212 protein-coding genes, 1 tRNA gene, 2 pseudogenes and 1 riboswitch (2 of these 216 cut by a window edge) are annotated in these 224,074 nt (G+C 71.6%); of the genes and pseudogenes, 124 read left to right on the forward strand and 91 right to left on the reverse strand.

Annotated features, from left to right (window positions below; translation table 11 throughout):
• A protein-coding gene (locus ACIQWX_RS27840; RefSeq protein ID WP_400877040.1) for a TRM11 family SAM-dependent methyltransferase crosses the window boundary here: on the reverse strand, window positions 1-74 show its 5' end (the start). Its footprint begins 958 nt before the window's first position; 74 of the gene's 1,032 nt are visible here — the first part of the coding sequence; it begins with the start codon at window positions 72-74; the stop codon falls past the left edge of the window.
• Window positions 75-99: 25 nt separating this feature from the next.
• Between ACIQWX_RS27840 and ACIQWX_RS27845 the strand changes: the two genes are divergently transcribed.
• Both ACIQWX_RS27845 and ACIQWX_RS27850 read left to right on the forward strand, forming a co-directional pair.
• Complete coding sequence (locus ACIQWX_RS27845; RefSeq protein ID WP_400877042.1) at window positions 100-1,089, forward strand: bifunctional oligoribonuclease/PAP phosphatase NrnA; 990 nt, start codon at window positions 100-102, stop codon at window positions 1,087-1,089.
• A gap of 175 nt (window positions 1,090-1,264) precedes the next feature.
• Window positions 1,265-2,584 (forward strand): MATE family efflux transporter, encoded by a 1,320-nt coding sequence (locus tag ACIQWX_RS27850; RefSeq protein WP_400877604.1) that lies wholly within the window; start codon window positions 1,265-1,267, stop codon window positions 2,582-2,584.
• A 1-nt stretch (window position 2,585) separates the two neighbouring features.
• On the opposite strand, the gene ACIQWX_RS27855 is transcribed toward ACIQWX_RS27850, so the two are convergent.
• Window positions 2,586-3,392, reverse strand: a complete 807-nt coding sequence (locus ACIQWX_RS27855; protein WP_400877044.1) for an SDR family oxidoreductase — start codon at window positions 3,390-3,392, stop codon at window positions 2,586-2,588.
• A gap of 154 nt (window positions 3,393-3,546) precedes the next feature.
• Here ACIQWX_RS27855 and ACIQWX_RS27860 point away from each other — a divergent pair, with 154 nt between their 5' ends.
• Window positions 3,547-4,872: a nitrate/nitrite transporter gene (locus tag ACIQWX_RS27860; protein ID WP_400877046.1), complete on the forward strand. Its 1,326-nt coding sequence runs from the start codon at window positions 3,547-3,549 to the stop codon at window positions 4,870-4,872.
• Here the strand turns inward: ACIQWX_RS27860 and ACIQWX_RS27865 are convergent.
• Window positions 4,817-5,326, reverse strand: a complete 510-nt coding sequence (locus ACIQWX_RS27865) for a GNAT family N-acetyltransferase (RefSeq protein ID WP_400877048.1) — start codon at window positions 5,324-5,326, stop codon at window positions 4,817-4,819. The genes ACIQWX_RS27860 and ACIQWX_RS27865 overlap by 56 nt on opposite strands.
• Window positions 5,327-5,392: 66 nt before the next feature.
• Between ACIQWX_RS27865 and truB the strand changes: the two genes are divergently transcribed.
• From truB to ACIQWX_RS27920, 11 genes are all read left to right on the forward strand, one after another.
• Window positions 5,393-6,298, forward strand: coding sequence for a tRNA pseudouridine(55) synthase TruB (gene truB / locus ACIQWX_RS27870; protein WP_400877050.1), 906 nt, complete (start codon window positions 5,393-5,395; stop codon window positions 6,296-6,298).
• A 28-nt stretch (window positions 6,299-6,326) separates the two neighbouring features.
• A complete protein-coding gene (locus ACIQWX_RS27875; protein ID WP_167379753.1) occupies window positions 6,327-7,310 on the forward strand; it encodes a bifunctional riboflavin kinase/FAD synthetase in 984 nt (327 codons plus the stop codon).
• Window positions 7,311-7,394: 84 nt separating this feature from the next.
• Window positions 7,395-7,868 carry an XRE family transcriptional regulator gene (locus ACIQWX_RS27880; protein ID WP_400877052.1) on the forward strand — a complete coding sequence of 158 codons (474 nt, stop codon included), beginning with the start codon at window positions 7,395-7,397 and terminating at the stop codon, window positions 7,866-7,868.
• Window positions 7,868-8,371 (forward strand): RNA 2',3'-cyclic phosphodiesterase, encoded by a 504-nt coding sequence (thpR, locus tag ACIQWX_RS27885; protein ID WP_400877054.1) that lies wholly within the window; start codon window positions 7,868-7,870, stop codon window positions 8,369-8,371. The genes ACIQWX_RS27880 and thpR overlap by 1 nt, the downstream gene beginning before the upstream one ends.
• A 131-nt stretch (window positions 8,372-8,502) precedes the next feature.
• Entirely contained in the window at window positions 8,503-8,772 is a 270-nt protein-coding gene (rpsO, locus tag ACIQWX_RS27890) for a 30S ribosomal protein S15 (RefSeq protein WP_003084034.1), read from the forward strand.
• Window positions 8,773-8,997: 225 nt separating this feature from the next.
• Window positions 8,998-11,247, forward strand: coding sequence for a polyribonucleotide nucleotidyltransferase (locus ACIQWX_RS27895; RefSeq protein WP_400877056.1), 2,250 nt, complete (start codon window positions 8,998-9,000; stop codon window positions 11,245-11,247).
• Between the two features lie 74 nt (window positions 11,248-11,321).
• Window positions 11,322-12,686 (forward strand): M16 family metallopeptidase, encoded by a 1,365-nt coding sequence (locus ACIQWX_RS27900; protein WP_400877058.1) that lies wholly within the window; start codon window positions 11,322-11,324, stop codon window positions 12,684-12,686.
• Window positions 12,683-13,423, forward strand: coding sequence for a 4-hydroxy-tetrahydrodipicolinate reductase (gene dapB, locus ACIQWX_RS27905; RefSeq protein WP_400877059.1), 741 nt, complete (start codon window positions 12,683-12,685; stop codon window positions 13,421-13,423). Before ACIQWX_RS27900 ends, dapB begins: the two co-directional genes overlap by 4 nt.
• The gene (locus tag ACIQWX_RS27910) at window positions 13,420-13,866 is read left to right on the forward strand and encodes a tetratricopeptide repeat protein (RefSeq protein WP_400877060.1); all 447 of its coding nucleotides are present in this window, start codon (window positions 13,420-13,422) and stop codon (window positions 13,864-13,866) included. The genes dapB and ACIQWX_RS27910 overlap by 4 nt, the downstream gene beginning before the upstream one ends.
• Before the next feature lie 72 nt (window positions 13,867-13,938).
• Window positions 13,939-14,772: a Scr1 family TA system antitoxin-like transcriptional regulator gene (locus tag ACIQWX_RS27915; RefSeq protein WP_400877062.1), complete on the forward strand. Its 834-nt coding sequence runs from the start codon at window positions 13,939-13,941 to the stop codon at window positions 14,770-14,772.
• Between the two features lie 8 nt (window positions 14,773-14,780).
• Window positions 14,781-15,080, forward strand: coding sequence for a DUF397 domain-containing protein (locus ACIQWX_RS27920; protein ID WP_400877064.1), 300 nt, complete (start codon window positions 14,781-14,783; stop codon window positions 15,078-15,080).
• Here the strand turns inward: ACIQWX_RS27920 and ACIQWX_RS27925 are convergent.
• Window positions 15,045-15,563, reverse strand: a complete 519-nt coding sequence (locus ACIQWX_RS27925; protein ID WP_400877065.1) for a hypothetical protein — start codon at window positions 15,561-15,563, stop codon at window positions 15,045-15,047. The genes ACIQWX_RS27920 and ACIQWX_RS27925 overlap by 36 nt on opposite strands.
• Window positions 15,564-15,808: 245 nt before the next feature.
• Here ACIQWX_RS27925 and ACIQWX_RS27930 point away from each other — a divergent pair.
• Window positions 15,809-16,111: pseudogene (locus ACIQWX_RS27930) on the forward strand (GtrA family protein); the annotation flags it as partial.
• A gap of 72 nt (window positions 16,112-16,183) precedes the next feature.
• Here the strand turns inward: ACIQWX_RS27930 and ACIQWX_RS27935 are convergent.
• Window positions 16,184-16,741, reverse strand: coding sequence for a GNAT family N-acetyltransferase (locus ACIQWX_RS27935; RefSeq protein WP_400877067.1), 558 nt, complete (start codon window positions 16,739-16,741; stop codon window positions 16,184-16,186).
• A gap of 59 nt (window positions 16,742-16,800) precedes the next feature.
• Between ACIQWX_RS27935 and ACIQWX_RS27940 the strand changes: the two genes are divergently transcribed.
• The gene (locus tag ACIQWX_RS27940) at window positions 16,801-18,015 is read left to right on the forward strand and encodes a winged helix-turn-helix domain-containing protein (RefSeq protein ID WP_400877069.1); all 1,215 of its coding nucleotides are present in this window, start codon (window positions 16,801-16,803) and stop codon (window positions 18,013-18,015) included.
• Between the two features lie 393 nt (window positions 18,016-18,408).
• Here the strand turns inward: ACIQWX_RS27940 and ACIQWX_RS27945 are convergent, their stop codons facing one another.
• Window positions 18,409-19,335 carry a DUF4097 family beta strand repeat-containing protein gene (locus tag ACIQWX_RS27945; RefSeq protein WP_400877071.1) on the reverse strand — a complete coding sequence of 309 codons (927 nt, stop codon included), beginning with the start codon at window positions 19,333-19,335 and terminating at the stop codon, window positions 18,409-18,411.
• Window positions 19,336-19,346: 11 nt separating this feature from the next.
• Complete coding sequence (locus tag ACIQWX_RS27950) at window positions 19,347-19,862, reverse strand: toxin-antitoxin system HicB family antitoxin (protein WP_400877073.1); 516 nt, start codon at window positions 19,860-19,862, stop codon at window positions 19,347-19,349.
• Between the two features lie 86 nt (window positions 19,863-19,948).
• On the opposite strand from ACIQWX_RS27950, the gene thyX reads away from it, so the two are divergent.
• The 8 genes from thyX (at window position 19,949) to ACIQWX_RS27990 (ending at window position 29,275) form a co-directional block, all read left to right on the forward strand.
• The gene (gene thyX / locus ACIQWX_RS27955) at window positions 19,949-20,689 is read left to right on the forward strand and encodes an FAD-dependent thymidylate synthase (protein ID WP_400877606.1); all 741 of its coding nucleotides are present in this window, start codon (window positions 19,949-19,951) and stop codon (window positions 20,687-20,689) included.
• On the forward strand, window positions 20,689-21,084 hold the full coding sequence (locus ACIQWX_RS27960) for an ACT domain-containing protein (RefSeq protein WP_400877075.1): 396 nt from the start codon (window positions 20,689-20,691) through the stop codon (window positions 21,082-21,084). Before thyX ends, ACIQWX_RS27960 begins: the two co-directional genes overlap by 1 nt.
• A 128-nt stretch (window positions 21,085-21,212) precedes the next feature.
• Window positions 21,213-22,454 (forward strand): Nramp family divalent metal transporter, encoded by a 1,242-nt coding sequence (locus tag ACIQWX_RS27965; RefSeq protein WP_400877077.1) that lies wholly within the window; start codon window positions 21,213-21,215, stop codon window positions 22,452-22,454.
• Window positions 22,455-22,458: 4 nt separating this feature from the next.
• Window positions 22,459-22,893, forward strand: coding sequence for a hypothetical protein (locus ACIQWX_RS27970; protein ID WP_400877079.1), 435 nt, complete (start codon window positions 22,459-22,461; stop codon window positions 22,891-22,893).
• Between the two features lie 77 nt (window positions 22,894-22,970).
• A complete protein-coding gene (locus ACIQWX_RS27975; RefSeq protein WP_400877081.1) occupies window positions 22,971-24,455 on the forward strand; it encodes a serine/threonine-protein kinase in 1,485 nt (494 codons plus the stop codon).
• A 101-nt stretch (window positions 24,456-24,556) separates the two neighbouring features.
• The gene (gene dapA / locus ACIQWX_RS27980) at window positions 24,557-25,570 is read left to right on the forward strand and encodes a 4-hydroxy-tetrahydrodipicolinate synthase (protein WP_400877083.1); all 1,014 of its coding nucleotides are present in this window, start codon (window positions 24,557-24,559) and stop codon (window positions 25,568-25,570) included.
• Window positions 25,567-27,264: a ribonuclease J gene (locus ACIQWX_RS27985; RefSeq protein ID WP_400877085.1), complete on the forward strand. Its 1,698-nt coding sequence runs from the start codon at window positions 25,567-25,569 to the stop codon at window positions 27,262-27,264. Before dapA ends, ACIQWX_RS27985 begins: the two co-directional genes overlap by 4 nt.
• A gap of 370 nt (window positions 27,265-27,634) precedes the next feature.
• Entirely contained in the window at window positions 27,635-29,275 is a 1,641-nt protein-coding gene (locus ACIQWX_RS27990; RefSeq protein ID WP_400877087.1) for a VWA domain-containing protein, read from the forward strand.
• Here ACIQWX_RS27990 and ACIQWX_RS27995 read toward each other — a convergent pair.
• The 5 genes from ACIQWX_RS27995 to ACIQWX_RS28015 all read right to left on the reverse strand — a co-directional run bounded on the left by ACIQWX_RS27995 (window position 29,229) and on the right by ACIQWX_RS28015 (window position 33,649).
• On the reverse strand, window positions 29,229-30,599 hold the full coding sequence (locus ACIQWX_RS27995; protein ID WP_400877089.1) for an amino acid permease: 1,371 nt from the start codon (window positions 30,597-30,599) through the stop codon (window positions 29,229-29,231). The genes ACIQWX_RS27990 and ACIQWX_RS27995 overlap by 47 nt on opposite strands.
• Before the next feature lie 41 nt (window positions 30,600-30,640).
• Complete coding sequence (locus ACIQWX_RS28000) at window positions 30,641-31,588, reverse strand: EamA family transporter (protein WP_400877091.1); 948 nt, start codon at window positions 31,586-31,588, stop codon at window positions 30,641-30,643.
• Window positions 31,589-31,637: 49 nt separating this feature from the next.
• Window positions 31,638-32,252, reverse strand: a complete 615-nt coding sequence (gene wrbA, locus ACIQWX_RS28005) for an NAD(P)H:quinone oxidoreductase (protein WP_400877093.1) — start codon at window positions 32,250-32,252, stop codon at window positions 31,638-31,640.
• A 53-nt stretch (window positions 32,253-32,305) separates the two neighbouring features.
• Window positions 32,306-32,761, reverse strand: a complete 456-nt coding sequence (locus ACIQWX_RS28010; RefSeq protein ID WP_400877095.1) for a hypothetical protein — start codon at window positions 32,759-32,761, stop codon at window positions 32,306-32,308.
• 72 nt (window positions 32,762-32,833) lie between these two features.
• Window positions 32,834-33,649 carry a lysophospholipid acyltransferase family protein gene (locus ACIQWX_RS28015; protein ID WP_400877096.1) on the reverse strand — a complete coding sequence of 272 codons (816 nt, stop codon included), beginning with the start codon at window positions 33,647-33,649 and terminating at the stop codon, window positions 32,834-32,836.
• A gap of 440 nt (window positions 33,650-34,089) precedes the next feature.
• Here ACIQWX_RS28015 and ACIQWX_RS28020 point away from each other — a divergent pair, with 440 nt between their 5' ends.
• Window positions 34,090-36,579, forward strand: a complete 2,490-nt coding sequence (locus ACIQWX_RS28020; RefSeq protein ID WP_400877098.1) for a DNA translocase FtsK — start codon at window positions 34,090-34,092, stop codon at window positions 36,577-36,579.
• A gap of 36 nt (window positions 36,580-36,615) precedes the next feature.
• Window positions 36,616-37,044, forward strand: coding sequence for a hypothetical protein (locus tag ACIQWX_RS28025; RefSeq protein ID WP_400877100.1), 429 nt, complete (start codon window positions 36,616-36,618; stop codon window positions 37,042-37,044).
• Between the two features lie 3 nt (window positions 37,045-37,047).
• Here ACIQWX_RS28025 and ACIQWX_RS28030 read toward each other — a convergent pair whose 3' ends face one another.
• Entirely contained in the window at window positions 37,048-37,482 is a 435-nt protein-coding gene (locus ACIQWX_RS28030; RefSeq protein WP_400877102.1) for a phospholipase, read from the reverse strand.
• A gap of 116 nt (window positions 37,483-37,598) precedes the next feature.
• Window positions 37,599-38,102 carry an amino-acid N-acetyltransferase gene (locus ACIQWX_RS28035; RefSeq protein ID WP_400877608.1) on the reverse strand — a complete coding sequence of 168 codons (504 nt, stop codon included), beginning with the start codon at window positions 38,100-38,102 and terminating at the stop codon, window positions 37,599-37,601.
• An 83-nt stretch (window positions 38,103-38,185) separates the two neighbouring features.
• On the opposite strand from ACIQWX_RS28035, the gene rimO reads away from it, so the two are divergent.
• The 7 genes from rimO to ACIQWX_RS28070 all read left to right on the forward strand — a co-directional run bounded on the left by rimO (window position 38,186) and on the right by ACIQWX_RS28070 (window position 45,142).
• Complete coding sequence (gene rimO / locus ACIQWX_RS28040; protein WP_400877104.1) at window positions 38,186-39,622, forward strand: 30S ribosomal protein S12 methylthiotransferase RimO; 1,437 nt, start codon at window positions 38,186-38,188, stop codon at window positions 39,620-39,622.
• Window positions 39,619-40,260 carry a CDP-diacylglycerol--glycerol-3-phosphate 3-phosphatidyltransferase gene (pgsA, locus tag ACIQWX_RS28045; protein ID WP_400877106.1) on the forward strand — a complete coding sequence of 214 codons (642 nt, stop codon included), beginning with the start codon at window positions 39,619-39,621 and terminating at the stop codon, window positions 40,258-40,260. The genes rimO and pgsA overlap by 4 nt, the downstream gene beginning before the upstream one ends.
• A gap of 2 nt (window positions 40,261-40,262) precedes the next feature.
• The gene (locus ACIQWX_RS28050) at window positions 40,263-40,724 is read left to right on the forward strand and encodes a CinA family protein (protein WP_400877108.1); all 462 of its coding nucleotides are present in this window, start codon (window positions 40,263-40,265) and stop codon (window positions 40,722-40,724) included.
• A gap of 99 nt (window positions 40,725-40,823) precedes the next feature.
• Window positions 40,824-41,282: a helix-turn-helix domain-containing protein gene (locus ACIQWX_RS28055; RefSeq protein WP_400877110.1), complete on the forward strand. Its 459-nt coding sequence runs from the start codon at window positions 40,824-40,826 to the stop codon at window positions 41,280-41,282.
• Window positions 41,283-41,511: 229 nt separating this feature from the next.
• Complete coding sequence (locus ACIQWX_RS28060) at window positions 41,512-42,357, forward strand: PspA/IM30 family protein (RefSeq protein WP_400877112.1); 846 nt, start codon at window positions 41,512-41,514, stop codon at window positions 42,355-42,357.
• Between the two features lie 29 nt (window positions 42,358-42,386).
• On the forward strand, window positions 42,387-43,379 hold the full coding sequence (locus tag ACIQWX_RS28065; protein ID WP_400877114.1) for a hypothetical protein: 993 nt from the start codon (window positions 42,387-42,389) through the stop codon (window positions 43,377-43,379).
• Between the two features lie 332 nt (window positions 43,380-43,711).
• Entirely contained in the window at window positions 43,712-45,142 is a 1,431-nt protein-coding gene (locus tag ACIQWX_RS28070; protein WP_400877116.1) for an amidase family protein, read from the forward strand.
• Here the strand turns inward: ACIQWX_RS28070 and ACIQWX_RS28075 are convergent.
• From ACIQWX_RS28075 to ACIQWX_RS28095, 5 genes and pseudogenes are all read right to left on the reverse strand, one after another.
• Window positions 45,108-46,145: a quinone-dependent dihydroorotate dehydrogenase gene (locus ACIQWX_RS28075; RefSeq protein WP_400877117.1), complete on the reverse strand. Its 1,038-nt coding sequence runs from the start codon at window positions 46,143-46,145 to the stop codon at window positions 45,108-45,110. The two genes, ACIQWX_RS28070 and ACIQWX_RS28075, sit on opposite strands and share 35 nt — an antisense overlap.
• Window positions 46,146-46,210: 65 nt before the next feature.
• Window positions 46,211-46,771 carry a GNAT family N-acetyltransferase gene (locus tag ACIQWX_RS28080; RefSeq protein WP_400877119.1) on the reverse strand — a complete coding sequence of 187 codons (561 nt, stop codon included), beginning with the start codon at window positions 46,769-46,771 and terminating at the stop codon, window positions 46,211-46,213.
• 518 nt (window positions 46,772-47,289) lie between these two features.
• A pseudogene (locus tag ACIQWX_RS28085) lies at window positions 47,290-47,450 on the reverse strand (adenosine deaminase); the annotation flags it as partial.
• Window positions 47,451-47,546: 96 nt separating this feature from the next.
• Window positions 47,547-48,356: a DNA-formamidopyrimidine glycosylase family protein gene (locus ACIQWX_RS28090; protein WP_400877121.1), complete on the reverse strand. Its 810-nt coding sequence runs from the start codon at window positions 48,354-48,356 to the stop codon at window positions 47,547-47,549.
• 3 nt (window positions 48,357-48,359) lie between these two features.
• Window positions 48,360-49,253: a ParA family protein gene (locus ACIQWX_RS28095; protein ID WP_400877123.1), complete on the reverse strand. Its 894-nt coding sequence runs from the start codon at window positions 49,251-49,253 to the stop codon at window positions 48,360-48,362.
• Between the two features lie 106 nt (window positions 49,254-49,359).
• On the opposite strand from ACIQWX_RS28095, the gene ACIQWX_RS28100 reads away from it, so the two are divergent.
• The 3 genes from ACIQWX_RS28100 to ACIQWX_RS28110 all read left to right on the forward strand — a co-directional run bounded on the left by ACIQWX_RS28100 (window position 49,360) and on the right by ACIQWX_RS28110 (window position 52,225).
• Window positions 49,360-50,085 carry a methyltransferase domain-containing protein gene (locus ACIQWX_RS28100; RefSeq protein ID WP_400877125.1) on the forward strand — a complete coding sequence of 242 codons (726 nt, stop codon included), beginning with the start codon at window positions 49,360-49,362 and terminating at the stop codon, window positions 50,083-50,085.
• 106 nt (window positions 50,086-50,191) lie between these two features.
• Window positions 50,192-51,406 (forward strand): DNA polymerase IV, encoded by a 1,215-nt coding sequence (dinB, locus tag ACIQWX_RS28105; protein ID WP_400877609.1) that lies wholly within the window; start codon window positions 50,192-50,194, stop codon window positions 51,404-51,406.
• Between the two features lie 414 nt (window positions 51,407-51,820).
• A complete protein-coding gene (locus ACIQWX_RS28110; RefSeq protein ID WP_400877127.1) occupies window positions 51,821-52,225 on the forward strand; it encodes a DUF3040 domain-containing protein in 405 nt (134 codons plus the stop codon).
• Window positions 52,226-52,335: 110 nt separating this feature from the next.
• Here ACIQWX_RS28110 and ACIQWX_RS28115 read toward each other — a convergent pair whose 3' ends face one another.
• From ACIQWX_RS28115 to ACIQWX_RS28125, 3 genes are read right to left on the reverse strand one after another with little or no spacing between them, the layout of a single operon-like run.
• Window positions 52,336-54,834, reverse strand: coding sequence for a transglutaminaseTgpA domain-containing protein (locus ACIQWX_RS28115; RefSeq protein WP_400877129.1), 2,499 nt, complete (start codon window positions 54,832-54,834; stop codon window positions 52,336-52,338).
• Between the two features lie 43 nt (window positions 54,835-54,877).
• On the reverse strand, window positions 54,878-56,152 hold the full coding sequence (locus tag ACIQWX_RS28120) for a DUF58 domain-containing protein (RefSeq protein ID WP_400877131.1): 1,275 nt from the start codon (window positions 56,150-56,152) through the stop codon (window positions 54,878-54,880).
• Between the two features lie 27 nt (window positions 56,153-56,179).
• Window positions 56,180-57,250, reverse strand: coding sequence for an AAA family ATPase (locus ACIQWX_RS28125; protein WP_400877133.1), 1,071 nt, complete (start codon window positions 57,248-57,250; stop codon window positions 56,180-56,182).
• Window positions 57,251-57,556: 306 nt separating this feature from the next.
• On the opposite strand from ACIQWX_RS28125, the gene ACIQWX_RS28130 reads away from it, so the two are divergent.
• From ACIQWX_RS28130 to ACIQWX_RS28145, 4 genes are read left to right on the forward strand one after another with little or no spacing between them, the layout of a single operon-like run.
• Window positions 57,557-57,907: a hypothetical protein gene (locus tag ACIQWX_RS28130; protein ID WP_400877134.1), complete on the forward strand. Its 351-nt coding sequence runs from the start codon at window positions 57,557-57,559 to the stop codon at window positions 57,905-57,907.
• Window positions 57,900-58,487: a DUF3558 family protein gene (locus ACIQWX_RS28135; protein WP_400877136.1), complete on the forward strand. Its 588-nt coding sequence runs from the start codon at window positions 57,900-57,902 to the stop codon at window positions 58,485-58,487. The genes ACIQWX_RS28130 and ACIQWX_RS28135 overlap by 8 nt, the downstream gene beginning before the upstream one ends.
• Before the next feature lie 12 nt (window positions 58,488-58,499).
• Window positions 58,500-59,057: a PPE domain-containing protein gene (locus ACIQWX_RS28140; RefSeq protein ID WP_400877138.1), complete on the forward strand. Its 558-nt coding sequence runs from the start codon at window positions 58,500-58,502 to the stop codon at window positions 59,055-59,057.
• Window positions 59,054-59,797, forward strand: coding sequence for an ESX secretion-associated protein EspG (locus ACIQWX_RS28145; RefSeq protein ID WP_400877139.1), 744 nt, complete (start codon window positions 59,054-59,056; stop codon window positions 59,795-59,797). Before ACIQWX_RS28140 ends, ACIQWX_RS28145 begins: the two co-directional genes overlap by 4 nt.
• An 81-nt stretch (window positions 59,798-59,878) precedes the next feature.
• Here the strand turns inward: ACIQWX_RS28145 and ACIQWX_RS28150 are convergent, their stop codons facing one another.
• Window positions 59,879-60,844 carry a hypothetical protein gene (locus tag ACIQWX_RS28150; RefSeq protein ID WP_400877141.1) on the reverse strand — a complete coding sequence of 322 codons (966 nt, stop codon included), beginning with the start codon at window positions 60,842-60,844 and terminating at the stop codon, window positions 59,879-59,881.
• 561 nt (window positions 60,845-61,405) lie between these two features.
• On the opposite strand from ACIQWX_RS28150, the gene mraZ reads away from it, so the two are divergent.
• From mraZ to ACIQWX_RS28225, 15 genes are all read left to right on the forward strand, one after another.
• Complete coding sequence (gene mraZ / locus ACIQWX_RS28155) at window positions 61,406-61,837, forward strand: division/cell wall cluster transcriptional repressor MraZ (RefSeq protein WP_086670270.1); 432 nt, start codon at window positions 61,406-61,408, stop codon at window positions 61,835-61,837.
• Window positions 61,838-62,051: 214 nt separating this feature from the next.
• Window positions 62,052-63,005: a 16S rRNA (cytosine(1402)-N(4))-methyltransferase RsmH gene (rsmH, locus tag ACIQWX_RS28160; RefSeq protein ID WP_400877143.1), complete on the forward strand. Its 954-nt coding sequence runs from the start codon at window positions 62,052-62,054 to the stop codon at window positions 63,003-63,005.
• Complete coding sequence (locus ACIQWX_RS28165; RefSeq protein WP_400877145.1) at window positions 63,002-63,724, forward strand: hypothetical protein; 723 nt, start codon at window positions 63,002-63,004, stop codon at window positions 63,722-63,724. The genes rsmH and ACIQWX_RS28165 overlap by 4 nt, the downstream gene beginning before the upstream one ends.
• Window positions 63,724-65,643, forward strand: coding sequence for a peptidoglycan D,D-transpeptidase FtsI family protein (locus ACIQWX_RS28170; RefSeq protein ID WP_400877146.1), 1,920 nt, complete (start codon window positions 63,724-63,726; stop codon window positions 65,641-65,643). The genes ACIQWX_RS28165 and ACIQWX_RS28170 overlap by 1 nt, the downstream gene beginning before the upstream one ends.
• A gap of 236 nt (window positions 65,644-65,879) precedes the next feature.
• Window positions 65,880-67,424: a UDP-N-acetylmuramoyl-L-alanyl-D-glutamate--2,6-diaminopimelate ligase gene (locus ACIQWX_RS28175; RefSeq protein ID WP_400877610.1), complete on the forward strand. Its 1,545-nt coding sequence runs from the start codon at window positions 65,880-65,882 to the stop codon at window positions 67,422-67,424.
• Window positions 67,421-68,923 (forward strand): UDP-N-acetylmuramoyl-tripeptide--D-alanyl-D-alanine ligase, encoded by a 1,503-nt coding sequence (gene murF / locus ACIQWX_RS28180; protein WP_400877147.1) that lies wholly within the window; start codon window positions 67,421-67,423, stop codon window positions 68,921-68,923. The genes ACIQWX_RS28175 and murF overlap by 4 nt, the downstream gene beginning before the upstream one ends.
• Window positions 68,920-70,002 (forward strand): phospho-N-acetylmuramoyl-pentapeptide-transferase, encoded by a 1,083-nt coding sequence (gene mraY / locus ACIQWX_RS28185; protein ID WP_400877149.1) that lies wholly within the window; start codon window positions 68,920-68,922, stop codon window positions 70,000-70,002. The genes murF and mraY overlap by 4 nt, the downstream gene beginning before the upstream one ends.
• Window positions 70,003-70,004: 2 nt before the next feature.
• Complete coding sequence (murD, locus tag ACIQWX_RS28190) at window positions 70,005-71,411, forward strand: UDP-N-acetylmuramoyl-L-alanine--D-glutamate ligase (RefSeq protein WP_400877151.1); 1,407 nt, start codon at window positions 70,005-70,007, stop codon at window positions 71,409-71,411.
• Window positions 71,398-72,900: a putative lipid II flippase FtsW gene (ftsW, locus tag ACIQWX_RS28195; RefSeq protein ID WP_400877152.1), complete on the forward strand. Its 1,503-nt coding sequence runs from the start codon at window positions 71,398-71,400 to the stop codon at window positions 72,898-72,900. Before murD ends, ftsW begins: the two co-directional genes overlap by 14 nt.
• On the forward strand, window positions 72,897-74,021 hold the full coding sequence (gene murG / locus ACIQWX_RS28200; protein WP_400877154.1) for an undecaprenyldiphospho-muramoylpentapeptide beta-N-acetylglucosaminyltransferase: 1,125 nt from the start codon (window positions 72,897-72,899) through the stop codon (window positions 74,019-74,021). The genes ftsW and murG overlap by 4 nt, the downstream gene beginning before the upstream one ends.
• Complete coding sequence (gene murC / locus ACIQWX_RS28205; RefSeq protein WP_400877156.1) at window positions 74,014-75,411, forward strand: UDP-N-acetylmuramate--L-alanine ligase; 1,398 nt, start codon at window positions 74,014-74,016, stop codon at window positions 75,409-75,411. The genes murG and murC overlap by 8 nt, the downstream gene beginning before the upstream one ends.
• A 4-nt stretch (window positions 75,412-75,415) precedes the next feature.
• Window positions 75,416-76,246, forward strand: a complete 831-nt coding sequence (locus ACIQWX_RS28210; protein ID WP_400877157.1) for a cell division protein FtsQ/DivIB — start codon at window positions 75,416-75,418, stop codon at window positions 76,244-76,246.
• A 73-nt stretch (window positions 76,247-76,319) separates the two neighbouring features.
• A complete protein-coding gene (locus ACIQWX_RS28215) occupies window positions 76,320-77,144 on the forward strand; it encodes an NAD(P)H-binding protein (protein ID WP_400877159.1) in 825 nt (274 codons plus the stop codon).
• A gap of 104 nt (window positions 77,145-77,248) precedes the next feature.
• On the forward strand, window positions 77,249-77,545 hold the full coding sequence (locus tag ACIQWX_RS28220; protein WP_400877161.1) for a hypothetical protein: 297 nt from the start codon (window positions 77,249-77,251) through the stop codon (window positions 77,543-77,545).
• Window positions 77,493-77,978 (forward strand): vanadium-dependent haloperoxidase, encoded by a 486-nt coding sequence (locus ACIQWX_RS28225; RefSeq protein WP_400877163.1) that lies wholly within the window; start codon window positions 77,493-77,495, stop codon window positions 77,976-77,978. The genes ACIQWX_RS28220 and ACIQWX_RS28225 overlap by 53 nt, the downstream gene beginning before the upstream one ends.
• A gap of 1 nt (window position 77,979) precedes the next feature.
• Here the strand turns inward: ACIQWX_RS28225 and ACIQWX_RS28230 are convergent, their stop codons facing one another.
• From ACIQWX_RS28230 to ACIQWX_RS28240, 3 genes are all read right to left on the reverse strand, one after another.
• Window positions 77,980-78,483, reverse strand: coding sequence for a hypothetical protein (locus ACIQWX_RS28230; RefSeq protein WP_400877164.1), 504 nt, complete (start codon window positions 78,481-78,483; stop codon window positions 77,980-77,982).
• Window positions 78,480-86,855 (reverse strand): SpvB/TcaC N-terminal domain-containing protein, encoded by an 8,376-nt coding sequence (locus tag ACIQWX_RS28235; RefSeq protein WP_400877166.1) that lies wholly within the window; start codon window positions 86,853-86,855, stop codon window positions 78,480-78,482. The genes ACIQWX_RS28230 and ACIQWX_RS28235 overlap by 4 nt, the downstream gene beginning before the upstream one ends.
• A gap of 266 nt (window positions 86,856-87,121) precedes the next feature.
• The gene (locus tag ACIQWX_RS28240) at window positions 87,122-88,291 is read right to left on the reverse strand and encodes an MFS transporter (RefSeq protein ID WP_400877168.1); all 1,170 of its coding nucleotides are present in this window, start codon (window positions 88,289-88,291) and stop codon (window positions 87,122-87,124) included.
• 74 nt (window positions 88,292-88,365) lie between these two features.
• Between ACIQWX_RS28240 and ACIQWX_RS28245 the strand changes: the two genes are divergently transcribed.
• On the forward strand, window positions 88,366-88,905 hold the full coding sequence (locus ACIQWX_RS28245) for a CGNR zinc finger domain-containing protein (protein WP_400877170.1): 540 nt from the start codon (window positions 88,366-88,368) through the stop codon (window positions 88,903-88,905).
• 60 nt (window positions 88,906-88,965) lie between these two features.
• Here ACIQWX_RS28245 and ACIQWX_RS28250 read toward each other — a convergent pair whose 3' ends face one another.
• Entirely contained in the window at window positions 88,966-89,400 is a 435-nt protein-coding gene (locus ACIQWX_RS28250; RefSeq protein ID WP_400877171.1) for an OsmC family peroxiredoxin, read from the reverse strand.
• A complete protein-coding gene (locus ACIQWX_RS28255) occupies window positions 89,387-89,845 on the reverse strand; it encodes a MarR family winged helix-turn-helix transcriptional regulator (RefSeq protein WP_400877173.1) in 459 nt (152 codons plus the stop codon). Before ACIQWX_RS28255 ends, ACIQWX_RS28250 begins: the two co-directional genes overlap by 14 nt.
• A gap of 73 nt (window positions 89,846-89,918) precedes the next feature.
• On the opposite strand from ACIQWX_RS28255, the gene ACIQWX_RS28260 reads away from it, so the two are divergent.
• Complete coding sequence (locus tag ACIQWX_RS28260; protein ID WP_400877174.1) at window positions 89,919-90,422, forward strand: DinB family protein; 504 nt, start codon at window positions 89,919-89,921, stop codon at window positions 90,420-90,422.
• On the opposite strand, the gene ACIQWX_RS28265 is transcribed toward ACIQWX_RS28260, so the two are convergent.
• Together ACIQWX_RS28265 and ACIQWX_RS28270 are read right to left on the reverse strand one after the other, a co-directional pair.
• Entirely contained in the window at window positions 90,409-91,170 is a 762-nt protein-coding gene (locus tag ACIQWX_RS28265) for a DUF1295 domain-containing protein (RefSeq protein ID WP_400877176.1), read from the reverse strand. The genes ACIQWX_RS28260 and ACIQWX_RS28265 overlap by 14 nt on opposite strands.
• Window positions 91,170-92,435 carry a class I SAM-dependent methyltransferase gene (locus ACIQWX_RS28270; RefSeq protein WP_400877178.1) on the reverse strand — a complete coding sequence of 422 codons (1,266 nt, stop codon included), beginning with the start codon at window positions 92,433-92,435 and terminating at the stop codon, window positions 91,170-91,172. Before ACIQWX_RS28270 ends, ACIQWX_RS28265 begins: the two co-directional genes overlap by 1 nt.
• A gap of 82 nt (window positions 92,436-92,517) precedes the next feature.
• Between ACIQWX_RS28270 and ACIQWX_RS28275 the strand changes: the two genes are divergently transcribed.
• The 11 genes from ACIQWX_RS28275 to ACIQWX_RS28325 all read left to right on the forward strand — a co-directional run bounded on the left by ACIQWX_RS28275 (window position 92,518) and on the right by ACIQWX_RS28325 (window position 101,637).
• Complete coding sequence (locus ACIQWX_RS28275) at window positions 92,518-93,786, forward strand: NAD(P)/FAD-dependent oxidoreductase (RefSeq protein WP_400877180.1); 1,269 nt, start codon at window positions 92,518-92,520, stop codon at window positions 93,784-93,786.
• Window positions 93,780-94,514, forward strand: coding sequence for a DUF1365 domain-containing protein (locus ACIQWX_RS28280; protein ID WP_400877612.1), 735 nt, complete (start codon window positions 93,780-93,782; stop codon window positions 94,512-94,514). The genes ACIQWX_RS28275 and ACIQWX_RS28280 overlap by 7 nt, the downstream gene beginning before the upstream one ends.
• Complete coding sequence (gene sigK, locus ACIQWX_RS28285; protein WP_372666970.1) at window positions 94,507-95,112, forward strand: ECF RNA polymerase sigma factor SigK; 606 nt, start codon at window positions 94,507-94,509, stop codon at window positions 95,110-95,112. The genes ACIQWX_RS28280 and sigK overlap by 8 nt, the downstream gene beginning before the upstream one ends.
• An 11-nt stretch (window positions 95,113-95,123) precedes the next feature.
• On the forward strand, window positions 95,124-95,879 hold the full coding sequence (locus ACIQWX_RS28290; protein WP_400877614.1) for an anti-sigma factor domain-containing protein: 756 nt from the start codon (window positions 95,124-95,126) through the stop codon (window positions 95,877-95,879).
• A gap of 243 nt (window positions 95,880-96,122) precedes the next feature.
• Window positions 96,123-97,421, forward strand: a complete 1,299-nt coding sequence (gene ftsZ / locus ACIQWX_RS28295; RefSeq protein ID WP_400877183.1) for a cell division protein FtsZ — start codon at window positions 96,123-96,125, stop codon at window positions 97,419-97,421.
• Between the two features lie 74 nt (window positions 97,422-97,495).
• A complete protein-coding gene (gene pgeF / locus ACIQWX_RS28300) occupies window positions 97,496-98,200 on the forward strand; it encodes a peptidoglycan editing factor PgeF (RefSeq protein ID WP_400877185.1) in 705 nt (234 codons plus the stop codon).
• Entirely contained in the window at window positions 98,197-98,925 is a 729-nt protein-coding gene (locus ACIQWX_RS28305) for a YggS family pyridoxal phosphate-dependent enzyme (RefSeq protein WP_400877187.1), read from the forward strand. The genes pgeF and ACIQWX_RS28305 overlap by 4 nt, the downstream gene beginning before the upstream one ends.
• Window positions 98,926-99,024: 99 nt before the next feature.
• Window positions 99,025-99,621 carry a cell division protein SepF gene (locus ACIQWX_RS28310; protein ID WP_400877189.1) on the forward strand — a complete coding sequence of 199 codons (597 nt, stop codon included), beginning with the start codon at window positions 99,025-99,027 and terminating at the stop codon, window positions 99,619-99,621.
• A gap of 115 nt (window positions 99,622-99,736) precedes the next feature.
• Window positions 99,737-100,012, forward strand: a complete 276-nt coding sequence (locus tag ACIQWX_RS28315) for a YggT family protein (RefSeq protein WP_072477845.1) — start codon at window positions 99,737-99,739, stop codon at window positions 100,010-100,012.
• 53 nt (window positions 100,013-100,065) lie between these two features.
• Window positions 100,066-100,920 (forward strand): DivIVA domain-containing protein, encoded by an 855-nt coding sequence (locus ACIQWX_RS28320; protein ID WP_400877191.1) that lies wholly within the window; start codon window positions 100,066-100,068, stop codon window positions 100,918-100,920.
• A gap of 117 nt (window positions 100,921-101,037) precedes the next feature.
• Window positions 101,038-101,637, forward strand: a complete 600-nt coding sequence (locus ACIQWX_RS28325) for a hypothetical protein (protein ID WP_400877193.1) — start codon at window positions 101,038-101,040, stop codon at window positions 101,635-101,637.
• On the opposite strand, the gene ACIQWX_RS28330 is transcribed toward ACIQWX_RS28325, so the two are convergent.
• Window positions 101,634-102,380: an ArsR/SmtB family transcription factor gene (locus tag ACIQWX_RS28330; protein WP_400877195.1), complete on the reverse strand. Its 747-nt coding sequence runs from the start codon at window positions 102,378-102,380 to the stop codon at window positions 101,634-101,636. The two genes, ACIQWX_RS28325 and ACIQWX_RS28330, sit on opposite strands and share 4 nt — an antisense overlap.
• Before the next feature lie 64 nt (window positions 102,381-102,444).
• Between ACIQWX_RS28330 and ACIQWX_RS28335 the strand changes: the two genes are divergently transcribed.
• From ACIQWX_RS28335 to ACIQWX_RS28385, 11 genes are all read left to right on the forward strand, one after another.
• The gene (locus tag ACIQWX_RS28335) at window positions 102,445-103,743 is read left to right on the forward strand and encodes an MFS transporter (RefSeq protein ID WP_400877197.1); all 1,299 of its coding nucleotides are present in this window, start codon (window positions 102,445-102,447) and stop codon (window positions 103,741-103,743) included.
• A 249-nt stretch (window positions 103,744-103,992) separates the two neighbouring features.
• Window positions 103,993-107,160: an isoleucine--tRNA ligase gene (ileS, locus tag ACIQWX_RS28340; protein WP_400877199.1), complete on the forward strand. Its 3,168-nt coding sequence runs from the start codon at window positions 103,993-103,995 to the stop codon at window positions 107,158-107,160.
• Window positions 107,161-107,235: 75 nt separating this feature from the next.
• Window positions 107,236-108,855 carry a penicillin-binding transpeptidase domain-containing protein gene (locus tag ACIQWX_RS28345; RefSeq protein ID WP_400877200.1) on the forward strand — a complete coding sequence of 540 codons (1,620 nt, stop codon included), beginning with the start codon at window positions 107,236-107,238 and terminating at the stop codon, window positions 108,853-108,855.
• A 273-nt stretch (window positions 108,856-109,128) separates the two neighbouring features.
• Window positions 109,129-109,830, forward strand: coding sequence for an ArsR/SmtB family transcription factor (locus ACIQWX_RS28350; protein ID WP_400877202.1), 702 nt, complete (start codon window positions 109,129-109,131; stop codon window positions 109,828-109,830).
• Between the two features lie 178 nt (window positions 109,831-110,008).
• On the forward strand, window positions 110,009-111,487 hold the full coding sequence (locus ACIQWX_RS28355; RefSeq protein WP_400877203.1) for a potassium/proton antiporter: 1,479 nt from the start codon (window positions 110,009-110,011) through the stop codon (window positions 111,485-111,487).
• A gap of 322 nt (window positions 111,488-111,809) precedes the next feature.
• The gene (locus ACIQWX_RS28360) at window positions 111,810-112,391 is read left to right on the forward strand and encodes a M23 family metallopeptidase (RefSeq protein ID WP_400877204.1); all 582 of its coding nucleotides are present in this window, start codon (window positions 111,810-111,812) and stop codon (window positions 112,389-112,391) included.
• An 82-nt stretch (window positions 112,392-112,473) separates the two neighbouring features.
• Window positions 112,474-112,588, forward strand: a riboswitch (SAM riboswitch).
• Between the two features lie 37 nt (window positions 112,589-112,625).
• Complete coding sequence (locus tag ACIQWX_RS28365; RefSeq protein ID WP_400877206.1) at window positions 112,626-114,062, forward strand: aminotransferase class V-fold PLP-dependent enzyme; 1,437 nt, start codon at window positions 112,626-112,628, stop codon at window positions 114,060-114,062.
• A gap of 16 nt (window positions 114,063-114,078) precedes the next feature.
• The gene (locus ACIQWX_RS28370; protein WP_400877208.1) at window positions 114,079-114,687 is read left to right on the forward strand and encodes a hypothetical protein; all 609 of its coding nucleotides are present in this window, start codon (window positions 114,079-114,081) and stop codon (window positions 114,685-114,687) included.
• Window positions 114,687-115,325, forward strand: a complete 639-nt coding sequence (locus tag ACIQWX_RS28375) for a hypothetical protein (protein ID WP_400877210.1) — start codon at window positions 114,687-114,689, stop codon at window positions 115,323-115,325. Before ACIQWX_RS28370 ends, ACIQWX_RS28375 begins: the two co-directional genes overlap by 1 nt.
• Entirely contained in the window at window positions 115,322-115,990 is a 669-nt protein-coding gene (lspA, locus tag ACIQWX_RS28380) for a signal peptidase II (RefSeq protein WP_400877211.1), read from the forward strand. Before ACIQWX_RS28375 ends, lspA begins: the two co-directional genes overlap by 4 nt.
• Window positions 115,987-116,916, forward strand: a complete 930-nt coding sequence (locus tag ACIQWX_RS28385) for an RluA family pseudouridine synthase (RefSeq protein ID WP_400877213.1) — start codon at window positions 115,987-115,989, stop codon at window positions 116,914-116,916. The genes lspA and ACIQWX_RS28385 overlap by 4 nt, the downstream gene beginning before the upstream one ends.
• Here the strand turns inward: ACIQWX_RS28385 and ACIQWX_RS28390 are convergent.
• Window positions 116,913-118,043: an AsnC family transcriptional regulator gene (locus tag ACIQWX_RS28390; RefSeq protein WP_400877215.1), complete on the reverse strand. Its 1,131-nt coding sequence runs from the start codon at window positions 118,041-118,043 to the stop codon at window positions 116,913-116,915. The genes ACIQWX_RS28385 and ACIQWX_RS28390 overlap by 4 nt on opposite strands.
• 921 nt (window positions 118,044-118,964) lie before the next feature.
• Here ACIQWX_RS28390 and ACIQWX_RS28395 point away from each other — a divergent pair.
• The 3 genes from ACIQWX_RS28395 (at window position 118,965) to ACIQWX_RS28405 (ending at window position 126,197) form a co-directional block, all read left to right on the forward strand.
• Window positions 118,965-123,920, forward strand: a complete 4,956-nt coding sequence (locus ACIQWX_RS28395; RefSeq protein ID WP_400877217.1) for a DUF885 domain-containing protein — start codon at window positions 118,965-118,967, stop codon at window positions 123,918-123,920.
• 64 nt (window positions 123,921-123,984) lie between these two features.
• Complete coding sequence (gene fahA, locus ACIQWX_RS28400) at window positions 123,985-125,190, forward strand: fumarylacetoacetase (protein ID WP_400877218.1); 1,206 nt, start codon at window positions 123,985-123,987, stop codon at window positions 125,188-125,190.
• Window positions 125,191-125,279: 89 nt separating this feature from the next.
• Entirely contained in the window at window positions 125,280-126,197 is a 918-nt protein-coding gene (locus ACIQWX_RS28405) for a YhjD/YihY/BrkB family envelope integrity protein (protein WP_400877220.1), read from the forward strand.
• 636 nt (window positions 126,198-126,833) lie between these two features.
• Here the strand turns inward: ACIQWX_RS28405 and ACIQWX_RS28410 are convergent.
• On the reverse strand, window positions 126,834-126,968 hold the full coding sequence (locus tag ACIQWX_RS28410; protein WP_400877222.1) for a hypothetical protein: 135 nt from the start codon (window positions 126,966-126,968) through the stop codon (window positions 126,834-126,836).
• 319 nt (window positions 126,969-127,287) lie between these two features.
• On the opposite strand from ACIQWX_RS28410, the gene ACIQWX_RS28415 reads away from it, so the two are divergent.
• Together ACIQWX_RS28415 and ACIQWX_RS28420 are read left to right on the forward strand one after the other, a co-directional pair.
• Window positions 127,288-127,482: a hypothetical protein gene (locus tag ACIQWX_RS28415; RefSeq protein WP_400877224.1), complete on the forward strand. Its 195-nt coding sequence runs from the start codon at window positions 127,288-127,290 to the stop codon at window positions 127,480-127,482.
• A gap of 696 nt (window positions 127,483-128,178) precedes the next feature.
• The gene (locus ACIQWX_RS28420; RefSeq protein ID WP_400877225.1) at window positions 128,179-129,219 is read left to right on the forward strand and encodes an LLM class F420-dependent oxidoreductase; all 1,041 of its coding nucleotides are present in this window, start codon (window positions 128,179-128,181) and stop codon (window positions 129,217-129,219) included.
• A 13-nt stretch (window positions 129,220-129,232) separates the two neighbouring features.
• On the opposite strand, the gene ACIQWX_RS28425 is transcribed toward ACIQWX_RS28420, so the two are convergent.
• Window positions 129,233-129,817 (reverse strand): class F sortase, encoded by a 585-nt coding sequence (locus tag ACIQWX_RS28425; protein WP_400877226.1) that lies wholly within the window; start codon window positions 129,815-129,817, stop codon window positions 129,233-129,235.
• 226 nt (window positions 129,818-130,043) lie between these two features.
• Between ACIQWX_RS28425 and ACIQWX_RS28430 the strand changes: the two genes are divergently transcribed.
• Entirely contained in the window at window positions 130,044-130,988 is a 945-nt protein-coding gene (locus ACIQWX_RS28430; protein ID WP_400877228.1) for a Ppx/GppA phosphatase family protein, read from the forward strand.
• Between the two features lie 40 nt (window positions 130,989-131,028).
• Entirely contained in the window at window positions 131,029-131,211 is a 183-nt protein-coding gene (locus ACIQWX_RS28435) for a hypothetical protein (RefSeq protein WP_400877230.1), read from the forward strand.
• Between the two features lie 4 nt (window positions 131,212-131,215).
• Here the strand turns inward: ACIQWX_RS28435 and ACIQWX_RS28440 are convergent, their stop codons facing one another.
• The 3 genes from ACIQWX_RS28440 to ACIQWX_RS28450 are packed head-to-tail and all read right to left on the reverse strand — an operon-like array spanning window position 131,216 to window position 134,730.
• Window positions 131,216-133,624, reverse strand: coding sequence for a glycoside hydrolase family 65 protein (locus ACIQWX_RS28440; protein ID WP_400877232.1), 2,409 nt, complete (start codon window positions 133,622-133,624; stop codon window positions 131,216-131,218).
• Window positions 133,624-134,352 carry an HAD family hydrolase gene (locus ACIQWX_RS28445; RefSeq protein WP_400877234.1) on the reverse strand — a complete coding sequence of 243 codons (729 nt, stop codon included), beginning with the start codon at window positions 134,350-134,352 and terminating at the stop codon, window positions 133,624-133,626. The genes ACIQWX_RS28440 and ACIQWX_RS28445 overlap by 1 nt, the downstream gene beginning before the upstream one ends.
• Before the next feature lie 9 nt (window positions 134,353-134,361).
• A complete protein-coding gene (locus ACIQWX_RS28450) occupies window positions 134,362-134,730 on the reverse strand; it encodes an ArsR/SmtB family transcription factor (protein WP_372666998.1) in 369 nt (122 codons plus the stop codon).
• Window positions 134,731-134,853: 123 nt separating this feature from the next.
• Between ACIQWX_RS28450 and ACIQWX_RS28455 the strand changes: the two genes are divergently transcribed.
• Window positions 134,854-135,354, forward strand: coding sequence for a PaaI family thioesterase (locus ACIQWX_RS28455; protein WP_400877236.1), 501 nt, complete (start codon window positions 134,854-134,856; stop codon window positions 135,352-135,354).
• On the opposite strand, the gene ACIQWX_RS28460 is transcribed toward ACIQWX_RS28455, so the two are convergent.
• Window positions 135,344-135,664, reverse strand: a complete 321-nt coding sequence (locus ACIQWX_RS28460; RefSeq protein ID WP_400877238.1) for a nuclear transport factor 2 family protein — start codon at window positions 135,662-135,664, stop codon at window positions 135,344-135,346. The two genes, ACIQWX_RS28455 and ACIQWX_RS28460, sit on opposite strands and share 11 nt — an antisense overlap.
• A gap of 40 nt (window positions 135,665-135,704) precedes the next feature.
• A complete protein-coding gene (locus ACIQWX_RS28465; protein WP_400877240.1) occupies window positions 135,705-136,181 on the reverse strand; it encodes a MarR family winged helix-turn-helix transcriptional regulator in 477 nt (158 codons plus the stop codon).
• On the opposite strand from ACIQWX_RS28465, the gene ACIQWX_RS28470 reads away from it, so the two are divergent.
• Window positions 136,180-136,641 (forward strand): pyridoxamine 5'-phosphate oxidase family protein, encoded by a 462-nt coding sequence (locus tag ACIQWX_RS28470; RefSeq protein ID WP_400877242.1) that lies wholly within the window; start codon window positions 136,180-136,182, stop codon window positions 136,639-136,641. The genes ACIQWX_RS28465 and ACIQWX_RS28470 overlap by 2 nt on opposite strands.
• Before the next feature lie 115 nt (window positions 136,642-136,756).
• Here the strand turns inward: ACIQWX_RS28470 and ACIQWX_RS28475 are convergent, their stop codons facing one another.
• Window positions 136,757-137,914: an ROK family protein gene (locus tag ACIQWX_RS28475; RefSeq protein ID WP_400877244.1), complete on the reverse strand. Its 1,158-nt coding sequence runs from the start codon at window positions 137,912-137,914 to the stop codon at window positions 136,757-136,759.
• A gap of 142 nt (window positions 137,915-138,056) precedes the next feature.
• On the opposite strand from ACIQWX_RS28475, the gene ACIQWX_RS28480 reads away from it, so the two are divergent.
• Window positions 138,057-138,797 (forward strand): DUF427 domain-containing protein, encoded by a 741-nt coding sequence (locus ACIQWX_RS28480; protein WP_400877246.1) that lies wholly within the window; start codon window positions 138,057-138,059, stop codon window positions 138,795-138,797.
• A 7-nt stretch (window positions 138,798-138,804) separates the two neighbouring features.
• Here ACIQWX_RS28480 and ACIQWX_RS28485 read toward each other — a convergent pair whose 3' ends face one another.
• Entirely contained in the window at window positions 138,805-139,542 is a 738-nt protein-coding gene (locus ACIQWX_RS28485; RefSeq protein ID WP_400877247.1) for a hypothetical protein, read from the reverse strand.
• Window positions 139,543-139,611: 69 nt separating this feature from the next.
• Here ACIQWX_RS28485 and ACIQWX_RS28490 point away from each other — a divergent pair, with 69 nt between their 5' ends.
• Window positions 139,612-140,163, forward strand: coding sequence for a sigma-70 family RNA polymerase sigma factor (locus ACIQWX_RS28490; protein ID WP_400877249.1), 552 nt, complete (start codon window positions 139,612-139,614; stop codon window positions 140,161-140,163).
• Here ACIQWX_RS28490 and ACIQWX_RS28495 read toward each other — a convergent pair.
• Both ACIQWX_RS28495 and mgrA read right to left on the reverse strand, forming a co-directional pair.
• Window positions 140,160-140,333 (reverse strand): hypothetical protein, encoded by a 174-nt coding sequence (locus ACIQWX_RS28495; protein ID WP_400877251.1) that lies wholly within the window; start codon window positions 140,331-140,333, stop codon window positions 140,160-140,162. The two genes, ACIQWX_RS28490 and ACIQWX_RS28495, sit on opposite strands and share 4 nt — an antisense overlap.
• 59 nt (window positions 140,334-140,392) lie before the next feature.
• Complete coding sequence (mgrA, locus tag ACIQWX_RS28500; protein WP_400877253.1) at window positions 140,393-141,421, reverse strand: L-glyceraldehyde 3-phosphate reductase; 1,029 nt, start codon at window positions 141,419-141,421, stop codon at window positions 140,393-140,395.
• A 63-nt stretch (window positions 141,422-141,484) separates the two neighbouring features.
• Here mgrA and ACIQWX_RS28505 point away from each other — a divergent pair, with 63 nt between their 5' ends.
• Entirely contained in the window at window positions 141,485-142,366 is an 882-nt protein-coding gene (locus tag ACIQWX_RS28505; protein ID WP_400877254.1) for an AAA family ATPase, read from the forward strand.
• Window positions 142,363-143,727 (forward strand): VWA domain-containing protein, encoded by a 1,365-nt coding sequence (locus tag ACIQWX_RS28510; RefSeq protein ID WP_400877255.1) that lies wholly within the window; start codon window positions 142,363-142,365, stop codon window positions 143,725-143,727. The genes ACIQWX_RS28505 and ACIQWX_RS28510 overlap by 4 nt, the downstream gene beginning before the upstream one ends.
• Here ACIQWX_RS28510 and add read toward each other — a convergent pair.
• Window positions 143,705-144,682, reverse strand: coding sequence for an adenosine deaminase (gene add, locus ACIQWX_RS28515; RefSeq protein WP_400877257.1), 978 nt, complete (start codon window positions 144,680-144,682; stop codon window positions 143,705-143,707). The genes ACIQWX_RS28510 and add overlap by 23 nt on opposite strands.
• A gap of 175 nt (window positions 144,683-144,857) precedes the next feature.
• Between add and ACIQWX_RS28520 the strand changes: the two genes are divergently transcribed.
• Window positions 144,858-145,070 (forward strand): antitoxin, encoded by a 213-nt coding sequence (locus tag ACIQWX_RS28520; RefSeq protein ID WP_400877258.1) that lies wholly within the window; start codon window positions 144,858-144,860, stop codon window positions 145,068-145,070.
• Between the two features lies 1 nt (window position 145,071).
• On the opposite strand, the gene recQ is transcribed toward ACIQWX_RS28520, so the two are convergent.
• Complete coding sequence (gene recQ, locus ACIQWX_RS28525; protein ID WP_400877260.1) at window positions 145,072-146,907, reverse strand: DNA helicase RecQ; 1,836 nt, start codon at window positions 146,905-146,907, stop codon at window positions 145,072-145,074.
• Between the two features lie 68 nt (window positions 146,908-146,975).
• Between recQ and ACIQWX_RS28530 the strand changes: the two genes are divergently transcribed.
• The gene (locus ACIQWX_RS28530) at window positions 146,976-147,413 is read left to right on the forward strand and encodes a DUF6314 family protein (RefSeq protein ID WP_400877262.1); all 438 of its coding nucleotides are present in this window, start codon (window positions 146,976-146,978) and stop codon (window positions 147,411-147,413) included.
• On the opposite strand, the gene ACIQWX_RS28535 is transcribed toward ACIQWX_RS28530, so the two are convergent.
• The gene (locus ACIQWX_RS28535; RefSeq protein ID WP_400877263.1) at window positions 147,394-148,281 is read right to left on the reverse strand and encodes an SDR family oxidoreductase; all 888 of its coding nucleotides are present in this window, start codon (window positions 148,279-148,281) and stop codon (window positions 147,394-147,396) included. The genes ACIQWX_RS28530 and ACIQWX_RS28535 overlap by 20 nt on opposite strands.
• Window positions 148,282-148,292: 11 nt before the next feature.
• Window positions 148,293-149,036: an SDR family oxidoreductase gene (locus tag ACIQWX_RS28540; RefSeq protein ID WP_400877265.1), complete on the reverse strand. Its 744-nt coding sequence runs from the start codon at window positions 149,034-149,036 to the stop codon at window positions 148,293-148,295.
• A gap of 237 nt (window positions 149,037-149,273) precedes the next feature.
• On the opposite strand from ACIQWX_RS28540, the gene ACIQWX_RS28545 reads away from it, so the two are divergent.
• From ACIQWX_RS28545 to ACIQWX_RS28555, 3 genes are all read left to right on the forward strand, one after another.
• Window positions 149,274-149,987 carry a hypothetical protein gene (locus tag ACIQWX_RS28545; protein WP_400877267.1) on the forward strand — a complete coding sequence of 238 codons (714 nt, stop codon included), beginning with the start codon at window positions 149,274-149,276 and terminating at the stop codon, window positions 149,985-149,987.
• A gap of 2 nt (window positions 149,988-149,989) precedes the next feature.
• Window positions 149,990-150,547 carry a hypothetical protein gene (locus ACIQWX_RS28550; RefSeq protein WP_400877268.1) on the forward strand — a complete coding sequence of 186 codons (558 nt, stop codon included), beginning with the start codon at window positions 149,990-149,992 and terminating at the stop codon, window positions 150,545-150,547.
• Window positions 150,548-150,618: 71 nt separating this feature from the next.
• The gene (locus tag ACIQWX_RS28555) at window positions 150,619-151,128 is read left to right on the forward strand and encodes a DUF664 domain-containing protein (protein WP_400877269.1); all 510 of its coding nucleotides are present in this window, start codon (window positions 150,619-150,621) and stop codon (window positions 151,126-151,128) included.
• Here the strand turns inward: ACIQWX_RS28555 and soxR are convergent.
• A complete protein-coding gene (gene soxR, locus ACIQWX_RS28560; protein WP_400877271.1) occupies window positions 151,125-151,604 on the reverse strand; it encodes a redox-sensitive transcriptional activator SoxR in 480 nt (159 codons plus the stop codon). The two genes, ACIQWX_RS28555 and soxR, sit on opposite strands and share 4 nt — an antisense overlap.
• A gap of 98 nt (window positions 151,605-151,702) precedes the next feature.
• Here soxR and ACIQWX_RS28565 point away from each other — a divergent pair, with 98 nt between their 5' ends.
• Together ACIQWX_RS28565 and ACIQWX_RS28570 are read left to right on the forward strand one after the other, a co-directional pair.
• Entirely contained in the window at window positions 151,703-152,296 is a 594-nt protein-coding gene (locus tag ACIQWX_RS28565; RefSeq protein ID WP_400877273.1) for an NADPH-dependent FMN reductase, read from the forward strand.
• 34 nt (window positions 152,297-152,330) lie between these two features.
• Entirely contained in the window at window positions 152,331-153,158 is an 828-nt protein-coding gene (locus ACIQWX_RS28570; protein WP_400877274.1) for a methyltransferase domain-containing protein, read from the forward strand.
• A 7-nt stretch (window positions 153,159-153,165) separates the two neighbouring features.
• Here the strand turns inward: ACIQWX_RS28570 and ACIQWX_RS28575 are convergent, their stop codons facing one another.
• The 3 genes from ACIQWX_RS28575 to ACIQWX_RS28585 form a co-directional block, all read right to left on the reverse strand.
• Complete coding sequence (locus ACIQWX_RS28575) at window positions 153,166-153,654, reverse strand: hypothetical protein (RefSeq protein ID WP_400877275.1); 489 nt, start codon at window positions 153,652-153,654, stop codon at window positions 153,166-153,168.
• A complete protein-coding gene (locus tag ACIQWX_RS28580) occupies window positions 153,651-155,036 on the reverse strand; it encodes an ATP-binding protein (RefSeq protein WP_400877615.1) in 1,386 nt (461 codons plus the stop codon). The genes ACIQWX_RS28575 and ACIQWX_RS28580 overlap by 4 nt, the downstream gene beginning before the upstream one ends.
• Before the next feature lie 65 nt (window positions 155,037-155,101).
• Entirely contained in the window at window positions 155,102-155,791 is a 690-nt protein-coding gene (locus ACIQWX_RS28585) for a response regulator (protein ID WP_400877276.1), read from the reverse strand.
• A 110-nt stretch (window positions 155,792-155,901) separates the two neighbouring features.
• On the opposite strand from ACIQWX_RS28585, the gene ACIQWX_RS28590 reads away from it, so the two are divergent.
• Window positions 155,902-156,798, forward strand: a complete 897-nt coding sequence (locus ACIQWX_RS28590) for a phosphatase PAP2 family protein (RefSeq protein WP_400877278.1) — start codon at window positions 155,902-155,904, stop codon at window positions 156,796-156,798.
• Between the two features lie 62 nt (window positions 156,799-156,860).
• A complete protein-coding gene (locus tag ACIQWX_RS28595) occupies window positions 156,861-158,237 on the forward strand; it encodes a pyridoxal phosphate-dependent decarboxylase family protein (protein WP_400877280.1) in 1,377 nt (458 codons plus the stop codon).
• Here ACIQWX_RS28595 and ACIQWX_RS28600 read toward each other — a convergent pair.
• Window positions 158,234-159,904, reverse strand: coding sequence for a thiamine pyrophosphate-dependent enzyme (locus tag ACIQWX_RS28600; RefSeq protein WP_400877281.1), 1,671 nt, complete (start codon window positions 159,902-159,904; stop codon window positions 158,234-158,236). The genes ACIQWX_RS28595 and ACIQWX_RS28600 overlap by 4 nt on opposite strands.
• A 2-nt stretch (window positions 159,905-159,906) precedes the next feature.
• On the opposite strand from ACIQWX_RS28600, the gene ACIQWX_RS28605 reads away from it, so the two are divergent.
• The gene (locus ACIQWX_RS28605) at window positions 159,907-160,581 is read left to right on the forward strand and encodes a GntR family transcriptional regulator (RefSeq protein WP_400877282.1); all 675 of its coding nucleotides are present in this window, start codon (window positions 159,907-159,909) and stop codon (window positions 160,579-160,581) included.
• Between the two features lie 161 nt (window positions 160,582-160,742).
• A complete protein-coding gene (locus tag ACIQWX_RS28610; RefSeq protein WP_400877284.1) occupies window positions 160,743-161,486 on the forward strand; it encodes an alpha/beta fold hydrolase in 744 nt (247 codons plus the stop codon).
• Here the strand turns inward: ACIQWX_RS28610 and ACIQWX_RS28615 are convergent.
• The 4 genes from ACIQWX_RS28615 to ACIQWX_RS28630 form a co-directional block, all read right to left on the reverse strand.
• Window positions 161,460-162,464: a pirin family protein gene (locus ACIQWX_RS28615; RefSeq protein ID WP_400877286.1), complete on the reverse strand. Its 1,005-nt coding sequence runs from the start codon at window positions 162,462-162,464 to the stop codon at window positions 161,460-161,462. The genes ACIQWX_RS28610 and ACIQWX_RS28615 overlap by 27 nt on opposite strands.
• A 577-nt stretch (window positions 162,465-163,041) precedes the next feature.
• Window positions 163,042-163,329, reverse strand: coding sequence for a hypothetical protein (locus tag ACIQWX_RS28620; protein WP_400877288.1), 288 nt, complete (start codon window positions 163,327-163,329; stop codon window positions 163,042-163,044).
• Window positions 163,330-163,446: 117 nt separating this feature from the next.
• Complete coding sequence (locus tag ACIQWX_RS28625) at window positions 163,447-163,890, reverse strand: single-stranded DNA-binding protein (protein ID WP_400877290.1); 444 nt, start codon at window positions 163,888-163,890, stop codon at window positions 163,447-163,449.
• A 476-nt stretch (window positions 163,891-164,366) separates the two neighbouring features.
• A complete protein-coding gene (locus ACIQWX_RS28630; RefSeq protein WP_400877292.1) occupies window positions 164,367-164,774 on the reverse strand; it encodes a zinc-ribbon domain-containing protein in 408 nt (135 codons plus the stop codon).
• Between the two features lie 102 nt (window positions 164,775-164,876).
• Here ACIQWX_RS28630 and ACIQWX_RS28635 point away from each other — a divergent pair, with 102 nt between their 5' ends.
• Window positions 164,877-165,302 carry a nitroreductase/quinone reductase family protein gene (locus ACIQWX_RS28635; protein ID WP_400877293.1) on the forward strand — a complete coding sequence of 142 codons (426 nt, stop codon included), beginning with the start codon at window positions 164,877-164,879 and terminating at the stop codon, window positions 165,300-165,302.
• On the opposite strand, the gene ACIQWX_RS28640 is transcribed toward ACIQWX_RS28635, so the two are convergent.
• The 4 genes from ACIQWX_RS28640 to ACIQWX_RS28655 are packed head-to-tail and all read right to left on the reverse strand — an operon-like array spanning window position 165,299 to window position 169,471.
• Complete coding sequence (locus ACIQWX_RS28640; protein WP_400877295.1) at window positions 165,299-167,413, reverse strand: transglycosylase domain-containing protein; 2,115 nt, start codon at window positions 167,411-167,413, stop codon at window positions 165,299-165,301. The two genes, ACIQWX_RS28635 and ACIQWX_RS28640, sit on opposite strands and share 4 nt — an antisense overlap.
• A gap of 36 nt (window positions 167,414-167,449) precedes the next feature.
• Complete coding sequence (locus ACIQWX_RS28645) at window positions 167,450-168,271, reverse strand: ABC transporter permease (protein WP_400877297.1); 822 nt, start codon at window positions 168,269-168,271, stop codon at window positions 167,450-167,452.
• Window positions 168,231-169,034, reverse strand: coding sequence for an ABC transporter ATP-binding protein (locus tag ACIQWX_RS28650; protein ID WP_400877299.1), 804 nt, complete (start codon window positions 169,032-169,034; stop codon window positions 168,231-168,233). Before ACIQWX_RS28650 ends, ACIQWX_RS28645 begins: the two co-directional genes overlap by 41 nt.
• Window positions 169,031-169,471, reverse strand: a complete 441-nt coding sequence (locus ACIQWX_RS28655; RefSeq protein ID WP_400877300.1) for a MarR family winged helix-turn-helix transcriptional regulator — start codon at window positions 169,469-169,471, stop codon at window positions 169,031-169,033. Before ACIQWX_RS28655 ends, ACIQWX_RS28650 begins: the two co-directional genes overlap by 4 nt.
• A 309-nt stretch (window positions 169,472-169,780) precedes the next feature.
• On the opposite strand from ACIQWX_RS28655, the gene ACIQWX_RS28660 reads away from it, so the two are divergent.
• The 4 genes from ACIQWX_RS28660 (at window position 169,781) to ACIQWX_RS28675 (ending at window position 172,264) form a co-directional block, all read left to right on the forward strand.
• A complete protein-coding gene (locus tag ACIQWX_RS28660; protein WP_400877301.1) occupies window positions 169,781-170,338 on the forward strand; it encodes a hypothetical protein in 558 nt (185 codons plus the stop codon).
• Between the two features lie 71 nt (window positions 170,339-170,409).
• Window positions 170,410-170,820: a VOC family protein gene (locus ACIQWX_RS28665; RefSeq protein ID WP_400877617.1), complete on the forward strand. Its 411-nt coding sequence runs from the start codon at window positions 170,410-170,412 to the stop codon at window positions 170,818-170,820.
• 78 nt (window positions 170,821-170,898) lie between these two features.
• Complete coding sequence (locus ACIQWX_RS28670) at window positions 170,899-171,525, forward strand: hypothetical protein (protein ID WP_400877303.1); 627 nt, start codon at window positions 170,899-170,901, stop codon at window positions 171,523-171,525.
• A 61-nt stretch (window positions 171,526-171,586) separates the two neighbouring features.
• Window positions 171,587-172,264 (forward strand): GNAT family N-acetyltransferase, encoded by a 678-nt coding sequence (locus ACIQWX_RS28675; RefSeq protein ID WP_400877305.1) that lies wholly within the window; start codon window positions 171,587-171,589, stop codon window positions 172,262-172,264.
• Here ACIQWX_RS28675 and ACIQWX_RS28680 read toward each other — a convergent pair.
• Window positions 172,261-172,686, reverse strand: a complete 426-nt coding sequence (locus tag ACIQWX_RS28680) for a hypothetical protein (RefSeq protein ID WP_400877306.1) — start codon at window positions 172,684-172,686, stop codon at window positions 172,261-172,263. The genes ACIQWX_RS28675 and ACIQWX_RS28680 overlap by 4 nt on opposite strands.
• 135 nt (window positions 172,687-172,821) lie before the next feature.
• Between ACIQWX_RS28680 and ACIQWX_RS28685 the strand changes: the two genes are divergently transcribed.
• Window positions 172,822-173,178 carry a hypothetical protein gene (locus ACIQWX_RS28685; RefSeq protein WP_400877307.1) on the forward strand — a complete coding sequence of 119 codons (357 nt, stop codon included), beginning with the start codon at window positions 172,822-172,824 and terminating at the stop codon, window positions 173,176-173,178.
• On the opposite strand, the gene ACIQWX_RS28690 is transcribed toward ACIQWX_RS28685, so the two are convergent.
• The 6 genes from ACIQWX_RS28690 to ACIQWX_RS28715 form a co-directional block, all read right to left on the reverse strand.
• On the reverse strand, window positions 173,175-174,599 hold the full coding sequence (locus ACIQWX_RS28690) for an APC family permease (protein ID WP_400877309.1): 1,425 nt from the start codon (window positions 174,597-174,599) through the stop codon (window positions 173,175-173,177). The two genes, ACIQWX_RS28685 and ACIQWX_RS28690, sit on opposite strands and share 4 nt — an antisense overlap.
• A gap of 84 nt (window positions 174,600-174,683) precedes the next feature.
• Window positions 174,684-175,961 carry a sensor histidine kinase gene (locus tag ACIQWX_RS28695; RefSeq protein ID WP_400877311.1) on the reverse strand — a complete coding sequence of 426 codons (1,278 nt, stop codon included), beginning with the start codon at window positions 175,959-175,961 and terminating at the stop codon, window positions 174,684-174,686.
• A gap of 84 nt (window positions 175,962-176,045) precedes the next feature.
• Window positions 176,046-177,476, reverse strand: a complete 1,431-nt coding sequence (locus ACIQWX_RS28700; protein WP_400877313.1) for a carboxylesterase/lipase family protein — start codon at window positions 177,474-177,476, stop codon at window positions 176,046-176,048.
• Between the two features lie 154 nt (window positions 177,477-177,630).
• Entirely contained in the window at window positions 177,631-179,805 is a 2,175-nt protein-coding gene (locus ACIQWX_RS28705) for a xanthine dehydrogenase family protein molybdopterin-binding subunit (RefSeq protein WP_400877315.1), read from the reverse strand.
• Window positions 179,802-180,764 (reverse strand): FAD binding domain-containing protein, encoded by a 963-nt coding sequence (locus ACIQWX_RS28710; RefSeq protein WP_400877317.1) that lies wholly within the window; start codon window positions 180,762-180,764, stop codon window positions 179,802-179,804. The genes ACIQWX_RS28705 and ACIQWX_RS28710 overlap by 4 nt, the downstream gene beginning before the upstream one ends.
• On the reverse strand, window positions 180,751-181,203 hold the full coding sequence (locus ACIQWX_RS28715) for a (2Fe-2S)-binding protein (RefSeq protein ID WP_400877319.1): 453 nt from the start codon (window positions 181,201-181,203) through the stop codon (window positions 180,751-180,753). The genes ACIQWX_RS28710 and ACIQWX_RS28715 overlap by 14 nt, the downstream gene beginning before the upstream one ends.
• 210 nt (window positions 181,204-181,413) lie before the next feature.
• Here ACIQWX_RS28715 and ACIQWX_RS28720 point away from each other — a divergent pair, with 210 nt between their 5' ends.
• Window positions 181,414-181,980, forward strand: a complete 567-nt coding sequence (locus ACIQWX_RS28720) for a TetR/AcrR family transcriptional regulator (RefSeq protein ID WP_400877321.1) — start codon at window positions 181,414-181,416, stop codon at window positions 181,978-181,980.
• Here ACIQWX_RS28720 and ACIQWX_RS28725 read toward each other — a convergent pair.
• From ACIQWX_RS28725 to ACIQWX_RS28735, 3 genes are all read right to left on the reverse strand, one after another.
• Window positions 181,977-182,336 (reverse strand): hypothetical protein, encoded by a 360-nt coding sequence (locus ACIQWX_RS28725; protein WP_400877323.1) that lies wholly within the window; start codon window positions 182,334-182,336, stop codon window positions 181,977-181,979. The two genes, ACIQWX_RS28720 and ACIQWX_RS28725, sit on opposite strands and share 4 nt — an antisense overlap.
• Window positions 182,337-182,636: 300 nt before the next feature.
• Window positions 182,637-184,127: a CoA-acylating methylmalonate-semialdehyde dehydrogenase gene (locus tag ACIQWX_RS28730; RefSeq protein ID WP_400877325.1), complete on the reverse strand. Its 1,491-nt coding sequence runs from the start codon at window positions 184,125-184,127 to the stop codon at window positions 182,637-182,639.
• Window positions 184,128-184,168: 41 nt separating this feature from the next.
• A complete protein-coding gene (locus tag ACIQWX_RS28735; RefSeq protein ID WP_400877327.1) occupies window positions 184,169-185,038 on the reverse strand; it encodes an aldolase in 870 nt (289 codons plus the stop codon).
• A gap of 119 nt (window positions 185,039-185,157) precedes the next feature.
• Here ACIQWX_RS28735 and ACIQWX_RS28740 point away from each other — a divergent pair, with 119 nt between their 5' ends.
• Complete coding sequence (locus ACIQWX_RS28740) at window positions 185,158-185,952, forward strand: GntR family transcriptional regulator (protein WP_400877329.1); 795 nt, start codon at window positions 185,158-185,160, stop codon at window positions 185,950-185,952.
• A gap of 42 nt (window positions 185,953-185,994) precedes the next feature.
• On the opposite strand, the gene ACIQWX_RS28745 is transcribed toward ACIQWX_RS28740, so the two are convergent.
• Window positions 185,995-187,869: a Calx-beta domain-containing protein gene (locus tag ACIQWX_RS28745; RefSeq protein WP_400877331.1), complete on the reverse strand. Its 1,875-nt coding sequence runs from the start codon at window positions 187,867-187,869 to the stop codon at window positions 185,995-185,997.
• A 403-nt stretch (window positions 187,870-188,272) separates the two neighbouring features.
• On the opposite strand from ACIQWX_RS28745, the gene ACIQWX_RS28750 reads away from it, so the two are divergent.
• Window positions 188,273-190,636 carry a penicillin acylase family protein gene (locus ACIQWX_RS28750; protein WP_400877333.1) on the forward strand — a complete coding sequence of 788 codons (2,364 nt, stop codon included), beginning with the start codon at window positions 188,273-188,275 and terminating at the stop codon, window positions 190,634-190,636.
• Between the two features lie 131 nt (window positions 190,637-190,767).
• A complete protein-coding gene (locus tag ACIQWX_RS28755) occupies window positions 190,768-193,074 on the forward strand; it encodes a hypothetical protein (RefSeq protein ID WP_400877334.1) in 2,307 nt (768 codons plus the stop codon).
• Between the two features lie 42 nt (window positions 193,075-193,116).
• On the opposite strand, the gene ACIQWX_RS28760 is transcribed toward ACIQWX_RS28755, so the two are convergent.
• A complete protein-coding gene (locus tag ACIQWX_RS28760; RefSeq protein ID WP_400877336.1) occupies window positions 193,117-193,797 on the reverse strand; it encodes a TetR/AcrR family transcriptional regulator in 681 nt (226 codons plus the stop codon).
• Window positions 193,798-193,939: 142 nt separating this feature from the next.
• Here ACIQWX_RS28760 and ACIQWX_RS28765 point away from each other — a divergent pair, with 142 nt between their 5' ends.
• The 6 genes from ACIQWX_RS28765 to ACIQWX_RS28790 all read left to right on the forward strand — a co-directional run bounded on the left by ACIQWX_RS28765 (window position 193,940) and on the right by ACIQWX_RS28790 (window position 201,065).
• Window positions 193,940-195,166: an oxygenase MpaB family protein gene (locus ACIQWX_RS28765; RefSeq protein ID WP_400877338.1), complete on the forward strand. Its 1,227-nt coding sequence runs from the start codon at window positions 193,940-193,942 to the stop codon at window positions 195,164-195,166.
• An 8-nt stretch (window positions 195,167-195,174) separates the two neighbouring features.
• Entirely contained in the window at window positions 195,175-195,525 is a 351-nt protein-coding gene (locus ACIQWX_RS28770) for a group 1 truncated hemoglobin (protein WP_400877340.1), read from the forward strand.
• Window positions 195,526-195,555: 30 nt separating this feature from the next.
• Window positions 195,556-196,767, forward strand: a complete 1,212-nt coding sequence (locus tag ACIQWX_RS28775; protein WP_400877342.1) for an oxygenase MpaB family protein — start codon at window positions 195,556-195,558, stop codon at window positions 196,765-196,767.
• A gap of 17 nt (window positions 196,768-196,784) precedes the next feature.
• Window positions 196,785-199,046, forward strand: a complete 2,262-nt coding sequence (locus ACIQWX_RS28780; RefSeq protein ID WP_400877344.1) for a molybdopterin cofactor-binding domain-containing protein — start codon at window positions 196,785-196,787, stop codon at window positions 199,044-199,046.
• Window positions 199,047-199,056: 10 nt separating this feature from the next.
• Complete coding sequence (locus ACIQWX_RS28785) at window positions 199,057-199,533, forward strand: (2Fe-2S)-binding protein (protein WP_400877346.1); 477 nt, start codon at window positions 199,057-199,059, stop codon at window positions 199,531-199,533.
• A gap of 620 nt (window positions 199,534-200,153) precedes the next feature.
• Entirely contained in the window at window positions 200,154-201,065 is a 912-nt protein-coding gene (locus ACIQWX_RS28790) for a hypothetical protein (RefSeq protein ID WP_400877348.1), read from the forward strand.
• 216 nt (window positions 201,066-201,281) lie between these two features.
• Here ACIQWX_RS28790 and ACIQWX_RS28795 read toward each other — a convergent pair whose 3' ends face one another.
• From ACIQWX_RS28795 to ACIQWX_RS28820, 6 genes are all read right to left on the reverse strand, one after another.
• Window positions 201,282-202,025, reverse strand: coding sequence for a hypothetical protein (locus ACIQWX_RS28795; protein WP_400877349.1), 744 nt, complete (start codon window positions 202,023-202,025; stop codon window positions 201,282-201,284).
• 77 nt (window positions 202,026-202,102) lie between these two features.
• On the reverse strand, window positions 202,103-202,882 hold the full coding sequence (locus tag ACIQWX_RS28800; protein WP_400877350.1) for a hypothetical protein: 780 nt from the start codon (window positions 202,880-202,882) through the stop codon (window positions 202,103-202,105).
• 63 nt (window positions 202,883-202,945) lie between these two features.
• On the reverse strand, window positions 202,946-203,104 hold the full coding sequence (locus tag ACIQWX_RS28805) for a hypothetical protein (RefSeq protein WP_400877352.1): 159 nt from the start codon (window positions 203,102-203,104) through the stop codon (window positions 202,946-202,948).
• Between the two features lie 32 nt (window positions 203,105-203,136).
• Window positions 203,137-203,577 carry a helix-turn-helix domain-containing protein gene (locus ACIQWX_RS28810; RefSeq protein WP_400877353.1) on the reverse strand — a complete coding sequence of 147 codons (441 nt, stop codon included), beginning with the start codon at window positions 203,575-203,577 and terminating at the stop codon, window positions 203,137-203,139.
• Window positions 203,578-203,846: 269 nt separating this feature from the next.
• The gene (locus ACIQWX_RS28815; RefSeq protein WP_400877354.1) at window positions 203,847-204,371 is read right to left on the reverse strand and encodes a DUF4352 domain-containing protein; all 525 of its coding nucleotides are present in this window, start codon (window positions 204,369-204,371) and stop codon (window positions 203,847-203,849) included.
• Window positions 204,372-204,405: 34 nt separating this feature from the next.
• The gene (locus ACIQWX_RS28820; protein ID WP_372667078.1) at window positions 204,406-205,008 is read right to left on the reverse strand and encodes an ANTAR domain-containing response regulator; all 603 of its coding nucleotides are present in this window, start codon (window positions 205,006-205,008) and stop codon (window positions 204,406-204,408) included.
• Window positions 205,009-205,180: 172 nt separating this feature from the next.
• On the opposite strand from ACIQWX_RS28820, the gene ACIQWX_RS28825 reads away from it, so the two are divergent.
• Window positions 205,181-205,254 (forward strand) — tRNA-Leu (locus ACIQWX_RS28825).
• 60 nt (window positions 205,255-205,314) lie between these two features.
• Here the strand turns inward: ACIQWX_RS28825 and ACIQWX_RS28830 are convergent.
• The 5 genes from ACIQWX_RS28830 to ACIQWX_RS28850 form a co-directional block, all read right to left on the reverse strand.
• Window positions 205,315-206,028: an ABC transporter ATP-binding protein gene (locus ACIQWX_RS28830; protein ID WP_400877357.1), complete on the reverse strand. Its 714-nt coding sequence runs from the start codon at window positions 206,026-206,028 to the stop codon at window positions 205,315-205,317.
• Complete coding sequence (locus ACIQWX_RS28835) at window positions 206,018-206,791, reverse strand: ABC transporter ATP-binding protein (protein WP_400877359.1); 774 nt, start codon at window positions 206,789-206,791, stop codon at window positions 206,018-206,020. Before ACIQWX_RS28835 ends, ACIQWX_RS28830 begins: the two co-directional genes overlap by 11 nt.
• The gene (locus ACIQWX_RS28840; protein ID WP_400877361.1) at window positions 206,788-207,915 is read right to left on the reverse strand and encodes a branched-chain amino acid ABC transporter permease; all 1,128 of its coding nucleotides are present in this window, start codon (window positions 207,913-207,915) and stop codon (window positions 206,788-206,790) included. Before ACIQWX_RS28840 ends, ACIQWX_RS28835 begins: the two co-directional genes overlap by 4 nt.
• On the reverse strand, window positions 207,912-208,883 hold the full coding sequence (locus tag ACIQWX_RS28845) for a branched-chain amino acid ABC transporter permease (RefSeq protein WP_400877363.1): 972 nt from the start codon (window positions 208,881-208,883) through the stop codon (window positions 207,912-207,914). The genes ACIQWX_RS28840 and ACIQWX_RS28845 overlap by 4 nt, the downstream gene beginning before the upstream one ends.
• Window positions 208,884-208,993: 110 nt before the next feature.
• Window positions 208,994-210,148, reverse strand: coding sequence for a branched-chain amino acid ABC transporter substrate-binding protein (locus ACIQWX_RS28850; RefSeq protein ID WP_400877365.1), 1,155 nt, complete (start codon window positions 210,146-210,148; stop codon window positions 208,994-208,996).
• A gap of 529 nt (window positions 210,149-210,677) precedes the next feature.
• On the opposite strand from ACIQWX_RS28850, the gene ACIQWX_RS28855 reads away from it, so the two are divergent.
• Entirely contained in the window at window positions 210,678-211,442 is a 765-nt protein-coding gene (locus ACIQWX_RS28855) for an alpha/beta hydrolase family protein (RefSeq protein ID WP_400877367.1), read from the forward strand.
• On the opposite strand, the gene ACIQWX_RS28860 is transcribed toward ACIQWX_RS28855, so the two are convergent.
• Both ACIQWX_RS28860 and ACIQWX_RS28865 read right to left on the reverse strand, forming a co-directional pair.
• Entirely contained in the window at window positions 211,408-212,379 is a 972-nt protein-coding gene (locus ACIQWX_RS28860; protein ID WP_400877368.1) for a LysR family transcriptional regulator, read from the reverse strand. The two genes, ACIQWX_RS28855 and ACIQWX_RS28860, sit on opposite strands and share 35 nt — an antisense overlap.
• A gap of 4 nt (window positions 212,380-212,383) precedes the next feature.
• The gene (locus ACIQWX_RS28865) at window positions 212,384-212,824 is read right to left on the reverse strand and encodes a PaaI family thioesterase (protein WP_400877370.1); all 441 of its coding nucleotides are present in this window, start codon (window positions 212,822-212,824) and stop codon (window positions 212,384-212,386) included.
• Between the two features lie 62 nt (window positions 212,825-212,886).
• Here ACIQWX_RS28865 and polA point away from each other — a divergent pair, with 62 nt between their 5' ends.
• From polA to ACIQWX_RS28880, 3 genes are all read left to right on the forward strand, one after another.
• The gene (gene polA / locus ACIQWX_RS28870) at window positions 212,887-215,628 is read left to right on the forward strand and encodes a DNA polymerase I (protein ID WP_400877372.1); all 2,742 of its coding nucleotides are present in this window, start codon (window positions 212,887-212,889) and stop codon (window positions 215,626-215,628) included.
• A 97-nt stretch (window positions 215,629-215,725) separates the two neighbouring features.
• On the forward strand, window positions 215,726-216,259 hold the full coding sequence (locus ACIQWX_RS28875) for an EF-hand domain-containing protein (protein ID WP_400877374.1): 534 nt from the start codon (window positions 215,726-215,728) through the stop codon (window positions 216,257-216,259).
• Window positions 216,260-216,418: 159 nt separating this feature from the next.
• Window positions 216,419-218,029 carry a trypsin-like peptidase domain-containing protein gene (locus tag ACIQWX_RS28880; protein WP_400877376.1) on the forward strand — a complete coding sequence of 537 codons (1,611 nt, stop codon included), beginning with the start codon at window positions 216,419-216,421 and terminating at the stop codon, window positions 218,027-218,029.
• 517 nt (window positions 218,030-218,546) lie between these two features.
• Here ACIQWX_RS28880 and ACIQWX_RS28885 read toward each other — a convergent pair.
• The 6 genes from ACIQWX_RS28885 to ACIQWX_RS28910 all read right to left on the reverse strand — a co-directional run.
• Window positions 218,547-219,119 carry a TetR/AcrR family transcriptional regulator gene (locus ACIQWX_RS28885; RefSeq protein WP_400877378.1) on the reverse strand — a complete coding sequence of 191 codons (573 nt, stop codon included), beginning with the start codon at window positions 219,117-219,119 and terminating at the stop codon, window positions 218,547-218,549.
• On the reverse strand, window positions 219,116-221,011 hold the full coding sequence (locus tag ACIQWX_RS28890) for a YhgE/Pip family protein (RefSeq protein ID WP_400877380.1): 1,896 nt from the start codon (window positions 221,009-221,011) through the stop codon (window positions 219,116-219,118). Before ACIQWX_RS28890 ends, ACIQWX_RS28885 begins: the two co-directional genes overlap by 4 nt.
• Complete coding sequence (locus ACIQWX_RS28895; protein WP_400877382.1) at window positions 221,008-221,691, reverse strand: ABC transporter ATP-binding protein; 684 nt, start codon at window positions 221,689-221,691, stop codon at window positions 221,008-221,010. Before ACIQWX_RS28895 ends, ACIQWX_RS28890 begins: the two co-directional genes overlap by 4 nt.
• A gap of 222 nt (window positions 221,692-221,913) precedes the next feature.
• Entirely contained in the window at window positions 221,914-222,834 is a 921-nt protein-coding gene (locus ACIQWX_RS28900; protein ID WP_400877384.1) for a GNAT family N-acetyltransferase, read from the reverse strand.
• A 20-nt stretch (window positions 222,835-222,854) separates the two neighbouring features.
• Window positions 222,855-223,766 (reverse strand): GNAT family N-acetyltransferase, encoded by a 912-nt coding sequence (locus ACIQWX_RS28905; protein WP_400877386.1) that lies wholly within the window; start codon window positions 223,764-223,766, stop codon window positions 222,855-222,857.
• A protein-coding gene (locus ACIQWX_RS28910; protein WP_400877388.1) for a class I SAM-dependent methyltransferase crosses the window boundary here: on the reverse strand, window positions 223,763-224,074 show its 3' end. 540 nt of this gene lie beyond the right edge of the window; the window shows 312 of its 852 coding nt (coding positions 541-852); its start codon lies beyond the right edge, outside the window — the gene reads right to left on this strand; it ends in the stop codon at window positions 223,763-223,765. The genes ACIQWX_RS28905 and ACIQWX_RS28910 overlap by 4 nt, the downstream gene beginning before the upstream one ends.

Raw genomic sequence — 224,074 nt, forward strand, 5'->3', positions numbered from 1 at the left:
CGCAGCAGCGCGGGGGAGGAGGCGGCGTAGACCCGGTTGGCTGACGGGTGGACCAGGATCACGTACTCAGGCATCCCGCAGAGCGTAGCGTGACGCACCGTGACCCCTACTTTGGCGCGGGACATCCGCGACGCGGCCGCGCTGCTCGCGTCGGCGACCGACGTGACGGTGCTCGGCCACGTCCGCCCGGACGCGGACGCCCTCGGCAGCGCGCTCGCCCTCGGCCGGGCACTGCACCAGCGCGGCGCGCGCGTCCGCGTGTCGTTCGGCGAGCCGGACGAGGCCCCGGAGACGCTGCGGTGGCTGGACGAGGACGGCCTGCTCACCCACCCGGACGACCTGCCGGACAGCGAAGCGCTGCTGGTCTGCGTCGACACACCGGTGCCGAAGCGGCTGGGCCGCCTCGCCGGGCGCGTCGAGCTGGCGGAATCGGTGCTGGTGATCGACCACCACGCGACCAACACGTTCTACGGGAGCTGCAACGTCGTCGACGAGACGGCCGAGGCGAGCGCGATCCTGGTGTTCCGGATCCTGGACGCGATGGGCGTCGAGCCGGACGAGCCGATCGCGCGGGGGATCTACGCCGGGATCGTCACGGACACGAGCGGGTTCCGCCGCGCGAGCCCGGAGACGCACCGGATGGCGGCGCGGCTGCTGGAGGCGGGCGTCGACCCGGAGAAGGTGGTGCGGCGGATCGTCGACGAGCGGCCGTTCGCGTGGTTGCCGATGCTGTCTTCGGTGCTCAGCGAAGCTTCTCTGGATCGCGAAGCGGCGCAGGGACGGGGTTTCGTGCACGCGGTGGTCCGCGTCGACGAAGCGCGGACGGTCCGGGCGGAAGAGGTCGAGTCGGTGATCGACGTGGTCCGTTCGGTCCGCGAGGCGGCGGTCGCGGCGGTGCTCAAGCAGGACGTGACGAACCCGGCGCAGTGGCAGATTTCGCTGCGCTCGGTCGGGCTGGACGTCTCGGCGGTGGCGGCGGAGTTCGGCGGCGGAGGGCACCGGCAGGCCGCGGGGTGCACGATCGCGGGTGCGGCGGACGAGGTGCTGGCCGGGTTGAGGGCGGCGCTGGAGCGGGCGCCGTTGCTGTAGGCAGCCGGCTGACGAAACGACGTGAATGACTCATTCATGTCACCAGACGACATGAATGAGTCATTCACGTCGTCGCCCGAGCCGCCCCGACCCCCGTCGGACAGCGGGCCCGGAAAGTTCCCGCCTTCCCACCGGTCAGAAACTGTCGGCCCCGGCGGTTAGAGTCCGATCCGTGGTGAACGTGGAGGAGACGGAGCGGATCCCGGCGAAGCGCGTGCTCGGCCTGGCCGTGCCCGCGCTCGGGGTGCTGGCCGCCGAGCCGTTGTACGTGCTGGTCGACACCGCCGTGGTCGGGCACCTCGGCGCGCTGCCGCTGGCCGGGCTCGCGCTCGGCGGGGTCGTGCTGGCCCAGGTGTCGAGCCAGCTGACCTTCCTGTCGTACGGCACGACGTCCCGCACCGCCCGCCTGCACGGCGCGGGCCGCCGGGCCGACGCCGTCCGCGAAGGCGTCCAGGCGACGTGGCTCGCGGTGCTCGTCGGGCTCGTCGTGCTCGTGGCCGGGCAGCTGCTGGCGTGGCCGATCGCGCGGGCGCTGTCGGGCAGCGACGAGGTCGCCGGCGCGGCCGTGTCGTGGGTGCGGATCGCGCTGTTCGGGGCGCCGCTGATCCTCGTCACAATGGCCGGCAACGGCTGGATGCGCGGGGTCCAGGACTCCGCGAAGCCACTGCGGTACGTGCTGGCGGGCAACGGCATCTCGGCCGTCCTGTGCCCGGTGCTCGTCTACGGCGCTGATCTGGGCCTGGAGGGCTCGGCGATCGCGAACGTCGTCGCCCAGGTGATCTCCGCGTCGCTGTTCATCGTGGCGCTGGTCAAGGAAAAGGTCGGCCTGCGCCCGGACTTCAAGGTGATGCGCGCCCAGCTCGGCCTGGGCCGCGACCTGGTGCTGCGCAGCCTGGCGTTCCAGGCGTGCTTCATCTCGGCGGCGGCGGTGGCGGCCCGCACCTCGACGGAAGCGGTGGGCGCGCACCAGGTCGTCCTGCAGCTCTGGACGTTCCTGGCGCTGGTGCTGGACTCGGTGGCGATCGCGGCGCAATCGCTGGTGGGGGCGGCGCTGGGCGCGAACTCGGCCCGCCAAGCCCGCGGGGTGGCGGCCCAGATCACCGGGTACGGGCTACTGCTGGGGTGCTTCCTGTGCGTGCTGTTCGCGGCGCTGTCCTGGGTCCTGCCGCACGCGTTCACGTCCGACCCGGGGGTGCTGGCCGAGATCCCGCACGCCTGGTGGTTCTTCGTGGCGCTGCAACCGATCGCGGGGGTGGTGTTCGCGCTCGACGGAGTGCTGCTGGGAGCGGGGGACGCCGCGTTCCTGCGCAACGCGACCCTCGGCAGCGCGGCGCTCGGCTTCCTCCCGCTGATCTGGGCGTCACTGGGCTTCGGCTGGGGCTTGACGGGGATCTGGATCGGGCTCTCGCTGTTCATGGTGCTGCGGCTGGTGTTCGTCCTGGTCCGCTGGCGCAGCGGCAACTGGGCGGTGACGGGAGCGATCCGCCCGGCGTGAGTCAAGCCCGGCGGGCCAGCCGGACCCGCCGGTCCACCAGCCGCCTCAAGAACGGCGCGGCCAACGGACCCAGAGCCGCCAGCAACGCCACCGACCGGTCCGGGTACACGGCGTACCGCTCCCGCTCCACGGCCCGCACGATCGCCGACGCCACGGCGTCGGCCGCCATCGGCCGGATCGTCCCGCTGATCGCCGCCGTCTCGAGCGGCTTCCAGCGGTTCTCCTCGGCCAGCTGCGGCGTGTCGACGTCCGGCGGGTACACGCAAGCCACGTGCACTCCCGCCGGGTTCAGCTCGTCCCGCAACGCCTCCATCAACCCCCGCACCGCGAACTTCGCCGGCGCGTACGCCGTGTACCCGTAGATCCCCAGCACCGCCGCCGCCGAGGAGATCGCCACGATCGACCCCGACCGCCGCCGGACCATCGAGGGCGCCACCTCCCGGACCGCGTGCAGCGTCCCGAAGTAGTCGACCTCCACCATCCGCCGGAAAACCTCGTCGTCCAGCGAAAGGAACTCGCCCGGACGCGCCTGCCCGGCACACGTCACCAGCACGTCACACGGCCCGGCCGCATCCACCAAGGAAGCGAAAGCCGCCGCGACCTCCCCCTGCGAGGAGACGTCGGCCACCGCCGTGCGCACCGCATACCCGCGTGACTTCAACGACACGGACGCCTTCCGCAGCCGCGATTCGTCGCGCGCCACCAGCGACACCGCCGCGCCGCGCTCACCCAGCGCCGCCGCCGTCGCCAGCCCGATCCCGCTGGACCCGCCCGTGATCACCGCGTGCGCCCCGTGGAGCCCGGTCACCACACCACCCCCGAATGTGAAGGAGATTCACATAAAACCATGTGGTGAACGCCACCGGGATAACAGCTATGTTTCGTCGTTGCTTAGGCGCTACAAGTAGTAAGGACGGCAGCGCAGGCGTCCGCCACGAAACGCCGAATCCCTGGAGGAACTTGTGCCGCCCGCCACCGGCCGCGCCACCGCCCGGTCCTGGCTCATCTGGCTCGCCGCCGTCACCGTCTACCTCCTCGCGGTCTTCCACCGCACCTCCTTCGGCGTCGCCGGGCTGCAGGCGGCCGAACGCTTCGGCGTCGGCGCGGCCGCGCTCGGGACGTTCACCGTCCTGCAGGTGGGCGTCTACGCCGCGATGCAGATCCCGACCGGCGTCCTGGTCGACCGCTACGGCCCGCGCCGCGTCCTCACCGTCGCCGTGCTGATCCTCGGCGCCGGCCAGCTGCTCCTCGGCGTCGCGCACTCCTACGGCCTCGGCCTGCTCGCCCGCGGCGTCCTCGGGCTCGGCGACGCGCTCACGTTCGTCAGCGTCCTGCGCCTGGTCGCCGCCCACTTCCCGGGCCGCCAGTACGCGCTGCTGACGTCCTTCACCGCGGCCGTCGGCTACATCGGCAACCTCGCCGCCACCGTCCCGCTCTCGCTGGTGCTCGACGGCGCCGGCTGGACCCCGACCTTCCTCGCCGTCGGCGCCATCACGGTCCTCTACACCGTGGTCGTGGCCCTGCGCGTCCGCGACGTCCCGGCCGGCGAACAGCCGCCCGTCCGCGAAGAAGTCCGCCCGCGCCAGCTCGCCCACCAGGTCGCCGAGGCCTGGCGGACGCCGGGGACGCGGCTGGGCTTCTGGGTCCACTTCAGCACGATGTTCGCCCCCAACGCCCTGACACTGCTGTGGGGCGTGCCCTGGCTGGTGCAGGGCCAGGGCCAGTCGATGGCCACGGCGAGCGCGCTGCTCACCGTGTTCGTCTTCGGCTCGATGGCCGGCGGCCCGCTGCTCGGCGGCGTGATCGGCCGGTACCCGTCGCTGCGGATGCCGCTGGTCGGCGGCTACATCGGCGGGGCCGCGCTGATCTGGGCAGTGCTGCTGAGCTGGCCGGGCACGGTGCCCGTGCCGGTCCTGGTGCCCGCCTTCGCGTTCCTCGCCCTCGGCGGCCCGGCGTCGATGATCGGCTTCGCGCTCGCCCGCGACTACAACCCGCTGTCCCGCGTCGGCACGGCGACCGGCGTGGTGAACGTCGGCGGCTTCGTGGCGACGACGATCGCCGCCCTGCTCGTCGGCGTGCTCCTGCAGTGGACCGGCGGCAGCTTCCGGCTTTCGCTGCTGGCCATCGTCGCGATCCTGGCGCTGGGCACGGTTCGGATGCTGGTGTGGTGGCGCCGCACGCGCGCGCACCTGTTCCTGGCCGAAGCCCGCGGCGAGGAGCTGCCGGTCCGGATCACCCGCCGCCGCTGGGACGCCGCCCTGCCGGAGACGCCGATCGTGGCCGCGTGACCGACGCCTGCAGCAGCTGCGGCGCGACCGCGAACCCGCGCCGCTCGTAGGCAGGCACGGCCGACCCCGAGGAGTGCACCGTGACGCGCTCCAGCCCCAGCTCCCCGGCCAGCCGCAGGACGGCTTCGATCAGCATCCCGCCGAGCCCGCCGCGACGGGCTTCCGGCACGACGTAGACGCTCTGCACGTCACCGCAAGCCCTCGTGAACGCCGTCGGCGTCGGCACGCGCGGGGTGACCGCGAGGAACGCCATCCCGAGCAGCCGGCCGTCGCGCACCACGACGAGGCAGTGGTGGGTCGCCGCGTTCTCCCGCGCCCACGCGGCGAACTCGCGCACGAACGCCGCGCGGCCGTCGCCGGGGAGGCCGTCCTGCTCGGCCACCCAGCGCCACCGGAGTTCGGCGACGGCGGCCAGCTCGGCCGGCCGGGCGGCCCGGACTTCGATCTCCGTCACGCCCCCATCCTGGCGGGTCCGAGCGGCCTGATCGACCCACGATCGGTGGCCAGTAGGGTTTGCCGCGTGTCGAGCCCCAAACCGCCCCGTCGTCCCGCCCCGCCGCCCGGTCTGCTGATCGTCGACAAGCCCGCCGGCATGACATCGCACGACGTCGTCGCCCGTGCTCGCCGGATCATGGGCACCCGCAAGGTCGGGCACGCCGGCACGCTCGACCCGATGGCGACCGGCGTGCTCGTGCTCGGCATCGAGCGCGCCACCAAGCTGCTCGGCCACCTCGCACTGGACCGCAAGACCTACCTCGCCACCCTCAGCCTCGGCAGCAGCACCACGACCGACGACGCCGAGGGCGAAGTCCTCACCGAAGCCGAGACCGCGAACGTGAAAGACGAAGACATCGCGAACGGCGTCGAAAAGCTGACCGGCGACATCCAGCAGGTGCCGAGCGCGGTCAGCGCGGTCAAGATCGACGGCAAGCGCGCCTACGCCCGCGTCCGCGCCGGCGAGGACGTCGTGATCCCGGCCCGCCCGGTGACCGTCTACCGCTTCGACGTCCTCGGCATCCGCCACGAGGACGACCACGTCGAGGTCGACGCCGTCGTCGAGTGCTCGTCCGGCACCTACGTCCGCGCGCTGGCCCGCGACCTCGGCGCGGACCTCGGCGTCGGCGGGCACCTGAAGGCGCTGCGGCGCACCACGGTCGGCCCGTTCACCCTCGCCAGGGCGCGCACCCTCGACCAGCTCGAGGAGAGCCCCGAACTGAGCCTGGACCTCGACGCCGCCGTCGCCGCGGCCTTCCCGCGCCGCGACCTCGACGCCGCCACGGCGAAGGCGGTCCGGCACGGCCAGCGCATCCCGGCCGCCGGCGTCGAAGGCACCTACGGGCTCTTCGGTCCCGACGGCCGCGTGCTCGCGCTGGCCGCCGACGAAGAAGGCGTGTCCCGCGCAGTGGTGGTCCTGCTGCCCGCCTAGGGTGGCCCTTGAGAGACGGGAGTCTGACGTGCTGCGGTGGCGTGGGCTGGGGGACCTCCCCGGCGGCTGGGGCCGGTGCGTGGTCACCATCGGCGTGTTCGACGGTGTGCACCGCGGGCACCAGGAGCTGGTGAGCCGGACCGTCGCCGCGGCGGCCGAGCGCGGGCTGCCGAGCGTCATGCTGACGTTCGACCCGCACCCGTCGGAGGTCCTGCGCCCGGGCAGCCACCCGGCGCAGCTGACCACGTTGCGGCGCAAGGCGGAGATCGTCGAAGGCCTCGGTATCGACGTCTTCTGCGTGCTGCCCTTCACCTTGGAGCTGTCCCGGCTGCAGCCGGAGGAGTTCGTGCACGAGGTGCTCGTCGACCGGCTGCACGCGGCCGCGGTGATCGTCGGCGACAACTTCACCTTCGGCGCCAAGGCCGCCGGCGACGTCGCCCTGCTGCGCACCCTCGGCCGCCGGTTCGGCTTCGCCGCCTACGGCGCGGAACTGCAGGGCAAGGAACTGTCCGAAGAGGACCAGTCGGCGATCACGTTCTCCAGCACCTACGTCCGGTCGTGCATCGACGCCGGCGACGTCGTCGCCGCGGCCGAGGCGCTCGGCCGCCCGCACCGGCTCGAGGGCATCGTCGTGCGCGGCGACGGCCGCGGCCACGAGCTCGGCTACCCGACGGCGAACCTGTCGACGCCGCGCTTCGCCGCCGTCCCGGCCGACGGCGTCTACAGCGCCTGGTTCACCCGCTCGGCCGATCCGTCGCGCCGGCTGCGCGCCGCCGTCTCGGTCGGCACGAACCCGACGTTCTCCGGGCGCGAGCGGACCGTCGAGGCCTTCGTCCTCGACGTTGACGAGGACTTCTACGGCCAGCACGTGGCCATCGACTTCGTGACGCGGCTGCGTGACCAGGTCCGGTTCGCCGACTCGGCCGGCCTCGTGACGCAGATCGACGACGACGTGATCGAGACGAGAAAGGCACTGGAGGTGCCCCCGGACACCCCTACCGGGGGCGAATAGGGGATTTCGCGTTCACGCACGTGACAGCGATGGCAAAATGCTCACGGACGGTGTGCGCGAGCGGGGACAAGGGGAGCGGAAACGGTGGAGGACCACAAGATCGTCCAGCGCAACATCGCGTTGCAGCGCGAGTGGTACGGGGAGCCGCTCGGTGACCGCGTGCGCCGGCTCGTGGTCGCGTTCGACGTTTCGCAGGCGTTCCTGGCCGAGGTCCTCGGCATCAGCGCCCCCATGCTCAGCCAGGTGATGAGCGGGCGGCGGGCGAAGATCGGCAACCCGGTCGTGCTGGCCAGGATGATCATGCTCGAGCGCAAGATCCTGGTGCCCGAGGTCGCCGCCGGCAACCGCGACGCGATGCTGGCCGCGATGGAGGACGTCCGCGACTCCCGCCCGACCGTCGGCCGCGACAACATCCCGGTGATCAACGAAGACCGCCGCGTGCTCGCCTACCTGCGCGACCTGGCCGAGGACGAGGACCTCGGCGAGGCCGCCAAGCGCCTCGACGACGACTTCCCGGCCATCGCCGACCTGCTGCGCCGGGCGGGCAACGGCTCCTGATGCCGGTCCTGTTCAGCGCGCTGGTCCCGCCGGACGACGTCGTCGAGCAGGTCGCCGCGGCCCTCGGCGACCCCGGCGACGGCCTGCGCTGGGAGCCGCCGGAGCGCTGGCACGTCACCCTCGCCTACTACGGCCACGACGACGTCGGCACCCGCGCGGCCTGGCTCGCGGACCGGTTGGCCGGCCGGGCGGGCGTCGACGTCCGGCTGGAAAAGGCCGCGACGTTCCCCGGGGTGCTGTGGTTGACTGTCGCCGGAACGGACTTGACGCCCCTCGCGCACGCCGCGGGGGCCGGCGCCGAGGCGAGGCCGTACACGCCCCACCTCACGCTGGCGCGGTTCCCCCGGGAAGAACCGGGGCGTCCCGCGCGTTGGACCGAACAGCTCGCCGGCTTCACGAGCCGGAGCTGGCGCGCCGCCGAGGTGGCGCTGATGACCAGCGAGCGCGAGCCGGGTGGCCCCCGCTACCGGGTGGCGCGCGTCTTCGAGCTGGACGGCGCCTGAAGACGCTGTTCAGCGGGCTGGTAACCTCACGAGCGGGTCCGGCTGCAGTCCGTGGCGGCCGTGACCGTCTTCCCGGCGTGCATCCACGTCCGGGGCCGCACGGCACTGATTATTTGCAAGGAGCAACACAAGTGGCGCTGTCCACCGAAGAGAAGAAGTCGATCCTGGCCGAGTACGGCGTGCACGACTCGGACACGGGATCCCCCGAGGCCCAGGTCGCGCTGCTGACCAAGCGGATCGTCGGCCTCACCGAGCACCTCAAGGCTCACAAGCACGACCACCACTCCCGTCGCGGGCTCCTGCTGCTGGTCGGCCGTCGCCGCCGGCTGCTGAACTACGTGATGAAGGTGGACATCGAGCGTTACCGTGCGCTGATCCAGCGCCTCGGCCTGCGCCGATAGCTTTACCCGAGGGGGAGTGACCACGCGGTCGCTCCCCCTCGGCACAGAACACGGCGCGAGCGCGCACGAGGGTCCGTCCGCCGGTCCTCGGTAGTGGCTCCCGGGAAGAGTCCCGGGTGCTTCGATCGAAGACCGGCCTCATTCCTCGAGCGTCCTCAGGCGAAACGGGTCCCAGGGTGGGAGACTCGCGCCGGATGCGATGGAACTAAAGAGGAGAAACACCCTATGACCGACTCCACCGGAGTCACCGTGCACGAGACCGAAGCCGTCATCGACAACGGCAAGTTCGGTACTCGCACCGTCCGCTTCGAGACGGGCCGCCTGGCCAAGCAGGCCGCCGGCGCCGTCGTCGCGTACCTCGACGAAGAGACCATGCTGCTCTCGGCGACGACCGCGTCGAAGCACCCGAAGGAGCACTTCGACTTCTTCCCGCTCACCGTGGACGTCGAAGAGCGCATGTACGCCGCGGGCCGCATCCCCGGCGCGTTCTTCCGCCGCGAGGGCCGCCCGTCGACCGACGCGATCCTGACCTGCCGCCTGATCGACCGGCCGCTGCGCCCGTCGTTCGCCGACGGTCTCCGCAACGAGATCCAGGTCGTCATCACCGTCCAGAGCCTCAACCCGGACGACCCGTACGACGTGCTGGCCATCAACGCCGCCTCGGCGTCGACCCAGATCGCGGGCCTGCCGTTCTCCGGCCCGGTCGGCGGCGTCCGCGTCGCGCTGATCGAGGGCCAGTGGGTCGCGTTCCCGACCTGGTCGCAGCTGGAGAAGGCGACCTTCAACATGGTCGTCGCGGGCCGCATCGTCGGTGACGACGTCGCGATCATGATGGTCGAGGCCGAGGGCACCGAGCACACGCTCGACCTGATCGCCGCCGGCGGCACCGCGCCGGACGAGGTCGCGGTCGCCGCGGGCCTCGAGGCCGCGAAGCCGTTCATCAAGGTCCTGTGCGAGGCGCAGCAGCGCCTGGCCGAGGCCGCCGCGAAGCCGACCGGCGAGTTCCCGGTCTACCCGGCCTACCAGCAGGACGTCTACGAGGCCGTCGCCGCGATCGCGACCGACGACCTGGCCCGCGCGCTGCAGATCGCCGGCAAGCAGGCCCGCGACGCCGCGACCGACGAGGTCAAGGCCGCCGTGCTGGAGAAGGTCGGCCTCGGCGAGGGCGAAGCCTTCGAAGGCCGCGACAAGGAGATCGGCGGGGCGTTCAAGGCCCTGACGAAGAAGATCATGCGCCAGCGCGTCCTCACGGAGAAGATCCGCATGGACGGCCGTGGCCTCACCGACATCCGGTCGCTCGCGGCCGAGGTCGCCGTGATCCCGCGGGCGCACGGTTCGGCGCTGTTCGAGCGCGGCGAAACCCAGATCCTGGGCGTCACCACGCTGAACATGCTCCGCATGGAGCAGCAGATCGACTCGCTCTCCCCGGAGACGACGAAGCGCTACCTGCACCACTACAACTTCCCGCCCTTCTCCACCGGTGAGACCGGCCGCGTCGGTTCGCCGAAGCGCCGCGAAATCGGCCACGGCATGCTCGCCGAGCGCGCCCTGGTGCCGGTGCTGCCGAAGCGGGACGAGTTCCCGTACGCGATCCGCCAGGTCTCCGAGGCGCTGGGCTCCAACGGCTCGACCTCGATGGGCTCGGTCTGCGCGTCCACGATGAGCCTCTACAACGCCGGCGTGCCGCTGAAGGCGCCGGTCGCGGGCATCGCGATGGGCCTGGTCTCCGACGAGGTCGACGGCGAGACGCGTTATGTCGCGCTCACCGACATCCTCGGTGCCGAGGACGCCCTCGGTGACATGGACTTCAAGGTCGCGGGCACCAAGGACATCATCACCGCGCTGCAGCTCGACACGAAGCTCGACGGCATCCCGTCGGAGGTCCTCGCGGCCGCGCTGAAGCAGGCGAAGGACGCTCGGACCACCATCCTGGAGGTCATCGCCGAGGCGATCGACAGCCCGGACGAGATGAGCCCGTACTCGCCGCGCGTCACCAGCGTGAAGATCCCGGTCGACAAGATCGGCGAGGTCATCGGCCCGAAGGGCAAGATGATCAACTCGATCACCGAGCAGACCGGTGCCGACATCTCCATCGAGGACGACGGCACGATCTACGTGGGCGCTTCCGACGGCCCGTCGGCGGACGCGGCGATCGACCTGATCAACGCCATCGCCAACCCGCAGCTGCCCAAGGTCGGCGAGCGCTTCCTCGGCACCGTGGTGAAGACGGCCGCGTTCGGCGCGTTCGTCTCGCTGCTGCCGGGCAAGGACGGCCTGGTGCACATCTCCAAGCTGGGCAACGGCAAGCGGATCGCCAAGGTCGAGGACGTCGTCAACGTGGGCGACAAGCTCCGCGTCGAGATCGCCGACATCGACAACCGCGGCAAGATCAGCCTGATCGTCGTCAAGGAAGACGAGGCTCCGGCCGCCGAGGGTGACAAGCCCGCCGACGCCGAGAAGGCCGACGCCAAGTAACACCAGTTCCGTCGAAGGCCCTCTCGCCGTTTCCCCGGCGAGGGGGCCTTCACGGCATCGTGAGTAAGGACCCCATGGCACGGCAGGTTTCCGGGCACGAACAGCCCGTCGGCACCACCCGCACGCTCGAGTCCACCCCGGACGGTGCGGTCGTCAAGCGCAGCGTCCTCCCCGGCGGCCTGCGCGTGATCACCGAGCACGTCCCGGCGTCCCGCTCGGCCACGGTCGGGCTGTGGGTCGGCATCGGTTCCCGCGACGAGCCGGCCGCCGTCGCCGGCGCCGCGCACTACCTCGAGCACCTGCTGTTCAAGGGCACGAAGCACCGCGACGCCACGCAGATCGCCGAGGAGATCGACGCCGTCGGCGGCGAGTTCAACGCCTTCACGGCGAAGGAGCACACCTGCTACTACGCGCAGGTGCTCGACGCCGACCTGCCGCTCGCGGTCGACCTGGTCACCGACGTCGTGTTCGAGGCGCTCTGCACCGACCGCGACATGGACATGGAACGCAGCGTCGTCCTCGAAGAGATCTCGATGCGCGACGACGACCCCGAGGACCTCCTCCACGAGACGTTCGTGACGGCCATCCTCGGCGACCACCCGCTCGGCCGCCCGGTGCTGGGCACCGAGAAGTCCATCATCGACATGTCGCCGACGGCCCTGCGCAACTTCTACAAGCGCCGCTACACACTGCCGCGGATGGTCCTGTCCGTCGCCGGGAACATCGACCACAACCAGGTGCTCCGGCTGGTCCGCAAGGCTCTGCGCGGTCGGCTCGACGGGGCCGCGACGCCGATCGCGCCGCGCGAGGGTCGCGCCCGGATCAAGACGCTCCCGAAGCTCGCCCTGCACACCGACGACACCGAGCAGGCGCACGTCATGCTGGGCCTGCGGTCGCTGTCGCGCCACGACGACCGCCGCTTCGCGCTGTCGGTCCTCAACGCGGCGCTCGGCGGCGGCATGTCGTCGCGGCTGTTCCAGGAGATCCGCGAGCAGCGCGGGCTGGCCTACCAGGTGTACTCGTCGGTCGCGAGCTACGCCGACACCGGCCACATGGCCGTGTACGCGGGCTGCCAGCCGGAGAAGCTCGGCGACGTCGCCGGCGTCATCCGCGAAGTCCTCGACAAGGTCGGCGTCGACGGCCTGACCGACGCCGAGGTGGCCCGCGCCAAGGGCCAGCTGCGCGGCGGGATCGTGCTGGGGCTGGAGGACACGTCGTCGCGGATGTCGCGGATCGGCAAGAACGAGCTCAACTACGGCCGGTACCTGGGTGTCGACGACACGATCGCCCGCATCGACGCCGTCACCACCGAAGACGTGTGTGCGCTCGCTCGCACTTTGTTCGCGCGGCCGGGCGGGGTCTCGGCGGCGGCGGTCGTCGGGCCGTACGCTCACGCCGACGACCTTCCTGACGACCTGCACGAGGTGATCGCTTCATGACCATCAACGTCGGTGTGCTCGGCGCACGCGGCCGCATGGGCGCGACGGTGGTGAACGCCGTCGAGGGCGCTTCCGACATGAAGCTCGTGGCCGCGCTGGACGCGGGCGACGACTTCGCGGCCCTGGCCGACGCCCAGGTGGTCGTCGACTTCACCCACCCCGACGCCGTCATGGGCAACCTCGAGTACCTGGTCGAGCACGACATCCACGCGGTCGTCGGCACGACGGGCTTCAGCGAGGACCGGCTGGCTTCGCTGCGGGCTTTGCTGGAGCCGAAGCCGTCGCTGGGCGTGCTGATCGCGCCGAACTTCGCCCTTGGCGCGGTTTTGGCGATGCGGTTCGCCGCCCAGGCGGCGAAGTTCTACGCGTCGGCGGAGATCATCGAGCTGCACCACAACCGCAAGGCGGACGCGCCATCGGGCACCGCCGCGCACACGGCCCGGATGATCGCCGCGGCCCGCGCGGAGGCGGGCGTGACGCCGGGTCCGGACGCGACGACGTCCGAGCTGGACGGCGCCCGCGGCGCGACGGTCGAGGAGGTCCGCGTCCACTCGGTTCGGTTGCCGGGCCTGGTGGCGCACGAGGAGATCCTGTTCGGCGGCGAGGGGGAGACCCTGACGATCCGCCACGACTCCCTCGACCGGACGTCGTTCATGCCGGGCGTGCTGCTCGGCGTGCGCGAGGTGCTGAAGCGTCCCGGCCTGACGGTCGGCTTGGAGAACGTCCTCGACCTGTGAAGGCTCGCAACGTTGCACTGCTGCTGACGGCCGCGCTGGTCGTCTACCTGTTCCTGCTCGCGGACCGGGCGGTCGCCCTGTTCAAGACGGGCACGGGCGTCGGCATCGTGCTGGGCGTTGGTGTGTTCCTGCTGCCGCTGCTCGGCGTGTGGATCGTGGTGATGACTTGGCGCAACGGGGTGCAGATCCAGCGCCTGTCCCGCCGGCTCGATGAAGAGGGCGCGCTCCCGGACGTCTCGGACCTCCCGCGCCGGCCCTCGGGCCGCGTGGACCGCGACGCGGCCGACGCGTGGTTCGAGCAGCGCCGCGCGGAGGTCGAGGCGGACCAGGAGAACTGGCGGACGTGGTACAAGCTGGCGTACGCGTACGACATCGCGGGTGATCGCCGGCGGGCCCGCGAGACGATGAAGAAGGCTGTCGAGTTGGAGGCTTCCGACCGCTGAATGCCCGGTGTGGCATTTCGCTGACAGTTGTCGTTCATTCGGGAAATGCGCGGTGTTCGTACTATCGCCCGCATGAAACCGACTTCATCGTCACCGGGGTTGCGTGCGTTGTCTGCTTCGCTGCGCGAAGTGCGCGAAGCAAGGAAGTTCGGGCTGCGCGAGCTGGTGCGGGCGCTGGAGATCGATCCGCGGTTGTTGTCCCAGTGGGAGCTGGGGTTGCGGGTGCCTCCGGTGGAGGAGGTGGCCCGCATCCTCGGCTACCTGCGGGTCGATCGGGCGACGACCGAGCGAATCCTTTTCCTGGCAACGCATGCCAAGGAACCCAACTGGCTCGACTCCAACCCGGCGGATCTGCCTGCGGCCCTCACCGCGGTCATGCAGTGCGAACGCACGGCAAGCCAGATCACCAACTGGTCACCGCTCGTGATCCCGGGCCTGCTCCAGACTCCCGATTACGCCCGCGCATTGCTGACCGCCTCCGAAATTAAACCGGCCGAGGCGGATGCGCGGTTGGTGGTTCGCTTGGAACGCCAGCGGATCCTTTCCCGGCGCAACCCCGTGCGCCTGCAGGCCATCATCTCCGAGTTGGCGATCCGCGAGGTGGTCGGCAACGAGGACATCATGTCCGACCAGATCGATCACCTGCTCACTTCAGCTGTTACATCTAACATTTCAGTTCGCGTGGTGCCGGCCGATGTGGGCTACCACCACGGCAAGCTGGGTATGTTCACCCTCTACGACTTCCCTACCGATCCATCCATCGTGCTGCTCGAGCATGTGTACGCCAGCGCCTTCCTCAACGAGTTGGAGGCTATCTCGGGCTACCGAAAGCTGGTAAAGCTCTTACAGGGCAAGGCATTGGCCGAAGACGCTTCTCAAGCCCTGCTTCGGGAGGCCGCGAGATAGGGGGCAAGGTGTTCACCTGGCGCAAGTCGAGCTACAGCGCAACCGAAGGCGAGTGCGTGGAGGTGGGCTTCACTTGGCGGAAGTCGAGCCACAGCGTGCAAACCGAGTGCGTGGAGGTGGGCTACGCCTGGCAGAAGTCGAGCTACACCGCGAAGGACGAGTGCGTTGAGGTTCTCCTCGCCGAGACCGTCGGCGTGCGGGACACGAAAGCCCGTCACCTGGGCCAGCTCACCGTCTCCCGCGCCGCCTGGACCGCTCTGACCTCTGACATTTCAGTGGTGCAGCCACCCGGCGAACACCTCAGGTGAAGCCGCTATCAAACTGAAGCGGATCCACCTTCCGGCCAAACCCGTGGTCAGGAAGGTCGCGAGCCGCATGCGCACCATCCCCGCCAGCACGCTCGTCGCCATGAACGGGGGCAGCCCCACCAGGGAACTCACCCCGTAGGTGCCCGCCATCCAGTGCGGGTGCCGGTGGCAGCGTTCGCGCAGCGCCTCGACCCAGCCGCGCATCCGTTTGGTGCGCAGCTGCCAGCGGACACGTCGCTCGGTCAGCGGCCGCTCGCGGTGCAGGCGGTCGTGCAGGGCCTTCGGGAGCTTGATCGTCCCGCGCGCGGCCAGGAAGTACAGCGTTTTGCCGGCGATCTGCCCGACCGCCACCGCCGCCCCGAGCCACAGCCAGTGCAGCCCGGGCTGGGTCGCGCACAGCCCGATCAGGAACACTTCGGCGTTGATCAGTGGCACGATGGCCGAACCGAACGCGACGCCCAGCGTCAGCAGGATCCAGCTCATCGTGTCACCTCCTCAAATTCGCTCGTGTACTCCAAGTTATCAGTTCGAAATCTCCACGCACTGGGGTTAACCCCCCTCTTCGGCGGGTGGTCCGCCCCAGAAGATCACCTGCCGGACGTCTTCCGGCCACTTCCCGCTGGAACGCTGACCGGGTGGCCGTCGAGCAATCCCGAACGCCCGCCGACCGATTCGGCACCTTCTGCCAGGCGATCGTGCGCGTCCTCCCCTTCGGTCTGTCGCGGATCGTGGCGCCGACGTTCCTGGGCTTCTGCGTCATCAACGGTCTGACGTTCGGCGTCGACCTCGGGTTGCTGACGATCTTCCACGGGCTGCTCGGCTGGCCGGTGTGGCTGGCGATCACGCTGGCGTACGTCTGCGCGTTCGGGCTGAGCTTCGTGCTGAACCGGACGTTCAACTTCCATTCCCACGCGGCCGTCGGAATGCAGCTCGTGCTTTACATCGGTGCGATCGCTGTCAATTACGCGGCGTTTTTGCTGGGTGTGGGCGCGGGCCTGACGGCCTTGGGCGTCGAATACCACGTGTCGCGGCTGCTCGCGGGCGCGTGTGAAGGCGCGTTCATGTACGCCGTGATGCGGTGGGTGATCTTCCGGGACGCCGGCTCAGGAGAGGCTGAGGTCGAGGGTGCCGGTGAGCCGGACCTCGCGGACCATGCGGTCGCCGGTGTCGAGGGTGCGGACCGTGCCGTCGGGGTTCCAGCCGGCGCGGCGGTAGAAGCCGAGGGAGGCGTGGTCGCCCTGGGCGACCCAGGCGATGCCGCGGGTGGCGCCGTCGGCCCGGAGACCCGCGGCGGCCGTCGCGAGTAGCCGCCCGGCGTGCCCGCGCCGCCCCCACCGCGGCTCGACGAGCAGGGTGGCGACCAGCCCGGTGGTCTCGGCGTCTTCGGGCAGGCTGCCGTCGGCGGCGGCGACCTCGCCGTCGGGGGCCTGGCCGGCGACGCAGAAGCCGACGGTGAACTCACCCTCGGTGGCGACGTAGACCTGGCTGCCGGGGTAGTCGATGGTCTCGCTCCAGGTGCCGGCGAGGTCGGCGGCGTCCAGCTCGGCCAGGGCGTTCTTGCCGAGCAGGTCCTCGTAGGCGGCGTGCCAGGTGTCGCGCTGGATGCGGGCGATCTCCGCGGCGTCGGACAGGTCGGCGGGACGGACGGCGGCGTCGCTCATGGGGTGTGAATCTACTGGTGCGCGTTTTTGTCGGTGGTGGGTGGCACCATGACGGCACCATGCAAACGATCAGTGTCTCGACGGCCCGGAAGACGTTCCTGGCCGCACAGGGCTTCGCCGACCCCCGTCCTGCTGTCGCGCCTTCGCGGCGGCACCTGAAACGGGTGCTCTCGCGAGTCCAGCTGCTGCAGCTGGACTCGGTGAACGTGGCGGTCCGCGCGCACTACATGCCGGTGTTCTCCCGCCTGGGCGCGTACGAGCCCGCGCTGCTGGACGGCGCGGCGTGGTCCCACTCGGCCCGCCAGCCGCGCCTGCTGGTCGAGACGTGGGCGCACGAGGCGAGCCTGCTCCCGATCGAAGACTGGCCGCTGATCCGCTCGGGCGCGAAACGCGACGGCTGGTGGAAGCACTACGGGCCGCTGATCGAGAAGTCCCCGGGCCTGGTCGACGAAATCCTGTCGGTGGTGAAGGAACTGGGCCCGATCGGCGCGGGCGGCATCGAGCGCGAGGTGGAGGCGGACGCGCAACGTCGCGGCCCGGGCTCGTGGTGGGAGCGGTCGGAGGTCAAGCGAGTCTGCGAGTACTTGTTCGGTATCGGCCAGCTGACGACAGGCACCCGCCGGTCGTTCGAGCGGCTGTACGACCTGACCGAGCGAGTGGTGCCGCCGGAGATCCTGTCGGTGTCGGTGTCGCCGGAGGAGGGCGCGCGGGGCTTGATCGAGCGTTCGGCCCGCGCTTTGGGCGTCGCAACGGAAACGGATTTGCGCGACTACTACCGCCTGGGTCCGGCCCCGGCCCGCCAGGCGGTGGCGGAGCTGGTGGAGTCGGGAGTCCTGGAGCCGGTTCAGGTGCGCGGCTGGAAAGCGGTGGCCTACCGCCACGCTGAGGCCCGCATGCCCCGCACGGTGACGGGCCGGGCGTTGCTGTGCCCGTTCGACCCGCTGATCTGGGAGCGGGCCCGCACGGAGCGGATGTTCGGGTTCCACTACCGCATCGAGATCTACGTCCCGGAGCCGAAGAGGGTGTACGGGTACTACGTGTTCCCGTTCCTCCTGGACGGTTCGCTGGCGGCCCGCGTGGACCTGAAGTCCGACCGAACGGCGGGGGTGCTGCGGGTCCAGGGAGCATTCGCAGAGGAGGGGGCGGACGTGGCCCGGGTGCTCCCGGAGCTGGCGGCGGAGCTGAAGCACATGGCGGAGTGGCTGGGTCTGTCGGGCGTAGCAGTGGGCACACGCGGAGACTTGGCCCGGCCATTGGCAAAACTGGTCCGCTGAAGCGACCCAAGGTGGCCTTCGGTGCGTGTGACGCACCGAAGGCCACCTTGGGTGCGTGTGACGCACCGAAGGCCACATTGGGTGCGCCAGACGCACCGAAGGCCGCCTTGGGTGCGTGTGACGCACCGAAGGCCACATTGGGTGCGCCAGACGCACCGAAGGCCGCCTTGGGTGCGTGTGACGCAACCAAGGCCGCCTTGGGGCGCATGCGCCGAGGCCGGTCGGAAGCCCCCGCAGGGGACCCAACTCCCACGAGGCCGTCAGGGCACAAGGAAAACGGGCCGTTCCCGGAGATCCCCGCCGGGAACGGCCCGCCACCCCCTTCGACCAAACGGCCGCGGGAAGCCCGCCTGGTCGTGTGGGTCGCTCCCGGCCCCCGCCGGGAACGGCCCCTCAGCCGGCCGCGCGCGTCACCACGGCGTTGCCGGAGCCCGTCCGGGCCCGCACCTTCAACTGCACCCCACCGTCAGGCGCGCTCTCCGCGACGTCCAGCTCGCTGGACACCCGGCCGCCGCTCGACGTCAGCTCGACCTCGGCCGCGGTCCCGCCGCGGATGCCGATGCGGACCTCGCCCGAGCCCGTGATCAGGTCCAGCGAGCCCGAAGCCGCGTCGGCCACCGACAGGTCGCCGCTGCCCGTGCGGGCCATCACCTCACCCGACACGGCTCCCAGCCACACGTCGCCCGTGCCCGTCGCCAGCGTCGCCGATCCCGCGATCGACGACGCCTCGACGTGGCCGCTTCCGCTGCGCAGCTGCAACCCGCCGAGCGTCGGGCCGAGCTTGATCGCTCCACTGCCCGTGCGGACCGTGGCCGAGCCGTCGGCGCGGTCGAGCTTGATCTCGCCGGAGCCCGTCAGCAGGTCGACGCGGCCGGCCGAGCCCGTCACCGTGACGTCCGCCGCGCCCGCCCGGACGTCGACGTGCGACCCCGCCGGTGCGCGGACGACCACCGACAGCGCCACGTTCCGCAGCTGCCACGCCTTCGGCGCCTGGACGACCAGGCGGTTGCCCAGCTTCTCGATCCGGCTCTGCCGCACCGCCTCGGCCGGGTTGGTCCCCGACGGGTCGACGCCCAGCTGGTCGCCGAACCGTTCGCCGACCCAGGACAGCAGGCTGTTGACCCCCGTCACCCACGGCTGCTGCTCGCCCTGGTCGTGCCGCAGCTCGACGCGGGCACCCGACTCGCCCTCCAGGACGATCTCCACACGGCCGATCGTCACGCCGACGTCCAGGTCCAGCGGCCCCTCGGTCTCGAACTCGTCGATGCGGACCAGCTCGTCGTTCGGCTCCGAAGCCGGCGTCGTCTCTTCGTCAGTCATCAGAAATCCCCTCAGCCTTCGACCCAGCCGTGCAGGTGCGACCCGGGCCGGTCGCCCTTGCCGTGGTGCTTGGATCCGCCCCCGAGGGAGCCGTGCCCCAGCGCTCCCTGCACCGCCTGGGAGACGAACGTGTTCAGCGAGACGCCCTGCGCCGCCGCCGCGCGCTCGGCCTGGCCCTTGATCTGCTCGACCAGGCGCAGGGTGATGCGCGAGATGTCACCGCCGTCGAGCGGCGGTGGTGGCGGCGTGGTGTCACGTGGTGTCGCGCGTGACGTCGGCTCCTCGGCGGAGCCGGTGACGACCACGCGGACGTCCCGGCCGTCCAGTCGCACGTCGACCACCTGGCCCGGCAATGCGGCCGTGACCTCGGCGGCGAGGTCGGCGAGGGCGTTCATGAGCGTCAGGCGGACGGCGGGTTCGAGCGCGGAAGACAGCAGCGCGGCCGCCCGCCGGGTGTGCTCGTCCCCGGCGGCAGCCGTGTTCGCGAGGTCCTCGCGAAGGTTGGCGATGTACGGCGTCAGGTCCATGACACCACTATGACGTCACTCGTGGTGTCAGTCAAGGAAGCGGTTAGGCTCACGGGAGAGCCGGTGGAAGGAGCAGGAACGTGGCCGTGTCACCACGGGTGCAGCTGATCGCGAAGACGGAGTTCTTCCCGCCGGAGGACGTGCCCTGGTCGACCGACGCCGAAGGTGGCGAAGCGCTCGCCGAGTTCGCCGGGCGCGCCTGCTACCAGGCGTGGGACAAGCCGAACCCGGCCACCGCCACCAACGCCGGCTACGTCGAGCACGTCATCGACGTCGGTCACCTCGCGGTGCTCGAGCACGGTTCGGTGACCTTCTACATCACCGGGATCTCGCGTTCGCTGACCCACGAACTGGTCCGGCACCGCCACTTCTCCTACTCGCAGCTGTCGCGCCGGTACGCGCCGGAGCGCGACGCCGCCTTCGTCGAGCCCGACGTCATCGCGAACGACCCCGTGCTGCACGAGAAGTTCCTCGCCGCGGCCCAGGCGAGCGTCGACGCCTACACCGAGCTCCTCGCCGGCCTCGAGGAGAAGTTCGCCGACGTCCCGAGCGCGACCCTGCGCCGGAAGCAGGCCCGCCAGGCCGCCCGCGCGGTGCTGCCGAACGCGACCGAGACCCGGATCGTCGTCACCGGCAACTACCGCGCCTGGCGCCACTTCGTCGCGATGCGCGCGACCGAGCACGCCGACGTCGAAATCCGGCAGCTGGCCGTGGAGTGCCTGCGGCACCTGCAGAAGGCCGCGGCGAACGTGTTCGCCGACTTCACCATCTCGACGCTGCCGGACGGCACCGAGATCGCGACGAGCCCGAAGGTGTTCGAAGGCTGATGAAACGACTGGCGATCGACGTCCGGCCCGGCGACTACGCCGTGGTCCGGCTGCCCGCGGACGCCCCGGTGCCCGCCGAGCTGCTCGCACCCGGTGAACCCGCGTTCGTCTCGGTGACCCGCACCCCCGAGGAGCTGTCCATCATCTGCCCGGCCGGGCGGGAACCGGACGGCGGCACGGCGGAGGACGGCTGGCGGCTGCTCTCGGTCCGCGGGCCCCTGGAGTTCACGCTCACCGGCATCATCGCCGCGCTGGCCTCGGAGCTGGCCGCGGCGGGCGTCGCGCTGTTCTCCATGTCCACCTTCGACACCGACCACATCCTGGTCCGCGGTACCGACCTCGACCACGCCGTGAAGGCGCTGCGCGAGTCCGGCCACGAAGTCGCGCACCCCTGACGCTTTTCGGCGGGCGATTCCCGGGTACCCGCTCCCGCGAGGGTGGGAGCCATCACCCTTGAAATCGAAAGTTCGGCACGCCTAAACTTCGATTTGGGATCCCCGACACCCGTTGAGAGGCAGGCGACATGGCGGTCACCGAGGCGGTCCGGCCGAGACTCGCGACGCGCCTGCGCACCGGGTCGGCCCTGCTCGGCCCGGCGTTCGTCGCCGCGATCGCCTACGTCGACCCCGGGAACGTCGCCTCCAACATCAGCGCCGGCGCCCGCTACGGCTACCTGCTGGTCTGGGTGATCGTCGCGGCGAACCTGATGGCCGTGCTCGTGCAGTACCTGTCGGCGAAGCTCGGCCTGGTCAGCGGGATGTCGCTGCCGGAGGCCCTGCGCGCCCGGCTGTCGCGGCCCGCGCGGCTGGGCTACTGGCTGCAGGCGGAGGTCGTCGCCATCGCCACCGACCTCGCCGAGGTCGTCGGCGGCGCGATCGCGCTGTACCTGCTGTTCGACCTGCCGCTGATCGTCGGCGGCCTGATCACCGGCGCGGTCTCGCTGACGCTGCTCGCGGTCCAGGACCGCGGCGGCCAGCGGACGTTCGAGCGCGTCGTCACCGGCCTGCTGCTGGTCATCGCGGTCGGCTTCCTGGCCAGCCTGTTCGTCGAGCCGCCGTCCGCGGCGGACACGCTCGGCGGGCTGGTGCCGAAGTTCGACGGCGCGGGCAGCGTCCTCATCGCCGCCGCGATGCTGGGCGCGACCGTCATGCCGCACGCCGTCTACCTGCACTCCGGCCTGGTCCGCGACCGCCACGGCCTGCCCGACGTCACCACCCGCCGCCGCCTGCTGCGCGCCACCCGCGCGGACGTCGGCCTGGCCATGCTGCTCGCGGGTGCGGTGAACCTCGGCATGCTGCTGCTCGCCGCGACGAACCTGCAGGGCCAGGAGGGCGTCGACAGCATCGAGGGCGCCCACCACGCGGTCTCGCTGGCGCTCGGCCCGGGCATCGCGCTGATGTTCGCGATCGGCCTGCTGGCCTCGGGCCTCGCGTCGACGTCGGTGGGCGCCTACGCGGGCGCGATGATCATGCAGGGCTTGCTGCACAAGCGGATCCCGCTCGTCCTGCGCCGGCTCGTCACCCTGACCCCGGCGATCGTGGTGCTCGCCCTCGGCGCCGATCCGAGTGCCGCGCTGGTCGTCTCGCAGGTGGTGCTGTCGTTCGGGATCCCGTTCGCGCTGGTGCCGCTGATCCGGCTGACGGCGGACCGGCGGCTGATGGGCGCGGACGTCAACCGCCGGCTCACGACGGTGGCGGCGTCGGTGGTCGCGGGCGTTATCATCGCGTTGAACCTGGTCCTGATTTACCTCACCTTCACCGGCTGATCGGATGGCCTGGATCTACGCCCTCAACGCAGAATGCGGCGGACGCGAAACCCACGCCCGCGACCTCGCCCGCCACTTCGACGGCCTGCGATCCCGCGTCTTCTCCCACGAAGGCGCCTGGTGGTGCGGCATCGCGCCCGAAGGCCTCGGCGAGCGGGGGATCGAGTCCCCCGCGGACGCGGCCGCCATGACCGACGCCGGCCGCCGGCTCTACTGGCTCCTGCGGACCGCGCCGCCGGTCTACCGCTACGCGCTCGCCGGCGTCGAGACGGACGAGTTCCGCACCTACGCCGAACTGATGGCCGAAAAGGACCTGACGCGGTTCCCGGGGCTCGTCGTCAGCGAGGACATCTGGGCCGCCACCGGCGGACGCGCCGAGTTCAGCGACTTCGCGCCGGGCTACCGCTGGCTCCCGTACCGGGGCGAAACGCACCGCTGAGTCACAATTGCGCGGAACCCCGAACGCTCCGCGGTGGTCCGACTAGCATCTGCGCGACCGCCGCCAAAAGGAGCACCGTGACCGACGAACAGACCCGGCCCTATCCACCGCAGGCGCCCGTCACGCCTGGTCAGCGGGTGGTCGCGGGCCGCTACGCGCTCCTCGGCGAGCTCGGCCGCGGCGGCATGGGCGTCGTGTGGCGGGCGCAGGACCAGGTCATCGGGCGCCAGGTCGCGGTCAAGGAGCTGCGGCTGCCCGACGCCGAGTCGGCCGCCGTCTTCTCCGAGCGCGCGCTGCGCGAAGTGCGCACCGGCGGGCGGCTCAACGACCCCGCCGTCGTCACGGTCTACGACGTCGTCACCGACGGCGGCACCACGTTCATCGTCATGGAGCTCGTCGAGGCGCCATCGCTGGCGGACCTCGTGCGCCAGCGCGGTCCGATGCCCGCCGCGCAGGCCGCGCTGATGGGGGAGCGGGTGCTCGCCGCGTTGCAGGCGGCGCACGCGGCCGGGATCGTGCACCGGGACGTCAAGCCGGCGAACATCCTGGTCGCGCCGGACGGCCGCGTGAAGCTCACCGACTTCGGCATCGCCCACGCCGTCGACGACCCGCGCCTGACCACCAGCGGCATGATCGTCGGCTCGCCCGCGTTCATGGCGCCCGAGCGCGTCGAAGGCCGCGAAGCGCTGCCCGCGTCCGACCTGTGGTCCCTGGGCGCGACGCTGTTCTTCGCCGTCGAAGGCACCCTCCCGTTCGAGCGCGCGACCACGGCCGCGACGCTGCACGCGATCATGACCGAGATCCCGTACCTCACCCGCGGCCACGGCCCGCTCGCCGCGGCCATCCTCGGCCTCCTCGTCGCCAACCCCGACGCGCGCCTCACCGCGGCGCAGGCGCAGAACCTCCTGACCACGGCGCAGGGCATGCGGCCCACGCCGCCGGGCGGCACCGCCATGGTCAACCCGATGACGCGGGTCGCGCCCCAGCCGCCGAAGAAGGACCACCGCGCGCTGTGGCTGTCGGCCGCCGGGGTGCTGGTGGTGGCCGCCCTGGTCGGCGGCTTCTTCGCCGGAAAGGCCTTCGAGGCCCCGGCCGTCGACGAGCAGAAGCTGCCGACCGTGACCTTCGGCCTCGGCGGGCAGATGCGCGTGGACGCCAGTTCCAGCTACCCCTGCTACAACGCCGCGGTCCAGGACGGCGGCGTCATCAGCGACGCCAACGACGGCGACTGCAAGGAGAGCCACACCCTCGAGATCTACGACGCCGGGGACGTCATCGGCACCGCGAGCTGGTCCGACAGCGACGCGGCCATCGCCGGCTACCCGGGTCTGGGCTCCGTCACCGCGGCCGCCGAAGCCCGCTGCGCGGCCTCGTTCCGCTCGTCGATCGTGCCCGAGACCAAGCGCGACGGCCTCAAGTTCCGGGCACTCGTGCCGACCCAGCAGCAGTGGCAGAGCGTCCCGACCGAAAGCGGCGAGTACCCGACGCGCGAGTTCTACTGCGTGCTGGCGAAGGCCGACGGCGGGCCGATCTCCTCGCCCATCGTGACCAAGGTCAAGTAGAAGTTCCGCGACGAGCGGCCGGGTCCCGGAAATCCTCCGCACTTCGCCGGACGTGACCAGGTCGGCGCGGTTTTGTCGGGGTGACGAGGTACCGTCTGGGCATGTCCAACCCACCTACCGCAGCGCCCGGACGGCCGTTCGGGCGCGTGCTCACCGCGATGGTCACCCCCTTCGACGCCGAGGGCGCGCTGGACCTGAAGCGGGCGCAGGAGCTGGCCGAGCACCTCGTGGAGCTGGGCAACGACGGTCTCGTGGTCAACGGCACCACCGGCGAGAGCCCCACCACGAGCGACGCGGAGAAGCAGGAGCTGATCCGCGCCGTGGTCGAGGCCGTCGGCGACCGCGCGACCGTCGTGGCCGGAGCGGGCACCAACAACACGGCGCACAGCATCGAGCAGGCGAAGCAGGCCGAAGCGGCCGGCGCGCACGGCCTCCTGGTCGTCACCCCGTACTACTCGCGGCCCAGCCAAGCGGGCCTGCACGCGCACTTCACGACCGTCGCGGACAGCACCGGCCTGCCGGTGATGCTCTACGACATCCCGCCGCGCTCGGTCGTCCCGATCGAGGTCGACACGCTGCTGCGGCTGGCCGAGCACCCGCGGATCGTCGCGGTCAAGGACGCCAAGGGCGACCTGATCGCCGGCTCCGAGGTCATCGCCAACACCCACCTCGCCTACTACTCGGGCGACGACGGCCTGAACCTGCCGTGGATCTCCGTCGGCGGCACCGGCGTGGTGAGTGTGATCGGTCACGTCGTCGCGGGCCGGATCCGCGCGATGATCGACGCCTACGAGAACGGCGACACGTCCACCGCGCGCACCAACCACCGCGGCATGCTGCCGGTGCTGCGCGCGATGTCGCGGGTCGGCGGGGTCGCGTTCAGCAAGACGGCGCTGCGGCTGCGCGGCTTCGACGTCGGCGAGCCGCGCCTGCCGATCGTCGCCCCGACCGCCGAGCAGGCCACCCTGATCGCCGCCGATCTCGGCCAGGGCGGCGTGCCGCTGGGCGACACGGCGGCCCGGGACTGGCATGGTGAGCGGGTGGCACAAGCAGACTCGAGGGCCGCCTACGTGGCGCCGACCTCGCACACCAGCGTTGGGACCCTGCCTCGGTGAGCTCACTTCCCCCCGGTCCAGGCCCCACCAACGCCCCGCCCAAGCTTCCCGAAGGGGCCCTGCGCGTCGTCGCGCTGGGCGGCATCGGCGAGGTCGGGCGCAACATGACCGTCTTCGAATTCGGCGGCCGGCTGCTCATCGTCGACTGCGGGGTGCTCTTCCCCGAGGACGACCAGCCCGGCGTCGACCTGATCCTGCCCGACTTCCGCGCGATCGAGGACCGCCTCGACGACATCGACGGACTGGTGCTCACCCACGGGCACGAGGACCACATCGGTGCCGTCCCGTTCCTCCTGCGCCTGCGGCCGGACCTGCCGATCTACGGCTCGAAGTTCACCAACGCCCTGCTCGCGGCGAAGGCCAAGGAACACCGGCAGCGGCCGAACCTGATCCAGGTCCGCGAGGGCGAGCGCCGCGACGTCGGCGCGTTCAACCTGGAGTTCTTCGCGGTCAACCACTCCATCCCGGACGCGCTCGCGGTCGCGATCCGCACCCCGGCGGGCGTGGTCCTGCACACCGGCGACATCAAGCTCGACCAGCTCCCGCTGGACGGCCGCCTCACCGACCTGGCCGGCTTCTCCCGGCTCGGCGACGAAGGCGTCGACCTGTTCTGCGTCGACTCGACCAACGCCGAGGTCCCCGGGTTCGTCATGCCCGAGCGCGACATCGGCCCGGTCCTCGACGACGTCATCCGCCGCGTCGACCAGCGCGTGATCGTGGCCTGCTTCGCCAGCCACGTCCACCGCGTCCAGCAGGTCCTCGACGCCGCCCAGCGGCACGGCCGCCGGATCGCGTTCGTCGGCCGGTCGATGGTCCGGAACATGGGGATCGCGGCCGAGCTGGGCCTGCTGAACGTGCCGGACGGCCTGCTCGTCGACCTCGACCAGGCCAGCACCCTGCCGGAGAGCAAGGTCCTGTTCGTCTCGACGGGTTCGCAGGGTGAGCCGCTCTCGGCGCTGTCGCGGATGGCGCGCGGCGAGCACCGGCAGATCTCGATCCGCGCGGGCGACACCGTCGTGCTGGCCAGCTCGATGATCCCGGGCAACGAGACCGCGGTGTTCGGCGTGGTCAACGGCCTGACCCGGCTCGGCGCGAACGTCGTCCACCAGGGCAACGCGAAGGTCCACGTGTCCGGCCACGCGTCGGCGGGGGAGCTGCTCTACCTGTACAACGCGGTGCGCCCGAGCAACGTGATGCCGGTCCACGGCGAGTGGAAGCACCTGCGCGCGAACGGCGAGCTGGCGATCCGCACCGGCGTCGCGGCCGAGAACGTGGTCATCGCCGAAGACGGCGTGGTCGTCGACCTGGTCGACGGCAAGGCGTCCCGCACCGGCCGCGTCGAGGTCGGGCACGTGTACGTCGACGGCCTTTCGGTCGGCGACGTCGGCGAGTCGACCCTGTCGGACCGGCTGGTCCTCGGCGAGGGCGGGTTCATCTCGATCAGCGTCGCGGTGGACTCCAGCACGGGCCGCGCGGTCAGCAGCCCGACGGTGTCCGGCCGCGGCTTCTCCGACGACCCGAAGGCGCTCGCCGCCGTCGTCCCGCTGGTGGAGATGGAGCTGGCGCGCACGGAGGCCGAGGGCATCACCGACACGCACCGGATCGCCCAGGCGGTCCGCCGGGTGGTGGGCCGCTGGGTGGCCGACACGTACCGCCGCCGCCCGATGATCGTCCCGACGGTCATCCCGGTCTAGCGCCCCAAGGCGGCCTTGGTTGCGTCTGACGCACCCAAGGCGGCCTTCGGTGCGTCAGACGCACCGAAGGCCACATTGGGGCGCTCCTCCTAGCGCGTCACCGTGGCCAAGCCCAGGGCGAAGGCGACCGCGGCTATCTGGCGGAACAGTGCGCGGCGGGCCTGCCGCTGTTCGGTCCTCGTCGGTTTCATGCGTACCCCCAAGCGGTAGACGTCCAGTGTCGCGCGTGCCCGGGCTCCGGACATCCCGCTCCGGGACGGCCTTGCCTCCCTCCCCGGGATGAGGCGGGGTTAGGCCGTCCGGACCACGAACCGGCGCTTTGCCCGGCGCTAACCTGGGTCCCAGCCCGCCTCGGGAAGAGAGGCCGCCGATGGGACGACACTCCGACGGACGACGCCGGTTGCTGGTGCCCGTCCTCGCGACCGGGCTCGTGGTCGTCCTCGGGGCCGCGGCCTGGGTGACCGTATCGGCGGTGCGGTCCCGGCCCACCTGCGTGCAGCCGGCGAAGGTCCTGGTCACCGCGTCCGCCGACGTCGCGCCGGCGCTCCGGCTCGTCGCCCGGGAACTGGACCTGGCGTGCGGTTCGGTCGAGGTCCAGACCAGGGAGGCGGCCTCGGCCGCCGAGCGGCTCGCGATGTCCGACGGCAGCGAGCGGCCGCAGATCTGGGTGCCGGACTCGACCCTCGCACTGCGGCGCGCCCGCCGGCTCGGCGCCGGCGACGTCCCCGAGAGCGGGGCGTCGGTGGCCAGCTCGCCGGTCGTGCTGGCCACCGCGGAGGACGTCGTCAAGGGCATCGGCTGGCCCGAGCGCACCCCCACCTGGGCCGAGGTGCTGGCCGCGCAGGGTGCCGTCCCGGGCATGTCCGACCCGGCCCGCGACGCGGTCGGCGCGCTGGCGCTGCTCGGGCTGAAGGAGAGCGTCCGCGCGGCCCCCGAGCCAGCGGGCGCGTACGTCGCGCTGCTGCGACGGTTCTCGGCCAACACGCTCGGCGCGGAGACGGACCTGATCGCGCGGCTGCCGGGCTCGGGCGGCAGCGGCGGCACGGCCTCGGTGACGGCGTTCCCCGCGTCGGAGAACTCGGTGCTGCGCCACAACATCGAAGACCGGACGTCCCCGCTGGTCGCCGTCTACGCGACCGCGGTGCCCACTTTGGACTACCCGTTCGCGGAGCTGGGCGGCATCACCCCGCAGCAGCGCCCGATCGTCGACGCGCTGCGCGACGCGGTGCTCGGCGACGCGGGCGCGAACGCGATCGCGAAGACGGGCTTGCGAGCGGCGGGCGGCCAGGCGTTGCGCGACCACGCCGACGACCCGCGCGTGGCACCGCCGGGCATCCGGACGGCGAACCTCCCCGCCGCGGGGTCCGTCGACGAGCTGCTGAACCAGTGGGCCGGGGTCAACCTGAGCGCGCGGGTGCAGGTGCTGGTCGACGTGTCGGGGTCGATGAACGCCCAGGTGCCGGGGACCGGGCTGACCCGCATGCAGGTGTCGATGCAGGCGACGGAGAAGGCGTTGCACCTGTTCAAGCCGACGACCCAGCTGCGCATGCTGGCGTTTTCGACGCGCCTGGACGGCGACAAGGACTACCGCGAGCTGTTGCCGATGGCCTCGGTGGCCCAGCACCTGTCGAGCGGCGCACTGCAGCGGCTGGCCCAGGTGAAGGCGACCCCGAACGGCGGAACGGGGCTGTACGACAGCGTGCTGGACACGTACCGGACGGCCCGCCGAGAGTGGGAGCCGGGCCGGTTGAACCTGGTGATCGTCCTGACGGACGGCCGCAACGAGGACGCGCACAGCATTTCCCGAGCGGAGGCGCTGGCGGAGCTGACGAAGCTCCAGGACCCGCACCGCCCGATCCCCCTGATCGGAGTGGGCATCGGCCCGGACGCGGACAAAGCAGAGCTGGACCAGCTGACGGCGGCCACGGGCGGCCAGGCGTTCGTGGCGCCGGACCCGGCGAAGATCACGGACGTGTTTTTCGGTGCCCTGTCGAGGATCGCCGGCGGATGAGGGCGTAGACGCCCAGGATCACCGCCAAGCTGATCAAGCTCAAGTACAGCTGCGACCGCGCGTCCTCGTCGACGAACAGCATCGACGCCACCACCACCAACGTCGCCACCAGCGTCAGCCAGCTCAACCACGGATAACCCCACATCCGCAGCTTCAACGACTCAGGCGACGACGCCTCCAACCGCCGCCGCATTCGCAACTGCGAGCCGCAGATGATCGCGTACACGAACAGTGCCACCGCGCCCGCGGAATTGATGATGAAGTAGAAGATCTTGTCCGGGGACACGTAGCTCATCACCACCGCCACGTAACCGACCGAAGTGGACACCAGGATCGCCTTCCACGGCACTCCGCGCGCGTTCGTGTCCGCGATCCACGTCGGCGCCCAGCCGTGGCGGCGCAGGGCGAACAACATGCGGGATGCCGTGTACAGCCCCGAATTCAGCACCGACAACGCCGCCGTCAGCACCACCGCGCTGACCAATGTGGACGCCGCCGGGACGCCGAAGCGGCCGAACGCCGCCGCGAACGGGCTCGTCTCGGTCGGGATTTCGCGCCACGGCGTGATCATCACCAGCAGGGCCACCGAACCCACGTAGAACACGATCACGCGCCACACGATCGTCGACGTCGCCTTGCGGACCGCCGTCTCCGGCTGGTCCGACTCCGCCGCCGCGATCGTCACGATTTCCGCGCCGAAATAGGAGAAAATCACGATCACCACGCCGTGGACGACCGAAAAGCCGCCGTTCGGCACGAAACCGTCGAGGCCGATGTTGCCCACCGAAAAGTGCGCGTCCGGCCAGAGGCCGAGCACGAACAGCAGGCCCAGCACCAGGAACACGACGATGGTGGCGACCTTGATCGACGCCAGCCAGAACTCCGTCTCGCCGAACGACCGCGCCGACGCCAGGTTCGTCGCCGTCAGCAGCAGCATCAGCGCCAGCGAGAACACCCATTGCGGCACACCGGGAAGCCAGCCCTGCAGGATCTTCGCGCCGGCCACCGCCTCGAACGCGACCACGCCGACCCAGAAGTACCAGTACAGCCAGCCGATCGTGAAGCCCGCCCAGCCGCCGAGCGACTCCCGCGCGTACTCCATGAACGAGCCGAGCGCCGGCGCGGCCGTCGCCATCTCGCCGAGCATGCGCATGACGAGCACGACCAGCAGCCCGCCCAGCGCGTAGGAGAGCACCGCCGCCGGGCCCACCGTGTGGATCACCGCGCCGCTGCCGATGAACAGGCTCGCGCCGATGATGCCGCCGAGCGCGATCATCCGGACGTGTCGTTGCCGCAGTTCGGGCCGCAGCCCCGACGTCGTCATGGTGGCGGATTCTCGCACTCCGACGCCATCTCGTGAAGAACTCAGCTCGTCAGGATCTCGGACTTCCGCTGCACGAGGTACGCGCCCGCCAGCAGGATCGCCGAGCCGAGCAGCTGCGGCCAGGTGAGCTCCTCGCCGAGCAGCGCCCACGCCGTGACGGTCACGATCACCGGCTCGACCAGCCCGAGCACGCTCGCGACCGACGCCGGCAGGTGCCGCAGCGACGAAATGCCGAAGACGTAGGCGAACACCGTCGCGACCAGCACCAGCAGGACCAGCAGCAGCCACACCGGCGGGCGCCACGCGCCGAACGCGACGTCCGTGCCGAGCAGCTCCAGCGGCCACGTCCACGGCGGCGCGACGAAGCCGACCAGCACCGCGCCGATCACCATGCCCCAGGTGACCAGGCCCAGCGGGTCGATGTCGGCCACCGCGCGCTCGCCGAGCAGGAAGTACCCGGCCGAGCACAGCGCCGCGCCGAAGCCGGCGAGCAGCCCGACGCCGTTCAGCGTGACGCCCTGCCAGACCTGCGCGACCAGCGACAGCCCGAGCATGGCCAGCGCGATGCCGCCCCACACCGACCGCGGCAGCCGGTGGCGCCGCACGAACCGCACCCACAGCGCGATGAGCACCGGCGACACGAACTCGAGCAGGATCGCGATGCCGACCGGGATCCGGCCCGCCGCGACGAAGTAGAGCAGCTGCACCCCGGCCACGCCGAGCAGGCCGTAGCCGGCCAGCACCGGGAGCTCGGCGCGGCGCACCCGCAGTTTCCGCGGCGCGACCAGCGCCACCCCGGCGAGCAGCACGAGCCCGGCGACGCCGATCCGCATCGCGGCCACCTGCTCCGGGCTGAACCCGGCGGACATCGCGGACTTGCCCAGCGTGCCCGACGTGCTGAAGAACAGCGCGGCCAGCAGGACGAGGGTGGTCCCGCGGCCGCGGTGGGCCACCCGGGGAGGCGCGAGGACGGGCAGCTCGGTGGTCACCACCGCGACTGTAGGGCCCACCGCGTCACTGCCAAAGCGTTTTTTCCGGTTATTCGGACTGCTTGAGCCCGGTCGCGACGTGCGTCGTGATCGTCGCGAGCCGGCGCCCCTGGACGCGCAGCGCGCCGAGCGCGAGGTCGTCCGGCGCCGCCGACTTGCGCGAGACGAACGAGCCGCCGTACGGGTTGCCGGACTCCATCAGGTGCGGGTCGGTGTAGCCGAGCGGGACGACGATCGCGCCCCAGTGGTAGAAGACGTTGTTGATCGCCAGCAGCGTCGACTCCAGGCCGCCGTGCCGGGTGGACGCCGTCGTGAAGGACGTCGCGACCTTGTCGGCGAGCTTTCCCTGTGCCCACAGGCCACCCGTGCTGTCCAAATAGGACTTGAGCTGGGCTGCCGGGCCGCCGAAGCGGGTCGGGCTGCCGAAGGCGAGCCCGTCCGCCCAGACGAGGTCGTCGAGCGTGGCGAGCTCGTGGTGCGGCCCGTCGTCCAGCCAAGCCTGCCAGCGCGGGTTCTTGGCGATGGCCTCGGCGGGGACGGTCTCCGGCACGGTCCGCACCCGCACTTCGGCCCCGGTCTCGCGCGCGCCCGCGGCGAGGGACTCGGCGAGGGCGGCGGTGTTGCCGGTCGAGCTGTAGTAGACGACGAGTATCCGTGTGCTCACGTCCACCGACTCTAGGGGCTCCGCGGCGGTGTCTCAGAGTTCGGACACCGGGCTCAGCAACCCTGCCGGCCGCTGTCGACCACGTAGTACTCGTCGTGCCAGAAGACCCAGCCGATCGCGGCCACGCAGCGGTTCGCCGTGCCCGTGACCCCCTTGGGGCCCGCGTAGTACTTGTAGACGCCGTCGTCCGGGCTCGACGAGCGGTCGGCCGTGCACGGCAGGCCTTCGCCGCTGGTCTCGACGCAGCGCGAGATCTTCACGTAGGTCTCCGCGGCCACCCCGTAGGTGGCGCCGCGGTGGTAGAAGCACGCGCTGTTGGTGCCGCCGTCGGCGCTGTTGTAGTAGATCGTCAGCTCGCCCATGCCGAGGGTGCCGCTGCTGCTGTCGTAGGTCTTCGTGCCCGAGCACGACACCGCGGCGCTCGCCGGTGCCGCCGTGACGGCCGCGGTGGTCACCGCGATGCCGAGCGCGGCCAAGATCGAACCCACGGTCTTCGCGATCCTTCGCATGGGACCTGCCCTCCACGTCACCGACGGAACGCAGCACCCACGCCCGCGGCGGGGAAAGGGTTTAGCCGGCGCTCAGGATCCGGGCTTCGGCTTCCACGGGCTGACGGTGTCGGTCGGGCGCGTCGGGTCGTGGAAGCGCGGGCGGTCCGGCTCGGCCGCGCGCAGCGGGACGAGACCGTCGGTGATCGCCTGCATGACCTTCGCGTGCGCGCGCACGCCGGCGCCCGGGCGCTCCGGCTCGACGTCCGACAGGTCGACGGGGTCGCCGAAGTGCACCCGGAACTTCGGCCGGCGCAGGGGAGCGCTGAGCCCGGACCGGGCGAGCGGGACGAGGTCGGCCGGGCCGTTGACGGTCTCGGTGCCCCAGTAGACGGCTTCGTGCGCGCCCCACTGACTGATCGGGATCACGGGCACGCCCGAGGCGAGGGCCAGCCGGGCCGCGCCGGTCTTGCCGCGCTCGGGCCACAGGCCGGGGTCGTGGCTGATCCGGCCCTCCGGGTAGACGATGATCGGTTCGCGCGTGGTTTTCAGCGCCTCGACGGCCTCGGCGAACTGCCCGACGGCCGTGCCGGCGTTCTTGCGGTCGACGCGCAGGTGGCCGCTGACGCGTAGCGCCGGGCCGATGACGGGGGCGTCCAGGATGCCGCCCGCCAGCATGAACCGCGGGTTGATGCCGATCCGCTTGCACGCCGCCATCAGCACGAACGCGTCGAAGACGCCGATGTGGTTGGCGGTCATCAGCAGGGGCTTGCCGCGCAGCTGGGCGGGGATCCGGCCGGTGACGGTCAGCTTGCCGACCAGGTTCACCAGCCCGCGGTCGATGTTCAGCATGGTCCGCCAGATGGCGGGGGCCCGGCGGGAGGTGTTGTCGGAGTGCAGCGCGACCATGGGGCAGAGCATGGCAGACGCCGATTTCACCCGAATGCGCACTCGTCGGATCGGGTTCGGGGGCGGCCGCTTGGGGGCGCGAACGGTCCGTTCGCGCGCCGTCGGGGAGAACGACCGGTCGTTGCAACGCGAGAACGACCGGTCTGGGCTGGAGAGAACGACCGGTCTTGCCGTGCCGAGAACGACCGGTCTTTTCGGATCAAGAACGACTGGTCGTTCCGGAACGGTCATGACCGGTCGTTCCCCAAGGAGAACGACTGGTCTTTCCGAGGCCAGAACGACCGGTCTTTCTTAAGCTAGAACGACTGGTCTTTCCGCCCACCGCCCACCCGCAGGGGTTCACCCGGACGGCCGCTCAACCCCCGTCGTGAGGCAGAAGTTCACCCTGAGCCGAGAGTGGCGCATGGGACGAACGCCCACGGCCGGTTACCGTAAAAGGCATGGCTGGGTCGGCGACGAGGAAGCGAAGCACGAGTAGCGGCGCGAAGGGGTCAGCGGCGCGTAAGCCGCGTACGCCGGCGAAGTCCCGCCCAACAGCCCGCAAACCGGCCCCCCGCAAACCAGCCCCCCGCCGCAAGACCCCCGGGATCTTCGGCAAGGGCGTCCGCGGCACCTGGAACCTCCTGGCCAAGGGCATCGGCACCCTGGCCCGCACGGTCGGCCGCACCCGTGAACTCGAACCCGAACACCGCCGCGACGGCGTCGCGCTGGGCCTGATCGCCCTGGCGATCGTCGCGGCCGTCGGCGTCTGGTGGCGGGCCGCCGGGCCGATCGGGGCCGGAGTCGAAATCGCGACCCGGACCGTCCTCGGCGCCGGCGCCGTGACGCTGCCCCTGGTCCTCGTGGTCGTCGCCGTCGCGCTCATGCGGTCGGAGCCGCACCCCGAAACCCGGCCGCGGATGGTCATCGGGACGATCATGGTCGTCCTGTCCGTGCTCGGGCTGCTGCACATCTTCACCGCGCTCCCGGACACCAACGACGGCCGCATGTACGCCGGCGGCATCGTCGGCGCCTTCTCCGGCGGCCTGCTCACCATGGGTGTCACCACCTGGGTCGCCGTCCCGATCCTGATCCTGGCACTCGTCTTCGGCGTGCTCGTCTTCACCGGCACGCCGGTGCGCGAGATCCCGACCAGGCTGCGCAACTGGGGCCTCGACGAAGAGGAGATCGCCGAAGCGGACCAGAAGTCCGGCTTCGCCACCGACGAGGACACCGTCACCGAGGCCGACCCGAAGTCCGCGCGCCTGCGCAAGCCGTCGCGCCGGCGTCAGGCCAGCGACGCCAACCCCGAGCAGCTCGACATCGACGCCGCCCTGGCCGAGGTGCCGACGCCGATCAAGCCGCCCAAGGCCGTGCCGAAGCCGGCGGAGATCCCGGAAAAGAAGCCGAAGAAGGCGCCGGAACCGCCGCTCGCGGTGACCCGCACCGTCGAGGGCGACTACCAGCTCCCGCCGCCCGACCTGCTGAAGCTCGGCGACGCGCCGAAGTCCCGCAGCAAGGCCAACGACGCCATGATCGAGGCGATCACCGGCGTCCTGGAGCAGTTCAACGTCGACGCGCAGGTCACCGGCTTCACCCGCGGCCCGACGGTCACGCGCTACGAGGTCGAGCTCGGCCCCGGCGTGAAGGTCGAGAAGATCACCGCGCTGACCAAGAACATCGCCTACGCCGTCGCGACCGACAACGTCCGGCTGCTGGCGCCGATCCCCGGCAAGTCCGCGGTCGGCATCGAGGTGCCGAACTCCGACCGCGAGATGGTCCGCTTGGGTGACGTCCTGCGGGCGCCGTCCACGGTCAAGGACAACCACCCGATGGTGATCGGCCTCGGCAAGGACATCGAGGGCCACTTCGTCACCGCGAACCTGACGAAGATGCCGCACCTCCTGGTCGCCGGTTCCACCGGTTCCGGTAAGTCGAGCTTCGTCAACTCGATGCTGGTGTCGCTGCTCGCGCGCTCGACGCCGGACGAGTGCCGGATGATCCTGATCGACCCGAAGATGGTCGAGCTGACGCCGTACGAGGGCATCCCGCACCTGATCACGCCCATCATCACCCAGCCGAAGAAGGCCGCCGCCGCGCTGGCCTGGCTGGTGGAGGAGATGGAGCAGCGCTACCAGGACATGCAGGTCAACAAGGTCCGGCACATCGACGACTACAACAAGAAGGTGAAGTCCGGCGAGATCACCGCGCCGCCGGGCTCGGAGCGCGAATACCGGCCGTACCCGTACATCATGGCGATCGTCGACGAGCTCGCCGACCTGATGATGACCGCGCCGCGCGACGTCGAGGACGCGATCGTCCGGATCACCCAGAAGGCGCGCGCGGCGGGCATCCACCTGGTGCTGGCGACGCAGCGGCCGTCGGTCGACGTCGTCACCGGCCTGATCAAGACCAACGTGCCTTCGCGGCTGGCCTTCGCGACGTCGTCGCTGACCGACTCGCGGGTCATCCTCGACCAGCCGGGCGCGGAGAAGCTGATCGGCATGGGCGACGCGCTCTACCTGCCGATGGGCGCCGGGAAGCCGGTCCGCATCCAGGGCGCGTTCGTCGGAGACGAAGAGATCGCCGCGGTCGTCAACTACGCCAAGGAGCAGGCGCAGCCGGACTACCAGGACGGCGTCACCGCGCAGAAGGCAGGCGAGAAGAAGGAGATCGACTCCGACATCGGCGACGACCTCGACGTCCTGCTGCAGGCGGCGGAGCTGATCGTGACGTCCCAGTTCGGCTCGACGTCGATGCTGCAGCGCAAGCTGCGGGTCGGGTTCGCCAAGGCGGGGCGCCTGATGGACCTGCTGGAGAGCCGCGGGATCGTCGGCCCGTCGGAGGGTTCGAAGGCCCGCGACGTGCTGATCAAGCCGGAGGAGCTGGACTCGGTCCTGTACCTGATCCGCGGCGGCGACCCGTCGCCGTCCGACTCCGACGAGGAATAGTGCAACCCGCCGGTGGGCCCGTTCCGTCCTGAGCGCATGGACCCGCAGCGCATCGCAGCCGGACTGTTCGCCATCGCCGTCGTCGCGGTGGGCGCCGGGAGCTCGGTCGCGGCCGGGCAGCCGGTGCCGGCCCGGCCGTCGGCGCCCTCGACCGTGAGCACGGCGCCGCAGGGTGACGTCACCCTGCACGTCGGGCAGGAGGCCGCGATCCAGGGGAAGGACCTGACGGTCCGGTACCTGCGGGTCGTGTCGGACTCCCGCTGCCGCCCGAACATGACGTGCATCTGGCAGGGCGAGGCGACGCTGGCGTTCCTGCTGAGCGAGCCGGGCCGCGGCGAGAGCACGACGGCCGAGCTGCACAGCGGGCCCCGGACGGGCCCCCAGGCGACCTCGTTCGCCGCCAGCCGCGTCGAGCTGGTGTCGGTGAGCGAGGACGGCCTGGAGGCCACGATCCGGGTCGGGTGAGCCTCAGCCGCCGAACTTGCGCACCGCCTGGTAGTACGTCCACGCCGCGCCCTTGCAGGCGACGTTCGAGCCGCAGACGTTCTTCAGGTCGGAGTACAGGTTGTCGTCGATCTTCAGGCGGTTCGCCTCGGTGAACCGGCCCTGCTTCTTGTAGTTGCGGTACCCGAAGTCGTGCCGGTGGCAGCCCGGGAGGAACTTCCAGCCGAACGGGTTGTCCGGGGCCCACGAGCAGCCGTCGGAGGACCAGTCGAGCTGGCCGTTGTACGGCGCCTGGCCGCGGATCGTCTCGAAGTTCGAGAGCGAGGTGCTGAAGAGGTACTGGTCGGTCACGGTCGGGATGTCGACCGCCGCCGCCGTGCCGGCGCCCAGCAGGGCACCCCCGCCGACAGTCGCGGCCACCGCGATGGTGGCCCCCAGGTTCCGCAGAGTCGTGCGCATCTTGTGCGTTCCTTGCTGATCAGGTGAGGAATTGACCAGCTCATCCTGAAACATCCGGGTGGCGCGCGTCACCGCCCGGAAGGAGGTTAAGGGGAAACGTTCAGACTTAGGGGTGCTCAGAGTTCGAGCAGCATTCGCGAGTTGCCCAGCGTGTTCGGCTTGACGTAGGGCAGGTCGAGGAACTCGGCGACGCCGGTGTCGTGCGAGCGCCGCATCTCCTCGTACACCTCGTGCGACACCGGGGTGCCCTGGATCTCCACGAAGCCGTGGCCCTGGAAGAAGCTCGTCTCGAAGGTCAGCACGAACAGCCGCCTGAGACCCAGCTCACGTGCCTCGTCCACCAGCCGGGCGACCAGCACGCGCCCGACGCCCTGGCCGCGGGCGGCCTTGTCGACCACCACGGTCCGCAGCTCGGCGATGTCCTCCCAGAGCACGTGCAGCGCGGCCGCGCCGACGACCTCGCCGTCCACCTCGGCGACCCAGAACTCCTGGACCGCTTCGTACAGCGTGACCAGGTCCTTCTCGAGGAGGACGCGGCCGGCGTCGGAGTCGACCAGGGCCTTGATCTTGCGGACGTCGGCGATCCGCGCGCGGCGGACGGCGGGGGAGGCGGACGGCACGATCGTCAACACTGCCACACCGCCGGGCACGACCGGGCTACGCCGTCGTCAACCGGCCGGGACCGGCGGCTACCCTGAACGTCGTGCCTTCTCCTGCCGTTGACCCTGCCGCCACCCGACGCGTCTCCCTGCTGACCCTGGGCTGCGCCCGCAACGAGGTCGACTCGGAGGAGCTGGCGGGCCGGCTGGCGGCCGGCGGCTGGGAGCTGGCGGCCGATCCCGAGGACTCCGACGTCGTGGTGGTCAACACCTGCGGCTTCGTCGAGTCGGCCAAGAAGGACTCGGTCGACACGCTGCTCGCGGCGTCCGACACCGGCAAGAAGGTCGTCGCGGTCGGCTGCATGGCCGAGCGCTACGGCCACGAGCTCGCCGACAGCCTCCCCGAGGCCGACGCCGTCTTGGGCTTCGACCACTACGCGGAGCTCTCTGACCGGCTCGACGACGTCGTCGCGGGCCGCAAGGTCGCCTCGCACACCCCCGGCGACCGGCGCAAGCTGCTGCCGATCAGCCCGGTCCAGCGGCCCGCCGCCGCGGAGAACGTCGAGGTCCCGGGCCACGCGCAGCACGGCTGGGGCCCGCGGGTGCTGCGCACGCGCCTCGACGACGCGCCGGTGGCGGCGCTGAAGATCGCGTCCGGCTGCGACCGGCGCTGCTCGTTCTGCGCGATCCCGTCGTTCCGCGGCTCGTTCGTCTCCCGGCAGCCCGACGAGGTCGTCGCCGAAGCGATGTGGCTGGCCGAGCACGGCGTCAAGGAGCTGTTCCTGGTCAGCGAGAACTCGACGTCCTACGGCAAGGACTTCGGCCGCGACGGCGCCACCGCGCTGGAGCGGCTGCTGCCGCGGCTGGCGGAGATCGACGGCATCGAGCGCGTCCGCGTCTCCTACCTGCAGCCGGCCGAGACGCGCCCGCAGCTGGTCAAGGCCATCGCGACCACGCCGGGCGTCGCCGAGTACTTCGACCTGTCCTTCCAGCACTCCAGCGAGCAGGTGCTGCGCCGGATGCGCCGGTTCGGCTCGACGGACTCGTTCCTGGCGCTGTGCGAGCAGATCCGCGAATACGCGCCGGAGGCGGGCATCCGCACCAACGTCATCGTCGGCTTCCCCGGCGAGACCGAGCACGACCTCAGCGAGCTGGAACGGTTCCTGACGGGCGCGCGCCTCGACGCGGTCGGCGTCTTCGGCTACTCCGACGAGGACGGCACCGAGGCCGAGACCTTCGACGGCAAGCTCGACGCCGAAGAGGTGGCCAAGCGCGTCACGCGGATCTCCGCGCTGGTCGAGGAGCTGACCGCGCAGCGCGCCGAAGACCGGATCGGCACCTTCGTCGACGTGCTGGTCGAGCTGGACGACGACGGCGAGGTCACCGGCCGCGCCGCGCACCAGGCCCCGGAGGTCGACGGCGAGTGCGTCATCCTCGACGCGCCCGAGAAGACCCAGGTGGGTGATTTCCTCCGCTGCGAGGTCGTGGACTCGGCGGGCGTGGACCTGATCGTCCGCGCGGTACCGGACGCCGACCGGTGAGTGCGCTCCCCAGCGACGCCGCCGACGAGGGCACGGCCCACGACGGCCCCGCCCAGGTGCCGGTCGCCACGCCGGTCCCGACGCTCAACATCGCCAACCTGCTGACGCTGTCCCGGCTGGTCCTGGTCCCGCTGTTCGTCGTCGCGCTGTTCACCGGCGACGGCCACGACACCACCTGGCGCGCGATCGCCACCGGCCTGTTCGCCGTCGCCTCCTTCACCGACCAGCTCGACGGCTGGGTGGCCCGCAAGTACGGCCTGATCACCGACTTCGGCAAGATCGCCGACCCGATCGCGGACAAGGCGCTGACCGGCGCCGCGCTGGTGGGCTTGAGCATTCTGGGCGAGCTGGGCTGGTGGGTCACGATCGTCATCGCCGTCCGCGAGATCGGCGTCACGCTGCTGCGCTTCTGGGTGATCCGGCACGGCGTGATCCCGGCCAGCCGCGGCGGCAAGGCCAAGACGATGGCGCAGATCGCCGCGATCGTGGCGTACCTGCTGCCGCTGCCCGCGGGCGCGGACCCGGTCCGGTGGGCGCTGATGGGCCTGGCCCTGGTGCTGACCGTGGTGACCGGCGTCGACTACCTGGTCCGGGCCGTGCGGCTGCGCGCGGCCGGGCGCCGGGTCACCGGGAGCTGAGCGTGGACGAGAAGGCCCTGGTCGCGGCCCTGACCGCGCGGGGCGAGACCGTGGCCGCCGCCGAGTCGCTGACCGCCGGGCTCGTCTGCGCGACGCTCGCGACGGTGCCGGGCGCGAGCGCGGTCCTGCGCGGCGGGCTGGTCGTCTACGCCACCGAGCTGAAGAGCGCGCTGGCCGGCGTCGACGCGGAGCTGCTGGCCGAGCACGGCGCCGTCCACCCCGAGGTCGCCGCGCAGCTCGCCGAGGGCGCGCGCGACCGGTGCGGGGCGACCTGGGGCCTGGGCCTCACCGGCGTGGCGGGGCCGTCTCCCCAGGACGGCGTGGAACCAGGCACCGTGCACGTCGGGCTCGCCGGGCCGGGAACACGTACAGTCCGTACGCTGGCGTTGAGCGGTGATCGGGACTTGATCAGGACCCGATCGGTCCAGGCCGCGTTTGCCCTGCTCGGGGAACATCTGACGTGAAACGGGCGTTCGCCCTTGGCGTACGGGCACACCAACTCCTGCGCCCGGGGCGCCGCTCTGGGTAACGTAGGGGGTACTTGTACGGAAGGGAGGCGCGTGATGACCGTGCTGTTGCGTGAGGCGATCGGTGATCGGCTCCGTCATGCCCGCACCAACCAGCGTCGTACGCTGCGCGACATCTCCCGCGCCGCCAGGGTCAGCCTCGGCTACCTCTCTGAGGTGGAGCGGGGCCAGAAGGAGGCGTCGAGCGAGCTGCTCGCGTCGATTTGCCAGGCCCTGGACCTTCCGCTCGGCGAGCTGCTGCACAAGGTGGCGGCGGACGTTTCGGCCCTCGACAACGTCGAGGTCGCACCGGTCGACGAGCGGATCGTGGAAGGCGCGCCCCGGGAGAAGCGGGGCGCCGAGGCCTCGGCGGCCGGCATCGAAGGCGGTCGCCTGATGTCCGAGCTGATCGGCAACGACCTCGCCGACCTGCGGGTTTCCCCGGCGCCGAGGATGAACACGACGTTGCGGACGACGATCGGGCAGCCGAAGCTGGCCTCGACCATCGCCGCATAATCACAGGTCGGACACGACGACGGCCCCGGGCAACCCGCCCGGGGCCGTTCGCGTTGCCTACTCGGGGTGATCAGGGCGATCCCTGAATTCCGCCGGGTCGCCTGGAACGGACGTGGCCGACCTGACACGATGGAACCCAACGCCGGGGTCGGAGCGTTGCAGATGCAGGGGAGTGACGCCCCACCCCGAGTACCTAGGCCCGTGGGACGCAAGAAGGCAGGCGGAGGAGATGGCCAACCCGTTCGTGAAGTTCTGGAAGTACATGATGGCGGCGTTCTCGTCGAAGATCGACGAGCACGCCGACCCGAAGGTACAGATCCAGCAGGCCATCGAGGAGGCGCAGCGCAACCACCAGGCGCTGACGCAGCAGGCCGCCTCCGTGATCGGCAACCAGCGCCAGCTGGAGATGAAGCTCAACCGGCAACTCGGCGACGTCGAGAAGCTGCAGGCCTCGACCCGGCAGGCGCTCGTCCTCGCGGACGAGGCCCGCTCGAAGGGTGACGAGCAGAAGGCCGTCGAGTTCGAGAACGCCGCGGAGAGCTTCGCCACGCAGCTCGTCACGGCCGAGCAGAACATCGAGGACCTGAAGACGCTGCACGACCAGTCGCTGCAGGCCGCGGCCCAGGCGAAGCAGGCCGTCGAGCGCAACTCGCAGATGCTGCAGCAGAAGCTGGCCGAGCGCACCAAGCTGCTCTCGCAGCTGGAGCAGGCGAAGATGCAGGAGCAGGTCTCCGCTTCGCTGAACCAGATGAGCCAGCTGGCCGCGCCGGGCAACACGCCGTCGCTGGAAGAGGTCCGCGACAAGATCGAGAAGCGCTACACCACGGCTCTCGGCCAGGCGGAGCTCGCCCAGAACTCGGTCCAGGGCCGCATGATGGAGGTCCAGGCCTCCACCACGCAGCTGGCCGGCCACTCGCGGCTCGAGCAGATCCGCTCGTCGATGCGCGGCGAGTCGGTCGCCCAGGTGACCGACGGCGGCAAGACGGCGGCCCAGAAGCCGGCCAGCAGCTCGGCCGACATCCAGCGCGAGATCCAGGCGCGCGTGCAGGCCGAGCAGGGCAAGAACCCGGCCTGACGCGGGTAGCCGTTTCGAAGGGGGCGAGCATGGGGCAGCAGGGCAGACGACGCGACTTCGGCGAGTTCAGCGCGAAGCTGGAGAAGCACATCGAAAAGCTGCCCGACTACGCCGTGCGCGCCCAGGAGAAGCTCCAGAAGGTGCAGAAGTACTTCCCGCCGGCCGACCAGGCCGGCGGGAAGCCCGCACCCCAGCGGCCCCGGCCGAACCCGCTGCAGCGGCCGCCGGTCCGCCGGCCCGACGTGTCGGCGACGTTCTCGACGATGGCGAACCAGGTGCCGGCGTTCGCCGAGGCCCGCGCCAAGTGGGACCGCTGGAACCACCCGGCCGCGAAGCTCGAACGCCGCAAGCGCCGGACGTCCCGCGCGATGACGTTGTGGATCATGCTGACGATCCTGTGCGGCGTCCTCACCGTGGCGGCCGGGATGGGCTGGATGAGCGCCACCGGCGCCCCGATGATGCCGCAGGCGATCACGGCGTTCGCCGGCGCCGTCGTGTTCGGGACGTTCGGCGTCCGAAGCGGACTCAAGCTCCGCGAACTCAAGAACACCCCGCTGCCGTCCGCCCCGGCCGGTCCGCCGCCGCTGCCGCCCGCCGGCTCCGCCGCGCGCGAGCCGATGGAACGGCTGGCGGAGTGCGAAGCGTCCCTGGGCGAGCTGCTGCGCCAGCTCTCGGTACCGTCCTCGGTGGGCACGACACCGGTGTCCGAAGTGTCCGTCGCGGACGCCCGCCAGACGGCGACCGAAGCGGCGGCCGCCTTGCGCGGCCTCGCCGGCCGCATCCAGGCGATCGAACGCGGCCGCAACTCCGCGCCGGCCCGCGAGCAGGCGGCGCTGGACGCGGCGGTCGGCAAGCTCCGCGAACAGCTGGACGACGGCCTGGAGGGTTACCGCGGGCTGGTCGCCGCGGCCGGCCACACGGTCGCCGCTTCGAGCGATGGGCTTGTCACGTCCAAACAGGCTCTCACCGACGCCACTGACCGTCTCGCGGGCCTCGCGATGGCGTTGCGCGAGCTTTCCTGACGCCAAACCGGCCCCGATCACGCGAATCCGGCCTTCGTTGCGCCGCTTGAGGTTCCAAACTCGGCCGTTCGGGTGCCCCCAACCGGGCGAACCGGACCTTGGTCACCCGGCGTGCGTGATCGTGCGTTTCACCCCGGCGTCGCGCCCTGTTCACCTCCCGGCTCCGAAACCCGCGCGTAATCGGAAACTGATGGCGACGGAAACGTAAGCCACCTAACGTTTCTGTCATGCAGTTAGAGGTGTCACTCGCCGGGAGGCCCGCCGTGGACTGAGGTTCGCCGGCGCCGACCGTACACAGTGGACTTTCTCGACCGCCGAGGAAAGGACGCCCCGTGAACACGCTCCCGCCGGATCCGGACCCCGTCCCCGCCACCCCGCCCACCGCCTCCCACCGCGTCATCGCGGCCTTCGAACGCATCACCGAAGCCGACCGTCCCGACCTCTGGTCCACCCTCCGCGCGGTCGAGGACGTCCTCGTCGACGCGAAGGCCGTCGACGAGCGCGTCAAGGCGGGGGAGGACCTGCCGCTCGCGGGCACCGTCTTCGCCGTGCCGGAGCTGATCGACGTCGCCGGGCAGCCGTCCGGCCGCTCGGTCCCCGAAACCAGCGCCACGATCGTCTCCCGGCTCACCGCGGCCGGCGCCGTCGTGCTCGGCAAGACCGGCGCCGGAACCGTGGCCTCGGCCTGGGAACCCACCAAGGCCGGCGGCCGCGGGGCGGCGGTCGCCGTCGCGCTCGGGATCGTCGACCTCGCCCTGAGCACGGCGGGCGCGGTCCCGGCCGCGCTGAACGCCGTCGTCGCGCTCAAGCCGACCCGCGGCCTGCTGCCGATGACCGGCGTCCGCTCGGCCGACGCCGTCTCGGTGTACGCGACCGGGCTGATCGCCGCCCGCCGCGCGCTCGCCCTGATGACGGGCCCGGACGGCGTCTCCCCGACGCGCACCTGGCCCGCCGACGTCCGCCTCGGCGCCGGCGAGCACCCGCGCATCGCCTACCCGAAGAACCTGCCGTTGAGCGCCGCCGCGGCGATGGCGTTCGACGCCGTCGTGAAGCGGCTGACGGCGGCCGGCGCCGTCCTGACCCCGATCGTCCTCGGCGAGCACGACTTCGGAGACGCGCTCCTGCTGCCCACCGTGCCGGACCACCCGGACCTGGTCGAAGCCCTGGCCGACCCGGCCGGCGTGCGGCACCGCCTGGCCGCCTGCACGGCGTTCGCGAACCTCCTCGACCTGGCGACGGTCACCGTCCCGGTGCTGCCGGGGGACAAGCGCCCCTTCGGCGTCACGTTCCTGACGCGGGCGTTCGAGGACCAGATCGGCCTGGACCTCGCGACCGTCTGCACGGACGAGCCCATGACGCCCTACCCGGAGCCGGGCGAGGACGTCGTCGTGTTCGGCGCGCACCTGCGCGGCCAGCCGCTCAACGCCGACCTCACCGCGCTCGGCGCCCGGTTCACTGGACCGGTCCGGACCACCGAGGGCTACCGGATGGTGCTCCTGGACACCGAACCCCCGCAGCCGGGCGTCCTCGAAGGCGCCACCACCCTCGACGGCGAACGCTGGCGCCTGTCCCCGGCCGCGTTCGAGCGGTTCGCGGCCACGCTGAAAGAGCCCTTCGTGCTCGACCGCGTCCTGCTGGACGACGGCACCGCGCCCCTGGCCGTCCGGTGCCTGACGGCCGAAGGACCTGGTCTGGACCGCTACGAGTCCTGGCGCGGGTACGTCCGGTTCACCTCGACGGCCGGGCTGCGAGGCCCCGGCTGACCCGGCGCACCAGGCCCGGGCCGTGCAGCGCGAACCCGGTGTAGAGCTGCACGAGCGACGCCCCCGCGTCCACCAGCCGGACGGCGTCGTCCGGGCCGGTGATCCCGCCGACGCCGATGATCGGCAGGCTCCCGCCGGTGTGGTCGTGCACGAACCGCACGACCTGCGCCGCGCGGGCGGTCAGCGGCCGGCCGGACAGGCCTCCCCCCTGCCCGGCCAGGCTGCTCTCCGACGGCGCGATGCCGTCGCGCGACAGCGTGGTGTTGGTGGCGATGATCCCGGCGACGCCGTGCTCGAGCGCGACCTCCAGGAGCTCGGCGAGGGCGTCGTCGGTCAGGTCCGGCGCGACCTTGACGAGCACCGGCGTCGGGGTGCGCCCGCCGGCGAGTTCGACGGACGTCGTGCGCAGCTCGCCGAGCAGCTCGGCGAGCGCGGCGCGGTCCTGCAGCTGTCGCAGCCCCGGCGTGTTGGGCGAGCTGACGTTGATCGCGAAGTAGTCGGCGTACGAGTGCAGCGCACGCAGGGAGAAGCGGTAGTCCTCGACGGCCTCGTCGAGGGGCGTGACCTTCGACTTCCCGATGCTGACCCCGAGCGGCACGCCGGGTTTCCCGCCGCGCGCGAGCTTGGCGGCGAGCGCTTCGGCGCCGTCGTTGTTGAAGCCCATCCGGTTGATGATCGCGTCGCTGGCGGGGAGGGTGAACAGCCGCGGCTTCGGGTTGCCCGGCTGCGCCAGCCGCGTCACGGTGCCGACTTCGACGAACCCGAACCCGAGCGCGGCCCACGCGGGCAGCGCGCGCCCGTTCTTGTCCATCCCGGCGGCCAGGCCGACGCGGTTGGGGAACCGCAGGCCGAGGACGTCGACCGGGTCGTCGACGCGGAAGGCGCCGCGGGGCGCGACCTTCCCGAGCCGGGCCAGGACGCCGATCGTGCGCTCGTGCACCAGCTCGGGGTCGTGGTAGGACAGCCGGTACAGCGCCGGGCGGACGATCTTGTCGAAGAGCACGCCCCCATGCTGCCAAACCGCCGGCAGTCCGCTACCCGAGCGTCGCTTTCACGTGAAAGCGACCACTAGTCACGGTCTTTCCACTCGTCTTCGAGCATCGCGTAGATCAGCTCGTCCGTCCACTCGCCCTTGACGATCTCGTTCTCCTTCAGGTGCGCTTCGCGGCGCATCCCGAGGCGTTCCATCAACGCGGCGGAGGCTTCGTTGCGGCCGTCGCACCGGCCGATGATGCGGTGCAGCCCCAGGTCCTCGAAGCCGAGCCGCAGCAGCTCGGTCGTCGCCTCGGCGGCCAGGCCCTTGCCGTGGTGGTCCGGGTGGAAGACGAACCCGATCTCGCCCTGCCGGTGCTCGCTGCTGAGCCACTCGAGGTTCAGGTCGCCGATCAGCTGCCCGGTCGAAGCCAGCTCGACCGCGACGGCCAGGAACTGCCCTTCCTTCGTCAACGTCGAGCTGTGCACCCGTTTCGCGAGCGCGGCGGCCGATTCGGCGCGGCTGCGCGGACCCCAGTAGAGGTAGCGGGCGACGTCGGCACGGGACTGGAAGGAGTTCAGCGCGTCGAGGTCGTCGGGCGTGAACGGGCGCAGGAGCAGCCGATCCGTGGTGATCGGGTAGTCGGGCCTGAGCATGCGTCCAGGCTAGCGAGCTTCAGCCGTCCGGGGGACAGAACGAGACAACGCAGTCGACAAACCGGCCGGTCGGATCGGCGGGCGGTCGTTCCCCGACGACCGGCGGGCTGACCTGCACAAATGAGCGCATGAAGGAACCCCCGGGGTGTCTCTCGAACGCCGTCAAACGGTCGAGCCCGAGCCGGACTGGTGCTCGGAAACCCCGGGGGCACGGTGACTGCCTGGTATTCGCTATCAGGCATCACGTGGAGCAGGCGATGAGCCGAAGGTGGCTCAGCTGTAACGCTGCTCAAAGTCCTCCACGTGCCATCCGCTAGCGGACAGCCACCTCACAAGTCCTGTTGGAATACAACTTAGGACCACCTCCTCTCTTGTGTACTTCCACGCTAGGCGAAGATCCCGGTGTCCGGCAACGTCATTTCTGTGATCTCGGTCCGCAGGAGGGCTTTCCGCCGGTCGTCGAGGAAGGACGCGTCGACGGCGTTCTCCGCCGGCCGCACCAGTTCGTGCGCCGTCAGCCCCAGCGTCTCGGCGACGCTGTGCAGCCCGGCTTCCCTGGCCCGGGTGAAGTACAGCTCGAACCGCGCGCGTCCGACGCCGGGTTCGGGGCCGCCAAGCCGAAGGACACCAGGCCTTCGGGACGTTCGCGCAGCGCGAACACGAGCGTTTCCCGCCCGGCCCGGTGACGGGAAGCGGGTGCGACTCAGGGAGCGAGGTCGCCGGGTTCGGTGTCGGCCCCGTGGAGCGGGAGCTTGAACGTCGTCACCGGGCCGGCTTACTGCGGCGGATAGGGCCCGTGCTGGTCCTTCGGGCAGAACCACGTCGGCCGGCGCCGGACGTCGTGGCCCTGCGTGCGCACCAGGAGCTTGCCGCCGCAGCGGAAGCAGCCCTGGCGGGTGCGCTCGTAGACCCAGTTCTTGCGGTTGCGGTCGAGGTGGCCGGTGGTGCTCTGGTCGAAGCGGCCGGAGCGGGCGTTGGCCAGCAGCAGCTTCCTGGCGAGCGCGACCGTGCGGCCGGCGTCCACTTCGGACACCGGCGTCCACGGCGTGACGCCCAGCAGGAAAGCGATTTCGCACTTGTAGAGGTTCCCGACGCCGGCCATCACCCGCTGGTCGAGCAGCGCGAGCCCGAGTTCGCGTTCCGGCTTGGCGGTGAAGTTCGCGATCGCGAGGTCCGCGTGCGCTTCGGTCCACTGTGGATCGAGCAGGTCCGGGCCGAGGTGGCCGACCAGGTCGGTTTCCTTCGACGTGGCCACGAGTTTGAGGTCGTGCACGCGGAAGCCGATCACCTGGGTGTCGGCCGCGGTGAAGATCACGCGGGCGTGGTGCCCGGGGCGGCGCCACTTCGCGCCGGCCGGGTAGACGTCCCACATGCCGTCCATCATCAGGTGCGAGTGCAGCGTCAGGTCGCCGGAGAAGCGGGTGAACAGGTGCTTGCCGACCGTCCCGACGCCGAGCACCTCGCGCCCGGCGAGGTCCACAGTGGCCAGTTGCGGCACGCGGAACTCGCCTCGCAGCAGCGTCTTGCCCGCCAGTGCCCGGTCGAAGCGCTTTCCGACGAGGTAGACGGTGTCACCTTCGGGCACGGCTCACCCCGCGGATTCGGACACCTCGGCCGGGGCCTCGGGCGTCTCGGGCGCGGGGCCCTCGGGCCAGTCCGGGCCTTCGGGCTCCTCGCCGGCGATGCGGTGCCGGCCGGCCCGGTTGGAGCGCAGGATCTTCGCCAGCACCATGTTGAACGTCAGCGCGATCTCCTGCGCGCCCGGCGAGTGCCACTCGTGGATCGGGCTGCACGCGCCCTGGGCCTGCTGCACGGCCAGCCGGTCGGTGATCGCCGTCGGCATCACCAGGGAACCGAAGTTCTCGCGCAGCTCGGCGATCCGGAACTGGTGCTCGTAGGACCGCACGCGCAGCTTGTTGACCAGGACGCCGATCGGGCGCAGGTCCGGGTTGAGCTCCTTGCGGATCTTCTCGATCGCTTCGAGGGCCCGGTGCGCGCCGGCGACGGCGTACATCGTCGGCTCGGTGACGATCAACGCGCTGTCCGCGCCGACCAGCGCGGACTTCGTGAGACGGCCCAGCGACGGCGGGCAGTCCAGGATCACCAGCTCGTACGGCGTTTCGCGCAGCGGCTCGCGGTGCAGCTCGTCGAGCGCGCGGGAGAAGTTCGCGAGGCGCTCGGGGTCGGCGTCGGGGTCGTTGAGCATTTCCAGCTCTTCGGCGCCGACGAGGACGTCGACGTCCTCGCTCCAGACGCTCGGCGCGATCGCGCGTTCGAGCATCGCCCGGGTGGGGTTTTCCAGCACGTCGGCGAGGGTCGCGTCGGTGTACGGCGGGTCGAGCGAGGTCGTGGCGTTGCCCTGCGGGTCGAGGTCCACGACCAGCGTCCGGGTGCCCCTACGCAGGGCGGCGGACGCGATACCGAGGGCGACCGTCGTCTTGCCGACGCCTCCCTTGAGGCTGAGTACGGCGACCGTGTGCACGTTCACCAGCCTACGGGTGTGCGCGCGGGGCGCCGCCGGGCTAGGGGCGTTCACTCGAAGGGAGGAGCCCGGGAGGCGGGCGGGAGCGGGCACTACCCTGTGCGGCATGAAGACGGAGACCGTGGCCGCCCGGGGTTCGGGCGCCGTCCGCCGGGTGCTCGAGGCCGAGATCGAGGCCGCCCGCGCCCGGGGCGCCGAGCACCCCCGCGTCGTCGACGTGGGCGGCGGCAGCGGCGGCTGGGCGGTGCCGTTCGCGGCGGCGGGCTGCCGGGTGACCGTCGTCGAGCCGAGCCCGAACGCCCTCGCGACGCTGCAGCGGCGCGCCGAGGAGGAGGGCGTCTCCGAACTGATCACGGTCGTCGCGGACGACTCCGACGCGCTGGGCCGGCACGTCGAGGCCGGCTCGGCCGACCTGGTGCTGGCGCACGGGCTGCTGGAGATCGTCGACGACCCGGCCGCGGTGCTCACCGCGCTGGCCACGGCGGTCGCCCCGGGCGGCGCGGTGTCGGTGCTGGTCGCGAACCGGCACGCGGCGGTCCTGCACCGCGCGCTGGCGGGCCGGGTGGCGGAGGCGCGGCAGCTGCTGGAGAGCGCTGACGGCGTCGCCGCGGGCGACACGGTGCTGCGCCGCTACTCGGCGGCCGGCCTGCGTGCCGACCTGGAGACGGCCGGCCTGGACGTCACGCTGCTGCAGGGCGACCGGGTGATCTCCGACCTGGTGCCCGGCGACGTCCGCGAGGACGAGCTGGCGGAGTTCGAACGGGCGGCCGCGGGCTCACCGGCGCTGCGGGACATCGCGGGCCGGCTGCACGCCGTCGCGCGGCTCGCCTGACTCCTCCGGCGGGTTTCGGCCGTCTCGCTCGCGGGTGGTCCGAAACTGTCGGTGGTGCCCGGTAGCGTCCCGGGGTGTGGGGCGAAATGCTGAACTGCCGGGCGGGATGGCCCGGTTCCGGGTGCGGCCGGGCGAGCCGGCGCCGGACGACACCGGGTGCGGGATGCTGCACGTCGACATGGACGCGTTCTTCGTGTCGGTGGAGCTGCGCACCCGGCCCGAGCTGGCGGACCAGCCGGTGGTGGTGTCCGGCGGCGGGCCGAGAGCGGTCGTGGCGGCGGCCAACTACCCGGCGCGCAAGTTCGGCGTGCGCTCGGCGATGCCGTTCTCGACGGCGAAGCGGCTGTGCCCGCACCTGGTCAACATCCCGCCGACGGGCGGGCTCTACAGCGAGGTCTCCCGTGGGGTGATGGGGATCTTCCGCGAGCTGACCCCGCTGGTCGAGCCGTTGAGCCTGGACGAGGCGTTCCTGGACGTCAGCGGCGCGTTGCGGCGCTTGGGGGCGACACCGGCGTCGCTGGGCGCGGAGGTCCGTTCCCGGGTGGCGGCCGAGCACGGGATCACGTGCTCGGTCGGGGTGGCGAAGGTGAAGTTCGTCGCGAAGCTGGCGTCGGGGATGGCGAAGCCGGACGGCATGGTGGTGGTGCCGGCGGCGGAGACCCTGGCGTTCCTGCACCCGCTGCCGGTGTCGGCCCTGTGGGGCGTGGGCGCGCGCACGGAGGAGAGCCTGCGCAGGCTGGGGCTGGACACGATCGCGGACGTGGCGGCGTTTCCCCCGGACCGGCTGAAGAAGTCCCTGGGGGTGGCGGCCGGTGAGCACCTGTACCGGCTCGCCCACGGAGTCGACGAGCGCGCGGTGGTGGTCGATTCCCCGGAGAAGTCGATCGGCGCGGAGCACACGTTCGACGTGGACCGCCACGACCGAGGGGCGTTGGGTCTGGAGCTGCTACGGCTGTCGGAGCGGGTTGGCGCGACCTTGCGGGCGCGCGGGATCCGCGGGCGGACGGTGTCGATCAAGGTGCGGTTCGCGGACTTCAGGACGATCACGAGGGCCCGCACGCTGGTGTCGGCGACGGACGTGGCGCGCGAGATCCACGCGGTGGCGGTGGCGTTGCTCACGGAGCACGCGCCGACGGGTGCGGTGCGGTTGATCGGGGTGCGCGTGGAGGGGTTGGACACCGGGGAGGCGGGGGAGCAGCTGGTGTTCGAGTCCCCGGCGCCGCGGTGGAGGGATGCCGAGGTGGCCGCGGATGTGGCGCGGTCGAAGTTCGGGTCCGCGGCGGTGCGGCCGGCTTCGTTGCTGGCGCCGCGGGAGGGGTGAGGCTGCCGGGCCGGTTCGCGGGTGGGGGGCAGAGGGTGGGCGGGGCGAGCCGGTGGTCTGCGCCGCAGCCGTTCCGCGCTGCCGGATCTCCTTTTCCGGCCCTCAAGTCCGCGTCCCACCGCACCTCACACCGATCCCACCTCAACCCGCGCACAGCGCGTGATCTCCCACCCCGTCGGCCATCCCCCACATCGCCGTCGACCGCGTCAACCGGTCACAATCAGCGACGGTGACCGTCCGCAACCCCGATCCGGAAGGATTTAGCCCAATTCGATCCCTTCTGGATGCGGGATCGGGTAGTCGTCCGGGCGCGGGCCTCGTATCCTGGACAGTGCCACCCCGCCTGGGGTTGGCTGTTGGGTCCAGGACGTTGCGCGGCCCGGCGCCCGCGACAGCTGTGCCGGAGGAGGAAAGATGCCACTCTCCGAGCATGAGCAGCGGCTGCTCGATCAAATCGAGCGCGAGCTCTATGCCGAGGACCCCAAGTTCGCATCCACGGTGCGTGGCACCCGGTTGCGTCGCCCCGCTCGCCGACGGCGTATCCAGGGCATCGCCCTGTTCGTAGTGGGCGTGGCCCTGCTGGTGCTGGGCGTGGTGGTGCCGCAGTTCCGGGTGGCCGACATCCCGCTGATCAGCGTGCTCGGGTTCCTCGTGATGTTCTTCGGGGTCATGTTGGCCGTCACATCGATTCGGCACGGCGCCGAAACGGACGGCAAGGGCGGTGGATCGGGATCTCGCGGGGCCAAGCAGTCGGGCCGCCGGAGCTCGTTCACCCAGCGGATGGAAGAGCGCTTCCGCCAGCGCTTCGAGGAGCAGTAGCGCCGCAAGACCAAAAGATCCGCGTCCCGGTGTGGGACGCGGATCTTTTTGTGTGCTCAAGTGGCCGGCCCCGCCCGCGGTGACAACGGGTGACCCCCGGCCGGGTGACGTCAGTCGCGGCCGCGGAACAGGGACTTCGGGAACAGCCGGCCCTTCCAGGACAGCGGGGCGTTCCGGTGCAGGCTTCGCCGGAAGTGGTCGAACGCCGAGGGCAGCGTCGGGTCCGCCTGGCCGTCCTCGCCGTACCAGGACTTCTCGACCACGCCGATGACCGTGCGGAGACCGTCGCGGCCTTCGTCGTCCAGGTGGTGCTTCGCCGCCAGCTTCTGGCCCGCCACGCGGACCGTGTCGCTCGGCGGGATCGGCAGCCCGCGGTCGGCGCACTCGGCCCGCAGCTCGGACCACGCCGCGTCCGCCGCGCCCGGGCGCTGCGCGACGATCTCCTGCAACCGACGCCTCCGTCCGACGTCGCGCGCCGCCGACGGGCCCAGCAGACCCGCCAGCAGCAGCACCACGATCAGGCTGAACCACCAGGCCACCAGCCACGTCAGCACGCCCAGCACCGCCACCCACAACGCGGCGGCGATCAGCGGCAGCCAGTTCTTGAGCACCGCACCCAGCCCGGACGCCGCGGGCTCGCGGTCCGGTCGTCTGCGCCGCCCGCCGACGACCACCAGGACCGTCGCCACCAGCGCGAGCGCGACCAGCACGCCGACGAGCACCCACACCGCGGCGGGCGTGCCCTCGTCGGTCGTCTGCTGGTCCTGCGCCTGCGGGTTCTGCTCGGTGTCGCGAGGTGCGCCGGTCGGCGCCGCGCTCGACTGGACCGTGCTCGGCGCCACCTGCGTGTCGTCGGGCTGGTTGCCGTCCTGCGTCCCGGCCTGCAGGTACGACGGGGTGATGCCGCGGCCGTCGGACAGCGGGGTCGGGTCGAACGTCACCCAGCCCTTGTCGCCGAAGTACGCCTCGACCCACGCGTGCGCGTCCTGCGTCGTGATCGACAGGTAGTCGTTGACCTGCACGCCCGGCGTGAACCCGATGGCCACCCGCGACGGGATGCCCGCCACCCGCAGCATCACGGCCATCGCCGACGCGAACTGCTCGCAGAAGCCGCGCTTGCCGTTGAGGATGAAGTCGGCGAGCGCGTCGGCGTCGTTGGCCGGCGCGGTCTTCGTGTCGTAGACGAACCCGTTCTGCGCCGTGAAGTACCGCCAGATCGCCGACGCGCGGTCGAAGTCGTTGGACTCGCCGGCGATGAGCTGCTGGGTCTTCGCGCGGACGCGGTCGTCGACGCGGTCGATCTGCGTGTAGCGCGGCGGCAGGTCGTCCACGCGCGGCGTCACGCGCAGCTCCTGGGCCGTCGGCTCCTTCAGCGACGCGTATTCGGTGTACGCGGGCGGAGCTTCGCTGCGGGTGGTGAAGACCGTGCCGCTGACCTGGTCGTAGAGGTAGCCGTTGGCGGCGCCGTCGATGACGCGCGGCGCGCCGTACACCGGCAGCCAGTTGTCGCGCCAGCTGGCCGGCTCGACGTCGATGCGGCGGGCGGCGCCGGTGCCGTCGTCGCCCGGTGCGGGCGGCAGCTGCGGCCCGACCGGGACGCCCTGCTGCGAGCGGCCTTCGTCGTGCAGGCCCCAGCCCTTGTTGGGGTAGTAGGTGTCCAGCGTCATCGCGCGCAGCAGCCGCCGGTCGGTGCCGAGGCCGCGGACCTTGAACAGCTCGCGGTTGGCGCCCTGGTCGAGCATGCCGCGCAGCTCGGTGAACGGCTGGATGCCGAAGCCGCCGGAGCCGGCGCCGGGACCGTCGCCGCCGTTGCCGAACGGGATCCGCCCGACCGTGCCGACCCACGTGATCGCGCCGCCGAACAGGCCGAGCACGATCGCCGCGGCCACGACCGCGACGGGCGCGGACAGCACGCTCGGCTTGCCGCTGCGCCCCGGCGCTTCCCGGGTCCGCCAGCGGCGGTGCCGGTGGTTGCCGTCGACCGCCAGCAGGCCGGCGAACGCGGCCCCGCCGAGCAGGAACGTCCACCACGGCAGCATTTCCTCGGACAGCGCGGCCGGCACGGCGTAGACGCAGAGCAGGACGAGCCCGGTGGCGGCGGGCGCCGCGGCGGCGACGGTCAGCGTGTCGACCAGGACCGCGACCAGGCCGATCAGGATCGTGATGAGGCAGAGGATCGGCTGGCTGCCCTCGACGGGTGGCAGGCCGACGCGGATCTGTTCGGCGGCGGCCGTGAGCGTGGTGCCGATCTCGCCGAACGCTTCCGGGCCGGGGATGACCTGCAGGATGCCGTGCGTCGTGAAGGCGCCGGTGATGAGGAAGAGCAGGACGACCAGCTGCCCAAGTCCGACGAGCACCGTGGGGACCTGCAGTGACCGCAGCGCGAGCCCGGTGGCGGCGATCAGCAGGACGGCGACGAAGAGGTAGCCGAACCAGGCGAGCCCGGAGACGACGCTGGTGACTGAGGTGGCGGCGCAGAGGGTGGCGATCCCGGCGGCGGCGGGCGCGAGCAGGCTGCCGCGCCAGGCGGAGAGGGGGTGCTGGGAAGACGGCCGCTTGGGCGCGTTGGACGAGGAACCGGACGGGCGGGGCGGGGCGGCCGTGCTCATCGCGAACCACCCGTCTGCGAGGAGGAAGCTGTCGGACCGGCGTTCATCGCGGACCGCCGATCAACGTTCCGCGGCGGGCGCCGCTGCGGCACAGCTCCGCCCACACCTGCGGCATCGGCGACCCCGGCCCGGCGATCACCACGCCCCAGCCGGCCGCGCGCAGCAGCGCCGCCGAGTCCTCCGTCGCCGCGGCTCGTTGCTCCGGGGCGGTCACCCCCGCCGACCACGTCGGCGTGTCCAGCAGCACCGCCAGGCTCCGGATCCCGCGCGGGCGGAACTGCGCCAGCTCGTGGACCGCCTCCGTGCTCACCGTGCCGAGCACCGCGATCAGCTCCTGGCCCTCGCCCGGGTCGCCGGCCAGCGTGATGTCGCGCTGGTGGGCCGGCTGCAGCGCCGCCAGCGCGTCGAGCACCACGTTGTCGTAGTGGTCGCCGCCCTCGCCCGGGGTGTCCGCGAGCGTCGCGCCGTGCTCGCTCACCAGCCGGACGCGGTGCCCGGAGCGGCGCAGGTGCACCGCCGCCGACGCCGCGAACGACACCGCCCACTCCAGGCTGGCGGCCGGGCCGCTGCCGTGGTGGGCGGCCGCGCGGTGGTCGAGCAGCACCGTCGTGCCGCCGCGCCACGGCCGTTCCTCGACGCGGACCATGATCTCGTCGCGGCGGGCCGTCGACCGCCAATGCACTTTCCGCAGGTCGTCGCCCTGGCGGTACTGGCGGACGATCACGTCGGCCTCGCCCTGCCCGGCGTGCAGCCGGACCGTTCCGTCGTCGCCGACGCCGATTCCGGCACCGCTCGGCAGGCCCCACAGCGGGACCACCCGGGGCACGACGACCAGCCGCGAGTGCCCGATCAGCTCGCGTTCGAACTCGCACAGCCCGAACGGGTCGGTGATGGTCGCGCGCAGCGGCCCGACCTGCTGGATCCCGCGCAGCACCGGCTGCAGCGGGTAGCGCAGCGCGACGCGCCGGTCGTGGGGGAGCCGTTCGACGACGAACCGAGGCCGCGAGCCCAGCGCGTACGGCACGCCGTCCTCGAGCAGGATCTCGCCGGCCGGCAGCCGGCCGCTGCGCCACAGCTCCAGCTGCACCTCGCCGGCGCCGCCGACCGCGACGCGCTGGGGGTGCAGCGCGCGGGTGGCGCCGATGCGCAGCCGCGTCGCCGAGATGAACACGGCGACCAGCAGCGGCAGCGCCACCACGAAGACGGCGACCCGCAGCAGGTCGCGTTCGTTCAGCACGAACGAGCACACCGCGGCCGCCAGCCCCGCGGCCAGCAGGCAGCGGCCGCGGGTGGTCAGGCCGGACAGGGCACGCAGCACGTCGTCCTTTTCCCTTCGCCGGTGCGTCTACTGGGGGCGGGAGCCCTGCGGCACCGGCACCCGGTGCAGCACCGCCCGCACGACGTCGGTCGCCGACCGGCGCGCCGCGTGGGCCTCGGTGGTCAGCACCAGGCGGTGCGCGAGCACCGGCACCGCGACCGTGTGCAGGTCGTCCGGCACGACGTAGTCGCGCCCGGACAGCGCCGCCTGCGCCCGCGCCGCGCGGACCAGGTGCAGCGTCGCGCGCGGGGACGCGCCGAGCCGGATCTCCGGCACCTGGCGGGTGGCCGCGACGACGTCGACGGCGTAGCGGCGGACCTCCGGCGCGATGTGCACGCCGCGGACCGTCTCGATCAGCCGGTGCACGGTCTCGCCGTCGGACACCGGCTGCAGGTCGTCCAGGGGGTTGTGGCCGGCGTGCTCGTCGACCATGGCCAGCTCGGCCTGCTGGTCGGGGTAGCCGATGGAGACCCGCGCGGTGAACCGGTCGCGCTGGGCTTCGGGCAGCGCGTACGTGCCTTCCATCTCGATCGGGTTCTGGGTGGCGATCACCATGAACGGCTCTTCGAGGTGGTAGGTCGAGGTGTCGACGGTGACCTGGTGCTCTTCCATGCACTCCAGCAGCGCCGACTGCGTCTTCGGCGAAGCGCGGTTGATCTCGTCGCCCACCACGATGTTCGCGAACACCGGGCCGGGGCGGAACTCGAACCCGCCGCTCTGCCGGTTGTAGATGGAGACGCCGGTGACGTCGCTCGGCAGCAGGTCCGGCGTGAACTGGATGCGGCTGACCGTGCAGTCGATCGACCGGGCGAGCGCCTTCGCCAGCGACGTCTTCCCGACGCCGGGCACGTCCTCGACCAGGAGGTGGCCCTCGGCGAGCAGCGTGACCAGCGCGATCCGGATGACGTCGGGCTTGCCGACCAGGACCCGCTCGACGTTGGCGGCGATCCGCCGCGCGGTCTCGTGCAGTTCGTCCAGCGACACTCTAGCGGGGCGGCCGTGGGCCCGGCCGTTGCCCGTGGACTCCGCCGGGTAAGGCGGCCGTCCGGCTGCCTGCTCGCCCGATCCGGGCGTCGCAGACTGGATTCTCGACGTCACTCGACCTCCTGGTGGCGCATGGCCGCGCGCACTGTGCGCACCGCCGGGCCGAACGGCCCCCATCGCTGCTGTCCGCGCGCAGCGACCAGCCTTCCATCCAGTGTGTCAAACCCGGGCGAACCTGGGGGCGGAACCCCGCGAAGCCCCGGGGAGCACGCCCGGCACGACGGTTGATGACACTGCGCAAGCAGGGACGATACCCCGAACGGGTGTGTTGTCACCCGATTCTGGGCGCTCCCGCTGACACCCCGCTCTGTTCTATGCTCCGATACGAGTTCGCCCGGCTACGGAGAGGCGTGACCGCTGATGAGCGACGTGCGTACGCAGCCCCCGTTCGACCTGCGCGGCTTCGCGGTCGCGCCCGAGCTGGCCACGGACGCCTACACGAAGCTCGGCCAGCTGCAGGACGTCGTCGGCGAGATGGTGCGCGAGGCCAAGGTGCTCGGCCGGACCGTGCCGCTCGGCGGCGGGTACGCGGGGGAGGTCGGCAAGTTCATGGCCGAGTACGGCATCGGCGGGACCGGCTCGGCCGTCCAGCAGCTGACGGCGTTCGGCAAGGAGCTCGACACGCTGAAGCACCGGATCGGCCAGGCGCTGGCGAAGTACCAGCACGCCGACGAGCAGGCGGCGGACGGGGTGGACTGCACGGGTGGCTGACCGGGTGCACGAGGAACGTGAAGCCGGCCGGGTTCCGGCGCCGAGGCGAGTCCGGTGGCTCGCGCCTGCCCTGCTCCTGCCGCTCGCCGCGTGCGGGCAGCAAGCCGGCCAACCGGCCACCGCCGGGCACACGTCGGCGCAGGCCACCGCCACGGCCGCGCCCCCGCCCGTCGCGTGGACCGGGCTCGCCGCGATGGACCCGTGCACGCTGCTTTCCCCGCAGGACCGCTCGGCCGCCGGGATCAGCGTCCTCGGCAAGCCGAAGGACATCGCCGGCGCCCGCGCGTGCGACTGGAGCGTGCCCGGCACGTTCGGCGTCACCGTGACCCTCAGCGACACCGACGGCCTGGCCGACCTCGAGGTCGCGAAGAAGACGGCCACGAAGACCAAGGTCGGTGCCCACCCGGCGCTGCAGGTGGCGGACAAGAAGGCCGCCGACGGCACCTGCGCGGTGCTGCTCGGTGTCGGTGACGCGGCCAGCGTCCAGATCGACGTCAGCAACACCGGCTTCTCGGACACCCCGCTCGCGTGCCGCCGCGCGGGCACGGTGGCCGGGCTGGTCGAACCGAAGCTGCCCTGAGAGAGGTGCGCCGTGCCCGAGCCCCCCGATCCGACCGCGCGGTACGAGTCCTACACCCACGAGGCCATGGCGGCCGAGGTGGAGCGGGACAACGACCCGGTCGCCGCGGGCGAGGCGGGCGCGCGCTGGGACGGGCTGGCGAAACGGCTGCACGAGTCGACGGCCGACCTCGCCGCGCTGGTCTCGTCGTCGGAAGAGAACTGGCGCGGCCAGGCCGGTGACGCGGCTCGAGCGGCGCTGGGCCGGGCCGCGCAGTGGCTCTCGCACTCGGCCGCCGTCTCGGCGTCGGTGGGCAGCGCGGTCGGCGCGCAGGCGGACGCGGCCGCGCGAGCCCGCGCCGACATGCCACCGCCGGTGCCGTACGACCCGGCGTCGATGATCCGGGACGCGGCGTCGTCCGGAAACCTGTTGGTGCTGGCCGGGCTGGCCGACGAGATGGCGGCCCGCCGGGCCGAGGCGGAAGCGGCGCGTCAGAAGGCGATCGACGTCATGCGGACACGCGACGCGGCGTTGCGCGGCCACGTGCCGGCCGCGGACTTCGAGCCGCCGCCGACCCTGGGGCCGGCTTGATCCGCGTTTCGGCGTCGGCGTTCGACATCCTCTGGACCGACCTCGGCCACGACCGCCCGCCGGAGCCCCTGACGGTGCGCAGCGTCGGCGGCACGGAGCAGGAGCGCGCCGAGGTGCGGAAGGCGGTGTACGAGAACCTCGCGGGCCGCGGGCTGTACGACGGGTCTGCTGTCGAGCCGGCGTTGGCGGCGCGGCTGGAGGTACTCGCGGGCGCCGAGGTGTACGTGGCGTGCGAAGCGCTGGCGGACATGACGGCGTCCTCGCCGTTCCGCGCGGTGACGGCGGTCCGCGGCCGCCGGGGCGTGCTGGCGACCCAGCCGGAGCAGACGATCGCGCTGGAGGCGATCGCCCCGGGCGAGCTGTGCACGGCGATCGTGGACGTGTTGCCGGAGTTGACGGCCGGACCGGGCTACGGGATCAACCTGTCGGCTTCGGCCCTCGCGGATCCTTCGGGGGCTTCCGCGGCTTCCGCAGCTTCCGCGGCTTCGGTTCAGGTTCAGGAGGTGCTGGCGATCCAGGCTCGGCCGGTTTACGCGGCGGGGCAGTTCAGTGTTTCCCGGCGGGGGGCTTCGGGGCGGGTCTCGCGGGTCGGGGGGTTGACGTGGTTCGACACGGACGTTGGGGCTTACTGCGCTACGAAGACTGCTGGGCGGGGTGGGCAGGAGTGGGTGAACGTGAGTCCCGTCGACAGCGGGCGGTTGGCTTCGCGCATCGCGGCTTTGGTGACCCCGGAGGACTGACCCCGGCGGACCACCCCGCTCACTGCCGCGACCTTCGACGTCGCGAATGACTCATTCGCGACGTCGGAGGTCCCGAATGAGTCATTCGCGACGTCCGGTCAGCCTCACTGGCGGGCGTGGGCGAGCTGCTGCCGCGCGATACGCCGATACGAGTTCGCCGGCGACGGCGCGAGGGGCCTGCCGCAAGCGGCTCGGCAGGGTCTGCACCACCGCTACTCCGGCAGCGGCGTAGCGGTTGTTGCGCGCGAGTGTCGCCGCGTAGCCGGGTTGTCCGAAGTGGAATTCGTACGAGTCGATCTCCCACGCCAGGGCAACCTCGTCGCACCAGGCGTCCGGGGTGGCGATGTAGTGGCCGTGCTCGTCGTGGATGTCGAAGTTCCAGACCGGCTCGGGCAGGCCGGTCCGGCGCCACAGGGCCATGGCGTCGGCTTCGGCGGGAGACCTGGCGCCGCGTTCGATCTCCTGCAGCGCTTCTCGGGGAAGGGCGCTGCCTCGATCGCTTCCCGCCTCCAGTTCGGCGGACAGCTCTGCCGGAGCCACTCGCAGCTGCTGGACCGCCTCGGCGAGCAAGGCCCTGATCGGCGCGCGTTCGGTGAGCCGGCGGCACCGGTCCAGCACCGACCGGACCACCGGAGCCAGGGGCAGCCCTTCGAGCCAGACCGGCTCGGGAACCCGGGTGGTGCGCTCGACGACGACATATCCGCTGCTCATCGCCTTCCGGTGGGCCGGTACCAAGAGGTGGACCGGTTCACCCGGTTCGGCGTGGCGCTTCAGGCCTTGGCGACGGCACGACTCGAGCCCCGTGACGACGGCGTCGTCCCCGCAGTACAGCAACGCACCTTCGAGGAGTTGCCGCCGCGTCGGCACGCCGGTGCGGAGCAGGATCACGCCGGGCAGGAGCCGTTGCCACGGCTGGCCGGGACGGCACCGCCGGTAGCTGGTCCGCGACGGCACTCCGAGTTCCGCCAGCTGCGCCACGGTGATCACGCCGCGTCGGCTGGCGGCGAAAAGCACGTCGGCGTCTCTGGCCCACGATCGTCTGAGCACGGCTCGATCGTCCCGGGGCGGAACCGCCGGTACCAGAGGTTTACGTAATCTGTGGGCTACTGACGGTCACAGGTGGTCGCCTGTGGACAACCCTGCCGACCCGACGCCGCGAATGTCGCATTCGGGGCGTCGGATGTCTCCAATGCGACATTCGCGACCCCCGCGCCGGGAAAGGTGCCCGAACCAGCCACCCTCACCGAGCCCCACTTGCGTCTCCACCGGCCCCCACCCGTGGCCCCACCAAGCCCCACTCCGGGTCCCCACCCGCCCCCACACCAGGGGCCCCGGGTTCTTTCGCGGCCGTTATGCGGACGCGTCACCTACAGCTGAGGTTGCTCCGGCCCCCGGCACGGGGGATCTTGGCCACCGTCCCCCACACCACCCCCCACCTGCCCCCACCCTGCTGACCTGCGCAAACGAAACACACGACGGAGTGAGCCGCCGGTTTCACGCGTTGACTGTGGTGAAAAGTGGGGTACGGTGGTGGCCAGTGGGGCGGAAGGGAAGCCCTGGAGCCGTGGACGGTGGTTCGCCACCGGCCGCGGTAGGGAGGTGGACGCCGTGTTCCTCGGCACCCACACCCCGAAGCTGGACGACAAGGGGCGGCTCGCGCTGCCCGCGAAGTTCCGTGACGCCTTGGCGGGTGGGCTGATGCTTACCAAGGGGCAGGACCACTGCCTCTTCGTCTTCCCCCGCGCCGAGTTCGAGCAGATGGCGCGCAAGGTCGCCGAGGCCCCGTTCACCAACGAGGCGGTTCGGGCCTACCAGCGCTACCTGTTCGCGGGCACGGACGAGCAACGGCCGGACGGCCAGGGGCGCATCAGCATCGCGCCCGAGCTCCGCCGCTACGCGGGGCTCAGCAAGGAGTGCGTGGTGATCGGGGCGATCACCAGGCTGGAGATCTGGGACGCCCAAGCGTGGCAGGGCTACCTGGAGGAACACGAAGACAGCTACGCGAAGGCTCGAGAGGAAGTACTGCCGGGCGTCTTCTAGACGTGCGGTCGCGGTGCACCATCGTCGTCGGGGGACGAGGGGTTCGCCGCCCGCGCCACGGGGGAAGCCCACCCGGATGCCGTGAGGCCTCTGTCCGCTCAACAGCCCTGGTGCACCTTCCCCGGTACCAGGTCGGCAGCGGGCGGACAGGGACCTGACGGCATCCGCCATATTTCCCCCGGGCCGCCCAGGCACGAGAGGGGGAGGGAACACCATGACGGCACCCGAGCACGTCCCGGTACTGCTGGGCCGCATCGTCGAGCTGTTCACCCCCGTGTTCGCCGACCGCGACGGCGTCCTCGTGGACGCCACCGTCGGCCTCGGCGGCCACTCCGACGCCCTCCTCGACGCCTTCCCGCGGCTGCACCTCGTCGCGCTGGACCGCGATCCCGCCGCGCTCGAAAAGTCGAAAGAACGCCTCGCGCGCCACGGCGACCGCGTCGACCTCGTGCACACCGTCTACGACGGGCTCCCGGACGCCCTCGACGGCCTGGGCATCGCGAAGGCCGACGGCATCCTGTTCGACCTCGGCGTCTCGTCGATGCAGCTGGACCGGGCCGAGCGCGGGTTCGCCTACGCCAAGGACTCGCCGCTGGACATGCGGATGGACCCGACCACCGGGTTCACCGCCGCCGACGTGCTCAACACCTACGCGCCCGGCGAGCTGATCCGCATCCTGCGCGACTACGGCGAGGAACGCTTCGCGCAGCGGATCGTCAAATCCGTCGTGAAAGCCCGCGAACAGGAGCCGTTCACCACCAGCGGACGCCTGGTCGAACTGCTCTACGACGCCGTCCCGGCCGCCACCCGCCGCACCGGCGGGCACCCGGCCAAGCGGACCTTCCAGGCGCTGCGGATCGAGGTCAACGGCGAGCTGGACGTGCTCCGCCGCGCCATGCCCGCCGCGCTGAACGCACTGAGGACGGGCGGCCGGATCGTCGTCGAGTCCTACCAGTCCCTCGAAGACCGGCTGGTCAAGCAAGCGCTGGCCGAACTCGCGAAGTCCCGCACCCCGGAGGGACTCCCGGTCGAGCTGCCGGGACACGGACCGGAGCTGAAGCTCCTGACCCGGGGCGCCGAGAAGGCCGGCGAAGAGGAGATCGAACGGAACCCGCGCGCCGCCTCGGTGCGGCTGCGGGCCGCAGAGAGGATCGGAGAGCCGCGATGACCGCTCCCGCGAAGTCCCGCCGCCCGGCCGCGCCGGCGACGCGAGGCCGCAGCGAGGCCGCCCGCACCTCGACCACCGTCGAGCCGGACCCGCAGACCACCCAGCCGGGCAAGGCCGCGCCGCGCCGCGCGTCGCGGGGCCGCACGTCCGCGGCCGAGCGCGCCTACGCGCGCCGCGCCCAGCGGGCCGACCTGCTCAAGGAACGCGAGCCACGGCCGCGGCCCAAGGCCGCGCCGGTGGAGCCGAAGCCCACGTTCAAGCTGCGCCTGCCGAAGTCGCGCGCGTCGTTCGTGCTGATGATGATGGCGCTGCTGGCCGCCGGCGTGGCGACCACGCTGTGGCTGACCACGCAGGCGATCGCCGACTCCTACCGGCTCGAGCAGCTGCGCACCACGAACTCGAACCTGGCCGAGACGAAGGAGCAACTGCAGCGCGACGTCGCCAAGGCCGAGTCGCCCGCGTCGCTGGCCCCCGCGGCCCAGCAGCTGGGCATGGTGCCCGGTGGTGACCCGGCGCGCATCGTCGTCGGCCCGGACGGGAAGACCTCGCTCGTCGGCGAGCCCAAGAAGGCCAAGGCGGACACGCCGGCGGCACCCGTCGCGCCGCCGGCCGCGCCCGCCGCGGGCACGCAGTCGCAGCAGGGTGCGCCGATCGAGGGCGACCAGCCCGCCGTGCCGGCCGACGAGCAGCCGCCCGCGCAGCCGGGGGCCGGCCAGTGATGGCTGCCGGCCGGGGGCAGGCCCGCGCCCGCACCAGGGGCAGCGCGCGGCGGACCTACGCCGCCGGGACGCGCAGCGCGGCCGCGCGGCGGGGCAACGGCGGCCACCGCGGCCGCTTCTCCGCCGTGCGCCTGATCCTGGTCGCGATACTGCTCGTCGCGGGCGTGAAACTGGTGCAGGTGCAGTGGTTCGACGCCGCGGCGCTGTCGGCCGCGGCCGAACGCCAGCGCACCCAGACCATCGACATCCCCGCCCAGCGCGGGTCCATTGTGGACCGCAACGGCGCCAAGCTGGCGTTCAGCGTCGAGGTGCGCTCGCTTTCGGTGAACCTCAAGGCGTTCCACAAGAGCATGGACGACTTCGCCGTGAAGAACCCCGGCACGAAGAAGACGTTCGACAGCGAGACCGCGGCGGCCGCGAAGTACATCGCGGCCAAGGTGCCGACGCTCACCGAGCAGCAGCTGCTCGACCTGTTCCACAAGCCGGCGTCGTTCACCTACCTGGAACACAACGTCGAGCCGTCGGTCGCCGCCGGCATCGTCAAGAACTACCCGTGGATCGGCGTGGAGAAGCGCGCGCTGCGCGAATACCCGGGCGGCAGCCTGGCGTCCAACATCGTCGGCGCCGCGAACTGGCGCTCCGACGACCCCGACGTGTCCAAGCACAACCTGCACGGCCTGGTCGGCCTGGAACTCGTGCGCGACAACGACCTGGCGGGCACGCCGGGCCGGATGCTGGTCAACACGAAGAACGGCAGCGACAACGTCGTCATCCCGGGCACCGAGCGCGACCTGCAGGCCGCCGTCCCCGGTTCGGACCTCGAGCTGACCATCGACTCCGACCTGCAGTACGAGGTGCAGCGGCAGCTGTCGGACTACGTCCGGCAGTCGCACGCCAAGGGCGGGCAGGCGGTCGTCCTCGACGCGAAGACCGGCGAGGTCTACGCGCTGGCCAACGACACGACGTTCGACCCCAACGACCAGAGCACGTGGACCCCGGACGACCTCAACAACCCGGCGGTCACCACGCCGTTCGAACCGGGGTCGGTCAACAAGATCGTCACCGCGACCGGCGCGATCGACTACGGCATCGCCACGCCCGAGTCGACGATCCAGGTGCCCGGCGCGCTGCAGGTGGCCGACAAGACCGTGCACGACGCCTGGACCCACGGCACGCAGACGTTCACCACCGCCGGGATCTTCGCCAAGTCGTCCAACATCGGGACGCTGCTGCTGGCGCAGAAGATCGGCGAGGAGCGCTACTCGGACCTGCTCAAGAAGTTCGGGCTGGGCCAGCGCACCGGCGTCGGGCTGCCCGGCGAGAGCGCGGGGGTCGTGCCGGCGCGCAGCCAGTGGTCGGCGACGACGTTCGGCAACCTGCCGATCGGGCAGGGCCTCTCGATGACCGTGCTGCAGATGGCCGGGATGTACCAGGCGATCGCGAACGACGGCCTGCGCGTCGAACCCCGGATCGTCAAGGCGAAGGTGAACCCGGACGGGACGACCGTGGGAGAGCCGGCGCCGAAGCAGGTCCAGGTGGTCAGCCCGCAAACGGCGAAGACGGTGCGCGACATGATGCGCGCGGTCGCGCAGAACGGCAAGGGCCTGCAGAAGGGCACCGCGCCGTCGGCGGCGGTCGAGGGCTACCAGATCTCCGGCAAGACGGGCACCGGCCAGCAGGTCGACCCGCGGACGAAGGCCTACAGCGACCACCTCTACAACATCACCTTCGCCGGCATCCTGCCCGCCGACCACCCGCGGTTCGTGGTCGGGATCCGGCTGGACGCGCCGGACACGACGCTGCCGGTGGGGCACTCCGCCGCGCCGCTGTTCCACACCATCGCGTCGTACCTGACGCAGCGGTACCAGATCCCGCTGTCGGACGGCCCTTCGCCGGAAGTCCCGCTCATCGTGCAATAAGCACTGTGCGTCAAAGCCCCCTTACGCGGGTGAGGGGGCTTTTTCGCGTGCAACGTCCACATCGGTCCGAAGCGCCCGGGAAAGCGTTGCGGCGCAACGAGGTGCGCGCCGGTGCCTAGCACATGTCCCGAACCCGCCCGCAATCGCCGTACCGCGTGCGGGGCCCCGGAACGGCCGCCGGTAGCCTCTTGGCCGTGTCCGTGTCCTCGTCCAGTTCCCAGGTGCCGGAAAGCCCGGTGAAAGCGGTCCCCGCACCGCCCCGCCCGGCGCGCATCGACCCGGTCCCGCTGGCGACGCTGCTCGCCAGGGCGGACGCGCGGCTGATCGCCGACCGGCCCGACGCCGCCGACCTCACCGTCACCGGCACCACCCTGCGGGCCCAGCACGTGCTGCCCGGCGACCTCTTCGCCGCCCTGCCCGGCGCCCGCGCGCACGGCGCCGACTTCAGCGACCAGGCGGTCGCGGCCGGGGCCGTCGCGGTGCTCACCGACGCCGAAGGCGCCGAGCGGCCCGCGCTGCGCGACGCCGGCGTCCCGATCCTCGTGCACGCCGACCCGCGCGCCGCCCTCGGCGAGATCGCCGCCTGGATCTACGGCGAGCCTTCCCTGCGGCTGGCCGTCCTCGGCGTCACCGGCACGTCCGGCAAGACCACGACGTCCTACCTGGTCGACGCCGGCCTGCGGGCCGCGGGCCTGACCACCGGCCTGATCGGCACGGTCGAGACGCGGATCGCCGGCGAACGCCTGGTCAGCGGCTTCACCACCCCGGAGGCACCGGACCTGCAGGCGCTGCTCGCGGTGATGCTGGAGCGCGGCGTCACGCACGTGCCGATGGAGGTCTCCAGCCACGCCCTGTCGCTCGGCCGGGTCAACGGCACCCGGTTCGCGGTCGGCGCGTTCACCAACCTCTCCCAGGACCACCTGGACTTCCACAAGGACATGCAGGAGTACTTCGCCGCGAAGTCGCTGCTGTTCGACGGCCGCTCGACCACCGAGGTCGTCGTGGTCGACAGCGCGTGGGGCCAGGCCCTGCTCACGCCGCAGACGATCACGGTCACCACGGACCCCGGCACCGAGGCCGCGTGGAAGGCCACCGACATCGAGGCCACCCCGCACGGCGAGCAGACCTTCACGCTGCACGGCCCGGACGGGCTCGGCGCGCCCGCCCGGATCCCGCTGCCCGGCGAGTTCAACGTCGCCAACGCCGTGCTCGCCGCCGCGATCCTCGGCAGCGCGGGCATCGCGCTGGAGCACATCGTCACCGGCCTCGTCGAGGTGCAGGTGCCGGGCCGGATGGAGCGGGTCTACGTCGGCCAGGAGTTCACCGCCGTCGTCGACTACGCCCACAAGCCGGCCGCGGTCGCCCAGGGCCTGGACGCGCTGCGGGCCCGCGCCGAGGGCCGGATCATCACCGTGCTCGGCTGCGGCGGCGACCGCGACACCGCCAAGCGCCCGATGATGGGCGAGGCGGCGGCCCGGCGCAGCGAGGTCCTGATCGTCACCGACGACAACCCGCGTTCCGAAGACCCGGCGGCGATCCGCGCCGCGATGCTCGCCGGCGCCCGCGCCGTCGGGCCCGCCGAGGGCGGCGAGGTCGTCGAAATCGGCGACCGCCGCGAGGCCATCGAGCACGCCGTCGCCCTGGCCGAGCCGGGCGACATCGTCTTCCTCGCCGGCAAGGGGCACGAGTCCGGCCAGGAGGCCGGCGGTGTCGTGCACCCGTTCTCCGACCGCGACGAGCTGGCCGCGGCCATCCGCAACAAACTCGAGGTGAGTGTGTGATCGTGCTCAGCCTGGCCGAGCTCGCCGACGTCGTCGGCGGCCGGCTGCACCGCGCCGACCCGGGCGCGCAGGTGACCGGCAGCGTGGAGTTCGACACCCGGAAGCTCACGCCCGGCGGCCTGTTCGTCGCCCTGCCGGGGGAGAAGGTCGACGGCCACGACTTCGCCGCGCAGGCCGTCGCGGCCGGCGCCGTGGCCGTGCTGGCCGCCCGCGAGGTCGACGCGCCGGCGATCATCGTCCCGCCGCTCGCCGCGGGCGAGGCCCACGAGCGGTCGGTCGCCCTGACCGGCGACAAGGACGGCTCCGGCGCCGCCGTGCTGGCCGCGCTGGCCAAGCTCGCCCGGTTCGTCGTCCAGCGGCTGGCCGAGGGCAACCTGACGGTCGTGGGCGTCACCGGCTCGTCCGGCAAGACGTCGACGAAGGACCTGATCGCGCAGCTGCTCGAGCCGCTCGGCCCGACGGTCGCGCCGCCCGGGTCGTTCAACAACGAGCTGGGCCACCCCTGGACGGCGTTGCGCGCCGACGCGGAGACCCGGCACCTGGTGCTGGAGCTGTCCGCGCGCGGGCCCGGGCACATCGCCCACCTCGCGGAGATCGCCCCGCCGCGGATCGGCGCGGTGCTCAACGTCGGCAGCGCGCACGTCGGCGAGTTCGGCTCGCGCGAAGGCATCGCGAAGACGAAGGGCGAGCTGGTCGAGGCCCTGCCCGAGGACGGCGTCGCGGTGCTCAACCTCGACGACCCGCTGGTCGCGGCCATGGCGAGCCGCACGAAGGCCCGCGTGGTGTTCTTCGGGGAAAGCGCGTCCGCGCAGGTCCGCGCCGAGAGCATCACGCTCGACGACCAGGCCCGCGCGTCGTTCCGGCTGGTCACCCCGGCCGGGGAAGCGGACGTGCGGCTGCCGCTGCACGGCGAGCACCACGTGAGCAACGCGCTCGCGGCCGCGGCGATCGCCCTGGAGCTGGGCTCGGCGCCGGCCGAGATCGGCGCGCGGCTGTCGGCCGTGGAGCGGCGCTCGGCGCGGCGCATGGAGGTCGTCACCCGCGAAGACGGCGTCACGATCCTCAACGACTCCTTCAACGCCAACCCCGAGTCGATGCGGGCCGGCCTGAAGGCCCTCGCGGCGATGACGCGGGACTCCGGCCGCCGGTCCTGGGCCGTGCTCGGCGTGATGGGCGAGCTCGGCGCGGACGCGGTCACCGCCCACGACGAGATCGGCCGCCTGGTCGTCCGGCTCAACATCGCCAAGCTCGTCGTGATCGGCCCCGAAGCGGCGGCCATGCACCAGGGCGCGCACCAGGAGGGTTCCTGGGGCGAGGAGTCGGCACTGGTACCCGACGTCGAGGCCGCGATCGCCCTGCTGCATGATCAGCTCCGCCCCGGGGACGTGGTGCTGGTCAAGGCCTCCAAGGCCGCCGGCCTCTGGCGGGTCGCCGAAGCTCTGCTCGAACCCCGGGAAACCGACAACTCCGAGAATCGCTCGAACGGTGGTGACGCGTGATCAGCATCCTGATCGCGGCCGCGGCGGGCCTGCTGGTCTCCATCATGCTCACGCCCTACCTCATCCGGGTCTTCTCCCGGCAGGGCTTCGGGCAGGAGATCCGCGAGGAAGGCCCGCAGGGACACAAGTCCAAGCGCGGTACGCCGACGATGGGTGGCGTCGCGATCATCATCGCGATGGTCATCGGCTACTTCGCCGCGCACTTGATCAACTGGATGTTCAACTCCCGCAGCGGCGCGCCGACGGCCTCCGGGCTGCTCGTCCTGATGCTCGCGGTGGGCCTGGGGATCGTCGGGTTCCTCGACGACTTCATCAAGATCCGCAAGCAGCGCAACCTGGGCCTGAACAAGACCGCGAAGCTGGTCGGCCAGCTGGTCGTCACGATCGCGTTCGCGGTGCTGGCGCTGAACTTCGCGGACTCGCGCGGCATCACGCCGGCGTCCGAGAGCCTTTCCTACGTCCGCGACCTCGCGCTGATCACGTTCCCCGCGGTGTTCTTCGTGATCTTCTGCTACATCGTGATCTCCGGCTGGTCGAACGCGGTGAACTTCACCGACGGCCTCGACGGCCTGGCCGGCGGGTCGGCGGCGATGGTGCTGGCGACCTACGTCGTCATCGCGTTCTGGCAGGAGCGGCTCAACTGCGCCAACGGACCGGCGCCGGCCTGCTACGACGTCCGCGACCCGCTCGACCTCGCGGTGGTCGCCGCGGCGGCCACCGGCGCCTGCGTCGGGTTCCTCTGGTGGAACGCGGCCCCGGCGAAGATCTTCATGGGCGACACCGGCTCGCTGGCCCTCGGCGGCCTGGTCGCGGGCTTGTCGATGACGACCCGCACCGAACTGCTCGCCATCGTCATCGGCGGCCTGTTCATGGTCGAGATGATCTCGGTGGTCGCGCAGATCGCGGTGTTCCGGACGACCCGGCGAAGGCTCTTCCGGATGGCGCCCTTCCACCACCACTTCGAGCTCGCCGGGTGGGCGGAAACCACGGTCATCATCCGGTTCTGGCTGCTTTCGGCGATCTGCTGCATGTTCGGCCTCGGCCTGTTCTACAGCGAGCAGCTGGGCTTCGGGGGCTGACGTTGGAGATCTCCGGTCGTCACGTTCTCGTCGCCGGTGCGGGGGTCACCGGCAAGTCGATCGTGCCCGTATTGGTCGACCTCGGCGCGCGCGTCACGGTCACCGACGGCAACGCCGAGCGCCTGGCCGAGCTGGAGGGCCTCGGCGCCGAGCTGGTGCCGGGCCTCTCCGAACCTCCGGACGACGTCGTCCTCGTCGTCACCAGCCCCGGCTGGCGGCCGACGTCCCCGCTGCTGGTGGCCGCGGCCGAGGCCGGCGTCGAGGTGATCGGCGACGTCGAGCTGGCCTGGCGCGTCGGGCGGCTGCGGGAGCACCCGCCGTCGTGGCTGGTGGTCACCGGCACGAACGGCAAGACGACCACCGTGGGCATGCTGGAGTCGATCCTCAAGGCGGCCGGCTCCAACGCCGTGGCCTGCGGGAACATCGGTTACGCGGCCCTCGACGCGGTCCGCGCGGGCTACGACGTGCTCGCCGTCGAGCTGTCGAGCTTCCAGCTGCACTGGTCCTCGACTCTCGCGCCGGACGCGGCGGTCGTGCTCAACCTGGCCGAGGACCACATCGACTGGCACGGCTCGATGGAGGAGTACGCCGCCGCGAAGGGGCGGGTCTACACCCGCGCCAAGGTCGCGGTGCACAACGCCGACGACGACTGGTCCACGCGGATCGCCGAAGCGCACGCGCCGGAAAGCGCCCGCCGCATCGGTTTCCAGCTCGACACCCCGCGGGCCGGTGAGCTGGGGATCGTCGAAGACCTGCTGGTCGACCGCGCTTTCGTGGCCGACCCGGCGACCAGCGCCGAAGAGCTCGCCACGCTGTCGGACGTCCGCCCGGCCGGCCTCCACAACGTCTCGAACGCCCTGGCCGCGGCCTCACTGGCCCGCGCGCACGGCGTCTCGCCGGAGGCCGTCCTGAAGGGCCTGCGCGAGTACCAGCCGGCCCCGCACCGGGCCGTCGAGGTGGCCGAGGTCGCCGGGGTCCGGTACGTCAACGACTCGAAGGCGACCAACCCGCACGCGGCCGCCGGGTCGCTGCGGGCGCACGAGTCGATCGTGTGGATCGCCGGGGGCCAGCTCAAGGGCGCTTCGGTCGACGAACTCGTGAGCAGCATCGCTGGCCGCCTCCGCGGGGTTGTGCTACTCGGCGTCGATTCACCCGTGATCGCCGCCGCGGTCGCGCGACACGCGCCGGATGTCCCGGTGAACAGCCTCCGTCCGGGTGACCATGAACCCATGACTGCGGCGGTGAGTGCGGCCAGCGCGATGGCCCGGCCAGGTGACGTGGTGCTGCTGGCACCCGCCGCGGCGTCGTTGGACATGTTCCGCAACTACGGCGAGCGCGGCGACGCGTTCGCCGCTGCGGTGCACGTCCTCCGCGACGACGCAGCGGGGGAGCCGAGTGACGACGACTGACACCAAGCCCGTAGCACCGCCGAAGCGGCCGCGCCGCGAGCGCAAGGACAGCGGCTTCGTCGCGTTCCGGACCGCGCTGACCGCGTGGCTCTCGCGCCCGCTGGCGTCGTTCCACCTCGTGCTCGCCCTCACCGGCGTGCTCACGGTCATCGGCATCGTCATGGTGCTCTCGGCGTCGTCGGTGGCGTCCTACAACCCGAAGACCGGCAGCGGGGTGTACTCGCTGTTCACCAAGCACCTCGTGTTCGTCGCGATCGGCTCGGTCGTGTTCTGGCTGGGCCTGCGGGTCAAGCTCGAGCGGATCCGGCGGATGTCGGCCACCGCGACCGTGATCTGCCTCGGCCTGCTGGTGCTCGTGCTCACCCCGCTCGGCTCGACGGTCAACGGCTCGCAGGGCTGGTTCAAGATCGGCGAGTTCACCTTCCAGCCGGTCGAGGCCGCGAAGGTCGCGCTGGCCTTCTGGGGCGCCCACATCCTGGTGATCAAGTACAACGTGATCCACCAGTGGCGGCACCTGCTGGTGCCGGTGGTGCCGATCGCGCTGCTGATGTTCGCCCTGGTCATGCTGCAACCCGACCTCGGCGGCACGGTCACCCTCGCCGTGGTGCTGCTGGCCCTGCTGTGGTTCGCCGGCGCCCCGAAACGGCTGTTCGGCGTCATCCTCGCCGGTGGCCTGGCCGGGGTGCTCGTGCTGGCCGTCATCGCGCCCTACCGGCTCGCCCGGGTCATGTCGTTCCTCTCGCCGGACGCCGACGTCAGCGCCGAGGGCTTCCAGGCCAACCAGGCCAAGCTCGCGCTGGCCGACGGCGGTCTGTTCGGCAAGGGCCTCGGCCAGGGCGCGGCCAGCTGGAACTACCTGCCGAACGTGCAGAACGACTTCATCTTCGCCCTGATCGGCGAGGAGCTCGGCCTGATCGGCTGCGTCGTCGTGCTCGCCCTGTTCGCCGGGGTCGCGATCGTGGGCCTGCGGATCGCCACCCGCAACATCGACCCGTGGATCCGGATCGTCTCCGGCACGCTGACGGTCTTCCTGGTGGCGCAGGCCGGCATCAACATCGGCTACGTCGTCGGCCTGCTGCCGGTCACCGGCGTCACGCTGCCGCTGATCTCCTACGGCGGGACGTCGCTGGTGATCACCATGCTCATCATGGGCGTGCTCGCGAACGCGGCCCGGCACGAACCGGAGGCGGTGGCCGCGCTGCGCACACAGGGGCCGGGTAAATTCGGACGCCTGCTGCGGCTGCCCGCGCCCGATCCGTACCGCCCGCCCGCCACCCGCAAGGGGGCGGCGCGCGCCGGGGCGAAGGCGGCCAGGCCCGCGCCCCGTGCGGCGCGGCCCGCCCCGGCGCAGGAACGGCGCAAGTCGGTCCGCGAGCCGGTGCGCCGCAGCGCGGCACGGACGAGCACGGCCACGTCTCGCGGCGGGGCCGCGCGGACAACAGCGAGCCGTGGTACCCGGAGTACCGCGAACCGGAGAGGTCATTGGTGAGTAACCCCGTCAAGGGAGCCGAGCGAGCCGCCTCGGGCAGAGGGCCCGTGGTCGTGGTCGCCGGAGGTGGCACCGCAGGACACATCGAACCCGCCCTCGCCCTGGCCGACGCCGTCAAGCGGCTGCGCCCGGACGCAACGGTCGTGGCGCTGGGCACCGAGCGCGGCCTGGAGAACAAGCTCGTCCCGGCCCGCGGCTACGAGCTGGAGCTGATCCCGCCGGTGCCGCTGCCGCGCAAGCCGACGCCGGAGCTGCTGCGGCTGCCGCTGAAGGTCCGCGACTCGGTCCGCAAGACCCGTGAGGTCCTCGACCGGGTCGGCGCGGACGTCGTCGTCGGCTTCGGCGGCTACGTCGCCCTGCCGGCCTACCTGGCCGCGCGCGGGCGCGTCCCGATCGTCGTGCACGAGGCCAACAAGTCGGCCGGCCTGGCGAACAAGGTCGGCGCGCGGTTCGCCAAGCGCGTCGCGGTCGCCGTCCCGGGCACGCCGCTGCCCAAGGCCGAGGTCATCGGCATCCCGCTGCGGCGCTCGATCACCTCGCTCGACCGCGCCGCGCTGCGCGCCGAGGCCCGCGAGCACTTCGGGCTGGACCCGGACGCGCCGACGCTGCTGGTGTTCGGTGGTTCGCAGGGTGCCCAGTCGATCAACGCGGCGGTGTCCGGCGCGGCGAAGGACCTGGCCGACGCCGGGGTCGGCGTGCTGCACGCGCACGGCCCGAAGAACACGCTGGTCGTGCAGGAGTTCCCGGGGCGCCCGGCGTACGTGCCGGTGCCGTACCTGGAGCGGATGGACCTGGCGTACGCGGCGGCGGACGTCGCGATCTGCCGCTCGGGCGCGATGACGGTCGCCGAGGTGACCTCGGTCGGGCTGCCCGCGGTGTTCGTCCCGCTGCCGATCGGCAACGGCGAGCAGGCCTCGAACGGCCGTCCCGCGGTCGACGCGGGGGCGGCGCTGATGGTCGAGGACGCCGACCTGAGCCCGGCCAAGGTCGCCGAGCTGGTCGTCCCGCTGGTCACCGACGCCGACCGCGTCGCGAAGATGGGCGCGGCGGCGGTCGGCATGGGCCACCGCGAGGCCGACGAGGCCCTCGCCCGCATCGTCCTGGAGGCTGCCGGTGCTTGAGTTGCCTGAAGAGCTGCGCCGGGCGCACCTGATCGGGATCGGCGGCGCCGGCATGTCCGGCATCGCGCGGATCCTGCTGGCGCGCGGGGCTTTCGTGTCGGGCTCGGACGCCAAGGAGTCGCGCGCGCTGCTGTCGCTGCGGGCCCAGGGCGCCGAGCTGTTCGTCGGCCAGGCGGCCGCGAACCTTTCCGCGCTGTCCGAGCCGCCGTCGGCCGTGGTCGTCTCGACGGCGATCAAGGAGACCAACCCGGAGCTGGCCGCGGCCCGCGAGGCGGGGATCCCGGTGCTGCACCGGGCGCAGGCGCTGGCCGGGCTGATGGAAGGCCACCGAGTCGCCTGCATCGCGGGCACGCACGGCAAGACGTCGACGACGTCGATGCTGACGGTGGCGTTACAGCACTGCCGGCTCGACCCGTCGTTCGCCATCGGCGGCGACCTCAACGAATCCGGCGCCAACGCCCACCACGGCGAGGGCGGCATCTTCGTCGCGGAGGCCGACGAGAGCGACGGCTCGTTCCTGACGTATTCGCCGTCGGTCGCGGTCGTGACGAACGTCGAGCCGGACCACCTGGACCACCACGGCACCGCCGAGGCCTACACGAAGGTGTTCACCGAGTTCGTCGGCCGGATCGTGCCGGGCGGGCTGCTGATCGTCTGCGGTGACGACGCGGCGGCGGACGAGCTGGGGTCGCAGGCCGAGGAGCTGGGCGTACGCGTGCGCCGGTACGGCCGCACGGTGGCCGATCCGGGGGACGCCCGGATCCTGGACTACACCCCCGCGCCCGACGGCGGCGTCGTCCGGCTCCTGCTGGACGGCTCGGAGCTGTCCGTGCGGGTCGCGGTGCCGGGTGAGCACATGGCGTTGAACGCGGTCGCGGCGCTGCTGGCCGGGATCGAGCTGGGCGCGCCCGCCGCCGAACTGGCGGACGGGCTCGCGGCGTTCGGCGGCGTCCGGCGTCGCTTCGAGTTCAAGGGGCGGGCGGGCGACGTCCGCGTCTACGACGACTACGCCCACCACCCGACCGAGGTGGCCGCGCAGTTGCGCGCGGTGCGGACCGCGGCCGGCTCCGGGCGGGTCGTCGTCGTGTTCCAGCCGCACCTGTACTCGCGGACGAAGATGTTCTCGGCGGAGTTCGCGGCGGCGTTGTCGCTGGCGGACGAGGTCGTCGTGCTGGACGTCTACGGGGCGCGTGAGGAGCCGGAGCCGGGCGTCACGGGCGCGTTGATCGCCGACCAGGTGACGGCGTCGGTGCGCTACGAGCCGGCGTTCGACGTCGCCGCCGGCCTGGTGGCGGGGCTCGCCAAGCCGGGCGACCTCGTCGTCACCATGGGCGCGGGCGACGTGACGCAGCTGGGCCCGGAGATCCTCGCCGAGCTGGACAAGCGCTGAGCCGATGAGTCCGACCAGGGAACGCCGCCGTCCGTCCTCCGAGGAGGAGGCACCGGATCGCGTCACCCTGGCCCGGCAACGGCGGGGGCGGCGCTCCGAGGAGGAGCGCCGCCGCACCCGGGTACCGCGAACGGCCCCGCGCAACCGGCCGAACCGGCGGGCCGAGATCCGCCGCCGGTGGGTGGCACTGCTGTCGGTGCTGACCGTGATCGCCCTGGTGTACTTGCTGTTCTTCAGCTCGATGCTGGGGGCGCAGGAGGTTTCGGTCAGCGGGTCGCGGACCGTTTCCGCCGACGCGATCCGCGCGGTCGCGGCGGTGCCGGCGGACAAGCCGATGCTGCGGCTGAGCACGGATGAGATCCGCGACCGCGTGGCGGCGATGCCGGGCATCGCGACGGTCGAGGTGTCCCGGTCCTGGCCGAGCACGGTCGAGATCACGGTGACCGAGCGGACGGCGATCGCGTTCTTCGACAGCGGCCCGGGCGGCGACGGGGTCCACCTGGTCGACGGCGGCGGCGTGGTGTTCAAGACGGTGCCCGCCCGGCCTTCGGGGTTGCCGGAGCTCAAGCTGCCGAAGGTGTCGGCGGACGACCCGGTGACCCGCGCGGTGACGGCGGTGCTGGGCGTGATCCCGGAGCAGCTGCTGAAGCAGGTGACGACGGCGACAGCGAGGACCCCGGCGAGCGTGGAGTTCACGTTGTCGAGCGGGAAGATCGTCCGCTGGGGGACGGCGGAGCAGACGGACCGGAAGGCCAAGGTCCTCGCGGCGCTGCTGACGCAAGAGGGCAAGGTCTACGACGTCGCGGCGCCGGAACTGCCGACCATCACTTCTTGAGTATTTTTTGTGTGCCCTCGAGTTGTCGTATGCCGTACGATCTCGTACGGCATACGACAATGAGGAGGGTGTCATGACGATCCTGGTGACGGGCGCGACCGGCAGCGTCGGCCGGCTGGTGGTCGACGAATTGCTCAGCGCGGGAGTTCCGGTACGGGCGCTGACCGTCGATCCTTCGCGGGCCCAGCTGCCTCCGGAGGCGGAGGTCGTGGTCGGGTCGCTGGCGCGGCCTTCGACACTGCCGCTCGACGGCGTCGACGCGGTTTACCTGGCGCCCATGGCACGGACCGTCCGGCGATTCTGCGAGCTGGCGACCGACGCCGGCATCAAGCGGGTCGTCGCGCTGTCGGGGAGCAGCGTCGGCGACGGCCACGAAGGCTCCAGCGGCAACGAGTACGGCGCGGTGGAGGCCGCCGTCCGCGAGGCGGGGTTCGACTGGACCTTCCTGCGCCCCGGCGTCTTCATGAACAACACGCTCGACTGGGCGGAGACGGTCCGCGCGGGCGAGGTGGCGATGGCCTACGGCGACGCGACCCAGACCCCGATCGACCTCGGCGACATCGCGGCGGTCGCGGCCCGGGTCCTCACGACCGAGGGCCACACCGGCGCGACGTATGTCCTCAGTGGACCGGAAGCGCTCAGCCTGCGCGGCCAGGTTGCGACGCTCGAATCGGTGCTGGGCAGGGAAATCCGCTTCCGCGAGCTGACCCGCGACGAACAGCGCGCGCAGTGGATCGGCTACGGCGTCCCCGAAGCCGCCGTCGACTGGCTGCTCGACGGCTTCGAGGAAACCCTGCGCCACCCGCAGGTGCCGACCGGCGTGGTCGAAGAGCTGCTGGGCCGTCCCGGGACGACGTACGCCGAATGGGCCGAGGCGAACCGGGCCGTGTTCGCCTAGGCCTGCCGGCGCATTGCCTCCCCTGGCCGGGTGGCGATACCTTGCGTGGCAGTGTCGATGCGTTACGCAATCCTTGGGGTTGACGACATCAACGCGCAGACGCGGTGAACGCGATCAAGGGCACCCCGTACGAGCCCTACCTCGTCGCCCCGCGCGCCGGCGGCCGGGAGTCGGCGGACGCCGCCGTCGGCACGGCCGCCCACCGGGTGCTGGACGCGATCTTCCCGGAGCAGAAGGAAAGACTGCGCGTCCAGTGCGACGAATGGCTCGACGGCCTCCCGGACGGACCGGCGAAGCGCGGCGGCATCCGCGTCGTTCCTGGAGCCGTTCGCCGTTCCGGACGCGGCGATGTTCCGCACCCCGGGGCCGCCGGCGGTCACGAGCCGCACGTACGCCCGTGACTTCGCCGAGGTCAAGCGGCTCGGCTCGGCGACGAGCACGGTCCGCACCGCGGACCAGACCGAGGCGGGCCTCTGGTGGCACGACCGGCGGTCGGTCGCCGACACCGACGGAAACCCCGCCACCACGGCCGATCCCGGCTGGACGCCGCTGGTGATCACCCCGCCGAACCCCGGCTACCCGTCCGGCCACACCTGCCGCACGGCCGCGCAGATGACGGCGTACGCGCACTACTTCGGCCGGGACGACGTCCCGTTCAGCGTCGACAGCGGCACCACACGGCACTTCGGCAGCTTCTCGCAGGCGACGGCCGAAGTGGTCGGAGCCCGCATCTGGGCCGGCATCCACTTCCGGTCCGCGGACGTGGACGGCACCAGGCTGGGCGCGGCGGTCGGCAACCACATCACCGACCACCACCTCCGGCCGCGGGTCTAGCTCACAGCGCGCGGACGAAGGCGACCGCGCGGTGCCACCGTTCGTCGGCCGCCAGAGCCCGCTCCGCCTCCGGCAGGCGGAGCGGCACGCCGGCGGCGCGGGCGTGGTCATTGGCCACCATCGTGAACGCGCCTTCCAGGTACGTCGTCACCGTCGCGTGCAGGGTGGACTCGAGGTCGTCGTCCGCCAAGGCGGCCAGCAGCATCGTCGTCACGTCGAGGACGTGCTGCCACTCGGGCGACCCGTCGTCTTCGACGTCGAACGCGCCCAGGCGGGCCAGGTCCTCGTCCGCCGGGTCGGCCGAACCCGTGGCCCGGGCCAGCGCCGTGGTGACCGCCGCGTCGGCCGCGGTCCGCAGGTGCGGCCACTTGACCCACCCGGGGCCGGCCTGGACGTAGACCCGCGCCCAGATCGAGGCGCAGGCCGCCCAGCCGTCCGCCGGGGGGCGGGTGGCCAGCCCGCTGGTCGCCTCGGCGACCAGCGAGCCGATGTCGACCGAGGTCATTCAGCTCCTTCGATGACTCCCTTGACGATCTTCGCGCACATCTCCTCGCACGGTAGCGGCTTGTTGTACTTGGACTGGGCGATGCCCCACCGGACCTGTGTCGCGCCCTCCGGTACCGCCCTGAGGATGTTCTGCTCCGCGTGCAACGGGCCGCTGATCATGTTGGCGTCCGGCACGCCGAGCTCCCTCAGCCGGGTCTTCTGCGCCGTCGACAGCGTGCCGCCGGACCGCGCGGCGAAGAACTGCGTCGTGCCGTCGATCAGCCTGGTCTCGTGCAGCGCCACCGTGGACATCGAGTGCCTGATGTGCCCGCCCTTCTCGGCCAGGGCCAGGTCGTGCACCTCGATCGCGGCGGCCCGCAGCGCACCCGGCCGGGACAGCTCGCCGGCGGCCAGACCGGCGGCCCCCGCCGTCCGGGCGCCGCCCCCGCCGCCCAGGACCTGTGCGGTCTTGGTGGCCGCCGCCATGTGCAGCGTCGTCCCGAGCGAGACGACGGCTTCACCGCGGTCGACGGTCTCCTTGCTCAACCCCGTCGTGGCCTGGATGGCCTGGCTGGTCAGCGAGCTTTCGTCCTCGCCCGAGTAGAGCTGCCGCAGCCCGGTGGCCGCCGTGTCGGCGCCGTGGACGAACACCACGGCCCCGGCGACCGCGCCCACGCCGGTCCACGACGTCGCCGCGCCGAACGCGGCCCCGGTGGCGGATTCGGCGAACCCGCCGACCAGCTTCAGCCCGCCGACCACGCGGTTCCACGTGCTGAGCCCGTCCGGGTCGGTCAGCCGCACCGGGTTGTCGGAGGCGTAGCTGTAGGACGCCAGGTTGAACGGCTGGGTCACGCCACCGTTCGGCGCGCCGTCCAAATAGGACCCGCCGGCCGGGTCGGCGCTCTGCCAGAGGTTCGTCCGCGGGTTGTAGTAGCGGGCGCCGTAGAAGTAGAGCCCGGTCTCCTTGTCGAACTCCTTGCCGTTGTACTGGTACGGCACCGGCTCCTGGGTCCTGGTCTCCTCGACCCAGCTTTCCCCGTAGGCGAAGTACTCCTGGTGCGACGCGAGCTTGCCGCGTTCGTCGGTGACGTAGGTGGCCGACCCCAGCTGGTCGGTGTGGAAGTAGAACTGGTCGTGCTCGTAGCCGGAGTCGCTCGCCTTCTTCGACAACAGCCTTGTGTCGCCGAGGAAGTAGTGCTTGACGGCCTTCCCGTCGACCCGGCCGTAGGTGGTGCCGATCGAGACGTGGGTCTGCTTGCCCTCCTTGGCGACCCGGTTGCCGGCGTCGTCGTAGACGAACCGGACGGTGGGCTGGTCGCCCTTGTCGTCGCAGGACGCGGGTTCCTGCTTGACCGTGTCGTCTTCGTCGTCGTAGGCGCACTCGAGGCGGTTCTCCTCGTTCCAGACGAACTGGGTGCGCTTCCCGCCGCTCGTTTCGCCGGCCGCGGCCAGCACCACGGAGTCGGCGCTCCTGCCGGCGGTGATGTCGATCAGGTTGCCGCCGGCGTCGTACTTCTGGACGTCGGCGCCGATCCTGCTCGGCGCGTGCGGCCGGTCGGTGTAGGTGTACTTCTGCGTGTAGCTGGTCTTGCTCTGCGGCTGGGTCGCGCCCGAGGACGCGGTCAGCTCGTGCTTCTGCTGCTTGCTCGTGGTGTTGTTGAGCGTGTCGTAGGCGAGGTCCAGGCGGTAGTGGTCGAGCTTCGCGTTGTCGTTGCGGTACGACCCGGTCGCCGACGTCAGCCGGTGCAGGTCGTCGTAGCCGTAGGTCTGGCTGCTCGGGCCGCCGAGCTCCTTGGCACCCGGCACCGCGACGTCGTTGGTCAGCGCCGTGACGTTGCCGACCTTGTCGTAGCCGTAGGCCAGGTTCTGGAACGCGGTGCCGTCGGGCTGGGCCGACTTCAGCGTGGCGAGCCGCCGGTCCGTGTCGTTGTAGCCGTAGGTCGTCCGGACGCCGGAGCCGGTCTCCTGCAGCACCTTCTGCCCGAACTCGTCGTAGTCCAGCCGGGCCAGGTAGGTGTAGGAGCTGCTGCCCTTGACCCCGGTGAGCCGGGTGACCTGCCCGCCGGTGTCGTAGCCGTAGGTGAGCTCCTCCCCGTCGGGGTAGGTGGTTTCCAGCACCCGGTTCCAGCTGTCGTACCGGGTCGTCGTGGTGAACGACTTCCCGCGGTCGTCCTTGGTGCCGACGTCGCCGCCGAGCGTCCGGGTCTCCCGCGTCAGCTCGCCGAGCGGTCCGTACCCGCGGGTGACGGTGCCGGCGGCGTCGTGGATCGCCGTGATCCGGCCGGCGCCGTTCTCCGGGGCGCCGAGAGCGCCGTAGGTGTAGGTGACGTCGTTGCCGGTGAAGACCGGGTACCGGATCCCGGTCAGGCGCGTGAACTCGTAGTCGTACTGGATCGCCTTGCGCTGGGCGCGCAGGGCCGGCGTGACCTTGCCGACGATGTTGTCCGCCAGGTCGTAGGCGGTCTCGACCTTCCCGGAGTCCGGGCTGTCGACGACCGTGCGCCGGCCGAGGTTGTCGTAGGCCGCCTTGGTCGTGTTGCCGCGGTCGTCGACGACGGAGGTGATCTGGCCCATCGCGTCGTAGCCGTAGCTGGTCCAGATCACCGGCTGGCCGCCGGCGGGGTTGGCCTCCTTGACCGAAGTGGTCAGCTCCCGCGTGTCGGAATACGTGCGGCGCTGCTTGCCTTCCCCGTCGGTCGTCAGCGTCTCGAACCGGGTCGTACCGGACCGGTCGGGCCCGAACCCGAACGCCGTCGTGGACGCGCTGCCGTCCGGGAGCACCGTGCTGGTGGTGCGGTCGAGGACGTCGTAGCCCAGCCGCGTCGGCGTGACGGGGTCGACGGCCGGGTTGAACGCGTAGTTCGCGTCCCCCTTCGGTTCGGTGACCGGGTAGAACTGCTCGACCGGCCGTCCGGCGAAGTCGTAGACGGTGCGCCCGGACACGGTCATCACCGCTTGCGGGTCCGCCCCGGGCTCCGGCGCGACGCTGGCGTCCTTCTTGGTCTGCAGCACCCGGTCGAGCCCGTCGGTGAACTGGACGACGTCGATCGTGTCGTCGCGGACGCCGTCGGCGGTGGCGTCGAGGTGCCGGCTGACCGCGTACGGGACCGGGGCTTCGGGGTGGTACTCGAAGCTCACGGTGACCCGGTTCTCCGGGATTTCGTACGGCCCCGCCACGAACGACACCCGGCCGAACCGGTCGTAGTTCGTGTGGACGCGCTGGAAGTTCTTGTCCAGCGTGGTTTCCGGCAGGCCGTACTTGTAGTTGTGCGTGATGGCCGTGCGGTAGCCGTAACTGTCCACTGTGGTCTCGACGTGGACGCCGACCACGGGGTCGTAGCCGTAGTCCAGCCGGTACCGCTGGCCGGCCTTGTTCGCCGGCTCGACGACGGCCTTGAGGTTGCCGTTGCCCAGGTACTCCAGGTCGGTGACGGCTTTCGAGCCGTCCGCCAGCACCGCCCGGACCTGCTTCACGTCACCGGTTGTGCAGTCCACTGTGGACTCCCGGTGCCGGGTCGTGGTCTTGGCCGCGACGGCGACCACGTCCACCGCGGACGGCACGCCCACGATGCCGCGGTCGCGGCAGGCGGCGTCGGTGCCGGAGTACTGCGTCCGGGTCTCGACGTCGTCGGTCGCCCCGGTGTCCCCGGCGTCGACGACGCGGGTCAGGTTGCCGAACTGGTCGTACTCGTTCTCGGTGGCGGTCGTCTTGCCCGCCGCCGCACCGCCTTCGTAGAACCGCCGTTCGGTGCGCGCGAGGAGCGGGAACACCGTGGCACCGGTGCTCGCCGGGTCGGCGACCTTGCCGGTGGCGACGTCCCGCAGGACGTAGCTGCCGAGCGTCTCGGTGAACAGGCGCCCGGCGGCGTCGGCGGTGAAGGTGCGGGTGAGCAGGCCGCGCGTGTAGACGCTGTCCGTGCGGTACTCGCTGGTGGTGCTGCGGTGGACCGCGTCTCCCGCACCCGGGTCGCGCTGTTCGCTCACCACGCGCCCGTAGCCGAGGAACTGGCGTTCCAGCCGGTCGTACCGGCCCTCGGCGTAGCGGAAGGCGGACACCTGGAGGTCCTGGCCGTCGCCGGGGTGGCCGTCGAACAGCGTCGTGCGCGAGAGCACCCAGCGCGACTGCGGCAGGTCCTCGGTGTTGCCGTCGCGGGTGTAGTCGAGCTCGAAGCGGGCACCCAGCGGGCGCTGCACCGTGCGCAGCAGGTTGGTGCGCCCGGTCCGGTTCTCCGCGACGACCAGTTCGTCGTCCCGGGTGGAGCGGACCTGGTCGGCGTACCCGTCGCCGTTGACGTCCCGCAGCGCCACCTCGGACCGGCCGATGCCCCGCGAGGTGTCGGCGCCCGGGTTGAACACGACGCAGCCGCCGGCGAAGATGCCCAGGCAGAACCCGAAGGTGAAGTAGGCGCCCGCGCCGAGGCTCGCGTTCGTGTCGGTGGTGATCCCGGCGCTGCCGCCGAACGGCGTCGGGGCCGCGAAGCCGCTGCCGGTGTTGATCGCGACGGACAGCGGCCGGCCGTCACGGGAGAACACGCGGTCGGCGAGGCCGTCGCCGGTCACGTCCTGCAGCCCGGCTTCGGTCTCCGACCGGCCGGTGGTGGCGGAGACGCCGCCGGCCAGGCCGTAGAAGTCGGTGTTGAAACCGAGGTTGGCGGCGCTGTTGCGGGTCGTGGAGTCCGCGAGCGGGCCGCCCGGCCACGGCTCGGGCGCCGCGAACCGGTAGCCGAGGTTGAGCGCCGCCTTCCCGTCCGCGTGGACGCGGTCCGGCAGCGCGTCACCGTTGATGTCTACCAGGTCGAACGCGGCGTCGGACTCGCCGCCGCCGACACCGCCGCCGATGCCGAGGTTCGGCAGCTCGCTGCCGGACTCCGCCGTGGTGGCCGACCGGTCCGCCGAGGGCGCGGACGCGCCGCGGCCGTTGGCTTCGGTCCGCGCCGGGCTCCCGGCGCCCGCCGACGCGGTGAACGCCGTCGAGTCGGACTCGCGGACGCTGCCGGTGCCGAGGCTGCCGCGGGTCGTGCCGAGCCCGCCGGTCACGTCGGAGTACTGGATCCCGGCCGGGCCGGCGACGTCGGGGAAGCGGTCGCCGTTGAGGTCGAGGAAGTCCACCTGCCCGGCGCTGCGGCCGCGGGCGACGCTCGCCCCGGCCCCGATCGGGATCCCGGGAACGCTCGCGCCGAACGTGGTCGAGACCTGCTGCGTGCGCGCCACCCGGGACACGCCGGTCGCGCCGGCGATGTCGGCGTCCTGGGCGACGTCGATCCGGTCGGTGCCGAAGCGGGACGAGGCCGCCCCGCCGGCGGCGACCCAGGTGTTGCCGTCTTCGCTGCCCCAGCGGTCCAGTGCGGGCCGCGGCGCGAGCACCACGGCGTCCGGCCTGCTGACGCGGCCGTCGAAGCCGGGGACGTCGGACTCCTGCGGCGCGCCCGGGATCTTGTCCCGGTAGCTCGCGTCGAGCACGAGGTCGGACTGCTTGATCGGCGCCGCCGCGCGGTCGCGGTTGCCCTGGTAGCCGATGGCCGCCCAGCCGCGGTAGGGCTGCGCGAAGGCGCCCTGCTCGGCCGCGGCGTGCAAGGCGCTCGGGACGGGGGTGAACGTGACGCCGTCGGTGCTGACCGACGCCGACTGGGTGGTCAGCCGGGCCGGCAGCCCGGTGTCGAGCGTGGAGTAGTCGAAGAACAGCTCGTCGCCTTCGGTGACCGGCACGGTGAGCTGGGCGTCGGGCACCTGGCCGGCCACGACGTCGATGACCCGCTTGGCGAGCAGCGCGCCGCGGCGCTTGACCGTGAACACGACGTGCGCGTCCCCGGCGACCGCGAGTTCGGGCCGGACGACGAGGTCGCCGGTGCGGTCCGCGGTGTAACCACCCTGCGGCGCGGTCGAGCTGTCGACGGGGTAGAGGTCCAGGTCGAACGGCGGGTTGATGACCAGGGTGGGGTTGCCCTGCTGGTCGACGACCGGCACGCCGCCGTCGGCGGCGACGTAGTGCGCCTCCGGCACCCAGTGCAGCGTTCCCGCGTCGATCGGGGAGTCCACCTTCAGGCGCCAGGACAGCGTGTCGTTCGCCGACACCGGGATGTCGAGGTCGATCGGCACGGTTCCGCCGCTCGCCGCGGGCAGGGTCCGGCTGAACACCTCCGTGCCGTTGCGCGTGATCACCACCGCGACGTCGTCGGTCGTGGCGCCGACCTTGGCCACGTCGCCGGAGAGGTGCAGCGTGCCGGTCAGGGGAGCGGTGACCGTCGAAGGCCGGCCGCCCAGGGTGAAGTCGCGGGAGGCCAGGTAGCGGTGGACGTCCAGGCCGTTGACGTCGGTCGCCGGGGTCAGGCCGGTGTAGGTGACGTCCGGGTCCCAGGCGACCTGGTCGAACCGGCCGTCGGCGACGGACTGGACGCGGAAGTAGAGCCGGTCGCCGCGGTGCACGGCGACACCGTCCACACCGGACGGTTCGTGCACGGCGTGGTCGCGCGCGGTGATGCGCTGCGCCCACAGCTCGGTGTCCTCGTGCTGCACGGCCACCCGGACGCCGTCGGCGGCGCGGTCGTCGCCCGGGTCCGAGGTCAGCTTCGCCCCGCCGGCGATCCGGACGGTGCCGTCGTAGGGCGCGACCCACCGGCGGACGCTGTCGAGCAGCGGGAAGGCGTCGACCTGCCGCTCGATCTCGGCGGTCTGGTCGCCGACGATGGTCCCGTTCGCGGCGCCGCTGCCGATCGGCACCGGGGTGTCGTCGCTGTCGGCGCTGTAGACCGGGTTGCCCTGGGCGTCGAGGTGGCCGAACAGGACACCGCCGTCGTTCACGAGGTCGGCGATGCCGTCGGCGTTGACGTCGGTGAGGTACCGGTCGGTGCGCGTCGTGGTCGAGACGTGGTCCAGCTGCGCCGCCACGCCGAAGTACGCCTCGGCGCCCGACGTGGTCGACCGGGTCTCCTCCGCCGAGATGCCCGGCAGGTTCGGGAGCTTGATCGGCGTGTCACCGAACTTCGGCGTGCCGCCGGGACCGGCGAGGTTCGGCCGGTAGAAGACCCCGGCGCCGGTCCGGAACACCTTGTCCGGCAACGAGTCGCCGTTGACGTCGGTCAGCGCGAGCAGCCCCTCGGAGCTGCCGGCGCTGAACCCGGCCTTGGCGCCCGCGGAGCCGGACTTGCGGGGCACGGCCGGGTTGAACCCGACGTAGAGGTGCCCGCCGGCGCTGCGGGAGGTGGTGGCCGCGAGCGCGCTCGCGTGCCCGTCCGGAACGCTTTCGCCGAGCGAATCGCCCGGCACGCTCCACCCGAGCGCGTCGCCGAAGCCCTGGTACCCGCCGTCGGCGGTGCGGATGTCGTCGTAGTAGTCGAAGGTGTGCGTGGTGAACGGCGAGCCGTCCTCGCCGAACTGGGTCACCGACTGCAGCAGCGTCTTGTGGAACGCGCCCGTGCGGTAGTTCAGTTCGTACGCGCGGATCGGCTTGTCGTCGAGGAAGACGTCGACCCGGCGCAGCAGGTCGGCGGTGACCTGCTTGAACCCGTTGCGCCCGTCGATCACGACGTCCGGCCGCCGGGGCTCGCCGCGCTCCCGGTCGCGGGTGAAGGTGATGCTGTAGCGGCCTTCGATCTTGCCCTGGCCGGTGTAGGTGATCTTCTTCGCGTACAGCGCGATGCCGGGCACGGTGCCGCCGGTGACGCCCGGGTCGCTGACCCGGGCGTGGTGGTAGCGCACGAAGTTGTCGTGCGTGTCCCGGGTCTCGCTCAGCGCCCAGACGGCGATGGCGCCCGCGTCGTCGGTGAGGGTGGTGCTGTCCGCGGTGGCCGCGGCCGGGCCCCCGAAGATCGACCTCGTGCCCTTCTTGTCGGTGACCTCCCACCAGTATTCGCGCGGGTTGGCACCGTGCCGGACAATTCTGCGGAATTGTCCTTCGACGCGGGTGTGGAACACCTTTTCCGCGGTCCGGGCCTGCAGGGGTGTCCGATTCGCCACCGGCGTGAGCTGTTCTCCGCCGAGCAGGTAGGTCTCGGTTTCCAGGCCGGCGTCGTAGCGCGGCACGCCCCAGCGGGTGTCGATGGTGATCGACGGCAGCGGCACGTCCCAGCCGACGCCGGTCCAGCCGCCGGTGTTCGCGGAGTTGTAGCTCAGCGCCAGTTGCAGCTGCGCGTCACCCCGGCCCGGCGGCAGCGTGATCGGGTAGTTCAGCCGCGCTTCGCCGTTGTTGTTCGCCGCCGGCGGCTCGATCAGGTCGATCCCGGAGCCGGGGTCGGCCGCCTGGATTCCCTTGAGCTGGTTGGGGTCGAAGGACACGCCGTCCGGGTGGGCGGGCACGCCGGCGGTGCCTGCCCCGGGCGGGGCGGACGTCAGCAGCGGGGCGAGGCCCGCGTTCTGGGCCGGGGGCAGCAGGGCCGCGACGAGGAGGAGAACCACTCCCCGGGCCACGTGCTTGCGGTTTCTCCGAAGGGTGACCGACAGGCGACGACGAGGGTTCCAGCCCATGATCCCGAGACCTCCAGTTGGGTGGCACCGGGGTCGTCGTGTGGATCAGCTGGAGAGTTACCGTTTTTGTCCGGTCTTCGTCGATTTCGGACATTTTCGGCCGGAAAGGTGTGCGATGACTGAATCCATTGCGGCAGTGATCTACGCTTTTCGGCTGCACTGTGCACAATGGCCGGGGCGCGTCGAAATCATCGATTTCAGACTTCGGTGCGGACCATCCCCGCCAATCCGAGCAACGGGAGCGCGCCGGCGAAGACGACGACCGCCGTCCACCCGCCGAGGTGGTAGGCGACCGAGCCCGCCTGGGAGCCGATCGCGCCGCCGACGAAGAACGTCCCGAGGTACACGCTGTTGACGCGGGCGCGGGCCGACGGGTCCAGCTGGTAGATCACGTGCTGGCCGGTCACCAGCGTCGCCTGGACGGCCATGTCGACCGCGATCGCGGCGATCGCCAGCAGGATGACGCTGTGCGCGCCGAAGCCGGCCAGCGCGAAGGCCGCCGCGCACAGCGCGAACGCGGCCGCGGTGAGCCGGCGGCCGTGGCCGTGGTCGGACCACTTGCCGGCCAGCGGGGCCACCAGCGCGCCGGCCGCGCCCGCGAGGGCGAACAGGCCGACGCCGAGCTGGCTGTAGTTGAACGGCGGAGCCGTCAGCACGAACGCGATCGTCGTCCAGAAGGCGCTGAACGCCCCGAACATCGCCGACTGGTACAGCGCGCGGTGGCGCAGTGCGGGGTGTTTCTTCCACATCGCCAACGTAGAGCGCAGCAACTGTCCATAGTGGACGTCCGTTTTGGGCGCCCGCGCCGGCAGGATGAACCGCAGGACGACGGCGAGGGCGGCCATCGCGGCCGCCGAGATCAGGAAGACGACGCGCCAGCTGGTCACCTCGGCCAGCAGGCTGGCGACGACGCGGGAGAGCAGGATGCCGAAGAGCAGCCCGCTGACGACGCGCCCGACGATCCGGCCGCGGATGGCGTCGGGCGAGATGTCGGCGGCGAAGGGGATGAGGATCTGCACGACGACCGACGCCGCCCCGACGGCCAGCGAGGCGATCAGCAGCACGGCGAACCCGGGCGCGACCCCGGTGACGACGAGGCCGGCGCAGGCGACGGCGAGCAGCGTCGCGACGAGCCCGCGGTTCTCGAGGCGGTCACCGAGCGGGACGAGCAGCAGCATCCCGGCGGCGTACCCGAGCTGGGTGGCGGTGACAACTCCACCGGCGGCGGCCTCGCCGACGCCGAAGGTGTGCCGCAGCTCCGCGAGCAGCGGCTGGGCGTAGTAGAGGTTCGCGACGGTCAGTCCACAGGAGACGGCCAGCAGCAGCACGAGCCAGCTGGGTGGTGCTTCCTGTTTCGTGTCGGTCATCGCGCCCCCCGTGGAACCGGTTTGATCGGTTCCGACGGTACCAGTCAGACCGGTTCCGGCGTACTGTGACCCGTATGACGGACCGTTTCCGCTCGGGCGCCGGCCGGCTGTGCCTCGACTTCGTCCGGACGCTGCGCCATCGGGGCACGAGTTCGGAGTCGGAGGAGCTGCCGGACGCCGAGGCTTGGGGAGCGTGGATCGACCAGCTGGGCCCGTTCGCGACCCCGGTCCACCCCGCTTCGGCAGCGGACGCGCGGGCCTTGCGGGAGGCGGTGTACGAGTTGCTCACCGGCGAGGTGCGGGAGGGGGTGCGCCGGCGGGTGAACCGCTTCGCGGCGTTGCCGGTGCCTGCTCCTTCGTTGACGCCTGCGGGGGGACTTCGTTGGCAGGCGGCGGATCCCGCGGAGGCGATGCTGGCGCTTCTGGCGCGGGATGCGGTGGACTTGGTGACGTCGCCGGAGTTCGCGCGGGTTCGGCGCTGCGCGGGGGAGCGGTGCGGGGCGTTGTTCCTGGACACGTCGAGGCCGGGAACGCGGCGGTGGTGCTCGATGGAGATCTGCGGCAACCAGGCGAAGAAGTCGACATATCGAGCCAAGACGACGACGCGGGCCTAGCGCCCCAATGTGGCCTTCGGTGCGTGAGACGCACCCAAGGCCGCCTTGGGGCGCTTGGGGTCAGTTGAGCGCCGCGTCCAACGTGATCGTCGTGCCCGCCAGGGCCTTCGACACCGGGCACGTCTTCTCCGCCGTCTCGGCGTACTCCGCGAACTGCTCCGCCGTCACGCCCTCGATGGACGCCCGGAGCGTGATCGCGATGCCGCTGATCTCGAAGCCGCCGCCGGCCGCCGGGCCGAGCGTCACCTCCGCGCTCACGTCGATCGAGTCCGCCGTGAGCGAAGCGGCCTCCAGCACGCCCGACAGGTTCATCGCCAGGCACGACGAGTGCGCCGCCGCGATGAGTTCCTCGGGGCTCGTCTGGCCGTCCGGGTTGCCCGCGCGGGTCGGGAACGACACGCTGAACGTGCCGGCGTTGGACGAGTCCAGCGTGACCTCGCCCTTCCCGGTCTGCAGTCCGCCGACCCAGTGGGTGGTCGCGTCACGGCTGGGCATCAGGGCCTCCATGTGTGTAGGCGGTGGCCGACTCCGTCAGCCGCCGCAAGGTCGCTATCAGTTCTCGCCGCGAAGCGTCGTCGAGGCCCAGTGCGCAGCCGATCGCCGACGGGACGCCCGCCGCGCGGGTGCGCGTCGCACGGCCCTCTTCGGTCAGGCTGACCACCACCGTGCGCTCGTCCTCGGGCAGCCGCGCCCGCGTGACCAGCCCGTTGGCCTCGAGCCGCTTGAGCAGCGGGGAAAGCGTGCCGTAGTCCAGGTGCAGCGCCTCGCCGATCTCCTTGACCGGCCGGGCGTCGGACTCCCACAGCACCAGCAGCACCAGGTACTGCGGGTAGGTGAGCCCCAGTTCGCCGAGCAGGGGACGGTACGTGTCCGTCACCGCGCGCGACGCCGCGTACAGCGCGAAGCAGGCTTGCTCGTCCAACAGGAACTCATCCGGCACGTCCGTAAACCTAGACCACGATTACATCGTGCGCAAGGTAAAACTGTCGGACCCCTCTGGCAGAGTCCCCGCCATGACCCGACCCGAACGCCCGGAGGTCCCGCTCACCGGCGGCGAGCGCGAAATCCTGACCGGCCTGCTCGACTACCACCGCGCCACCGTCGCGTGGAAGTCCGGCGGCCTCACCGAAGACCAAGCCCGCCGGTCGCACCTGCCGAGCGAGCTGACGACCGTCGCCGGTCTCGTCGCGCACCTCACGCTCAACGAGTGGTTCTGGTTCGCCGTGGTCGTCGACGGCGAGGAGGACACCTGGGAAGCCAAGCTCGAACAGGACCCGGACGCGGAGTTCCGGGTCCCGCCCGGGACGACCGTGGACCAGCTCCTCGCCGACTACGAAAGGCAGTGCGCCCGCAGCCGCGAGATCATCGCGAAACACGACTTCGACGACGAGGTCACGCACAAGGACGAGACCTTCAACGTCCGCTGGGTCCTCACGCACATGATCGAGGAGACCGCGCGGCACGTCGGTCACCTCGACGTGCTGCGCGAGCTCACCGACGGGCTCACCGGGGAGTGACCTTCTTGGGCGGCAACGGGAAGAACCCGCTGGTGCGCTCGACGTACTGCGCGTACGCCGGGCGCGTGCGCGCCATCCCCTTCTCCAGCATGGGTTTCCCGGTCCCGCGGGCCAGGGTGAACGTCATCGCGACGGGGGAGAGGACCGTCAGCGCGCCCGGCCACGTCGAGCACGCCAGCAGGTAGAGGCCCCACCACACGCACGCGTCGCCGAAGTAGTTCGGGTGCCGCGTGTAGCGCCACAACCCCGTGTCGAGCACGCGACCGCGGGACGCCGGGTCGGCCTTGAACCGCCGCAGCTGCTCGTCGCCGATCGTCTCGAAGGCGAAACCGACCGCCCACACGGCCACGCCCAGCCAGCCCAGGACGCCGATCCCCGTGCCGTCCACCGCGAACTGCACCGGAAGGGAGACGAAGTACAGCACCACCGCCTGGAACAGGTAGATGCGCACGAACATCTTCAGCGGCCCGTGACCCATCCGCGCGTACCGCGGGTCCTCGGGCAGCTTGTGGTTGCGCAGGTGCAGGTGCACCGACAACCGGACACCCCAGACGACCGTCAGCAGCACCACGACCAGCCGCAAGTACAGCGGGCCGTCGCCGAACGGGAACGCCGCCACCGCGACGATCGCGAACCCGAGCCCCCAGAACGTGTCGATCGTGTCGTACCGCTTGCGCGCCCGCGCGATCCCGAAGGTCACGACCACCGCCACGAGCGTGACGGCGGCCGTGACGAAGAGCTGCGGCATCAGCACCACTCCCGCGTCGCCGGCAGGCCGCTGCGGCCGTGCTCGTCGGGCCGCACGGAAAGGATCTGGTCCACGCCCATCCGGTTCTCCTCGAACGCCAGTGCCCCGCCCGCCAGGTACAGCCGCCAGACCCGCGCGCCGGTCTCGCCGATCAGCGCGACGACGTCGGCCCAGTTCTCCTCCAGGGTGTCGGCCCAGGCGCGGACCGTCCAGACGTAGTGCTCGCGCATCGCGTGCACGTCCCGGACTTCCAGGCCCGCCGCCTCCAGGTGGTCGACGGTCCGGCCGACCGGGCGCATCGTCATGTCCGGCGCGATGTACCGCTCGATGAACGCACCGCCGCCGGGGGCGACGTTCCCGCGCGACATCTGCTGGATCAGCACCCGGCCGCCGGGCTTCACCATGCGGTGCAGCGTCGCCGCGTAGGTGGGGTAGTTGACCTCGCCGACGTGCTCGCCCATCTCGATCGACGCGACCGCGTCGAACGGCGCGTCCGGCAGCTCGCGGTAGTCCTGCCGCCGCACCTCGACGCGGTCTTCGAGGTCGTGCTGGGCCAGCCGGGCGCGGATGTGCTGCAGCTGCTCGGCCGACAGCGTGATGCCGACGGCCTCGACGCCGTGGTGCTTGGCCGCGTGGACCAGCAGCGAGCCCCAGCCGCAGCCGACGTCGAGCAGCCGCATCCCCGGGCGCAGGCCCAGCTTGCGGCAGATCAGCTCCAGCTTGTCGTGCTGCGCCTGTTCGAGGCTTTGGGACTCGGAGGTGAAGTACGCGCTCGAGTACGCCATCGACTCGTCCAGCAGCAGCTGGTAGAAGGCGTTGCCGAGGTCGTAGTGGTGCGCGATCGCGGACTTGTCGCGCAGCAGGCTGTGCAGCTTGCCCGTCAGCCGGGCCTCCTCGGCGGGCGGCTTCGGCGGCGGCCCGACGACCCCGAGGCGGGCGGCGAGCCGGACGGCTTCGGCCCATTCGCGCGGGCCGAGTTTCGCCCGCTTCAGCTCCCCCGTGCGGGTGAGGGACCAGATCCGGCGGAAGCCGTCCGTCAGGTCCCCCTCGACGTCGAGGTCGCCGGTGACGTAGGCGCGGGCGAGCCCCAGCTCGCCGGGTGCGTAGAGGAGGCGGCGCAGGGCGCGGCGGTTGCGCAGCACCACCGTGGGCGCGTCCACCGGGCCGGCGCGGGTTCCGTCCCAGGTCCGCAGGCCGACGGGGAGCTGCCCGCCGAGGAGCTGTTCGGCGAACGAGGCGAGGCGGTGCGCGGTGCTGTTCGGCATGTCCGGGATTCGCTCTCCGCGGCGGCGTGGATTGGTCCGCCACCCCGCCAATCCGGGAGGGCCGCGGTCCCGAAGGACCGGTGTGGAGATCACGGGAGAACGCATCGCCGTCATCGGCAGCGGGGTGGCCGGGCTGACGGCGGCATACCTGCTGCAACGCAAGTACGAGGTGCTGCTCTTCGAGGCGGACGACCGCCTCGGCGGGCACGCGCACACGCACGACGTGCCGAGCTCGAACGGCGGCACGATCGGCGTGGACTCCGGCTTCATCGTCCACAACGAGCGCACCTACCCGACGCTGCTGCGCCTGTTCGGCGAACTCGGCGTGCACACCCGCGACACCGAGATGTCGATGAGCATCCGGTGCGACGGCTGCGGCCTGCAGTACGCCGGCGCGAAGGGGCTGCCGGGGCTGTTCGCCCAGCGCGGCAACCTCGCCCGGCCCCGCTACCTGCGGATGCTCGCCGAGGTCAAGCGGTTCCACCGGCACGCGAAGCGGCTGCTGGCGGCGAAGGACGCCGGCGACGTCACCCTCGGCGCGTTCCTCGCCATCGGCGGCTACACCCGCTACTTCGTCGACCACTTCATGCTGCCGCTGGTCTCGACGGTCTGGTCGGCCGACCGCAGCGACACCCTCCGCTACCCGGCGCGGTACCTGTTCGAGTTCCTCCGCAACCACGGCATGCTCAGCGTCAAGAACTCGCCGGCCTGGCGGACGGTCGCCGGCGGGTCCCGCGAATACGTCGAACGCGCGGCGAAGCAGCTCACCGCCGTCCACCTGTCGACGCCGGTGCGCTCGGTGCTGCGGACCGCGGGCGGCGTCGAGATCCGCGACGACGCCGACACCCCGCACCGGGTCGGCAAGGTCGTCGTCGCCACGCACGCCGACCAGGCCCTGTCCCTGCTGGCCAACCCGACCGAAGCCGAGCGCGAAGTGCTCGGCGCGTTCCGCTACTCGGCCAACGAAGCCTGGCTGCACACCGACACGAGCGTCCTGCCTTCGCTGGCCGACGCGCGGGCCGGCTGGAACTACCGCGCGCCCGTCTGCGGCGCGCCGACCGGCGCGGTCCAGGTCAGCTACGACATGAACCGCTTGATGCGCCTCGACGAGCCGACCGGGTACGTCGTCACGCTCAACCCCGGCGACGGTCCCGAAAAGGAGCACCTCGTCGCGCGGATGGAGTACGAACACCCCGTCTACACTCCGGAATCCGTTGCGGCGCAACGACGGTTGCCCGAACTCAACGACGGCGTGCTCGCCTACGCCGGTGCCTACCACGGCTGGGGCTTCCACGAAGACGGCTGTTCTTCGGGGGCCCGTGCCGCCGAAAGCCTGGGAGTCGTCTGGTGACGAACGCGCTCTACGACGCCACGGTCGCGCACGTGCGGCGGATCGACCCGCCGCACGCCTTCGCGCACCGCGTGTACCTGTGGCACGTCGACCTGGCCGACCTGCCGCGGCTGCCGTGGTGGCTGCGGCCGTTCGCCCGCTTCGACGCCCGCGACCACTTCGTCGCGGGCGACCCGCGCGGGATCCGGGAAAAGCTCGACGCGTGGCTGGCCGAGCGCGGCGTCGACCTGCGCGGCGGGCAGGTCGTCATGCTCGCCGCCGCGCGCGTGCTCGGGTACGTGTTCAACCCGATCAGCGTCTACTGGTGCCACGACTCCGAAGGCCGTCTCGAGTGCGTCGTCGCCGAGGTGCACAACACCTACGGCGGCCGGCACGCCTACCTGCTGCGCCCGGACGAGGCCGGCCTCGCCCGCGCGGCCAAGGAGTTCTACGTCTCGCCGTTCCAGGAGATGGACGGCGAGTACCGGATGCGCCTGCCGCGCCCGGAAGCGTTGCTCGACCTCACCGTCGCGTTGCGCCGCGGGACCTCGACGCCGTTGGTCGCTACGCTGCGGGGAGTTCGCCGCCCGGTGAACCCGCGGTGGCTGGCCCGGCTCGTCCTGGCCCGGCCACTGCTCCCGCAGCGGGTGTCCGCGCTGATCCGCCGCCACGGCGTCGCGTTGTGGCTGCGCAAGGCCGCGGTCGTGCCGCGCACCCCGCAGACCGCCGGAGGACAGCTCCATGGATGAGCAGGCCCGCCAGCGTTCCCTGGCGCCCGTCCCCGAAGCCGCGCCGGCCGGTCCCACCGCGGAGGAGCTGATGGTGCGCGTCGCGAAGGGCGACGAGCGCGCCTTCGAACTGCTCTACGACCAGCTCGCCGGGCCGATCTTCGGGCTCGTCCGGCGGATCGTGCGCGACGCGGCGCAGTCCGAAGAGGTCGCCCAGGAGGTCCTCGTCGAGCTGTGGCGCACCGCGACGCGGTACGCCCCGGACAAGGGTTCGGCGCTGAACTGGGCGATGACCCTGGCGCACCGCCGCGCGGTCGACCGCGTCCGCTCGGCGCGCGCCAGCACCGAGCGCGAGCAGAAGGCGACCTTCGAGGCCGCCCGCGGCCGCCCGTTCGACGAGGTCGCCGAGTCCGTCACGGCGCGGCTCGAACGCTCCCAGGTGCGCCGGTGCCTGTCCTTCCTGACCGATCTGCAGCGCGAGTCCGTGCTGCTCGCCTACTACCAGGGCTATACGTATCGCGAGGTGGCCGAAGTGCTGTCGACGCCGCAGGGAACCATCAAGACGCGGCTGCGGGACGGGCTGATCCGCCTGCGGGACTGCCTGGGGGTGACCGCTTGAGCACGCCCGAAATGCACACCCTGGCCGGCGCCTTCGCCCTCGACGCGGTCAACGACGTCGAGCGCGCGGAGTTCGCCCGCCACCTCGAGCAGTGCGACTCCTGCGCGCAGGAGGTCGCCGAGCTGCGCGCGACCGCGGCCCGGCTCGGCGCGGCGATGGCCGAGGAGCCGCCGCCGGAGTTCAAGGACCGCGTCCTGGCGGCCATGCACGCCACTCGCCAGCTGCCGCCGCGCACCCGGCCCGGCGCGCACGAGCGCTCCCGCCGTTCGGCGCGGGCGCCGCGCTGGGCGGTCGTCGTGGCGGCCGCGGCCGCCGTCGTCGGGCTCGCCGCGGGCGGCGTCTTCGGCGGCATCGCGCTGACCCAGCAGCAGGAGCTGCAGACCGCGCAGAGCCGGCTCGACCAGGCTCGGGACCGCTACGAGCCGGTGGCGGCGCTGCTCGCCGCGCCGGACGCGAAGACCGCGCACGGCGAGGCGCCCGGCGGCGGCGGGGTGACGGTCATCCTGTCGAAGTCCCTGGACCGCGTGATGGTGATGGACGCCGGGCTGCCGGCGCAGCCGGGCGGGAAGGTCTACGAGGCCTGGCTGATCACCGGCACCGGCGCGCCGCGGTCGGCCGGGGTGATCGCCGCGTCCGACGACGGTGGCCTGGTCGTGGCCCAGGGGATCGGCAACGCCGACCACCTCGCGGTGAGCCTCGAACCGGCGGGCGGATCGCCCAGCGGATCGCCCACCGAGGTGCTCATGAGCATGCCCGCGCCGGCCTGACCGGACCGCCATAGCAGATCGGGCCGGGGCCGTGTTCGCGGCTCCTCGCTCTTGCGCGCTCGAACGTGTTGTGGCAAAACACCTTTGCGACACACGGCGTGCCTACTGGATTAGAGCCTGCCTGGTGCCTACCGTCCTGCCTAACGTCGGTGGTTGACATAACTCTCAATCTGGGGTTTAGGTTGAGTGTTGATCACCCGCCGGCGGGCTGTACGGGCACAACGATCAGGAAGGCGGACTTCGATGACGCCCCCGCACAACTACCTTGCGGTGATCAAGGTGGTCGGCATCGGCGGTGGCGGCGTGAACGCCGTGAACCGCATGATCGAGGTCGGCCTCAAGGGTGTCGAGTTCATCGCGGTGAACACCGACGCCCAGGCACTGCTCATGTCCGACGCCGACGTCAAGCTGGACATCGGCCGCGAACTCACCCGGGGCCTCGGCGCGGGCGCCGCCCCCGAGGTCGGCCAGAAGGCCGCCGAAGACCACCGCGAAGAGATCGAAGAGGTCATCAAGGGCGCCGACATGGTGTTCGTGACGGCCGGCGAAGGCGGCGGCACCGGCACCGGTGGCGCCCCGGTCGTGGCGCAGATCGCCCGCAAGCTGGGCGCGCTGACCATCGGCGTCGTGACCCGCCCGTTCACCTTCGAGGGCAAGCGCCGCGGCAAGCAGGCCGAAGACGGCATCCAGCAGCTGCGCAACGAGTGCGACACGCTGATCGTGATCCCGAACGACCGGCTGCTGCAGCTCGGCGACATCGGCGTGTCGCTGATGGACGCGTTCCGCTCCGCGGACGAGGTGCTGCTGTCCGGTGTCCAGGGCATCACCGACCTGATCACCACCCCGGGCCTGATCAACCTCGACTTCGCCGACGTCAAGAGCGTCATGTCCGGCGCGGGCTCCGCGCTGATGGGCATCGGGTCGGCCAGGGGAGAGGGCCGGGCCATCCAGGCCGCGGAGAAGGCGATCAACTCGCCGCTGCTGGAGGCGTCGATGGACGGGGCGCACGGCGCGCTGCTGTCCATCGCGGGCGGCTCCGACCTGGGCCTGTTCGAGATCAACGAGGCCGCGTCGCTGGTGCAGGAGTCCGCGCACCCGGACGCCAACATCATCTTCGGCACGATCATCGACGACTCCCTCGGCGACGAGGTCCGCGTCACGGTGATCGCGGCCGGCTTCGACGCGGGCGCGCCGACCCACAAGAAGCTCGACCCGCCGGCGTTCGGCTCGCGGGCTTCGGGGACCACCGCGTCGGCGTCGGCCGGCCAGGTCTCGAACCCGCCGACCCCGCCGTCGGGGGCCACCCCGGTGCCGTCGGCGGGCAGCTCCGGCTACCCGGTCGCGCCGCCGCGGTCGCACACGCCGCTGCCGTCGGCATCCGGCCAGAACACGGGCGGGCTCCCGCAGCCGGGCGGCGGCTCGCGCGGCTACTCGCCGCTCGGGTCCAACGCTACCCAGGGCAGCCTGCCGGGCCGCGCGATGCCGGTCCACGACGACCCGTCCGACGACGAGGTCGACGTCCCGCCGTTCATGCGGCGCTAGACACCAGGCTGAAGGCCATCGCCCGCTGACTAGAGTCGGTGGGCGGTGGCCTTCAGCGATGTTCAGGAGGATTCGTGCGGGTTCGGCGAGTGGTCACGACCAGGGCGGGCGGCGCGTCGCGGCCGCCGTACGACACCTTCAACCTGGGGGACCACGTCGGCGACGACGAGGGGAACGTCTTCGCCAACCGCAAGCGCCTCGCGGCCGAGCTGGGGCTGGCCGAGGACAAGCTGGCCTGGATGGAGCAGGTCCACGGCCGCACGGCGACCACAGTGGACGGCTCCGAGACCCGCGCGGCCGAGGCGACCGACGCCCTCGTGACGGCGACCCCGGGCGTGGCGCTCGTGGTGCTGGTCGCCGACTGCGTCCCGATCCTGCTGGCCGACGCCGAGGCCGGGGTGGTCTCGGCGGTGCACGCCGGCCGCGTCGGGACGCGCGTCGGCGTCGTGCCCGCGGCCGTCGAAGCCATGCGGAACGCCGGTGCCGAAGTCGGCCGGATCGAAGCCCTGCTCGGCCCGGCCATCTGCGGTGACTGCTACGAGGTCCCGGCCGCCATGGCCGCCGACGTCGAGAAGCACGTGCCCGGGAGTGCCTGCAAAACCCGCAAGGGCACGCCGGGGCTGGACCTGCGCGCGGGGCTGTGGCAGCAGCTCGCGGGCCTGGGCCTCGGCAAGATCGGCGTCGACCCGCGGTGCACGAACGAGGACAAGACGCTCTTCAGCTACCGCCGCGACGGCACCACCGGGCGCATCGCGGGCATCACCTGGATCGAGGCATGACCGACCGCAAGGCCGAGCTGGCCGCGAACCTCGCCGAGGTGGAGGAGCGGATCGCCGCCGCCTGCCGGGCCGCCGGACGCGCGCGCGACGAGGTCAAGCTGATCGCGATCACCAAGACCTTCCCCGCCTCGGACGCCGCGTTGCTCACCGACCTCGGCGTGGCGAACCTGGGCGAGAACCGCGACCAGGAGGCCGGGCCGAAGGCCGCCGAAGTCGCCGACTCCCGGCCGGACGCGGCGCCGCGCTGGCACATGGTCGGCCGGCTGCAGCGCAACAAGGCACGGTCCGTCGTCGGGTGGGCACACGAAGTGCAGTCCCTGGATTCGGCCCGGCTCGCCGACGCGCTCGCGAAGGCGGTGCGTGCGGCTCGGGACGCCCAGATACGTGACGAACCCCTCGACGTGCTGATCCAGGCCAGCCTCGACGACGACCCGGAACGCGGTGGCTGCCCGCTGGACGAGCTGGGCGCGCTCGCCGAGCTTGTCACTCACACGGGTGAACTGCGGCTTCGCGGCCTGATGGCTGTCGCACCGCTCGGCGCCGACCCCGCGGCCGCCTTCGAACGGCTCGCTCGCGCGGGTGAGGGCCTCCGCAAAGATCACCCGAATGCCGCAGACGTGTCCGCCGGGATGAGCCATGATCTCGAACAGGCGATCACGCACGGCTCGACCTGTGTGCGTGTCGGAACCGCGTTGCTCGGTGGACGCGGTTTAGCCTCGCCGTAGGGAGCCCGCGCGGCCGGTCACGTTTAGTGGTCGTCCGTACGGGGCACTGACGGCGTGGAACACAAGTCGGTGCGGGAGCGGCTAGGGCTAGGGAGAGGCATGAGCGCGCTGCAGAAGCTGAAGGCCTACTTCGGGATGGTGCCCGCGGACGACGACGGCTACGACGACGGGGACGACTACCGGCGCGGTTACGACGACGACTACGACTCCTACGAGGAGCTGGCGCCGCGGTCGTCCCGCTCACGGTACCGCGACGTCGACGACACGTACGACGAGCCCGTCAGCCGCAGCCGGTCACGCTCAGTGGCCACCGCCGAGCCCGCTGTCCACGGCGCGCTCGCGATCGACCGGCAGCCGGAGCCCGTGGCGCGCCTGCGCCCGGTCACCGAGCCCGTCCGGCCGCCGCTGCGCGATCCGCTCAGCCGCATCACGACGCTGCACCCGACGAGCTACGTCGAGGCGCGGGCGATCGGCGAGCACTACCGCGAAGGCATCCCGGTGATCATCAACCTCACCGAGATGGAGAACGCGGACGCCAAGCGGCTCGTCGACTTCGCCGCCGGGCTGGCGTTCGCGCTCCGCGGGTCGATGGACAAGGTCACCAACAAGGTGTTCCTTCTCTCACCGCCCGATGTGGACGTCACCGCGGAAGACCGCCGGCGGATTGCCGAGGGCGGATTATTCTTGCGCGGCTGAAGTCGCGGTTACCGCTGAGCGCAAGCAGACGTGATTTTGTCGACTCGATGCCGCGTCGACCCCTCAGGCTGCGTCTTCTCCGGGGACGCATGGTTAGAGTAGGTACGTGGAAGCTGTGTGGCTGGTCGTCTGGTACGTGCTGTTCGCCTTCTGGCTGCTGCTGACGGCGCGGATCGTGATCGAACTCGTTCGCACCTTCGCGCGTGAGTGGCATCCCGCCGGGGGGGTTGCGGTGACGCTCGAGACCATCTACACAGTGACGGACCCGCCGGTTCGGCTGTTCAGGCGAATCATTCCGATGGTTCGAATCGGCGGCGTCGGACTGGACTTGTCGATTATGGTTCTGCTGCTGGTTGTGTTCTTCGCGATGCAGCTGGCGACTCCAAGTTGATCGGGGAAGAACTTGGAGGGACCTGCAGGCCATGGAGTGCGTGAGGTGATCTGATGTCGTTGACCCCCGCTGACGTGCACAACGTCGCGTTCAGCAAGCCGCCCATCGGCAAGAGGGGCTACAACGAGGACGAGGTGGACGCGTTCCTCGACCTGGTGGAGACCGAGCTGGCCCGCTTGATCGAGGACAACAACGAGCTGCGCCAGCAGATGGAGCAGCTCGACGCCGAGCTCGAGTCGACTCGTGGCGAGCTCGAGAACGCCAAGGCGAACGTCGGCGCGCCCCCGATGCGCGAAGAGCCGTCCCGGCGCCTCGCGCCGGTGCCGCCGCCGCAGTCCGCCATGGAGCAGACCCAGGCGCACTCGATGGTCGGCGACAGCGCCGAGCCGAACGTGCAGGCCGCCAAGGTCCTGGGCCTCGCGCAGGAGATGGCCGACCGCCTGACCGCCGAGGCGAAGACCGAGTCCGACGGGATGCTGGCCGAGGCCCGCACCAAGTCCGAGCAGCTGCTCTCGGACGCCCGGGCGAAGTCCGACTCGATGGTGAACGAGGCGCGCACGCGCGTCGACACGATGCTGAACGACGCGCGGACCCGGGCCGAGACGCTGGAGCGCCAGGCGCGCGACAAGGCGACGACGCTGGAGCGCGAGTCGCAGCGGAAGTACACCGAAACGATGAACAGCCTCAACGCCGAGAAGGGCGGGCTGGGCAAGAAGATCGAAGAGCTGCGCACGATCGAGCGGGAGTACCGCACGCGGTTGCGCGGGTTCCTCGAGTCCCAGCTGCGCGAGCTCGACGACCGCGGCTCCGCCGCACCCGCGTCGGCCTCGTCGGGCTCCGGCCAGTCGTCGGGTTCGTCCAGCGGCGGCCAGGGCTACTCGTTCGGCCCGCGGGCCGAGGCCGGCTGAGTTTTCCTTCCCGTGGCGCACCCCGGTCGGCGGGGTGCGCCACGGTTCGGAGTCGACGCGGTACCGCACGTGGGCGGGTCGGCGGACGATCTTGCCCTGTTCGTGCTGTAATTCAGCGTGCTTTACATCGTGCTGGTACTGGTACTGGCGGCTCTGGGGTTGCTCGTCACCGCGCTCATCACCGCGTCTTCGCTGTGGGCGTGGGTTTCCATCGGCCTCTCGGTGCTCGCGGGGCTGATCCTGGTCGCCGACTGGCTGCGCCGCCGTCGCCGGTCCGCGCCACCAGCCGCCGCCGAGCCCGAGCCGGCACCCGCCGCCGAACCCGAACCTGTCTCCGCCGAACCCGCGGAGAAGCCGGCCGAGGAAGAGCAGACCGTCCTCATCCCGGCCGCCGGCGACCTGGGCGACCCGGCCGAACCGGAGCCCGAACCGGCTCCGGTCGAGGCCGTGGAGAAGCCGGCCGAAGCCGACGACGAGACCGGCGCCGACGGTGATCCGGGCGAAGAAGAGACACCGGCGGCCGACATCGCCGTCCTGGCCGACCTCGAGGACGAGGTCGTCGTGGTCGACGAACACCCGCGCTACCACCTGCGGACCTGCATCTGGCTGGGCAGCCGCGACACGATCCCGATCGGCGTCGGCGAAGCCCGCCAGCTCGGCTTCACCCCGTGCGACCGCTGCAGCCCCGACGCCACCTTGGTGGCCGCGCACCGCTAAGCGGCGAGATCGCCCAAACCGAGGTGGGTCTCCAGCGCCCGCGACCCTTCCGGCGTCAGGCGCAAGGCGCGGTGGGCCTGGCCACGCCGTCGCACCCAGCCCGCGTCCACGAACCGCGTCGCGACCGCCGCGCCCAACGCCCCCGCCAAGTGGTGGCGCTGCTCGCTCCAGTCCAAGCAGAACTTCAGCAGCGGACGACGTCCCGCCGCCACCGCGTCCAGGTCCACGCCCAGTTCGCCGAACACTTCGCGAGCCGCGGGACCCAGCGTGTACGGGTGTTCGCGCAGCGGAGCCGAAATCCGGTCACCCGGCCGCCGTCGCGTGTCCACGGCCCCGGACAGCGCCCCTCGATCGAGTAGCGCCGACGTCACCGCCACCCCGAGCCGGCCCGCCAGGTGGTCGTAGCACGTCCTAGCCGTCCGCAGCGCCTCAGCTCGCGTCCCTTCGCGCAGCGACGACACCGGTTGTGCCGGCGAGAACCGCGCCAGCGTCTCCATCAGCTCGGCGGTGTCCGGGCCCGCCAGCCGGTAGAACCGGTGGCGTCCCGACTTCTCCGCGACGACCACCCCCGCGTCCCGCAGCTTGGCCAGGTGCGCGCTGACGCCCTGCGCGGACAGCCGGGCTTCGGCTGCCAGCACGGACGCCGCCAGCGCGCGGCCGTCGGCCAGCGCCAGCAGCACGCGGACCCGCGCCGGGTCCGCGAACAGCGCCGCGGTGCGGGCGATGTCGGCGTCGCCTTCCATACCCCCAGGATGCCCCCGGCACACTTCCACCGCGACGGAAGTGTCCGCGCGGTCCACTGGGGACATGCTCCTGCTGACCATGTGCGCCGGGATGTTCCTGGTGCAGCTGGACGTCACGGTCGTCAACGTCGCGCTGCCGAGCATCGGCACCGACCTCGGCGCGGGCCTGGCCGCGCTGCAGTGGGTGGTCGACGGCTACGCGGTCGTCCTGGCCGCCCTGCTGCTGACCGGCGGCGCCCTGGGCGATGTCTTCGGGCACCGCCGGGTCGTCGTGACGGGCTTCGCGCTGTTCGGCGCGGCCTCGGCCACGTGCGGGTTCGCCGGGTCGGCACCGTGGCTCGTCGCCGCGCGGGCCGGCCAGGGCCTGGGGGCCGCGCTGCTGCTGCCAGGCACGCTCGCCGTGATCACGAACGCCCATCCGGGACCCGCCGAGCGCGCGCGAGCCCTCGGGATCTGGGCGGGGGTGTCGGCGCTGGCGCTGGCGGCGGGCCCGGTCCTCGGCGGCGCCATCGTCGCCGCGGCGGGTTGGCGGCCGGTCTTCTGGCTCAACGTCCCGATCGTGCTGGCGGCCGCCGTCGCGACCCGGCGGCTCGTGCCGCGCGGTGACCGCGGGCCCGGGCGGGTCGACGTCGCCGGCATCGCGACGGCCGCGCCCGCCCTCGGCGCCGGGGTCTACGCGGTCATCGGCGGGAGCGTGCTCGCCGGGGTGCTGGCGGTCGTCCTGCTGGGGACGTTCCTGGTCGTCGAACACCGGTCGGCGCACCCGATGCTGCCGCTCGACGTCGCCCGGCGGACGGCGGCCGCGAACTTCGTCGCGGCGGCGATGAACTTCGTCGGCATCGGCACGATCCTCGTAGTGACGTTGTACCTGCAGGGCGTGCGGCACGCGTCGCCTTTTGAAGCCGGGCTCGAAGTACTGCCGTTGTTCCTCCCGCTCTCGGTGCTGGCGCCGGTCGCGGGCCGGCTGGTCGGCCGCTTCGGCCCGCGTCCGCTCATGGTCGCCGGACTCGCACTGGGTGCGCTCGGGATGCTGAACCTGGTGCTGGTCAACGAGAACAGCGGCTACCCGGCGCTGCTGCCGACACTGCTCGGGCTCGGCGTCGGGATGGGCCTGCTCACGACGGCGGTGGTGACCGCCGCCGTCGCCGGCCTCCCGCCCGGCCGCTCCGGCGTCGCCAGCGGCATCAACAACACCGCCCGCCAGGCCGGCGGCGCGCTCGGGGTGGCCGTGCTGGGTGGTGGCTTCGCCGACGGCCTCCACGCGGTCGGCCTCATCGCGGGTGCGCTGTGGCTGGTCGCCATCGGTGTGACGCTGGCCTGGGTACGTGCCCCTCGTGACAACCCGGTTGCGCGGGCCGGTTAACCTGGTAGCAGCAAGGCGCCGATCCGGCCATCACCGGGGAGCCTCCGGAAGAACCGAGCTCCACGCTCTCAGTAGAACCGGACGGGTGCGGCCCGTGACAGCCGTTCAACGAGCGGCCCGCGGCGGGGTTTGATCACCGCAGCGGGCAAGCGGGGTGGTACCGCGGTGCGCCGCCAAGGCGTTTCGTCCCCGTGTGGGTGACCGGGAGCCGGTCGTCCGTACGAGAGCGACGAACCGAGGAGCACCGGGATGTACCCCCAGGCCCAACTGGACGACGGCGCGGGCGTTCCGTCGCAGCCGTCCTTCCCCGCGCTGGAGAAGCAGGTCCTCGCCTACTGGGAGACGGACCGGACGTTCCAGACGACCATCGACGCCCGCCCGGCCGGCGACCACGGCGACAACGAGTACGTCTTCTACGACGGCCCGCCCTTCGCCAACGGCCTCCCGCACTACGGCCACCTGCTCACCGGGTACGTCAAGGACCTGGTGCCGCGCTACCAGACCATGAAGGGCCGCAAGGTCGAGCGCCGGTTCGGCTGGGACACCCACGGCCTGCCCGCCGAGCTCGAAGCGATGCGGCAGCTCGGCATCACCGAGACGTCCGAGATCGAAGAGATGGGCATCGCGAAGTTCAACGCGGCTTCGCAGGAGTCCGTCCTCCGCTACACCGACGAGTGGCGCGAGTACGTCACGCGCCAGGCGCGCTGGGTCGACTTCGACAACGACTACAAGACCCTCGACGTCACCTACATGGAGTCGGTGCTCTGGGCGTTCAAACGCCTGTGGGACAAGGGACTCGTCTACGAGGGCTACCGCGTCCTGCCGTACTGCTGGCGCGACGCGACGCCGCTGTCCAACCACGAGCTGGGCATGGACGCCGACGTCTACCGCAACCGCCAGGACCCCGCCGTCACGGTCGGCTTCCGGTTGGAGGGCAACGACAACGAGCTCGACGGCACCTACCTGCTGATCTGGACGACCACGCCGTGGACGCTGCCGTCGAACCTCGCGACCGCGGTGCACCCCGAGGTCGACTACGTCGTCGTCGAGAGCGAAAACCAGCCCGGCAAACGGTTCCTGCTCGCCGAAGCGCGCGTCGCCGCGTACGCGCGTGAACTCGGCGAAGAGCCGACGGTCGTCGCGCGCTACACCGGCACGCAGCTGCTCGGCACCCGCTACGCCCCGCCGTTCCCGTACTTCACCGGTACCGAGAACGCCCACCAGGTGCTGGCCGCGGACTACGTCACGACCGACGACGGCACCGGGATCGTCCACATCGCCCCGGCCTACGGCGCCGACGACAAGGTCGTCACCGACGCCGCCGGCATCCCGCCGGTCACGCCGGTCGACGCGCACGGCAAGTTCGACGCGACCGTGCCGGACTACGAGGGCCAGCAGGTCTTCGACGCCAACCCGAACATCGTGCGGGACCTCAAGAACGGCACGGGATCCGCGGGTCAGCAGGGTGCCGTGCTGCTGCGGCACGAAACCTACGACCACTCCTACCCGCACTGCTGGCGCTGCCGGAACCCGCTGATCTACCGCGCGGTCTCGTCGTGGTTCGTCGCGGTGACGCAGTTCAAGGACCGGATGGTCGAGCTCAACCAGCAGATCACCTGGTACCCGGAGAACGTCAAGGACGGCCAGTTCGGCAAGTGGCTCGAGAACGCCATCGACTGGTCGATCTCCCGCAACCGCTACTTCGGAACGCCGATCCCGGTGTGGCAGTCCGACGACCCCGAGTACCCGCGCACCGACGTCTACGGCTCGCTCGACGAGCTGGAGGCGGACTTCGGCGTGCGGCTGGACAACCTGCACCGGCCCTACATCGACGAGCTGACCCGGCCGAACCCGGACGACCCGACCGGAAAGTCGACCATGCGCCGCGTCCCGGACGTCCTCGACGTCTGGTTCGACTCCGGCTCGATGCCGTACGCCCAGGTGCACTACCCGTTCGAGAACGCCGAGTGGTTCGAGCACCACTACCCGAGCGACTTCATCGTCGAGTACATCGGGCAGACGCGCGGCTGGTTCTACCTGCTGCACGTCCTGGCCACGGCGCTGTTCGACCGGCCGGCGTTCCGCACCTGCGTCTCACACGGCATCGTGCTCGGCTCCGACGGCGCGAAGATGTCGAAGTCGCTGCGCAACTACCCGGACGTCAACGAGGTCTTCGAGCGCGACGGCTCCGACGCCATGCGCTGGTACCTGATGGCGAGCCCGATCCTGCGCGGCGGCAACCTCGTCGTCACCGACAAGGGCATCCGCGACGCCGTCCGCCAGGCCGTGCTGCCGCTGTGGAACTCGTACTACTTCCTCGCGCTGTACGCCAACGCCGAAGGCGTGGAAGGCAAGTGGCGCACGGATTCGCCGAACGTGCTCGACCGGTACGTCCTGGCGAAGACGCACGAGCTCGTCACCGACGTCGAGTACGCGATGGACCACTACGACGTCGCCGGCGCGTGCCAGACCGTGCGGGACTTCCTCGAGGTCCTCACGAACTGGTACGTGCGCCGCTCCCGCGACCGCTTCTGGGCGGGCGCCCAGGACGCGATCGACACGTTGCACACCGTGCTCGAGGTGACTTCGCGGGTGACGGCGCCGCTGCTGCCGCTCACCACCGAGGTCGTCTGGCGCGGCCTCACCGGCGGCCGCTCGGTGCACCTGGCCGACTGGCCGAACGCGAACGACCTGCCCGCGGACGCGGCGCTGGTCACCGCGATGGACCGGGTGCGGCAGGTGGCGTCCTCGGCGCTGTCGCTGCGCAAGGCGAACAAACTGCGCGTGCGGCTGCCGCTGTCTTCGCTGGTCGTGGCGGCCGACGACGCCTCTTCGCTGTCGCCGTTCGCCGACATCCTGCGCGACGAGGTGAACGTCAAGGCGGTCGAGCTGACCACCGACGTCGCCGCGCACGGCGGGTTCGAGGTCGCCGTCAACGCCCGCGCGGCCGGCCCGCGGCTGGGCAAGGACGTCCAGACCGTCATCAAGGCCGTCAAGGCGGGCGACTGGTCGTTCCAGGGCGGCGCCGTGGTCGCGGCCGGCATCACGCTGCGCGAAGGCGAGTTCGAGCGGCGGCTGGTCGCCAAGGGCGGCGGCGCGGCGGCCGAGCTGCCCGGCGGCTCCGGGCTGGTCCTCATCGACACCGACGTGACGCCGGAGCTGGCGGCCGAGGGCCTGGTCCGCGACCTGATCCGGGTCGTCCAGCAGGCTCGCCGCGACGCCGGGCTGGACGTCGCCGACCGGATCGCGCTGACCATCGACGCGCCGGCCGACGTCGTCGAGGCGGCTCGGGTGCACGAGAAGTTCCTCGCGTCGGAGACCCTCTCCACGTCGGTGACCCACGCCGCGGTGGCCGACGGCTCCGCCGGCACGGTCGGCGACGGCACGAAGGTCACGGTCGCGGTGGAAAAGGCCTGACTTGCCGTGGGTGGCCGGTAAGATCAGCCGGCCACCCACGGCGGGTGGCGTTCCTCGGGGGAGGGGATCGCGGAAATGAGTCCTGCCAGAAGACGCGGCATCCTGATCGGCGGCGCGCTGCTCGTCGTCGTGATCGTCGTGGCGGCGTTCTTCCTGCTGAACGGCGGAGACGCGGCGCCGACGGCGGAAGCCGGGGCCACGAGCGTCGAGAGCCCGGGCGCGGCCGACCCGCACTCGGCGATCACGGAGTACCTGCAGGACGTCGCCGAGAACAACCCGGACGCGGCGGCCAAGCTGACCGACGCCGCGCCGGCGGCCGCGGTGGCGCTGCGGGACGCGCGGAACACGCTGAGCCCGAGGTCGGTCGTGGCCAAGCTGACCGTCCTGCAGCCGACCCCGGCCGGGGCCACGCGGACCGGCGGGACGTTCAGCCTGTCGTGGGCGCTGAAGCCGGGCAACTGGACCTACGACGTGCCGTTCGAGCTCGCCCAGACCGGCGGCAAGTGGCTCGTGCACTGGGCGCCGTCGCTGCTGCACCCGAAGCTCGAGGCGGGCCAGCGGCTGGTGATCAGCACGTCCGTGCCGGACACGACGGCGGTGGCCGACCGCGACGGCAAACCGCTGCTGGTCAACGGGTCCGGCGGCCTGCGCGCGGTCGACGGCGACCCGGCGCCGCTGCTGCGGTCGGCGCTCGGCGGGCAGGTCACGGCGGCGAGCGGGAGCGGCTTCGCCGTCCAGCGCGTCGACACGAGTGGCAAGAGCGTGGAGACGCTGTTCGGGAAGGCCGACGGCGAGGCGAAGACGCTGACGTCGAGCCTGAGCCTGACCGCGCAGAAGTCCGCGCAAGCCGCGGTGGACGGTTACCAGGGCTCGGCCATGATGGTCGCCGTCGACACCGGCTCGGGCGACATCCTGGCGGTCGCGCAGAACTCGGCCGCCGGTAAGGAACCGAAGGCGCTGCACGGCCTGTACGAGCCGGGTTCGTCGTTCAAGATCGCGACTTCGGTCGCGGCGATCCAGCAGAACGGTCTCAGTGCGACCTCGCCGGTCGACTGCCCCGGCGTCGCGACGGTCGGGACGCGGACGGTCAAGAACGAGGGTTTCGAGCTGGGCGCGACGAACCTGCAGACGGCGTTCGCGCGGTCCTGCAACACGACGTTCGGGCAGCTGGCGCTGGACCTCCCGGCCGACGGGCTGGTGAAGGCCGCGAACGAGCTGGGCCTCAACGCCGACTACGAGATCCCGGGTATCGACACCGAGCTGGGCAAGGTCGAGCCGCCGGTGAACAAGGACGAGCAGGTCGAGGACGGGTTCGGCCAGGGCCGGATCCAGGCGAGCTGCCTCGGGGGAGCGCTGATGGCGGCCACGGTCGCGTCGGGCAAGGCGATCACGCCCCGGCTGTGGCACGACCTGGACACCACGGTCGTCAAGGGTTACTCGCCGCCGCCCGCGGCGGTGCTCGGCCAGGTGCGGAAGATGATGCGGGCCGTCGTGACCAGCGGAACCGGCCGCGGAGCCGGGGTGGCGGGGGAGGTCTACGGCAAGACCGGCACCGCCCAGTTCGGCGACGGTTCGGACGCCACGGGGTGGTTCGTCGGGTACCGGGGGACGGTCGCGTTCGCGGTGCTCTTGGAGGACTCGAACGACTCGGGCCCGGCGGTCACCTTGGCGGCGAAGTTCCTCAAGGGCATCTGACCCGGCTCGAAGCGGCACTTTCATAGGGAAAGTGCCGCGCCGAACTTTCCCTATGAAAGTGCGCGGCCCTTCGGCCAAGGCGGAGCTTTCACGTGAAAGCTCCGCCCCCTGGTGGCAGCTTTCACGTGAAAGCTCCGCGTCGGTTCGGCTCGGTCCGATGTCTTGAATGAGTCATTCAGGACGCCGGAGGTCTTGAATGAGTCATTCAAGACCTCTCGGCGGCTCTGCGACGCTTCGGCCGTGGGCGAAGTGCCGCCGCCGTACCTTGGGGGCATGGAGACGATCGCCCTTGCCGAGGTCGCCGCGGTGCTCGCCGACCCGAGCCGGGCCACCATGTGCCTCGCCCTGCTCGACGGGCGGGCCTGGACCGTCGGCGAGCTGGGCAAGGCGGCCGGCATCGCGCTCTCCACGGCCAGCGAGCACGTGACCCGGCTGGTCGACGCCGGGTTCGTCGTCCGGGTCAAGCAGGGCCGGGCGAGCTACGTCCGGATCGCCGACCCCCGCGTCGCCGAGCTGATCGAGCACCTGGCCCAGCACGCCGAGCATCGGCCCGTGACCGGCCTGAAGTCGTCGCTCCGGGTGAAACGGCTCGGCTTCGCGCGCACTTGCTACGACCACCTCGCCGGGGTGCTCGGCGTCGCCGTCCGCGACGGCATGCTCGCCAGCGGCCTCGTCGACACGGCCGACGGGCTGACGCTGACCGCCCGCGGCCGCGAGGTCCTGGCCGGCCTCGGCGTGCCGGTCGCCGCCGGACGGCGGCCACTGCTGCGCGACTGTCTGGATTGGACGGAACGCCGCGACCACCTCGGCGGCGCGCTGCCCGCGGCGCTGCTCGACCGGGCGGTCGAGGCGGGCTGGGTCGGCCGTGACGGCCACCGCGCGGTGAAGGTGCATCCGAGCGCGGTCAAGCCGTTCGCCGCACTCGGTGTCGATCTCGCTGCGCTCGGTGGGCCTTGCTGCGCCGCTGGTTATTGACCCGACCACAGCCACGGCCGAAGAGTTCGATCCAACGGTCGCGTACTGCTCGGGCGGCGGCCTGCTTCTGGCTGGGTCAATAACACACCGAGTGTCCGACTCGGGCCGGCGGTGCACGAACGAGTTAACCCACCCGCTTCACTATTCTGAGTGCCCACGGCACTCGGAGGGAGGCGGCATGGACCAGCTCCCCGTGTTGCTCGGCGTCGGCGGCGTCGTGCTGCTCGCGTCCGTGCTCGCCGTGCGCGTCTCCATCCGGCTCGGCCTGCCGTCGCTGCTGCTGTACCTCGGGATCGGCGTGCTGCTCGGCGAAGCCGGCTTCGGCATCCGGTTCGACAACCCCGGGCTGACCCAGTCGCTCGGCCTCGCCGCGCTTGTCATGATCCTCGCCGAGGGCGGGCTGACCACGCGCTGGTCGGCCGTGAAACCCGCGCTGGGCCTGGGAATCGTACTGTCCACAGTGGCCGTCGTGGTGAGCATCGCGGTCACCGGCGCGGCCCTGCACTTCCTGCTCGGCCTCGACTGGCGGATCGCCCTGCTGTGGGGCGCGGTGCTCGCCTCGACCGACGCGGCGGCGGTGTTCTCGGTGCTGCGCACGGCGGGGATCGGCAAGCGCCTGGTCGGCGCACTGGAGCTGGAGTCCGGCATCAACGACGCGCCGGCGTACATCGCGGTCGTCGTGCTGGCCGAAGGCACCACTGTGGACTGGACGCTGCCGCTGCTGGTCGTCTACGAACTGGGCGCCGGCCTGGCGATCGGGCTGGCGTTCGGTTGGCTGGGCGGGATCGCGCTGCGCCGGGCCGCGCTGCCGGCGACCGGCCTGTACCCGCTCGCGACGGTCGCGGTCTGCGTGGTGGCGTACTCGTCCGGGCAGCTGGCGCACGCGTCCGGGCTGCTCGCGACGTACGTCGCCGCGCTGGTGCTGGGCAATTCGCGGCTGCCGCACCGGTCGGACACGCTGTCGTTCGCCGAGGGGCTCGGCTGGCTGGCGCAGATCGGGCTGTTCGTGCTGCTCGGGCTGTTCGCGTCGCCGAGCCGGCTGTTCGAAACGGTGGTGCCGGGCCTGGTCGCCGGCGCCGTGGTGCTGCTGCTGGCCCGGCCGATCTCGGTGGTGCTGTCGGTGCTGCCGTTCCGCCTGCCGTGGCGAGAGCAGGCGTTCCTGTCGTGGGCCGGCCTGCGCGGCGCGGTCCCGATCGTGCTGGCGATGATCCCGCTGTCGCAGGGGCTGCCGGGCGCGCAACGGCTCGTCGACGCGGTGTTCGTGCTGGTCATCGTGCTGACGCTGGTCCAGGGCGCGACGCTCGGGCCGCTCGGCCGCAAGCTCGGGCTGGCGAAGAAGTCCGAGGCGCACGAGGTCGAGGTCGACTCGGCGCCGCTGGACGAGCTGGGCGCCGAGCTGCTGCAGGTCCGCATCCAGCCGGGCTCGAAGCTGCACGGCGTGTACTTGTCGGAGCTGCGGCTGCCGACGGGCGCGACGGTGAGCCTGGTCGTCCGCGAGGGCGCGGGTTTCACGCCGCAGAAGACGAGCCGGCTGCAGGAGCACGACCAGCTGCTGGTGGTGACGACGGCCGCGGTCCGCGACGCGGTCGAGCGCCGGTTGCGAGCGGTGGACCGGGCGGGCCGGCTGGCCCGCTGGCGGGGCGAGTCGGGCCGGTAACCCCGTTCGTGGCCGGGCAGGCGCGCATCGGCCGACCGATTCGTTCGCCGGCGCGCGAGCTGTCCGCGACTGCCGCGAGTTGCCTGGCCGAGCCCGCTAACTTCCCGCCGGGCGTACGACCCGCCGACTCCTGCGCACCGCCTTGGGCTGCGCGTTGTCCGATGCTTGTCCGCTTGCCGCACCCACCTGGTGATCTTTTCCCGCGAGGGTGATCTTCCGCGTCCGCAATCTTCCCCATGATCCCCCTTTTGGCCTACTCTGCGCCCCTATCGGGTTAGTTCGAATGGGTGAGCGTCAGGCCAAAGGGGTACGCACAGTGACAATGCTTCGCAGGACCGCGCTCGCCCTGGGAATGGCCGCGGTCCTCGGCCTGCTCGGCGCGCCGGCCTCGACCGCCGACGTGGCTCCGTTCCCGGTGCTCGCCCTGCCGTTCGAGGCCGGCCAGCAGGTCTACTCGGCCGGCATCCACTCCGACGACGGCGGCACCGGCGTCAAGAACGCCATCGACTTCAGCCCGGCCGACCGGACCGTCCGCGCGCCGCTGGCGGGGACCGTTCACCTGCAGCACTGCCCCGGCGGCGACTGGGTCACCGTCGACCACGCCGGCGGCTGGCGGACCGGCTACTACCACCTGGAGGGCATCGCGGTCACCGACGGTGAGCACGTCGAAGCCGGGACCGTCCTCGGGTCGACCGGCAACGCGCTCCCGTGCGGCGGCAGCAGCACCGGCGCCCACGTGCACTTCACCCTCTGGACCGTGAGCGGGGCCGCCGAACCCGTCGACGGCAAGACCATCGGCGGCTGGCGCTTCACCGCGGGAGCCGAGCAGTACGCGGGCACGGCTACGCACCTCGCGGACAACGCCGTGACGCAGCTCCCGGGGCGGTTTCGCGCGAAGCTCTGAGACCTCACGGTGTGTGAGCGGCGTCTCAGAATGTGAGGCGGGGGTTGGCCGCCGGGCGCGTTCTCGGTTACCTTCGGGCTCAGGTCATGAGTGCCAGCGCGAAGCCCCGGCTTGCTGGCCGGCAACCCTCCTACCGCGGTGGGGTGCCCCGGGTGAAGACCGGGCCGGTCGCGCCGTGCGACGGGCAAGCGCGGGCCCCTCGCCGGGGTCCCCCGGACCGCCGAGGAGGCACCGATGACTCTCGCCATCGACCGCACCAGCACCACCACCGCTCTGGCCGACGCCGGCACGCTCGCCCCGGCCGCCCGCGCCGCCGCCGGAACCGCGCCCGTCGCCCTCGCCGCCGAACCGGCCGCCCCTATCGCGGAAACCCTTGTCAAGCAAGCCATCCCGACCGTCGCCGGCGCCGCCCTGCGCGTCCCGCTCGTCACCGGCGAGACCATCGGCTACGCCAACCTCGACCACGCCGCGAGCGCCCCCTGTCTCGACGCCGTCCGCGCCAAGGTCGACGAGTTCCTGCCCTGGTACGCCAGCGTCCACCGCGGCGCCGGCTTCGCGTCGCAGGTCTCCACCAAGCTCTACGAGCGCACCCGCGACGTCCTCCGCCGCTTCGTCGGCGCGCGCCGCACCGACACCGTCGTCTTCACCCGCAACACCACCGACTCCTTCAACCTGCTCGCCCGCAGCCTGCCCCGGCACACCACGGTGATCGTCTTCGACACCGAGCACCACGCCGCGCTGCTGCCGTGGCAGGGCCCGAACGTCCGGCGGATCCCGACCCCGCGCACCCGGCTCGCGGCAGTGTCCGCTGTGGACGAAGCGCTCGCGGATTCCCCGCAGGGGCCGCGATTGGTCGTCGTCACCGGAGCGTCCAACGTGACCGGTGAGCTGCTCCCGGTCGCCGAAATCGCCGCTGTGGCGCGGAAGCACGGCGCCCGCATCGCGCTCGACGCCGCCCAGCTCGCCCCGCACCGCCGGATCTCGATCAAGGAACTGGACGTCGACTACGTCGCGCTGTCCGGCCACAAGCTCTACGCGCCCTTCGGTGCCGGTGCGCTGATCGGCCGCGCCGACTGGCTGCGCGCCGCCCGGCCGTACCTCGCCGGCGGTGGCGCGACCAAGCTCGTCACCGAGGACGCCGTCGTCTGGAACACCGGGCCCGAGCGCCACGAAGCCGGCTCGCCCAACACCGTCGGCGTGTACGCGCTCGGCGTCGCGTGCGAGACCCTCGCCGAGAACTGGGCCGCGGTCGAAGACCACGAGCAGGCCCTGCTCACCCGGCTGCGCAAGGGACTCGAAGGCATCCCGGGCTGCGCCGAGCTGCGGCTGTTCGACGCGCCGGTCGACCGGGTCGGCACGGTCAGCTTCGTCGTCGACGGCTTCGACCCGGGCTGGGTCGCCGCGGTGCTGTCGGCCGAGTACGGCATCGGCGTCCGCGACGGCGCCTTCTGCGCCCACGTCGCGGCCAAGCGCCTCATCGGCGTCACCGGCGGCGACGGGCAGCAGGCGATCCGCGTCAGCCTCGGCCTGGGCAGCACGGAGGAGCACGTCGACCGCGTGGTCCGGGCACTGCGCCAGATCGTCGCGCGCGGCGCCCGCTGGGAGTACGCGAAGGTGGACGGCCGCTGGGCTCCGGTCGGCGACCCGCGGGAGCTGCCGCCGTTCTGCTGAGCACTAGCCTGGTGCGATGGGGAGAGGGCAGCGTTTCTGGTTCCCGCTGGCACTGCTCGGGCTGGCGCAGATCGGCATGGCGGCGGTGCAGCTGCTCGCCCGGCGGAGTCCGGCCGAGGGCCAGTTCGTCAACATCGTCTCGCTCCCGATGAGCCAGGAGAACCTGCACGCGACCGCCGACATCGGCCGCGGGCAGTTCCTGACGCCGGACCCCTTTTACGCGCCGGGCGCCGGCCTGCCGACCGGCCCGGTCTGGCTCGTCACGCTCGGCGTGGTGCTGCTCGGCACGGCGATCTGGTACGCGGTCGCCGCCCGGCCGGTCCGGACCGGGTGGTTCGTCCTCGGCACGGCCGGCGCGCTCGTCGCCGTCCCGCTGCTCGACCTGGTCGGGTCGTGGCAGTTCCGGCTCGGCGACGGGCTGCGCGGACCGCTGCTGGCCACCCTCGGCCTGCTGGTGCTCGCCGCGTACGAGCGCAGCAAGCTCGTCCTGCTCACCGCGGCGGGGTTCGCGGTCATCGCGGTGGTGCTCTCGGCGGACCTGGTGGGCGTGCTGCTGTCGGCGGTCGTCCTGCTCGCCGCGGCGTTCGCGGTCCTGCTGCGCCGGGCACCCGATACCCTGCGGTGATGGGGAAAGCACGCCGGTCCTGGTTCCCGTTGGCGGCGCTGGGGTTCGCCCTGCTGGTGATGGTGGCGGTCGAGCTGCTGCCGGCGGAAGGCAACTTCGGGTTCGTCGCCGGACGGGGGTACGAGCTGAGCCAGAGCCTGTCCGGCCTCGGCACCGGCGAGGTGTCCGGCACGGGGCTGCCCGACAACCAGCTCTCGGGCGTCGCCATCGCCACCGCGGTCGACGTGGTCCCGTCGGCGAGGCTCGGCTGGCTCGCCGGCCTCGCCTGCGTGGTGCTCGCCGTGGCCGGCTGGTACTGGCTGTCCCTGCGCCGGGCCGGGACGCCGCCGCGGCCGGTCCGCTTCGTGCTCGGCACCCTGGGCGCGCTGGCGGCCGTCCCGCTGCTCGACCTGGTCGGCGCGCTGGAGCTGCGGCTGCCCGGGGACGTGCGCGGCCCGCTGCTGGCCGCGCTCGGTCTCCTGGTGCTCGCCGCCTACGAACGCAGCTGGTTCCTCGTGGCCGTCGACGCCGTGTTCCTCCTGGTCGCGGTGGTTTTCCCGGCCCCGGCGGCCGGTGCGCTCGTGGCCGCGGGCCTGCTGTTCGCCGCCGCGTTCGCGGTGCTCCTGCGCGGGCCGGTCACCGCCGCCGACGCGGCTTGACCAGCACCGTGGAGAATGGAGTGGTGAGCACCGAGCCCAGCCACTCCGAACCCGACACCGAACCCGACGCCGCCGAGGTCGCGCCCGAGACCGTGCAGGAGACGCCGGAAGAGCCCGCGAAGCCGCTGCCGAAGCGCCGCGTGGGCTGGGTGTTCGCCGTCGCCGTCGTGTTCTGGGCGATCGACCTGGTGACGAAGAACCTGGTCGTGGCCAACCTGGAGGGCAAGGAGCCGGTCAAGATCCTCGGCGGGCTCGTCTACCTGCAGGTGATCCGCAACCCCGGTGCCGCGTTCTCGATGGCCACCGGCATGACGTGGGTGCTCGCGCTGGTCGCGCTGGCCGTCGTCATCGCGATCGTCTGGCTGTCGCGGCGGTTGCGCTCGATCGGCTGGGCCATCGGCCTCGGCCTGGTGCTCGCCGGCGCCACCGGCAACCTCACCGACCGCATCTTCCGCGCGCCCGGCGGGCTGCAGGGCCACGTCGTCGACTTCATCTCGGCGTTCGCCCCGAACGGCAAGGGCTTCGCGATCTTCAACATCGCCGACTCGGCCATCTGCGTCGGCGGCGCGCTGATCGTGCTGCTTTCCCTGCTGGGCAAGGACTACGACGGCACGTCGACCAAGGACAAGAAGAAGGTCGAGAAGACGCGGGAGGAGCAGGCGTGAGCTCGCGGATGCTCCCGGTGCCCGACGGGCTCGACGGGATGCGGGTCGACGCCGGCCTCGCCAAGCTGCTCGGCCTGTCCCGCACAGTCGTCGCGGAGCTGGCCGAATCCGGCGACGTGCTGCTCGACGGCCGTCCCGCCGGCAAGTCCGACCGGCTTTCCGGGGGCGGCCTGCTGGAGATCACGCTGCCGGAGCCGGCGAACCCGGTCGAGGTCGTCGCCGAGCCGGTCGAAGGCATGCGGATCCTCCACGACGACGACGACATCGTGGTGATTTCGAAGCCCGTCGGCGTCGCCGTGCACCCGAGCCCGGGCTGGACCGGCCCGACGGTCGTCGGCGGTCTCGCCGCGGCCGGTCTGCGCATCGCGACGTCGGGCGCGGCCGAGCGCCAGGGCGTCGTGCACCGGCTCGACGCCGGCACCACCGGCGTGATGGTCGTGGCCAAGAGCGAGCACGCGTACACCGTGCTGAAGCGCGCGTTCAAGGAACGCACGGTCGACAAGGGTTACCACGCGATCGTCCAGGGCCACCCCGACCCGACGCGCGGCACGATCGACGCCCCGATCGACCGCCACCCGCGTCACGACTACAAGTTCGCGGTCGTCCAGGGCGGCCGCCCGAGCGTCACGCACTACGAGGTCGTCGAGGCGTTCCGGGCGGCGTCGCTGGCGCACATCAAGCTGGAAACCGGGCGCACGCACCAGATCCGCGTCCACTTTTCGGCGCTGCGCCACCCCTGCGTCGGCGACCTGACGTACGGCGCGGACCCGGTACTGGCCCGGCACCTCGGCCTGAGCCGCCAGTGGCTGCACGCGAAGACGCTCGCCTTCGCGCACCCGGCGGACGGCCGCTGGGTCGAGTTCGAGTCCGAGTACCCGGACGACTTGGCGAAGGCGCTGGAGATCCTGCGGGACGAGAGCTACTAGTCCTCGATCGACCAGGTCAGCGTGCGCTCGTCCGGCTCCGGCCGCGGGCTCCAGCGCACCGAGACCACCCGCGTCGCGTCCGGCAGCACATAGACCGTGTGCCCGCCCAGGGTTTCTCCTGGCTTGACGCCGATCTTGTGCGGCGGCCGCGACGTCAGCGACACCGGCGCCTTGCCGATCGCGGCGCCGTCGGCGGCGAGCAGCTCGAGGTAGTTGTCCGGCAGCGAGGCGAACGGGATCGACCCGCGGTTGGTGATCTCGGTGTGTACGACGACCGCGCGTTCGCCCGCCTCCAGGCGGTAGCCCGCCGCGCTGAAGAGGTAGTCCGCGGGGTCCTGGACCTCCAGCAGCTGCACCGTCAGCTGCTCGCCCTCCAGGCCCTGGGTCTCCATGACCTCACCGAGCTTGCCCTTCTTGCCACCGCCGGCCGGGCGGGCGGGCTCGTCGCCGCGGGCCCACGACGCCGTTTGAGGGAGGCCCCACGTGCTCACGACGGGGTCGACCGGAACCGGTGGTGGGGCGAACCGCTGTTGCTGTTGTGGCGGCGGACCGGGGTAGCGCCCGGACGGCGTGCCTTGGACGTTGTAGGGACCCGAAGGCGCGCCTTGGACGGCGTACGGACCCGAAGGCGCGCCCTGGACGTTGTAGGGGCCCGAGGGCACGCCCTGCACGGTGTACGGACCCGACGGCACGCCCTGCGGACCGGGACCGGGCGGCATCGGCGGCGCGGCCTGCTGGGGCACCGGGTGCGATGGCGGGGCGAACTGCTGCGGGGCTGGGCCCTGCTGCGGGACCGGCCCCTGTTGCGGGACTGGGCCCTGTTGCGGGGCCGGGCCTTGCTGTGGGGCCGGGCCTTGCTGCGGGGCCGCGACCTGCTGCGGGGGGCCTTGCTGCGGCGGCCGGTTCGCCCACGACGGCGGCGCGCCCGCGATGGCCGCGCGCAACCCCTGCGGATCGCTCTCGACGCCGACGAGCAGCGGCAACCCACTGCCGGACAACGCGACCAGCCGGTAGGCGACCTCGCGGGGATCCATGCCGACCTTGGCCGCCAGCTCGTGCACCGCGGTCTTGCCGGAATCGGCGAGCGCGGCGAGCAGGCGGATGTCCACGGGATCGGTCACGGCCACCCGCTGAACGCTACCGCCTCGCCGATCCGCCCGCGCCGACCCCGCCCGCCGCTGGTGTTGCCTGCGCCGGTCCGGCCCGGGGCGCGCATGCCCGCTCCGGCCTCGCCAGCGCTGGCCTTGCCGGCGCTGGCCCGCCCGGCAGGACGGCCCTTGCCCGCACCGACCTCACCCAGCGGGTCACGCCCGCTTCGGCCTCACCCGCGCCGGCCTCGCCTGCGCCGGTCTGGCCCGGCGGCTCATGCCCGCGCCGGCCTCGCCCACCCGGCGGCGCCCGCGCCGGCCTTGCCGGCGCTGGCCCGTCCGGGCGGCTCATACCCCCGCCGGCCTTGCCCGTGCTGGCCTCGCCCAGCGGGTCACGCCCGCACCGGCTTCACCCCGCGCTGGTCTTGCCTGCGCCGGCCGGCCCGGCGGTCATGTCCGCGCCGGCCCAGCTCAGCGGGTCACACCTGCTCTGGCCTCACCGCACCGACCTCACCCGCGCCGGACCGGCCGCGTCGGCCTGGCCCGGCGCGGCCGACACCCGCTCCGGCCTCACCTGCGCCGGCCTCGCCCGCGCCGGGCCCCGGCCGCGCCGGCCTCGCCTGCGCCGGCTCAGGGCGCGCATGCCCGCGCCGGCCCTACCCGTGCTGGCCTTGCCCGCACCGACCTCACCCGCGCCGGCCGTGCCTGCGCCGGGCCGGCCTGGCGGCTCATGCCGCGCCGGCCCGTCCGCGTCGGCCTGGCCCGGCGGCCGAGACCCGCTCCGGCCTCACCTGCTCCAGCCTCACCCCCGCCGAGCCCCGCCCGCGCCGACCTCGCCCAGCGCCTCAACTCCCGCGCCGCCCCCACCCACCCCGGCCCCGCCCCGCGGCTCACCGTTCTTGTCGGTGATCTCCGTTAGGGTCGGTCGGGAGCACAACGAAGAAGCTGGGGGTCCTGCCCATGACCGCGGTCACCGAACTCGCCGAGGAGTTCGTCGAAGCGCTGTTCGCCGCCGATCCGCTGACGCCTGCCATCCTGGGCGTGCGGCCGGCCGAGCCCGGGCTGCCGGACTTGTCCGCCGAAGCCGAGCAGGCGCACCGCGCCACGCTCGCGGGTTTTGCCGAGCGGGCTCGCGCCCTGGACGCCGGGGAGCTGTCGGCCGAAGACCGCGTCACCCGTGATGTCCTCATCGCCACGGCGGAAGACCGCGTGGCGGCCATCGACAGCCGGATGGCCGAGTTCACCGTCACCGACATCATGGTCGCGCCCGCGGCGTCGCTGCTGATGGTGCTGCCGATGACGACCGTGACCGGCGGCGAAGCCGCGGAAGCGCAGCTCGGGCGGCTGGCCGCCGTCCCCGAATATCTGCGCCAGGCCGCGCGGCGGCACGCCGAGGGCATCGCCGCCGGGCGCACCCCGGTGGCGCACCTGGTCGAGGCCGCGATCGCGCACCTCGACCGCTACCTCGCCGCGCCGGACGCGGACCCGCTGCGCCGCCAGCCCGCGCCGGACGAGGAGTTCGGGCGACGGCGCGACGAGCTGCTCGCCGACGTCGTCCGCCCGGCCTTCGCCGAGTACCGCGCGTTCCTCGACACCGAGGTGCGGCCGCACGGCCGCCCCGCCGACCGGCCCGGCCTGAAGTGGCTGCCCGGCGGCGATGAGGCGTACGCGCGCCTGGCGAAGGTGCACACGACCACCGACCGCACCCCCGAAGAGCTGCACCGCATCGGCCTCGACGTCATCGACTCGCTGGCCGCCGAGTACCGCGAGCTGGGGCAGAAGGTGTTCGGCACCGACGACCTCGCCGAGATCTTCGAGCGGCTGCGCACCGACCCGGCCCTGCGCTGGAATGACGCCGAGGAGCTGCTGGAGACCGCGCGCACGGCCGTCGCCCGGGCGACGGCGGAAGCCCCGAAGTGGTTCGGGCACGTGCCGTCACAGCCCTGCTTGGTCGAGGCGGTGCCGGAGGAAGCCGCGCCCGGCGCGCCCCCGGCGTACTACCTGCGCCCCGCCGCCGACGGCTCGCGCCCGGGCATCTACTTCGCCAACACCTACGAGGCCACCGAGCGGTTCCGGCACTCCGCCGAGTCGGTCGCGTTCCACGAAGCCGTGCCGGGGCACCACTTCCAGCTGAGCGTCGCGACCGGCCTGACCGAGCTGCCGCTGCTGCGCCGCATCGGCAGCTTCACCGCCTACACCGAGGGCTGGGGCCTCTACAGCGAGCGCCTCGCCGAGGAGATGGGCCTGTACTCCGGCGACGTCGCCCGGCTCGGCATGCTGACCGCCGACTCGATGCGGGCGGGCCGGCTGGTCGTCGACACCGGCCTGCACGCCCTGGGCTGGAGCCGGCAGCAGGCCGTCGACTACCTCGCCGAGCACACGCCGATGGCCCAGGTCGAGATCGAGGCCGAGACCGACCGGTACATCGCGTGGCCCGGCCAGGCGCTGGCGTACATGGTCGGGCGACTGGAGATCCAGCGGATCCGCGCCCGCGCCGAGGAGCGGCTCGGGTCCCGGTTCGACGTCCGCGCGTTCCACGACCTCGTGCTCGCCGGCGGCGCGCTGCCGCTCTCGGCGCTCGCGTCCGTGGTCGACGAGTGGGTGGCCGGCCACGGCGACACGGCCAACGGCCTGGCCGCCGAGCTGGTCGAGCTGTCCTTCGAGCACGAGCCGCTGTACCCGTCGGTCTTCGGGCTGCCCGGCGGCCACGACCGGCTCGCCGACCAGACCCGGGCGGCGCAGGAGAAGTTCCGCACCGCCTACCGCGAGCTCGCCGCCCGCGCCCGCGCGCTGCCCGCCGACGAACTGAGCGCCGAAGAGGCCGTGACGCGCGAAGTCGTGGTCGCCTCCGCCGAGGTGGAGGCCGACCGGCTCGGCGCCCGCAGCGCCGACATCGCGGTCAGCGACGGGCTGACCGCGCCCGCGCTTGGGCTGCTGCTGTACCTGCCGTACTACAAGCTGGACGACGAGAAGAAGGCGCGCGGCTACCTGGCCCGGCTCGCGGCGAGCGCGATGTTCCTCGAGCAGCTGACCGAGCGGCAGCGGGAAAGCCTGGCCGACGGGCTCGTGCCGCCGGCCTACCTCGCCCGCGTCGGCGTCGAGTACATCGACCGCTACCTCGCGGCGCCGGAGTCCGACCCGCTGAAGGTGGGCACGACCGCGGCCGTCGAGGGCTTCGAGGCCGAGCGCGACCGGCTGCTCGCCGAGGTCGTCCACCCGGCGTACGCCCGCTACCGGGACTTCCTGCGCACCGAGGTCGAGCCGGTCGGCCGGCCCGACACCGCGCCCGGCATCGGGCACGTGCCGGGCGGCGCGGAGCGCTACGCCGCGCTGATCCGCGCGGAGACGACGACCGAGCGCACGGCCCAGGACCTGCACGACACCGGGCTGGCGCTGATCGAAAAGCTCGCGGACGAATACCGCCAGCTGGGGCAGAAGGTGTTCGGCACCACCGATCTCGCCGAGATCTTCGAGCGCCTGCGCACCGATCCGGCGTTGCGCTGGCGGGACGGCGAGGAGCTGCTCTCCGCGGCCCGTGACGCCATCGCCCGCGCGGAAGCGGTGGCACCGCAGTGGTTCTCGAGCATCCCGGCGGAGAAGTGCGAAGTCGCGCCGGTGCCCGAGGCCGACGCGGCGAGCGGCACGATCGCGTACTACCTCCAGCCGTCCCTCGACGGGACGCGGCCGGGGACGTACTACGCCAACACGTACGAGGCCCACAAGCGCCCGCGCTTCACCAGCGAGGCGATCGCGTTCCACGAAGCCGTGCCGGGGCACCACTTCCAGCTCAGCCTGGCCCAGGAGCTGACCGACCTGCCGCTGCTGCGGCGGATCGGCATGTTCAACGCCTACGCCGAGGGCTGGGGTCTGTACGCGGAGCGGCTGGCCGACGAGATGGGGCTGTACTCCGACGACGTGGCGCGGCTGGGCATGCTGACGCAGGACTCGATGCGGGCCGGCCGGCTCGTCGTCGACACCGGGATGCACGCGCTGGGCTGGAGCCGGCAGCAGGCGATCGACTACCTCGTCGACCACACGCCGATGGCGCGGATGGAGATCGAGGCGGAGATCGACCGGTACGCCGGCTGGCCGGCCCAGGCCCTCGGGTACATGGTGGGGCGGCTGGAGATCCAGCGGCTGCGGGCCGAGGCCGAGGCGGCGCTCGGCGACCGGTTCGACATCCGCGCCTTCCACGAAGTCGTGCTGGGCCACGGCATGCTGCCGCTGTCGGCACTGGCCAAGGTCGTCACGGACTGGGTCGCGGCGCGGGGCGACACCGCCGACCGGCTGGCCGACGAGTGCCTGGAGCTGATGTTCGAGGCGCAGCCGCTGCTGCCGTCGCTCTACGGGCTGTCGGGCACCCACGACAAGCTGGCCGACCAGTCCGCCGAGGCGGCCGCCCGGCAGCGCGCCGGGTTCGCCGCGCTCATCGCGCGGGCCGAGGCGCTCGGCGAGTTGCCGCCCGCCGAGCGCGTCACGCGGGACGTCGTGATCTGGCAGGCCCGCACGCTGATCGACACGCTCGACTCGGGCCGCGCGGACATCGCGGTGAGCGACGGGCTGGCCGCACCGGCCCTGGAACTGCTGATGATGCTGCCGCAGACGGTGCTCGACGACGAGGCCAAGGCCCGCGGCTACCTGAGCCGGCTCGGCGCGGTCGGCACGTACCTGGACCAGCTGATCGAGCGGCAGCGGGCGGCACTCGCCCAGGGCCTGACACCGCCGGAGTTCCTGGCGCGCATCGGCGTCGGGTACGTCGAGCGGTACCTCGCGGCGCCGGAGTCCGACCCGCTGAAGGTGCCGGTCCACGGGCTGGAGGCCGAGCGCGACCGGTTGCTGGCCGAGGTCGTGCGGCCCGCGTACGCGCGCTACCGCGACTTCCTGGCCGACGAGGTCGTGCCGGTCGCGCGGCCGGAGACGTCGCCGGGCGTCGGCGACCTGCCGGGCGGCGCGGAGCGCTACGCGGCGCTGATCCGCGCGGAGACGACGACCGAGCGCACGGCCCAGGACCTCCACGACACCGGGCTGGCGATCATCGAACAGCTGGCGGGGGAGTACCGCGAGCTGGGGCGGAAGGTGTTCGGCAGCACCGATCTGGCGGAGATCTTCGACCGGATCCGCACGGACCCGGCGTTGCGCTGGCGCGACGGCGACGAGCTGCTGGACGCCGCCCGGGCGACGATCGCCCGTGCGGAAACCGTGGCGCCGCAGTGGTTCCTGCGCGTGCCGGAGCAGAAGTGCGAGGTCGCGCCGGTGCCGGCCGCCGAGGCGGAGAGCGGCTCGATCGCGTACTACATCGACGCGTCGCTGGACGGTTCACGCCCGGGCACGTACTACGCGAACACGCACGAAGCCGACCAGCGGCAGCGGACGCTGGGGGAGGCGGTGGCGTTCCACGAAGCCGTGCCGGGGCACCACTTCCAGCTGACGCTCGCGCAGCAGCTGACGGGAGTCCCGCTACTGCGCCGGATCGGCATGTTCAACGCCTACGCCGAGGGCTGGGGCCTGTACGCGGAGCGGCTGGCCGACGAGATGGGGCTGTACTCCGACGACGTGGCCCGGATCGGCCTGCTGACGCAGGATTCGATGCGCGCGGCGCGCCTGGTGGTCGACACCGGCCTGCACGCGCTGGGCTGGAGCCGCCAGCGGGCGGTGGACTTCCTGGTCGAGAACACCCCGATGGCCCGGATCGAGATCGAAGCGGAGATCGACCGGTACGCGGGCCACCCCGGCCAGGCACTGGGCTACATGGTGGGCCGCCTGGAGATCGAGCGGCTGCGCGCGGAGGCGGAGCGGGCACTGGGCGACCGGTTCGACATCCGCGAGTTCCACGACACGGTGCTGGGCAGCGGAACGATCCCGCTCCCGGTGCTGGCGGACGTGGTGGCGGAGTGGGTGTCGGCGCGCGCGAAGTGAAGGCGGCCGGGCCCGGCGGCAGTGACTCGCCGCCGGGCCCGATCCCCGAAGACGAGGAGCACACGTGACCTGGCTCGACCTCGCCGGCGACACCCCGTTCGGCCTGGACAACCTGCCCTACGGCGTCTTCTCCGTCGGCGGCGCGCTCGAACGGCGCATCGGCGTGCCCGTCGGCGAGCACGTCCTCGACCTCACCGCCGCCGCCGAAGAGACCGCCGCCCCCTTCGCACCCCTGCTCACGGCGGGGGTTCTCAACCCCCTGCTCGCCGCCGGGCCCGACACCTGGCGGGAAGTGCGCGAAACCCTCCGGGACTGGCTCACCGAACCCCGGTACGCCGACCAGCTCCGCCCGCACCTGCACCCACTGGCCGAGGTCGCGACGCACCTCGCCTTCGAGGTCGCGGACTACGTCGACTTCTACTCCAGCGAGCAGCACGCCCTCAACGCCGGGCGGATCTTCCAGCCCGACCTCGCCGAGCTGCCGCCCAACTGGAAGCACCTGCCCATCGCCTACCACGGCCGGGCGGGCACCGTCTTCGCGTCCGGTACGCCGGTCGTCCGCCCGCACGGGCAGCGCAAGCCGCGCAACGCCGATGCTCCGTCCTTCGGGCCGTCGCGGCTCCTCGACATCGAAGCGGAAGTCGGGTTCGTGGTCGGCACACCGTCGGCGCCGGGCACGCGGGTGTCCACTTCGGACTTCGCCGGGCACGTCTTCGGCGTCTGCCTGGTCAACGACTGGTCGGCCCGTGACATCCAGGGCTGGGAGATGCAGCCGCTGGGCCCGTTCCTCGGCAAGTCGTTCGCGACGTCGGTGTCGCCGTGGATCGTGCCCCTCGCCGCGCTCGAACACGCGCGGGTCGACGGCCCGCCGCAGGACCCGGAGCCGCTCGAATACCTGCGCACCACCGAAAAGCAGGGCCTCGACCTGACGATCGAGATCCGGCTCAACGGCCACCTCGTGTCCAGCCCGCCGTTCGCGACGCAGTACTGGACCCCGCCCCAGCAACTGGCGCACCTGACGGTCAACGGCGCGAGCCTGCGCACCGGCGACCTGTTCGCCTCGGGCACCGTCACCGGCCCGGGCCGCGGCCAGCGCGGCTCCTTCCTGGAACTGTCCTGGGGCGGCCGGGAACCGCTCGACCTCCCCGACGGTCAGACCCGCACGTTCCTGGAGGACGGCGACGAGGTCACGATCACCGCGACGGCCCCCGGGCCGGGCGGCGCGCGGATCGGGTTCGGGGAGGTGCGCGGCACGGTCGTCCCCGGCTGAGGCGTGACGATCCCCCCCCCCCCCGCCGCCGGGTCCGGACTGCGGAGGACACGTGCGGATGAGAGGGTCGGCCGGTGGGGAAAGCCGTCGTGAGGAAACCGCTGCGGCGGGCCGGGGCCACGCTCGCCCGCTACCGCGAACGCGACGGCGACCACTACGCCGCCGCCGTCACCTTCTTCAGCCTGCTCGCTCTGGTGCCGCTGGTCATGGTCGCCGTCTCGGTGGCCGGGTTCGTGCTGGCCGGCGACCGGCTGCTGGCCACCGAGCTCGATCGGGTCATCGACGGCGCGCTGCCGCCCGAGATCGCCGGGCGCGTCAACGACGTCGTGCACACCGTCGTGGGGGAGCGCGGGCGGATCGGGCTGCTCGCGCTGACCGTCGCCGCGTACTCGGGCTGGAGCTGGATCAGCAACGTCCGCGACGCCGTCACCGCGATGCTCGGCCAGGAGCGCACCGCCCGGCCGCTGCTGCGCGGGATCGCCGCGGACGTCCTGGCGCTGGTCGGGGTCGGGCTCGCGATGACCGTGTCGTTCGGGCTGGCGGCGCTCACCGGCGCGGCCGGGACGTGGCTGCTCGGCCTGACCGGGCTGACCGGCGGCTTCGCGCACTTCGTCCTCGTCGCGGGTTCGCTGCTGCTCGGCCTCGCGGCGAACTGGCTGGTCATCGCGTGGTGCCTGGCCCGCCTTCCGCGCCGTCCGCTGCCGTTGCGCTCGACACTGCGCCCGGCCGGGGCCGCCGCGGTCGGGCTCGCCGCGCTCCAGCAGGCGGGCGGGCTGTACCTGCACCTGCTCGGCCGGTCGCCCGCGGTCGCGGCGTTCGGCACGCTCGTCGGCGTGCTGCTGTTCGTGTACCTGGTGGTCCGCTGGCTGCTGATGGTGACGGTGTGGCTGACGGTCCGGGACGAGCCGCCGGCGGGCACGCTCGCCGCCGACGTCCGCTACGCCGGGACGACGCTCGGCGCCGGAGCGTCGGCGGAGCTGGTGGTCCGGACGCTGACCGGCCGCTGAGTGGCGGCGCGCACATCGCCCCCGCGCGAGACGCCCGGCCCCAGTAGGCTCTCCGGCTAAGCGCTTGCTTTGACGAGAAAACGGGGGACTGATCCCCGATTTGGTGTTCGCATGCGCAGGATCATAACCACGTCGTCCCACGTGATCGTCACCTAAGGTAGTGAACCTCAGAGCCACGGCTTGGGTGTTGGTCGAGGCGCCCCGGCCGCTTGCCGCCTCCCTCACCCGACGACCGTTGCCAGCATCGCCAGGTCGTTCGCGTGAGAAGGCGGCCAGGTTGCGATTCTGAATAGGCTGGCCGACGTGGCGGCAGCGGCCACGCTGGCCAACCCTGCTATCGGCTGTGAGTTCCGGCGCTTGGTTCGTGGCCCCGGCTACTGTTTGTTTGGCAACATGTACAGTTTTGCGACGGATCGAAGGTCGGACCCACCTCGATCCCGCTGATTTGTCTTCGCCACTGACTCGCGCTGGCCGGGCGATGCCCTCCGTCGAAGCTTGGTCGATCGTGACCCTGGTGCGTGATTCGGTGTCGCCGATGATGGGCAAGTGAGGACGCTGGTCTATCGTGATTGGTGGAAGGGCGAAGACGCTGTGGCTGCTACCAACGGCCTCAAGCGTCTCCGCCCAACGTGGAGATCAGCTGAGCTGGTACAGGACCGTCAACAAGACCAGTACCAGTGCAGCCGCGGTGCCGGTTACCGCTCTTGCGGTGACCGGGCCGCTCACTCGCACCGTGATGATGAAGCGAGCATCCTTCTTCTTGCTCCCCACGCTCTCACCTCCCTCTTCGTGGGCAGCTGCGCCACGCGAGGTCGATTGGCGAGGGCGTAAGCCTAACGTCCCGAATGTGCTCCGGCATACGCGACACCCGTCAAGTGTCCACAATGGCCGTTGCACAACTCTGCCTAAGGCGCAAAATCGCTGGTAGGAGAATTGGATAGCTCTGGTATCGACCGTTAGCTAACACAACGGCGGCCAATCCAGTGGGACCATGTCAACCAAACTGGACAGTGGCCAGGCAGTCCTCTTCGGCAGCGTCCTTGGACCGGCTGAGCCCGTAGCCGCCTTCGTGCCACTCCCGAGGCGGTGCGTGCTGTGCACGCTGTTCGACCTGCCCGAGACGCCGGTCGAACTCGGTCCCGAAGCAGTCGTCGTGACCGCACAGGCGGATCTGAATCAGCGTCTCGTCGAGCTGCGGGCCGCGTCCGCGGCGGCCGGACTCGACTCGAACAGGCTGCCGGGGCAGCACCTCAACGTGACCGAGATGATCAAGACGGTGAGCTAGCTAGTACATGCCGACCAGTGCGGTGACGCTGGCATTTGGCACGGAGCGGCCCGGTTGTGGCGGCTGCAGAGCAGCCACTGTCGGTAAGAACTGCCTCGTACGGCGAGGCTGTGCGCCCGACATCGCCCGCCGACTCGTGGGCTGACGCCAGGTTGTTCCGCAAGGTGAGCGTGTCAAGACCGTCGATTCTTGGCACCCGCTCCTGATCGACGAAGGTGGCGGTGCATCGCGGGATCGCCCGCCCCGCATCACCCGCCGGCTTGCGAACCAAACGTGGCAGGCTGAACGACGATCGCCCCTCGCCGCCGGGGTTCGTACGGCGGCGAGGGGCGACCAAGGTGGAGGTCAGGCGGTCTTCGAGGGTCCAGCCCAGCGCGTCGATGATGGACTGTTCGGAGATGCGACCCGAGCGGTCAACGCGACTGATCGCGTAGGTCCAATTCGGCTCCTTCGGAGACGGGAAGACGTCCGGCAAGGCGGGCGGGGTGGTCGAGGTCACCTTGGCTGGCTGGCCTGGGCGTGAAATCCGGACGGCCGAGTGGATCAAGGCGGGCACTGGCTGTTCAGGCACGTGACCACCGCCACTCGGTCAGGTGTCCATCACGTGCTGAGATCAGGGGGCGCAGGGAGCAGCGAGCCGTGCGTGAGGTATCACGTAAAGAGCGACTTAGCGCTTGCTCAGCAACGGAGGTGGTCATGCGGATCGGGACCGCGATCAACTACGCCGGAGGCTTCGCCGACAGCGTGGCGGACATCGTCGAGCTGGAGAAGGTGGGGCTCGACGTCGCGTTCGTTCCCGAGGCCTACTCCTTCGACGCCGTCAGCCAGCTCGGCTACCTCGCGGCGAAGACCGAGCGCGTCCAGCTCGCGTCGGGCATCTTCCAGATCTACACACGCACGCCGACGCTGACCGCGATGACCGCCGCCGGGCTCGACTTCGTCTCCGACGGGCGGTTCATCCTCGGGCTCGGCGCCTCCGGCCCGCAGGTCATCGAGGGGTTCCACGGCGTGAAGTACGACGCGCCGCTGGCCCGCACCCGCGAGATCGTCGAGATCTGCCGTCAGGTGTGGCGCCGCGAACGCGTCGTGCACGACGGCAAGCACTACACGATCCCGCTGCCGCCGGAGCAGGGCACCGGCCTCGGCAAGCCGCTCAAGCTGATCAACCACCCGGTGCGCGAGCGCATCCCGGTGCTGCTGGCCTCGCTCGGCCCGAAGAACGTCGCGCTCACCGCGGAGATCGCCGAGGGCTGGCAGCCGATCTTCTTCCACCCGGAGAAGGCGGCCGACGTCTGGGGCGAGTCCCTCGCGGCGGGCAAGGCGAAGCGCGACCCGGCGCTGGGCGAGCTGGACACGTTCGTCAGCGCGGCGCTCGCGATCGGCGACGACGTCGAGCCGCTGCTCGACCACCTGCGCCCGATCGTGGCGCTGTACGTCGGCGGCATGGGCGCGCGGGGCAAGAACTTCTACAACGACCTCGCCCGCCGCTACGGCTACGAGGCCGAGGCCAAGCTGATCCAGGACCTGTACCTCGACGGCAAGAAGGAGGAGGCCGCGGCGGCGGTGCCGGTCGAGCTGCTGCGCTCGATCTCGCTGGTCGGCCCGGCCGGTTACGTGAAGGAACGGCTGGCGGCGTTCAAGGAAGCCGGCGCGACGACGCTCGTGGTCAACCCGATGCTGCCGGGCCGCGAGGCGCGGGTGTCGGCGGTGGCCCAGCTGCGCGAGCTGCTCGCCTGACCGGCACCGAGCGCTAGACCGGCGTCGCGTACACCGCCACCCGCGGCGAATCCATCCCGGAGAAGTCGTGGCGTCCGTCGCTGGTGATGAGCCGCAGCTCCGGGCCCGTCCCCTCCGGGGCGACCAGCGTGCTGTCCGGCTCGTCCGGCGCGAACGTCTCCGTCCGGCGGACCGTGAACCGGGCTTCCCGGCCGTCGTCGTCGCGGACCAGGACCGCCGCGCCCGGCTGCAGCGTGCCCAAGCGGGCGAACGCGCCGCGCGAAAACCCGAATCCCGCGTGCCCGGACAGCACTGCGACCCCCGGCGCGCCCGGGGCCGGCCCGTCGGCGAACCAGCCGACGCCCGGCGCCGTGCCCGGCTGCTCGCGGCGGCCGGCGACGTGGCCGAGGTCGACGAGGTGGCTCACGGCGAGGCCCAGGTCGGGGATCACCAGCACGGCGGGCAGGACGCCCGTCTCGGGGCGGTCCCCGGGCGCCGCGCCGGCGGTCATCGAAGCGCCCGGCGCGAGCACCGTCGTGACGCCGAGCAGGACACAACCGAGCCCGGCCACCACCGCGAGCACGGCGGCGGCCGGGCCGACGAGCTTCCCCTGCCGCACGCCCTTAGATCGGAGCCGCGAAAGCGGGCGTTACCGAATCGTGTCCAGCCGTGCTCCGGTTCACTCGATCGGGCCACCGCACTGTGACCTTCGCGTCAACAAAGCACGTCCGGAGGAGGTGAATCCGACAATTCCCGGCGAACTACCGCGAACTCCGGCAGAATCGCTGGTTTCGAGCAGTCGAACTGGGGATATCCACCGAGGTGGAAGTGAGGTGCGCCGAGTCGTGCGGAAAATCGAAGAGCCCGCGGTGGGCGTACTGGACGTCGGATCGTTCAGCGCCCGCCTCGTCGTGGTCCCGGTGGACGGCTCGCCGCGCGAGCCGGTGCTGAACCACCAGACGCGGCTGCGCCTCGACCGCGCGCTCGACGACCGCGGCCGGCTCACCGACCGCGGGATCGCCGACGTCACGGCCGCTGTCGCCGCGGGCATGACGGCCGCCTACCGCCACGGCGTCACCGACGTCTACCCGTTCGCGACGTCCTCGATCCGCGACGCCGCCAACGCGGCCGACGTCGTCCGGCACGTCGCCGGCGAAACCGGCGTCGAGCTGCGGTTCCTCTCCGGCCGCTGCGAAGCCGAGCTGACCTACCTGGCCACCCGCCGCTGGTACGGCGCGGAGGTCGGACCGCTGCTGGTGCTCGACATCGGCGGCGGCACCGTCGAGCTCGCCGCCGGCCGCGGCGACCAGGCCACCTTCGCGCGGTCGCTGCCGCTCGGCGCGCGGTCGATGACCCGCGACTGGCTGCCGTCCGAGCGGGTGTCGGCCAAGCAGGTCAAGGCGCTGCGCGCGCACGCCCTCGACGTCGTGACCACCGCGCTCGGCGCCGCGGACGTCGACGACCCGACGGTCGTCGGCTGCTCGAAGGTGCTGCAGCAGCTCGCGCGGCTGTCCGGGGCGCGGCCGACCAAGTGCAAGGAACTGCGGCTCGAAGACCTGCGGGCCTGGATCCCGCGGCTCGCCGCGCTGCCGCCGTCCAAGCGCGCGAAGCTGCCCGGCATCTCCCGCAGCCGCGCGCACCAGGCGCTCGCCGGCGCGATCGTGGCGGAGGCACTGCTGACGGTCGCCGGCGGCAAGGTCGCGATCTGCCCCTGGTCGACCCGCGACGGCCTGCTGCTCACCCTGCAGGACCGGGCGCGGGGAAAAGCCGGCAACGGCGTCGCGGCCTGACCTCTGGCCGTCGCCGGGAAAACCGGGTATCCCGGAAAGCATGAGCGAGCAGCAGCGCATCCACGCCCTGGACGACGAAGACGACGAACTCCCGAAGCTGCCGACCCCCGGCAAGCTGACGCACGACGTGCCGACCGCGCCGGACCCGGACGTCAACCCGGGCGGGACCGAAGAGATCCCGGCCCCACCCGGCCGGGAGGCCGCGAACGACCTCCCGGGGTGACGGCTCAGCCGTAGTAGACCTCGCTGATCGGGTTCGCCGGCTCCGCGTACTGGCGCACCTTCTCCGAGTCGCGCCGCATCGGGGCGCGGCCCGGCGGCTGCACCGGCGGCTCGCCCGCGTCGATCTTCGGGATCGCGAACCGCTGCGGCTCCGCGGTGAGCGTGATGCGCTCGCCGTGGTGCAGCACTTCGAGGGGGTCGCCGTCGAGCACGTGGTAGGTCGCCTGGTCGCGGTCGATCTCGACCTGGAACCGCGTGCCGCGGAACATCAGCCGGAAGGTGATCCGGTCCAGCTGCGCCGGCAGCCGCGGCGCGAACGCGAGCGTCCCGCCGTGGTCGCGCAGGCCGCCGAAGCCCGCCACCGCGCCTTGCCACGCCCCGGCCAGCGACGCCATGTGCAGGCCGTTGCGCACGTTGTTGTGCACGTCGTGCAGGTCGGTCAGCGCCGCTTCGGCGAGGTAGTCGTAGGCCAGGTCGAGGTGCCCGACCTCGGCCGCGACCACCGCCTGCGTCCCCGCCGAGAGCGAGGAGTCGCGCACGGTCCGCGCTTCGTAGTAGGCGAAGTCGCGGGCCTTCTCCTGCGGGCTGAACGAGTCGCCGCACAGGTGCAGCGCCAGCACCAGGTCCGCCTGCTTCACGACCTGCTTGCGGTAGAGGTCGAAGTACGGGAAGTGCAGCAGCAGCGGGTAGTGCGCGAGGTCGGTGTTCTCGTAGTCCCACTCGTCGTGGTCGAGGAACCCCTCCGACTGCGGGTGCACGCCGAGCTCTTCGTCGTAGGGCAGGTACATCGCCGCGGCGGCCGCGCGCCACGTGTCCAGCTCGACGGTGTCGACGCCGAAGTGCGCCGCCACGTCCGGGTGCCGCTCGCACGACTCCGCGGCGGCCAGCAGGTTCCGGCGCGCCATCAGGTTCGTGTAGACGTTGTTGTCCGCCACGGCCGAGTACTCGTCGGGCCCGGTGACGCCGTCGATGCGGAAGTCGCCGTGCCGGTCGTGGTGCCCCAGTGACGCCCACAGCCGCGCGGTCTCCAGCAGCAGCTCGGTGCCGTAGTCGCGTTCGAACTCCTCGTCGCCGGTCGCGTTGAGGTAGCGCAGGACGGCGTCGGCGATGTCCGCGCTGACGTGGAACGCCGCCGTGCCCGCCGGCCAGTACGCCGAGCACTCGGCGCCGTTGATCGACCGCCACGGGAACGCCGCGCCGCGCAACCCCAGCTGGTGCGCGCGTTCCCGCGCTTTGTCCATTGTGGAATGACGCCAGCGCAGGGCGTCGCGCGCCGCGTCCGGCATCGTGTAGGTCAGCACCGGCAGGACGAACGACTCGGTGTCCCAGAAGGCGTGCCCGTCGTAGCCCGGGCCGGTCAGGCCCTTGCCGGCGATCGCGCGGCTTTCGCCGCGGGCCCCGGCCTGCAGGAGGTGGAACAGCGCGAAGCGGACCGCTTGCTGCAGCTCGGGGTCGCCGTCGACCTCGATGTCCGAGGTGGCCCAGAAGTCGTCGAGGAACTGCTGCTGCTCGGTGATCAGGCCCTTCCAGCCGGTCTGGCGCGCGCCCGCGAGCGCGGCTTCGACCTGCGACCGCAGGGCGGGTACCGAGCGCTGCGCGGACCAGCCGTAGGCGAGGAACTTCGTGATCCGCAGCCGGCCGCCCTTCGGCACGTCGACCGCGACGGTGAGCCGCGCGAGGTCCTCCTCGGAGTGGATGCGGGCGCGGATCCCGTCGTCCACCTCGATCTTGTGGTCCATCGCCGCGGCCATCCGCAGCCCGGAGCGGCGGGTCTGGTGCACCAGCACGGCGTTGTAGTCCGACGCGCGGTGGAACTCGCCGACCAGCGGCGAGTTCAGCGCGGCGGCCACCCGCGGGTCGCTGGTGTCGGACTCGATCGGCTCGTTGGCCAGCAGGTCGGACTGGACGACCAGCTGCAGGTCCTCGTCGAGCGGCTCGACCTCGTACCGGATCGCGGCGATCGCGCGCTGGGTGAACGACACCAGCCGCTCGGTGCGCACGCGCACGCGCCGCCCGGTCGGCGACGACCACTCGGTGGTCCGGCTCAGCGTGCCCTTGCGGAAGTCGAGCACGCGGTCGTGCGCGGTGGCCGCGCCGTAGCGCATGTCCAGCGGCTCGTCTTCGACGAGCAGCCGGATGATCTTCCCGTCGGTCACGTTGACGACGGTCTGGCCCTCTTCGGGGTAGCCGTAGCCCGCCTCGGCGTAGGGGAGTTCGTGCTGCTCGTAGAAGCCGTTGAGGTAGGTGCCGGGCAGCCCGCGCGGCTCGGCTTCCTCGAGCGTGCCGCGCAGCCCGATGTGCCCGTTCGACACCGCGAACGCGGACTCGGTGCGCTGCAGCGCGTCGACGTCCATGCCGCGCCAGCGCAGCTCCCACGGCGAGCATTCGTAGCCGCGGGGTTCTTCTTCGGTCATCAATCCTCCAGCAGGTCGGCGAGGTCGTCGACGACGATGTCGGCCCCGTGCGCCTTCAGCTCGGCGGCCTGGTCGGCCCGGTTCACGCCCACGACGTACCCGAAGCCGCCGGCCTTGCCGGCCTGGACGCCGGACTGGGCGTCCTCGAACACGGCCGCGTGCGCGGGTTCGACGCCGAGCGCCGCGGCGCCGGCCAGGAACGAGTCCGGCGCGGGCTTGCCGTTGAGGTGGCGCTCGCGGATGACGAGCCCGTCGACGCGGGCTTCGACGTACTTGCTCAGGTCGGCGCCGTCGAGCACCTTCGCGCCGTTCGCGGACGACGTCACCACGGCGATCCGCAGGCCGGCCGCCTTGACCGCCTCGAGGTAGCGCACCGAGCCGGGGTAGGGGTTGACGCCCCGCTCGTCGATGATCTTCAGGACCAGCTCGTTCTTGCGGTTGCCGACGCCGTTGACGGTCGGGGCGTCCACCGGGTCGTCGGGCGTGCCTTCGGGCAGCTCGATCCCGCGCGAGCGCAGGAACTCCCGGACGCCGTCGGCGCGCGGGCGGCCGTCCACATAGGTCGCGTAGTCCCGCGGGGTGAACTCGCGGAAGTCCTCGCCGTCGCGGGCGCGCAGGAATTCGTCGAAAGTCCGTTTCCAGGCTTCGCTGTGGAGTACGGCCGTACCGGTGAGCACTCCGTCGAGATCGAACAGGCAGGCGGTGATGGTCTCGGGCAATCCCGTCATGCGAGCACGCTACCGGTCACCCCGATCGGGTGTGGGCTCCTGGGGGTGCGGCCGCACCCGGTGGATGAGTTCGTGCACGGTCGCGTCCGCGAGCCGGTAGCGCACGACGCGTCCGGTGCGCTGCGCGGTGACCAGCCCGTGCGCCCGCAGCAGCCGCAGGGCCTGCGAAACCGCGGTGTCGGTCATGCCGGTGACCGCGGCGAGGTCGGTGACGCTGATTTCGCGGGCGTAGTGGATCGAGACGAGCAGCGCCAGCCGGGACGGGTCGGCGACGACGGAGAAGCGCTGGGCCCATTCGTCGATGACGGCGCGGTCGCCCAGCCCGTCGACCGCGGCCGCGACGCGTTCCGGGTCGATCAGCTTGCGGTCGGTGCTCACCCCCGGATGATTCCACCCGCCCCGCGGCCGGACCACCGGTGGCCTGGGTCACGCGCGCTTGACGCCGGCGGGCGCGCCGGGGGAAGCTGCGGTTAAGACAGTTGTCATAGTCGAGGAGCCGGGATGACCGACGTCGAAGCGCAGGTCCGTTCGAAGACCATCACGTGGCAGGACCCCCTGGCGACGGCTCGGCTCGGCGCCACCATGTCCGGGTTCGACTACCTGACGGCGGTCGCCGAGGGGCGCGTCCCCGGCCCGCCGATCGCCGCGCACTTCGGGCTGCGCTGGGAGCACATCGGCCACGGCGAGGTCGTCGCGGTCGCCGAGCCGGACGAGTCGCTGTACAACCCGATCGGGATGGTCCACGGCGGGGTCGCGGCCACGATGCTGGACTCGGTGGTGGGGTGCGCGGTGCACACGACGCTGCCGGCCGGCGTCGGCTACTCGTCGGTGGAGCTGAAGGTGAGCTACCTGCGCGCCATTCATGCGGGCCGCGGCGAGATCCGCGCGACCGGCCGGGTAGTTAAGGAGGGGTCGCGGATCGCGTTCGCCGAGGGGGAGATCCGCGACGCCGAGGGCAAGCTGCTGGCCACGGCGTCGGGGACCTGCGTCATCACGCGCTGAGGGGCTGCTTGACGTCCCAGTGCTCGACGAGGAGACCGTTCTCGACGCGCAGGATGTCGACGACGGCGCTGCCGGCCACGTGCTGGTGCACGAAGACGAGATCGTCTTCGGCGGCGACGTGCTTGATTTCCGCGGTGACGCCGGCCAGTGGTGAGTTCTTGACGGCCTCGGTGAAAGCGTCGCGCCCGTCGGGCAGGCCGGGGTTGTGGGTGACGAAATCGGGGTGCAGCGCGGCCTTCGCGGCTTCGAAGTCCTTGTTCACGAACAGGTTCTCGAAGCAGTCGAGGACGATCTTGCGGTTTTCGTTCATGGTCCGATTCTCGCGTGGGTGTCGATTACGTCGCGGGTAATCAGCGGGGCGGGCGGACGCGCCGGGCGCGGATCGCGTCGTCGCCGCCGAAGCGGCCGATGACGGCGGCGAGGAGTTCCCGGGTGTCGGCGACCCGCTCGGCGCCGAACTCCGTCTCCAGTTCGTTCTGGAGTTCGCTCCTGAGCTTGCGCGTGGCTTCGACGGCGGTCCGCGCGTGCTCGGTGAGGTGCAGGAGCTTGGTGCGCGCGTCACCGGGGTCGGGTTCGCGGCTGAGCAGCCCCCGGCGTTCGAGGTCGGCGACGGCCTTCGACGCGGCTTGCTGGGTGACGCCCATGCGGTCGGCCAGCGCGGTGATGGACAGCGGCGCGGCCAGGACGTGCTGGATGACGACGCCGTCGTTGAACCTCAGGTCCCCGAGACCCCGATCGGCGAGCCGCCGCTGGACCTCGTCGGTCATCGCCCAGCCGGCGAAGAGCGCTGTCAGCGAGAGGTCGAGGGTGCTAGGATGCACAACCATGGTTGTGGAATCTAGCAGAGTGCCGGCCGAGCTGGCCGGCGCGTTCGTGCGCGTGGCGCACCGGATCGTCTGGTGCACGCTGGTGACCGTCGACGGCCGGGGCCGGCCGCGGTCGCGGGTCGTCCACCCGATCTGGCAGGAGGGGCCGGCTGGGCTGACGGGCTGGCTGTTCACCCGCCCGACGCCCCTGAAGGTGGCGCACCTGGCGGCGTCGCCGTACGTGTCGTGCTCGTACTGGGACCCGCAGCACGAGGTGGCGGTGGCGGAGTGCCACGCGGAGTTCGCCGACGACGAGCCGGCGCGGAAGTACCTGTGGGAGCTGTTCGCGTCGACCCCGGAGCCACTGGGTTACGACCCGAAGATCCTGGGCGGCGAGGACTTCCGCGACCCGAAGATCACGGTGCTGAAGCTGACGCCGTGGCGCATCTCGACGGGCGGCGAAGCCTGGCGCGCGGCTTGAGCCGCGCCCGCGGAGGTCATGCCGGGTCGCCGAAGAACCGGCCTCGCTCGCACCGCTCGTCGATGTGCGCGTTCTCGGCCTCGGTCAGCTGCCGGATTTCGTGCGCCGGCACAGCTCAAGCCGCCCCGACCCGGCGGTCGAAGACCAGCCCTTCGGCCGCCCGCAGTCCCACGCTGATCGCCCCCGCCAGCACCGCGTCCTCGCCCAGCTCGCCCTGGACCACCTTCGGCACCAACGGCGTGAACGCCCGCAGCGCCCGGTCCAGCGGCTCCAGCAGCAGGTCCGCCGCGGTCCCCATCCCGCCGCCCAGGACGATCAGCTCCGGGTCGATCACCGCCGCCACCGAGGCCACCGTGTACGCCAGCCGGTCGGCCTCCGCTTCCAGGGCCTGGCGAGCCAGTTCGTCGCCCTCGCGGGCCAGGCGGAACACCTCGCGCGCCGATTTCGCCGTGCCCAGGCCGAGTTCGCGGGCGCCGCGGACCACCGACTGGGCCGCCGTCGCCTCCTCCAGGTGGCCGCGGGCCGGCGGCGTGCCGTCCTCCGACGACGAGCGCGTGCGGCCGTACGGGAGGTAGCCGATCTCGCCGGCCGCGCCCGTCGCGCCGCGGAACACCCGGCCGTCGACCATCATGCCCATGCCGACGCCCGTGCCGATCGTGATGCAGCCGAACACCGACGCCCCGCGCGCGGCGCCGCTCTCGCCCTCGCCGACCGCCGTCAGGTTCGCGTCGTTCTCCACCATCAGGTCCGGGCCCAGCTCGGCCTCGAGGTCGTCGATCAGGCCCGCCCGGCCCCAGCCCGGCAGGTTCGGCGCGTGCCGGAAGCAGCGCTTCTCCGGATCGGCGACGCCGGGGGAGCCGACCACGCGGACAACGATGTCGGCGGCCGACAGCCGCGCCTCCGCGACCGCCGAAGCCGCGATCTTGCCGACCGCCGTGACCAGCGCCGCCCCGGAGCGGGCGCTGTTGCGTTCGTCCCGCCGGGCCACGATCTTGCGGCCGAGGTCCGACACCGCGACGCGGATGTGCTCACGCCCGATGTCGACGCCCAGCACGTACCCCGCGGTCGGGTCGGCCTCGTACAGCACGGCCGAGCGACCGGTGCCGGTCGACGTCTGCCCGGTCGGGCGCGCCAGCCCGGCGGCTTCGAGCGCCAGCAACGCCTGGCTCACCGTCGGCTTCGACAGCCCGGTTTCCTTCGCCACCTGCGGCCGGGTCGCGGCCCCGCTGCGGCGCAGCAGGTCGAGCACCGCCCGCTGGTTGATCTTGCGCATCCCGGCGGGGGTCCCGACCGTTGGAGCGATTACGCCGGCCACCCGTGCCCGCCTCCACTCGTTCTCGTGCTTCCTGCCACGCTAGCCGTCCGAGTCCCGGTTTCGCCGGAATACGCCCGCTTCGGGACCCGTTGACCGGGGCATGAGCACTCCGGTACGCGGCCGGGTCCGCGTGGCACAAGGCGCGAAGCGGGTACGCGTGTTCCTCGGCGGGCAGCTCGTCGCGGACACCGTGCACCCCCTTCTGGTGTGGGAAGTCCCGTACTACCCCACGTACTACTTCCCGCGCGCGGACGTCGTGAGCGGCGTTCTCGCCCCCTCCGGCCGGACGTCGCACTCGCCCAGCCGCGGAGAAGGTGTTCTGTCGACGATAAAGGTCGGCCGGGCCGAGGCGGTGGACGGCGCGCTGGAGTACCCGGATTCGCCGATCGAGGAGCTGCGGGACCACGTCCGCTTCGAGTTCGGCGCGTTCGACTGGTTCGAAGAGGACGAGCAGATCTTCACGCACCCGCGCGACCCCGGCGTCCGGGTGGACGTCCTGCCGAGCTCGCGCCACGTGCGCATCGAGGTCGACGGCGTCACGGTCGCCGACACGGTCCGGCCGCACCTGCTGTTCGAGACCGGCCTGCCGACCCGCTACTACCTGCCCCGCGTGGACGTCCGGATGGACCTCCTGGACAAGATCGGCACGGTGACGCACTGCCCCTACAAGGGTGCCGCTGAGCACTTCGACGTGAGCGGCCACGAGGACCTGGCGTGGAGCTACCCGACGCCGCTGCCGGAGAGCACCCGCGTCGCCGGCCTGGTGGCGTTCCTCGACGAGAAGGTCGACGTCTTCGTCGACGGCGTCCGGCAGGAGCGGCCGAAGACGAAGTTCGCCTGAGCGGTGCTCAGGCCGCGTGCCGGCCGTGGGCCTGGCGGCGGAAGACGCGCGGCCTCGGCCGTCCCGCCGGGGCATCCACTGTGGACCCGGAGACCGACGTGCCTCCGTCGTCGGCCGTTGCCGCCGGCAGGGGTGCGCCGCCCCGGTCGCGGTGACCTCGGTGGACCGCCCACAGCAGCACCAGCCCCAGCACCACCAGGACGTGCGTCGCGAGGCGGGCGAGCGTCACCTGGCCCGCCGCCAGGTCGCCCGCCGACAGCACCAGCAGGACCCCGACGAACCCGGCCAGCAGCGGCAGCTGGCCGCCCGCCGTCTTCGGGCGGAGGACCGCCGTGAGCAGGCCGATGCCCACCGCCAGGTTCCACGCGCCGCTCTCGTGGCCGAGGTGGGCGGCGCCGTGCCCGCCGTCCGTGCCCAGCAGCTGCGCGAACGCCAGGCCGAGCTGCCCGATCGCCACCAGGCCCAGCGCGATCCGGGGTCCCCAGCCCTCGCCGGACGGCGCCGGCGTGCGCTCGAGGATCGCCGCCGTGAGGTCCGGGACCGCCGGCGCCGGGCGCAGCACCATCGCGCGGCGCAGGCCGGCCGCGGCCGCGAACCACTCCCGGCACGCCGCGCAGCCGTCCAGGTGCCGGTCGACGCCCGCGGGCTCGTCTTCGCCGTCCAGCCGGGCCGAAAGCCCTTCGCGGCACTCCTCGCACTTCACCTCCCAGTAGTCGGACGGCGGGTCCCTGCGGTTCCCGATCACTGCTGACTCCGCCTTCCTCCCCGCCGCCACCCTCAACCGAGGCGCTTCGCGCCGCTGTATCTTCCTCACATGACTCGCGGTGAGGACGACGAACGCGTCACCAGCCTGGCCATGGCCGCCGGCCGAGGCGACCGGGGCGCCCTCGAAGAGTGGGTCCGCGAGACGCAGGCGGACGTCTGGCGCTTCCTCGCCCACCTCACCGACGCCGCCGCGGCCGACGACCTGACGCAGGAGACCTACCTTCGCGCCTTCGGGAGCCTTCGCCGCTTCGCCGGGCGCTCGTCGTCGCGGACCTGGCTGCTGGCCATCGCGCGCCGGGTCGTCGTGGACCAGATCCGGGCCGCAGGCGCCCGCCCGAAGATCGCCGACACCGACTGGGAGGCCGCCGCCGAGCGCACGCGCGACCCCGCGGCCGGCTTCGAGGAGCTCGTCGAGCTGGGCCTGCTGCTCGACGGCCTGGAACCGGAGCGGCGCGAAGTCCTCGTCCTGACCCAGGTCCTCGGCCTGTCGTACGCCGAGGCCGCCGACGTCTGCGGCTGCCCGGTCGGCACGGTCCGCTCCCGCGTCGCCCGGGCCCGCGACGACCTGATCCAGGCCCGGCGCGCCCGCGGAGCCGGCTAGCGGACGCCCGGACCGTAGCGCCGCGCCGCCACAGCACCAGTCACGGTCCGAAATGGACCGATAAGCGGGACCAGCGCCGCCGCGCCGTAGGTGTCTTCGGCCCACGACCGGCGTTCGTCCACTTCGGACGTCACGCAGATCAGCCGGCCGGTCGCCCGCGTCGTGATCACGCCGTCTCGGACGCCGGGCCGGAAAACGGCGGGACGCGCGCCGCGTCCCGCCGTCGGGGTCAGCCGTCCGAGGACTGCTTCCAGAGGTTGATGCCGGCTTCGGTCGCGTGGCCGTCGATCTCGGTCAGCTCCTCGGAGGAGAAGTCGAGGTTGCCGAGCGCGCCGACGTTGTCCTCCAGCTGCTTGACGCTGCTGGCGCCGATCAGCACCGACGTCACGCGGCTGTCGCGCAACGCCCACGCGAGCGCCAGCTGCGCCAGCGACTGGCCGCGCCGGCCCGCGATGTCGTTGAGCGCGCGGACGCGGTTCAGGCGGTTCTCGTCGAGCGTGCCCGGGTCGAGCGACTTCCCCTGCGCCGCCCGCGAATCCGCGGGGACGCCCTTCAGGTACTTGTCGGTCAGCAGCCCCTGCGCGAGCGGCGAGAACGCGATGCAGCCCGCGCCCACGTCGGCCAGGGTGTCGAGGAGCCCGTCCTCTTCGATCCAGCGGTTCAGCATCGAGTACGACGGCTGGTGGATCAGCAGCGGCGTGCCGAGCTCGCGCAGCAGCCGCGCGGCTTCGGCGGTCCGCTCGGAGCTGTACGACGAAATCCCGACGTAAAGCGCTTTCCCGGCGCGGACGGCGGCGTCGAGCGCCCCGACCGTCTCTTCCAGGGGTGTCTCGGGGTCGAACCGGTGAGAGTAGAAGATGTCGACGTAGTCCAGGCCCATCCGGCCCAGCGACTGGTCCAGTGAGGACAGCAGGTACTTGCGGGAGCCCCACTCGCCGTACGGGCCGGGCCACATGTCGTAGCCGGCCTTGGTCGAGATCACCAGCTCGTCGCGGTACGGCTTGAAGTCGGTGGCCAGCAGCCGCCCGAAGTTCTCCTCCGCCGAGCCGTAGGGCGGGCCGTAGTTGTTGGCCAGGTCGAAGTGCGTGATGCCGAGGTCGAACGCGCGGCGTGTGATGTCGCGCTGGGTCTGCAGCGGCTTGTCGTGGCCGAAGTTGTGCCACAGCCCGAGGGAGATCGCGGGCAGCTTGAGCCCGGAACGCCCGCAGCGCCGGTAGGGGATCGTTTCGTATCGGCCGGAAGCCGCAACGTAGGTCACGCGCCCGATGCTAGCCCGCCCGTCGGGTACGCTCCTGGTGAGCGACCGCTTAGGAGGCACGTGGTGGGCACCGGATTCTTCACCTCCGTCGACGACGTGTCGGCCAAGCTGGCCGAGGCCGGTTACCTGGCGTCGACGGCCGTGGCGACGACGGTGTTCCTCGCCGACCGGCTCGGCAAGCCGCTGCTGGTCGAGGGCCCCGCCGGCGTCGGCAAGACCGAGCTCGCCAAGGCCGTCGCCCAGGTCAGCGGCTCGCGGCTGGTGCGCCTGCAGTGCTACGAGGGCATCGACGAGGCCCGCGCGCTCTACGAGTGGAACCACGCGAAGCAGCTGCTGCGGATCACCGCCGGCCGCGACGAGACGTGGGAGCAGGCGCGCACCGACATCTTCGGCGAGGAGTTCCTGCTGCGCCGCCCGCTGCTGACGGCGATCTCGTCGGACGAGCCGACCGTGCTGCTCATCGACGAGACCGACAAGGCGGACATGGAGGTCGAGGGCCTGCTGCTGGAAGTGCTCGGCGACTTCCAGGTCACCGTGCCGGAGCTGGGCACGATCACCGCGACGCGCGCGCCCTTCGCCGTGCTGACGTCGAACGCGACGCGCGAGCTGTCCGAAGCGCTGCGCCGCCGGTGCCTCTTCCTGCACATCGACTTCCCGGACGAGGACCTCGAACGCGACATCGTCCGGCTCAAGGTCCCGGGCATCGACGCCGCCCTCGCCGATTCCGTCGTCCGGGTGATCGCCGCACTGCGCGCGATGGACCTGCGCAAGCTGCCCTCGGTCGCCGAAACCATCGACTGGGCGCGCACGCTCCTCGCGCTCGGCGCCTCGACCCTGGACGACGACGTCGTGCGGGAGAGCCTCGGCGTCGTTCTCAAGCACCAGGACGACATCGCCAAGGCCGGCGCCGGCTTGAAGCTCGAACAGGTCCTGGACGCGTCGTGACCGGCGGCGTGCCGGAGCGGCTCGCGTCGTTCGTCCGGGCCCTGCGGACCCAGGGCATCCCGGCCGGCCCCGCCGAGACCGTCGACGCCGCGGCCGCACTGGAGGTCCTCGGCCTGGACGACCGCTCGCTCGTCCGGGAAGGCCTGGCCGCGGCGCTGGTCCGGCGCGGCGGGCAGCGCGCGGTCTTCGACGCCGCGTTCGACCTGTACTTCCCGGCCGGGATCGGCGCACCGGAACGGGCTCGCGAAGAGCCGTCGACGCTGGAGGAGCTGCGCGCGGAACTCGCGACGGCGCTGGCCGACGGCGACCAGCAGGGCCTGGCCCAGCTCGCCGGGCTGGCCGTCGACATGCTGGGTCAGTACGGCTCGACGTCCGGACCGGGCGGCGGCTTCTCGGCCCACCAGACGCTGGAGCGGCTCCAGCCGCAGACGCTCATCGCGCGCGTGCTGGCCGCGGTGCGCGGCGGCGGCGCCCGGGGCGAGTTCACCGACCGGCTCGACCGCGACGAGATCCGCCGCCGCGTCGAAGGCTTCCGCGGCCAGGTCCGCACCGAGGCGCGCCGGCGGGCGGCCGAGGTCCGCGGCCGCGAGCGCGTCGCCAAGCACGCGATCGCGCCGTCACCCGACCGCGTCGACTTCCTGATCGCCAGCCGCACCCAGCTCGCCGAGCTGCGGCGCACGATCCAGCCGCTGTCCCGCAAGCTCGCGACGCGCCTTGCCGCCCGCCGCAAGCGGACCACGCGCGGGCAGATCGACCTGCGCCGCACGCTGCGGCGATCGCTCTCCACCGGCGGGGTCCCGCTGCGCCCGGCCTACCGCCACCGGCGGCCCGGGCGGCCGGAGATCGTGCTGCTGTGCGACCTGTCCGGCTCGGTGGCCGGCTTCGCGAACTTCACGATGCTGCTGGTCCAGGCGCTGCGCGACCAGTTCAGCAAGATCCGCGTGTTCGCGTTCGTCGACAGCGCGGACGAGGTCACCCACCTGGTCACCACCGGCGCCGCCGACCCCGAGCACCTGGGCGCGCGCATGCTGTCCGAAGCGGCGCTGGTGCGCTGGGACGGCCACAGCGACTACGGCGGCTCGCTGCGCCAGTTCACGGCGAACTGGCTCGACGCGGTCGGCCCGCGGACGTCGGTGCTGATCCTCGGCGACGCCCGCACCAACGGCGGCGACCCCAACCTCGACGCCGTCCGCGAGATCAAGTCCCGCGCCCGGCACGTCTACTGGCTGAACCCGGAGCGGCGGTCCCTGTGGTCGACCGGCGACTCGGCGGCGCTGGAGTACGCCGAGGTCGTCGAGATGCACGAGTGCCGCACGGTGCACCAGCTCGGCACCCTGGTCACCCGCCTGCTGCCGGTGTGAGCCAGGCGTCGATGTCTTCGAGGGCCGTTCGCTTCGTCGCTTCGGGGGCGAAGGACGCCGTGACGCTCGCCCGCGCGAAGTTCGCCATCGCGGTGTCGTCGTAACCGAACGCGTCGCGGACGCGCGCGTACTCCGCGGCCAGGTTCGCGCCGGTGACCGACGGGACGTCGGTGTTGAGCGTGACCGTCAGGCCGGCTTCGACGAGCCGGGGGAGCGGGTGCTCGGCCGGCGACGGGACCAGGCCGAGCGTCACGTTCGACGACGGGCAGACCTCCAAGGCCAGCCCTCGTTCGCGCACCTCGGCGACGAGCGACGGGTCGTCGAGGACGCGGATGCCGTGGCCGAGCCGTTCGGTGCGGCCGACGTCGAGGGCTTCGCGGATGCTGTCCGGGCCGGCGTCCTCGCCCGTGTGGTGCAGCAGGTGGAGGCCGGCCGCGCGGGCCTTCTCGAAGACCGTCGCGAAAGGACGGAGGGAGTGGTTTTCCTCGCCGGCCATGCCGATCGCGAAGACTTCGTCGTACTTCAGTGCGAGGTCGAGGGTGCGCTCGGCCCGGTCGACGGAACGACGTCGCGAATGGTCCAGCAGCAGCCGCCATTCCAGGCCGGCGGTGCTTTCGTTCAGTCCTTTGAGGACGGATTCCAGCGGCATCGCGAGGTCGCCGAGGCGTTCTCCGTGCGAGGCCGCGGTGAACGTGATCTCGGCGTAGCGCGTGCCCTGGGCGACTTCGTCTTCGCAGTACTCGCGGGCGATGCGCTCGAAGTCTTCGGGACGCCGGAGACACGAACGGATGAGCCCGTTGTAGTCGGCGAAGGCGCGGAAGCCGTCGAACACCGGCGCCTCGGGCGGGACGTCGACGCCGTTCGCCTCGCCCAGCTCGCGGAGGGTGCCCGGCCGGATCGTGCTCTCCAGGTGGACGTGCAGGTGGGCCTTCGGCAGGGCCGCCAGGTCGCGCATGATCGCGAGCCTAAAGGCGCGCGGTGGCGGCTCGCGCGGCATTTTCCGGACGCCGTCACGGGCCCGTCACTCTCCGCGCCGAGGTTTGGCGGTCGTCACACGGGGAACCTCCGGGTGGTTCGTCCGCGTTGTCAGGATGACCGGAACCCGATGAGGGAGGACCACCGTGCCGTTGATGCGCAAACTGACCATGCTGGCCGGGGCCGCTGGCGCGGCCCGTGCCTACGCGAAGAAGAACCCCGAAAAGGTGAACCAGGTCGTCGGCAAGGCGGCCAAGTTCGTCGACGACAAGACCAAGGGCAAGTACCACCAGCAGATCGCCGGCGCGGTCCGCAAGGTCAACTCGGTGACCGGCCCGGACGGCCGCCCGGGCCCGGCCGCCCGGTAGGTCACTCCGCCGTCAGCACCTCGAGGACGCCTTCGCCGTACTTGGCGAGCTTGTTCTCACCGACGCCGCTGACCGTGCCCAGCGCGGCCAGTGACGACGGCCGCTGCGTGGCGATCTGACGCAGGGTCGCGTCGTGGAAGACGACGTACGCGGGCACCCCTTGCTCCTTCGCGACGCCGGCCCGCCAAGCGCGCAGGCGCTCGAACAGCGGGGCCGCCTCCGCCGGCATGTCCGCCGCGGGGGCGGCCTTGCGCGCGCTGCGGACCCGGGCGGCCGCGGCGCGCTCGGGCTCGCGGCGCAGCAGCACTTCGCGGCCACCGCCCAGCACCTCGGCGCTGGCTTCGGTGAGCACCAGCGAGCCGTAGTCGCCTTCGACGGCCAGCAGGCCCTGGGCCAGCAGCTGCCGGACGACCGCGCGCCACTCCGGCTCGCGCAGCTCGGTGCCGATGCCGAACGTCTTGAGCGTGTCGTGCTGGAACTGGGTGACCTTCGGCGTGGTCTTGCCGAGCAGGATGTCGATCACCTGACCCGCGCCGAACTTCTGCCGCCGTTCGTTGCGCAGCCGCACGATCGTCGACAGGAGCTTCTGCGCCGGGATCGTGCCGTCCCACTTCTCCGGCGGGCTCAGGCACGTGTCGCAGTTGCCGCAGGGCTCGGCCTGCTGCCCGAAGTAGTTCAGGATCTGCACGCGCCGGCATTCGACCGTTTCGCACAGCGCGAGCATCGCGTTCAGGTGCGCGCCGAGCCGGCGCCGGTGCGCCTCGTCGCCCTCGGACGTGTCGATCATCTTGCGCTGCTGCACGACGTCCTGCAGCCCGTACGCCAGCCACGCGGTGGACGGCAGCCCGTCCCGGCCCGCGCGCCCGGTCTCCTGGTAGTAGCCCTCGACGGACTTCGGCAGGTCGAGGTGCGCGACGAACCGGACGTCCGGCTTGTCGATGCCCATCCCGAACGCGATCGTGGCGACCACGATCAGGCCGTCCTCGCGCAGGAACCGCGACTGGTGCTTCGCGCGGGTGCGCGAGTCGAGGCCCGCGTGGTAGGGCACCGCCGGGATCCCGTTCTGCACCAGGAACTCCGCGGTCTTCTCGACCGAGTTCCGGGACAGGCAGTAGACGATCCCCGCGTCGCCCTTGTGCTCGGTCTGCAGGAGTTCCAGGAGTTGTCGCTGCGGCGAGTTCTTGCCGACGATCCGGTACTGGATGTTCGGCCGGTCGAAGCTGGCGACGAAGTGGCGGGCTTCGTCGAGCTTCAGGCGCGCCGAGATCTCCTGGTGCGTCGCTTCGGTCGCCGTCGCGGTCAGCGCGATCCGCGGCACGTCCGGCCAGCGTTCGTGCAGCGAGGACAGCGCCAGGTACTCCGGCCGGAAGTCGTGGCCCCACTGGGAGACGCAGTGCGCTTCGTCGATCGCGAACAAGGAGATCTTGCCGCGGTCGAACAGCCGCGCGGTGGACTCCATCGAGAGCCGTTCCGGTGCCAGGTAGAGCAGGTCGAGCTCGCCGGCCAGGAACGCCGACTCGACCTCCTGGCGAGCCGCGTAGTCCTGCGTGGAGTTGAGGAACCCGGCGCGGACACCGGCGTTGCGCAGCGCGTCGACCTGGTCCTGCATCAGCGCGATCAGGGGCGAGACCACCACGCCCACGCCCGGCCGCACCAGCGCGGGAATCTGGTAGCACAACGACTTCCCGCCGCCGGTGGGCATCAGCACGAGCGCGTCGCCGCCCGCGACCACGTGCTCGACGATCGCCGCCTGGTCGCCGCGGAAGCTGTCGTAACCGAACACGCGCCGGAGGGTCTCCAGCGCGTCGGACACGGTCGCGAGGTCGGTGTCTGCCACCCGGCCGACTATAGAGCGGGGGTCCGACAGTTGCGGCCCGGCCCGCCGCGGGGTGGCAGACTGGGCGCGTGGAGTACTGGCCGGTCCCCGATCTGGCCGCGCATTTCGCCGGTGCGTGGCGGTTCGACCGTGAAATCCGCACCGCCGACGGCGATCCGGCGGGAGACGTCACCGGCACCGTGACCTTCACCGAGGAGGACGGTGTCCTCGTCTACCGCGAAGCCGGCGAACTGCGGCTCGGCGGGTACACCGGACCCGTGACCCGCGAGCTGCACTACCGGCCCACCGCGCCCGGCCGCGCCGACGTGCACTTCGACCACGGCGGCTTCTTCCACGCCGTCGACCTGCGTGCCGGGCACTGGGACGCGGACCACCCCTGCCGCGACGACTTCTACCGCGGGAGTTACCGCGTGCTCGACGCGCGCCGCTGGCGGCAGGAGTGGGCGGTCCGCGGGCCGGCGAAGGACCACGTGATCGTCACCCGGTTCAGCCGGCCGCCGGGCTGAGCAGGTCGGCCAGGTCGATCCGGCGGAGGAACTCGCTCCGGATGCGGTCGCCGACCTCGGCGACCAGCCACCCGCCGTCGTCGGCCGGGTCGACGTGCACCCGGAACGGCCGCCGCCCCTTCGGCAGGTCCACCACGCGCGCCAGCTCTTCGGCGACGACGGCGACGTCCGCGTCCGCCGGGGTGATCTCGGCCAGCTTCGCCGCGACGTGGTCGGTCAGGCCTGCGTACCGCTCTTCGTAGGCCTTCGCGACGGCCTCGTCGGCCGGGTGCCCGGAGTTCGGGAAGTGGTTGGTGCCCGCGGTGAACGCACCCGGCACGACGATCGTGGTGTCGATCCCGAAGCGCGCCACTTCGGCGGCGTAGGAAACCGCGAGGCTGTCCATCGCCGCCTTCGCTGCGAAGTACGGCGCCAGGTAGGGCGGGGTGCCGCCGCGGACGCTGCTGCTCGACACCCACACCAGCAGCCCGTCGCCCTGGGCGCGCAGGTGGGGGAGGGCGGCGCGGTTGACGCGCTGGGTGCCGATCGCGTTGGTGTCGTAGAGCTGCGCGAGCTGCTCCGGCGTGAACGCCTCGGCCGGGCCGAGCACCATGTGCCCGGCGTTGTGCACGACGACGTCCAGCCTGCCGTGCTCGGCGACGATCCGTTCGACGGCCGCGTCGGCCGAGTCCTGGCTGGAAACGTCCAGTTCGACGGACCGCAGGTCGACGCCGTGTTCCCCGGCGAACGCCGCGGCGGCTTCGACCTGGGGCGCGTTGCGGCCGGTGGTCGCGCGCATCCCGGCGTAGACGGTGTGCCCGGCGCGGGCCAGCGCCCGGGCGGAGAGGGCGCCGATCCCGCTGGAGGCGCCGGTGACGACGATGATCACGACGTCCCTCCTCAGACGATTCCGCCGTTGGCGCGCAGCACCTGGCCGTTGACCCAGCGGGCCGGGCCGGCGAGGAACGCGACGACCTCGGCGATGTCCTCGGGCTTGCCGAGGCGCTCGAGCGGCGGCTGCTTGGCCATCCGCTCGACGGTCTCCTCGTCCTTGCCGTCGAGGAACAACGCGGTCGCCGTCGGGCCGGGCGCGACGGTGTTGACGGTGATGTCGCGGCCGCGCAGCTCGCGCGCCAGGATCATGGTGATCGCCTCGACCGCGCCCTTGGTCGCGTTGTAGATGCCGTAGCCCGGCAGGTTCAGACCGAGCACTGACGTCGAGGTGGTGATCACGGCACCGCCGTCGCGGACGCGCTTGGCGGCCTGCTGGGCCACCGCGAACGTGCCGCGGATGTTGGTGCGGTGCACCCGGTCGAGGACCTCGAAGTCGGTGTCGGCGATCGGTGTCGGCGCGTTCATCACGCCGGCCAGGTGGGCGACGACGTCCACGCCGCCGAACGTGGCCTCGGCGGTGTCGAACAGCTCCGCGACCTGGGCGGGTTCGGCGACGTCGGCGCGGACGGCGATCGCCCGGCCACCGCGCTCGGTGATGGCGTCGACCGCGGCCTGCGCCTCCTTTTCGTTGCCGGCGTAGTTGACGACGACGGCCATGCCGTCGGCGGCCAGGCGCTCGGCGACCTGGCGGCCGATGCCGCGGGAGCCGCCGGTGACGATCGCGACGCGGGACTCGGTGGTGGTGCTCATCGCTGCCTTCCTTCTGCTCGTAACGCTGCTTCCCTCTTGCTGTTATCGACGATAGCACTCCGATGGTAACAACGCTAGTCGTTGACTGTTATCGTCGTTACATCGCCGGTGGCGCCTCGGCATCCGGCGGTATCCGGGCCGCCGGTCGGCCGAATCGCGGATAAACGCAGTTTTCGGCTCTCCGGTTGCGGGCACACCGGTCGCATCGGGGGCGACATCCGTGAAGGAGATTGCGCAATGCCCACATGGCTGATCATCGTGATCGTCGTCGTGGCCGTCGCGGTGCTCGGCGCCGTGATTTGGCTTGTGACGCAGGAGATGCAGCGCAAACGGCTGCAGCAGCGGTTCGGCCCGGAGTACGAGCGGGTCGTCAAGGAAAGCGACAACCCCCGTGCGGCGCAACGGGAACTCGCCGAGCGGGAACGCCGGCACAAGGAGCTCGACATCCGCCCGCTGTCGGCCTCGGCGCGCGAGCGCTACGCCCGGGAATGGGCGCAGGTGCAGGAGAAGTTCGTCGACCAGCCCGCCGAAGCGGTCAGCGAAGCGGACCGGCTCCTCGTGGCGCTGATGGGCGAACGCGGCTACCCGACCGAAGGCTACGAGCAGCAGGTGACCGACCTTTCCGTCCGCCACGCCAAGACGCTGGAGCACTACCGCGCCGCGCACACGACGCAGCAGAAGCGTGACGGAGCGTCCACAGAGGACCTGCGCGACGCGATGGTGCGCTACCGGACCGTCTTCGAGGACCTGCTGACCGACGGTGCCGACGACGAGCACCACGACCACGACCGTGACCATGACCGCGACCGTGACCGGGACGACGACCGCGAGCACGACCACCACGAGCGCCGGAACGGCCACGACCACGACGGCGCCGACCGTCGCGACACCGCCAAGGAAGAACACCAGGCGTCCGCGCAGCCGCGGACCGAGTGGAACGGAGGACGCTGACCATGACCGAACACCTGACCCGGCACAGCGCCGACCACGACGACGACTTCGCCCGTGACGACGTGACCCGCGACGGCACCGCCGAAGTCCCCGACCAGGAGCGGACCGACTTCCGCGAGCCGGGCACCGACGTGGACCGCGGCACCGACCTGGACCGCGGCGCCGACGTGGACCGCGGCACCGGCCAGGACCAGAACCTGAGCACCGCCGACCTGGCTTCGGCGTCGGCGGGCCCGGACACGGCCGGCACGACCACGGAAACCAAGCCGGCGCAGTCGGGTGGCGACGTCGAGACGCCGCCGCTGATCGACGAGGACAAGGTCACCGGGTTCCGCGACCGCTGGCAGAACGTGCAGACCGGCTTCGTCGACGACCCGAAGCAGGCCGTGCAGCAGGCCGACGAGCTCGTGGCCGCCGTGATCAGCGCGCTGGCCACGACGTTCGCCGAGCACAAGGGCGAGCTGGAAGCGCAGTGGCAGCAGGGCGAACCGGCCACCGAGGAGCTGCGGATCGCGCTGCGCCGCTACCGCTCGTTCTTCGACCAACTGCTGCCGCGGTAGCCGGATCCGTTTGCCGGCGGGCATGATCGGGTAGCACGCCGGTGAACGGGTTCAGCAACGGGAGGCAGCCGATGAACGTGGCCGATCTGCTCGTCGACGGGTTCGGCCGGGTCCGGGAGAACGTGCACGCGGCGGTGGAAGGGCTCACCGCCGCGCAGCTCCGGACCCGGCTGGACGACGAGGCCAACTCGATCGCCTGGCTGGTGTGGCACCTGACCCGGGTCCAGGACGACCACGTCGCGGACGTGGCCGGAGTCGAGCAGGTGTGGACCGGCCAGGACTGGCTTTCCCGTTTCGGCCTCCCGTTCCCCGCCGGCGACACCGGCTACGGCCACCGCCCGGCCGACGTCGAGGCGGTGCGGGTGGACGATCCCGGCCTGCTCACCGGCTACTACGACGCCGTGCACGAGCAGACCGTCCGGTTCGTCGAGAACCTGGACGCGAAGGCGCTCGACCGGATCGTCGACGAGGCGTGGGACCCGCCGGTATCGCTGGGCGTCCGCCTGGTCAGCGTCCTCGACGACGACATCCAGCACGCCGGCCAGGCGATGTTCGTCCGCGGCGTCCTGGAACGCCGCTAGGCTTCGTAGCCGTCGCCGCGGTGGCCGTCCAGGCGCTGCGGGCCGGGCCCGTCGGCGCCGAGCCGGTCGCCCGGGTTGGCGAGCCGGCACTTGGCCAGCGACATGCACCCGCAGCCGATGCAGTCGGTGAGCTGGTCGCGCAGCTGTTCCATCTGGCGGATCCGCGCGGTGAGGTCCTCCTGCCAGCACTTCGAGATCCGCGCCCAGTCGGCCCGGGTCGGCGTGCGGTCGTCGGGCAGGAGCGCGAGCACCTCCCGGATCGCCGACAGCGGCATGCCGACCCGCTGCGACATCCGGATGAAGGTCACCCGCCGCAGTGCGTCGCGGCAGTAGCGGCGCTGGTTCCCGGCGGTGCGGCGGCTGCGGATGAGACCTTCGTCCTCGTAGAACCGCAGGGCCGAAGCGGGCACCCCGCTGCGCCGCGAGAGTTCGCCGACGCTCAGGTCCGGCAGCGTCCGGGCTGTGGCGTTCACCATGCTTCCCAGCCAACCACAGGCGCGCGCTTGACTTCAAGCGAGCTTGAAGTCTGATCCTGGCCCGGACGGCAACAACGCCGCTGTGCCAAGGAGGAAGTGTGTCCGAAGCTCCCGTGCGGGTCGCGGTGATCGTGGGAAGTGTCCGGGAAGGACGGTTCGGCCCGGTGGTCGCGGACTGGCTGGCCGGCGTCGCCGAACAGCACGGCGGGTTCGCGGTCGACGTGGTCGACCTGGCCGAGTCCGACCTACCGCTGGCGCTCCCGGCGTTCGGAGCGACGCCACCGCCGTCGGTGGCCGCCGAGGTGGCGAAGGTGTCGCCGCGGCTCGAGGCGGCCGACGCATTCGTCGTGGTCACGCCGGAGTACAACCACAGTTACCCGGCCTCGCTGAAGAACGCGATCGACTGGCATCGCGGCGAGTGGGCGGCCAAGCCGGTGGCGTTCGTCTCGTACGGCGGGATGTCGGGCGGCCTGCGGGCGGTCGAGCACCTGCGGGCGGTCTTCGCCGAGCTGCACGCGGTCACGATCCGCGAGACGGTCAGCTTCCACGGCGCCCACACGCGCTTCGGCCCGGACGGCACCCCGACGGACGACGCGGCGGCGATCGCGGCGAAGGCGATGCTCGGCCAGCTGGGCTGGTGGGCGCGATCGCTGACGGAGGCCCGCGCGGCCCGGCCGTACCCCGGAGCTTGACTTGAAGCCCGCTTGAAGGCCGACGATGGCGGGCATGACCTCGGAGCTACTGGCTCGGCTCGACCTGGCGGACTCGCTGCCGGGCGCGGCGGACCTGCGCGAAGCGACGTATGAGCTGCTGCGGTGCGGCCCGGGCGACCGGGTGCTGGACGTCGGCTGCGGCGGAGGCCGGGCGGTCGCGGAGTTGTGCGCCCGCGGGGCGCGCGCGGTGGGCGCGGATCTCGACCCGCGAATGCTCGCGGCGGCCCGGGCGCGGAGTGCGGGTGGGCCGCCGGGCTTTCCGGCGGCTGATGGCTCGGCGGTCCCGGCACCTGCCCTCGCGGCCCGGGCGCGCGGGTCGTCTCCGGCGGCGGAGTTCGTCGAGGCCGATGTGCTCCGGTTGCCGTTCGCCGATGGTGAGTTCCGCGGCTACCGCGCCGACAAGGTGCTGCACGAACTCGCCGATCCGGCGGCGGCCGTCGCCGAGGCGCGGCGGGTGCTGGCTCCCGGCGGGCGGATCGTGTTGTGCGGGCAGGACTGGGACACCCTCGTCCTCGACTCGGACCGGCCGGCCTTGACCCGCGCCCTCGTGCACGCCCGCGCCGACGCCGTCGCCGGTCCCCGGGCCGCCCGGCAGTACCGGGCCCTGCTCGTCGATGCCGGGTTCACCGAGGTCGCCGTCGAAGTCCGGACGGTCGTCGACACCGACGGCGGCCTCCGGCCCCTGCTCGACGGTCTCGCCGCCGCGGCCCGGGACACCGGCGTCGCGACGGACGCCCAGCTCGACGCCTGGCTGGGAGAGCAATCCACGCGCGCCGACGCCGGGCGGTTCTTCCTGGCCGTCCCGATCTTCGTCGCCTCGGCGACGAAACGTCCACAGTAGACAGTGCTCAGGACGCCTGGCACGCCTGGTACGGCAGCTGGACGTCCGGCCCGGAAACGGCGATGGTGCCGTCGATCGAGTACCCGCCGTCGGCCGCCAGCGCCGCGAACGCCGTGCACACCAGCTGGTTGACCCCGACCCCGGCGATCGGCTTCAGGGGGAACGAAACGTCGATCGTCGCCGGCGGGCCGGGGACCAGCGCGATCGATCCGGCCCGGCGCGGCAGGGCCGACACGTACCCGTCGGCTCGCTCGGCCTCGGTCGGTCCGTCCAGCAGAGTCGACAAGGCCGCTTCGGCACCCCTCCCGTTGACGATCGGGCGCGTCACCGGGGCCACCCGCCCGTCGAGGACGAAGTAGAGGATCACCTCGGCGTCGCGGCCCGGGCCACCCGGGTTGCGCAGCGTCGGAGCCGGCCCGGCCGGGACGACCCCGGTCGGCTTGACGCCGCACGCGCTCACCAGCAGGACCACGGCCAGGACGAGGAGCTTCTTCACCGCATCTCCCCGAACCCGGACCGGACCTCGCGCGGCAGCCGCAGCTCGAACCGGGCGCCGGTGCCGGTGTTGGCCGCGACGATGTCGCCGCCGTGCAGCCGCGCGTTCTCGCGCGCGATGGACAGCCCGAGCCCGCTGCCCTCGGACCGCGCCCGGGACGTGTCCGCCTTGGCGAACCGGTCGAAGATCCGCGGCAGCACCTCGTCCGGGATGCCCGGCCCGTGGTCGGTGACGGTCAGCACGACGGCCCCGGCGTCGGCCCGCAGCACCACCTCGACCGGCGGTGCGCCGTGCCGCAGCGCGTTGCCGACGAGGTTCGCCACGACGATGTCCAGCCGCCGCCGGTCGAGCGCGGCCGTGATCCCCGCCGGCAGGTCGGCGACGACAGTGGCGTTTTTGGAGTTTTCGGAGTCTCCGGACCCGGGCTCCCAGCCGCGCGCGGTGAGGCTGTCGGTGACCGCGGCGGCGACGTCCAGCTCCTCCCGGCGCAGCTCGGCCCGGCCGGCGTCGAACCGGGAGATCTCGATCAGGTCCTGCACCAGCCGGGTCAGCCGTTTCGTCTCCGCCGAGACCAGCCGCGCGGCCACCGCGGTGTCCGCCGGGAGCTGGCCCGCGTCCTCGTCGAGGACGTCGGTGACCGCGTTCATCGCCGCGAGCGGCGTCCGCAGCTCGTGCGAGACGTCGGCGACGAACCGCCGCGCGTCGGCCTCCATCGCGCGCAGCGTGCCGACCGTGCGCTCCAGCTCCGCGGCGGTGTTGTTGAACGTCGTGACCAGCTGCGCGAGCTCGTCGGAACCCTTGACGCGCAGCCGCACGTCGAGCCGGCCGCGGCCGAGCTGGTCCGCCGCGGTGTTCAGCGCGCGCACCGGCCGCAGCACCTGCCGCGCCGCCAGCAGCGCCACCGCCACGGCGAACGGGAGCGCGAGCGCGGCCGTCTGCCACGCCGTCCGGGTCAGTTCCTCGATCGCGGCCTGCTGCTGGCCCAGCGGTGCCATCGCGTAGACCTCGAGGCCGCTCGTCCGCCCCGACGCGGTCTGCACCGGGATCCCGACGAAGAACATCGGGAACCCCTGGACGACGACCCGCTGGAACTGGATGTTCGTGCTGTTCGCCACCGCCTCGCGCAGCGACCCCGGCACGTCCTGCGGCGCCATGCCCGACGTCGAGTGCAGATCGCGGTAGACGACCAGCGCGCCGCTGGGCTTGAGCGCGCTCGAGAACGCGTCGAGCGTGGCCTGGGTCGGCGGCAGCGACACGGTCGGCAGGTACGCGACGATCTGGTCGCGCAGCTTCAGCATCGTCTGGTCCTGGATGCCCTCGAGGATGGCGTTGCGCGCGGAGACGTAGCTCGCGCCGGCCGCGGCCGTGGCGCCGAGGATCATGATGACCGCGAACGCGGCGACCAGCCGGGGCCGCAGCCCGGCGAGCCACGAGCGGATCCGCCGGATCACGACCGGCCGAACCGGTAGCCGAACCCCCGGACCGTCTGGACGTACTCCGGCTTCGCCGGCACGTCTTCGATCTTCGCGCGCAGCCGCTGCACGCACGCGTCGACCAGCCGCGAGTCGCCGAGGTAGTCGTGGTCCCAGACGGCGGAGAGGATCTGCTGGCGGCTGTACACCTGCCCCGGCGTGCGCGAGAGCTCAAGCAGCAGCTTCAGCTCGGTCGGGGTCAGCGACACCGGCGCTCCGCGCTTGGTCACCTCGAGCCCCGCCCGGTCGATCACCAGGTCGCCGTGGCGTTCCTCGGGTTCCGGCGGCTCGCCCGGCCGCTCGGCGACGCCCCGCCGCAGCACCGCCCGGATCCGCGCGTCCAGCACCCGTGGTTCGACCGGTTTGGCGACGTAGTCGTCGGCGCCCGCTTCGAGCCCGGCCACGACGTCGAAGTCGTCGCTGCGCGCGGTGAGCATGATGATCGGGATCGGCCCGGACGCCCGCATCCGGCGGCACGTCTCGAAGCCGTCCATGCCGGGCAGCATCAGGTCGAGCACGACGATGTCGGGCCGGTGCCGCACCAGCACCTCGATGCCGAGCTCGCCCGATTCGGCCGTGTGCACCACGTGTCCCTGCCGGCGCAGGGCCAGCTGCAGTCCTTCCCGCACCGCCGCGTCGTCTTCTACCACCAGTACCTCGGCCACGGCGCCATTATTCGGAAAAGCGCACGTCGTGGCGACCCGGGCGGATCTTGTAGCAAAACCATGACATCGCGCTGACGGGATCCCGAAATGCCGCCACCAGACTCGGGGACATGGCAGTGACCATTTCCGAGACGCGACCTGTTCCCGTCCGCCACGCCCTCGTGACCAGGGCGGTGTCCCGCACCGCCGTGCTCGCGGCGAGCGCGGCCGGGTTCGCCTTCGCCTTCGTCGCGGCCTACGTGCTCTTCGTCCGCACCGAGGCCGGGCGCAGCGTCGAGAACGGCGTCGTCCGCAGCGCCCAGTCCGCGGGGACCACAGTGGACTGGGCCGGTCCGCTGCGGCAGGCCGACCAGGTGGTCCTGCTGGGCGGCGTGGCGGTGCTGGTGCTGGTGATCGCCCTGGTGCGGCGCCGGTTCGCCCTCGGGATGACGGCTCTGCTCCTGCTCACCGCGCCACTGGTGGTGGCGCAGCTGCTCAAGCTGTACGTCCTGGACCGGCCGAGCACGGGCGACCGGTTCGGCGTGGCGAGCCACAACAGCTTCCCGAGCGGGCACGTCAGCGCGGCGATGGCCGTGCTGGTGGCGCTCGCGATCGTCCTGCCGCGCCGCTACCGTCCGCAGGCCCTGGTGCTCGGCGGCGTCGGCGTCGCCTGGGTCGCCGCCGCGACGGTGGCGCTGGGCTGGCACCGGTTGAGCGACACCGTCGGCGGCTGCCTCCTGGTCGCCGCGGTCACCTGCGCCGGGGCGGCGGTGGTGTCCGCCCGCCGCCCCGACGGTGACCGGGTGCCGCCCCTGCCGGTGCTGTGCGGGCTGCTCGCCCCGGTCGCCCTGGTGCTGGTGGGGTACTTGGTGCTCGGGACGGCGACGTCCGGTGCCGCCCAGTTCGTCGCCGCGATGGTGCTGGCCGCGCTGTCGGCGATGGCGGTGGTGGTGCTGCTGGTCGGGCCGCTGCGGCGGGTGGCGTTCGACCCGGCCGAGGCCAGGGTCCGGCGGCTCCTGCGCCGCTGACCGGGCCAGTTTCGGCGGATTGGCCCGCGACAGCGGTGGCCGCCGCGCCTAGCGTCGGGCACGTGCATCCGAGGCTCGCCGAAGACCTGAACTCCCTGCCCGATCTGCTCGACGCCGCGCGCGAACTCGCCGGCGAAGCGCTCGCCGGGCTGCCCGAGCGGCCGGCCGCCGTGCCGCCCGGTGACGTTCCGCGGGCGCCGCTGCCTGGTGACGGCGCCGGAGCCCGGGGTGCGCTGGAGGAGTTCTCGCGGCGCTGGGAAGCCGGTTTCGCGGGCAGCGCCGGGCCCCGCTACCTCGGGTTCGTCACCGGCGGGACGACCCCGGCGGCGCTCGCCGGGGACTGGCTCACCTCGGCCTACGACCAGAATCCCGCCAGCGGCACGGATTCCACGGCCTCGGACCTCGAGCGCGAGACCGTCGGCTGGCTGGCCGAGCTGTTCGGGCTCGGCCCGGAGTTCTCCGGCGCGTTCGTCTCCGGTGCCACGATGTCCACCGTCACCGGTCTCGCCATCGCCCGCGAATGGCTCGGTGAACGCGCCGGGATTTCGGTGTCGGAAGACGGCGCCGCCGCGCTCGGCCCGGTCACCGTGCTGTCCGGCTCGGCGCACTCGAGCGTGCTGAAGGCGATGTCGTTCCTCGGGATGGGCCGGTCGGCGCTGCGGAAGCTGCCGGTGCTGCCGGGGCGTGAAGCCGTCGACGTCGACCAGCTGGCCGCGGCGCTCGAATCGCTGGACGGGCCGGCTGTCGTCGTCGCGAACGCGGGCACCGTGAACACCGTCGACTTCGACGACCTGCGCGCGATCGCCGCGCTGAAGCAGCGGTACGGCTTCTGGCTGCACGTCGACGCCGCGTTCGGCGGGTTCGCAGCCCTGGCACCGGAGCACGCGGCGCTGACCGCCGGCCTCGACCAGGCCGACTCGGTGGTCGTCGACCTGCACAAGTGGCTCAACGTGCCCTACGACTCCGCCGTCCAGTTCACCCGCCGCCGCGACCTGCAGCTGCGCGTGTTCGGCAACACCGCCGCCTACCTCGGCGAGATCGGCGAGAAGCCGGACTTCCTGCACCTCACCCCGGAGAACTCCCGCCGGCTGCGCGCCCTCCCGGCCTGGTTCTCGCTCGTGGCCTACGGCCGGGACGGGCACCGCGAGATCGTCGAGCGCTGCGTGTCGCTCGCCCGCGACCTCGGCGCGCGCCTCGACGGTTCGCCGCACTGGCGGCTGCTCGCGCCGGTGCGGCTCAACGTCGTCTGCTTCGCCCCGGCCGTCGAACGGGACATCGATGCCCTCGTGCACGCCATCGCCGAGGACGGCACCACGTTCCTGACGCCGACGGTGTACGACGGCCACCCGGCCCTGCGCGCCGCCTTCAGCAACTGGCGGACGACCGCGGCCGACGTCGACCGCGTGTTCGCCGCGCTCGAGCGCGCGGCCGCCGGTTAGCTGCGGTCCGACTTCGGCATCAGGTACTTCCACGGCGAGGCGCCGGCGCCCAGCTCGCACGGCACGTGCACCAGCGCCGGCCGGCCCGCGGCGAAGGCCTTGTCGAGCGCGCCGCGCAGGTCGTCCGGGGTGCGCGCGGTCAGGCCGAGCGCGCCGAACGTCTCGGCGAGCCGGGCGAAGTCCGGGTTGCGCAGCCGGCCGCCCAGCGCGCGGCCCTCGAACAGCCGCTCTTGGTCGAGGTGGACGTTGCCGTAGTAGCCGTTGTCGAACACGACCGCCACGACGTTGAGTCCATATTGGACGGCCGTCGCCAGCTCCTGCGCGGCGAACATGAACCCGCCGTCCCCGGCCACCGACACCACCGGCCGGCCGGGGAAGGCCGCCTGCACGCCGAGCGCCGTCGGGTAGCCGAAGCCGAGCGTGCCCTGGTGGCCGCACGTGACGAACGTGCGCGGCGAATAGACCTCGAACCCGAAGTAGGACGCGAAGCCGACTTGGCAGATCTCCTCGACGAAGAAGCCGTCGCGCGGCAGCACGTCCCGGATCGCGCGCAGGTACTCCAGTTCCGGTCCGACGTCGGCGAACCGCTCGGCCACGGCCGCCTTCAGCGTGGTGAACTCCGCGGTCCGGTCCGTCCTCTGTGGACCCGCGGCCTCGGTCAGCGCGGCCGCGGCGTCGGCGGCGTCGGCGACGATCGCGACGTCCGCCTCGAGCCGCGTCGCCTGCCTCGGGTCGATGTCGAGCAGGATCGTCTTCAGGCCGGCGGGCTTGTCCGGCCAGCGGAACCAGGACAGCTCCATCCGCGAGCCGATCCCGACCACGACGTCGGTCTCCGCCCACCGCTCGAAGCCGGAGACGCACGTGAACCCCAGCGGGTGGTCGTCGCCGACGACGCCCCGCCCGCCGCGGAACGGAACCACCGGCGCCTGCAGCCGTTCGGCCAGCGCCCGGACCTCGGCGGCCGCGTGCCGGGCGCCGCCGCCCACCATGATCATCGGATGCTTCGCACGGCTCAGCAGGTCTGCGGCTTGCTCGACGGCGGCCGGGTCGACGACCGGGCGCGGGAGCGGCCGCGGACCGGCGGGTTCGGCCGGGGCGCGCAGGCCCAGCACGTCCCAGGGCACCGCCAGCGAGACCGGTCTCGGCCGCCCGCCGGAGGCTTCGCGGAACGCCGTCGCCAGCGCGTCCGGGATCTCGGCCGGGTGCTCGACCAGCGCCGACCACTTGGTCATCGTCCGCAGGGTGGCGAGCTGGTCGGGCATTTCGTGCAGGTGCCCGAGCCCGCGGCCGAGGTACGCGCGGGGGATCTCGCTGGTGAGGCACACGACCGGGGCGCTGGCACCGTGCGCCGAGAGCAGCGCGGCCGAGGAGTTGAGGACGCCGGGGCCGGGCACGACGGTGTAGACGCCGGGGCGCCCGGTCGCCTGCGCGTAGCCGAACGCCATGTAGGCCACGGTCTGCTCGTGCCGGGCGCCGATCACCCGGATGTCCTCGCCGGCGCGGGCCAGGCTGTCGAACAGGTCGTAGGTCTGCACGCCGGGCAGCCCGAACACGGTGTCGACGCCGTGGGCCCGCAGGCCGTCGACGATCAGGTCGGCCGCGGAGGGGGCGGGCGGGGAACTCGGCATCGGCACGGCCTCCTGGGCGTCGTCCGTCGGCGGGACCATATATGGTTTCCTACATGATCAGCGCGTCCTCGGGAAGACCGGTCACGAAGTCCCAGCTGGCCTACGAGACGATCAAGGCCAGGATCCTCGACGGCCGGTACGGGCCCGGGTACCGGCTGGTGCTCGACCAGATCGGCCGCGAACTCGACGTCAGCGCGGTGCCGGTCCGCGAGGCCCTGCGCCGGCTGGAGGCCGAGGAGCTGATCGAGTTCGAGCGGAACGTCGGGGCCCGGGTGGTGGCCATCGACCCGACGGAGTACCGGCACGCGATGCAGACGGTGGCGATCGTCGAGGGCGCGGCGACCGGCCTCGCCGCACCGCTGCTCACGCCGGCGGACCTCGCTCGCGCCCGTGCGCTGAACGAGCGGATGCGCCGCAGCCTGGCCGAGTTCGACCCGCTGACGTTCACCGCTTTGAACGCGGAGTTCCACGAGGTGCTGTTCAGCGCTTGCCCGAACCCGAACCTGGTGGACCTGGTGCAGCGGTGCTGGACGCGGCTCGCGGCGGTGCGGGACAGCACGTTCGCGTCGGTCCCCGGGCGGGCGCCGGCGTCGGTCGAGGAGCACGAGCGGTTGCTGGCGCTGATCGAGGGCGGCGGTTTGCCGGCGGAGGTCGAGCAGTGCGCGCGGGAGCACCGGTTGGCGACCTTGGACGCTTATCTCGCGCGGGAGCGGTGACGGCTCATGCGGTTCACGTCGCGTTCGTGAGGGTTGCTTGAGCCGCCTTCGGAGTGTCAGGGTCGGGGATGCCGATCTTCTCCGCGCCGGACGGGACCGCGCTCTCCTTCCGTCTTCTCGGGGTCGGTGGCCCGCCCGTTGTCTGCCTGCCCGGTGGGCCCATGCGTGCCGGGGCCTACCTCGGTGACCTCGGTGGGCTCGGCGCTCCGCTGGCCGTGCTCGATCCGCGGGGGACGGGGGCCTCCGAGGCGCCCGCCGACCCCGGCACCTACCGGTGCGATCGGCAGGTCGAGGACGTCGAGGCACTGCGCAAGCACCTCGGCCTCGACCGGCTCGACCTGCTCGGGCACTCCGCCGGGGCCAGCCTGGCCGTCCTCTACGCCGCCCGGTATCCCGGCCGGCTGCGGCGGCTTCTGCTCGTCGCGCCGAGCCCGCGGGCCGTCGGGTTGCAGCTTTCCGTCGACGACCGGCGGCGGATCATGGCCCGGCGGGCCGGTGCACCGTGGTTCGACGCCGCCGCCGCGGCGTACGACGCGATCGCCGCGCGGACGGCGACCAGTGCCGACTGGGCCGCCGTCGCGCCGATGTACTACGGCCGCTGGGACGACGCCGCCCGACAGCACCAAGCCACCGAGGCCGGGCAGCGCAACGGTGCCGCCGCGCGCGTCTACAACGCCGACGGTGCCTTCGAGCCCGAGGTCACGCGGGCCGCGCTCGGGGGTGTCGAGTGTCCCGTGCTGGTGCTCGCCGGGGACTTGGACTGGATCGCCAGCCCGGCCGTCGCGCGTGAGTTCGCCGGGCTCTTCCCGGACGGCCGGGTCGTCGTCCTGCCCGGCGCCGCGCACTACCCCTGGCTGGACGACGCCGCCGGGTTCGGATCAGCCGTCGCGGGGTTCCTGGGGTGACGCGGGGTTCCGGCGCGGCTTGATGCGGACCGCCGGCAGCTGGGGCGCCGGCAGCCGCTGTGGCGTGCCCGTGTAGCCGGTGACGCTGCCGAACTGGTCGGATTCGGCCTCCCACGCCTCGCGGAAGGCCGCGATCTCCTCGTGGCTCCGGCCGACGAAGTTCCACCACATCAGGATCTCTTCTTCGAACGGGGTGCCACCGAGCAGGAGGAACCGGGCCGGCGCCGTGCCGCGGTTGCTCAACGTCAGCGAGCGCACGCCGGTGCCGACGTACCCCAGCTCCGCCGCGCGGACGCGGGTGCCCGCGACGACGACGTCGCCCGTGTCGACCAGGACGCCGTGCTCGAAGCGGGGGTCGACGCCGAGGGACATGTGGGCGTCCGGGCCCAGCACGATCTCCGCGCCCAGCAGCGGGGTGTAGGTCGGGATCGGGGAGGTGCGCCCGGCCAGCGACCCGAGGAACACCCGGATCTCCGCGCCTTCGATCCGGTTCACCGAGGGCACGTAGTGGTCGAACGCGCGTGCCGTGTGCCGGTGCCGCTCGGGCAGCGCCACCCAGAGCTGGACGCCGTGCAGCGTCTTGGCTCCCGGGGTCGAGACCTCCGAGTGGCAGATGCCGTGGCCGCCGGTCATGAGGTTCAGCTCGCCGGGGCGGACCACGGCGTGCGAGCCGAGGCTGTCGCGGTGCTCGATCTCGCCGGCGAACAGCCAGCTCACGGTCTGCAGGCCGGTGTGCGGGTGCGGGGCGACGTCCATCGCGCCGGCGACTTCGGTCGGGCCGTAGTGGTCGGCGAAGCACCAGGCACCGATCAGGGAGCGGGACCGCTGGGGGAGGGTACGCCGGACCCGCATCGCGCGGGGCCCGCCCAGGGGTACCTCGCGCGGGGTGAGGACCTCGACGGCCGGGTGCTCGGGGTCGGCGGTCGTGGGCTGGTCGCCGCAGGCGAGCTCGGCGGGGGTCGCCTCGGTGTTGCTCATGTCCGCCACGGTAGTCGCGTTGCTCGCTGGGGCTCGGGTGCCGGGCGGGCCCGCGGCAGGGCCGGCTGCGGGGCGGGGCGGGGCGGCTGCGGGCGGGGCAGAGCCCGCAGCCGCTCACCTGCGGCCGCCCGCCGGGCCGGGCGGGGCGGTGCCGGCGGCCAGGCGCGCTGGTGACTTGGTGGCGCCTGCTTGGCCACGGTGGATGAGCTGGCCGGGGTAGGCGCGGCGGCAGGCCGGTGGACTGGTGGCGCTCACCCGGCCGCGGTGGACCCGGGCGAAACGGTTCGGCCGAGTGGGCCGCTTGGGGCGGCCGGATGAGTCCGCGGTTCGGGGCGGGGCCAGCGGCCGCCCGCCGGGTTGGACGGTCGCGGGCCGGGAGGGGTAGAGCCGGTGGCCACTAGCCTGCCGGGCCGGGTGGCCGCGGGGCGACGCGGACTCGGTGGCGGATGCCGGTGGGCCCGGCGGTGCCCGGCCCGGCCGCGGTGGATGACCCGCCAGGCCGGCCGGCGTCCACCGGGACCGCCCCGGGCCGAATGCGGCCTTTGCTCTATGGAGTTTTCAAGCTTCGCGTCGCCCTTCAGGCGGCGTGGTGCTTCTGGCGGGCCGCCACTATCGCCCGGCCTTCGACCGTCAACATCGCCGGGACCAGCTCGCCCGGCAGGCCCGGGCGGGCCGCTCGGACCAGGCCCTGGTGGGCCAGTGCGTGGGCCGCGAACTGGTCGCCGCACGAGAGGCCGTCGATGAACAAGTCCGGCTCGCTGCTGCACGACACCCGGCCGCGGCCTGCTCCGACCGCTCGCAGCATCGCCAGCATCCGGTGGTTCACCAGGGGGCGCACGGCCGGTGTTCCGCTCTGCTCGTTCATCTCGGTCCCTCCCGCTCGTGGTTCGACCTCGTCCTGCTCATGCGTCGAACCAGCTGCCGGGATTTCGACAAGGGGTTTCCGTCGATGGTCACCGCCGGCGGTCGAGGCCCGGTCGACTCAGAACGGAGGCTCCGCTCCGGCCGCCACCGGTACCGGCTCCGGCGTCCACGAACTCGTCGCCTCGCCGCTCGCGGCGCGGCTCAGCCTGGTCACCTTCGCCGTGGCGTAGCGCAACGCCGGGCCGACCTCGTCGACGTCCAGCTCCGTCACCGTGCGCTTCTCGCCCTCCTTCGTGTCGAACGACCGCTGTCTCAGCCGGCCCTGGACGAGCACGCGGGCTCCGCGTCTCAGCGACTCCGCCACGTTCTCCGCGTACTGCCGCCACACGTTGCAGCGCAGGAACAGCGCGTCGCCGTCGCGCCAGTCGCCGGATTCGCGGTCGAACGTGCGCGGGGTCGACGCGACCGTGAAGTTCGCGACCGCGGCGCCGGACGGGGTGAACCGCAGTTCGGGGTCGGTCGTCAGGTTGCCGACCACGGTCACCAGCGTTTCGCCTGCCATCGGGATCCTCCTTCTCCTCCGGGTGCGGGGTGCACCGCTCTCGCCGATGAGGAGAGCACGGGGGTCCGACAGTTCCGGGCCGGGCGACGAGTGCCGGCACCCGTCCGGGTCGGTTTTCCGATGGCGTTCCGGAAGGCGCCGGGCACGCTCGCCCGGCGGCAGGCGGACCTTGCACGCTGTTCGCGATCGGGTGCGGAGAAGCCACGCGGTGCGTCCTGGAAAGTGGCCGCACGCTGGGCAGAGGGGACCGGGAAGGCGCCGCCGCGTGCGAGGACCGGGCATGTGCGCTGCCGGCCCCGCACGCGCCGCGGGACAAGGACGTGCAGGAGGCGCGGATCTCACTCGGACGGGTGGTCTTGTGCCGGAGGTCGCTCGCCGCGGCTCACGGGCGGTACGCCGGGACTACGGCCTCGATCGCGTGTCGAATGGCGAAGTTCGTCCCGGCGCTACCCGAATGTCCGAAATGGACGGGAGGATCACTGACCCTGCTGGGGGAACTGACCCGGGTACTGCTGCTGCGACGGGTGCTGCGGCTGCGGGAACCCCTGCGGCTGCGAAGGGTGCGACGGCTGCGCCACGCCCTGCTGCGGGAACCCGCCCGACGGCGGCTGCTGCGGGTAGCCCGGCTGGGCACCCTGCTGCTGGCCCTGCTCCTCCTGCGCCTGCAGGCGGACGGCGTCCTCCTTCGGGATCCGGTTCTCGATCCCGCAGAACGTGCACTGCGCCGAGTACTTCACGCTGATCGGGAAGAGCGGGATGAAGAACAAGGTGAACTTCGTGACCGCCTTGCGCACCGCGTGCGAAGCGGGGTTGCCGCACCGGCCGCACAGGAAGGTCGTCATCGCCAGCACGTAGATCCGCGTCCGCCAGCCCCAGATCAGCATCGGTACTTCTTTCTCCCAAGGTCTTCCGTTCGCCGGGCAGCGTCGCACACCGGTGCGCCGCCGCGTGGCGGTTTCGCCGAACTCGGGGACTAGATTGTGATCATGCCGAGCGACTTCGCCCTGAAGACCATGAACGCCGTGCACCGCGGCCTGATCAAGCTCACCGGCGGGCGGGTGGGCTGGCAGGCCGGGATGCCGGTGCTGGAGCTCACCACGGTCGGCCGCAAGAGCGGGCAGCCGCGGACCGTGCTGCTGACCTCGCCGCACCAGGACGGCGACACGCTGGTCGTCGTCGCTTCGCGCGGCGGGGACGACACGCACCCCGCGTGGTTCCTCAACCTGCGCGACAACCCGGACGTCGAGGTGTCGCTCAAGGGCGCCCCGAAGCGGCCGATGCGTGCCCGGGTCGCCGACGCCGGCGAGCGCGCGAAGCTGTGGCCGAAGATCTCCGGCCAGTTCAAGAACTACGCCGGCTACCAGACCAAGACCGAGCGCGAGATCCCGCTCGTCTTCCTCGAGCCGCGCTAGCTCCGCGCGGTCAGGTACGCCGGGTCCGGTCCGGGGATCGGCTGGTCCGGCACGCCCGCGAGCAACTGGCTCATCGCGTGGAAGTACGGCGGCGCGGCGACCGTGCCGCCGAACGCGCCGTGGCCGCAGTCGCCCAGGTGCACCGGCGTACCGGGGCAGATCTCACGCGGGTGCGAGCCGTCGGCGAAGACCATGGACGACACCGCGTAGCCGTCGACGCCGCCGACGAACGCGACGGACTCGCTCTGCTGCGTCGTGCCCGTCTTGCCGATGTCGGGACGCGTCCATCCCGCCGCGTGGGCGGCCTGCGCGGACGTGCCGCTCGTCGTGTCCTTGCTCAGGCCCGCTTCGAGGGTGTTCGCGACGCCCGTCGGGATCACCTGCTCGCACGCCTGCTGGGCCACCGGCACCGCGTTCCCGTTCCGGTCGGTCACCGACAGGATCGGGCTCGGCGGGCACCAGACGCCGCCGCTCATCAGCGTCGCCGACACGTTCGCCATCTCCAGCGGGCTCACCGGGCTGTTGCCGAGGGTGAACGAGAGCAGGTTCCGGAAGTACTGCGACTGCGGCTCGCTGTACTGCGGGTTGCCCGACGCCGGGTTCGGCGCGGCCCCGGCGTCGTTGGTCGCGAGGGTGGAGCGCAGTCCCAGCTTGTAGGCCATGTCGAGCACCGCGGGCATCCCGACCTGGCTCTCCAGCCCGACGAACGCCACGTTCGGCGACGTCGCCAGGCCGTCGGCGAGGCTGATCGGATCGGCGTAGTGGCCGTCGTTGTGGACGGTGTAGCAAGCCGAATGCGAGTCCGGCACGGGGAAGCACTGGCTGTCCGGGTTGGGCAGCGGCGTCTCCAGGCCCGCCTTGCCGGTGACGAGCGCCGCGGCCGAGGTGAAGATCTTGAACGACGAACCGGCGCCGAACTCGTTGCTCGCGTCCGCCACGATGTCCGTGGACGTCTCGCCCTGCGCGGGATCGGTGCCGTAGTTCCGGTTGGCGACCATGGCGAGCACCTGGTGGCCCGCCGAACCCGGCTGCACGACGGCGAAGGTGTTCGCCACGCCGTCCTGGGTGGTCGGCACGTTCGCGTCGACGGCGTCCTTGGCCACCTGTGAGACGCGCGGGTCGAGCGTCGTCTTGATCGTGTAGCCGCCGGTCGCCAGCTGGTCGGCGGTGAACCCGGCGTGCACGAGGTAGCTCTCCGCGTAGGCGCAGAAGAACCCGGCGTCCGGGGCCGCGCCCATGCACGTCGAGGACGGCGCCACCGGCCCGTCCGGCAGCACGCCGAGCGGCGCCGCCTTCGCCGTCGCCGCGTAGGAAGCGGGGATGGACCCGTTGGTGACCATGTCGTCGATGACGAGGTTGCGCCGCTGCAGGGCTTTGCCCGCGTGCGTGTACGGGTTGTAGACGCTCGGGTTGTTCACCATTCCGGCGAGAAGTGCCGCCTGCGGCACGGTCAGTTTGTCCGCTGTCGTCCCGAAATAGGCTTTCGCGGCGGAACCGACACCGTAGACGGTTCCGCTGAATTCCACGACGTTCAGGTAATCGGCGAGGATGTCGTCCTTGCTCATCGTGTCGTTGAGCTGGACGGCCATTTTGGCTTCCCGCAGCTTGCGTGCGAGGGAGTCCTCGCGATCGGCCGCCTGGGCCACCGGGTCGGTCCGGTCGACGACGTTGATGAGGTAGTTCTTGACGTACTGCTGGCTGATCGTCGACGCGCCCTGCAGCGCGCCGCCGGTGCTGTCGTTGACCGCCGCGCGGAGCATCCCCTGCAGGTCGACGCCGCCTTCGGTGTAGAACCGGCGGTCTTCGACCGCGATGATCGCGGCCTTCATCGTCGTCGCGATCCCGGCCGCGGTGACCGGGAGCCGGTACTGCGCGTAGAGCGTCGCGATCGGGGTGCCGTCGCGGTCGGTCACCGTCGTCGTCAGCGGCGGGTCGGCCGCGGCGAGCTGCGCGGAAATGGCGTCCACGGAATCGCTCACCTGGTTCGACAGCAGACCGGCGCCGATGGCAGCGGGCGCCATCGTGCCGGCCACCAGAATTCCGGCGAGAACGCACAAACCGGCAAAAGAGGCCACGCCAGGACGACCATTCACGGAACCGAGATTAGCCATCCGGGAATGAAGCTTCCGTTCGGTGAGACATGTGCCTCACCGGGCCAACCGGCCGAGCAGTGCCGAAGCGACGGCGATCGCGGCGACGGTCGCGACGGCCAATACGCCGAAGTCGAGCCCGAGGTGGGCGGGCGTGCCGATCAGCAGCCCGCGCAGCGCGTCGACCTGGTAGCTCAGCGGGTTGACGTGGCTGAGCACCTTCAGCCACGACGGCATCAGGTCCACCGGGTACAGCGCGTTCGACCCGAAGAACAGCGGCATCGTGATCGCCTGCCCGATGCCCATCAGCCGTTCGCGCGACAGCACGATCCCGGCGATCACGATGGACAGGCAGCAGAAGAACGCCGACCCGAGCACGAGCACGACCGCCATGGCGAGCAGCTTCAGCGGGTTCACGGTCAGCCCGACGCCGAGGATCGCGGCGAGGATCAGCACCATCAGGGCCTGGACGAGCGCGCGGACGCCGGCGGCGAACGCCTTACCGGCGACGAGCGCGGCCCGCGGGGTCGGCGTCACCAGGAGCTTGGCGAGCACGCCCGCGTCGCGTTCCCAGATGATCTGGATGCCGTAGAAGATCGAGATGAACAGCGCGGACTGGGCGAGGATGCCGGGCGCGAGGTAGTCGAGGTAGGGCGTCGAGCCGGTCGGGATCGCCTTCAGCCGGGTGAACGTCTCCCCGAAGATCAGCAGCCACAGCGCGGGCTGGATCGCCCGCGTCAGCAGCTCGGTCTGGTCGCGGCGCAGCTTCTGCAGCTCCACCAGGCACATCGCGCCGACGCGGGCGGCGAGGACGCGCGCCTGGCGCAGCGGGCCGGGGTCAGCCGAGGCGGCGGGCGGTGCGGCGAGCGGCACGGACACTGCGGATCCCTCCTTCGTCGGTTTCGAGGCGGTCGCCGGTGACCGCGCGGAACACGTCGTCCAATGTGGACCCCGGACCGAGGTCGGTCTCGAGGTCCGCGGGGGTGCCCAGCGCCCGGATCCGGCCGGTGTGCATGAGCGCGACGCGGTCGCAGTACTGCTCGGCCTCGTCCATGTAGTGCGTGGTGACGAGCACGGTCATGCCGGTGTCGGTGCGGATCTGCGTGATCCGCTCCCAGACGGCGGAGCGGGCGACGGGGTCGAGCCCGATCGTCGGCTCGTCGAGGATCAGCAGCCGCGGCGAGCTGACGAGGGCCTGGGCGAGTTCGAGCCGGCGGATCATGCCACCCGAGTAGCCCTTCGCGACGCGGTCGGCGTCGTCGGCGAGCCCGACGAGGTCCAGGGCGCGGCGCACCTCGCCGGCGCGCCGCGCCCGGGGGACGTCGAAGAGCCGCGCGAACAGCGCGACGTTCTCGCGGCCGGTCAGCGCGCCGTCGGCGGACAGCTGCTGCGGGACGTACCCGATCAGCCGCCGCACGGCCATCCGGCGGCGCGCGACGTCGATGCCGAAGACGGTGATGTGCTCCGGCGCGGTGGGCAGCAGCGTGGTGATCATCCGGAGCGTCGTGGTCTTGCCGGCGCCGTTCGGGCCGAGCAGCCCGAACACCTCGCCGGGCGCGATCTCCAGGTCGACGCCGTCGACCGCGCGGGTCGTCCCGAACGAGTGGCTGAGCCCGGTGCACCGCACCGCGGGTTCGGTCATGGCTGCTCCTTCAGGATGCCCATCAGCTTTTCGAGGGCCGGCAACGCCTGTTCGATCGCCGTGGTGTCCTCTTCGGACAGTCCGGCGAGCGCGTCGGCGACGAGCCCGGTGCGGGCGCGCCGCCACGCGGCCATTCGTTCGCGGGCCGCGCCGGTGACCTCCAGCCGGGTGGCGCGCCGGTCGGCGGGGTCGGGCTCGCGGCGCAGCAGGCCGGCGTCGACGAGCTGGTTGACGAGCGTGCTGACAGAGTTGGTGGCGAGGTGCAGTTCCCGCGCGGCCGCGGCGACGCCGATGCCGGGCCGGTCGGCGACCACGCGCAGGACCTCGACCTGCGCACCGGGCAGGGGCGCGCCCGGCACGTCGGCGCGCACCCGGCGGCGCACCACGCGGCGGATCCCCTGGACGGCACCCAGGAGCCGGTCGGCGAGTTCGGTCATGCCGCCAAGGTAGCTCTGACTCAGAACTATTAGCAACGCTAAATGTCTGGTTGGCGTGGAAGCTCCCGAACAAGTGGCTCGGCCCGCCGGGCGAAAGGGATACCGCTGATCGGCCGAACCTGACCCGGAGTGACCGTTCGGCGGCGAAGTGCTGCCGTTCGCCGCGTGATCGGCGGGTTCCGGTCCGGAACCACCGGGAGCGGGCGCATGCTGTCCTTTCCGAACCCCGCGTCCCCGCGCCTGACGTCCACAGTGGACATTGCCAGTGCGCCCGGCCCGGCGGTCTTTTCCCGACCGGAGACACGACACATGACCTTGCTGGACAACAAGCTCGTCCGGTGCTGGACGTCCCGCCCGCACCTGCAGTCCCTCTACACCCTCGCCGCGGCCGCCCCACGGATGCGCGCCGCGCTCGGCCTCGCGCCCACCGGCGGCGGCACGGTCGGCTTCAAGGTGGACGGGGACGCGCTCGCCCGCACCGACGCGGAGCTGATCGCCGCGACGTCGGCCCGGCTGCCGGTGCACCCGCTGGTGACCCAGGACCTGCACGGCCGCTCGACGGTCCGCTGCTGGCGCCGCGACCGCGACCTGCGCGTGCTGACCGGCGACCTGGTCGACGTCGCCGACCGGCTGGCGCGGGCGGGCTACGGCGGCTGCCTGCGGTCGGCGACGGTCGAGTTCGCCGAGCCGACCGGACGCCGCGACCGCAAGCTCGCGCTGGTGTACCTGTTCGACCGCGGCACGTTCCACACCGCGGCGGCGTCCGGGACCGCGCCGCTCGACCGCGCGCTGGAGCTGCGCGCCCGCGCCGCCCTGCACGGCGCCCTGCCGTTGGAACCGCACGCCCATCGCCGGTTCGTCGTCTGAAATTCCCGCGTTTGTCCAGGTCACGGGCTTCTGCGAAGATGCTGCTCTCGTTCGAGGAGAAGGAGATCGCAGTGGCTTCCGTGCTCAACCCGTACCTGAGCTTCCGCGCCGAGGCGCGGCAGGCCATGGAGTTCTACAAGAGCGTCTTCGGCGGCACCCTGAAGGTGAACACGTTCGGGGAATTCGGGTCACCCGAAGGGGCGGACGCGGACAACGTCATGCACGCCCAGCTGGAAACCGACGCCGGCTACACGCTGATGGCGTCCGACACCCCGGCCGGGATGGAGTACAACCCGGGCACCAACATCACGGTCAGCCTCAGCGGGGACGACGCCGGCGCCCTGCGCGGCTACTGGGACAAGCTGAGCGAAGGCGGCACCGTGACGGTTCCGTTCGAAAAGCAGATGTGGGGCGACGAATTCGGTGCCTGCGTCGACAAGTTCGGCATCCCGTGGATGGTGAACGTGGTCCACCAGGCCTGACGGTGCGTTGCAGCACACGCCCGCGTCGGTGACGATGAAGGGACCGGCGTGGTCCCGCGCCGGGGCGAAGGAGGCCCGATGGCGGGTTCCCCCTGGACGTGCGCGCAGTGCGGTGCGGTCAACGACCCCGCCGCCGGCCGGTGCGGCACCTGCGCGAGCCTGGCACCGGGCCGGGCTCGCGCGCGGGCGCTGTGGGTGCTGCTGACCCTCATGCTCGTCGCCGGCGTCGCGGTGGCCGGGGCCCTGCTGTTCACCGGGCGTTCGGAGCCGGAGCCGGACTCCGCCGGGCCGTTCCCCTCCTACACCACCCCCGCCGTGCCCACCACGAAGACCGTGGTCACGACCGCGAACGCCCTGACCCCACCGCCGTCGCCGACGACCACCGCGTCACCGGCCGCGAAGCCGTGTCCGGGCGACGCCGCCCGCTACCTCCCGGGTGGCGAAGGCACCGCGTTGCTGGTCGCGCAGACGCCGAAGTCGCTCATCACGATCTGCCGGGTGCCCGACGGCCGGATCTTCTACGACGGCCAGGCCCGCGGGCAGGCGGCCTCGGACGACACGCACATCGTGCTGCCGGCGGAAGCTTCCGGCGACGGTTTCGTCGCGAAGAACGGGGACTACACCTACCAGGCCGGCGGCGGCAGGCTGGTCGTGTCGGCCGGGTCCGGCGTGCTTTCGGACGAGGAGCTGACGACGGTCGGCTGAGCGCTTGCTCAGGATGTGGGAGCACCGCCGCCCGGCCGGCGGGTTCGATCATCCTGGACGCATGGCTTCTCCGCTGGACAACCCGACGTGGACGTCGCTGAACGGCCCGCACGCCCGCTTCGCCGAACGACGTGGGCGCGTGCTGCGCTACGCCGAGGACGTCGCTCCGTTCCTCGGCCTGCCCGACAACCCGGGTGAGCAGGACTGGCGGGACGTCGCCGAGCTCGGCGGGCCGGGTGCGGTCGTCGTGCTCGCCGCCACCGCCGCCCGGCCGCCGGCAGGCTGGGAGGTGCTCGACGCACTGCCCGGCGTCCAGCTGGTCGACGAGGGCGTCGCGGCCGCGCCGGACCCGGAGGCCGTGCGCCTCGGGCTCGCGGACGTGCCGGAGATGCTCGACCTCGTCGAGCGGACGAAGCCCGGGCCGTTCCGCAAGCGGACCGTCGAACTCGGCACCTACCTGGGGATCCGGCGCGAGGGGGCGCTGGTCGCGATGGCGGGGGAACGGCTGCACCCGCCCGGCTACACCGAGATCAGCGCGGTCTGCACGGACCCGGCCTACCGCGGGCAAGGGCTCGCGACGCGGCTGGTGCTCGCCGTGGCGGCGGGCATCCGCGAGCGCGGCGAGACGCCGATGATGCACGCCGCCGCGAGCAACACCTCGGCGATCCGGCTCTACCTTTCGCTCGGGTTCGCCTTGCGGCACCGGCCGGATTTCGTCGCGGTGCGCGTGCCGGGCTAAGCACCGGTCGAGGAGCCCGGCCGCACGATCATCAGCACCGTCACCGCCGCCCACAGCAGGTTGAAGACGCCGGTGACCATCGCGAGCCGGCCGAGTTTGCCCGAGGTGGACTCTTCGGCCAGGAACCGCTTCTGCCGCGGCAGCACCAGGAGCGCGAGCACCGCGGCGGCGACGGCGGTCAGCCCGATCGACGTGAGCAGCCAGGGGTCGCCCATCACGTGCATCGTGCCGGCGACGCCGAACCCGAACACGGGCACCGCGATGGCGGCGTAGGCGTACACGCGGCAGATCCGGTGCAGCATCGTCGCGACCTTGACGTCGCCCTTCCGGACGGCGGCGGGGAACATGCTGGCCGCGACGGCGACCGGGCCGACGGCGAGCACCGCCGCCAGGACGTGGACCGAGAGCAGGAATTTCGACACGCGCCGAAACTAGTGGCCCGAGGGCGAGCCGGGGAGTGGCTGGAATGCCACAAACCGCCGGGTTCCGGCCAACTCCGGCCGGCTGTCGAATCCGAGTGCCCCTCTTCGACGAACGGGTAGGGAAAGGGGAACGCGATGACCACCACGACGTGCACCACCACCCGGGTCCGCAGCCTGCCGGTCCTGCTCGCCACCGAAGACGACGCCGAGGACATGGGCCTGCTGGCGCCGGACGACCGCCTGACCTGCCACGTGCACGGCCGGTGGATCCACCAGTGCGTCGCCTCGCCCGCGCACGTCAGCCCGGTCACCCGGCACCGCTGGTGCCGCGGCTGCCGCACCGAGCTGTGCGTCGCCGTCGACGAGCTGACGCAGCGGGTCGCGATGACCTGCCCGCGCTGCGGCCACGGCGGCAGCGCCGCCACGACCCGGCTGACCGCGGCCTGCCGCGCGAGCCTGGCCGCCGAGCGCGACGCCCGGTACGCGGCTTAGGAAGACACGGCTTCGAGCCCGAGGTCGTCCAGTCCCGCGTAGACGTCCGGACGTCGGGTGCGCAGCCAGGCCGCGAGCCCGAGCCCGCCGGCCACCGCGACGGCCAGCAGCCACGGCAGCAGCGCGATCGCCGGCGCGTCGGACCCGGCGAGGGTGGGGAAGTTGAGGAACGCCAGCGTCGTCACGGCGATCAGGCCCAGTCCGCCGAGGCCGGGAGCGACCGCGGTGCGCCAGAGCCGGGGGTCGTGCCGCTTGCGGAAGAACGCGACGACGGCGACGCCGGCCAGCGCCTGCAGGGCGATCACGCCGAGCGTGCCGATGCCGGTCATGCTGGCCGTGAGGTCGGCGAGCGGGTCCAGCCCGGCCAGCGCGTACACCGCCGCGATCAGCGTCGCCACCCCGATCTGGGTCCCGCTGGCGACGTACGGCGCGCCGTTCGCCGCGTTCGTCCGGCCGAGGACGGCGGGCAGCACCCGGGCCCGGCCGAGCGCGAACAGGTAGCGCGTCGCGGAGTTGTGCAGCGCCAGCAAGGCCGCGAAGAGGCTGACGACCAGCAGCAGCATCATCACGTCGGTGAGGAACGAGCCGAGGTACGTCCGGCTGATCGAGAACACGAGGTCCCCGGTGGCGAGGTGGTCCTGCGCGGTCTGCCCGGCCGCGGCGACGCTCGTCGCGCTGACGACCGCCCACGTCGTGAAGGCGGCGAAGACGCCGATGAGGACGATCGCGGTGTAGGTCGCGCGGGAGATCGTCCGGTGCGGGTCGCGGGCCTCTTCGCTGAACAACCCGGTCGCTTCGAAGCCGACGAAAGCGTTGAACGCGAACAGGAACGCGATCCCGACCGAGCCGGTGAAGACGACGCCGGGCGCGAACGCGTGGACGTCCAGCCCGGTCCGGACGGCGACCGCGACGTCGAGCACGAGCAGGATCGACACCTCGAGGACCAGCGAAACGCCGAGCACCTTCGCGCTGACGTCGACCCCGCGCCGCCCGAGCGCGAACACCGCGGCGGCGGAGGCGAGGCTCCACAGCTGCCACGGCGTGTGCCACCCGAAGACCTGCTCGACGACGTTCGCGGTGAAGAACCCGCTCGTGCCGACCGCGCCGGCGACGAAGCAGTTGTAGCCGAGCAACGCGATCAGCGCGGCGACCAGGCCCATCGGGCGGCCGAGGCCCTTGGTGACGTAGACGTAGAACCCGCCCGCGCCGGTGACCACCTTGCTCATCTGCGCGTAGCCGACGCCGAAGAGCACGAGGATCACGGCGGCGAGCAGGAACGCGCCGGGCATGCCGCCGCCGTTGCCGAGCGCGATGCCCAGCGCGGCGATGACGACGATGCCGGTCAGGGGCGCGACGGCGGCCAGCACGAGGAAGACGACACCCGGCGTGCCCAGCGCGTCCCGGCGCAGTGCGTCGGACATGGGATTCTCCTCCCGCGAGGGTTGTCCGCGCATGGTGCGCCGCCGGGGAGGCCGTGGTCTTGGACCCGAGCGCACGGCCGTTGCCTAGCCCGGCACCCACATCGTCACGCGGGTGCCGCGGCCCGGCTGGGAGTCCACCGTGCCGTGCCCGCCGACCTCGGCCAGCCGGGCCTTGATCGACTGGGTGATGCCGAAGCCCGGCGGCCGGTCGCGGACGTCGAAGCCCTGGCCCTGGTCGCGGGCGACGACCGCGATCCCGCCGTCGCGCTCCTCCACACGCAGCACGACCTGCTTCGTCCCGGAGTGCTTGACGGTGTTGCGCAACGCCTCCCGCACCGCCTCGCACATCGCGGTGCGGCGGTCCTGGGACAGCTTGTGGTCGTCGGCGAAGTCCGCGGCGACGAGCTGGGTGCGCAGGCCGTCACGCGCCATCTCGGTCGCGACGTCGGCGAGCTCGACGGCGAACCCGCGCGTCGTCCCGGTCGGCACCGGCTCGGTGATCTGGCGGCGGATCTCGGCGGCCTCCGCCTTGGCCACCGACCGCACCTCCGACAGCCGGCTCACGGCGTCCGTGTCGTCGCCCGGCGCCGAAATGGCGAGCGCTTCCAGGGTTTGCAGCACATGGTCGTGCATGAGCCGCCGGGTCCGGCGGCGCTCGGCCTCTCGTCCGCGCCGGATCCCGATGTCGACGGCGAACCGGGTGCCCGCGCCGAGCAGGATGAGGATGCCCGCGGCGATGACGATCGCCACCGCCAGCGCGACCATGCAGCCGATCGAGCGGGTCACCGAGAGCTGGTCGGTCAGCGGCAGGCCGCCGGCGAGCGTGAGCAGCGCCCGGAGCGGGGCGGCCGCCACCAGCAGCCACAGCGCCGAGGGCAGCCCGGACGTGCCCGCCCACATGGCGACCGCGCCGACCAGCCACGTCCACGACACGTCGACCGCGAACGGCTGCACCGACGCCGGGGCCGTCATGGCGACGGCGAAGTTGAGCAGCACTCCCACGGCCAGGTCCAGGGCCAGGGCGCGGCCGGTGATGCGGTGCCGCAGGCCGCCCGCGCGCAGCACCCAGGCCACCGCGGCGGTGTTGGCCGCGACGGCGAACACGGTGGCGGCGAGCACCGGGCCGAGCCCGAGCTTGCCGTTGGCCGCGGCGAACCCGATGAACACCTTGACGAACGCCGCGATCCGGTAGGTCAGCGGCACGACGACCCAGTAGCGGGCGGCGCGGGCGAGCGTCGCGTCGCCGACGGCGGCGAGGTCGCTGTTCTCGTCCGGGGGCTCCGCGGGCTCCGGTGGTGTGCCGCTGCGCAGCAGCGTGCGAACGAGCGCGCGCGGCGGTGCGGCGGAGCCCGCCTCGGGCATCGGTGGTCCCCATTTCGTCCGGCCGTCCGGGCGAACTGAGCCTGGCAGCGCGGCGGGGGAGTCGTCAACCGCTTGCGGGGTGGGTCAGTAGGTGTGGAACAGCGTGTCTTCGCCCGTGTACTCCGGCCAGCCGGGCGAGCCGGTGGCGGCGAAGCGGTACCACGCGCCGTTGAGGTCGTGGGCCAGTTCCCGGGGCGCGTGCTCGCCGAGCAGCCCCCGCGGCCCGGACAGCGGGCCGAGGGAGTCGAACACGAAGGGCAGTTCGAGCCCGTGGCACGCGCCCAGCGCGCCGTCGTGCAGCGGTGAGCCCCACTCGAACTCGTACCGGAAGGTCCGGCCGCCGTGGTTTTCCGCGAGGTCGCGCACCCCGTCGCGGAAGACCAGGTCGGTCAGGGCACTCACGAGGACGTCGCCCGCCGGCGCGTCCGAGCCGAGGCCGTAGCGGGTGAGCACGCCGGCCGGGTCGGGGTGCGACACCGCCAGCGACGCCACGGCCTGGTCGTCGGTCACGGCGTCGAGCGCGCCGGTGGGCACCAGGTAGAGCCGCATCTCCTCGCTGCAGCTGCCGACGACCAGGTCGACGTCGCTGCCGGCGCCCGCCTTGATCGCCTTGGCCGGGTGCTGCGGCAGGACGTCGTCGCCGACCACCGGGAGGAACGGGCTGAGCCCGTACCCGCGGTCGTAGCCGAGCGCGTCGCGCAGGTCGGGGGCGCCACCCGGGCGCAGGACGGCGTCCTGGGCGTCGAGCAGCTGCTCGGTCGAGACCTTCCGGAACGCCTCGGCGGTCGGTTCGGCCTTCAGCTCGTCGGCGATCACGCGGGCGAGGCGGCGCGCCTGGACGAAGTCGCGCACCATGTCCGGGTGTCCACTCTGGACGATGGCGCGGTGGAAGAGTCCTTGCGACAGCGGGGAAGCGAGCAGGCACGCGACGCTCACCGCGCCGGAGGCCGCGCCGAAGAAGGTGACGTTCCCGGGGTTGCCGCCGAAGCCTTCGATGTTTTCCTGGACCCAACGCAGGGCCGCGAGCTGGTCGCGCAGCCCGAGGTTCGTCGTGCCGCCTTCCAGGGGCAGGAAGCCGTCGACGCCGAGCCGGTACTGGACGGTCACGAGCACCGCGCCGGCGTGGTTGAACGACGTGCCGTCGTAGACCGGCGCCGACCCGGTGCCGCCGAGGAACGCGCCGCCGTGCACGAAGACCAGCACGGGCAGCCCGGCCGCGCCGAGCCGCGGCGTCCAGACGTCGACCGTCAGGTACTCGGGGCCCGGCCGCCAGCCGGCGCCGGTGAGGGGCGTCAGGTCGAGCCCGGGGACGTCGTGCCGGCGCTGCGGCGCGGTCGGGCCCGGTCTCAGCGCGTCGCGCACGTCCTCCCACGGCGGGGCGGGGACGGGCTCGGCGAAGCGCAGGTCGCCCTCCGGCGCGGCGGCGTACGGGATGCCGCGGAACAGCGCGAAGCCGGCGGCGGTGACTTGACCGCGGACCGCGCCGGACGTGGTGGGGACGACGGGGTCGGTCATGCCGGGTGGTCCCTTCGGGGAAGATCGGGGAGAGTGCCCGACAGCCTAGGACCGGGGACGGGCCGCCGTCATGGGCGACCGTCGCGGGAGTTGTCGCGGATGGGTAACGGCGCCGGTGCGTTCGGCCAGGTGGCCGAACGCACCGGCGCCGCCGTCAGTCTTCGAGCAGATCTTCGATGGTGATCGGGATGTGCCGCACCCGGATGCCGGTGGCGTTGTGCACGGCGTTGGCGACCGCCGCGGCCATGCCGACCGTGCCGATCTCGCCGAGCCCGCGCGCGCCGACCGCGTTGTGCAGCGTGTCCGGGTACTCGACGAAGTGGACGTCGACCTCGGGGATGTCGGCGTTGACCGGGAGCAGGTAGCTCGCGAAGTCGCCGTTGGCGAGCCGGCCGTTCGCCTCGATCTCCAGGCCCTCGTGCAGCGCGGCCGAGATGCCCCAGATCATGCCGCCCATCAGCTGGCTGCGGGCGGCCTTGTCGTTGATGATCCGGCCCGCGTCGAAGACGCCGAGCATCCGCGACACGCGGGCTTCGCGCGTCCACTTGTGCACGCGGACCTCGACGAACTGGGCACCCCACGAGCTGAACGAGTGCTTCGTCAGCTCCTCGCCGGGTGCCGACGAGCCGGTCACCTCGAGCTTGTCGCGGCCCAGCGTCCGCAGCAGCTCGCCGAACGTCATGGTCCGCCCGTCGGCGAACACGCGGCCGTCGGCGTAGGTGACTTCGGCGCCTTCGAACGGCGCGCCCGGGTCGGACGCGAGAGCCACGAGCTCGTCGATCGCCTTGGTCGCGGCGATCATGATCGCCGTGCCCGCGCTCGCCGTCGCCGTCGAACCGCCGGAGAGACCGCCCGGCGGCAGCGACGAGTCGCCGAGCTTCGGGGTGATCCGCTCCGCCGGGATGTCCAGCGATTCGGCGCCGATCAGCGACAGCACGGTCAGCAGGCCGGTGCCCGGGTCCGCGCCGCTCGTCCCGACCACGGCGGTGTCGTCGGCGTTGAGCGTGATGCCGACCGTCGCCGGGAACCGCAGGGCGGGGAACATCGCCGTGGCCACGCCCATGCCGACGAGCCAGTCGCCGTCGGTGTGCCCGCCCGGCCGGCGGTGCTGCCAGCCGAACCGGGCCGCGCCGACGCGGAAGCACTCGTCGAGGTGCTTGCTCGCCCACTGCAGGTCCTTGCCGGGCGGGGCGATCGAGTTGTTCTTGATCCGCAGCTCGACCGGGTCCATGCCGAGCGCTTCGGCGAGCTCGTCGACCGCGCTTTCCAGCGCGAACGAGCCGGGTGCCTCGCCGGGGGCGCGCATGAACGTCGTCGGCGGGACGTTCAGCGGCACGATCTTCTGGCTGATGGCCAGGTTCCGCGTCGCGTACCACTCGCGCGAGGTGCCGTGCGACGTCGGTTCGACGAACGACCGCGCGGTGTCCGTGCTGCACCACGAGTCGTGGCTCAGCGCGACCAGCGAGCCGTCGCGTTCCGCGCCGAGCTTGATGGTCTGGACCGTCGCGGCCCGGCCGGCGGTCGCGGTGAAGACCTGCTCGCGGGCGAGCGTGGACTTCACCGGCCGGCCGAGGTCGCGGGCCGCGGCGGCGGCCAGGAACGCCGGCGCCGACGTGCGGCCCTTGCCGCCGAACGCGCCGCCGACGAACGGGTTCACGCAGTGCACGGCTTCCAGCGGCACGTCCAGCGCGCTGGCCAGCTCCATCGCCTGCAGGTTCGACGCCTGGTTGCCGCTGTAGACGGTCACCTCGCCGCCGTCCCACACCGCCACGGCGGAGTGGGGCTCCATCGCGGCGTGGTTCTGCGTCGCGGTCGTGTAGGTCGCCTCGACGACCACCGGGCTCGCGGCGAACGCGTCCGCGATGGACTCGACGCCGTCCTCGAGGATCTCGAGGGTGGGCCCTTCGCCGTCGCGGCCCGGGGGCGCGTCTTCGGCGTCGGCGAGGCCGTCGGAGAGCGACGTCTTGGCCGGCAGCTCGCGGTAGGCGACCTGGACGAGCCCCGCCGCGTCCCGGGCCTGCTCGAACGTCTCCGCGACGACGAAGCCGATCGGCTGGCCGTAGTAGGTGACTTCCTTGGTCTGCAGCGGCACCCACGTCTCGCCGAACAGGGGCGAGGTCGCCGTCTTCAGCCGGAGCGGGTCGAACGGCGAGTACACGCCGATGACGCCGGGGGCTTCCCGCGCGGCGGAGAAGTCCATGGCTTCGACCTCGCCGTGGGCGATCGTGCTGAGCACGACGTAGCCGTAGGCCTGGCCGGGGAAGGTGTGGTCGGCGCCGTACTTGGCCCCGCCGGTGACCTTCAGCGGCGCGTCCAGCCGGGTGATCATCGGGAGCTCCCCTCGGTTAGTTCGAGCAGCGCGCGGACGAGGGTCCGCTTGAGCAGCGGCACCTTGAAGGCGTTGTCCCGCAACGGCCGGGCGCCGTCGGCGGCGACGGCCGCGGCGGCTTCGAACGACGCCTGCGTCGCCGGCTTGCCGCGCAGGGCCTCCTCGACGGCGGGCAGGTGCCACGGCACCGTGCCGACGCCGCCGGCCGCGATCCGCGCGTCGGCGATGACGCCGTCGCGGACGTCCAGCGCGACGGCGGCCGAGCACAGCGCGAACTCGTAGGACTGCCGGTCGCGCACCTTGACGTAGGTCGAGTTGGCCGCCCAGTCCAGCCGCGGCACGACCACCTCGGTGATCAGCTCGCCGGGCCGCAGGTCGTTCTCCAGCGCCGGGGTTTCGCCGGGCGTCTGGTAGAAGTCGCGCAGCGCCACTTCGCGGGTGCCTTCGGCGTCGGCCAGCTTCAGGCGGGCGTCGAGCGCGACGAGCGCGACGGCGACGTCACTGGCGTGCGTCGCGACGCAGGAGTCACTGGTGCCGAGGATGGCGTGCATCCGGTTGGCGCCCTCGACGGCGGAGCAGCCGCTGCCGGGCTCGCGCTTGTTGCACGGCGTCGCGACGTCGCGGAAGTACGAGCAGCGCGTGCGCTGCAGCAGGTTCCCGCCGATGCTGGCCATGTTCCGGATCTGCTGGGACGCGCTCAGCAGCAGGGCGCGCGAGATCACCGGGTACACCTGCGGGTGCGCGGCGATGGCGCTCATCCGCTCCAGCGCGCCGAAGCGCAGGCCGTCGCTCGTGTCGATGCCGCGCAGCGGGACCTGGTTGATGTCCAGGACGTGCCGCGGCGTGAGGACGTCGAGCTTCATCAGGTCGACGAGGGTCGTGCCGCCGGCCAGGAACGTGCCGGGCGTCGCGAGGGCGGCTTCGACGGTGGTGGGCGCGGTCAGCTCAAACGGACGCATCGGCCCGCCTCGCCTGGTCGACCGCCTTGACGATGTTCGGGTAGGCCGCGCACCGGCAGAGGTTGCCGGACATGAACTCCCGCACGTCTTCGACGTCCTGCTCGACGGCGGCGACCGCCGACATGATCTGCCCGGCGGTGCAGAACCCGCACTGCAGGGCGTCCTGGTCCACGAAGGCCTGCTGCACCGGGTGCAGCTTGTCCTCTGTGGACAGTCCTTCGACGGTGGTCACCGGCGCCTGCACGGTGGCGGCGAGCGTGAGGCACGAGAGCACGGGCCGGCCGCCGACGTGCACGGTGCAGGCACCGCACTGGCCGCGGTCGCAGCCCTTCTTCGGGCCGGTGACGTCCAGGCGTTCGCGCAGCGCGTCGAGGAGGGTGACGCCGGGATCGACGTCCAGGTGTTCGGTACTGCCGTTCACTTCGAGTGAGATGTCCACTGGTCTCTTTCCGCAGCTCGTCCGGATCGGTACCCGACGGTGGTGGTGGCGGCGATCAAGGGGAGCGGATAGTCATCCGCTTCACCCGGTCGCGAGGCTAGCGGATTACAATCCGCTTCGCAACGAAGTGGTCACGCTGGAGCTGCTCCAGGTCTGGGTTAGATTCGGCGGGCGGCGCTTCGCACGGAACGGAACGGGACGGGAGGGACGATGACGACGGGATCGGTCAGCCCCCGGCGCGCGGACACCCGGCGCAACCACGAGCGCATCCTCGTCGCGGCCGGGGAATCGCTGGCGCGGACGGGCGAGGTCTCGTTCAACGCGATCGCGAAGCAGGCCGAGGTCGGCGTCGGCACGGTGTACCGGCACTTCCCGACGCCGGAGTCGCTGATCCTGGCGGTCTACCAGCGCGAGGTGCGGCACATCGTCGACATCGTGCCGGTGCTGCTGGACAAGCACGGCCCGGCCGAGGCGTTCCGGGTGTGGGTCACCGACCACCTGGCGCACTACATGATGACGAAGAAGGGGCTGGCCGACGCCCTGCGTCGCGCGACGGCGTCTCGCGGCGAGCTGCCGGCGAGCGCGTACGAAGCCATGATCGGCGCGATGGCGGAACTGCTCGCGGCCAACGCGGCGGCCGGCACGGTGCGGCCGGACCTCGAGCCGGTCGTCGTGCTGCGCGGCCTGGCGGGCCTGCTGCTGCTCGACCCGGGCGGCGACTGGCGCGGCGAAGCGGCGAGCCTGGCCGACCTGCTCTGGCACGGGATGGCCCGCTAGCCGGCTTGATCCAGCCGGACGGTCACCGTGACCCGGCCCTTTTTGTCGCGCCGGGCGACGGCGTGGCCGGTCCGTTCGGTGTCGTCGAGTTCGAGGGACAGCGGCCCGCCGTCGCCGGTGAAGTTCCGCCACCACGACTTCGCGTCGGGCAACCGGACGCCGATGGTGACGACGTCCCCGGCCCGCCGGTAGCCGACGGGGGTGCTGAAGGTCCGCCCCGACCGCCGGCCGGTGTAGGTGACCTGGGTGAGGTGCCGGCGCACGAGCCGCCCCCACCGCGGCGACGCCCGGAGCGAGCCGACGCACCCGTTGACGCGGTCGACGGTGTTCTTCGGGAGCGGGCCTCGATACCCCATGACGGCCTCCTTCGCCGGTGCTGCCGCCACCGTACCGGAAAACGGAGAAGGGTGTTCCGGTTACTAGGGTGGCCAGGAAGTCGCCGGCGTTCCGCAGGTCGGCGCCCGGGCGGCCGGCGAACTCCCGGACGCGCCGCTCGGCCGCGGCCGGCCGGATCTGCTGTCACCTCGGTCGCCGAGCAGAACGGCCGCTTGGCGGATGCGCTGCGTGGCCCCGGCTACGCGGCCACCGACGTCGTGGCGCAGGGGCTGCCTGGCCCGCGGCGGAGAGTCCGATGTGGACGCTCCGGCCCATGCGGCTCAGCTCGAGGTGGGGAACGTGAACGCCGCCGAGGTGCTGGTGTGCGGCCAGCGGGTCGTGACCACCTTCGCGCGGGTGTAGAAGTTGACGCCCGCCGGGCCGTGGATGGGGCTGTCGCCGATGAGGGAGTCCTTCCAGCCGCCGAAGGAGTAGTACGACATCGGGACCGGGATCGGCACGTTCACGCCGATCATGCCGACCTTGACCTCGCGTTGGAACTTCCGTGCCGCTTCGCCGCTGCCGGTGAAGATCGCGGTGCCGTTGCCGTAGGGGTTGGCGTTGATGATCGCGATGGCCTCGTCCACCGTCTCCGCGCGGACGATGGCCAGCACCGGCCCGAAGATCTCTTCCCGATAGGCGTCCATTTCGGTCGTCACGTTGTCCAATAGGGACGGTCCGAGGAAGAAGCCTTCCTCGTGCCCGTCGACCCGCAGGCCGCGGCCGTCGACCACCACCGACGCGCCTTGCTCCGCACCGCCGGCGACGGCGTTCACCACGCGCTCGCGCGCGGCCGCGGTGACGACCGGGCCCATGTCGCTCGCGGGGTCGTCGCCGGGGCCCACCTTCACTTCGCGGGCCTTGCGTTCGAGGATCTCGACCAGCTTGTCGCCCGCCGCGCCGACGGCCACGCCGACCGAGATCGCCATGCAGCGCTGCCCGGCCGAGCCGAACGCGGCGGCGGTCAGGTGGTTCGCCGCGTACTCCAGATCGGCGTCGGGCAGGACGACGGCGTGGTTCTTCGCCCCGCCGAGTGCCTGGACGCGCTTGCCGGACGCCGTCCCGCGTTCGTGCACGTACCGCGCGATCGGGGTGGAGCCGACGAACGACACCGCCGCGATGTCCGGGTGGTCCAGGAGCGCGTCGACCGCGACCTTGTCGCCGTGCACGACGTTGAACACGCCGTCGGGCAGCCCGGCCTCGGCGTAGAGCCGGGCGACGAAGGTCGACGCCGAGGGATCGCGTTCGCTGGGCTTGAGGACGAACGTGTTGCCGGTGGCGATGGCGATCGGGTGCATCCACAGCGGCACCATGATGGGGAAGTTGAACGGGGTGATCCCGGCGACCACGCCCAACGGCTGCCGGAAGTCGTGGACGTCGACGTCACGGGAGACCTGGTCGGAGAAGCTGCCTTTCAGGGCGTCGGCGATGCCGCAGGCGTACTCGACGACTTCGCGGCCGCGCACGATCTCGCCTCGGGCGTCCTCGATGACTTTGCCGTGCTCGCCGGAGATGATCCGCGCGAGTTCGTCCTCGTGCTTCACCAGCAGCTCGCGGAAGGCGAACATCACCTTGGTCCGCTGGGACAACGAGGAGTCACCCCACGCTTCGAAGGCCTTGCTCGCGGCCGCGACCGCCGTGTCCACATCGGACGGTTCCGCCAAGAGGACCCGGGCTTGCTCGCTTCCGGTGGCCGGGTCGTAGACCGGCGCCGTGCGGGTGGAGCCCGCGGAGGTGGCGGTGCCGTTGATCCAGTGGTCGATGGTGTTCACGGTGGTCCTCCGGGATAGTGGCGCTGAGCCGCGGTGCAGGTTCACAACAGCCCCACCGCGGTGTCGACGGCCTTCGCGACGTCGCCGTCGTGCGGGTAGAGCAGTGACCGCCCGACGACCAGGCCCTGCACGGTCGGCTGGGTCAGCGCGCGCTGCCAGGCGGCGAAAGCCGCGTCCGGGTCCTTGACCTCCCCGCCGAGCAGGACGGCCGGCAGGGTCGAGGACGCGAGGACGCGTTCCATGTCGTCCACGACGGGCAGTTTGAGCCAGGTGTAGGCCGACGAGCGGCCGAGCCCGGCGGCGATGGTGATCGACTTGATGACGGCGTCAGGGGAGAGGTCGTTCGCCAGCCGGCCGTCGGTCCAGACCGACAGGAACGGCTCGACCATCGCGATCAGCTTCCGGTCGGCGAGGTCGTTGACGGCCTTCGCGGTGTTCTCCAGGACGCTGGGCGTGGCGGGGTCGTCGAGGCAGATCCGGGTCAGGGTTTTGCCGCCGTCGAACCGCATCTTCTCGATGGCTTCGGCGTCGTAGCAGGCGAACCGGTCGTCGATTTCGAAGCTCGACCCGGCCAGCCCGGTCCGGTTCATCGACCCGAGCACGGTCTTGCCGTCGAGCACGCCGAGCAGCAGCAGGTCGTCGATGACGTCCGCGGTCGCGAGCACGCCGGTGACACCGGGGCGTTCGAGTGCGAGGCACAGCCGTTCCAGCAGTTCGCCGCGGTCGGCCATCGCCGTGGGGTCGCCGCCGACGGCGTTGGCGCCGCGCGCGGGGTGATCCGCGGCGATGATCATCGTCCGGCCCTTGTCGTTGAACGGCGACACGGCCCGGACCCGGTTCGCGGCCGCCTCGGCGATCGCTTCCGGGTCGTGCACCCGTTTGGCGACGAGACGCCGCACCACGTCGTTCACAGTTCCGCTCCTCCTCGGCCGGTTCGCGATCGACGATGCCAGCGGCGACGCGACTTTGTCAAGACATATGGACATCACGTCATCCCTACCGGTGACGGGATGGCGGTAGGCTGCCGTCGATGAGCAACCCGCCGTCGTCCCGCGTGGACGTGACGTTCCCCCCGGCCTGGGACCCCGGCCGGGAGATCGTGCTGGACCCGGGCAGCCCGGAGCCGCTGTACTTCCAGGTCTCCCGGCAGCTGCAGCACGCGATCGAGGACGGCAGGCTCCCGGCGGGGGCCCGGCTGGGCAACGAGGTGGACCTGGCGGCGAGCCTGCGGCTGTCCCGGCCGACCGTCCGCCAGGCGATCCAGACGCTGGTCAACCAGGGCCTGCTCGTGCGGCGCCGCGGCGTCGGCACGCAGGTCGTCCGGACGAAGGTGGCGCGGCCGCTGCGGTTGAGCAGCCTGTTCGACGACCTCGCCGGGATCGGCGGAAAGCCGGAGTCGGTGGTGCTGGCCAACGGCGTCGAGGAGGCGGCCGCCGAGGTGGCCGAGCTGCTGGAGGCCCCGGGCCTGACGCACGTGCGGCGGCTGACCCGCATCCGCTCCACCGACGGCGAGCCGCTGGCGCTGATGAACAACTACCTGCCCGACGGCGTCCTCGACCCGACGGACGGCGAACTGCGCGAAAAGGGTCTCTACCAGCTGCTGCGCTCGGCGGGAGTGCGCCTGCACGCGGCGGAGCAGACCATCGGCGCCCGGCTGGCGACCGAGGAGGACGCGGAGCTGCTGGGCGAGGAGCCGGGGGCGGCCCTGCTGACGATGCAGCGCACGACGTACGACGATTCGGGCCGCGTGGTCGAGTACGGCTGGCACGTCTACCGGGCGTCGCGCTACTCGTTCAACCTGGCGCTGACGAACGGCCCCCAGTAGTCCCGGGGCGGGCGGGAACCGCCCGCCCCGGGGTTCACCGGGTCATCGCCGGCAGGGGTTGCCCGCCGGGTGCGCGGTGGTGCCGTGCACGTCGGCCTGGGACTCCGCGAGCACGATCTTCGCGAGCGCGGTGTCCAGCGCGACCGCCTGCTGCTTCACGACGCCGCCCGAGACGGTCTGGCCGTTCAGCTTCAGCGAGCCGATGACCAGTGGGATGGTCAGCGGTGCGGAACCGACCGCGACCGACACGCCGTTGATCTTCAGCGAGGCCACGTTCGAGCTGCCGGTCAGCGCCGGGGCGAGCCCGCCCGGAGCCGGCTGGCAGGTCGCCGCCGCCTGGGACTGGATCACGCCCAGCTCGATCGTCAGCCCGATCGTGCTGATCACCGTCTTGTCGATCTTGGCCGACGCCTGCGCGTGGTCGCCGGCCGCCGGGGCCGCGGACTGGTTGTCCGGGGTCACGTCGGTCGAGGACGTCAGCGCGTGGGTCTGCACCTTGATCAGGCCCGCGTTGAGCGTCGCGTCGAGGACGGTCGCGCTGTCGTCGGCGCAGGGCAGGTTCTGCGGGTTGGCCACGGCGGCGGTGATGCCGATGACGTTCGCCGCGGTGCCGGTGCAGGAGAAGGCGCCGTCGCGGTCGTCGTCGAGGATCGTGCCGATGCCCGTCGGGTCGACGAGGCCGGCACCGGCCGGGGCCGAGAGGGTGACGGTGAACGTCTCGTCCGGCTCGTCGACGGTGTCCGGGTTGACCAGGACCGTCACCGGTTTGCCGGTCTCACCGGGGGCGAAGGTGACGTCGCCGCTGGTGGCGGCGTAGTCGGCCGGCGCGGTGGCGGTGCCGTTCGCGGTGGCGTAGTGGACGGTCACGGGGTTCGGGGCGGGACCGCCGAGCAGGGACACGGTGAACGTCGCCGGCACCGGGGCGCCACCGGAGCCCTCGGCGACCGTGACGTCGTTGATGCTCAGGCCGAGCACGCGCACGGTCGTCGTCTCGACGTACCCGCGCGAGACACCGTCGACCTGGTAGTCGACCGTGCAGTGGTACGTACCCGGCGCGGCGCTGCCCGCGGCGGCGATCGTCTCGGTGAACGTCGCGACGTCGCCGCTGGTCACCTTCCGGCTCGCCGGGGCGTTGGTCACGGTCAGCTCCGGATCGCAGGCCGTGACCTTCGGGGCCACCGTGACCTCGATGGACTTGATGCCGTCCAGGATGGCCTGCGACACCTGGCTCGACGGCACGTTGTTCAGCAGCACGCCGCCGGTGGCTTCGGTGATCGCCGTGGCCTGCCCGTCGGAGTCGAGGGCGCCGACGTTGACCGCGACGACGCGGATGTTCGCCGCCTTGAGCGCGGCGATCGTATCGGCCAGGGAGTGCCCGCCGCTGGGGTCGTGCGACGGGGCGTCGCCGAACCAGGCGATGATGCGGGTGCCGTCGGGGCGGAAGGTGACCGCGCCGGTGGCCAGTTCGTAGAGCGCGTTGAGGTCGGCTTCGGGGAAGTCCCCGCCGCCGGAGGCCAGCCACTGGTTCGTGCCGGCCTGGACCGCGGCGGTGTCCGCGGTGATGCCCTGGTTGACCTTGAACGGCACGGAGTCGGTGAAGTCCTTGTACTCGGCGACGCCGAACTGGGCGGTCGGTTGCGCGGCGAGCACGTCACCGGTGATGGCGTTGGCGTTGGTCCGCACGTTCGAGATCGCGCCGCCCATGCTGCCGGTGGTGTCGGCGAGCAGCACGAGGTCGGGGTTCGGCGGCACGGCGGAGGTGGTGACGTTCTTGGTGACGGTGGTGCTCTCGCCGGCGGCGAGCGTGAGGTCGACGGTGGCCGGGTCGACCCCAGGTGGCGCGGCGGCCGCGACCGCGGCCGGGGCGAGCAGGGCGCTGACCGCGGTCAGCGCGACGAACACTGATCTTCGCGACATGGACTTGCCTTTCGATCACGGCGCGAGCCGAGTTCCGGTGGGTTGCCTGAGGAAGACGAAACGCGGCGGAATTCGTTAGCGCGTCACCCGAATCGCCCTGTGTCAAGGCGCTCAACGGGCTACGGCGGCGATTCCGGGCTACTCAGACCAGGGTTTCGCTGCGCCAGGGTGTCGAAAGGACAGCGCGGGATACCACACTTCTGTGTGGTGCGGGCCGCGTTTTCGGCACCGGGGGTGGCGGTGGATCCGCTCGATCCGGTGTTCCGGCACGCGAATCACCACCGAATGGCGTAACGCGAAGCCGGTCCGGCGCGGCCCCTAAGGGGCTCGTGGACCCGCGCCGGCGGCGGGTAGAACTCAAACGCCAACCCCGATCTCGAGTCCTTCACCGAGGAGATCAACCATGGCCACACGCCGGCCGGCCGTCCGCGCCTTGATCCTCGCCTTGGTCGTGCTCTGCCTGGCACCCGTTCCGGCCGTGGCGGCGGTGACCGGCCCGAAGTACGCGGTCGCCGGCCTGCACCGGCCGGCCGAGCTGCTCGTCGACAAGTGGGGCGTGCCGCACATCTACGCGGCCGACACCAGCGACCTCTTCTTCGCGCAGGGCTTCAACATCGCCCGCGACCGCCTGTTCCAGATCGACACCTGGCGCCGCCGCGGTCTCGGCACGCTCAGCGAGGTGCTCGGTCCGTCCTATGTGGAGCAGGACCGGGCCGCCCGGCTGTTCCTCTACCGCGGCGACATGGACGCCGAGTGGGCGTCCTACGGCCCGGAGGGCAGGCTGGCCGCGACCCGGTTCGCCGAGGGCATCAACTCCTACGTCGACTGGCTGGGCCGCAACCCGTCCGCGGTCCCGCCGGAGTTCGCGAAGCTCGGCTACCAGCCCGCGCGCTGGCGCCCGCAGGACGTCGTGCGGATCCGCACGCACGCCATCGGGGAGAACCTGATGTGGGAGGTCGCCCGCGCGAAGCTGGTCTGCCTGGCCGGTCCCGGCGCGAGCCGCTACTTCCGCGCGCTCTACCCGGCCCACGAGGCGGCCGTGCCGGCCGGGCTCGACCCGTGCTCGGTGCCGGACGACGTGCTCAAGGTGTACAACCTCGCGACCGCCGCGGTGTCCTTCACCGGCAGCGGGTTCCAGACCAAGGACATCGCCGACGCGACGTCGGGGAGCAACGCCTGGACGATCGGTCCGGGCCGGACCGCGTCGGGGCGGCCGATCCTGGCCAACGACCCGCACCGCGGCGCGGACGCGCTGCCCTCGGGCCGGTACGTCGCGCAGCTGTCGGCACCCGGCCTGAACCTCGCCGGCGCGGGCGAGCCGTGGAACCCGGGGATCGCCATCGGGCACAACGAAAACATCGCGTTCGGCCTGACCAACCTGCCGATCGACCAGACCGACCTCTACGTCTACGAGCTCGACCCGAACGACCCCACCCGCTACCGCTACGGCAACGGCTGGGAAAAGATGACGACGGTGACCGAGCCCATCCCGGTCCGCGGCGGGGCGCCGGTCGCCGGGTCGCTGTCGTTCACCCGGCACGGCCCGGTCGTCAAGGTCGACGAGGCGGCGCACAAGGCGTTCGCGGTCCGCACGGCGTGGACGCAGCCAGGCAGCTCGGCGTACCTGGGCAGCCTGAACTACCAGCGCGCGACGAACTTCGGCGAGTTCACCGCGGGCATGCGCAACTGGGGCACGCCGGGTTCGAACCTGGCCTACGCCGACGTGCGCGGCAACATCGGCTACGTCCCGGCGGGCCTGACGCCGCGCCGCACGGGCGCCGGCTACGACGGCCTGCTGCCCGTCCCCGGCGACGGACGTTACGACTGGAACGGCTTCCACGCCAACAGCGAACTGCCGGGCCAGTACAACCCGGCGTCCGGCTTCTTCGCCTCGGCCAACGACTACAACATCCCGCCGGGCTGGCCGGTGGTGTCCAACTACGAATGGCAGCTGCCCTACCGCAAGCAGCGCATCGACGAGCTGATCAAGTCGACGCCGCGCGCGACCGTCGCCGATTCGCTCGCGCTGCAGAAGGACGAGAAGTCGCTGGTGGCCACGCAGATTCTGGAGTTCGTGCGCGGTCTGTCCTCTTCGGACCCGGACACCGCACAGGCGCTCGCGCTGCTCCGCGGCTACGACGGCGTGGCGTCGGTGGATTCACCGGGTGCGGCGCTGTTCGAGACGTGGATCATGAAGTACCTGCACTGGGCGTGGGCGCACGTGGTGCTGCCCCAGGCCGCGGCGGACGCGCTGGTGAAGACGATCAACCCGGACTTCAGCCTGGTGATCGCCTCGTTCAAGGACCCGGCGGGCTGGCTGGGCCCGGACGGCGCGGCGGTGCGCGACAAGCTGATCCTGGACACGCTGCCCCTGGCGTTCCGCGACGTGGCGGCCAAGCTCGGCACGGACACGTCGACGTGGCACTGGGGTTCGCTGCACTACCAGGAGTTCGTCCACCCCCTGGGCGGCCCGAACGTGGGCCCGACCCCGGTGGGCGGCTCGTACCACACGATCCACCCGTCGTTCTTCCACCCGCTGACGTACCAGCAGATCATCGGGGCGACGTTCAAGATGGCGCTGGACGTGGGCAACTGGAACGGCTCGGCGGCGATCAACGCGCCCGGGCAGTCCGGTGATCCGCGGAGCCCGCACTACAGCGACTTGAACGCTCTTTGGGCTTCGGGTGGTTCGTTCCCGTTGCTGTACAGCCGGAGCGAGGTCGAGCGGAACCTCGACGTCCGGATCCGCTTGGAGCCTGCTGCGTAGGAAGTTCGGCGGGAACGGGCCCTGACTGTGGTGGTCAGGGCCCGTTCTGGCGTCGCTGCCTGTTCGGGCAGCCGGGTGTGCACCAAAGGTCGTTCGCCGTGGGCTGGTGCGTGCCCGGGCGAGGACGGACGATGCACGAGGTGCAGGCAAGCGAGCGCCAGTCACCCGACGCGTCGCGCGACGACGCGTCCCGAGCCCGCCGCGGCGCGCCGGGGCACAGCGAAGGACAGGACGAGCCCGGCTTCCGCCCTGAAGCCCTCCTCGGTCTCCAGACGACGGCCGGCAACAAAGCCGTCAACCGCCTCGTCGATCGCCCCCACCTCGGTGCCCCCGCGGTGCAACGCGTTCCGCCGAACCAGTCGGTGAAGCCGCCGCCGGAGGCGAACCAGAGCGTCCAGCCACCGTCCGCGGACAGGCAGAACAACGGCATCACCTACCAGGGCGAGACGATCTTTCCCGAGCAGGGCAAGTGCAAAGCCGTCCTGAAGAAGCTGCTACCGCAGAAGGGCGCGAGCCTCACGTCGTCGTGGGGGAACTCGATGGCCAAGGCCGACGCCGGCGCGAAGGCGGGGTGGTCGCTCTTCGCGGACGACGACTACATCGCGCGCTGTCAATCCTCCATGGATGCCGCGGTCAAGGAGTTCGACGAAGAGAACCGCGTCTTCATGGAGAAGTTCGAAACCCAGGCCGGGAACCTCGTCGATCAACTGCTGATCAACGCCAAGGACCAGATCGGGAAGGAGCAGCAGAAGCTCGGGCTGACCGCGAAGACCGAGAAGGATCTGGACACGGGCACCAGCACGAGCTACTCCGCGGCCAACAAGGGGTACCTCGACGAGGCGAAGAAGGCAGCCGGCGTGCTCGCCGAGCTCCGCTCGACGGCCGACTACCGGGCCGGGGTCTACAAAGAGGCGCGGAAGCGGTTCGAGCAGGTCGCCGCGACCTTGCCGGCGAACGTCGACCCGAACAACCAGCTCGGCGGTGGTGCGGGTCCCGCGATCGTCACGGAACACGAGGCGGTCAGGCTCTCGTGGCAGGAGGCCGAGCAGGCGTTCGCGAACAAGGCGAAGGACGAGACGGCCAAGTACGCGTTGCTCGCGCCGCTGGTCGCGGGTGGCGAAGGAACCGTCGAGCGGCTGCGGGAGTTCTCGAAGGAGTCGAGCGAGTGGTCGGCGCAGAACATCGGTGAGCAGTTCGCGAAGAAGCTGGAGAACATCCAGACGGTGCACGACGAGCTCGGCGGGCGCTTTTCGATCTGGAAGCAGCCGACCGTCGTCTCGATGATGCACAAGCAGCTGCAGTCCGACGCCGGCCAGCAGAAGATGGTCGGCGACAAAGTCACCGAGATCAAGGTCGAAGAAGAAGATTCGAAGATGATGTACGCCGCCGTGGCGCTCGGGCTCGGGCTGCTGGCGGCGATCCCGACGGGCGGCACCAGCCTGCTGGCGGGCGTGGCGTTCACGGCAGCCGCCAGTGGCGCGGCGCTGAGCGCCTACACGGCCTACCAGGAAACTCAGGACTACCTGTTGCAAAGCGCGGCAACGGACACATCGCTCGACCGCGCGTTCCAGATCTCGACCGACGAGTCCTCGCTGTTGCCCCTGGCCATCGACATCGCGGCGGCGATCCTCGACCTCGGCGCGGCGAAGGCGGCGTTCGCGACGCTCAAGGAGGCGATCGCCGTGGCGCGGGCCGCGAAGTCGGTCGAGAAGCTGCCCGGCCTCATCACCGCACTGCACGAGGCGAAGATCTCCCCGGGCAAGCAGGGACAGGTGGTCGCCGAGATCTTCCCGGCGGGCGGCAACGTCGAGGAGGCGCTCAAGGCGATCAAGGCCGGATTCGAGAGCCTCGACCCCACGGCGGCAGGCGACCGGCTCCTGGCCGACACGATGACAAGCGTCGCGACGAAGGCCATCGACGGCGGTTACGTGATCCCGTTCCCGGCTTCCCGGGCAGCGGCCGAGGACGTGCTGACCAAGGCGCTCACCGGCCGTGACCTGAAAGGGAGGCCCGTCAAGGAGTGGGTCACCGCGCTGGTCGAGGAGGCGTTCAACCCGACGAAAGAGGCGAACCTGGGCGGCTTCTACGAGGAGCAGCTCAAGCTCATCTTCATCCGTGGCAACGTCAGCAAGGAAGTCGCCGCCTCGGTTCTCGTCCACGAGACGGTCCACTTCGGACAGGACGCCAAGAACATGCTGGAGACGATGGCGAAGTTCGAAAAGGAGCTCCAGGCGTTCAAGGCGCAACAGGCGTTTCTTCAGATGCTGCCGTCAGAGGTCCAGCTGCCCCAGGCGTACGCCGAGATCCGGGCGATGACCGATGCGCAGCTCAAGCAGTACGTCAAGCAGGGGTACGGGACGAAGATGACCAAGGTGGATCTCGACGAGATCCAGGGCAAGATCTTCGGCATGTTCTTCGCGGCCGGTAAAGCGATGTGACGGTACGTACGCCTGTGTGCCCATCGATCGGATGCGGTGTGTTCAGCCTTCGGGAACCGGCGGTTGCAGCATGGGCACGAGGAACCTGCGAGCGACCATGGCGAGCTGCTCGTCGTCATCGACGTCGAGCAGCCGGCTGGGGATCGTCAGGAACGAGGCCGAAACCCGGACCATCACCTCGGCGACGAGGTCGGTGTCGAGCTCCGCGGAGACGTGACCGGCGTGCTGCTCCTCGCGCAGCTGCCCGGCCACGAACTGCCGTACGACGGCCAGCGTCCCGCCCCCGTCCTTGGTCAGCGAGGACACCAGCAGGTCCGGTTCCACCTCCATCAGCCCGCCGATCAGCGGGTTGCTCCGGAACGCGCGCAACGAACTCACGAACCCGAGCACCAGGCGGTCCGCGACGGTTCGAGCCGCGCGGATGTCGGCCAGGAAACAGTCGAAGTAGCGGCGGAACTCCCGCTGCACCACCTGCTGCACCAGCAGCTCCTTCGTGGCGAACCGGCGGTACACGGTGATCCGTGAGACGCCGGCGCGCCGGGCGACGTCCTCCATCGTGGAGCGCTGGATGCCCAGGGAGCGGAACTGCTCGAACGCTCCGTCGAGCACTCGTGCGCGAACGCCGTCCGACTCGTCCACCTGCTCGGTGGCGTCGGCGTAGGCGCGCTCCAGCAACGACTCCAAGCCGGGGGACAGCAGGGACGAAGCTCGCTCGGGCTCCACGCGCACCTCCTCGGACGACCGGTCATCGATGACCCACACCTTGGGTCTTGTGGTCATCATCGCGCTGTGCTGTCATGATGATACGCAGATATGGAATGCGTATCTCAATATCATGGCTTTCCGGCAAGGAGGCTGAGGGAGCATGGGAGAGATCAACCGCCGACACATCCTGAGGACGGGTGGAGCGCTGGGCGCGCTGGGGGCCGTGAGCCTCGCGTCGCCCGCACAGGCGGCCCCATCGCTGTGGACGTGGTCGTCCACAGGATCGGTGGCCGCCACCGGGTCGGGCGCCGACCCGCGGTACGTGTGGGATCCCGAGGCCGACCCGGTCGCGGCCGCCGTGCTCGACAGTGGCGACGTCGCCCACGTCAACCGGCTGTTGCGCACCTGGACCCGCAACGACCAGCCCCTGCCCGCCGGGCTGCCGGCGAACGTACGGGACTTCATGGAAAGCGCGCGGCAGCTGCCGTCGTGGACCGACCAGGGCAAGCTCGCGAAGGCGTTCGACTTCAACAAGAAGCGCGGCATCTACCTCGGCGTGCTGTACGGGTTCGCCAGCGGCATGATCTCGACGGTCATCCCGCACGAAGCCCGCGCGGTGTACCACTCCAAGGGTGGCGCGGACATGAAGGACCGCATCTCCAAGACCGCCAAGCTCGGCTACGACATGACCCAGCGCAACGGCTTCCAGCCCGACGGACAGCTGATCGTCACCTGCGTCAAGACACGACTCGTGCACGCGGCGGTGCGGCACCTGCTGCCGCAGTCTCCACAATGGACCACGGGCTCGGATCAGGACATCCCGATCAGCCAGCGGGATCTGCTGGTGACCTGGCACAGCCTGCCCACGACGGTGATGCAGAAGCTGACCGCCTGGGGCGTGCCGATCGCCGGCGACGAGTCGGCCGCGTTCCTGCACTCCTGGCAGCTGTGCGGGCACATGCTCGGCATCCAGGACGAGTACCTGCCGGCGTCGTGGGCCGAGGCCGATTCGCAGGCCAGGCAGGTGCTCGACCCGATCCTCGGGCCGACGCCCGAGGGCAAGAACCTCGCGAACATCCTGCTCAACCTCGGGGCCGGCATCGACGGCGGAATCCTGACCACGCACATCCTCGGTGCGCTGACCCGCTTCATCCTCGGCGACCGGATCGCCGGCTGGCTCGACATCCCGCGCGAGCCGGTGTGGGACCCGCTGCTGCAGACCGCGTGGCCGCCGTTCATCGCCGTTCGCGAAGGCCTGCTGCCGTTCCCGCTCGCACCCGCCGCCTACTGGACGCTGGAGGAGATCATCCGTCAGATCGCTCTGCTGTTCCTCTCCGAGGGGCAGACGATCAGCATCGAGATCCCGGACACCAACCGGCCCGCCTGAGCACCGCGGTGACCACCGTTTACGAGCGGATCGGCGGCCGGGAAGCGCTTGCGGCCGTCGTCGACGACTTCTACGACCGCGTACTGGCCGACGCCGAGCTGGCGGTGTTCTTCAAGGGCACGAACACGTCCCGGTTGAAAGGAATGCAGATCGAGTTCTTCAGCGCCGCGCTCGGCGGACCCGATGAGTACCGGGGCCGGTCCATGAAGGAGGTGCACCGGGGGCGCGGTATCAGCCGGCACCACTTCGACCTCGTCGCGAAGCACCTGACGGAAGCGCTGCTCGCCGCGGGCGTGCCGGGGGAGACGGTGCGGACGGTCATCGGCGCGATCGCGCCACTGGCGTCGGACATCACGTGAATCCTCTTCCTGAGGTGAAAGGAAGCCGCCATGGCGGAAATGAGCAGGCGGAAGATGCTGGTCTCGGGTGGTGCACTGGGTGCGCTGGGCGCCTTGAGCATCGCGTCACCCGCGCAAGCGTTGGCGTGGACCTGGGCTCCGAGCGGGTCCGTCGCGGGGAACGGTGCGGGCGCCGACCCGAGGTGGGTGTGGGACGAGCAGGCCGACCCCGTATCCGCGGCGCTGCTCGACCGCGGCGAAGTGCCCGCCGTCAACGAGCTGCTGCGGACGTGGACCCGCAACGACCAGCCGCTGCCGGACGGGCTGCCGGAGCACCTGCGGGCCTTCATGGAACAGGCACGACAACTACCGGCGTGGGCTGACCACGGCAAGCTCGAAATGGCCGCGGAGTTCAACAAGTCCCGAGGGCTGTACCTGAACGTGCTCAACGGACTGGGCGGCGGCATGTTGTCCACCGCGATCGTCAAGGAAGCTCGCTCGGTCTACTACTCCAAGGGCGGCGCGGACATGGAGGACCGCGTCGCGAAGACCAGCATGCTCGGCTTCGCCGTCGGTGCCCTGGACGCCTACCGCCCGGAAGGCACCTGCGTCGTGCAGGCGGTGAAGACCCGGCTGGTGCACGCCGCGGTGCGGCACCTGCTGCCCCAGTCTCCACAGTGGACCGACGGGATCCCGATCAGCCAAAGCGACATCCTCGTCACCTGGCACACGCTCCCCACCTACGCGATGCGCAAGCTGCGCGAGTGGAAGGTGCCCATGTCGCGGGCGGAGGCGGACGCGTACCTGCACGTGTGGCAGGTGACCGCGCACATGCTGGGCGTGCGCGACGAGTACATCCCGGCCTCGTGGGACGCGGCGAACGCCCAGTCCGACCAGCTGCTGCCGCCGGCCATGGCGCCGACCCGGGAAGGCGTCGAGCTGACCGACATCCTGCTCGACCAGCTGGCCGAGCAGACCAGCCCCGGCCGGATCGACCGGCCGCTGGTCAACGCGTTCGCCCGTTACCTGGTCGGCAATCAGGTCGCGGACTGGGACGCGATCCCGCGCGAACCGCTGTGGGGCCCGCTGATCACCACGGCGTGGCCGGCGCTCGTCGCGTTCCGGGAAGGGCTGATGCCGTTCCCGCTGGTGCCCGAAGCCGCGTGGACCCTCGACGAGGCGGTGCGCCAGTACATCCTGTTCTTCCTGACCAAGGGGCGAGGCACCGTGATCGACATCCCGACCGTCAACCGGCCGAGCTGAACGGGGATGTCGGCGAGATGGGTGCAGATCTCGGCAGGCGCCGGTTCCTGGGGTACGTCCTCGCGGCGCCGACCCTGGTGGCCGCGGCGGACATCCGGCCGGCGACCGACGGGGTCCCGTCGCCGCAGCCGGCGAAGCTCCTCGACCTGAACGCGGTGATGACCGCCGCCGCGTTGCCGACCGCGGGGTTGATCACGATCGACGTCAACGCCGACGGGACGGTGTCGTTCGCGCTGCCGCGCGCGGAGGTGGGACAGGGCATCACCACGTCGACGGCGATGGTGATCGCCGAGGAGCTGTCCGTTCCGGTCGAGCGGGTGCGCGTGACGTTGGCGACCGCGCGCCCGGAGCTGGTGTTCAACCAGCTCACCGGGGCGTCGAACACGACGATCTCGACGTTCACCCCGATCCGGGTCGCCGCGGCCACGGCCAGGGTGCGGCTGCTGGAGGCGGCATCGGAGAAACTCGGCACGCCGGTGACCGAGCTGACTTTGCGTGCGGGGGTGATCAGCGATCGAGCCGGCAGGCGGATCGGCATCGGTTCGATCGCTGAACTGGCCGCGAGCCCGCGGACGGTGCAGGTGCCGGTGACGCTGACACCGCCGGAGCGGTTCAGCGTGATCGGCACCCCGCACAACCGGGTCGACGCGCGCGACGCGGTCACCGGAGGCAAGAAGTTCACGATGGACCTCCAAGTCGACGGTGCGAAACCCACGATGGTGTGCCGTGCGCCCACGATCAACGGCACGGTCCGTTCGGTCGCGAACCTGGCGGAGGTCCGCGCCATGCCCGGCGTGACGGACGTCGTCGTCATCTCCACCGGCGTGGCGGTGCGGGCCGAGACGTTCGGGCAGTGCATCGACGGTGTGCGCGCGCTTCGCGTGTCGTGGAAGCCCGGGACCGCGGAGGGGAAGTCGGACGACACGGTGCTGCGTGAGCTGGCGCTGGCCGAGCTGCCCTTCGGCCCGCGGCCCTTGGCGTCCACAGTGGAGCGCAAGTTCACCTTCAGGTTCCGGGGGAACAGCGCACTGGAGACCAACTGCGCGATCGCCGACGTGCGCCCCGGCCGCGCCGAGGTCTGGGCGGCGCTGAAGTCGCCGATCGTGGCGAGGGAGACTCTCGCGGCGAAGCTCGGCCTGCCGGTGGCCGCGGTCACCGTGCACGTGGTCGAGGGCGGTGGCTCGTTCGGCCGCAAGCTGTTCTTCGACGCCGCGCTGGAAGCGGCCGAGACGTCTCAGCGCATCGGAAAACCGGTCAAACTCATGTGGCACCGCGCCGACGACGTCCGGCAGGGACGGGTGCACCCCATGGCGACGTCGCGGGTGCGCATCGCCCACGTCGGGGAGACGGTGCTGGGCTACGAACAGCGTCACACCAGTGTTTCCACGGACCTGGGGCACGGGTTCGGCGAGGTGGTCACCGCCCTCGCGGCCCGGTTGCCGGTCGTCGACCTCGCTTTCTCCGAGGTGTTCTTCGTGCTCAGCCAGACGGTGCCCTACGAGTTCGGCGTGGTGAGCCAGCTGCTGAGCGAGGCCGACCGGGGCTTCAACACCGGCAGCATGCGCAACGTGTACTCCCCGGACGTCACGTGCGCCCGCGAGCTGGTGGTGGACGAGCTCGCGGCGAAGCTGCGCAAGGACCCGTACGAGTTCAGGCGCGACGCCCTCGGCGACGGCCGCACCCGAGCCGCTCTGGAGGCGGTCGCGAAGGCGGGGGACTGGGGCCGGCCGATGGAATCCGGTACCGCGCAAGGCATCGCGGTGCACGAGGAATACCACTCCACGAGCGCCGCACTGGTGGAGATCGACTGCCGGCCCGCCACGGTCAACCGTCCCATCCGCGACGGCGTCGCCGGACCACGCGTCACCAAGGTCGTGTTCGCGGTGGACGTCGGACTCACCGTGAACCCGCGCGGCCTCGAGGCGCAGGTGATGGGCGCGGTCATGGACGGCATCGCCCAGACGCTGACTTCGAGCTTGCACCTGCGCGACGGGTGCTTCCTCGAAGCCAGCTGGGACAACTACTTCTACACCCGCCAGTGGAACACCCCACCCGAACTCGAGATCATCATCCTGCCGAACACCTCGGACCAGCCCGGCGGCGCGGGCGAACTCGGCGTCGCCGCGTCGATGGCCGCCGTCGCCTGTGCGTACGGGCGTGCCGTCGGAGCGATGCCCACTGAGTTCCCGATCAACCACGGCACGCTGTCGTTCGTGCCGAAACCGGCCGTCCCGCCCGTTCCCGCCTCGCCGGTGGACGGGATCGGCAAGGCTTTCTGAAGGGGGTTTCGTGCCCGAGCGGAGATTCCGCGTCAACGGCGAGCAGGTCGTCGTCGACGTACCCGACGACGTGCGGCTGCTGTGGGTGCTGCGTGACGTCCTCGGCGTCACCGGCCCGAAGTACGGCTGCGGCATCAACGTCTGCAAGGCGTGCACCAGCCATCTCAACGGCAAGGCGGTGAACCCCTGCGCCATCCCCGTGGGGGAGCTGAAGCCGGCCGACGAGGTGACCACGATCGAGGGCCTGCCGCCCTCAGCCGGCGCCGACTTGCACCCCATGCAGCAGGCGTGGCTGGACCACGACGTAGCCCAGTGCGGCTACTGCCAGCCCGGCCAGATCATGGCGGCGGTGGCTTTGGTCCACCGTGTCCGCGAGGAGGGGCGCGAGGTCACCGAGGCCGACCTCGACGAGCTGCGCAACATCTGCCGCTGCGGCACGTATGTCCGGATCCGCGAAGCGATCAAAGCGGGTGCGCGCCGAATGTAGCGGAGCACCGATCGTCGTCTGTCGAGCGGACTACGCCGAGGTGGTGACGGTGCCGCGACGAGAATGGGCCCTGGCCGGATAGCACCTGGTCAAGGGCCGTTTTGTGCGGGTCATGTGGGGTGCCCCCGGTGGGATTCGAACTCACACTGGACGGGTTTTGAACGGATGTTGCAAACCGCCTCTGAGCAGGGCAGGTGCGGCAAACTGGCTCCCTGCGGGGGCCGTTCGAGGGTGCGTAGGCGACGAAGCCGCACATTCGGTCAGCCATACGCGGCTTGCGTGGCACTCCTTGAGCTCATCCCCGCCGCGCTGGCCGTGCTGGGCAAGTTCTCGGATGTGACACGGCGCTGCAACTGCTCCGGGAGACGGAAATGGAGCACCCAAGCCCACCCGCTACCGTCGCCGCTGAAGACCGCGTGAGCGGTGCTTTCATATGCAGTGGCCTCATGGCTTCCAAGCACTTAGGAGGCGTGAAAGGCCTGGTCGGAGACCCTGTCTGTTTGGCTGGGGCAACGGATTGAGAGCCTTCCTAGCCATTAGGGTCAGTCCGGGAATGTTGCGTTCAGGATCAAGTGCGCGACTGACATGTCGTGTACGCAGCACCGAACGGAAGGATTGTCGTGCTTGAGCAGCCGACTGGCCCGTCAACTGTTACACCGACTGCCTCGCTGACCCCGGCGCCTTCTACGTCAGGCTCGCCATCGGTCGCGGCTTCAACCCTGACTGCCACTAGCACTGTCGGCACTCCGTCGGGTGCCAACGATCCCGCAAGGTCGAGTGCCGATGCCGCGTGGGCCAGCTTTTGGGTCGCCGTGTTCGCGTTGATTGCGACGATCGTCGCCGCTTTGGTGGCGTGGCGTGGATACAAAAAGCAATCTCGACAATTATTGATATTGGAGGATGAAAAGCAGAAGGAGGTGCCTTCGAAGTTTGCTTTATGGATCCACTGGGCCGATAGCGGTTACGAAGTTCGTTACCACAACGGCTCTCATCTCCCCGTAAGCAACGTGTGGTATCGTTTTGCTGTCGATGGGGAGGAAACGAAAGACAACCCGTTGGGTAACTTGGGGCCGACGGCATCGCCGATCGCGCTGAGATCGGCAATTGATACACTGACTCAGATGGTAGGCGAAATTATCTGGAAGATTGACGAAGTTGCCATCTCTGAATCCCCTCAAAGGATTGGGATCGATCCCGAAACGCTTGATTTAACTCGCCACGAGCTCTTTACGGGCGCAACGGTGTCGGCGTTATGGTTCACTGATTCTTCTGGGAGAAAGTGGCTGCGTAACGCGTCGGGTGAATTGACACCCGAGCCGAACGTGGATGGTGCGCCGCCGGGATACGGTGCGACGCCTATTGATGTAGAGGAAGCGCGTCGCGGCCGCGCCGATCAGGTGAAGGAATTTCAGCAAAAAAAAGACGAGGATAAGCCAAAGGGGCGGCTGGCGTCCCTGTGGGTGCTGGCAGGGTGGCTGCGTCGCGGCTTGGGTCTTGCTGGTCGCCTTTTGCGGCGGGGGCGAAGCGGGTAGATCGGTGGGGTCGCCCGCTTGGGAAGCTGGCTCGGAATCGGGGGGAGCGGGGCGCTCAGCGAGATGTGACACGGCTTCGTCTTGCACCTCGCGGCCCTGCAAGTGCTTTCGTCGGGCTAAATGTCATCCGGAATCTGTGCCCATCGCCAAGCGGTCGGTCGGACAGTTGTGGCATGCTCGGGATTTGCCATCTGGTACTTTGGCGCAACTCAAACTTTAGCTGGATGCGTAAATTGAAAGCTGAACCTGACTTGATGGCACGGCGATTGTCCTCTTGATGTCGTCATCATAGATAAATGTAGTCCCATTTCCGATGCCGATAAGAAGTCCGGATCTAATCGGTTTATAGTCTGGTATGGTGTTATTTTCTGTTGTATATAGCAGCGTCGCGGATTCCTCGGGTTTTGTCCATCGATACAGTACGGCCCGAGGGATTAAGTCGGCACGTACTGGGTTGTTCGATTCGTAGTCTGAATTTACGGAAACCCTACCTGCTTGGTCTCCTAAGGTGTGGGCGCCATAGAAAATCAATGCAAGAGTCCCGACTCCAAGCAATAGCAAAACTATTAGCTTGAAGTGGTGTACCTTCTGGTCGATTTCCGCGAAGCGCCAGGATGCTTTGGCGAGCTTCCTGCGACGCAAGGGCTCCCTGACCTTCCATTCGATCAATTCCGTAGAACTGCTTGAGTAGGGCAGCGATATCGTCGAGTTTCGAATATTATTCCTTGATGAGGCAAGTGCAAAAGATAATATCCCGAAAATGATAATAGTCGCCGCAATGGAGCCTGTGTAGTAGAGTCTCCCAAATGCATTCAAAGGTGTAATGGACAGTTGCTCTGGTGAAAGTCCAAAGCGTGAATAGTACGCTGTAGCAGCGAGATAAGAGGCCGATTGACCTACAATGCCCGCCAATGTGATGGCGCCTACGGTATTGGCAACCGTAACCTTCGGAAAGTTCATCTAATTTCGTCCTGGTTCGATTTACTGCTGTTTCTTCGGGTGTCCTTCTGTTCTCTCCGAAGTTTAATGATCCGTATTCACCTTTCAAGGATTTGGCTACGGAACCGCCGCGCGTGTCCGAGACTGCATGCGCATGGAGAGGCCATTGGCTCATGCGTCAAGAGTCGAGTGACGCTATCCTCGGTGAACGGGACCCCGTCTGAGACTGATGACGATTCGGCAGCAGTTACCAGGACGCCCTCGACGTTGACATCGACAGCGCCTCCGTATAGGTCATCGAACACGTCGTCGTCCATTACGACTGCTGTCAATACGGTAGCGGTGAGTGTGAGTGTGTCCAATCCGATGCCGAGGCAATACGTCGTAACGCGATCTTTCTCGCGCGCGGCTTGCAGGTCGCGATATAGTGGCCAGTTCTCATAGTCGAGCGGCTCGCCCTGGCTCCCGTCTCGCTCCGGCTCTCCAAGGCTCTCCTCGGAGTACTTCCGAACCATGCTCCGCCACAGGTCGAAGTCGTTCTCCTTGTCCCACGCAGCGACCGACGAGGGCTGGAACTCGCCGGCCGGGATGAGGCCGTAGATGCCGGCGGCCGTCGCGACCTTGGCCGGGTCGCGCCAGGGCAGGAGGAACGTCGCGTTGCTGGTGTCGCGCTGGCTGCGGAGGGGCAGCGTCTCGATCGCGGGCATGACCGGCCGCCGCTCCAGGTCGCACGGGTCGCCGATCAGGCCGCGCAGCGGAAGCTCCGCCCAACCCGCGCGCGGCACCTTCCGGTTCGGGAACTGCGCGACGGCCAGCTCGTGCGCGATGGCCTCGGACAGGTCGAGCTTGTCGAAGTACGTCGCCAGGCCGAACGTCATCCGCTCATTCGACGGCGTCAGGTCGACGTCCAGCAGTCGGTAGCTGGTGCGGTTCTCGAACAGCTACGGCGGGTCCAGGTACTTGATCGCTGACGCGTAGCGCTCGAAGCGCCGGCCGGGCGCGCGGAGCGGCAATGCCTTGTCCGCCTCGGGTTCGGTGCCGGTGACCGTGGTCGGGCCACGGTGGTCCGACCACTCAAGCTTGATGTCTTCCAGGCGCACCGGTGCCGGCGGCATCCACTCGCGCCGGGCGATCAGCGGAGCCTTGCCGATGCGCGCCTCCGGCCGGTAGAGCGACGCGGCCGCCTCGGCAAGCTCGCGCGGCGACTGTTGAGCTCGCGTCGCATCCGACGCCACTCTTCCTGGCTCACCGCAACCGGGTCGACCTCGTTGACCAGCGCGGACGTCGACGGAGGAGCGACGGGCTGAAGTAGTTCCTTGGACAGCCCGAGGCGTGAGAGCGAGATGCCGAGCTGGTTGGCGACTCGCAGCAGCGTGTCCAGGTCGCGGACCTGACGTTGCCCCGTCTCGATCTTCGAGATGTACGACTGGTCCATGTTGAGGATCTGGGCCAGATCGGCCTGGTTGAGCCCGTTGGCCTTCCGGTACTCCTCCAGGACCTCGGCAAGCAGGCCGGTGTTCAGTTCGAGCTCGGTTGTCGACCTCGGCGAGAGCCACGGCTGGTCTGCTTCCACTGAGGAGCAAGTCCCTTCATCCCTGGAACTTGACCCCAGGGACCTCGCCGAGTCCACGATCGCTCCGGTGTCGGACAAGGCGCACAAGGCCGCGTTCTCCGACGAAGAGTACGCCTCACCACCGGCAAAACGTCTCTACGACCTTCGGCGCGTCTGTGCGCCGACCTGGCAGGCGGGCGGACTCCTGACCCGGTGCGCGGAGTGAACCGGCCACTCGGTCGCGGTGCTGCGTTGCCTCACTGATCCGGCGCCCGGGAGCAGGCCGACCTTCACAGCTTGATGTCGGTGCCGTTGACGTTCTTCATGTCGGTGATGGTCGGGCCGCCGAACGCCCTCAGCGTCACCGGTTTCCGGTCCTTGGGGATGTCCCAGTAGAGGTCGAACTCGACGCGCACGCCGTGCCCGAGGTCGAACTGGGCGGGCTGGCGCTTGATGAGCATCGCCTGCTCGTCCGAGGGGTGGGTGGCACCCTGGTCGTCGACGAGCAGCTGGCGTTTCGTGTCGAACAGGACGCTCGAGGTGCCGGTGTTGGTGATCACGAGCCGCAGCCGGACGTACTGGCCCTTGGGGAGCATTTCGGCGTGGCTGCCGGTGATGCTCGGCAGGCCCGCGGCCAGGCCGATCAGGGTGAACTCGGTGTCGCCGTTCTTCGCGGGCGGCACCTTGAGAGCGGTCTCGTCGGGCCGGACCTGACGCGGCGGCAGCTCGTAGGTGGTCGTCGGGGCGGGCGTGCTGGGGGCCGCTTCGCACCCGGTCAGCAGCATGAGGGCGACGACGGCCGGCAGCAGTTTCACCTGCGTGATTCTGCCCCGCCGGCCGCCGCTCCGGCTAGCTCCCGATGCTTTCGACGACGGCCTCGGCGACGGCCTTCATGGTGGTCCGGCGGTCCATGGCGGTGCGCTGGATCCAGCGGAAGGCGTCGGGCTCGGTGAGGCCCTGCCGGCTCATGAGCAGACCCTTGGCGCGGTCGATGACCTTCCGCGTCTCGAGCCGGTCGGTGAGCCCGGCGACCTCGGCCTCGAGGGCCTGCAGCTCGGAGAACCGGCTGACGGCGAGCTCGATGGCGGGCACGAGATCCCGCTTCGCGAACGGCTTGACGAGGTAGGCCATGGTGCCGGCGTCCCGCGCGCGTTCGACGAGGTCACGCTGGCTGAAGGCGGTGAGGATGACGACGGGCGCGATCCGGTCACCGGTGATCTTGGCCGCGGCCTCGATGCCGTCGAGCTTGGGCATCTTGACGTCGAGGATCACGAGGTCGGGCTTCAGATCGGTGGCGAGCGAGATGGCCTGCTCGCCATCCCCGGCCTCCCCGACCACTTCGTAGCCCTCTTCACGCAGCATTTCGACGAGGTCCAGCCGGATGAGTGCCTCGTCCTCCGCGACGAGCACCCGACGCTGCGGCACGATGGCCTCGGTAGCCTGATCGGTCACCGGGGTCCTCCTGAAGACTCGGCGGGACGGTGGGTCTCGCGGCTTCCCGCGAACCTGAAGCCTACCGGGAACGATCCAGAAGAAGAGATGGCGTTCACCACGAAGTGGCGGGCGCGACACCCGGGGCCGGTCACTGGCCGGGTTCGGTGATCCCGTAGGGTTACGACGTCACGCCCCCGTAGCCCAACTGGCAGAGGCAACGGATTCAAAACCCGTCCAGTGTGAGTTCGAATCTCACCGGGGGCACACGTCAGCCGTAAAGAAAGGGCCCGGCGCACCAAGCGCCGGGCCCCTCGCACACCACACTCAGACCCCGAGGTCGCCACCGAGGTAGGCGGCCCGCACCTTCGGGTCGTTCAACAGCTCGGCTCCACGCGCACTCTGCACCACGCGGCCCGTCTCCAGCACGTACGCCCGGTCCGACAGCTTCAGCGCCTGCTGGGCGTTCTGCTCCACCAGCAGCACCGTCGTCCCGCGCTTGTTGATCTCGCGGATGATGTCGAAGATCTGCGCGATCAGCATCGGCGCCAGGCCCATCGACGGCTCGTCGAGCAGCAGCACCTTCGGCTTCGTCATCAGCGCGCGGCCGATGGCGATCATCTGCTGCTCGCCGCCCGACATCGTGCCGCCGAACTGGTTCTTGCGTTCCGCGAGCCGGGGGAACAGCTCGAAGACCTCGTCGAGGTCGGCCTGGAGGTCGTCCTTGCGGGTGTAGGCACCCATCAGGAGGTTCTCCTGCACCGTCATGCCGGGGAACACGCCCCGGCCTTCCGGCGACTGGCCGATCCCGAGCAGCACGCGCTTGTGCCCCGGGGTCTTCGAGATGTCCTGGCCGTTGAACGTGATCCGGCCGCTGGTGAGCGGCCGCAGCCCGGAGATCGTCTTGAGCGTCGTGGTCTTGCCGGCGCCGTTGGCCCCGATGAGGGAGACGATCTCACCCTCGCCGACCTGGATGCTCATGCCCTTGAGGGCCGCGATCTTGCCGTAGTGGACGTTGATGTCCTCGACCTCAAGAAGCATCTTCGGACACCCCCAGGTACGCCTCGATCACCTTCTGGTTGTTCTGCACCTCGTGCGGCAGCCCTTCTGCGATCTTCTGGCCGAAGTCGAGCACCGCCAGCCGGTCGCTGATGTGCATGACCAGGCCCATGTCGTGCTCGATGAGCAGCACCGTGCGGCCGTCGTCCCGGATCTTGCGGATCAGCGCCTGCAGCGCGTTCTTCTCCGCCGGGTTCATGCCCGCGGCCGGCTCGTCGAGCAGCAGCAGCTTCGGGTCGGTCGCGAGCGCCCGCGCGATCTCCAGCCGGCGCTGGTCGCCGTAGGAGAGGTTCTTCGCGACGTTGTGCTCGACCCGGCCGATGCCGACGAAGTCGAGCAGCTCACGAGCGCGTTCGCGGCCGTGCTTCTCTTCCTTGCGGTGCCACGGCAGGCCGAGCGTCGCGCCGATCGCGCCCGTCTTGTGGTGCGCGTCGACGCCCACCATGACGTTCTCCAGCGCGGTCATGTTGTGGAACAGCCGGATGTTCTGGAACGTCCGTGCGATCCCGCGCTTGGTGACCTTGAACCGCTTCATGCCGTCGATGCGGTCGCCGTCGAAGCGGACCTCGCCCTCGGTCGGCTGGTAGACGCCGGTGACCACGTTGAACACCGTGGTCTTGCCGGCGCCGTTCGGGCCGATGAGCGCGAAGATCTCGCCTTCGTTGATGGTGAGGTTGACTTCGCGCAACGCCGTGACGCCGCCGAAGCGCATGGTCACGTTGTCGAATTCGAGCAGCGCGCTCACTTCGTCACCTCCGCCGAAGCCTCGGAGTCGGGGCCGGCCACTTCCGCGCCCATGGCGCCCATGCCGCCGGTTCCTTCCCGTAGTTCGGCCTTGCGCTGCCGCGACGGCAGCAGGCCCTCCGGCCGCAGCGCCATCATCAGCACCAGCACCGCACCGAAGATCAGGACGCGGTAGTCGTTGAACTGGCGGAAGCGCTCCGGCAGCCACGCGATCACGAACGCCCCGAGGATGACGCCGGGGAGGTTGCCGGACCCGCCCAGCACGACCGCGGCCAGGATGGTCGCGGACAGGATGAACGGGAAGTTGTTCGGCTCGATGAACACGGCCTTGCTCGCGTAGATCGTGCCGGCGAACCCGCCGATCATGGCGCCGATGGCGAAGGCGAGGAGCTTGAACTTGAACGTCGGCACGCCCATCAGCTCGGCCGCGTCCTCGTCCTCGCGGATCGCCGCCCACGCCCGCCCGACCCGGCTCTTGGTGAGCCGCACCGAGAAGACGATGACGAGCACGATCGCGAACACCATCAGGTAGTAGTACGGCGCCGGGTCGAGGAAGAACTCCATGCCGAACAGCGGCTCGGGGTGCGGGACGTTCGTGATGCCGCGCGCGCCGCCGATGCCGTCGGTGTTGTTCGCCGTGATCCGGACGATCTCACCGAAACCCAGTGTCACGATGGCGAGGTAGTCACCGCGCAGCCGTAGCGTCGGTGCGCCGAGGATGACGCCCGACACCGAGGCCAGGAAGATGCCGATCACCACCGTCGGCCAGAACGACCAGCCGTAGGTCGTGCCGATCGACGCCCACGTGTACGCGCCGATCGCGAAGAACGCCACGTACCCGAGGTCGAGCATGCCCGCGTGGCCGACCACGATGTTGAGGCCGACGGCCAGCAGGATGTAGGTCCCGACCGGGAAGATCAGGACGGTCGTCCAGTCCGAGTACGGCGACATGAACGCGCCGATCCACGGCGCGGGCAGGATCAGGACCAGGACGATCAGGGCGAGGTAGACGCCGTAGCGCTGCCACGCGGGCGCGTCGGCCCACCAGTCGCGCATCCCGTCGACGGGGTGGAAACCCTTGCGCGCCGGGGTTTCGTTCGTTTCGGACACTCCGTCGCCTTTCATGCGCGTGCTCGCTGGAGGGATTCACCGAGGATGCCGGTGGGCCGGAGCATGAGCACGAGGACGAGGACCACGAACGCGGTGACGTCCTTCCACTCGGAGCCGAGGAAGATGGAGCTCCAGTTCTCGACCAGGCCCAGCACGATGCCGCCCAGCAGGGCGCCGCGCAGGTTGCCGATGCCGCCGAGGACGGCCGCGGTGAACGCCTTGATGCCGAGCAGGAAGCCGACCCGGTAGTCCGTGTTCTCGTACTCCATGACGTACAGCGCCGCGGCGACACCCGCCATCGCGCCGCCGAGCAGGAACGTGATCCGGACGATGCGGTCGATGCTGACGCCCATGAGGACGGCGGCTTCGGGGTCCTGGGCGGTCGCCCGGATGCCGCGGCCGATGCGCGTGCGGCTGACCAGCTGGTCGAGCACGACCATCACGACGACGGCGGCGATGACGACGAAGACGTGGTCGGTGCGCACGACGCCGTTGCCGATCCGGAACAGCTCGTCGTGCGGTACGAACCGGGGAGCGTTCTGCTGGACCTTGCCCGCCTTGTCCGACAGCGCGGGGATGATCGCGAGACCGAACAGCTCCTGCAGGAACAGGGAGGCGCCGATCGCGGAGATCAGGGCGGCGAGCCGGGTCGCGCCCTTCTTGCGCAGCGGCCGGTAGGCCAGCTGCTCCAGCACGATGGCCGAGCCGCCCGAAGTGATCGCGGAGGCCACCGCGATGAGCAGCAGGATGCCGATCATCCCGAACACGCCCACGGTGATCGGGGCGGTGCCGCCGGCGATGGCGATGAGGATGAACAGGGACGTCATCGTCCCGATCATGAAGATTTCGGAGTGTGCGAAGTTGATGAGCCTCAGCACGCCGTAGACCATCGTGTAGCCGAGGGCGATGAGGGCGTAGATGGAGCCGGCTACCAGGCCGCCGATGGTGCTGCCCAGAAACTGGCTCTGCAGATCTTGGAACATGACGTAGTTGCCTTACCTGACGGGGCGAGGATGGTCGCCACATTGGCGGGGAGCGGGGGTGCTGTGTCCGTGCACAGCGCCCCCGCTCCCGTTAGGTGTTTCTAGCTCCGTCAGCCGTTGATCTTGGCTTCGGTCGAGGCGCCGAGGTTCTTGATGACCCCGCCGACGACCTGGTAGACGTAGATCGCGTTCGTCTGCGGCTCGCCGTTCTCCTTGAACTTGATCTGCTTCGACGCGCCCTTGAAGTCCTCGGTCTTGAGGAAGTCGTTGATCTTCTCACCGGTGGTGTTGCCGGCCTTGACCGCGTTGATGATGGCGGTCGCGGCGTCGTAGCCCTCGGTGGCGTAGATCGCCGGGTCGACGTTGAACTTCGCCTTGTACTTGGTGGCGAACTCGTTGGTGGCGCCCGCGTCCGGGATGTTGCAGGGGCAGCCGATGGCCGCCTTCTCGGCGGCCGCGGCACCCGCGCCCGAGACCAGCTGCGGGTCGAGCGAGCCGTCACCGGTGGCGAAGGTGGCCGTCACGCCGCCGTCACGGAGCTGCTTGAGCAGCCGGCCGCCCTGGGCGTAGTAACCACCGAAGGCGATGACGTCCGGGTTGGCCGCCTTGACCTTCTGCACCGTCGACGAGTAGTCCGACGCGTCCTTGGCGAACTTGTCGCGCTCGGTCGTGATGCCCTTGTCCTTGAAGGTCTTCTCGAACGCGTCCGCGAGGCCGACGCTGTACTCCTGGTCGTCCGAGATGACGTACGCGTTCTTCGGCGACTTCGCCGTGATGAGGAAGTTCGCGATGGCCGGGCCCTGGTCGTTGTCGTTCGCGACGACGCGGTGCCAGTACTTCCAGCCGTTCGAGGCGAGACCCGGGTTGGTCGCCGACGGCGACACGCTCGGGACCTTGCCCTGCTCGAGGACGCCGCCGACGGCCTTCGACTCACCGGAGAACGCCGGGCCGATCAGGGCCGTGATCTTGTCCGTCCCGATCGCGGTCTGGACCAGCGAGGTGGCCTGTTCCGGCTTGCCCTGGCTGTCGTAGTTCTTGAGCTCGAGCTTCACGCTGGGGTTCGTGGCGTTGTACTCGTCGATGGCGAGCTTGGCGCCGTTGTTGGGCGGGATCACGATCCCGGAGTTCTCCCCGGTCAGGTCGCCCATGAACCCGATCTTCAGCGTGCTGCCGTCACCACTGTTGCTGGACGAGCCGCCACCGGCGCAGCCCGCCAGCGCGAGCGACGTCGCCGCTGCGAGGGCGAGAACCCGTCCAAAACGCACTCCTGACACCGACTACCTCCCATGACCAACCAGCCGCCGGTAGGCGTTGCCCCCGACACAGGGGCTAGGTTAGGGCAGGAAGATATCCCTCTCGCCCGTCTTGTGCACAGGCGGCCTCGCTACTCTGTGTCCACATCGTGACGATCGCAACCGACGCGAATTGCACGAAAAGGCGAGCGATGTTTCGCCACGGCCCGCCGCTGGTCACGCAGCGATGCTAAGTATCGGCACTCGTTCTGCGAATGGGTGACAGCCGTGTTTCCGCGGTATGTCATCGCCCATTTCGGCGGCCGGCGCGTGACCGGTTTCCCGCCGATCCGCTGTTCACCCTGGCGGGGGTCGCCGGGGGTGGGCACCGCCGTAGGGATGCACCTTACGTCCGGTTCGGGCGGCCGATCGGACCAGCCCCCGGTGAAGTCTGCCCGAACGGTCACAACCATCGGTTGTCGTGGGCGCCGGAACAGCTGTTGGACCCGCACCCCTCCGCGGCTGTTCGCTGGGAGCAGCCGAGAGAACAGGGAGAGACGAGATGCGGGAAGCAGTCGAGGGTGTGGCGGCGGGCGTGCCGTTCGTGGCGCTGGCACCGGCGGACCCGGACGCACCGGCGGCGCTGCTGGCGGGCTGGCACCTGATGGAAGAGCCTTCGAGCGAGCAGGCCTTCACCGAAGCGGTGCCGATGACCGGGCTGCAGGCGTGGCGGGTGTACTTCGGCCTGCCCATGACCGGGGCGCGGCTGCCCGAGGGCGGTCCGGCGGAGCTGTTCCGGCTGGCGAGCGAGGACGCGGTGCGCAACGTCTTCGAGCCGGTCACCGAGCAGGCGGTGGCGGAGTTCCCGGCGGCGCTGGCCGAGCTGCGCGACCGGCTGCCGGGTGCGGACGGCCCGCTAGGCGTCTTCGGAGGCTCGGCCGGCTCGCTGGTCGCGCTGGAGCTGCTCGCCCGCGGCGACGTCGAAGCCGCCGCGGTGGTCAGCCCGGTCGCCCGGCTGGCGCCGGTGATCGGCCGCAACGAGCGCCTCTTCGACGTCACCTACCCCTGGACGCCGGAGTCCCGGGCCGTCGCTGACCGCTACGACTTCGTGCGCCGCGCCGGCGAGCTGACCGCGCCGCTGCTGCTGGTCGCCGGCGCGGACGACGACGTCGCCGTGCGCGAGCCGGCCGAAGCGCTGCGCGCGGAGCTGGACACCGAGCTGGTGACGGTCGACGGGATGGCCCACGAGTTCCCGCCGGGGACGCCGGCGGCGAAGGCCGTCGACGCGGCTTTCACCGAGTGGTTCGCGCGGCGGCTGCGAGCTTGACGTCGTCCTCCGGCAGCCAGGCGTGCTCCGGGTCGTAGGCGCACCAGTCCTCTTCACGGCTGGTGCGCCCGGCCAGCGCCAGCAGCCGCCGCAGCGCCGGGCTCGCTTTCCCGCGCCGCCAGACCAGCGACCACGGGAACAACGGCGACGGCTCGAACGGCAGCACCTTCAGGTTGAGGTCGGGCGCGAGCTCCATGTCCGCTCCGGCGAGGGTGACGCGCCGCTTGCCGTAGCGCGTCTGCTCCAGGGTGTGCCGCAGGTCGAAGCTGACGCCGGAGTCGTCGACCGGCACGCCGAACCGGTCGCACAGCTCCCGCAGGTAGGACAGCCATTCGGCGGGGCCGCGCAGGCCGGGCAGCCAGATCCCGTCGGCGCGCAGGTCGTCGAGCCGCAGGACGTCGTCCTGGGCCAGCGGGTGTTCCGGGGCGAGCAGCGCGACCAGCGGTTCGAGCCGGACGACCCGGTGCTCCAGCTCGTCGGGCAGCGGCCGGCCGATCCCGGTGACCCGCCCGGCGGCGACGTCGAGCTCGCCGGACAGCAGCGGCTCGACGGCGTTGGCGAACCCGCCGCCGGCGACCCGGTCGACCCGCAAGCCCGGGTCCCGCGCGGCGAGCCGGCGCAGCAGGGAGATGGGGGAGAGCCGGTAGTCGACGACGTCGAGGCGCAGCGGCCGGTCGTCGGCACCCATCGCGGCCACCGCCGCGTCGGCCACCCGCACCAGCTCGCGCGCGTGCGGGAGGAACCGCTCGCCGTCGGCGGTCAGCTCGACCGAGCGGTTGGTGCGCAGGAACAACGGTGTCGCGAGCGCGTCCTCGAGCTTCTTGATCCGTTTCGACAGCGCCTGCTGGGTCAGGAACAGCGCCTGGGCGGCCCGCCCGAAGTGGCGCTGCTCCGCGGTGACCACGAACGCCCGCACCTGGGCGAGGTCGAGGTCCACCCGCTCAGGCGCCCGGCGGGCGGTCCCGGACGACGCAGGTGAGCCGGGCGGTGCAGGTCCGCCTGCCCTCGTCGTCGGTCAGCACGATTTCGGCGGTGATGGTGCCGCGGCCGACGTGCAGCGGCGTCGCGACGCCGGTGACGGTGCCTTCGCGGACCGCGCGGTGGTGGGTGCACGACAGTTCCAGGCCCATCGCCGCCCGGCCGGGGCCCGCGTTCAGCGCGGCGATCGTCGAGCCCAGCGCTTCGGCGAGCACGGCGTTGGCGCCGCCGTGCAGCAGGCCGTACGGCTGGAGGTTGCCCTCGACGGGGATCGTGCCGACCACGCGCTCGGCCGTCGCTTCCAGGAGCTTCATGCCGACCTTGTCGTTCAGCTGCTGGTCCGCAGCGGCCGGGTCGATCCCCGACAGCCGGTCCACGTCGATGGGGGCGGCACTTTCGGTCACGCAACGCTCCTGTTCCTATGCGACACGTAAGAGTGTCGGACCCTCAGCCTAGACTCGGCCCCGTGAGCCCGAGTGAGAAGACGACCGTTGCCAACGCCACAGGAACCACCGCTGTCGCCGAGCGGCCGAAGCTGCTGCTGATCGACGGCCATTCGATGGCCTACCGCGCGTTCTTCGCGCTGCCCGCGGAGAACTTCAAGACGAAGACCGGGCAGGTCACGAACGCCGTCTTCGGGTTCACGTCGATGCTCATCAACCTCCTGCGCGACGAGACGCCGACCCACCTCGCGGTGGCGTTCGACCTCTCGCGCAAGACGTTCCGCTCGGAGACGTACGCGGAGTACAAGGCCAACCGCAGCACGACGCCGGACGAGTTCCGCGGCCAGGTGGACCTGGTCAAGGAGGTCCTCGAGGTGCTCGGGATCCCGTCGCTGGTGAAGGAGAACTTCGAAGCCGACGACATCATCGCCACGCTCACGACGCAGGCGACGGCCGACGGTTTCGACGTCCTCATCTGTACGGGCGACCGGGACGCGCTGCAGCTGGTCACCGAGCAGGTCACCGTGCTGTACCCGAAGCGCGGCGTCTCGGAGATGACCCGGTTCACCCCGGACGCCGTCGAGGAGAAGTACGGGCTCACCCCGCGGCAGTACCCGGACTTCGCCGCGCTGCGCGGCGACCCGTCGGACAACCTGCCGAGCATCCCCGGTGTCGGCGAGAAGACCGCGGCCAAGTGGATCAAGCAGTTCGGCTCGCTCGACGACCTCATCGACCGCGTCGACGAGGTCAAGGGCAAGGTCGGCGACGCGCTGCGGGCGCACCTGTCGTCGGTCCAGCTCAACCGCCAGCTGACCGAGCTGATCCGCGACGTCGAGCTGGAGATCGCGCCGTCCGGGCTGGAGCTGCGCCCGTGGGACCGCGAGGCGGTGCACGCGCTGTTCGACGAGCTGGAGTTCCGCGTGCTGCGCGATCGGCTGTTCGCGACGTTGCAGAGCGCCGAGCCGGAGGCCGACGAAGGCTTCGAGGTCTCGGGGTCCGCGCTCGCGCCCGGCGCGCTCGGCGCGTGGCTCGCGGCGCACGCGAAGGCCGGCGAACCGGTCGCGCTGGCGTTCCGCGCGGTGGGCACGTCGGTCCGGTCCGACCTGCGCGCGGTCGCGTTCGCCGCGGCCGACGGCGAAGGCGCGTACGTCGACGTGACGGCGATGGACCAGGCCGACGACGCCGCGCTCGCCGCGTGGTTCGCCGACCCCAAGATCCGCAAGACCGGCCACGACCTCAAGGTCCCGCTGCACGCGATCCGCGCCCGCGGCTGGGCGCTCGCCGGGCTCGCCATGGACACCGCGCTCGCCGCGTACCTCGTGCGGCCGGGGCAGCGCACGTTCGAGCTCGACGACCTCGCGCTGCGCTACCTGCACCGCGAGCTGCGCTCGGAGACCGACGGCGGCGACGGGCAGCTGTCGCTGCTCGACGGCGGCGCGGAAGGCCTGGAGCAGAAGGAGATCCAGGAGTACCTGGTCAAGGCCCGCGCGATCTTCGAGCTGGCCGGCGCGCTCGACAAGGAGCTCGAGCAGATCGGCGGCGCGCGGCTGCTCGCCGAGCTGGAGCTGCCCCTGCTGGAGGTCATCACCGAGGTCGAGATCGCCGGTGTCGCCGTCGACCTCGAGCAGCTGACGTCGCTCGAAGCGCACTACCTCTCGCGCGTCACGCAGGCCGCCGAAGCCGCGTACGAGGTGATCGGCAAGCAGATCAACCTCGGCTCGCCGAAGCAGCTGCAGGTCGTGCTGTTCGACGAGCTCGGCATGCCGAAGACCAAGCGCACCAAGACCGGTTACACCACCGACGCCGAGGCGCTGCAGGGCCTGTTCGAGAAGACCGAGCACCCGTTCCTGCAGCACATGCTGGAGCACCGGGACGCGACGAAGCTGCGGACGACGGTCGAGGGCCTGATCAAGTCCGTCGCCGACGACGGCCGCATCCACACCACGCTGCTGCAGACGATCGCGGCCACCGGGCGGCTGTCGTCGACCGAGCCGAACCTGCAGAACATCCCGGTCCGCACCGAAGAAGGCCGCCGTATCCGCGACGCGTTCGTCGTGGGCGACGGCTTCACCGAGCTGATGACCGCGGACTACAGCCAGATCGAAATGCGGATCATGGCGCACCTGTCGAAGGACGAGGGCCTCATCGAGGCGTTCAACTCCGGCGAGGACCTGCACACGTTCGTCGCGTCGCGGGCGTTCTCGCTGCCGCCGGAGGAGATCACGCCGGAGCTGCGCTACCGCGTCAAGGCGATGTCGTACGGCCTCGCGTACGGGTTGTCGGCGTACGGGCTTTCGCAGCAGCTGCGGATTTCCACCGAAGACGCCAAGTCCCAGATGGAGGCGTACTTCGCCCGCTTCGGCGGCATCAGCGACTACCTCCACTCGGTGGTCGGCGAAGCGGCGAAGTGCGGCTACACGGAGACGATCTTCGGCCGCCGCCGCTACCTGCCGGACCTCAACAGCGACAACCGCCAGCGCCGCGAGATGGCCGAGCGGATGGCGCTGAACGCCCCGATCCAGGGCAGCGCGGCCGACATCATCAAGGTCGCGATGCTGAACGTCCACCGCGCGCTCGTCGAGGCGAAGCTGAAGAGCCGGATCCTGCTGCAGGTGCACGACGAGCTCGTGCTCGAGGTCGCCGAGGGCGAGCGCGAGCAGCTGGAGAAGCTCGTGCGCGACGGCATGGGGTCGGCGTACGACCTGGCGGTGCCGTTGGAGGTTTCGGTCGGCTACGGGCGTTCTTGGAACGAAGCCGCCCATTAAGTTCACTCTGCGTCGCGACCCGGATCACCGGGTCGTGGCGCGGGTGTACTCGGGCGGCCGTCGTGGCGCGCCGTTCGTCGCGGCAATGCTGTCGACCATGGCCAGTGACTTCCAGCGACGCAAGATCTCGACCGTGTTCGGCGCGATGGACGCCGACGACGACGGCTACCTGACCGAGTCCGACTTCCGCGCGCTCACGACGAGATGGCTCGACGTCCGCGGCACCGACGCCGGCACGCCCGAGGGCGAGAAGCTCGCCACGATCATGATGGGCTGGTGGGCGACGCTGCTCGACGCGTCCGACCGCGACCGCGACGGCAAGGTGACCCTCGACGAGGTCCTCTCGGTCGTCGACGAGCTGCCGAAGATGCCGGGCGCGGTCACCGGCACGGCGGACGCGATGTTCGAGGCGGTCGACGAAAACGGCGACGGCACGATCTCGGCGGCCGAGTACCGATGCATGATCGAAGCGTGGAGCGGCGGGGCCGTCCCGACGGACGAGGTGTTCGCGCTGCTGGACACCGACGGCGACGGCCGGCTGTCCCACGACGAGTTCGCCGGTCACTGGTACGAGTTCTGGGCCGGCGACGACCCCGCGGCGGCCGGGAGCTGGGTGTTCGGCCGCGTCTAGCAGCACACGGTTTTTCCGACGTCTTTGCCGGAAATACTCACCGGCACACAACACCGTTCGGCGTTCCTACCAACGGACGACTCCGTTCGGGTGAGCCATTACCGCTGGGTAGGGAGGTCGGCGCCCGGCCGGGAGCGATCACGGCGTAGGGTCCGCCGAATGGGGTTCGAGCGTGAGCGACGACGCTGGCGGGTCCGGCTGCACGACGAACTCGGCCGGGTTTGCGGTGCGGGCACGGTGCTGGACGAGTACCACGTCCTCACGAGCGCGCACGTCGTCGAAACCGCCGGGGGTCCGCGGTCCGCGTTGAGCGTCGACTTCGTCGGCCTGGCCGAGGCGATGCCCGGTTCGGCCACCGTCGTCGAAGGCTGCTGGGTGCCCTCCGACGGCGGCGGCCGCGGCGACCTCGCCGTGCTGCGCCTCGACCGTCCCGAGTCCCGCGTCTTCCGCGCGCCGCTGCACCGCATGCCGCTCGGCGAGCACCAGCTCGTCCGCGCGTTCGGGTTCCCGCCGGGCTCGGTCGGCCGCTGGACCCACGCCCGGCTCGGCGGCCCCGAACACCCCGGCGGCCCCGGCGGCGAGTGGGTCCGGCTGTTCCGCACGTCCGAAGCCGAGCCGCTCGGGCCCGGTTTCGGTGGCACGGCGGTGATCGACGAAGCGACCGGGCACGTCGTCGGCGTCGTCGTCGGCAAGGACACCGGCACGTGGATGATCCCGGTCGAGACCATGCTCGGGCACCTGCCGCAGCTGAGCATCTGGACGTCGGGCAGCCCGGCCGTCGACGCGAGCTTTTCGCGCCCGGTCGGCGAAGCCGTCGACGTCTCCTTCGTGCAGAGCGTCGCGGACTGGTTCGCCAAGGCCGAGCCCGGCACGGTCTGGGTGGTCGACACCGGCGAGGCCGGCTCGCCGGTCGCCGCGGCGCTGCGGTTCGGGATCGTCCTCGCCGACCGCGAACGTTCCCTGGGCGTGCCCGGCCTGCCGCCGGCGTTCGGGCAGATGCCGCCGGCGGGCAGCGTCGACCTCGCCGTCGACGCGACCGGCCGCACGGCCGACGCCGTCCGCCACCGCATCGCCGACCGGCTGACGACCGGGGTCGCCGGCCGCACGTTGGTCGTCGACGCGATCGACGACTCCGCCGAACCCGACCGGCTCGTCGGCGAGGTGCTGGCACCGCTCGCGGGCCGCGCGGCCGAGCTGGGGATCAGGTTGCTGCTCGGCTTCCGGGAGGAGTCCTCGCCGGGGGTCGCGGCGATCCGCGCGGGCACGCTCGGCGCCCGCCCGGCACCGGACGACCTGGCGGGCCGGCTCGACGTGCTGACGCAGTCGGTGGAGGAGCTCGCGGAGATCGAGGCGTACCAGCTGAGGGTGGCGACGCGGTTCACCGGAGTGGCGATGCTCCCGGCCCGAGCACAACGGCTGCGGGCGACGCTGAAGCAGCTGCGGTCGGCGGAGGTCGACGGCGACGCGGAGTGGGTGGAGAAGCACATCGACGGCCACGAGCACGCGGTGGCCCCGGCGGTCGAGGACGGCCGCCGCCAGCGGGCGGTGCTGGACGGGTTGGTCGCCCGCCGCGAGGAACTGCGGGCGCGGTTGGCCGCGGACAACGAGCTGGCGCGTGACCACGGCTTGGATGGGGACCCGGAGCTGGAGCAGGCGTACGTGCCGGCGAAGAGGTTGCTGATCGACGGCCCGTGCGAGTTGACAGCGGCGGCGACGGCGGTCGATACCTACGCGGCTGCGGTCCGGGCGCGGCTCGAAGACCGGCCCTGAGCAGGGTTTCGAGCGCGGCTTGAGCGCCGAAACTGTCGGTGGTGGCCGGTAGAGTGGAAAACGGGGGGCGCCCCTGGCGGGCTGGTCCGCGAGCGGCGCGGGTTCGTCTCGGCTGAGTGCCCCTGACCATCGCTTGGGTGCCGAAACTGTCGGTGCCGGCCGGTAAAGTGGAAACGGGGGGCGCCCCGCGGGGTTGCGTCGATTACTGCGCCTGACCTGCCCTGCGGCCTGTCGGTGCTGGGGAGCGTCTGCCGCTGCGAAGCTGGTGTGGCCGGTCGGTGCTGGTGAGCACCCACCACCCCGCAGCCCGATTGTGACTACGGCCGGCGGTACCGCGTCAAGGCGGGAAAGCGTGCCTTGACCCGGCACCGCCGGCCGTGTTCTGGCTTCGGATCGGGGTGGGGGGAGGGGTCTGGGCGGGGCGCAAGGGCGTGCCGCCCCTCACGCTCCGGCCATCGGCGGCCCAAGCCGGGGCGTGCCGCCCCGAGCCGGGGCGTGCCGCCCCCCGGAGCTCCGGCTACCGGCGGCCCAAGCCGCGGATCAGCACCATCACCGCTTCCCGCACCTCGCCCCTTGTCCGCTGCGGTCCGAACACCTGCCAGTCCAGCGCCACCACCAGCATCGTTCCGAACAACCCCGCCGCCGCCGTTGGGATCTGCACCCCCTCCGGCAGCCGGCCCGCCTCCTCCAACCGCGACAGCTGCTGCTTCACGATCGAGATGATCTCCTCGCGCAGCAGGGAAAGCGTTCCGTGCCACTGCCCGGGCGTGCGCCACAGCTCGCTCACCAGGATCTGCGAAAACCCCGGGTAAGCCGCGATGAACTCCAGCGTCGTGTCGACCTGCGCCTCGATCACGTCCAGCGGGTCCGCGTCCGAAACCGCCGAATGCAGCCGCGATGCCAGCATGTCCACCCCGTACCGCAGGAGCCCGTCGACCAGGCCGTCCTTCGAACCGAAGTTGTAGTAGACCGTGCCCTTCGCGACGCCCGCCTCGGCCGCGATGTCGTCGACCGTCAGCCCCACCAGGCCACGGCTCTTCGAGAGCCGCAGCGTGGCCTCGAAGAGCTTCTGCTTCGTCCCGCCGCTCACAGGCTCAGCTCGGGCTTGAGCGCGGACACCGTCCAAACGCGACGCTTGCGCGCGGCCAGCGTCGACACCAGGATCCCGCCCACCAAATACGCCAGCAGCACGCCGATGTCCCCCAGGATCTGCACCGTCGCGCCACTGTAGAACAGGTGGCGGAAGCCGTCGATCGCGTAGCCCATCGGCAGCACCACGTGCAGCGGGTACAGCGCGTCCGGGATCGTCTGCCACGGGAACGTGCCGCCCGCGCTGACCAGCTGCAGCACCAGCAGCACCAGCCCGAGGAACTTGCCGACCGCGCCGAAGAACGCGTTGAGCGCGTGCACCACCGACGTGAACGTCAGCGACACCAGCACCGCGAACCCGATCGCGCCCAGCGGGTGGGCGATGTGGATGCCGACCAGCCACGTCACCGCGCCGAACAGCACGACCACCTGCGCGACGCCCAGCAGTGCCGAGGACAGCCAGCCGCCGACGGCGACCCGGAACGGCGCCGCGCCCGCGGTCAGCGCCCGCGTCGAGAGCGGCCGCAGGATCAGGAACAGCACGAACGCGCCGATCCACGTGGCCAGCGAGATGAAGAACGGCGCGAGCCCGGCGCCGTACGTCCCCGCCGACGCCTCGCCGTTGGCGTTCACCGCCACCGGGTCGGCGATCGTGTTGGCCGTCGCCGCGCGCGTGGGGTCGTCCGGGTTCGGGATCTGCTGGAGCCCGGAAGCCAGCCCGTCACGCAGCTTCACCGCGCCGTCCGCCAGCTGGTTCGTGCCGGTGACGGCCGTCTTCTCGCCGTCGCTGAGCTTGGCGGCGCCGTCCTTCAGCTGGTTCGCGCCGTCCGACGCCTGCGCGATGCCGCTCGTCAGCTGCGGCGACGCGGCGGCGAGCTTGGCGGCGCCGTCGGACACCTGCCGGGCGCCGTCGGCCAGCTTCGCGAGGTCGCCGTTGGCCTGCTGGATCTTGCCGTTCGCCTGGTCGACGGGGGAGCGCAGCTGGTCCGCCCGCGCGACGATCGCCTGCACCTGCGTCTCCGGCACGCCGGCGTCGCGCAGATCGGTGACGAGCTGGGTGCGGTAGGAGTCGAGCTTGCCCTGGACGTCGGACGACGCCGTGGCGGCCAGCGACGCCGCGTCGGCGACCTTCTGGTCCCCGGCGGCCACCTGCGACGCGCCGTCGGCCAGCTTCTGCGTCTGTGACGGAAGAGAAGCCGTGCTGCTCTTCAACGTCCCGAGGCCGGTCGCCAGCGTCGACGAGCCGTCCGCGAGCTTCGCGGCGCCGTCGGCCAGCTGCTGCTGACCGGACTTCAGCTGCGTGGCACCGTCGGCGAGCTGCGAAGCGCCGGTCGAGGCCTCCTGGATCTTGGCGTAGATCGTCGAGAAGCCCACGAGGAACCGGTCCGCGGCCTCGCTGCCGACCTTCTCCGCGATGGTCTTGCGCACCTGCTCGGCGACCTGCTTGGCGATGGTGCCGGAAAGGTAGTTGTTGGCGTCGTTGGTGGTCAGCGTGATCGTCGCCTGCTGCGGCTGGAAGTTGCCGACCGACAGCAGCGCCGCGGAGAAGCCGCTGGGGATGCCGATCGCGAACGAGTACTTGTCGTCGCGGACGCCGTCGCGCGCCTCCTGCTCGGACACCTCGTGCCACTGGAAGGTGCCGGACTTGACCAGCTCGTCGGTCACCTCGCGGCCGACGTTGCGCTGCTGGCCGGTCGAATCCTTCGCGCCGGTGTCGCTGGTGAAGACGGCGGCGGGCAGCTTGTCGAGCCGGCCGTAGGGGTCGTAGTTCGCGTAGAGGTAGAAGGACGCGTAGAGCAGCGGCACCAGCACGAGCGCGACCAGCGCGAGCTTCGGCATCGTGCCGGTGGAGAGGCGGCGCAGCTCGTTGCGCGCGATCCGGAAGGCGTTCATTCGGGGACTCCGTCAGTGCTCTCGGGGAGCTCTTCGGTGGGTTCAGGGGCGTGGTGCTGCGGCTCGGGCTGCTCGGCGGCGCCCAGGAGCGCGGGCGGGAACGGCAACGCGGACAACGGCGTCGTCGCGGTCAGGACGACGACGGCGAGCCCGCGTTCGGCCTGCTCGCGGGCGAGGTCCGCCCAGCTGGCGACGTCGCTGGTGTGCCGGTCGGGCGTGTCGAGGACGAGCAGCCGGACGCCCTTGCGCTCGGCGGCCAGCTCGGTGAGCAGCCGCGTCCGCAGGGTCGGGGCGAGGTTCTCGAACCGCGTGCCGGCGAAGGGCGCGGCGTCGTGGGCGGCGAGCCAGCCGGCGACGTCTTCCTTGCCGGCCGGGCGGTGGGCGAGGGCCAGCTCTTCGCCGACGACCACGCGCAGGGGGAGGGCGTCGTCGGGCTCGCTGACGCCGGGGGCGTCGACGACCGCGACGAGCTCGGCCAGGCCGGCGTCGACGCCTTCGGCGTGCACGGTCCCGGTGGTCGGCTTCAGCCGGCCGGCCAGCGCGAGGCCGAACGCGGTGACGCCGACGCCGGGCTCGCCGTGCACGATCGCCAGGTCACCCTCGCCGACGGTCAGCGAGGTGGGCGGTAACAAGGTGCCGTGGTGCCCTTCGAGGGACACGCGATCGGCTCGGACCTGCACGGGGGACTCCAGCGTTTTTGAACTGACCGGTCAGTTCAAAAACGTAGTCCTCGCGGAGGTGGGCGGCAAGATCACCGGACGCACGTCACACCCGTGGGTGACTGACGAAGGTTCGCACCCGGTGAGCTTCGGCGCCGCTTGGCGGCCCCGGGTGGGTGAGGGTGCTGCCGTGCCGGCCGGCCTGGGCGGCACCGCACCCCGCGACCGGCCACTGGCCACCGTTCACCGGAGCGCGGACGCCGGGCGGATCTCCCAGCTCGTCCACAGTGGACGATAGCCCTGCCGGTGCCAGAACACCGACGACAGCGGGTTGGTCGGGTTGTAGTAGAGGTACGTGCGGGTGGCGCCGCCCCGGTGCAGCTCGCGGTGCACGTGGGCCATCAGCGCCCGCCCGAACCCGCTGCCGCGGTCGCCGGGCGCGGTCACGACGTTGTTCACGTAGCCCCAGCGGCCCGGCGGGAGCAGCTCCGCGGCCTCGTTGCCCGGCGCCGCGTCCACCCACGCGCAGTGCGCGAGCGCGCGGGCTTCGCCGTCCTCTTCGGCCAGCCAGACGGGCGGTTCGGCCTCGGCGAGGGCCGCGCGCAGGCCGGGGCCGAGCAGCTCGGCGGTGTTGGGACGGCGGGGTGAGGCGACGAGGCCGGTGTAGTCGAAGGTCGCCTCGGCGAGCGCCACCGCGGCGGCGTAGTCGGACGGCCCGGCGCGGCGGACGGTGACCGCCGGGTCCGCTTCGGGCGGCGGAGCGGTCCGCACGCCGACCGCCGACAGGGGGACCAGGCCGTGGTCGAGGAAGGCGCGGATCGCCTCGGCGTCCTGGCTGGGCCAGAGCACGACGCACGCCGAATCGCCGCCGGCCGGCTCCGCCTCCAGCCGGCCCTTGAGCGCGCGCAGCAGGAGGTCGGCGCCTTCGGTGCCGGTGTCGCCGAAGTACGGGAACAGCTGCCACGTGTCGGCGGCCGACCACAGCATCGGGATGTCACCGGGGCCGAACCGGTGCCGCTGCAGGACTCCGGTGACCTGCGTGCCCGCCGCCGTGGCCGCGTCCAGCCGTTCGCCCACCGCGGGCGGCGCGGCCGGCGGCAGCAGCGCGTCGACCGCCGCGAAGCGCGCGCGGTGGGCGGCGAGCAGCGGCTCGGCGATGTCCATGGGGCCCCCTGGTGCGTCGGTCAGGACCAGGCTGGTCGCCGGATCCACATCGTCCACAGTGGACGATAGCCCTGCCGGTGCCAGAACACCGGCGAGAGCGGGTTCGCCGGGTGGTAGAAGAGGAACGTACCGCGCGAGTCCGGTCGCAGCAGCTCGTGGTGGGCCACGGCCATCAGCGCCCGGCCCACCCCGCCGCCGCGCGCCTCGGGCGCGACCGACAGCGTGTCGACGTACCCCCAGCGCCCCGGCCGCAGCCGCCCGTGCACGCTGTCGCCCGGCGTCGGCGAGGCCAGCGCGCACGCGGCCATGCCGACCGGCACGCCGTCGTCCTCGGCGAGCCAGACCAGCCCGCTGAAGCGCAGCGACCGGACGACCTCCGCACGCAGCAGCGGCCGCGCGTCCGGCCGCTGCCGGGCGGTGCCGACCAGCGACGTGTAGCGCCATTCCGCGAGGCGCAGGTCGGTCAGCGCCTCGACGTCTCCCTCGCCCGCGCGGCGGACGGTCACCCGCGCAGGTGCCTGCTCCGCGGGTGGGCCGGGCTTCCGCACCGCCAGGTGCGTCATCGGCGCGAAGCCGTGGGCGAGCAGGACCGCGGACGCCTCGGCGTCGCGGCTCGGCCAGGCCACCGAGCAGCCCGAATCCGGCTCCGGACGCGTCCCGCGCAGCCGGTCGCGCCACGCGCCGAGCAGCGCGGCCAGGCCCGCCGCGCCGCTGTCGCCCGGCACCGCGGTCAGGTCATGGATCTCCAGCGGGCCCCACAGCGCGGGCCACGACCCCGGCGCGTGCACGACGTGCGTCAGCAGGCCGCCCGCACGGAGCCCGCCGGCGGCCACCACCAGCGGCTCGCTCGCCGCGGGCGGGGCCGCGATCGGCGGGAGGAGCGGGTCGAGCGCGGCGAACCGCGCGTTCTGCTGGGCTTCGAGGGAGTTCACGAGCGGCGCGTGCGGAAGATCGCGGTGCCCGGGAAGAGCCGGCCGCGCAGCGGGCTCCACTGGCCCCAGACCCGCGTGTGCCCCGCCGGCCACTCGGGCTCGACCAGGTCGGTCAGGGTGAACCCGGCCGCGGCCAGCGCGCGCACGTAGTCGCCGAGCGTGTGGTGGTACTCGACGTAGGTGGCGGTGCCCTCGTCGTCGACCTCCACGTACGGCGTGCGGTCGAAGTACGGCTGGGTGACGGTGAGCCCCTGCGGGCCCGGGTCGTCCGGGAAGATCCACCGCATCGGGTGGGTCACCGAGAACAC

Source organism: Amycolatopsis sp. NPDC098790 (genome assembly GCF_044759945.1).
GTDB lineage: Bacteria > Actinomycetota > Actinomycetes > Mycobacteriales > Pseudonocardiaceae > Amycolatopsis.

Bases quoted from the DNA above. Each gene is read 5' to 3' on its own strand.
- thpR (WP_400877054.1), top strand. From the start codon at position 7,868: ATGCCGGTCCTGTTCAGCGCGCTGGTCCCGCCGGACGACGTCGTCGAG.
- ACIQWX_RS27895 (WP_400877056.1), top strand. From the start codon at position 8,998: ATGACCGACTCCACCGGAGTCACCGTGCACGAGACCGAAGCCGTCATC.
- ACIQWX_RS27900 (WP_400877058.1), top strand. From the start codon at position 11,322: ATGGCACGGCAGGTTTCCGGGCACGAACAGCCCGTCGGCACCACCCGC.
- dapB (WP_400877059.1), top strand. From the start codon at position 12,683: ATGACCATCAACGTCGGTGTGCTCGGCGCACGCGGCCGCATGGGCGCG.
- ACIQWX_RS27915 (WP_400877062.1), top strand. From the start codon at position 13,939: ATGAAACCGACTTCATCGTCACCGGGGTTGCGTGCGTTGTCTGCTTCG.
- ACIQWX_RS27925 (WP_400877065.1), bottom strand. From the start codon at position 15,563: ATGAGCTGGATCCTGCTGACGCTGGGCGTCGCGTTCGGTTCGGCCATC.
- ACIQWX_RS27935 (WP_400877067.1), bottom strand. From the start codon at position 16,741: ATGAGCGACGCCGCCGTCCGTCCCGCCGACCTGTCCGACGCCGCGGAG.
- ACIQWX_RS27940 (WP_400877069.1), top strand. From the start codon at position 16,801: ATGCAAACGATCAGTGTCTCGACGGCCCGGAAGACGTTCCTGGCCGCA.
- ACIQWX_RS27945 (WP_400877071.1), bottom strand. From the start codon at position 19,335: ATGACTGACGAAGAGACGACGCCGGCTTCGGAGCCGAACGACGAGCTG.
- ACIQWX_RS27950 (WP_400877073.1), bottom strand. From the start codon at position 19,862: ATGGACCTGACGCCGTACATCGCCAACCTTCGCGAGGACCTCGCGAAC.
- ACIQWX_RS27960 (WP_400877075.1), top strand. From the start codon at position 20,689: ATGAAACGACTGGCGATCGACGTCCGGCCCGGCGACTACGCCGTGGTC.
- ACIQWX_RS27965 (WP_400877077.1), top strand. From the start codon at position 21,213: ATGGCGGTCACCGAGGCGGTCCGGCCGAGACTCGCGACGCGCCTGCGC.
- ACIQWX_RS27970 (WP_400877079.1), top strand. From the start codon at position 22,459: ATGGCCTGGATCTACGCCCTCAACGCAGAATGCGGCGGACGCGAAACC.
- dapA (WP_400877083.1), top strand. From the start codon at position 24,557: ATGTCCAACCCACCTACCGCAGCGCCCGGACGGCCGTTCGGGCGCGTG.
- ACIQWX_RS27990 (WP_400877087.1), top strand. From the start codon at position 27,635: ATGGGACGACACTCCGACGGACGACGCCGGTTGCTGGTGCCCGTCCTC.
- ACIQWX_RS27995 (WP_400877089.1), bottom strand. From the start codon at position 30,599: ATGACGACGTCGGGGCTGCGGCCCGAACTGCGGCAACGACACGTCCGG.
- ACIQWX_RS28010 (WP_400877095.1), bottom strand. From the start codon at position 32,761: ATGCGAAGGATCGCGAAGACCGTGGGTTCGATCTTGGCCGCGCTCGGC.
- ACIQWX_RS28015 (WP_400877096.1), bottom strand. From the start codon at position 33,649: ATGGTCGCGCTGCACTCCGACAACACCTCCCGCCGGGCCCCCGCCATC.
- ACIQWX_RS28020 (WP_400877098.1), top strand. From the start codon at position 34,090: ATGGCTGGGTCGGCGACGAGGAAGCGAAGCACGAGTAGCGGCGCGAAG.
- ACIQWX_RS28025 (WP_400877100.1), top strand. From the start codon at position 36,616: ATGGACCCGCAGCGCATCGCAGCCGGACTGTTCGCCATCGCCGTCGTC.
- ACIQWX_RS28030 (WP_400877102.1), bottom strand. From the start codon at position 37,482: ATGCGCACGACTCTGCGGAACCTGGGGGCCACCATCGCGGTGGCCGCG.
- ACIQWX_RS28055 (WP_400877110.1), top strand. From the start codon at position 40,824: ATGACCGTGCTGTTGCGTGAGGCGATCGGTGATCGGCTCCGTCATGCC.
- ACIQWX_RS28060 (WP_400877112.1), top strand. From the start codon at position 41,512: ATGGCCAACCCGTTCGTGAAGTTCTGGAAGTACATGATGGCGGCGTTC.
- ACIQWX_RS28065 (WP_400877114.1), top strand. From the start codon at position 42,387: ATGGGGCAGCAGGGCAGACGACGCGACTTCGGCGAGTTCAGCGCGAAG.
- ACIQWX_RS28080 (WP_400877119.1), bottom strand. From the start codon at position 46,771: ATGCTCAGGCCCGACTACCCGATCACCACGGATCGGCTGCTCCTGCGC.
- ACIQWX_RS28100 (WP_400877125.1), top strand. From the start codon at position 49,360: ATGAAGACGGAGACCGTGGCCGCCCGGGGTTCGGGCGCCGTCCGCCGG.
- dinB (WP_400877609.1), top strand. From the start codon at position 50,192: ATGGCCCGGTTCCGGGTGCGGCCGGGCGAGCCGGCGCCGGACGACACC.
- ACIQWX_RS28110 (WP_400877127.1), top strand. From the start codon at position 51,821: ATGCCACTCTCCGAGCATGAGCAGCGGCTGCTCGATCAAATCGAGCGC.
- ACIQWX_RS28115 (WP_400877129.1), bottom strand. From the start codon at position 54,834: ATGAGCACGGCCGCCCCGCCCCGCCCGTCCGGTTCCTCGTCCAACGCG.
- ACIQWX_RS28130 (WP_400877134.1), top strand. From the start codon at position 57,557: ATGAGCGACGTGCGTACGCAGCCCCCGTTCGACCTGCGCGGCTTCGCG.
- rsmH (WP_400877143.1), top strand. From the start codon at position 62,052: ATGACGGCACCCGAGCACGTCCCGGTACTGCTGGGCCGCATCGTCGAG.
- ACIQWX_RS28165 (WP_400877145.1), top strand. From the start codon at position 63,002: ATGACCGCTCCCGCGAAGTCCCGCCGCCCGGCCGCGCCGGCGACGCGA.
- ACIQWX_RS28170 (WP_400877146.1), top strand. From the start codon at position 63,724: ATGGCTGCCGGCCGGGGGCAGGCCCGCGCCCGCACCAGGGGCAGCGCG.
- ACIQWX_RS28210 (WP_400877157.1), top strand. From the start codon at position 75,416: ATGAGTCCGACCAGGGAACGCCGCCGTCCGTCCTCCGAGGAGGAGGCA.
- ACIQWX_RS28215 (WP_400877159.1), top strand. From the start codon at position 76,320: ATGACGATCCTGGTGACGGGCGCGACCGGCAGCGTCGGCCGGCTGGTG.
- ACIQWX_RS28225 (WP_400877163.1), top strand. From the start codon at position 77,493: ATGTTCCGCACCCCGGGGCCGCCGGCGGTCACGAGCCGCACGTACGCC.
- ACIQWX_RS28230 (WP_400877164.1), bottom strand. From the start codon at position 78,483: ATGACCTCGGTCGACATCGGCTCGCTGGTCGCCGAGGCGACCAGCGGG.
- ACIQWX_RS28240 (WP_400877168.1), bottom strand. From the start codon at position 88,291: ATGACCGACACGAAACAGGAAGCACCACCCAGCTGGCTCGTGCTGCTG.
- ACIQWX_RS28245 (WP_400877170.1), top strand. From the start codon at position 88,366: ATGACGGACCGTTTCCGCTCGGGCGCCGGCCGGCTGTGCCTCGACTTC.
- ACIQWX_RS28250 (WP_400877171.1), bottom strand. From the start codon at position 89,400: ATGCCCAGCCGTGACGCGACCACCCACTGGGTCGGCGGACTGCAGACC.
- ACIQWX_RS28260 (WP_400877174.1), top strand. From the start codon at position 89,919: ATGACCCGACCCGAACGCCCGGAGGTCCCGCTCACCGGCGGCGAGCGC.
- ACIQWX_RS28265 (WP_400877176.1), bottom strand. From the start codon at position 91,170: ATGCCGCAGCTCTTCGTCACGGCCGCCGTCACGCTCGTGGCGGTGGTC.
- ACIQWX_RS28270 (WP_400877178.1), bottom strand. From the start codon at position 92,435: ATGCCGAACAGCACCGCGCACCGCCTCGCCTCGTTCGCCGAACAGCTC.
- sigK (WP_372666970.1), top strand. From the start codon at position 94,507: ATGGATGAGCAGGCCCGCCAGCGTTCCCTGGCGCCCGTCCCCGAAGCC.
- ACIQWX_RS28290 (WP_400877614.1), top strand. From the start codon at position 95,124: ATGCACACCCTGGCCGGCGCCTTCGCCCTCGACGCGGTCAACGACGTC.
- ftsZ (WP_400877183.1), top strand. From the start codon at position 96,123: ATGACGCCCCCGCACAACTACCTTGCGGTGATCAAGGTGGTCGGCATC.
- ACIQWX_RS28305 (WP_400877187.1), top strand. From the start codon at position 98,197: ATGACCGACCGCAAGGCCGAGCTGGCCGCGAACCTCGCCGAGGTGGAG.
- ACIQWX_RS28310 (WP_400877189.1), top strand. From the start codon at position 99,025: ATGAGCGCGCTGCAGAAGCTGAAGGCCTACTTCGGGATGGTGCCCGCG.
- ACIQWX_RS28320 (WP_400877191.1), top strand. From the start codon at position 100,066: ATGTCGTTGACCCCCGCTGACGTGCACAACGTCGCGTTCAGCAAGCCG.
- ACIQWX_RS28330 (WP_400877195.1), bottom strand. From the start codon at position 102,380: ATGGAAGGCGACGCCGACATCGCCCGCACCGCGGCGCTGTTCGCGGAC.
- ACIQWX_RS28335 (WP_400877197.1), top strand. From the start codon at position 102,445: ATGCTCCTGCTGACCATGTGCGCCGGGATGTTCCTGGTGCAGCTGGAC.
- ileS (WP_400877199.1), top strand. From the start codon at position 103,993: ATGTACCCCCAGGCCCAACTGGACGACGGCGCGGGCGTTCCGTCGCAG.
- ACIQWX_RS28345 (WP_400877200.1), top strand. From the start codon at position 107,236: ATGAGTCCTGCCAGAAGACGCGGCATCCTGATCGGCGGCGCGCTGCTC.
- ACIQWX_RS28350 (WP_400877202.1), top strand. From the start codon at position 109,129: ATGGAGACGATCGCCCTTGCCGAGGTCGCCGCGGTGCTCGCCGACCCG.
- ACIQWX_RS28355 (WP_400877203.1), top strand. From the start codon at position 110,009: ATGGACCAGCTCCCCGTGTTGCTCGGCGTCGGCGGCGTCGTGCTGCTC.
- ACIQWX_RS28360 (WP_400877204.1), top strand. From the start codon at position 111,810: ATGCTTCGCAGGACCGCGCTCGCCCTGGGAATGGCCGCGGTCCTCGGC.
- ACIQWX_RS28365 (WP_400877206.1), top strand. From the start codon at position 112,626: ATGACTCTCGCCATCGACCGCACCAGCACCACCACCGCTCTGGCCGAC.
- ACIQWX_RS28370 (WP_400877208.1), top strand. From the start codon at position 114,079: ATGGGGAGAGGGCAGCGTTTCTGGTTCCCGCTGGCACTGCTCGGGCTG.
- ACIQWX_RS28375 (WP_400877210.1), top strand. From the start codon at position 114,687: ATGGGGAAAGCACGCCGGTCCTGGTTCCCGTTGGCGGCGCTGGGGTTC.
- ACIQWX_RS28395 (WP_400877217.1), top strand. From the start codon at position 118,965: ATGACCGCGGTCACCGAACTCGCCGAGGAGTTCGTCGAAGCGCTGTTC.
- ACIQWX_RS28420 (WP_400877225.1), top strand. From the start codon at position 128,179: ATGCGGATCGGGACCGCGATCAACTACGCCGGAGGCTTCGCCGACAGC.
- ACIQWX_RS28435 (WP_400877230.1), top strand. From the start codon at position 131,029: ATGAGCGAGCAGCAGCGCATCCACGCCCTGGACGACGAAGACGACGAA.
- ACIQWX_RS28440 (WP_400877232.1), bottom strand. From the start codon at position 133,624: ATGACCGAAGAAGAACCCCGCGGCTACGAATGCTCGCCGTGGGAGCTG.
- ACIQWX_RS28445 (WP_400877234.1), bottom strand. From the start codon at position 134,352: ATGACGGGATTGCCCGAGACCATCACCGCCTGCCTGTTCGATCTCGAC.
- ACIQWX_RS28455 (WP_400877236.1), top strand. From the start codon at position 134,854: ATGACCGACGTCGAAGCGCAGGTCCGTTCGAAGACCATCACGTGGCAG.
- ACIQWX_RS28460 (WP_400877238.1), bottom strand. From the start codon at position 135,664: ATGAACGAAAACCGCAAGATCGTCCTCGACTGCTTCGAGAACCTGTTC.
- ACIQWX_RS28470 (WP_400877242.1), top strand. From the start codon at position 136,180: ATGGTTGTGGAATCTAGCAGAGTGCCGGCCGAGCTGGCCGGCGCGTTC.
- ACIQWX_RS28465 (WP_400877240.1), bottom strand. From the start codon at position 136,181: ATGGTTGTGCATCCTAGCACCCTCGACCTCTCGCTGACAGCGCTCTTC.
- ACIQWX_RS28475 (WP_400877244.1), bottom strand. From the start codon at position 137,914: ATGCGCAAGATCAACCAGCGGGCGGTGCTCGACCTGCTGCGCCGCAGC.
- ACIQWX_RS28480 (WP_400877246.1), top strand. From the start codon at position 138,057: ATGAGCACTCCGGTACGCGGCCGGGTCCGCGTGGCACAAGGCGCGAAG.
- ACIQWX_RS28490 (WP_400877249.1), top strand. From the start codon at position 139,612: ATGACTCGCGGTGAGGACGACGAACGCGTCACCAGCCTGGCCATGGCC.
- add (WP_400877257.1), bottom strand. From the start codon at position 144,682: ATGCGCGACCTGGCGGCCCTGCCGAAGGCCCACCTGCACGTCCACCTG.
- ACIQWX_RS28520 (WP_400877258.1), top strand. From the start codon at position 144,858: ATGCGCAAACTGACCATGCTGGCCGGGGCCGCTGGCGCGGCCCGTGCC.
- ACIQWX_RS28540 (WP_400877265.1), bottom strand. From the start codon at position 149,036: ATGAGCACCACCACCGAGTCCCGCGTCGCGATCGTCACCGGCGGCTCC.
- ACIQWX_RS28545 (WP_400877267.1), top strand. From the start codon at position 149,274: ATGCCCACATGGCTGATCATCGTGATCGTCGTCGTGGCCGTCGCGGTG.
- ACIQWX_RS28550 (WP_400877268.1), top strand. From the start codon at position 149,990: ATGACCGAACACCTGACCCGGCACAGCGCCGACCACGACGACGACTTC.
- ACIQWX_RS28555 (WP_400877269.1), top strand. From the start codon at position 150,619: ATGAACGTGGCCGATCTGCTCGTCGACGGGTTCGGCCGGGTCCGGGAG.
- soxR (WP_400877271.1), bottom strand. From the start codon at position 151,604: ATGGTGAACGCCACAGCCCGGACGCTGCCGGACCTGAGCGTCGGCGAA.
- ACIQWX_RS28570 (WP_400877274.1), top strand. From the start codon at position 152,331: ATGACCTCGGAGCTACTGGCTCGGCTCGACCTGGCGGACTCGCTGCCG.
- ACIQWX_RS28580 (WP_400877615.1), bottom strand. From the start codon at position 155,036: ATGATCCTCGGCGCCACGGCCGCGGCCGGCGCGAGCTACGTCTCCGCG.
- ACIQWX_RS28590 (WP_400877278.1), top strand. From the start codon at position 155,902: ATGGCAGTGACCATTTCCGAGACGCGACCTGTTCCCGTCCGCCACGCC.
- ACIQWX_RS28600 (WP_400877281.1), bottom strand. From the start codon at position 159,904: ATGGTCCCGCCGACGGACGACGCCCAGGAGGCCGTGCCGATGCCGAGT.
- ACIQWX_RS28605 (WP_400877282.1), top strand. From the start codon at position 159,907: ATGGTTTCCTACATGATCAGCGCGTCCTCGGGAAGACCGGTCACGAAG.
- ACIQWX_RS28610 (WP_400877284.1), top strand. From the start codon at position 160,743: ATGCGTGCCGGGGCCTACCTCGGTGACCTCGGTGGGCTCGGCGCTCCG.
- ACIQWX_RS28615 (WP_400877286.1), bottom strand. From the start codon at position 162,464: ATGAGCAACACCGAGGCGACCCCCGCCGAGCTCGCCTGCGGCGACCAG.
- ACIQWX_RS28620 (WP_400877288.1), bottom strand. From the start codon at position 163,329: ATGAACGAGCAGAGCGGAACACCGGCCGTGCGCCCCCTGGTGAACCAC.
- ACIQWX_RS28625 (WP_400877290.1), bottom strand. From the start codon at position 163,890: ATGGCAGGCGAAACGCTGGTGACCGTGGTCGGCAACCTGACGACCGAC.
- ACIQWX_RS28630 (WP_400877292.1), bottom strand. From the start codon at position 164,774: ATGCTGATCTGGGGCTGGCGGACGCGGATCTACGTGCTGGCGATGACG.
- ACIQWX_RS28635 (WP_400877293.1), top strand. From the start codon at position 164,877: ATGCCGAGCGACTTCGCCCTGAAGACCATGAACGCCGTGCACCGCGGC.
- ACIQWX_RS28640 (WP_400877295.1), bottom strand. From the start codon at position 167,413: ATGGCTAATCTCGGTTCCGTGAATGGTCGTCCTGGCGTGGCCTCTTTT.
- ACIQWX_RS28650 (WP_400877299.1), bottom strand. From the start codon at position 169,034: ATGACCGAACCCGCGGTGCGGTGCACCGGGCTCAGCCACTCGTTCGGG.
- ACIQWX_RS28655 (WP_400877300.1), bottom strand. From the start codon at position 169,471: ATGACCGAACTCGCCGACCGGCTCCTGGGTGCCGTCCAGGGGATCCGC.
- ACIQWX_RS28660 (WP_400877301.1), top strand. From the start codon at position 169,781: ATGACCTTGCTGGACAACAAGCTCGTCCGGTGCTGGACGTCCCGCCCG.
- ACIQWX_RS28670 (WP_400877303.1), top strand. From the start codon at position 170,899: ATGGCGGGTTCCCCCTGGACGTGCGCGCAGTGCGGTGCGGTCAACGAC.
- ACIQWX_RS28675 (WP_400877305.1), top strand. From the start codon at position 171,587: ATGGCTTCTCCGCTGGACAACCCGACGTGGACGTCGCTGAACGGCCCG.
- ACIQWX_RS28685 (WP_400877307.1), top strand. From the start codon at position 172,822: ATGACCACCACGACGTGCACCACCACCCGGGTCCGCAGCCTGCCGGTC.
- ACIQWX_RS28690 (WP_400877309.1), bottom strand. From the start codon at position 174,599: ATGTCCGACGCACTGCGCCGGGACGCGCTGGGCACGCCGGGTGTCGTC.
- ACIQWX_RS28695 (WP_400877311.1), bottom strand. From the start codon at position 175,961: ATGCCCGAGGCGGGCTCCGCCGCACCGCCGCGCGCGCTCGTTCGCACG.
- ACIQWX_RS28700 (WP_400877313.1), bottom strand. From the start codon at position 177,476: ATGACCGACCCCGTCGTCCCCACCACGTCCGGCGCGGTCCGCGGTCAA.
- ACIQWX_RS28705 (WP_400877315.1), bottom strand. From the start codon at position 179,805: ATGATCACCCGGCTGGACGCGCCGCTGAAGGTCACCGGCGGGGCCAAG.
- ACIQWX_RS28710 (WP_400877317.1), bottom strand. From the start codon at position 180,764: ATGCGTCCGTTTGAGCTGACCGCGCCCACCACCGTCGAAGCCGCCCTC.
- ACIQWX_RS28720 (WP_400877321.1), top strand. From the start codon at position 181,414: ATGACGACGGGATCGGTCAGCCCCCGGCGCGCGGACACCCGGCGCAAC.
- ACIQWX_RS28725 (WP_400877323.1), bottom strand. From the start codon at position 182,336: ATGGGGTATCGAGGCCCGCTCCCGAAGAACACCGTCGACCGCGTCAAC.
- ACIQWX_RS28740 (WP_400877329.1), top strand. From the start codon at position 185,158: ATGAGCAACCCGCCGTCGTCCCGCGTGGACGTGACGTTCCCCCCGGCC.
- ACIQWX_RS28745 (WP_400877331.1), bottom strand. From the start codon at position 187,869: ATGTCGCGAAGATCAGTGTTCGTCGCGCTGACCGCGGTCAGCGCCCTG.
- ACIQWX_RS28750 (WP_400877333.1), top strand. From the start codon at position 188,273: ATGGCCACACGCCGGCCGGCCGTCCGCGCCTTGATCCTCGCCTTGGTC.
- ACIQWX_RS28755 (WP_400877334.1), top strand. From the start codon at position 190,768: ATGCACGAGGTGCAGGCAAGCGAGCGCCAGTCACCCGACGCGTCGCGC.
- ACIQWX_RS28765 (WP_400877338.1), top strand. From the start codon at position 193,940: ATGGGAGAGATCAACCGCCGACACATCCTGAGGACGGGTGGAGCGCTG.
- ACIQWX_RS28775 (WP_400877342.1), top strand. From the start codon at position 195,556: ATGGCGGAAATGAGCAGGCGGAAGATGCTGGTCTCGGGTGGTGCACTG.
- ACIQWX_RS28780 (WP_400877344.1), top strand. From the start codon at position 196,785: ATGGGTGCAGATCTCGGCAGGCGCCGGTTCCTGGGGTACGTCCTCGCG.
- ACIQWX_RS28795 (WP_400877349.1), bottom strand. From the start codon at position 202,025: ATGAACTTTCCGAAGGTTACGGTTGCCAATACCGTAGGCGCCATCACA.
- ACIQWX_RS28800 (WP_400877350.1), bottom strand. From the start codon at position 202,882: ATGACGTTCGGCCTGGCGACGTACTTCGACAAGCTCGACCTGTCCGAG.
- ACIQWX_RS28830 (WP_400877357.1), bottom strand. From the start codon at position 206,028: ATGCTTCTTGAGGTCGAGGACATCAACGTCCACTACGGCAAGATCGCG.
- ACIQWX_RS28840 (WP_400877361.1), bottom strand. From the start codon at position 207,915: ATGAAAGGCGACGGAGTGTCCGAAACGAACGAAACCCCGGCGCGCAAG.
- ACIQWX_RS28845 (WP_400877363.1), bottom strand. From the start codon at position 208,883: ATGTTCCAAGATCTGCAGAGCCAGTTTCTGGGCAGCACCATCGGCGGC.
- ACIQWX_RS28855 (WP_400877367.1), top strand. From the start codon at position 210,678: ATGCGGGAAGCAGTCGAGGGTGTGGCGGCGGGCGTGCCGTTCGTGGCG.
- ACIQWX_RS28875 (WP_400877374.1), top strand. From the start codon at position 215,726: ATGGCCAGTGACTTCCAGCGACGCAAGATCTCGACCGTGTTCGGCGCG.
- ACIQWX_RS28880 (WP_400877376.1), top strand. From the start codon at position 216,419: ATGGGGTTCGAGCGTGAGCGACGACGCTGGCGGGTCCGGCTGCACGAC.
- ACIQWX_RS28890 (WP_400877380.1), bottom strand. From the start codon at position 221,011: ATGAACGCCTTCCGGATCGCGCGCAACGAGCTGCGCCGCCTCTCCACC.
- ACIQWX_RS28900 (WP_400877384.1), bottom strand. From the start codon at position 222,834: ATGGACATCGCCGAGCCGCTGCTCGCCGCCCACCGCGCGCGCTTCGCG.